This is a genomic window from Micromonospora sp. NPDC047467 (assembly GCF_040643095.1).
Lineage (GTDB): Bacteria > Actinomycetota > Actinomycetes > Mycobacteriales > Micromonosporaceae > Micromonospora.
Genome location: NZ_JBEYTO010000002.1, coordinates 100,575 through 328,754, shown reverse-complemented (window position 1 = coordinate 328,754; position 228,180 = coordinate 100,575). Strand labels below are relative to the sequence as shown.

Sequence of the window (228,180 nt, the reverse complement as noted above, 5' to 3'; positions counted from 1 at the left end):
CAGCAGCGGCAGCAGCGGCAGCAGCGGCAGCAGCGGCAGCAGCGGCAGCAGCGGCAGCAGCGGCAGCAGCGGCAGCAGCGGCAGCAGCGGCAGCAGCGGCAGCAGCACCAGCACCAGCACCAGCACCAGCACCAGCACCGATCATGACGGTCGGCGGTATCACGTCGGCCGGCGGCACGTCACCGACGAGCGGGGCGAGCCGTTGGTGCTGGACTGGCGGGCGCCGGTCTCCCGGTCGTTCTACCGGGCCAGTGCGCGCGATCCGCAGGGGGTGGCGGTCCGGCGGCGGTTCGGGTTCAGCAACGGGGTGCTGACCAGCTTCGAGGATGAGCGGCTCGATCGGGGCGAGGAGCTGGGCACGACCAGCCGGATCCTGACTGCCGAGATCGAACGGCCGCGCGTCGGGCCGATGCGGGACATCGTGGCCACCATCCAGCCTGAGCAGGACGAGTTGGTCCGGGCCGATCTGGCCGACTCGATCTGCGTGCAGGGGGCACCGGGCACGGGGAAGACGGCGGTTGGTCTGCACCGGGCCGCGTACCTGCTCTACCTGCACCGGGAGCGGTTGCGGCGGGCGGGTGTGCTGATCGTGGGGCCGAACCGGGCGTTCCTGTCGTACATCGCGGCGGTGCTGCCGGCGCTCGGTGAGGTCGAGGTCGAGCAGGCCACCGTCGAGGAGTTGATCTCGCGGGTGCCGGTCCGGGCGGTCGAGGCGCCGGCGGTCGCCACGCTCAAGCACGACGTGCGGATGGCCGACGTGCTGCGGCGCGCGGTGCAGGCTCAGATCGGTACGCCGACCGACTCGATCACGGTGTCGGACGGTTCGTTCCGGTGGCGGATCGGGCTGGACCCACTACATCGGATCGTCGAGGAGACCCGTCGGGAAGGGCTGCCGTACGGCACGGGCCGGGAGCGGGTCCGCGCGCGGGTGGTGAGTCTGCTGCAACGGCAGGCCGAGGCGCGGCGCGCGGAGTCACCCAGCGATGCGTGGCTACGCCGGATGGGCCGCTGTCGGCCGGTGGTCGACCTCCTGGACGCGGTCTGGCCGGCGCTCACCCCGGAAGGGCTGGTGTACGGCCTGCTCTCCGACCCGACTCGACTCGCCGCCGCAGCGGATGGTCTGCTCACCGACGCCGAGCAGGCGCTGCTGACCTGGGTGAAGCCGGCCCGTACCGCGAAGGCGACCCGCTGGACCACCGCCGACGCGGTGCTGATCGACGAGGCGGCCGGGTTGCTGGAGCGGGCCTCCGGGTTCGGGCACGTGGTGGTGGACGAGGCGCAGGATCTCTCCCCGATGCAGTGTCGGGCCATCGCCCGGCGCAGCGAGCATGGCTCGGTCACCCTCCTCGGTGACCTCGCTCAGGGCACCACGCCGTGGGCGGCGACGGACTGGCGGGAATCCCTGGCTCACCTGGGCAAGCCGGACGCCGTGGTGGTTCCGTTGACGGTCGGTTTTCGCGTGCCCGCCGCAGTGGTCGCGTTCGCGAACCTGCTGCTGCCGGCACTCGCCGTCAACGTGCCGCCGGCCGAGTCGCTGCGCCGAGACGGCGGCCTGGACGTGCGTACCGTGACCGACCTGACGTCGGCGACGGTGGACGACGTGCGGGCGGCGCTCGCCCACGACGGCTCGGTCGGTGTGATCGCCGCAGACGACGCGGTCGACGGGCTGCGCGCGGCGCTCGCCGCCGCCGGTGTCGCGACCGCGACCGCCGACGACGTGGTGGCCGCGGAGCGGGTCACCGTGGTGCCCGCGACGCTGGTCAAGGGCCTGGAGTACGACCATGTGGTGGTGGTCGAGCCGGCCGCGATCGTCGCGGCCGAGCCGCGCGGGCTGCACCGGCTGTACGTGGTGCTCACCCGTGCGGTGTCCCGGCTCTCGGTGCTGCACCGCGAACCGCTGCCCGCGCCGCTGCTGACCACGCCGCCGGAAGCCGCGCCGCCCGAGGCCGCACCGCCCGAGGCCGCACCGCCCGAGGCCGCACCGCCCGAGGCCACACCGCAACAGGCCACACCACCGCAGGCCGGGCCACTACAGCCGGCATCGCTGTAAACCTCGACCAAACCCGTTGCGTGCCGCTGCGGGCTGGCGCCGCCGCGGGTCGGGTCAGCGACCGGTCAGGGCTGAGGCGATGTCGCGCAGCGGTTTGCCGGGCTCGGCGATCGGCACCGTGAAGGCCAACCACGAGCCGTCGACGAACTCGATCCGGAGCCGCTTCGGGTTGAGCCGGTGCCAGCCCACCCGGGCGTCGGCCACCGCGGCGCGGGGCGTCGACCAGACGATCCGGGTTTCGGCCGCCGCCCGTTCGTCGTCGGCCCGGTTCGACCAGAGTTTCAACGGCCCGGACGCGCACACGAGCATCCGCCGGTCGGTGACGGCGAGGATGGTGTCCTCGATGGTGGTCGCCGGAGGCACCGGCCGCCGCGCGTACTGCAGCGTGGAGGCGGACGAGCCGGGCGCTCCCCGGCCGGCGATTCCGTAGGCCAGGCGATCGACGATCCGGTCTCCCGCCGGGAAGGAGAATATCGGCGAGAGCAGGTTGAGCAGCGCCCCGGAGACGCCACCGCCGCCGCGGGACGTGGCCGGCTGCTCCTCGATCGGCGGGTCGGGCGGCAGGGCGCCCTGGGCGATTCTCGCCTTCGCGACGGCGAGCAGCTGCTCACCCGGCTCGACGAGCTGGGTCAGCCGTTCCTGGTAGCTGATGTCGGCCATCGGATCAGTATCGATCCGGGCGGTCGCCGGTCGGTCGTCCGGCAGCGGGCGCGTCGCCGATCACCTCGCCCACCAGCTCGCGTACCCGGGCGGCGGCAGCCTCCTGCGCGCGGCCGGCGGCGGCGGTGAACTCCTCAGCCAGCGTGTACGAGTCGAAACGCATGGCCCGCGCGTCGAGGTCGGTCGACACGATCGTGCCGTCGGCGGCGGCGGTGACCCGGACCAACCCGGAGTCGCTCACACCCTCGGCGTTGCTCTGTTCGATCTCGGCCATCTTGCCGGCCAGCTCACGTTGCCAACCGTCCAGGTTGCGGGCCAGCGCCTCGATGCGGTCCAGACCCGGAAAGGTCATGTCGGTCCCTCTCAGGTCAGGATGGAGTCGAAGATATTTTGCACGCCCTTGGTGTACGGGCCGAGATCCTCGCGGTACGTGCCGTCCACCAGGTAGTTGCGGTCCTTGGTGCCGTCGGAGATGTCGTGCAGCCCGACGCCGGTGTCCAGCAGGGCGCCGCCGATGCCGGGGATGTTCACCGGGGACGCCTGGTTGATGAGGAACTTGCCCGGGAAGAGCACCTTGAATTTCTCGATCTGGAACGCCCGCGCCTCGGCCGTCCACCCGGACTTGTTCCACATCCGGTATGCCTTCTTCGCCTGGCGGATCTTCAGCACCGCCTCGCGGTACTTCATCAGCAGCTCGGCGACCTTCTGCATCTTGGCGGCCAGCTTCGTCAGGATCTCGGCGAACCGCGCGACGACCTTGACCATCCGGCCCACCACGGTAGCGAGCTTGGCCAGCACCCGGACGACCGTCGCCGCGAGCGAGATGCCGGCGCTGAGCGCCGCGGCCACCGCCGCGATGATGACCTCGGTGAGGAACCAGAGCAGGAACTCGAGGATCAACTCGACCAGCAGGTTGAACGCGTCGACCGCCGCGTTGGCCGCGTCGACCAGCACCTCCTTGGTGCCGTCCAGCCCACGGGCCAACTCCTCGATCGCCTCCTCCACCGACTCCATCGACGCGTGGAAGCTCTCGGCGGCGTCGCCCTTCCAGGAGCCCCGCAGGCGAGCCCGGTGCTGCACCTGCTCGCCAGCGATCTCGCGGACCGCCGCACCGGTGCTCAGGCAGAGCTGGGCGGCGCGCATCAGGTCGTCCGGCTCGCCGGCGACGAGTTCGAGCAGCTGCTCGAAGGGCCACAACACCGCGTTGGACAACGGCTTGAACGGGTCGGGCGTACCCGAGACGATCTGCTCGAAGTACGTCTTGTTGCGCTGCAACGCCTCGGTGCTCACGCCGGCACCTGCCCAGTCCGGCCGGCGTCGCCGGGCGAGGACGGGCTCGGCGACCAGGGGCCGGGAGCGAGTACGTCGGGAGCGGGCGGACGGCCGGGCACGAACAGGTCCGTGTTGGCCACGTCGGAGCCCGTGTAGGAGTCGGCGGTGTCGGTGAGTCCTTCGGCGATGTCCGCCATCACCTCGGCTCCGTCGGCCAGCCCTTGCAGGCACGCCTCGAACTGCTCGGCGTACGTCGCCGCGAGGCTGAACGACGCCGGCATCACACCGAAGGCGTGCCGTGGCACGTGGCCGTCGCCGAACGAACGGTGCAGCTCGCGAAAGCGGGCCGCCCGGTCGGTGGACGCTGCCGCGAACGCCTTCAGGGCCTCCGGCTCGACCTCCAGCTCACCGCTCGGGCTCGACACGGACCCTCCTCTGTGTCCTGTGCGACAGGTCAGTCACCACGGCTCCCCACCATAGGCACCCCGCGCCGCTGTCGGTACCCCGGCGCGGCGGCGGGACACCGGGCATTGACTTTGCGGCGTAAAGTAGTTTGCGTGGAACCCAACGATGACCTGCCACCCTCCGACGCGGCAGCCGCGCTCCGGCTGATCCGTGAGCAGCAGGCAGCCACCGCACGTCGGCTGGAGCCGGACGCCCGACTGGTCTACTGGCCGTGGGGTGTGGCCTGGCTGATCGGCTTCGGGCTGTTCTTCCTGCGCTTCGCACCCGACGGTCGGGTGTTGGTCCGGCTACCGGACTGGCTGCCCCTGACCATCCTGTTCGTCCTGCTCGCGGCTGCCGCGGCGGTCCAGGCGGTCGCTGGCGCGCGGGCGTACGGGCAGGTCAGTGGCGACTCCGCGCAACGCGGACGCTGGTACGGCTGCGCCTGGGCACTGGGGTCGGTGAGCGTGTACGCGGCGGTCGGCCGGATCTCCGAGCACCTGCCACACGACCAGGAGGCGCTGCTCTGGTCGGCAACCGCCGTTGGCCTGACCGGCGCGCTGCACATGGCCGGCGGAGCCATCTGGCTGGACCGGGACCTGTTCCGGCTCGGCGTCTGGATCAGCGTGAGCAACGTGCTCGGCACGATCGCCGGGCCGGGCTGGCACGCACTGGTCATCGCGGTGGCCGGCGGCGGCGGGATCCTGGCCGCCGGAACGATCGCCCGGCGGCGACAGCGACACCGGTCGTGACCGAACTCGACCCGGTCATCCACGCGCAGGCCCGGCTGCGGGTGGTCGCCGCGCTCTCGACGCTCAACGACGGCGACCGGATCGCCTTTCCCCGGTTGCAGGAACTGCTCGCGATGACCGCCGGCAACCTCTCCGTGCACCTGCGCAAGCTGGAGGACGCCGGCTACGTGGAGATCAGCAAGACCCACCGTGGACGCACCCCGGCCACCCTGATCCGGCTCAGCCGGCGCGGCCGGCTGGCGTTCGAGGAGTACACCGAAGCCATCCGCACCCTGCTCGACCCCACTGCCACCAAGGAGCAGTCATGACCCTCGCCCGCGCCGACCAGGCCAGCCGCCGGTACGGCGACGTCCTCGCCCTCGACCGCGTCGACCTGGAGGTCCGCGCCGGTGAACTGGTCGGCCTGCTCGGCCCCAACGGTGCCGGCAAGAGCACCCTGATGAACCTGCTGGTCGGCCTACGCCGTCCCAGCTCGGGCCGGGTCGAGTTGTTCGGCGGCGACCCCCGCGACCCGGCGTCCCGCCGACAGATCGGCGTCACCCCGCAGGAGACCGGCCTGCCGGGCACGCTCCGGGTCGGCGAGGTCGTCGACTTCGTCTCGGCGCACTATTCGGACCCGGTGCCCCGGGGCGAACTGCTCGACCGCTTCGGCCTGGGCGACCTCGCCCGGCGGCAGACCGGTGGGCTCTCCGGCGGGCAGCGGCGCCGGCTGGCGGTGGCGCTGGCGTTCGTCGGCCGGCCCCGGCTCGTGCTCCTCGACGAGCCCACGACCGGCCTGGACGTGGCCGCCCGGCACACGCTGTGGGACGCGATCCGCGCGTTCCACGACGACGGCGGGACCGTCCTGCTGAGCAGCCACTACCTGGAGGAGGTGGAGGCGCTCGCGCACCGGGTGGTGGTGATCGGGCAGGGCCGGGTGCTCGCCGACGACACGGTCGAGGCGGTGCGCGGCATCGTCGGCGTACGTCGGGTCAGCCTGGTCGCCGATGCGCTGCCCGAGCTGCCCGGTGTGGTCCGCACCGAACGGATCGACGGCCGGCTGCACCTGCTCACCACCGACGCCGACGAGTTGGTCCGGGCCCTGGTCACCGCCGGGGTCACCTTCGTCGACCTGGAGGTGCGGCCGACCTCGCTGGAAGAGGCGTTCCTCGCCATCACCAGCACCCACCAGCCCACCGCCGAGAGCCAGCCCACCGCCGCTGCCGGCGGCCTACCCAACGCCGTCTGAGGAGGCGCACCGTGCAGCTCGCCCTGGTTCACGCCCGCTACCAGCTTCTGGAGCTCATCCGGATCCCGGTGGCCGTCGTCGGCAGCGCCTTCTTCCCGGCCGCCGCCATGATCTTCTTCGTGGTGCCGTTCGCCGGTGACGATCCGGTCGGCGCCACCTTCGCCACCGCGTCGATGGTCACCTTCTCAGTCATGAGCGCCAACATCTTCCAGTACGGCGTCGGCGTCGCCGAGGATCGCGACCAGCCGTGGAGCCCGTACACCCGGACGCTGCCGGCCGGGCCGGCGCCCCGCTTCGCCGGCCGGGTGCTGGCGGGCCTGGCGCTGACGTTCCTGTCGCTGATCCCGGTCGTGTTGATCGGCGCGACCCTGACCGCGGCCCGGATCACCCCGGCGGCGTTCCTGCTGGCCATCGTCACCGTGGCCGTCATCTCGGTGCCATTCACGCTGATGGGGCTCACCATCGGCTACTCGCTGCCGAGCAAGGCGGCGATCGTGGTGGCGCAGGTCGTCTTCCTGCCGCTCGCGTTCGGCGGCGGGCTGCTCTCCGCGCCGGGGGACGCACCCGGTTTCATCGAGACGATCGCGCCGTTCCTGCCCACCAGGGGTGCGGCCGAGCTGATGTGGGCCGCGGTGGGCGACTACGACGTCGAGCCACTCTCGTTGATCATGCTCGGTGTCTGGGTGGTGCTGCTCGCCACGCTCGCCGCCTGGGCGTACCGACGGGACGAGGGTCGCCGGTTCAGCTGACGATTCGTCCGTTTCCGCCCCGGGCCGCAGCGGGACGGTGCCAGGATTCCCGCAGGGGGCCGCCGTGGCCGCCCCGGCCGAGAGGGGTCTTGACGTGAGCACCGTCCCGCCGGGTACGCCCTGCTGGGCCGACCTGGCCACCCCGGATCTGACCGACGCGCGGCGGTTCTACCCCGAGCTGTTCGGCTGGACCGGACGGGTGACACCGGAGCCCGAGGCGGGCGGCTACACCGTCTTCCTGCTCAACGGGCAGCCGGTCGCCGGAGTGGGACCGCCCGCGATTCCCGATCAGGTGCCGATCTGGTCGACGTACCTCGCCACCGACGACGCGGAACTCGTCGCCGGCCGGGTCGAGCGGGCCGGCGGACAGGTCGTGGTGCCGCCGTTCGAGGTCTTCGACCGGGGCCGGATGGCGGTCTTCGCCGACCCGGCGGGCGCCACGTTCAGCGTCTGGCAGCCGCTGGCGATGCCCGGCGCCGAGGTGTTCAACGTGCCCGGCGCCATGAGCTGGAACGAGCTGGTCACCCCCGATCCGGAGGGCGCGAAGGTCTTCTACGAGCTGGTGTTCGGCTGGCAGCCGGACGAACAGCCGGTCGGCGGAATGACGTACACCGGGTGGCGGCTCGGTGCGCGGATTGTCGCCGGGATGATGCCGCCGCTGGCCGACGACTTCCCGGCCGACCTGCCCGCGTACTGGACGGTGTACTTCGCGGTGACCGACGCGGACGCCGCCGCGGCCCGCGCCGCCGAGCTGGGCGGAACCATCCTCGTCCCACCCCGCGACATCCCGACGGGCCGGTTCGCCGCCCTACGCGACCCGCAGGGAGCCCTCTTCTCGGTGATCGACCTCGGCCCGGAAGAGGACTGACCGCCCCCGTCAGCGAGGGCGGACGGGGACCACCAGGGGGCCGTGGGTGCCGGGGACGACGCGGACGCTGGCCCGGTAGTGGGTGGCCAGGAGGTGTTCGGTCAGCACCTCGCGGGGGGTGCCGGTCGCCACCACCTGACCGTCGGCCAGCATCACCATCCGGTCGGCGTACTCGCCGGCCAGGGAGAGGTCGTGCATGGTGGCCAGCACGGTCAGGCCGTGCGCGCGGCGGAGCTGGTCGACCAGTTCCAGCACCTCCTGCTGGTGGCCGATGTCCAGCGCGCTGGTCGGCTCGTCGAGCAGCAGCAGCGTCGCGCCCTGGGCGAGCGCCCGGGCCAGGAAGACCCGCTGCCGTTCGCCGCCGGAGAGGGTCGCCAGCTCGCGGCGGTGGAAGCCGACGAGGTCCAGCCGGTCGAGCACCTCGTGCACGGCGGCCACGTCCGCGGCCGACTCCCGGCCCAGCGGCGGGATGTACGGGGTACGGCCGAGCAGCACGTAGTCCAGCACCGACATGCCGGGTGGCACCACCGGTGACTGTGCCACCGTGGCCACCACCCGGGCGCGGTTCCGGCGGCGCAGTTCGGCGCTCGGCGTACCGAACAGGGTGATCGCTCCCGGCGCGGGCAGCAGGCCGCCGACGGCGCGCAACAGGGTCGACTTGCCGGCGCCGTTCGGGCCGATCACGGTGACCCACTCGCCGGCGGCGACGGTCAGGTCGACGCCGGTGAGGATCGGGGTGCCGCCCAGGCTGACGTGCAACCCCCGCACCTCGACCGCCGTCGCACCGGCCTGGCGGGGAGCGGGCACGCTGACCGGCTCGGGGCTCATGTGAGCACCCGCCGGGCGGTGCGCAGCACCAGGACGAAGAACGGGCCGCCGAGCAGGGCGGTGACCACCCCGATGGGCACCTCGGCCGGGGCAGCGGCGGTGCGGGCCACCACGTCGGTCAGGGCCAGGAACGCCGCGCCGAACAGCATCGACAGCGGCAGGATCACCCGGTAGCTCGACCCGGCGAGCAGCCGGACGGTGTGCGGCACGATGATGCCGACGAAGCCGATCAGGCCGGTCGCGGAGACGGCGGCGGCGGTGCCCAACGACGCGGCGGCGATCAGCAGGTAGCGGGACCGCTGCGGGTGCAGGCCGAGGCTGCGCGCCTCGTCGTCGCCGAGCGCGAGGACGTCCAGCTCGCGGCGGTGCAGCAGCACCACCACGGTGGTCACCACGGCGTACGGCAGCACCAGCAGCACGTCGTGCCAGCCGGCGGTGGCCAGCCGGCCCAGCAGCCAGGAGTAGACGGACTGGATGGTGTCGGAGTGCCGTTGCAGCAGGTACGTCTGCCCGGCGGAGAGGAACGCGGAGACCGCGACCCCGGCCAGGATCAGCATCGCCGGGGACCGGCTCCGGCCGCCGGCCGCGCCGAGCAGGTAGGTCATCGTCACGGCGAGCAGCGACCCGACGAAAGCGGCCAACGGGATGGTCAGCGGCAGCCCGGAGATCGCGCCCTGCCGGCCGGCGCCGCCGAGGGCGATCACCGCGGTGACCGCGAGGCCCGCGCCGGCGGCCACCCCGAGCAGGTACGGGTCGGCGAGCGGGTTGCGGAACACGCCCTGGTAGCAGCCGCCGGCCAGGGCGAGCAGGCCACCGACGAGCAGGCCCAGCACGACCCGGGGCAGCCGCAACTCGGTGACGATGGCGATTTCCCGCTCGGTCAACCCGCTCTTCAGGTGCACCCCGGGGATCAGGTTGAGCAGCTCGGCGGCGACGCTGCCCGGCGGCAGACTGACCGGGCCGAGCGACACCCCGGCGACGAGCGCGACGAGCACCGCGAACACCCCGGCGGCCAACCAGCGCTTGCGCAGGCCGGCGGGCCGGGACGCGAGCTGCGTCCCGGCCTGCCGCGTGGTTGGTGCCGGGGTGGCCACCGGAAGCAGTCCGGTCACCGACGGACGTCGATCACGCGGGCACCTTGGCGACCGCGTCGATGACAACCCGGAGCAGGTCCACGATCCGTGGGCCCCACCGGGAGGCGATGTCGTCGTCCAGCGCCACGACCTGGTTGTTCTTCACCGCGGTGACCCCGGCCCAGCCGCTGCGGGCCTTGACCGAGTCGCCGCTCTGCTGGCAGCACTTGGCGTCGGCCAGGAAGACGAAGTCGGGGTCGGCCTTGACGATGAACTCCTGGGACAGCTGCGGGTAGCCGGCGCTCTTGCCGTCCGCGTCGGCCGGGTCGGCGATGTTGGTCAGACCGGCCAGGTCGTAGATCGAGCCGATGAAGGTCTTGCTGGTCGCGCTGTAGAGCTCCGGGCCCAGCTCATGGAAGTAGGTGAGCTTCTCGGCGCGCTGCGGCACGTCCTTGACCAGCTTGGCGATGTCGTCCTTCATCCGGGTGGTGACGTCGGTGGCCTGGTCGGCGTGCCCGGTAAGCGTGCCCAGATCGGTGATCTGCCGGTAGGAGTCGTCAAGCGTGGTCGCCGCCGGGGTCAGGTACACCGGGATCTTGAGCTTGCCGAGCTGGTCGACGATCTTGTTCCGGTCGTCGGAGATCACCACCAGGTCGGGGTTCTTGCTGGCGATGGCCTCGGCGTTGGGCTGGAAGCCGGACAGGTCGGTCTTGGGCGCGTCAGCCGGGTAGTTGGACTGGTCGTCGACCGCGGTCACCTGCGGGCCGGCACCGATGGCGAAGAGCATCTCGGTGGCGGTGGGCGCCAGCGACACGATCTTCTCGGGCCGCTTGTCGAGGGTGAGCGAGCCGACCGTCACCGGGAAGCTGGCGGTCGCCGAACCGACGCCGGGCGCCGGCTGGTCGGTGGTCTTCTCGGCGCAGGCGCCGAGGGCGAGCGCGGCGACCGCGAGGGTCGCGGCGAAGAGCCGGGGGGTACGTCTGAACATGGGGCCTCCTGTCGGTCGAGGAGTGTTGCTTCGCCGACAGGGCTTCCGTACGCCCGCCCACGAGGCGCCCTTCCTCGAGAGCGCGTGTCGCGACCGATCCGCAGGCGACCTGGCTTGTCCCCACCGTCAGGCGGGGCATCACAGTTGCGGGACAGCGCCGGTATCGCACCGGCTTCGCTGCGGAGTGGTCGCTAAGACGGTAGCGCACCGCGGGATCTGGAGGCTCGGAGCGGGTGGTGGGGCCCCGCAGGGGCGGAACGGGGCCCCACCCGATCAGGAGGCGGTGATGGTGACGTTGTCCACAGCCGCCTCCACGAGGCTCGCGCCGGAGGCATCCGCGGCCTCGACGAGGATCCGCACGGACTGGCCGGCGTACGGAGTGAGGTTGAGGTTCGCCACCGCCCAGCTCCCGTTGCGGTTGGTCGCCGCGCCGGCCTGGGTGAGCAGCGCGGTGGTGCCGCCGTTGTGCACCACGCTCACCCGCAGGTAGTCGGCTGACGACGAGTTCGAGCCGTGTGCCAGATACCAGGCCAGCGAGAGGGTCAGCGTGCCCGACGACGGCAGGGTCACCGCCGGGGACCGGGCACTTGTCACGCCACCGTCGACGTCGTAGTCACCGGCCGCCGAGCCGGCGAGCCGGCCGGTGACCAGGTCGTTGGCGCCGGCGTACGGGGTGAGCTGCTTGGCGCCGGAGGAGGTGGTCGCCTGGGCGGCACCCCGCTCCCACACTCCGCTGGTGGCGGCGTCGGTACCGGACGGGTTGATGGTCCACCCGGTGGCGGTCTCGAAGGTGTCGGACCAGACCGTGGTGCCGCCACCACCGCCGCCGCAGTACTGCGCCTGCTTGCCGATGGCCCGGTACGGGCAGTCGGCGTACTCGCTGAGCATCAGCACGGCCTCGCGGTTGCGGCTGGTCTGTGCGGGGATCACCTCGTCGGGCGGGTAGAAGCCGCCGCCGCTCGCCGAGCCCGGGTACATCTCGAAGGTGTACGCCCAGATGTTGTGGGTGGCCCACATCCAGTCGATGCTGTCCCCGTCGGTGATGTAGAGGTCGCTGGACTGCTGCGGGGTGTAGTTGTTGGTGGCCGCCATCTGCTGGCCGATGGTGGCGAAGGTGTTGTACTGGTCGGCGTTCATCCCGGCCGCGGTGTTCGCGGTGGTATAGCCGTACGGCCAGAGCACCAGCTGCGAGTACGTGTGGAAGTCGATGTTCGCCTTGATCTGCTGTGTCCCGCCGACCACGCGACTGTTGACGAAGTTGCGCAGCGCCTGCGTCTCCGGGGCGGAGAACGCCGACGGGCCGCGGTAGGTCTCCGACGAGGTCGAGCCGGACGAGCCGCCGCAGCAACCCCAGTTGTAGGACCAGTTGCGGTTCAGGTCGGTGCCGACGTTGGACGAACCGCTGTTGGGCTGGCGGTTCTTGCGCCAGGACCGGTACGACCCGGTGGCGATGTCGTACTCGCTGCCGTCCGGGTTGACGGTCGGCACGATCCAGATCTCCCGGCTGTTGACGATGTTGGTGATCCGGGAGTCGCTGCCGTAGCTGTCGGTGAAGAGGTTGAGCAGGTAGATCGCCATCTCGACGGTCAGGTGCTCACGGGCGTGCTGCTGGGCGTTGAACAGGATCTCCGGCTCGTTCTCGTCGGTGCCGACGTTGTCGGAGATCTTCACGGCCATCAGGTCGCGGCCCTCGTACGACGTACCAATGCTGATCTTGCGGGCGATGGCCGGATGGTCGGCCACGGCCTGGTTCACGACGGCGGTCAGTTCGGCATAGTCGTGGTAGTTGGAGTCGGCGGGCGGGAAGGCCAACGTGCCCACCCCACCGGCGCCGCGTTCGGCGTTCGGTGGCGGGGTCAGCGGTTCCAGGCGGAATCCGAGCCGGCCGATCGCGGCGGCCTCGCTCGCGGTCGCCGAGATGTGCAGGACCCCGTGCTCGGAGTAGTCGATGGCGGCCCCGGTGCGGACCACCGCGTTGCGGTCGGCGAGGGTCCGGGGCCCGAGCACCCGGTAGCCGGCGGCGGCCGACTCGGCGGTGCGATCCGGTGCCGGTTTCGCGGCGACGGGTCCGGCGGCCACGGTGACGATGCCCAGCCCGGCGACGACAGCGAGCGCCAGGGCACGGCGGAGAGGTGTGGGCGTGCGGAGGGCCATGTACTACCTCCTCGAAGGGCGGGACATCCCGCTCGGTGATGCACACTTCACCACCAGCCACATGGTCGAATCAATATCCGTCGTTGCCTTATGCATCCCAGATTCACCATCGCTGCGGCAATGATTTTCTTCCCAGCACCCTCTGGCGAAACTTCCTTCCGCGCGGAACACTGACCAGCGACGATGCACCTCTCGACACCGCGGAGCACCCATGGCCAGATCCCGCCTGCACGCGGCCGCCCTCGCGGGCGTCAGCGCGCTCACCCTGCTCGCCCCCGCAGCCCCCGCCACAGCGGGTCGACCACCCGCTCCCGCCCACGACGAGCGGATCACCTTCCAGGACTGGTCCGGGCCCGCCGACTGGCACCGGGGCAGCAGCGCCGGCACCCGCGTCGTGCCCGGGGCGCGAGCGGGCGTCACCCTGGCCCGCCCGGCCGGCACCATCGAGTACGCCGATCCGCACACCGGCGCCACCCGCACCTGGGAGTACGGCACCTGGACCTCGCCGGTGACCCGGATCGGCTTCGACGCCACCGAACTGATCGCCTCGTGGAACGCCGAGACCCCCGCCGGCACCTGGATCCAGGTGGAGATGCAGGGCAGCTACACCAGCGGCGACCAGACCCCCTGGTACGTCATGGGTCGCTGGGCCTCCGGCGACACCGACATCAAACGGGCCAGCGTCAACCGGCAGGGTGATCCCTGGTCGACGATCTGGACCGACACCTTCAGCATCGACGACGCCGACGCCGGGGTGCTGCTGCGGTCCTACCAACTGCGACTGACCCTCTACCGGGCACCCGGGCAGACGGCCTCGCCGGTGGTCCGGATGCTCGGAGCGATGAGTTCCAGCGTGCCGGACCGGTTCACCGTCCCGCCCAGCGCGGGGCACATCGCCTGGGGCGTCGAGTTGCCGGTGCCGCGCTACTCGCAGAACGTGCACAGTGGGCACTACCCGGAGTACGACGGCGGCGGCGAGGCGTGGTGCTCGCCCACCTCCGCGGAGATGGTCGTCGAGTACTGGGGGCGCAGGCCGTCGGCGGCCGACACCTCCTGGGTGGACCCGACCTACCCCGACCCGACGGTCAACCACGCCGCCCGGATGGTCTTCGACTACGCGTACGACGGCGCGGGCAACTGGCCGTTCAACACCGCGTACGCGGCCAGCTTCCCCGGACTGGAGGGCCGGGTCACCCGGCTGCACTCACTCGACGAGCTGGAGCGTTTCATCGCCGCTGGCATCCCGGTGGTGACCAGCCAGTCGTTCCTGGCCAGCGAGTTGGATGGCGCGAACTACGGCACGTCCGGGCACCTGTTCGTGGTGGTCGGCTTCACCGCCGAGGGCGACGTCATCGTCAACGACCCCGCCTCGTCCAGCAACGACGTGGTGCGCAACGTCTACAAGCGTGCCCAGTTCGAGCAGATCTGGTTGCGGACCAAGCGCACCAACGCGACCGGCGGAGTCTCCGGCGGCTCGGGCGGCATCGCGTACCTCATCAAGCCCACGTCAAAGCCCTGGCCCCGGGTCCCCGGCTCCACCAACTGGTGACCGCGCGGTCGATCATGAAGTTATTGCCCCATCGCTAGGCGTGTCGGAGCAATAACTTCATGGTCACCGCGAGGGTCGGTCGGTGGGGGGGTCGTCGGTGGGGGGCGGGGTGGGGTTGTCGTCGCCGGCTAGGGCGGAGCGCAGGCGCTCCTTCTCCGCACGGCGGCGCTCCGCCGCTTCGGCCATCTCCTCGGCCATGTCGTCGCGGAAGCCACGCAACAGGAAGAAGGAGAGCGCGGCCGAGAACGCCAGCGCCAGAATCAGCTTCAGGAAAATGTCCATGTCGACGAACCAGAGGCCCGCCAGCACGGCGACGAACAGCCCGAGCCGGCCCAGCGTGTACTTGACCGCCGCGCTCACCTGCACCACATCCGTTCCCTAGCTCGCCCGCCCTGCGGCGGAAAGATCGACTCGCCCGGCGGGCGGTCGGGGTCAGCCGGTCCGGCGGGCCAGCCAGCGGACACCCGGAAACCAGACCACCGCGTACGCCACGGTGAACGCCGCCGCCGCCAACGCCCCGGACAGCAGCGGCGGCAACCCGGAGGCCAGCCCCGCGATCAGCAGCCCCGAGACCACCCCGACGGCCGCCGCGACCAGAGCCGCCACCACCCGGGCCGCGCCGAACTCCCAGGCCCGGAAGTCGTCCCAGAACAACCAGGCCGGCAGGATCACGGCCAGCCAACCGTTGGTGTGACCGAAGTCGCCGGCACCGAACATGGCGAACGCCAACTCGAACAGCACGAGCGCCAACACGCCGATGATCAGACCGGCCAGGCACACGCCGAGCAGGTCGGCCAGGGTACGGACCCGCCCCTGGTCGTCTCGGCGGGGAAACCCGCCCTGCTTCTCGGACTCGCGCTGCTCGGTCATCGACTGCGAGGGTACGTGGTGGCTCAGGCCCAGACCTGCTGCGGTTCGGCGCGGCGTTCGGCCAGCGACGGCGCCTTGTCGTACTCCCGGACCACGTTGTAGCGGGTGTCCCGCTCGACCGGCTGGAAACCGGCGTCCCAGATCAGGTGCAGCAGGTCGTCGCGGTGCATGGTGTTCGGGGTGCCGTACGAGTCGGCGTCGTGCGTGATCTTGTATTCGACGACCGAGCCGTCCAGGTCGTCCACGCCGAAGTTCAGCGAGAGTTGAGCCACCGACAGCCCGTGCATCACCCAGAAGTTCTTCACGTGCGGCACGTTGTCGAAGAGCAGACGGGAGACGGCGAACGTCTTCAGCGACTCGGCCGGCGACGCCATCGTGGTGCGCGCCTGGATCCGGTTGCGGATCTTGCCGTCCGCCGAGTCCACGAAGTCGTGCTGGTAGCGCAGCGGGATGAAGACCGCGAAGCCACCGGTCTCGTCCTGCAACTCCCGCAGCCGCAGCACGTGGTCGACGCGGTGCCGGGGCTCCTCGATGTGGCCGTACAGCATGGTCGCCGGGGTCTTCATGCCCTTGCTGTGCGCCAGGGCGTGGATGCGCGACCAGTCCTCCCAGTGGCAGGCGTGGTCGACGATGTGCTGGCGGACCTCCCAGTCGAAGATCTCCGCGCCACCGCCGGTCAGCGACTCCAGGCCGGCGTCCATCAACTCGTCGAGGATCTCGTCGGCGCTCAGGCCGCTGATCTTCTCGAACCACTGCACCTCGGTCGCGGTGAAGCACTTGAGCTTGACGTTCGGCAGCGCCGCCTTCAGCTCGCGCAGCACCTTCGGGTAGTAGCGCCACGGCAGCGTCGGGTGCAGGCCGTTGACGATGTGCAGCTCGGTGAGCTGCTCATCCTCCATCTCCTTGGCCTTGCGGACCGCCTCGTCGATGCGCATCGTGTACGCGTCCTTCTCGCCCGGCTTGCGCTGGAACGAGCAGTACGCACAGGACGCCGAGCAGACGTTGGTCAGGTTGAGGTGCCGGTTGACGTTGAACATCACCCGCTCACCGTTCAGCTCGGTGCGCTTGTGGTGCGCCAACCGCCCCAGCCAGGTCAGGTCGTCGCTCTCGTAGAGCGCGACCCCGTCCTCCCGGGTCAGCCGTTCACCGGCGTACACCTTCGCTTCGAGCTCGCGCTTGAGTCCGGCGTCCATGGCACGTCCCTTCCACCTGCGGTCCCGGTCGAGCGTACGTCGGCGCTCCGATGGTCGCGGCGGCACGGTCGGCGGCAGCGATCCACCCAACAGGCCCAGCGACCCATTCAACAGACTCTCAGCCTCCCGTAACCCGGCCACGCATCGACATCACCGGGCGGGTGCGGTAAGACAGGGTGGGGCGGAACTCACACACTGGTCTGCCCCGACGGCCGCGCCTACCGAGCGTGGCGGCGAGCACTGGACGGGAGCGGAATGGTCGACAGCGAGCGCGGGCGACGGCAGCGACGACGGAGCCCGGTGATCTCGCCGGTGCTGCGGCCGAAGCTCTGGGCAGCCCTGCTCGGCGCGATCGCCGCCGCCGTGCTGGCCACCCCCGCGTACGCCGACCCCGCCGTGCCCACCACGGTGCCGGACACCGGCTCCCGGCCCGCGGCGGTCGGCCAGCTCCGGCTTCCCGGCGGCGCGCCCGGCACCGTCGGCACCGTCCCACCGGTGGTCAACGTCGGCGCGGGCCCGCTGGCCGCCCAGATCGCCGCCGCCGAGAGTCAGGTCGGCCTCCTCGGCGACGGGCTGTTACAGAGCCAGCAGAAACGCACCGCTGCGCAGGCCCAGCTCGAAGCGGCCGGCAAGGCGCTGGAGACCGCGCAGGATGCCGTGCTCCGTGCCCAGCAGGCGGCCGACGCGGCCGCCTCGGACGCCGTCAAGGCCGCCGCCGCGCTGCCCCCCGGCGACTTCGTCGACGACATCCAGGGGTTGAGCCGCCTCCACCGGATCAACCGTGGCGAAAAGGTCGAGGGCGCCACCACCGGCGTGACCGGGGAGCTGACGCGGGCACGGGCCGGCGAGCAGAAGGCCTACGAAGCACACGCCGCGGCCAAGGCCGCGGTCGACGCAGCCCAGGCAGAGTTCACCACCGGCGAGACGGCGCTGCGCGCGGCCGAGACCAGCCTGCTCACCCTCCGCAAGAACAACGCCACGCAACTGATCGAGCTCGAGCGTCTACAGGAAGCCACCGAGCAGCAGCTCGGCGCGGGCTACGTCACCGGTCAGAACATCAGCGGGATGGCCGCGCACCCACGCGCGCTGGCCGCCGTCCGGTACGCGCTCGCCCAGCTCGGCGACCCGTACAAGTGGTCGGAGGAGGGGCCGGACGCGTTCGACTGCTCCGGCCTGATGTGGGCGGCGTACCGGTCGCGCGGCGCCGACTACTTCAACCTGCCCCGGGTTGCCCGGGACCAGTACGCGGCCACCCGGGGTCGTACGGTGCCGCAGAGCGCGCTGCTCCCCGGCGACCTGCTCTTCTTCGCCTCCGGCAGCAGTTGGACGACGATCCACCACGTCGGCATGTACATCGGCAACGGCAAGATGGTGCAGGCGCCCACCACCGGTGACGTGGTCAAGATCTCGGTTGTCCGCTGGTCCCGGCTCTACGCCGCCACCCGGGTGATCGGCGCGGTGCCGGCCCCGGCCGTGCCGACCCCGCCGCCCGTGCGGCCGACGCCCACCCCGACCCCGACCCCGACCCCGACCACGAAGCCGACGCCGACCACCACGCCGACGCCGACCACGAAGCCGACGCCCACGCCGACCGGGTCGACCAGCCCGACGCCCACCGACACACCCAGCCCGACGCCGACCGGCAGCACCACGCCGAGCCCGACGACCAGCCCCGGCGGCCGGCCGACGACCCTGCCGACGCCGCCGACCACGGCACCGGCCAGCGCATCGGCCACCGCGTCGGCGCCCGCCACGCCCGAGACCAGCCGGGACGGGACCACCAGTAACAGCCCGGCGGGCAGCCCGAGCACCGACAGCTGACTCGCCACCGCCGGCTCTGGCTGTCCGCCTGGGACGATCTGTGGCACCGTGACAACCAGGCACATCCGGTCCGAACGTCACGGGCTCGGGTGCGAGCATGGCGCGGAGGGCGGAGATGGCCGAGCAGAGAGATCCGGCGGAGACTGTCGACCCCGTCGTCGATCGGGCCGACCCGCCGGAGCCAGGCGCGGCTGATCCGGCGACCAGCACCGATGCCGGCTCGGCCGTCGAGGGCACGCCCGACGGCGATGCGGGCAGCAGCGCGCCCGAGATGGATGGCGGGCGCCCGGGGGCCGACGATGCTCCCCCTGGCCCGGCGACCGCCGTCCCGGTGCGAGCACGGGCCAGTGTCGCGACCGTCTCGGCGCTGACCGGTGACCTCCCCGTCAGCGCCCCGGCCACCGCGACCACCTACCGGGCGACCGGCTCGGCCAGCCCCGCCAGCCTCCCGCTGCCCGGCCAGCGGGAGGGCTCGACCGCCCCGGCCCGGGCCAGCGCCACGGTGCCGGAGAGCAGCCGGTTCGCGGCCTCCACGGGGGGTACGCCGGAGCCCCACGCCAGCACGCCCGCCGTGTACCGGTCCGGGCCGGTGAATCCCGAGCCGCCTGAGCCGGCGCAGCCTCCGGAGCCAGCCCAGCCTCCCGCACCGCCGACCCCGGGGCCGACGCCTCCGGGACCGACGCCTCCGAGGCCCCAGCCGACCGGCCCGGGTGAGCCGGAGCCCGCGCCCAGCCCGGGGCCGTACCCGCCCGGCCCGGCACCGACGCCGGAGCCAGTCCCTCCGCCGCAGCCCGGCCCCGCGCCGCCGCCCGTCCCGGGTCCACCCGTGCCGCCGCCCTCGCCCCTGCCGCCCATCCCGGGCCCGCCGACGCCGCCCGTTCCCGGGCCGTCGACGCCCCCGCCCGGCCCGCCGTTGCCCGCGCCGCCACCGCCGCCCGGCCCCCGGCCGGCGCCACCGTTTCCGCCACCCCCGGGGATGACCAACACCCCGGGTGTACGGGCCACCGCGTCGGTCTCCGCGCCGCCGGCCGGCTGGCCGTCCGCGAACGGCACGACGCAACGGACCCCGGGCGCGGCACAGTCGACTCCGAGCGGGGTGCGGTGGACACCGCCTGCGACGCCGCCCGCCCCGCCTGCGACGCCGCCCGCCCCGCCCGTGGCGCAGTCGGCTCCGCCCGTGGCGCAGTCGGCGCCGGGCGCGACACCGCCGGCACCGAACGGTCCGTGGGCCGAGCCACCCGGTGCCGCCGCGCCCGTGGTGCCCGCGCCCGCGCTGCCCAGTTGGCCGCCATCCACCACCAGCGCTCCTCGGCCGAGCGGCACCGGCACTCCCTCGCCGTCCACCACTGGCGCCCCCTCGCCGTCCACCAGCCGCGCGCCCTCGCCGAGCGGCACCGGCAGCGCCCGAACGGCCGCGCCCTCGACCTACCCGGCGGGCGACCGCGCCGGGCGGGGTACGGCGGCCGCCACTCGCCCCACGGGGCGCGATGGCAGCGCCGAGCTGCCGGGCACCGTCTACGGCGGCGGTGAGGGGCCGGGCTTCACCACGGTCGCGCTGCCAGCCAACGGGGCGGTGGAGAATTCCGGCTCGCTGACCGGGCACATCCTGGCGCAGGGCTGGGCGGACACCCCGGCCGAGCGGTCCCGCAACACGCGGGTGGTGATCGTCCTGATCGCCGCTCTGGGGCTGCTGGTGGCGATCAGCGTGCTGGTCGTCCTGCTGGCCAACGACGCCATGGACAGCCTGGTGGGGAGCGTCCTCAACGGCTGAGTCGCAGAGCAGTAACGATGGTGAGTCCGCCCACTACGGTCGGCCAACCCGCTGGCGAGTCTGGCGAACCGCCGTACACTGGTCGGGATCACTGACCCGGCGCGTGTGGTGCGCGCCCCTGGGCGGTCTTGCGGGCGATCCGGCGGCACAGCCGCGGCAGGCCATCGCGAAGATGCGCCCCGCTCGAAAGGCATTTGTTGACCACCTCTGCTGACCCCAGCACCGTTACGTCCGTTTTCGATCCCAGTGCGGTGGCGAACGACGCCGCCCCGGAGACTCCCGACACCGCCCCGGCGACTCCCGACGCCGCCCCGACGGGGGCCGCGCCGGTAGCGACCGCCGCCGACCTGACCGAGCCTGCTCCGGGCGCGGACACGCCGGCCGAGTCCGCTTCGCCCGAGACCGTCGAGGCGGTCGACTTCGCCGGCCTCGGCCTGCCCGAGGCTTTGGTTAGCGCGCTGGCCCGGCAGGGCATAACCGCCCCGTTCGAGATCCAGCGGGCCACCGTTCCGGACGCGCTCGCCGGCCGGGACGTGCTGGGCCGTGGGCAGACCGGGTCGGGCAAGACGCTCGCGTTCGGTCTGCCGATGATCGCCCGGCTGGCCAATCGCAACCGGGCCCGGCCGATGCGCCCGCGCGCCCTGGTCCTGGTTCCCACCCGCGAGCTGGCCATGCAGGTCAACGACGCCCTGGTGCCGCTGGGCAAGGCCGTCGGCATCTTCCTCAAGACCGCCGTGGGCGGGGTTCCGTACGACCGTCAGATCGACGCGCTGCGACGCGGCGTGGAGATCATCGTGGCGACCCCGGGCCGGCTCGGCGACCTGATCGAGCGGGGCATCTGCCAGCTCGACGACGTCGAGGTGACGGTGCTCGACGAGGCCGACCAGATGGCCGACATGGGCTTCCTGCCCGAGGTGACCGAGCTGCTGGCGAAGACGCCCGCTGGCGGTCAGCGCCTGCTCTTCTCGGCCACCCTCGACGGCGACGTCGACACGCTGGTCAAGCGGTTCATGAGCGACCCGGTGACCCACTCCACCGCGCCGTCCACCGCCTCGGTGTCCACGATGGACCACCACATGCTGCTGATCCCACCGCACGAGAAGTTCCCGGTGGCCGCCTCGATCGCCGCCCGGGACGGGCGGACCATGGTCTTCGCCCGTACCCAACTCGGCGTGGACCGGCTGGTCGAGCAGCTCGCGGCGGTCGGCGTACGCGCCGGTGGGCTGCACGGCGGCAAGACCCAGCGGATGCGGACGAAGACCCTGGCGGAGTTCCGTGAGGGCCGGATGAACGTCCTGGTCGCCACGGACGTGGCGGCGCGGGGCATCCACGTCGACGGGGTCACCCTCGTCCTGCACGTCGACCCGCCGAAGGACCCGAAGGACTACCTGCACCGCGCCGGGCGCACCGCCCGGGCCGGCGAGTCGGGCGCGGTGGCCACGCTGGTGCTGCCCAAGCAGCGCCGTACGACCCTCGCGATGTTGGAGAAGGCCGGCGTGGCACCGGCCGAGACCCGGGTCCGGCTCGGCGACCCGGTGCTGGCCGAGTTGATCGGCGCCCGCGAGCCCAGCGGCGTCCCGGTCCGGGTGGAGGCGGAGCCTCGTGGCTACGGCGACCGCTCCGGCGGCTCGCGCCGCTTCGACGACCGGTCCGGCGGCCCGCGTCGCTTCGGCGACCGTCCGACGGGCGACCGTCGCTACGGTGACCGGCCGACCGGCGAGCGCCGCTTCGGCGACCGCCCGACCGGCGACCGGCAGTACGGCGACCGCCCGACTGGCGAGCGCGGCTACGGCGACCGCCCCACCGGCGAGCGTCGGTACGCCGACCGGGACAGCCGGGGTTACGGCGACCGCCCGCAGGGTGAGCGGCGCTACGGTGACCGGCAGCACGGCGACCGGCCCACCGGTGAGCGCCGCTTCGGCGACCGCCAGCAGTTCGGTGACCGGGCGGACCGGCCGCAGGGCGACCGCCGCTTTGGCGACCGCCCGACCGGCGACCGGCAGTACGGCGACCGCCCGACCGGCGAGCGCCGCTTCGGCGACCGCCCGACCGGCGACCGGCAGTACGGCGACCGCCCGACCGGCGACCGGCAGTACGGCGACCGCCCCACCGGCGAGCGTCGGTACGCCGACCGGGACAGCCGGGGCTATGGCGACCGGCCCAGCGCTGACCGGCCCACCGGCGAGCGGCGTTTTGGCGACCGCCCGCAGGGTGACCGGGGCGATCGGCCGGCCGGCGAGCGGCGTTTCGCGGACCGGGACACTCGGGGTGGCTACCGCTCCGAGGGCCGTCCTCGGGACGACCGGCCCCGTGACGACCGGCCGCGCGACGACCGGCGTGGTTTCGGCGGGCGGCCGCCGGCGCGTACCCACTGATCCATTGATCTGACGGACGCCGTCGCGGAGCTGACGCTTCGCGGCGGCGTTCGCGCATGCGCTGCTATTGGCGGTCCGGTCGCGTAACGTCCGGCTCATGGCGACCATGGCGAAGTCGATTTTCTGGTCCCGTACGGACACCGCCGGCAGTGAGCAGGCCCTGCTCGACGACAGCAACGGGTTGTCGGCCCGGGGCACGTTGCTCGCCGTCGACCCGGTGCCCTTCACCGCCCGCTACCAGGTGGCCACCGCGCCCGACTGGAGCGCGTCCCGGGTCGAGGTCGAGGCCGAGGGGTCGGGTTGGCTGCGCAGGGTGACGCTGGAGCGGGCGGCGGGCCGGTGGCGGGTGACCACCGCCGAGCAGGGTGACCTGGACGCGGCGCTGGTCGCGGCCGGGCATCCCCGGGCCGGTCTGCCGGGCACCGACGACCCCGGCCGGCTGGACGACGCGCTCGACGTCGACCTGAGCGGCTCGCCGCTGTTCAATGCCCTGCCGGTGCGGCGACTTGGGCTCGCCGGCACACCGGCTGACCTGCCACACCGGATCACCGTCGCCTGGGTGCTGCTGCCCGGCCTGGAGGTGGTGTCGGCCGAGCAGATCTACACCGGGCTCGGGCCGGGGCGGGTGCGGTTCGCCAGTGGCACCTTCACCGCCGACATCGATGTGGACGCGGACGGCTACGTGGTGCGCTACCCCGGTCTGGCCGAACGGATCGACCCGCGCTGAACGCTGACCGAGCCGCCGTTCAGGCCGGCCAGGCGCCGCTGGCCAGGAAGCGGTCGATGGTGGCCGCGTGCGGCGCCAGGTCGAGGCCCTGGGCGGCCAACCAGTCGTCGGAGTAGTACGTGTCGGCGTACCGGTCACCGGGGTCGCAGATCAGGGTGACGACCGAGCCGGTCCGCCCCTCGGCGATCATCTCGGCGATCAGGCCGAAGGCACCCCACAGGTTGGTGCCGGTGGAGCCGCCCACCCGGCGGCCGAGCACCGCCGTACCGGCGCGCATCGCGGCCATCGAGGCCGCGTCCGGCACCTGGACCATCCGGTCCACCACGGCTGGCACGAAGGACGCCTCCACGGTGGGCCGGCCGATTCCCTCGATGCGGGAGCCCCTGCCGGTCCGCACCGACCAGTCGCCGGCCAGCCATGCCGGGTAGAAGGCGGAGTTGTCCGGGTCCACCACGCAGAGCTTGGTGGAGAGCCGGCGGTACCGGGCGTACCGGCCGATGGTGGCGCTGGTGCCCCCGGTGCCGGCGCCCACCACGACCCAGGCCGGGATGGCGTGCCGCTCCAACTCCAACTGCGCGTAGATCGACTCGGCGATGTTGTTGTTGCCCCGCCAGTCGGTGGCCCGCTCGGCGTACGTGAACTGGTCCATGAAGTGGCCGCCGGAGTCCTCGGCCAGCCAGCGGGCCTCGACCACGACGCTCGCCGGGTCGTCCACCAGGTGGCACCGGCCGCCCTGGAACTCGATCTGCGCGATCTTCTCCGGCGACGTGGAGGCCGGCATCACGGCGACGAACGGCAGCCCGAGCATGCGGGCGAAGTACGCCTCGGAGACCGCCGTGGAGCCCGAGGACGCCTCGACGATCGTCGTGCTCGGCCCGATCCAGCCGTTGCAGAGCCCGTAGAGGAAGAGGGAGCGGGCCAGCCGGTGCTTCAGTGAGCCGGTCGGGTGCGACGACTCGTCCTTGAGGTACAGGTCGACACCCCAGGCGCGGGGCAGCGGGAACGGCAGCAGGTGGGTGTCGGCCGAACGGTTCGCGTCCGCCTCGACAGCGGCGATGGCCTCGCTCACCCAGCCGCGATTGGCCTCGTCACACCGGTCGAGATGAGTCACGCCGGAAACCTAGCAAGCAGGCCTGAGGTGGTCAGCTCCGGTCCGGCGGGGCGGTCCGGCGGAGCTGGCGGCGTTGCCCGGCCCGGCCGACGGCCTGGACGAGGGGGGTCAGCCCGACGGCCAGCCGGGGCAGGGTGTCCAGCAGTCGGACCTGGGCGCCCCGCCAGCGAGGCAGGCTGACCACCGGGCGGGGCCGGCGAGCCAGCCGGGCCGCCCGGGCGGCCACCCGCTGCGGGGTCAGCATCGACCCGGTGAACGAGGCCGCCGCCCCGGGGTCGTCCAGCCGGTCGTGCAGCATCGGTGTCCAGATGCCGTCCGGGCAGAGGCAGGAGACGTGCACCCGCCCGTACCCGGCGATCCGCAGGTCGCTCAGCGTGCCGAGGCTGAACGCCAGCAGCGCGTGTTTGCTGGCGGCGTACACCGTCTCGCCGGGCGCGGCGATCAACCCGGCCAGCGAGACGATGTTCAGGACGTGGCCGTGGCCCTGCCCGCGCATCACGGCCAGCGCGGCGAGGGTCCCGTTCATGGCCCCGTGGGTGTTGACGTCGAGCACCCGGCGGCGGGTCGGCCCGTCGTGCTCCCAGGACGGCCCGGTGACCAGGATGCCGGCGTTGTTGACCCAGAGGCCGAGGCCGCCCCGGCTCGCGGCGGTCGCCGCGATCCTGGCGCAGGCGTCCTCGTCACGGACGTCCAGCGCCGCCGACCAGCCGCCGAGCGGCGCGGCGGCAGCCGCCGCCGCGGCCGGGTCGAGGTCGGTGAGCAGCACCGTCCAGCCGTCGGCGTGCAGCGCGGCGGCGACGGCGCGGCCCAGGCCGCCGGCGGCCCCGGTCACCACGGCCGTGCCGTGTCCCGGCGAGGTCATCGACGCACGTTACCGCCGCGCGGCGCGGCGACACCAGGGGTACGCGGGTCAGGCGGGCGGCTGGCCCACCGGCTGGGGGCGGTTCTCCCACTTGGTGGAGAGGGCGATGGCCGTCCGGGTGGAGGCGACCCCGGGGGTCCGGTTCAGCCGCACGATCAACTGCTCCAGCTCGGCGATCGTGCCGACCCGCGCCTTCAGCAGGAACGACTCGACGCCGGCCATGAAGTAGCAGGATTCGATCTCGGGCAGCACCCGCAGCGACTCCAGCATGTCGTCGGAGTCCGCGCCGGAGTCCTCGACGATGCCGATCAGCGCCGTGACGCCCAGCCCGATCGACTCGGGTGCCACGTCCGCGCGGTAGCCGCGGACCACGCCGCTGCTCTCCAGCTTGCCGACGCGCTCGTGCACGGCCGGAGCGGAGAGGCCCACCTGCCGGGCCAGCTCCGCGTACGAGAGGCGGGCGTTTCCCCGCAGCAGGTCGACGAGGCTCAGGTCGATGGCGTCCACGGAGAGTGACCTTAACCGGTTGGGCGTAACGAGACGCCTTCGGCATCCGTTGGACAGAACAGTGAGTAACTGTTCACAAACTGACTGTCAAGGCAGGGGTTGCACCAGTACCATTACTAACTTCCCACTCAGTGCATTTTTCGCGTTTGGCGGACAGGCCAGGTCGCTGGTGCTGTAATTGCCATACGTCCCTCATGACGGCTCTGGGCTCGCACCAGCCGGGGGCAGTGTGTTCAGCCAGGGGCTTCGTCGACGCGAGGAGGGGGCTGTGGACACTGGAGATCGCCTGCTGACACCGGGTGAGGTCGCCGCGCTGTTTCGGGTGGACCCGAAGACTGTGACGCGATGGGCGGCGGCTGGCCGGATAGGAAGCATCCGGACTCCAGGCGGGCATCGCCGTTTTCGGGAATCCGAGGTGCGAGCCCTGCTTGAGGGGGAGGGCATGCTTGACGAGGTGGACGAGGTCGGAAAGCCACGCAACGTGGGGCCGGCCGCTTCCACCGGGCCGGGTCCGGCCAACGCCGGCATGTATTGAACTGGTGCGGACAATGTAACGCGGACCGGACACCAGTCCGGTCCGCGTCCCGCTTTGACGGCACCGGCAGGGCCGGATCAGCTGGACGGACCGCTCAGCTCCGGCCCGCGCCGAGTTGGCCGGACCAGCGCCGGAACAGGGTGTGTGGCACGCCGAGCGCGTCCAGCACCTTGCCGGCCACGAAGTCGACCAACTGCTGGGCGCTGGCCGCCGCGCCCGCGCCGTAGAAACCCGGGCTGGCTGGCAACACCACCGCACCGGCGTCGTGCAGCGCGATCAGGTGCTCCAGGTGGCTGCGGGTCACCGGCGTCTCCCGGGGCACCACCACCACCGGTCGGCGCTCCTTGAGGTTGACCTCGGCGGCACGCTGCAGCAGATCCTTGGAGAGCCCGATCGCGATGCCCGCGCAGGCCGCCGTGCTGGCCGGCACCACCGCCATTCCGCGTACCCGGTAGGAGCCGCTGCTCGGCCCGGCTGCCAGGTCGCCCGCCGGCCAGTGCCGCACGTCCGCGCCGGTCAGGTCCCGGCCGAGCCAGGCCGCGAGGTCCTCGGCCCAGTGCGCGTCGCGGAACGCCCGGCCGGTCTCGTCCAGCACGGTGAGCCGTGCCGCGCGGGACACGATCAGGTCCACCGACTCCCCCGCGTCGAGCAACCCGCCGACGACGGCTGCCGCGTACGGCGTTCCGGAGGCTCCGGAGACCCCGACCACCCATGGTTCGCGCATGCCCCCAGCCTGCCTGGTCCGGGTGTGCGCCGTGCCGTGGCCCCCGCCCTCGTCCGCCCGCCGTCGTCCCGGCCCACGACGGACATCATCGGCAGCCGATTTCTGACATGTTCGGATGGGAGGATCACCCCTGTGCAGCGACCGGAGGGGCGGTACGACCGATGACGGCGACGGCAGCCCGCACACTACGTGCCGAGTGTCCCCTTCCCTCCCGGTGCTCACCGCATGCCCAGCCGACCCAGGAGTGGCTGGCCGGCTGGGTGCGCCGCTTCGACCTGCCGCTGGACGACGTCGCCCTGCGCCGGTTGGACGCCGGTCGCATCGCCTGGTACGCCGGCCGGCTCTACCCCGACGCCAGCGCCGCCGACCTGCGTACGGTCGCCGCCCTCTGGACCTGGTTCTTCCTGCTCGACGACGCCTGCGACGGGCCACACCGCGCCAGCGGCGCGGACGTCGCGGCGCTGCGGGACGGGGTGCTCCGCGTGCTGCGCCACGGCCCCCGCGCCCGCCCGGCGGGTTTCCGGGGACCGCTGCGCCGGATGCTCGTGGAGGCGTGGCGAGCGCCGCGGGCCCGGATGCCCCCGCCCTGGCAGCAGCGTTTCGCCGACGCCGTCGCCCACCACCTGGCAGGCAACCGGACGGAGGCGGAGAACAAGACCCGGGGCCACGTTCCCGGTGTCACCGAGTACGTGGCGCTGCGCCGGGCCACCTCGGCGGCGTACGTCTCGTACACCATGATCGAATTTGTCACCGGTCACGCGCTGCCGGACGCCGTCTACCACCACCCGGCGCTGCGGGAGCTGGCGGCCACCGGCAACGACCTGCTTTCCTGGTTCAACGACCTGGTGTCGTTGGAGACGGATCGGGTCACCTCGGGCGGGCACAACCTGGTGCTGGCCATCGCGCGGGAGCAGCGCCTGCCGGACGATCGGGCCGTGGAGGTGGTGGTGGACCGCTGGCGCACGACGATGGGGCGGTTCATGGAGCTGCGGGCCACGGTCCCGTCCTTCGGCCCCGAGCTGGCCCCGGCGGTGGCGGCGCACGTGGAGGGGATCGCCAGCTCGGTGCGGGGGACGATCGACTGGTCACTGGAGAGCGACAGGTACTCGGCGTCCCGAAGCTGAACGAGGGCGCGCCGCCGGGTCACCGGGCGTGCCGGTGCCGGTCGGCGAGGGTGTTGAGCAGCGCGGCGGCGGTGCCAGCGTCGGCGACCGTGACGACGATCGAGCGCCCGCCGGTCCGCTCGACCAGCAGGCCCTCGCCCGCACGCAGGACGATGCCGACCCGGCCGCCGCGGCCCACCCGCCAGCCCCAGCCGCCGAACTCGCGCAGCGGGTGGACCTGGACGACGCTGGCGCGGAGCACCTCGTCGAGGGGGACCCGAGTGCGCGGCCAGCCGGCCGACGACCGGACCAGCAGGCCGGTCTCGTCGACCCGGACGGTGAAGGCGAACATTGCCAGGAAAACCGCGACCAGCAGCGCCGCGACGATCAGCAGCCCCCACATGCCGCTGACGACGGCGAGCGTGACCAGGACGGCTATCGATACCGCGCCGAGGGCGATCCCCGGTCCGGCGCCGGTGCGCCCGATCCAGACGGCCCGCTCGCCCGGCGCGAGGGGGACGCGGGACGCCTCGGGCGCCACGGGGGCGTCGGCCGGCTGGGGCGGGTCACCGGGCAGGAGTAGGCCGACGAGCACAGCCGGGACGAGGGAGGCGACGATCGCCAGCGCGAGCGCGCCGCCGACCCCGCCGGCCGCGCGGGCGTCGGCGAGGCCGAGCTGCCCGTGCAGGGTGCCGAGCAGCACGAGGGCCATGAAGAGCGCCAGCCAGATGGTGGTTGCGGCGCCGATGCGGCGGCTCACCGCGGACTGCCCCCACAGCGTCGTGACCGCGCCGAACCCCAGCACCAGCAGGGCACCAGTGCCGGAACCGGCCCAGACAATGGCATCGAGGGACATGAAGTCGTCGGGCCTGCCCTGGGCGTTCCAGTGTGTAGCCACCGGGTCGGGCAGGTCGCCACGCCAGGAGAGGGCCACAGCGGCGGCCACGGCAAGGATCACGAGGCCGACGATGGTGACCGTCAGGCCGACGAGGCGCGTCCGCCGACGCGTGTCACGGGCAGGCGCGGTGCCGGTGGTCATGATGAGAACGCCTCCTTGAGGAGTGTGGCGGTGGCTTCCGGGGAGAAACGCAGGGCACGCGCCTCGCGCACCACCTCGTCGATGGCGGCCAGCAGCTTCGCGTGGTCGGCGGCGGGCCGGGCGGTGACGATGGCGCCGCGACCGCGTCGCAGCTCGATCAGCCCGTCGTCGCGGAGCAGTTGATAGGCCCGGAGCACGGTGTGCACGTTGAGATCGAGCGAAGCGGCGAGCTCGCGGGCGGCGGGCAGCCGTTCACCGGGCTGGAGCACGCCCTGGGCCACGGCGAGGCGTACCTGCGTGACGAGCTGGGCGAAGAGCGTCTCATCCAGCGAGGGGTCGATGCGGAAGAGCATGCTTAAAGAATACTTGTTCTAGTGTTGTTAGAACAATGCGGGTAGCAGCACGCGAACGGCGGCGGCGCCGAGCGCACCGCCGCCGTCTGCCGCTACAGCTAGGCGCGCAGCCCCAGCCGCACCACCAGGTCGAGCAGGGCAAACACGAACAGCGCGATGCCGACGAACCCGTTGGCGGTGAAGAACGCCCGGTTGACCTTGCTCAGGTCGGTCGGGCTGACCACCAGGTGCTGGTAGGCGAACGCGACGGCGGTCAGCGCCAGGCCGACCCACCAGAGCCAACCGAACCCGACCAGGGTCCCGAACCAGACGAAGAGCCCGAAGGTCACCACGTGCGCCACGGTGGAGGCGTGCAGCGCGAAGCGCCGGCCGTACCGGGCGGGCACGCTGTGCACGCCGATCTCCTGGTCGATCTCAGAGTCCTGGCAGGCGTAGATCAGGTCGAAGCCGCCGATCCACAACCCGACCGCCGCGCCCAGCAGCCAGGCCGGCCAGGAGCCGTCCAGGGTGCCGGTGACCGCCAGCCACGCGCCGACCGGGCCGACCGCCTGGGCGATCGCGAGGATGGCGTGCGGCCAGTTGGTGAACCGCTTGCCGTACGGGTAGACCACCAGCGGCACCACGGCGAGCGGCGCCAGCACCAGGCAGAGCGGGTTGAGCAGCGCGGCTGCGGCGAGGAAGATCACCAGCGCGACGGCCGCGCCGGTCCAGGCCGTGCGGACGCTCACCGCGCCGGTGACCAGCTCCCGACCGGCGGTACGCGGGTTCCGCGCGTCGATGCTCCGGTCGAGGATCCGGTTGGCGGCCATCGCGAACGTCCGCGCCCCGACCATCGCCACGGTGATCAGCAGCAGGTCCCACCAGCGCACCCGCCCGCCGGAAACCTCCATGGCGGTAAGCGCCGACAGGAAGGCGAACGGCAGCGCGAAGACGGAGTGCTCGATCGCGACGAGGTCCAGGAAGGCCCGCACCCTCCCCCGCGATCTTGCACTTTCTGCCGGGGCAGAAGGGGATGAAGGAGGCGAATCGGAGACCGAAAGCGCAAGATCGCGGGAGTTGTCGGCGGCGGGCATCAGATGCCGTACTCCTTCCAGCGCTTGTTGACCAGGGCCGTGACTTCCGGACTCATGGTCATCTCCTCGGGCCAGCCGCGGGTGTAGCCCTCGGTGGGCAGCTTGCGGGTCGCGTCGACGCCCGCCTTGCCGCCCCAGAACTGCTGGTACGACGCGTGGTCGAGGTGGTCCACCGGGCCCTCGGTGAGCAGCAGGTCACGGGCGTAGTCGACGTTGCCGAAGGCGCGGAAGGCGACCTCGTTGTAGTCGTGCACGTCGCAGTCCTCGTCGACGATCACGATCAGCTTGGTCAGCGACATCATGTGCGCGCCCCAGATCGCGTTCATGACCTTCTGGGCGTGCTTCGGGTAGCGCTTACGGATGGACACGATCGCGCAGTTGTGGAAGACCCCGGCGGCCGGCAGGTTGTAGTCGACGATGTCCGGGATCAGGAAGCGCAGCAGCGGCGCGAAGATCCGCTCGGTGGCCTTGCCGAGGCCGTGGTCCTCCTGCGGCGGCTGGGACGTGACGATCGAGTGGTAGACGGGGTCGCGCTGCATGGTCATGCACTCGATGTGCATCACCGGGAACGGCTCGACCGGCGTGTAGAAGCCGGTGTGGTCGCCGAACGGCCCTTCCGGCAGCCGCTCGCCCGGCTCGATGTAGCCCTCCAGGACGATCTGCGCGTGCGCCGGCACCTGAAGCGGCACGGTCAGGCAGTCGACCATCTCGACCCGCTCGCCGCTCAGGAAACCAGCGAACAGGTACTCGTCGATGTCGGCCGGCAGCGGCGCGCTGGCCGAGTAGGCGACGGCGGGGTCGGCGCCGATGGCGATCGCCACCGGCAGTCGCTGCCCGAGCCGCTCGGCGACCGCGTGGTGCGCCGTCGAGTTCTTGTGGATCTGCCAGTGCATGCCGATGGTGTTGTGCGAGTGCTGCTGGAGGCGGTAGAGCCCGAGGTTGCGCTTGCCGGTCTCCGGGTGCTTGGTGTGGGTCAGCCCGAAGTTGTGGAAGATCCCGCCGTCGCCCGGCCACACCTGCAACCCCGGCAGCCGGTTCAGGTCGACGTCGTCGCCTCGGTAGACCACCTGCTGGCAGGGTGCCGTCTTGACCTTCTTCGGCGGCATGGACTTGAGCTGCATGACCTTGCCGAGCCCGCCCATCATGCCCGAGAAGCCCTGCGGCAGCTCCGGCTTGAGCATCTCGCCGATCCGCGTGCCGATCTCGTCGAGGTTGTCCACCCCGAGCGCCATCGCCATCCGCTTCTCGGTGCCGAACAGGTTGATCGCCACCGGCATCTCACCCCGGGTCGGACGCTCGAAGAGCAGCGCCGGCCCTCCAGCCCGCACCGTGCGGGTGACCACCTCGCTGATCTCCAGCGTGGGATCGACCGGGACGTCGACCCGGCGCAGCTCCCCCGCGCGCTCCAGCGCCGCGAGGAAGTCCTTCAGATCGGTGTACGGGAAGCCACGAGCCGCCATGGCCCCAGTCTCCCGCACGGGGTGCGCCGCCGACGAAGCCGGGTGGTGTGACGCCCGCGATGACCGGGGGCAGCGGCCGGTCGGCGGACCCTCAGCCTTGATCCACTCGACGTCCACGAAACCGGGGTGTCCTGCCGCCTGGGATACACCGACTTCACGGAAACCGAGTGGATCAAGAGCGACCTGGCCGCGCGGGCCGACGGCGAGTCAGGCCGCGGGCGTCCACGCGTGGGGCGACAGCGGCGGGTCGAGTGGCGCGCGGGTGAGCCGGTTGGCGAAGGTGGAGATGGTGTACGTCCCGACGCCGAGCACCACGTCCAGCGCGTGCCGGGGCTGGTAGCCGGCGGCCAGGAAGTCGTCCAGTTCGTCGTCGGGCACCGCGCCTCGGTGGTCGAGCACGGCCAACGTGAAGCGGCGCAGCGCTTCCAGCCGCCGCTCGGGCAGCGCGGTGCCGGCGCGTAGCGCGGTGATCAGCTCGGTGGTCGCGCCGAGCCGGGTGAGGGTGCCGGTGTGCAGGGCCACGCAGACGTGGCACTCGTTGGTGGTGGCAACGGCGAGGACGACCACCTCTCGCTCCAGCGGCGAGAGGTCGGTCTGTTCGAAGCCCTTGTTTGCGGTGAGGAAGCCGCTGAGCAGCTGGGGTGACTCGGCCATCAGGGCAACCGGCGCGGGCAGCCAGCCGAACTGACGGCGTACCCCCTCGATGGTCGGCCGGGCGGCGGTGGGCGCGGTGTCGGCGGTGTGTGCGGTGAAGACGGGCACGGTTACCTGCTCTCGCGGCGTCGGTCGGGACGGCGAGGACACGTCCCGTACGATAGTCAACGTGGTTTACCAGATAGTAAATGTGGTTGTCGAATATGACAACCGCTGACCCCACGCGGCCCGGCTTCGCGCTGCCCCTGTTGCTGCTGGCCGGGTTCCGTACGTTGATCGACGACCTGCACGCCGAGCTGGCCCGACAGGGGCACCCGGAGCTGCGACCGCTGCACGGTTTCGTGCTCCAGGCCGTGGGGATGGACGGCACCACCGCCACCGAGCTGGGCCAGCGGCTCGGCATCTCCAAGCAGGCCGCCGGCAAGACGGTCGACCGGCTCGTCGCCGTCGGCTACCTGGAACGGGTCGACGATCCCGCCGACGCCCGCCGCCGGCTCGTCCGGGTGACACCACGCGGCGCTGACGGGCTGCACCGCTCGGCGGAGATCTTCGACCGGCTGCGCGAGCAGTGGGTCGACGCCCTCGGCGCGCAACGGGTCGACGCCATCGAGGACGACCTGCGCACGATGGCCTCGACCAACTGGTTCCGCCTCGACGTGCCGGGCTGGTTCGGCGGCTGATCGCGCTGGCCGGTTCCGGGCCGCAGGACCCCCTCGGCGACCAGGAGTCGGTCCTGCGCGGTCAAGCCCGTGGGCACATCTCACTGACCGTGGCGAGACAGCAGACGCGGCAGGCAGGCTGGATCCATGTCGGATGCCTACGTCGTCGGCGACCCGGACGGCTTGTCGCCCCTGCTGGTCGAGTTGCGCGACACCATCGCCCGGGAGCTGCACGCCCAACTGGCACTGCGCGGTGAACGGATCGAACTGGCCGACCTGCCGGAGGTCTCTTACCAGGTCACCATCCAGGTCGAGCGGGCACTGCGCGCCTGGCGACCCGCCCAGCGCTCGGGTACGCGGGTCGCGTTCGACGACGGCCCGCAACCGTCGGGCTGATCGGGCCGTGCGTCGCCGGGGTCAGTCCAGGCCGCCGTACGAGTGCAGGCCGGTGAAGAAGATGTTCACGCCGAACAGGTTCATCAGCACGGTGAGGAAGCCGAGCACCGCCAGCCAGGTGGCCACGTTGCGCTTGACGCTGGGCGTGGCCCGCGCGTGCAGGTAGCCGGCGTAGACCACCCAGGAGATGAACGCCCAGGTCTCCTTCGGGTCCCAACCCCACGGCCGACCCCAGGCCGCCTCGGCCCAGATCGCGCCGGCGATCACCGCGAAGGTGAAGATCGGAAAGGAGAACGCGTGCAGCACGAACGTCAGCCGCTCCAGGCTGCCCGCGCCGGGCAGCCGCTTGGCCAGGGTGTACGGGAAACTCCGCTTACCCTGCTCGTACCCGTTGCGCATGATGAACCCGACCGCCGGCACCGCGCCGAACAGGAAGATGCCCGACGCGAAGACGATGGTCGACACGTGGATGACGAACCAGTACGAGTTCAGAGCCGGCACCAGGGGCACGATCGGCACGTACAGCACCAGCTCGGCGGTCGCCACCAGCAGCACCATCACCAGGGTGAGGAACAGCCCGAGCTTGCGCAGCGACGGCAGCTTCCAGAGCACCCCGAGCCAGGCCACGACCCCGATGAAGGTCACCGTGAGCACGAACTCGTACATGTTGCCCCAGGGCATCCGGTCGGCGGCGATGCCGCGCGTGACCAGAGCCGCGAGGTGCAGCACGGCGGCGACCGCGGTGGCGGCCACCGCGATCAGGCCGGCGATCCGGGCACGCCGCGCCGAACCGTGGACCTCGGTCGACGGCGGGACCGGCGCGGAGTCCGTCGGGGTGGACGAGCCGCCCGCGCCGACGCCCACGAGCTCACGAGCCGGAGCCGCCACGGCGACCCGGGTACGCGCGTTGCCCAGCGCGTACTCCACAGCGTGACTGATCATCGCGATCAGGTACACCAGGATCGCGAAGGTCACCAGATTGTCGGAGAGCGCGGACATCACTCGGTCCCTTCTCGCACACCGGCCCGGCCACTGGAGTCAGCGTCGGTGCCCGCCCGCTCGGCCGCCTTCCCGTCACCGCCCACAGCGGTGACGAGCTGGGCGAACTCGTCGGCGAACCCTGGATAGTCGGTGCGCGGCAACCCACCGGCCTCCATCAAGCTACTACCGCCCGTCGGAGATCCATTCGCGGGGTCGGCCGGCAGCATCCGGAACCACACCCGGCGGCGCCGCCCGAACAGCGAACCCATCAGCCCGACCAGCAGGAAACCGCAGCTGACCAGCAGGATCGTCGAGCCGGGATCGTGCCGGACGGAGAGCGTGACATACCGCTCGGTGCCCAGGAACTCGACGGTCGTGCCGTCGTCCAGCGTCCAGGTCTCGCCCTTGCGCAGCAGCTTGGTGCCGATCTCCTTGACCTTGCCGGTGCTCACCTGCCGCTGGTCGAGCTGGTAGACCGAGCTGGGGATGCCGGCGTCCAGACCGAGGTTGCCCCGGTACGCGACCAGGTTCAGCGCCGGGTTGCGCTCCGTCGGGTACTCCGAACGGGCGAACGGCGCCTGCTGCGGGGCCGTGGGCAGGTAGATGCCGGTGAACGCCACCTGCTGGTCGGGTGCGCGCTGCCCGGTGCCCGGATCGACGTTGGCGTCCGGGAAGGCCGCCAACCCCTCGCTGGTCAGGCCCATGTCACCGGTCGTCAGGAACGGGAGGTCACTGATCTGGCTGCGGCCGAACCGGTCGGTGTAGCGGATCACCGGGGCGTACCCGTGGCCGAGCAGGTAGACGTTCGCCCCGTTCAGCCGCAGCGGCGAGTTCACCGAGAAGTCCGCGCTGCGGGTCGGCTCGTTCGGGCCGTCGACGGTCACCGTGGCGTTGAAGAACTCCGGCTGACCGGACGGCAGGAACCGGGCCTGGAATTCGTCCAGCCGCAGGCAGAAGCCGGGCAGGTCGGCGCTGTCCACCTGGGGGCCGAGTTTCGCCTCGGCGTACTGCTGACGGGTGTTGCAGAAGGCGTTGTCCGCGCCAGCCACCAGCAGCCGGTTGCCGCTCCAGCCGTACCACGAGCCGAGCGCGACGCCGAGCAGCACCACGATCAGCGAGGTGTGGAACAGCAGGTTGCCGGTCTCCTTGAGGTAGCCCTTCTCGGCGGACACCTCGTCGCCGCGCACCTCCACCCGCCAGCGCCGCTTGCGCAGCACCTCGGCGACCGCCGCCGCGCCACCGGCCGGGGCGGGCAGAACGGTGTGCTGCGGCAGCCGCGCCAACCGCTTCGGCGCGGCCGGGGGCCGGGACCGCAGCGCCCGGACATGGTCGCGCAGCCGGGGCGTGATGCAGCCGATCAGCGAGGTGAACAGCAGCAGGTAGATCGCCGAGAACCAGACCGAGCCGAAGACCTCGAACGCGCCGATCCGGTCCAGCCTGGGGGCCCATTCCGGGTGGTCGATGAAGTACTGGTTGACCCGCTCCGGGCTGACCCCGCGCTGCGGCAGCACCGAGCCGGGGATGGCGGCGACCGCGAGCAGGAAGAGCAGGATCAGCGCGGTACGCATGCTGGTCAGCTGCCGCCACGAGTTGCGTAGCAGCGCCAGCAGCCGGTTGGGGCGGCGGCGGGGCGCCGGCGCCTCGGTCTGCGGCCTGTCGTCGACGGCGGTCATCAGATGCTCACCTCGCCCACCCCGACGGTGGTCTGCAGCCAGATCACGAAGTTCTGCCATCCGCCGGTGACCAGCGCCAGGCCGATCAGGATGAGCAGGGCGCCGCCGATCCGGGTCACCCAGCGGCTGTTGCGCCGAACGGCGCGGAAGACCCCGAGCAGGCGCTGGAAGCCGAGCCCGAAGACGACGAACGGTATCCCCAGTCCGAGGCAGTACGCCACGGCGAGCACCACGGCGCGGTCGCTCTGGCCGCTCGCGGTCGCCATGCCCATCACCGCGCCGAGCGTGGGGCCGGTGCAGGGCACCCAACTGAGCGCGAAGACCGCCCCGACGACAGGGGCGCCGAGCAGCCCGGCCGACGGCAGTCGGGAGATCCGGAACTCCCGTTGCAGTGCGGGGATCAGCCCGAGGTAGCCGAACCCGAGCACGATGATCAGCGCGCCGACGACGATTTCGAGCTGCCGCTCGTACTCGAAGAAGACCCGGCCGATGCCGGCGAACAGGATCGCGGTGGCGACGAAGACCACGGTGAAGCCGGCGATGAAGAGCATCGTCCCGGCGAGCACCCGGCCCTTGACCGCCACGGTCGCGGTCCGCTCGCGGACGGCGACACCACCACCGCCCTCGACGGGCGCGGGGTCGGCCTCGGGTCGGCGGCCTTCGAGGTCGGCGCCGGCGAGGCCGGTGACGTACGAGAGGTAGCCGGGGACCAGCGGAAGCACGCACGGGGAGAGGAAGCTGACCAGGCCTGCGAGCGCCGCCGCGCCGATGGCCAAGAGCAGCGGCCCGCTCAGGGCCAGCTCCCGGAAGGTCTCGCCCATCAGCCCGACGCCGGCTTCTCGCCGGCGACCCGCTCGACGATCGGTTGCAGGCCCTCCTGCTTGACGGCGGCCCGGATCACCACCGCGACCCGGCCCTCCCGGTCGAGCACCACCGTCGCCGGGACGGTGTTGGGCGGAATGTCCAGGTCGAGTGCCAGGCGGCTGGACGGGTCGAACAGGCTCTGATAGGTGACCCGGCCCTCCTCGAACGCCTTGGCCTTGTCCCGCTGATCTTGGACGTTGATGCCGAGGAACGTCACCCCGGAGCCCTTGGTCGCCTGGTAGACGGCCTCAAGGTCGTCGGCCTCGGCCCGGCACGGCGCGCACCAGGAGCCCCAGAAGTTGACCACCACGACCTGACCGCGAGCCTGGCTGACGTCGTACGTGCCGCCGGTGAGCAGCTCACCAGCGAGCTTCGGAGGCGCCGAGCGCTGGTCCGGGGCGCACTCGATGACCCCGTCGGCGGTGGTCGTGCAGGTCTTCTCCCGCCCCTGCGACGTGCAGCCGGCCAGCGCCACCGTCGCGACGGCGGCGAGCAGACCCGCGGTCCACCTCCGGGCGTTCATCAGGCCCCCTTGGCCGTCCGGGCTGTCGCGGAGAGAGCGATCAGGTGCGCGGCCGGCTCGCTGTAGCCGATGCCCTCCACCTTCGCGCCGTCGAAGTGGAACGAGGTCAGGCTCGCCAGCCCACACTGCCGCTTGCGCGGGTCGTGCCAGAGCCGCTTGCGCTCGACGTGGCGGCGCAGCGTCCAGATCGGGAGCTGGTGCGACACCAGCACCGCCTCGCGCCCCTCGGCCGCGACCCGGGCGGCGTGCACGGCGGCGAACATCCGCTCGGCGATCACCCGGTACGCCTCACCCCAGGACGGGGTCACCGGGTCACGCAGCACCCACCAGTTGCGCGGGTCGCGGAACGACCCGTCACCCGGGGACACCTTCTTGCCCTCGAACCAGTTGGCGCTCTCGATCAGCCGCTCGTCCACCCCGACCGGCAGCCCGAACTGGGCGGCGATCGGCTCGGCGGTCTGCTGTGCGCGCTCCAGCGGGCTGGCCACCACGTGCACGATCTCCCGCTCGGCCAGCCCTTCCGCAGCGGCCTTGGCCATCTGCACGCCCAGCTCGGAGAGGCGGAAACCGGGCAACCGGCCGTAGAGGATCTGGTCGGGGTTGTGCACCTCGCCGTGCCGAAGCACGTGGACCACCGTCTTGCTCAAGGTTTTTACCCCCCGTTACCAGCCGCTGCCGCCGCATTCGCCGCCGTCGGCAGGGCGGCGGCGATGTGCTCCAGAACGGCGTCGTCGATCGCCGCCGAGACGAACCACGACTCGAACGCGCTCGGCGGCAGATAGACGCCGGCGGCGAGCATCGCGTGGAAGAACGCCTTGAACGCCGGCACCTGCTGGGTGCGGGCGCTGTCGTAGTCGACGACATCGGCGTCGGTGAAGAAGATCGAGAACATGCTGCCCGCGTACGACAGGTGGTGCGGAACCCCGGCGGCGGCCAGCGCGTCGGACGCGAGCTTGCCCACGACGGCGGCCGTGTCGTCGAGTTTGCGGTAGAGCGCGTCGTCGGCCAGCCGCAGCGTGGCCAGGCCGGCGGCGCAGGCCAGCGGGTTACCGGAGAGCGTGCCGGCCTGGTAGACCGGGCCGGCCGGGGCCAGCCGCGCCATGATCTCCGCGCGCCCGCCGAACGCCGCGGCGGGCAGGCCACCACCCATGACCTTGCCGTACGTCCACAGGTCGGCGTCGGAGGCGTCGAGGCCGTGCCAGCCGGCGCGGGAGACCCGGAACCCGGTCATCACCTCGTCCACGACGAGCAGGGCGCCGTGCGCGTGCGCGATCCGGGCGAGCTGGGAGTTGAAGCCGTCGCGGGGCGCGACCACGCCCATGTTGCCTGCCGCGGCCTCGGTGATCACCGCGGCGATGTGTTCGCCCTCGGCGGCGAAGGCCTCCTCGACGGCCCGGATGTCGTTGTACGGCAGCACGATCGTCTCGCTGGCCGCCGCGCCGGTGACGCCGGGCGAGTCGGGCAGGCCGAGGGTCGCCACTCCGGACCCGGCGGCGGCGAGCAGCGCGTCGACGTGGCCGTGGTAGCAGCCGGCGAACTTGACGATCTTGGAGCGGCCGGTGAAGCCCCGGGCCAGCCGGATCGCCGACATGGTGGCCTCGGTGCCCGAGTTGACCAGGCGTACCTGCTCCACCGGGGTCCGGTCGACGATCTCGGCGGCCAACTCCACCTCGCCCGGTGTGGGGGTGCCGAAGCTGGTGCCCCGGGCGGCGGCAGCCTGCACGGCGTCCACCACCTCCGGGTGGGCGTGCCCGAGGATCAGCGGACCCCACGAGCAGACCAGGTCGACGTAGCGGCGGCCGTCGGCGTCGAACAGCCAGGGGCCCTCGCCACGGACCATGAAGCGCGGGGTGCCGCCGACCGCCTGGAAGGCGCGCACAGGGGAGTTCACCCCGCCCGGCACAATGGCGCGGGCGCGGTGGAACAGGGCCTCGGAGGCCGGCGCGTCGGCCGGGTAGCGGCCAGATCCGGCGGAAACGATGTCGGTCACGATGCGGCCATTGTGTCAGCGCCGGCCTGCCAATCCGCAGCCACCCCGGGCCGACGTTACCGGACTCACCCACCCCGGGCGCCTCCCAGCAGCACGAACGCAGGGCTGGCGGAGGGCGGCACGGAGGTGACGTGGGGGCCGGCGCGCGGCTCCCGACGGGCTGGGGCGGCTGGATCGCGCTAGGCTGACCGGGTGGATCGTGCCGAGCTTTCGATCACGCTTCACCGGACAGGCGACGAAGCAGTGCTGCGCCTCGCCGGTGAGATCGACATGCTCACGGCCTCCCAGCTCTCGACCGTGGTCAACGAGGTTCTCGCCGACCCGCCTCCCCGGATCGTGCTCGACCTTGAGGGCGTCACCTTCTGCGACTCGCAGGGCCTGGGCACCCTGGTGGTGCTCAGTCGCAAGGCCAGTCGCGCGCAGAGCCTGCTGATGCTCACCCACGTCGGCGACTTCCTGATCCGCGTCCTGGACATCACCGGCCTCCGCAGCGCCCTGATGATCCGCAACGACCAGCCCGCCGGCTGACCCCAGGCCACCTCCGCCCCGCCGAGGGCTGAACCGGCGAGGGCAGAGCGGGAGCCGTCAGGAGTTGCTGCCCCAGCGGGCCTGCTCCAGCATTTCCATCGCCCGCTCCCGGCCCTCCGGGTCGTCGGAGCGGAGCAGGGTCGTCGCCTCGTCGACCGCGTCGGTGAGCCGCCGCCACTGCGTGTCGCGTTCCCGGACCAGGTCCGACTGGGCGGCCAACTGCCGGGTCTTCACCCACAGCTCGACGAAGACCGACACCTTGGCCCGCAGCACCCACGGGTCGAAGGGCTTGGTCAGGTAGTCCACCGCCCCCACCTGATAGCCGCGCAGGGCGAGCTGGGCGTCCCGGTCCGCCGCCGTGAGGAAGATGATCGGCACATGCCGGGTCCGCTCGCGGCGCTTGATGTGGCTGGCCGTCTCGAAGCCGTCCATGTCCGGCATCTGCGCGTCCAAGAGGATCACCGCGAAGTCGTCCACCAACAACTGCTTGAGAGCCGCCTCGCCGCTCTCCACCGCCACCGACTGAACCGGCAGGCCCTGGAGGATCGCCTCCAGGGCCATCAGGTTCTCCCGCCGGTCGTCCACGAGCAGCGCCTTGGCGATCTGGGTCACGAGATCTCCTTGCTTCGGCTGCCGCTGATCCAGGACGACATCAATTCAATCAAATCGTCCAGATCGACCGGCTTGGTGATGTAGTCGCTTCCCCCGGCCGCGAGCGCCGACTCACGGTCACCCGGCATCGCCTTCGCGGTCAGGAAGACGACGGGAAGGTCGGCGAACCGGTGGTTACGGCGGATCTGCCGGGTCGTCTCGTATCCGTCCTGGTCCGGCATCATGGCGTCCATCAGCACGATGTCCACCTCCGGGTGCTCGGCCAGCAGGCGGACGCCGTCCGCCCCGTTGTCCGAGTACAGCACGGTCATGCCGTGCAGCTCCAACGCGCTGGTCAGGGCGAAGACATTGCGGACGTCGTCGTCCACGATCAGCACCGTGGCGCCGTCCAACTGACGGGTGACCGGTGCCTCCGGCCGCTCCGGCAGCAGCTCCAGCGGCGGCATCAGCAGCGACGACGGCAGGCCGGCGCGCTGCGGCGACGGCGACAGGGGCGCGACCACCGCGTCCGGTGCCAGCACCTGCGGCACGAACAGGGTGAACGTCGAACCCTGCCCGGGCGCCGACGACACGGTGATGGCGCCACCGATCAGCCGGGCCAGGTCGCGGCTGATCGACAGCCCCAGGCCGGTGCCGCCGTAGCGGCGGCTGGTCGTGCCGTCCGCCTGCTGGAACGCCTCGAAGATGATCGACAGCTTGTCGTCGGAGATGCCTATCCCGGTGTCGATCACGGTGAACGCGATCACCTGCTGGGCGTTGGTCAACGCCGGCACGTCGAAGACCGCGTTCTCCGCCGCTGGCGCGATCCGCAACGTCACCGCGCCGTTGTCGGTGAACTTCACCGCGTTGGAGAGCAGGTTGCGCAGGATCTGCTGCAACCGCTGCGCGTCGGTGACCAGCGCCGGCGGCAGATCCTTGCTCACCCGTACCTGGAAGTCCAGGTTCTTCTCCTCGGCCTGTGGCGCGAACGCCTGCTCGACGTAGCCGCGGATCTCGGCGAACCGGATCTCGGTCGGCTCGACGTCCATCCGACCCGCCTCGATCTTGGACAGGTCCAGGATGTCGTCGATCAACGAGAGCAGGTCCGAGCCGGCACTGTGGATGGTCCGCGCGAACTCGATCTGCTTCGGGTTGAGGTTCTGCTCCGAGTTCTCCGCCAGCAGTCGCGCCAGCAGCAGCAACGAGTTCAACGGCGTACGCAGCTCGTGGCTCATGTTGGCCAGGAACTCCGACTTGTACGCCGATGCCCGGGTGAGCTGCTGCGCCTTCTCCTCCAGGCCGAGCCGGGCCAGCTCGATCTCCCGGTTCTTCGTCTCGATGTTGCCCTTCTGCTCGGAGAGCAGGGTGGCCTTCTCCTCCAGCTCGGCGTTGGTGCGCTGCAACTCCGCGGACTGCTCCTGAAGCTCGTGCGCGAGCCGCTGCGACTGGGCCAGCAGCTCCTCCGTACGCCGGTTGGCCTGGATGGTGTTGACCGCGACACCGATGGTGAGAACCAGCCGCTCCAGGAACGACAGGTGCAGCTCGGAGAAGGCCGCCACACTGGCGAACTCGATCACCCCGAGCAGTTCCCCCTCGAAGAGCACGGGGAGCACCACCAGGTCGGACGGGGGCGTCTCGGCCAGGCCGGAGCGCAGGGTGAGCCGGCTGTTCGGGGAGGCGCTGACCCGGATCGTCCGGCGGGACAGCGCGGTCTGGCCGACCAGCCCCTCACCCGGGCCGAAGGTGACGTCGTGCCCGCGCGCCACGTACCCGTAGGACGAGGTCAGCCGCAGCCGCACGCTGCCGTCGGTCTCGTCGGCCAGGAAGAAGGCGCCGAGCTGGGCGTCGACCAGCGGCGTCACCTCCGTCATGATCATGCGGCAGACCTCGCCCAGGTCACGCTGGCCCTGCAACAGGCCACCGATCCGGGCCAGGTTGGAGTCCAGCCAGCCCTGCTCGGCGTTCTTCTTGGTCGTCTCCCGGAGGGTGACGATCATCTGGTTGATGTTGTCCTTCAGCTCGGCGACCTCGCCCTGCGCCTTCACCGCGATCCGCTGGGTCAGGTCACCCCGGGTCACCGACGTGGACACCTGGGCGATGGCCCGCAACTGGGTGGTAAGCGTCGAGGCGAGCTGGTTGACGTTCTCGGTGAGGTCCCGCCAGGTGCCGGAGACGCCCTTCACCTGCGCCTGACCGCCGAGCTTGCCCTCGATGCCGACCTCGCGGGCCACCCGGGTCACCTCGTCGGCGAACGACGAGAGCTGGTCCACCATCGTGTTGACCGTGGACTTCAGCTCCAGGATCTCGCCCTGCGCGTCCACCGTGATCTTCTGCGACAGGTCGCCCTTCGCCACGGCCGTGGTCACCGAGGCGATGTTGCGGACCTGACTGGTCAGGTTCGACGCCATCGAGTTCACGTTGTCGGTCAAGTCCCGCCACGTACCACTGACGCCCTTGACCTGGGCCTGACCACCCAGCTTGCCCTCAGTGCCCACCTCACGCGCGACCCGGGTCACCTCGTCGGCGAACGACGACAACTGGTCCACCATCGTGTTGACCGTGGACTTCAGCTCCAGGATCTCGCCCCGCGCGTCCACCGTGATCTTCTGGCTCAGGTCGCCCTTCGCCACCGCCGTCGAGACCTGGGCGATGTTGCGGACCTGGGCGGTCAGGTTGGACGCCATCGAGTTCACGTTGTCGGTCAGGTCCCGCCAGGTGCCGGCGACCCCGCGCACCTGCGCCTGACCGCCCAGCTTGCCCTCGGTGCCCACCTCACGCGCGACCCGGGTCACCTCGTCGGCGAACGACGACAGCTGATCCACCATCGTGTTGACCGTGGACTTCAACTCCAGGATCTCGCCCCGCGCGTCCACCGTGATCTTCTGCGACAGGTCGCCCTTCGCCACCGCCGTTGTCACCGAGGCGATGTTGCGGACCTGACTGGTCAGGTTCGACGCCATCGAGTTCACGTTGTCGGTCAAGTCCCGCCACGTACCACTGACGCCCTTGACCTGGGCCTGACCACCCAGCTTGCCCTCAGTGCCCACCTCACGGGCCACCCGGGTCACCTCGTCGGCGAACGACGAGAGCTGGTCCACCATCGTGTTGACGGTGTTCTTCAGCTCCAGGATCTCGCCCTGCGCGTCCACCGTGATCTTCTGCGACAGGTCACCCCGCGCCACCGCCGTCGACACCTGCGAGATGTTGCGCACCTGGCTGGTCAGGTTGCCGGCCAGCTGGTTGACGTTCTCGGTGAGGTCCCGCCAGGTGCCGGAGACCCCGCGCACCTGCGCCTGGCCGCCCAGCTTGCCCTCGATGCCGACCTCGCGGGCGACCCGGGTCACCTCGTCGGCGAACGACGACAGCTGATCCACCATCGTGTTGACGGTGTCCTTCAGCTCCAGGATCTCGCCCTGCGCCGCCACCGTGATCTTCTGCGACAGGTCACCCCGCGCCACCGCCGTCGACACCTGGGCGATGTTGCGGACCTGGGCCGTCAGGTTGGACGCCATCGAGTTGACGCTGTCGGTCAGGTCCTTCCAGGTGCCGGCCACGTTCGGCACCTCGGCCTGACCGCCGAGCTTGCCCTCGGTGCCCACCTCGCGCGCCACCCGGGTCACCTGCTCGGCGAAGAGCCGCAGCGTGTCGGTGAGGTAGTTCATGGTGTCGGCCAGCTCGGCGACCTCGCCCCGCGCGCTGACCGTGATCTTCTGCGACAGGTCGCCCTTGGCCACCGCGGTCGCCACCTGCGAGATCGACCGCACCTGGCCGGTCAGGTTCGACGCCATGGTGTTGACCGAGTCGGTGAGGTCCTTCCAGGTGCCGGCGACGCCCCGCACATCGGCCTGGCCGCCCAGCTTGCCCTCGGTGCCCACCTCACGGGCCACCCGGGTCACCTCGTTGGAGAACGACGAGAGCTGGTCGACCATCGTGTTGACCGTGCGGCCGATCCGCAGATATTCGCCGCGCAGCGGCCGCCCGTCGATCTCCAGGGCCATGTGCTGGGACAGATCGCCGTCCGCGACCGCCACGATGACCCGGGCGATCTCGGTCGTCGGCCGGCCCAGGTCGTCGATCAGCGAGTTGACGGTCCGCTGCGCCTCCGCCCAGGCGCCGTCCAACCCCTCGTCGTCGAGCCGTTCGGTGAGCCGGCCGTCCCGACCGACGATCCGACTGATCCGCCGCAGGTCCAGGTACTGCCGCTCCTGGACCGAGACCACCTCGTTGAAGGCGTCCGCCACCTCACCGGCAGTACCGGCGCGGCGGGGAAGCCGGACCTTCAGGTCGCCGCGACGGACCCGTCGCAGCGCCTCGGTCAACTCACCGAGGAGCGCCTCGTGGTCGGGCGCGGACGGATCCGCCACCGACTGCTTCGCCGTGGTCATCATTCCTCGCTCCACTCGGGGGCACCGGCCCTGCGGACACACCGGCACCCCATATTGTGCCCGCGTTCGCCGTGGTGCCAGGGTGCGCGACCCGCCGAGCGGCATCCGGCTGGCAATCCGTAGCCCTCAGACCGGCACGGCCAACCCCAGACCTCGCCCGGACGCCAGACCTGTCGCACCGACCTCGATCCGCCCATCCGTCGCATCGACCGACCGGGCCGCCTGGCCGACGATCGTTGATCGGCTTGGCACTCGGGTGGGGGACGGTAGAGGATACGAGAGTGTCAGCCGAGGCGGGGCCTGCGACGGCCGAGGCCCGGAACGGGGCGGTCCGGCGTGTCCGCCTGCCCGCTGACCGCCGTACACCCGCCGCCGCCCGTGCCGTCGTCCGCTCGGTGCTGACCGAGGCGCACCTGGACGAACTGGCCAACGAGGCGCTGCTGCTCACCACCGAGCTGACCACCAACGCCGTCGAGCACGCCCGTACCGAACTGGACATCGAGGTCATCGCGGACGAGGCCGGGCTGTCCGTGACCGTCTCCGACTTCGCGCCCGGCTCCGGCGACGACGAGCTGACCATCGGCAGCCGCAACGACGCAACGGAGATCAACGAGGTCTCGGAGCGAGGTCGAGGGCTGCTGCTGGTCGACCACTTCGCCAGCCGCTGGGGCACCACGTACCTGCCCACCGGCAAGGGCGTCTGGTTCCGGCTGGACCGGCCCGGGGCCAACGCGCCGGCCGAGGCCAGCTCCGGGGGTACGTCGACGACGGCCGATGCCGCCGACAACTCCGCGCCGAGCGCCGGTGCCATGAGCGAACTTATGCAGACCGCTCCCGACGTGCACGCCGACGATCCGCTGCCCGACTTCGCCGCCAGCCTGCTCAGCCGGGTCGCCGAGATGGTGGGCGCGGCCGGCGGCACGATCCGCCTGGACCGGGGCGACGGGCAGGGCCCACAACTGCTGGCCCGCTTCGGCCGACAGCCCCGCCCCGGCAGCGAACTGCTCCGGGTGCCGTTGACCGTGCAGCGCCCGTACGCCGGTGAGCTGGAGCTGGACACGGCGCCGTCGGCGTACGCCCGGCCGCTGGCGGTGCTCACCGCCGAGCGGTTGTCGCTGCACCTGGAGAACGACCGGCTGCGCCGGGCCGACGTCCGCCGGCAGGCGTGGTTGACGTTCCTGGCCGAGGTCAGCGAACTGCTGGCGCAGTCGTTGGACGTCGAGCTGACGATGGCGCTGATCCCGCAGCTCGTGGTGCCCCGGCTCGGCCAGTGGTGCGCGGTGCACACCACCGACGAGTGGGGTCGGCTCCGGCTGGCGGCGGCCAGTCACGCCGACGAGTCGGCGTTGCCGCAGTTGCACAAGGTGCTGGCGGAGACCGGCCCGGATTCCATCCAGGCCCGACTGCGCGGGGCGTCCCGCGGTGCGGCGCAGATCCCGCTCGGCGGGCCGATGGAGGGCTTCGCGGTCCCACTGATCGTGCGCGGTCAGCGGCTCGGCACCCTGGCAGTGGGCCGGCACCAACGACACCGGCACGACCCGGACCAGATGGCCGTGCTGGAGGACGTGGCCCGCCGCGCCGCGCTGGCCATCGAGAACGCCCGGATCCACGCCGAACGTCGGCGGGTCGCGCAGGCGCTCCAGCAATCCCTGCTGCCGCCCGTGCTGCCGGTGGTGGACGGGATCGGCTTCGCCGCCGAGTACGTCCCGACGGGCGACGACGCGGAGGTGGGCGGCGACTTCTACGACGTGGTGCCGCTGCCCGACGGGCGCTGGCTCGTGGTCATCGGGGACGTCTCGGGCAAGGGGGTGCAGGCAGCCGCCGTGACCGGCCTCGTCCGGGACGTGATCCGCGTGCTGGTCGGCGACGGCAAGCCACTGCCGGAGGCACTGGCCCGGCTCAACGAGACGCTTGTCGAGCGGGGCGGCGGCCGGTACTGCACGCTGGCCCTCGCGGCGGTCGGGGTGGGCGACGGCGGCCAACTGGACGTCTCGCTGCACCTGGCCGGGCACGACCGGCCGGTGCTGCTGGCCGGCGCGGGCGGCGCCCGGTTCGTCGGCACCGGAGGGACGGCGTTGGGCCTGCTCGACACGATCATCTCGCCGACGGCGGAGATCACGCTTGCCCCGGGCGACTCGCTGATCTTCTACACCGACGGGGTCACCGAGCGACGGCGTGGCCGGGAGCTGTTCGGCACCGACCGGCTGCGCGACGCCGCAGCGCCACTGGCCGGGTACTCGGCCGACGTGGTAGCCGCCCGACTGCGCGCCGCCGCGATCAACTTCTCGGTCGAGCCACCCCGGGACGACATCGCCCTGCTGGTGCTCCGCAACGACAAGGTCTGACCGGCGGACGTCGAGCCGCTGGCGCTCGCCGTGGCGGCGCTGGGTCACCCGCCGCCGGGGAGGCGGCCCGGGGCGAGGCGGTGCCCCGGGTCGAGGTGCTCCTTCGCGGCGTGCAGGCGGGCCAGGCCGGCCAGCTCGCCCCACAGGTCGACGGCCTGCCGGACCGCAGCGGGAGCGGAGACCACCACGCAGCGGCCCTGCCGGGCCAGCAGCACCCCACGGACGGCGGCCAGGATGGACGCCACCCGGTCGGGGGCCAGCGTGCCGGGCAGCGCCGCGTGCACCACGCCCAGCCCGGCGGAGCCGCGCACCGGCACGGGGGAACCGGCCGCGTCGCGCAGCGCGTAGACGGCGGCGTGCAGGTCGGTGATCGGCACCTCCAGGCGCAACGCCGTGTCGCCGGGCGCGAACGGGTAGCGGCGCCACCACGGCGGCGCGGAGTGGGTGACCGTCGCCTCCCCGTGCAGCAGGCCGACCAGTCGTTCGGCGCGCTCGGTGACGTCGGCCGGGCCGCCCTCCAGCAGCACCACCAGGCTGCCCGCCCGGGACGGGGCGCTGGACCGCCCGGACATCGACGGATGGCGCTCCCGGGCGGTCGCGGCCGGGTGGCCGGGCGGGTACGGAGTGCGCGGCCGGGGTGCCCCGGCGGGCAGGTCCAGCTCGATGGCCGCCGGCTCCAGTCGGGCGGCGAGGATCATCCGGACCAGGTCGTGCACCTCCAGCGGGGTCCACACCGGCCGGGACACCCAGAGCCGGCTGGCCGGCACCGGCTGCACCCGCAGGCTCGCCGAGACCAGCACGCCGAGCGCGCCCTGCGAGCCGCAGAGCAGCCGGGCCAGGTCGAGCCCGGGTGCGCCGCCACCGGCGCTGACCAGCTCACCGTCGGCACCCAGATAGCGGACCCCGATGAGCTGGTCGCAAGGGCTGCCGTGGCGGTGCCGGAGCGGGCCGGCCTCCCCGGCGGCGAGCACCCCGCCCAGAGTCGCGCCGGGTGACGGGGCGTCCATGGCGAGCCGCTGCCCGGTGCGTTCCAGAGTGGCCTGCACGGCCCGCAGTGGGGTGCCCGCGCCCACCTCGGCCACCGGCGCGCCCACCGGCTCGTGACCGATGCCCGCCAGCCGGCCGGTGTCGAGCAGGATGTCGACCTGCGTGGGGGTGGCACCCCAGTCGATCTTCGTGCCGGCGCCGCGCGGCACCACCGCGAAGTCGTGCGCGGCGGCCAACCGCAGCACCTCGGCCGCGGCGTGTGGGCCACCCGGCACGGCCACCCAGCGAGCCGGCTGCCCGGCCACCTCGTCGGCCGGCCCGGCGAGCCGGGCGAACGGCGGACCGCAGATCGCCGTCAACCGCCGGGTGATCTCGATAGCGCCGGACCGGCCGAGGGAACTCGCTGCTGCCGCCATGCCGGCTATCGTACATGTGTTCGAATGATGTGGTGATGGCGATCGAGATGCCGCTGGTCCGCCGCGCGGCGTCGGCCGGCCGGTAACGTGGCCGCCGTGACCACCGAGACTGCCCCGCCCGCGGCGAAGCGGGTGCCCGCCGAGCGCACCCACCACGGCGACACCGTCATCGACGAGTACGCCTGGCTCGCCGCCAAGGACGACCCGGAGACGATCGCCTACCTGACGGCTGAGAACGCGTACACCGAGGAGCGCACCGCGCACCTGGCCGCCCTCCGGGCGGAGCTGTTCGAGGAGACCCGCCAGCGCACCCAGGAATCTGACCTGTCCGTGCCGACCTGCAAGGGCGGGTACTGGTACTACACCCGGACGATCGAGGGCCAGCAGTACGAGGTGCACTGCCGGCGCGCGGTCCGCGACGGCGAGACCGAGCCGCCGGTCAGCGTCGACGGCGTACCCCTGGACGGCGAGGAGGTGCTGCTCGACGGCAACCAGCTCGCCGAGGGGCACGAATTCTTCTCCCTCGGCGCGTTCGACGTCAGCCCGGACGGCCGCTGGCTGGCGTACTCGACGGACTTCTCCGGCGACGAGCGGTTCACCCTGCGGGTAAAGGACCTGAGCACCGGCGAGCTGTTGCCGGACGAGGTGCCGGACACGTTCTACGGCACCGCCTGGTCGGCCGACGCGTCGGCGCTGTTCTACGTGACGGTGGACGACGCCTGGCGGCCCAACCGGGTCTGGCGGCACACCATCGGCGCCGCTGCCGCTGACGACGTCGTGGTCCACCAGGAGGACGACGAGCGGTTCTGGGTGGGCGTGGAGCTGACCCGGTCGGAGAAGTTCATCCTGATCGACATCCACAGCAAGATCACCAGCGAGGTGTTGGTGATCCCGGCCGGCAACCCGACCGGCGCGCCCGCCGTGATCGCGCCCCGCCGCCAAGGCGTCGAATACGCGGTGGAGCACCACGGCCACCGCTTCCTGATCCTGCACAACGACGGCGCGGAGGACTTCGCGCTGGCGTTCACCTCGGCCGACGTACCCGGCGACTGGGTGCCGCTGATCGAGCACACCCCGGGCACCCGGCTGGAGGCCGTCGACGCGTTCGCGAACCACCTGGTGGTGTCCCTGCGCACCGAGGGGCTCACCGGGCTTCGGGTGTTGCCGGTGGGCAGCGACGACGCATACGACATCGACTTCCCCGAGCCGCTCTACAGCGTCGGGCTGGACGCCAACCCGGAGTACCGCACCGGGCAGGTCCGGCTGCGCTACTCCTCGCTGGTCACCCCCGACTCGATCTACGACTACGACCTGGTGACCCGGCAGATGGTGCTGCGCAAGCAGAAGCCGGTGCTGCCCGGCCCGGACGGCCGGCCGTTTGACCCGGCCGAGTACGAGCAGCACCGCGACTGGGCGCTGGCCGACGACGGCACCCGGGTGCCGATCTCGCTGGTCTACCGGGTCGGTACGCCCCGCGACGGCTCGGCCCCCTGTGTGCTGTACGGCTACGGCTCGTACGAGGCCAGCATGGACCCGTGGTTCTCGGTGTCCCGGCTGTCCCTGCTGGACCGGGGCGTCATCTTCGCGGTGGCGCACACGCGGGGCGGCGGCGAGCTGGGCCGACGCTGGTACGACCAGGGCAAGCTGCTGGCCAAGAAGAACACCTTCACCGACTTCGTGGCGTGCGCCCGACACCTGGTCAAGGCCGGCTGGACGGCCAGTGACCGGCTGGTCGCCCGGGGCGCCTCGGCCGGCGGTCTGTTGATGGGCGCGGTCGCCAACCTCGCCCCGGACGCGTTCACCGGGATCGTCGCGCAGGTGCCGTTCGTGGACGCGCTCACCTCGATCCTCGACCCGTCACTGCCACTGACCGTCACCGAGTGGGAGGAGTGGGGCAACCCCCTCGACGACCCCGAGGTGTACGCGTACATGAAGTCCTACACGCCGTACGAGAACGTTGTCGCGGTGGACTATCCGGCGATCCTCGCGGTGACCAGCCTCAACGACACGCGGGTGCTCTACTCCGAGCCGGCGAAGTGGATCGCGCGGCTGCGGGCGACCGCCCCGGCCGGCGACTACCTGCTCAAGACCGAGATGGGCGCCGGGCACGGTGGCCCGAGTGGCCGCTACGACTCCTGGCGTGAGGAGGCCTTCGTCAGCGCCTGGATCCTGGACCGCATCGGCCGCGCCTGACTCGGCCACGCCAGGCGATGATCGCGCTCGATCGTGGAAGTGGGCCCCTCGACGGCCCGGGGAGCCCACCGCATCCAGGATCGAGCGCGATCACGCCGGCAGGTCGGGCCTAGACTGCCAGGGTGACCGGGGTTACGCAGGGCGACGACGGACCGGCCGAGGAGGTCCGCCGGCCGACCATCGCGGCCGTGGCCCGTGACCGCCGGGTGTGGCTGATCCTCGCGGTGGTAGCCGGCCTCCTGGTCTGCTGCTGCTCGGCCGTCGTCGGCACGCTTGTCGCGCTCTCCGCCAGCCTGCTCTCGACCTGACCGCCCGGGTCGCCTCGGCTCACGTCGTGCGCAGCTCGTCCACCGCGATGCTCACGCGCAGGAAGAGCAGGCCGACACCGACCGTCACCAGCACCGCCGCCAACGCGCCGGCACCGAGCCAGGCCAGGTGCTCCAGGGGTACGGCGACAGCGCGCTCGACACCGGCGGTGTGCACCACCCGGGTGTACTGCCCACGGGTGGCCGGATCGCTGCAGAGCGCCGCCGTGGCCTCGCAGACCTCCGCCGACGAGTCTCCGCTCGCCACCGTCGGAAAGGACCCTCGGCCGACCATCGCTCCCACGCTGAGCGCGAGCAGGATCGCCGGCACCGCCGGCGCGAGGGCCTGCCAGGCCACGGAGCGGCTCAGCGTGCCGCGGGGCACCCCGGTGGCGACCAGCGCGGCGTAGGCCCGTCGACGGGCGACGATGCCCTCGACCAGTGCGACGACCAGCCCGCCGGCCGCGATCAGCACCGCCACCGCCACCGCGGCGTCGACCAGATCCATGGTCGACAGGTAGAACGGGTCGGAGCCCTCGTCCACGCCGGCGCGCAGGTTCTGCTCCCGTTCGAGCGTGTCCCGGGCGACGAAGTAGGCGCGCAGCGCTGCCGCGCCGGCCCCGAAGATCACGGCGGACAGCAGCGCCGCGAGCGTACGGCTGCCCGCCCACGGGTCGGCCATCAGCCGTCCCGCCGCGAGCAGCGCCGGTGCGCGGCGGGCGTGCTGACGCAGCAACCGCCCGCAGGTGTACGAGATCCAGCCCGTGCCGATCACCACCCCGACCATCGCCACCAGGCCGCCCGCCGTGTACAGCAGCGGTACCAGCCAGCGCAGCAGCAGCTCGTTGCCGCTGAAGCGGTACGCCACGGGAGGGACCGCGGCGAAGGAGAGCACCCCCAGCCCGATCAGCAGTCCCGCCCACGGACGCGGACCACGCACCCGGGCGACCTTGCGGCTCACCCCGAGCGGGCTGGTGGTGACCGTACGCAGCATCACGGCCGTCGCCAGTGCCGCGATCACCGGCAGGCCCAGCACCACCGCGACCAGCGGGCCGGTCGACGGCAGCACATCGGTGGGCAGCGCCAACCGGCCCTGCGCGTCCGGCCGGTGCAGCACCTCCCGGCCGCCGAGATAGACACCCAACCCGGCGAGCGTGCCGAGCAGGCTCGCCAGGCCGGTCTCCAGCACTGCCAGGCGCGTCACCTGACCCGGGGTGGCGCCAGCCAGCCGGAGCGCGGCCAGCCGCCGGTCCCGGGCCGGTGCGCCGAGCCGGGCACACTGGCCGGCCAGCGCCAGCACCGGAATGGCCAGCATGAGCAGCGCGAACACCGTCCCACCGCGCAGCCCCGGCTCCCGCAGCAACGCGTTGCGGTACTGCTCGGACTGCACGTAGGCGTCACCGGCGGGTTTCGGGATGGCCAGCACGGTGAGCGCCGCCAGCCCGGCCAGGGTCGCCAGCAGAGCACTGAGAGCGGTGAGCACCACCCGGGTCGTGTCGGTGCGATTTCCCGCCAGCGCCAGCCGGACCAGCGTCGCAGGCCTCACCGCTGGCCGCCGACCACCGGCAGGTCGAGGCCCAGACCGGTGTGGTCCACCAGGCCGTCGCGCAGCACGATCTCCCGATCGGCGTACGCGGCGATCCGCGGCTCATGGGTGACCAGCACGACGGAGGTGCGTTGCTCGCGGGCGAGCCGGACCAACTGGGTGAGCACCTGCTCACCGGTGAGCGTGTCCAGCGCGCCGGTCGGCTCGTCGGCGAAGAGCACCTGAGGCTCGGTGACCAGCGCCCGTGCGGTTGCGCAGCGCTGCTGCTGACCGCCGGACATCTCACCTGGCCGGAGCTCAGCCAGATCGGCCACGCCGAACCGCTCCAGCCAGGTGAGTGCCGCCGTCCGCGCCTCTCGCCGCCCCGTGCCGGCGAGGAGCAGCGGAAGTCCGACGTTCTCGGCAGCGGTCAACTCGGCGACCAGCTGACCGAACTGGAACAACACCCCGAACTCGGTGCGGCGCAACCGGGACCGGTCCGCCTCCGACCAGGTGTCGATCCGTTGGCCGCGCCAGGTGACCTCGCCCGCGTCCGGCCGGAGGATCCCCGCCAGGCAGTGCAACAGGGTCGACTTGCCGCAACCACTCGGACCGGTGACCGCGACGATCTCGCCCTCGGCCACGTCGAGTGTCACGCCACGCAGGGCGGGCGATGGGCCGTACGAGCGAACCACGCCGCGAGCCTGGAGCTGCGTCACGGATGCACCTCCCGGTGCCAGTCGGCGACCCGGCCCAGGGTGGTGTGCAACCACCGCAGGTCCGCGTCGAGGTGGGCGATGGCGAAGTCGACGGCGATCACGTCGCTGAGCGTGGCGGCCGGGTCGGTCTTGACCGAGGTCAGCTCACGCAGCCGGGCGGTGTGCGCGGAGCGCTGGGCGATCAGGTACGACCGGGCCCGGTCGACGTCGGCGACCAGCAGCGCCACCATGACCTTGGTGAAGAGCGTGCTGGCCACGTACGGCATCGGGGTCTCCACGGTGGAGAGCCAGACATCCAGGGTGGACCGCCCCTCGCCGGTCAACGCGTACGCCGTGCGGTCCGGACCGGACGCCCGGTCCTGGCCGGCGGCGGCGACCAGGCCGTCGCGTTCGAGACGGCCAAGGGTCGCGTAGACCTGCCCGAAGGCCAGCGGCCGAGCCCGGGGCAGCCGCTCGTCGTGCGCCCGCTTGAGCTCGTATCCGTGCCGACTGCCCCCGGCGAGCAACCCGAGCAGAACGTGGGGCGTCGACACCCCAACCACTATTCACTCAGCGAATACCCCTGTCAACCACCCCCCACACCCACCCCCCACCCTGGCCCCCGGTGATCATGAAGTTATTGCCGCGACGCGCCGATGCGGCGGGCAATAACTTCATGATCACGCGAATGGTCGGTGGGTGGGGTGGAGGTTGGGCGCGTTGGCGGCGGTGGGCGTCGGGTCGGCGAGGACGCCCATCTTGCGGGCCGTCGACCACCGCCACCGGCTTCAGCGCCGTCGAGCGGGCGGCCGTTGTGTCACTTGCCGCGTACGCCCGGTCGGTCCAGTGGCGTCGACTCAGCGGCGGCGCAGGACGACCACTGCCACGTCGTCGTGGATCTTCGTCGGGGCGAGCTCCGCCAGCAGCCGACCACAGAACCGGTCCAGATCCTCGTCCACCGTGCCCACCACCGCGGCGAGCGCGGCCATTCCCTCGTCGATGGTGGCGTCCCGGCGCTCGATCAACCCGTCGGTGTAGAACACCAGCGTGGCCCCGGCGGGCAGCACGAACTCCAGGTCGGCCGGGCGGGGCGCGCGGACGCCGAGCAGCGGCGCCGAGTGCTGCACGAACTCGATCTTGCCGTCCATGGTGAGCACCGGCGGCAGATGGCCGGCGCTGGCCAGCCGGACCCGCCCGGTCGGCGGGTGCAGCAGCAGCACGCAGAGCGTGGCCAGCTCGTTCGGCAACAGGGTCCGCATCAACTCGTTGACCCGGTGCAGGATCTCGCCGGGCTGGTGCCCCTCGACCGCGTACGCCCGCACGGCGTGCCGCAGCTCGGCCATCACGGTGGCCGCGTGCAGCGAGTGGCCTGCCACATCGCCGATCGCCAGCAGGAGATGCCCGTCGAGCATCACCAGCTCGTAGAAGTCACCGCCCACCTCGGTCTGCGCGCTCGCCGGCTCGTAACGCACCGCGAGATCCAGCCCGGCCACCTCGGGCAGCCGGCGCGGGAGCAGGCTGCGTTGGAGAGTGACGGCGATGCGGTGCTCCTCGTCGAACGAGCGCTGCGCCTCCACCGCCGCCGCCACCGCCTGGGCGAGCTGCACGAGCACCGGGGTCCGGGCGGTCTGGGTGGCGGTCGGGACCACCACGTACAGCGGGGCGCGGTCCTCCCGCAGCCGGGCAGCGGCCACCGTCACCGAGTCGTCGGCCGGCCAGTCGAGCAGCGCCCAGTTCGTCGGAGCCTCCACCCGGACCGTGGCGCCGGTCCGGACCCCGGTGTCGTCGACGACCCACGGCACGACCGCCGCCTCAGCACCCGGGCCGGTGCAGATCCCGGCGAGGCAGTCGCCGTCGAACGTCTCGGCGATCACCGCCGCCGGGCTCTTGAAGATCTCCGCAGCGCCCGCCGCTGCGACTTCGAGCAGCCGCGTGAAGTCCGGCGCGGCGTGCACCGCCACGGTCGTGTCGGCGAGCCCGAGCAGCCGCTCGGCGAGCAGTTCGGCGCGCTGCCGGGCCCGGTAGTAGCGCAGCACCGCGCGGGTGGTGGCGATCAACTCTTCCGGCTCGATCGGCTCGGTGAGGTAGGCGTCCGCACCTCGGGTCAACCCCTGGGCGCGGTCGGCCACGTCCACGGCGTGCGCGGACACGTGGATCACCGGCATCGCGGGATGCGCAGCCTTGATCCGCTCGCACACCTCGTAGCCGCTCAGGTCGGGCAGCCGTACGTCGAGCACCACCAGGTCGATCCGGTCCGTGTCGACCCGGGCGAGCGCGTCCCCGCCGTTCTCCGCCTCCAGCACGGTGAACCCGGCCCGGGTCAGCCAGCTGACGAGCAGGTACCGCTTGGTACGGCTGTCATCGACCACCAGGACGGTCGCCGGCCCGCCGTCCACCGTCACACTCCGCCGGTGGGGAGCGAAACCGTGAAGGTGCTGCCCCGGCCCGGTTCGCTGGTCAGCTCGAGCGTCCCCCCGAGCAGGGTCGCCAACCGCCGGGCGTACGGCAGGCCGAGGCCGGTGCCGCCGACCCGGGTGGCGCCCGGCACCTGGTAGAACTCCTCGAAGATCCGATCGTGCAGCTCGGGGGCGATGCCCGGGCCGGTGTCGCTGACCTCGAAGATCCACCGGTCGTCACGCCGCTGGGCTCGCAGCCGCACCTCGCCGCGCTCGGTGAACTTCAGCCCGTTGTGCAGCAGGTTGCGCAGCACCTGGCCGAGCAGCACCTCGTCGGTACGCAGGACGGCTGGCGCGACCGGCTCCTCCACCACCAACTCGACCTCTGGCCTGGTGGCCAGGGCGCGCAGCGTACCGCGCAGTTGCCCGAAGACCGGGCGCAGATCGATGTCCGCCCAGTCGGGCTCGATCCGGCCGGACTCCGCCTTGGCCAGATCCAGCAGCTCGTTGACCAGCCCGAGCAGGTCGGCCGCCGAGGAACGGATCAGACCGACCTGACGGGCCTGCTCGGCGGTGAGCGGGTCGGAGGCGGAGTCGGAGAGCAGCCGCCCCAACCCGATGATCGCGGTGACCGGGGCGCGCAGCTCATGGCTCACGTTCGCCAGGAACCGGCTCTTCGACTCGCTCGCCGCGCGCAGCTGGGCCGACTTCTCGTCCAGCTCGGCGTAGAGGGCGACGACTCCCCGGTTGGTCTCCTCCAGCTCCTCGGTGAGCTGGTTGTAGAGCGCCAGCACGCCGCGGTTGGTCTCCGCCAGCTCGTCGTTCAGGACGGCCAGCTCGTCGCGCTGGCTGCGTACCTCGTCGAGAGCCGCGATGAGCTGCCCGTTCTGCACGGTCAGCTCGTCCAGCGCGCTACTCGGCGCGCTCAGACCGAGTTCGGCACGGAACTCGGCGAGGCGCTCCGGGGTCGGCGTCGGCGCGTTGGCCGGGACTCGTCGGGACATCCTCACGACCGTAACCCCCTCGACGGTCGCCGCGCTCAGTCTGTCGACCAGTCGGGACACCGCACCGGACTGCGGCTCGTATCTGCCGTCGGGCAGGGGGGTCACCGGGGCGAGGTCGGCGCGCAGGTGGAACCGGCCGTCGGCGCCGGCGTCGATGTCGAAGGACACGTCCGCGCCACCGCACGCGCGGAGCAGGTCCCGGGCGACCTCGCTGAGCGCGGTGGCGATCCGGACCTGGTCCTGGTGTTCCAGACCCACCACCGCGGCGACCTCCCGGCCCCGCTGACGGATCACGAAGATGTCCTGCTCGACCCGCAGCGTCATCTGCAACAGCGGCAGCCCGGCCGACGCCCCGCTCATGTCCAGGACCTCGCGACCAGAACGCAGGCGTCGTCACGGCGTATCCCGGCGTCGCGCAGCAGGGTCGCCGCCACCACGAGCGGGGACCGTTCGGCGATATCGGGGTAGTCGGTCATCCGCCAGCGGTCGACCACGCCGTCGCTGTGCATCACCAGCAGCGCGCCGGGACCGAACGGATAGTCGTAGCCCCGGACCGTGGGGCGTTGGTGCCCGGCGATACCGGGCAGCGACACCAGCCCACGACGCTGACCGTTGCCCTCGACGACCATTCCGGCGATGTTGCCCAGGCCGGCGTAGTGCAGCACGCCCTCCTCGGGCACCAACTCGGCCACCGCCAGCGCCGCGCCTCGGGTGTACGACATGGATCGGTGCAGGTGGCTGACCACCGCCGCGGGTGGACTGGCCGGCGCGTCACGGAACGCGGCGAGCGCCGCCTCGGTCGCGGCGGCGGCCAGGGGGCCGTGCCCGAGGCCGTCGCTGACCAGCACCTGGTGCCGCCCGTCGGCGACCCGGACGGCGTACCCGTCGCCACTGACCGTCTCGCCGGTCAGCGGCCGGGTGAGGGCGCCGGCCCAGGACGGTCGGGCCGGCGCCGCCGGCCAGACCTGCACGGCGAGGACGGTGCCCCGACCTGGCAGGGAGTACGCGTCGAACCAGCTGGCCTGCCGGACGATGGCGCCGAGGCCGATGCCGAGCGTGCCGGTGGTGGAGTGCCCGTCCTGGGACGAGACGGTCAGGTCGGCCATGCCGGGCCCGGAGTCGATGGCCACCAACTCCACGCCGGCCTCTCCGGCACGGCGCACCGGCCGGAGCAGCAGGGTGCCCTCGTCGGCGTGCTTGACGAGGTTGCTGGTCAGCTCGGCCGCGACGATGGCCAGGTCGGCGATGCGCGCCGGAGCCATCTCCAGCTGTGCGCCCAGGCGTTCGGCGGCACGGCGTACGGCGCTGGCCGTGCTGCTGGCCTCCACCCGGAACCAGAGGCCGCTGTCGGTGATCGGGTCCCCGTTCACCGGGACCACTTGGTGACCGTGATGCGCGTGCCGGTTTCCGGAGACGTCTCGATCTCGAAATCGTCAACCAGCCGTCGAGACCCGCTGAGCCCGAGGCCGAGGCCGCCGCCGGTGGTGTAGCCGTCGGTCAGGGCCAGGTCGAGATCGGCGATGCCGGGCCCGGAGTCGGCGAAGACGATCCGTACGCCCTTACGTCGGCCGTTGTCCACGATGGTCACCTCGACGGAGCCACCACCGCCGTACACCAGGGTGTTGCGGGCCAGCTCGCTCGCCGCGGTGACCACCTTGGTCTGGTCGACCAGGGACAGCTTGACCGCCACCGCCACGGCGCGGACCAACTGTCGGACGCGGACCACGTCCTCATCGCCCTGGATCGACTGCGCCTGCGGGTGGCCCACGTCGATGCCCGCGGTCACAGCCGGGCCGTCTCGGCGTCCGGGTCGTCGTCAAGCTGGTCGTCTAGCTCATCGCCGCGAGCCGCCGCGATCAGCTCCATGCCCCGCTCGACGTTCAGAGCGGTACGGATGCCGTTCAACGACAGCCCCAGCTCGACCAGGGTGATGGCGACGGCTGGGCGCATCCCGACCACCACCGTCTCCGCGTCGAGCACCTTGGAGATCGACGCGATGGTGGAGAGCATCCGCCCGACGAAGGAGTCGACGATGTCCAGCGCGGTGATGTCGATGATGACGCCGTGGCAGCCGGTGGCCACGATCCGCTCGGCGAGATCCTCCTGGAGCTGGACCGCCGTCTGGTCGGACATGTCGAGCTGGATGGAGACCAGCAGGATGTCGCCGATCTTGAGGATCGGCACGCGTTCCATCAGGCGTCCCGGCGTGACTGACGGCGGGCGGTCTCCACCCCGTTGAGCCGCAGCACGTGGCGCAGCGCGTCGGCGAGGCTCGCCTTGGTGGCGATGTCCCCGAACTCGATGCCGAGGGCGACGATGGTCTGCGCGATCTGCGGGCGGATGCCGGAGATGATGCAGTCGGCGCCCATCAGGCGGGCGGCCACCACGGTCTTCAGGATGTGCTGGGCGACCTGGGTGTCCACCGCCGGGACGCCGGTGATGTCGATGATCGCGTACGGGGAGCCCGTGTCGACCAGGGTCTGCAACAGGCGCTCCATCACCACCTGGGCGCGGGCGGAGTCCAGGGTGCCGACCAGCGGGACGGCGACCACGCCCTCCCAGAGCTTGACCACCGGCGTGGAGAGTTCGAGCAACTGCTCGGCCTGATCGGCGATCAGGCTCTCCCGGGTGCGGACGAAGCTCTCGAAGGTGAACAGGCCCATCTCGTCGACCAGCCCGGAGAAGGCGACGTAGTCGCGCAACTTGTCGTCGCCGCCGGCCTCCTCGATGAGCCGGGCCAGCACGTCCTTGAGCGCGAAGACGCTGATCGCGGTCTCGGTGGCGGAGAACCCCTGCCGGGCCCTGCCACGGGACAGCTCGGAGAGCGCGGCGCGCAGTTCGGCAGTGTTGTCGGCGGACAGGTCGATGGCGCCCTGCTCACCGGTGGTGACGATGGCGTGGTGCAGATCCTGCACCTGCCGGCGCAGCTCGGCCTGACTCAGCCGACCGCGCAGCGAACCGGCAATGATCTCGGTCCACCGCTGCGTGACCCGCTCGGCGTGCCCGCCGAGCAGCGCGGCGAGCCGACCACTTTCCTCGGCGTTCAACGCCATTGCGAAACCCCCTTGACCTGGACCGGCCGGACTCTATCACCGGGGGCCGTCAAGCTACTTGCTGCGTAGCAACAGAATGATGACGGCCACCGGATCCTGGCTCCCGATCTGCGTACGACCCCGGTCGTGGGATACCGTTCCCCCGATAACAGGAGGTTCTGGCGTATGTCCTTGACAGTGCACACGGAACAACGCGGCGACGTGGTCGTCGTGTCGGTCGCGGGCGAACTGGACATGGCAACCGCACCGCAGTTGCAGGACCAGATCACCGACCTGCTCGACAAGGGCCGTAGCCGGCTGGTGTTCGACCTGGCGGATGTCTCGTTCTGCGACTCGACCGGTCTGTCGGTCTTCGTTCGCGCCAAGAACAGCTGCGACGAGGCCGGTGGCGTGGTGCGGCTGGCCGCACCCCAGCGGGGTGTGCTGCGCATCCTCGAGGTGAGCGGGCTGGTCGAGGTGCTGCACACCTACCCGACGGTGGATGAGGCAGTCGCCGGCGAACCGACGCCCGCCTCCTCCTGACCGCTGCCGCTGCTCACTCGTCCTCGACGTAGCGGGGACGGGCGATCGCCATGCCCGCTGCCGTCTGCACGGCGAGGGCGCCCAGCAGGAACCCGATCGGGGCCGTCCAGCCGCCGGTGACCTCGTAGAGGATGCCGACCATCAGCGGGCCGAGGGCGGCGATCACGTACCCGGTGCTCTGCGCGAACGCGGAGAGCGCGACGGTGCCCTCGGCGGTGCGGGAGCGCAGGCCGATGGCGGTCAGGATCAGCGGGAACGCCCCCTGGCCGATCGCCAGCAGGGCCACCCAGAGCAGCGCGGCGCCGTGCGGGGCGACCGCCAGCCCGAGGTAGCCCAGCGTCGACGCGGCGGTCAGCCCGAGCACCAGCGGGCGCAGGGTGGCCAGCCGGCCGGCCACGGTGGGCATCAGCAGCGCGATCGGCACGCCGAGTGCGGTCACCCCGGCGAGCAGCAGCCCGGCCGACTCCGGCTGGTAGCCGGCGTCCCGGAACAGCTGGGCCAGCCAGCCCATGATCGCGTACCCGCTCAGTGACTGTGCCCCGAAGTAGATGGCCATCGCCCAGCCCAGCCGGGTCCGCGCCGGCCGGATCCGGGACGGCGCGGTGGGGGTCGCCGTCGGGGTCGCCCGCCGCGCGCTCGCTCGGGCTCGCAGCGCCAGCGGCACCCACGGGAGTACGGCCACCGCGGCGAGCGCGGCCCAGATGCCCAGCCCGGCCCGCCACGACCCGAAGGCGTGCGCGATCGGCACCGCGGTCGCCGCGGCCACCGTCGTGCCCACGGTCAGCGCCATCGTGTACGCCCCGGTGACCAGGCCGGTGCGGTGCGGGAAGTGCTGCTTGACCAGCATCGGCAGCAGGATGTTCGCCACCGCGATGCCGGACAGCGCCAGCGCGCTGGTGAGGACGAAGACCCAGGTCGAGTCGGTGAGGACCCGCAGCACCTGACCGGCGGCCAGGGCGAACATGGCGACGACCAGCACCCGGGCCGGCGCCACCCGGCGGACCAGCCACGGGGTGAGCGCGCCGAGGCCGGCGAACGCGATGGTCGGCAGGGTGGTGACCAGGCCGGCGGTGACCCCGGTCAGCCCCAGCCCGTCGCGGATCTCGTCGAGCAGGGCGCCGAGGCTGGTGACTGCGGCGCGCAGGTTGACCGCCACCAAGAGCATTCCGACCAGGACGAGCGCGCCCCCGGTCGCCGGGTGGATCCGGCGGCCCGCGCGGGTGTCGCCCGTCTTGGGGGGATCGACGGCGATGGGGGCGGGCAGCGCCGGAGCGGCGGTAGGTGGCGGGGTCATGACCTCTAACCTACAATCATGGGATGAATTCGGGACCGGTGATGTAACCAGTGCCACCCTCAGTCGATTCCCCCGCAGCGCCACCGGTGCCGCCTCGCGGGCACCGGGTCCGTCAGACCATCGAGCAGCTCCGGTCCCGGATCCTGGGCGGCGAGTGGCCGGTGGGCGGTCGCATCCCCACCGAGCCACAGTTGGTCGCCGCGCTGGGCGTCGGGCGCAACACGATCCGCGAGGCCGTCCGCGCCCTCCAGCACGCCGGGGTGCTGGAATGCCGGCAGGGCTCCGGCACGTACGTGGTGTCCACCGACGAACTGGCGCCGGTGGTGGCCCGCCAACTCGGCGACGACCGGATGACCGAGGTCATCGAGGTGCGGCGCGCCTTCGAGGTGGAGGCCGCCCGGCTCGCCGCGCTGCGGCGTACCCCAGCCGACCTGGCGGCGCTCGACGGCGCGCTCGCCGAGCGCGAGGCGGCCTGGCGCGGTGGCCGGGTCGACGCGTTCGTCGAGGCCGACGCGGCCCTGCACACCGTGGTGGTCGCCGCCGCGCACAACGCCATGCTCGCCGAGCTGTACGCCTCGGTCGGCACCGCCCTGCGCAGCACCGTCGCCCAGGCGATGGGGGACGCCCTCACCCCCGAGCGTTACGTCGACCACACCCGGCTGGTCGACGCGATCCGGGCCGGCGATCCGGGCCGGGCAGCGATCGAAGCCGGCGCTTTTCTGGAGCCCGCCGCAGGGGCATAGGTTGTCGGCGACAGAAAACCGGGACACCTCAGGAGTACGGATGCTCAAGGGCTTCAAAGACTTCATCATGCGCGGCAACGTCGTCGACCTGGCGGTCGGTGTCGTCATCGGCGCCGCGTTCACGACAGTGGTCACGTCGCTGACCAACGCGTTCCTCAAGCCGTTGATCGCGCTGTTCGTGCTGTTGATCACCGGCAAGGACAACGGCCTCGAGGGTGCCGCCTGGACGATCCGCGGCGTCGCGTTCGACTGGATCAGCTTCGTCAACGCGGTGATCACCTTCCTGCTCACCGCAGCGGCCCTCTACTTCCTGGTCGTCTACCCGATGAACCGGCTCGCCGAGCGGCGCAAGCGCGGCGAGGAGCCGCCGCCGGCCGCGCCGAGCGAGGAGGTCAAGCTGCTCACCGAGATTCGGGACGCGCTGGTCTCCGCCGGCCACACCACGCCGGGCCAGCAGCGCGGGGCACTGGACGACGTGCTGGGCCGCCGCACCGAGCCGCCGGCGCCGCGCTGACCGCGAACGGATGCACATCGGCCCCTGCGGGAATCCCGCAGGGGCCGCATCTTCTCGTACGTGTGTTCGATAGAGTCCCGCCATGGAGCAGCGAAAGCACTGGTGGAACGGGAAATGGGGGCGGCTGGCCCGGCGGGACGTCTTCCTGCGGGTGGACGCCGACCGGTGGCACGTCGAGCAGCGGGCCGGCGGCGCCGAGGGCATCTCCAAGTTCTACGAGTACGGCAGTGCGGACGAGGCCGAGGAGACTGTCCGGGCGCTGCTCGACGGCCCGGACACCTGGCGGGAGTTGTCCCCGCGTCCGCCCGGCGGCTGGACCCTCCCGAACAACTGAACGGCACCGCCACGGCTGCTCCAGGCTCCGGAGGCGGTACCGCGTTCGGCAGTGATGTCTCTGCGACATATTTATGTCGCAGAGACATCACGCTCTACGGACCGATCGGCCCCTCGTGCCCCCGCTGCCGGTCGGGCAGCCACTGCCGGTCAGACAGCCACTGCCGGTCAGACAGCCACTGCCGGTCGGACAGCCGCTGCGGGCTGCCGGGCCGGCCGGCCGGGCGGCGGGGGCGGCGACGGCGTTTAGCGGCGTATCACGCCGGGAACCGCGAAGAGATGGACCAGCAGGACGAGCAGCAGGCGACCATCTCGCGGATCACCACCGGAATGCCGGTGATCGACGTCGCCGGCACCGAGGTCGGCACCGTGGACCTCGTCCAGCGGGGTGACCCGAACGCGGTGACCGTGCAGTCGCCGACCACCGACCCCCACGGCACGCCCGCCGACCCGGGCGGCAGCCTGAACGAGTTGATCGAGGCGACCGCCGTGGAGGAGCCGGACGTTCCGGCCGACCTGGCGGCGCGACTGCTGCACAGCGGTTACCTGAAGGTCTCCACGGAGTCGACCCAGGTCGGCGCCGTGTACGTCCCGGCCGACCGGATCGCCACCGTCGCGGACGGCCGGGTACGCCTCACGGTCGGCGTGGCCGACCTCCCGCCCGAGGAGTAGGCCCCCCGCAGGCCCCCGCCGAGCCGGGCGGAGCCGAGCCGCGCCGAGCCGCGCCGAGCCGGGCCGGGCCGGGCCGGGCCGGTGATCGACTCCATGTCGGCGATGTGGGGGTGTCTCGGAGCTTGGATACCGCCATGTCGGCGACCTGGAGTGGATCAATGGTGTTGCGGTGCCCGGTCGACGGGGACAGCCCCACTTCGCCGATCTCGTGTGGGTCTCTCCGGGGCCGCAGTCGCGGCAGGCTCGGTGGGAGCGGCAGGCTCGGTGGGCTCGGCGGGGCGGCGGCGGTGGAAGAGCAGCAGCATCAGGCAGCCGGCGACCAGGCCCCAGAACGCGCCGCCCACGCCGATCAGCGTCACCTCGGAGGCGGTCACCACGAAGGTGACCACGGCGGCCTCCCGCGTCGCTGGCTCGGCCACCGCCGAGGCGACCGCCGAGGCGAGCGCGGTGCCGAGCGCGCCGAGCAGGGCCAGCCCGGCGACCGCCTCGATGAGGATCGGCGGGGCGACCGCGACCAGCGCGGTGGCCACGCCGGCGCCCAGCCCGAGCAGGGCCAACCCGATGCCGGCGGTGACCGAGGCGATCCACCGGCGCTCGGGGTCCGGATGCGCGTCGGGGGCGGCGGCGAGCGCGGCCGTGATCGCCGCGAGGTTCACGCCGTGCCCGCCGGCCGGTGCGGCCAGCAGGCTGGCCAGCCCGGTGGCCCGCAGCGCGGCGCCGAACGGCGGTCGGTAGCCGTAGCCGACCAGCACCGCCATGCCGGGTACGTTCTGCGCGGCCATGGTGACCAGGAACAGCGGGAGGGCGAGCCCGACCAGCGCGGACGCGTTCCAGGCCGGCGCGGTGAGGGTTACCGACGGGATGAGCGTGACCCCGGTCAGACCGGCCGGCGGTGCGGTCAGCGCGATCGCCGCCACCGCCACCAGCAGCGCGCCCGGCACCGCCCAGCGGCGGGCGAACCGGTGCAGCAGCAGCCAGCCGACCACCACCGGGCCGGCCACCGTGGGCAGCTCGACCAGCGCGCGGAACGGAGCGGTGCAGAGCGGCAGCAGCACACCGGCGAGCATCGCGCCGGCCACCGGCTTGGGGATGGCGGCAACCGCCCGGCCGAGGGGCGGAAACAACCCGGCCGCGACGATCAGCAGGCCGGCGACGAGGAACGCGCCCACCGCGACCGGCCACCCGCCCGGCGGCGGCCCCGTCGCCACCAGCAGCGCCGCGCCCGGGGTCGACCACGCCACGCTCATCGGTATCCGGTGCCGCCAGCCCAGCCAGGCGGCAGCGAGCCCGCACGCCACGCAGAGGGCCAGCAGGCCGGAGGCCGCCTGCGCGTCCGACGCGCCCACCGCGCGGAACCCGGCCAGCACGACGGTGAACGAGCTGGCGAAGCCGACCAGCGCAGCCACCCCGCCGGCCAGCAACGGTTGAGCCCGACCGGCCATCCCACCCCTCCTGTTCCGTTTACGGAACGACAGCGTGTAGCACGATAGCCGGATGCCGCACCCACCACCAGCCCGCCGTCCGGGCCTCGACGTGGATCCCGCCATCGTCGGCCGGCGGGTCCGTGCCCTGCGCGAGGAGCGGGGCATCTCGCTGTCCACACTGGCCCGCCTCGCCGGCATCGGAAAGGCCACCCTCTCCGGCCTGGAGCACGGCACCCGCAACCCGACCCTGGAGACGCTCTGGGCGGTCACCGCACAGCTCGGGGTGCCGCTGACCGCCGTGCTGGCCGAGCCGGCCGCCGCAGCCACCGTGCACGGCACCGCGGTCACCGCCACCCTGCTGGAGGTGTTCACCGACACCGACGCCACCTACGAGCTGTACCGGATGCGCGTCGCGCCCGGCCCGGGGCAGCTCTCCCCCGCGCACCAGCCGGGGGTCACCGAACACGTCACAGTCTTCGCCGGCGTGCTGCGCGCCGGCCCGGCCGAGGCGCCGCTGACCGTGCCGGCCGGCGGGCACCTCCGCTGGGTCTCCGACGTGCCACACAGCTACACGGCCGTCGGCGACGAGGAGGTCGCCGCGAGCCTGCTGCTGCGCTACCCGCGCCGCTGAGCCCAAGGCCGCCCGACGCGAGACCGGCCGAGGGTGGCTCAGCCGTCGACCGGGGTCGGCACCGGCAGCCGGCGTCGGACCGCCCAGAGCGCCACCTCGGTACGCGACACCGAGCCGGTCTTGCGCAGCAGGTTGGACACGTGCACGGTGACCGTGCGTACCGAGATGCCGAGCGCCTTCGCGACCTGCTTGTTGGACATGCCGGCGACCAGGCAGCCCAGCACCTCGACCTCCCGGGCGGTCAACTCCGGGTCGAGCGGCACGTCGAACGGCACGTCGGACGGCACGTCGACCGGCGCGAGCGGGGCGAGCGCCGACGCCGGATCGACCGGTGCTGCCGCCTGGCGCGGGCCGGGCAGCCGCCGGAGCAGCGCGTCCGGCCCCTCCCCCGCGTGCGCCGCCAGCAGCTCGGTCAGCGCGTAGGGGTTGCCGCCGGTGCACCGCCACACCGAGGCGACCAGCCGACGCGAAGGGTTGCTGTCCGCGTACACCTGGGTCAGGACCTCGGCGACCTCGGCCGGGCGCAGCGGGCCGAGGTGCTGGCGGACGGCGCCGCGGACGCCGCTGAGCCGGGCGAGCGCGCGGCGGGTGAGCTCCGGTGCCACCGCGTCGGCCGGCGGTCGGCTCGCCACCACCAGCAGAGCCGGCAGGTCGGCCACGGTGGCCAGCTCACCGACCAGATTGACGCTGGCCGGGTCGAGCGCGTGGAGGTCGTCCACGACCAGCACGGCCGGGCCGGCGCCGACCAGCAACTGGACGGTCCGCACGGCGAGGCGCAGCAGGGTGCCCGGCGCGTACCGCTCGCGGGGTGCGGTGGGCTGCTGGGCCAGCCAGGCCAGCGCGTCCGACGGCAGGCCGAGCCGGCTGGTGTCCCGACCGGTGAGCACCGCCGCCAACCAGTCGTACGGGGCCGGGCCGTGCACCCGGGCGGCGCCGGAGAGGATCAGCGCGGGACGTGGGGTGAAGGCGTCCACGGCGGCCGCGACCAGCAGACTCTTGCCCACCCCCGCCACGCCGGTGAGCACCGCGACGGTCGGCGCCGAGCGGCGCAGCGACGCCACGGCGGACCAGGCCCGGTCGAGCTCGGCGAGCTCGCCAACGCGCCCAACCATGGACACCGGCATCATTTCTCAACCCTACGCAGTAGTGCGTAGAGACGAAGGCGGGGTGTTCTTGGCAAGCTTGACCCCATGACGCTGATCCTCCGCTCGGTCATCCTCAACGACATCGGTCTGGTTCGCACCAACAACGAGGACTCCGCCCTCGCCGGTGACCGCCTGATCGCCGTCGCCGACGGCATGGGCGGGCTGCCCGCGGGTGAGGTGGCGAGCGAGATCGTGATCCGGATCCTGGACGAGCTGGCCCCGCCCACCGACCCCGACGGGGCCGCCGACGCCCTGCGTGCCGTGGTCAGCACCGCCAACCAGCGCATCCACGCCGCCATCACCGTCGACCCGGCTCGGGAGGGGATGGGCACCACGCTCACCGCGGCGCTGCTGGCCGGCGACACGCTGGTGCTGGCCCAGGTCGGCGACTCCCGCTGTTACCTGCTGCGCGACGGGGAGCTGACCCAGCTCACCCGGGACGACACCTTCGTCCAGGCGCTCGTCGACCAGGGCACGCTCTCCCCCGAGCAGGCTCGGCACCATCCGCAGCGGTCCCTGGTGACCCGGGCCGTGCAGGGTGCCGACACCCCACCAGCGGTCGGCGTGCTCACCGTCGTTCCCGGCGACCGGCTGCTGCTGTGCAGCGACGGGCTCTCCGACTACGTCGAGGACGAGGCGATCGCGGCGACGCTGGGCATGTACGTCGACCGCCAGCAGTGTGGCGAGCAGTTGGTGAAGCTCGCCCACCACGCCGGCGCCCCGGACAACGTCACGGTAGTGGTCTCCGACGTCACGACCCGCTGACCTGCGCCCAATCGGGTTGCGGCGGATGCCGGCACCGGTTGGGATGGGCGGATGACCATCCGACGGGTGACCGCCGACGAACGTCTCACCACCAGCTTCCCGCTGGCCGCGTACGCCTTCGAGTCGTCGCCGCTCGGTGCCGCCCGGGTCGAGGAGTTCCGCGACTACCTGCCCTACCACCAGGGCAACGCGACGCTGGTGGTCGAGGAGGACGGCGAGACGCTGGCCGCCGCCTCGGTCATCGGGATGCGGCAGAACCTGCGCGGGGCGGTGCTGCCGATGGCCGGCGTCGCCGGTGTGGCCACCCATCCGCTGGCCCGCCGGCGGGGGCACGTGCGAGGGCTGTTGCACCAACTCCTCGACGAGATGCGCGACGAGGGGCACGTGCTCAGCGCGCTCTACCCGTTCCGGCCCAGCTTCTACGCCCGGTTCGGCTACACCGGGCTGCCCAAGCCGCGTACGGTCACGTTCACCCCGGCGGATCTGGGGTCGCTGGTCCGCGCCGAACTGCCCGGCGAGGTGGGCTGGGAGCGGATCCGCGCCGGCTATCCCGCGTGGCGTGCGTTCACCGAGCGCTGCCTGGCGGAACGGCACGGCTTTTCGATCTTCCCGGACTACCGGGACGTCGGCCTGCGCGACCGGGACGAGTACTGGCTGCTCACGGCCCGGGTGGACGGCGAGGTCACCGGCGCGCTCACGTACCGGATCGACGGCCACGGCGGCACACTCGTCGGCAACGAGCTGCTGTTCACCGACCCGCTCGCGCGGGCGCTGCTGCTGCAGTTCCTCGCCCGGCACGTCGATCAGGTCGACCGGGTCACCGTCCAGGTCCCGCCCGACGAGTTGCCGGAGCTGTGGCTGACCGACCTGGACGTGCACGTCGAGGCGCGGGCGGGCCGGCCGGGCGCGTCCGCCCCGATGGCCCGGCTGCTGACCCTGGACGCGCTCAGCGGGCTGCCCGCCGGCCCGGGCCGGGTCCGGATCGAGCTGACCGGGGACCGGTGGCTGGCCGGCAGCCACCTGCTGGACGGTACGACCGGCGCGTTGGAGCTGACCGCCGACACCTCCGGGCAGGTGCCCACGGCCACCCTCACCGCCGCCGGGCTCTCCGCCTTGGCGTACGGGGTGCTGGACCCCGCCGAGCTGCCGTTGCGCGGGCTGGGCGACGTACCGGCGGACGCCGCCGCCGAGCTGCGCGGCATCTTCCCGCGTCGGGTGCCGTACCTCTTCGCCGACTTTTAGCAGCTGGTTAAGACGGCATGGCGGATTCGTCCGGACGCCGTCGCGGCTCCTAGCATCACGGGGTGCGCCTGACGTCGCTTGCCGCTCTGCTCGTCCTCGGTGTCGCCGCCGCGACCCTGCCCGCCTGCGCGTCCAACGACCCGGCACCGGGCGTCGCGCAGCCGTCGGCCTCGCAGCCCGACACGTCGGGCCTGGTGACCGGCGACCAGGACGTCGCGTCGGGCCGCGACGGTCTCGGCGGCCCGGGTGCCAGCGCGAGCCCGAAGCCGACCGCCCCTGCGGCCGGAAAGGCCCTCGCGGCGGGCAACCCGAACGGCAACGCCACCGTGCCAGCGGAGGCACGTGCGGTGGACACCTCGAAGCCGACCCGGACCATCGGCACCGGCACTCCGGCGAGCTGCACCTCCGCGGCGGTGGTGAAGGCCGTCGCGGCCGGCGGCGTCATCACCTTCGACTGTGGGCCCGCCCCGGTGACGATCAAGATGGCCGCCACCGCCAAGGTCCGCAACGCCAATGGGCCGAAGGTCGTGCTCGACGGCGGCGGCAGAGTCACGTTGAGCGGCCAGGGGCAGCGCCGCATCCTCTACATGAACACCTGCGACAGCGCCCAGGGCTGGACCACCTCGCACTGCCAGAACCAGGACCACCCGCAGCTCACCGTGCAGAACCTGACCTTCGCCGGCGGCAACTCCACCGGCGGCAACTCCACCGGCGACAAGGCCGAGGGCGGCGGTGGCGGGGCCATCTTCGTACGCGGCGGGCGGTTGAAGGTCGTCAACTCGCGGTTCGTCGACAACCGCTGCGACCGCACCGGCCCCGACCTGGGCGGCGCGGCCATCCGGGTGCTCAGCCAGTACGACAACAAGCCGGTGTACGTCGTGAGCAGCACCTTCGGCGGCGGTTCCTGCTCGAACGGAGGGGCGCTGAGCAGCATCGGGGTGTCATGGGTGGTGCTGAACAGCCTGCTCAGAGACAACAAGGCCATCGGCAACGGCGCCAACCCGGCCAAGTCCGGTACGCCCGGCGGCGGCAGCGGCGGCGCGATCTACTGCGACGGCAACGAGTTTACCGTGCGGATCGCCGGCACCATCATCGAGAACAACAAAGCCAACGAGGGCGGCGGCGCGGTCTTCTTCGTCAGCAACAACCGCACCGGCACGATGAAGATCGAAAACTCGACCCTGCGCCGCAACCCCAGCGGCAAGTTCGAGACTCGCGGCTACCCCGGCATCTTCTTCCTGGGCGCCCGAAACCCCACCCTGACGAACGCGAAACTGACCTGACCGACCTCTCGCCCGCCTGAGCCGGCCCGGGTGAGGGTCAGTAGGGGTTTCCGTGGCCGGCGGGGCGGGCGTGCAGGAGGCCGGCGGGGCGGCCGGGCAGGGTGTGCGCTCCGGACAGCGGCGGGCTGCCCGTGTGGTCACCTCCGGCCATCCCCAGGAGCAGTTCCTTGAGCGCCGTGAGCGCGTCGATCCTGGGCTGCCAGCCCAGCTCGGTCTCCGCGCGCTCGCTGGACATCAGCGGCGCGTTCAGGCCCAACTCCACCCAGCCCGCGTCGACCGGTTGCAGCCGCGCCCGCCAGGTCAGCGCCGCCGCCACCCGCAGCACCGGCGCGGCGACCGGCACCGTCCAGCCGTGGAAGTGCCGGGCCACCAGCTCCGGAGTCAGCACCGGGTCCGCGGCGACATTGAAGGCTCCGCGCGCATCACCCATAACCGCCCTGGTGTACGCGTCAGCCACATCATCGGCATGCACCGCCTGCATCCGCAGCCGGCGGTTGGTGGGCACCAGCGGGATCCGGCCGAAGCGCAGCAACCGCACCGGCGCCAACGGGCCGAGGAAGTAGCGGGTGATCTCCGTACCGGCGTCCCTCTGGAAGATCAACCCGGGTCGCAGCCGGACCACCCGCAGCGTCGGGTGCTCCCGCTCGACCCCGTCCAGCAGCGCCTCGACCTCCGCCTTGTGCTCGCTGTACGACGAGCCGGGCACCCCGGTGGCCGGCCAGCGCTCGCTGATCGGGTGATCCTTCGGGCCCGGGGCGTAGGTGCCGACCGACGAGGCGTACACCAGAGCTGGCACACCGGCCCGGATCACCGCCTCGAAAACCGCCCGACTGCCGTCGACGTTGGTCCGGCGCAACACCCGCTGGTCGTGACTGGGTTGGATCTGCCACGCCAGGTGCACCACCGCGTCCGCGCCAGCGAACACCTCGGTCAACTGCCCCACCGCGCCCGGCGCGCCGATGTCGCACGAGTGCCATTCCACCTGGTCGTACGGCGTACCAGCATCGGGGCCGGGCAGCCGCCGAACCACCCCGGCCAACTCCACGCCCCGCTCCCGGCGCAGTCGGCGCAGCACCGCCGTACCGACGTTGCCGCTCGCCCCCACCACCACGATCCGCATGTCCGACCCCGTACCCGTCCAGCAGCAGCTCAACCGCCCCCAGCGCGGCCTGCGGGGGCGCGCGGCCTGCGGGGGCGCGCGGCGCCTCGATCGACTCGGTTTCCTGGAACCCGGGGTGTCCCGGCCCCTCGGATACCCCGGTTTCCGGGAAGTCGAGTCGATCAAGGTCGAGGGGAGTTCCGGACCCAGCCGTGCTTCTCCTTGCCACGCCGGCCAGCCGTGGCCGCCAGGCAGCGCGGGCAGATCCAACCCACCGCGTCGGCCTCGGTGAGCACGTCGGTGCCCGAGTAGTCGAAGCGCACATGCGGGAAGCGACGCAGGCGGGTCCGGCTCAGAGCCAGGCCGCAGACCGTCTGGTTCTGGCCGGGCAACCAGGCGTGCACCTCCCCACCCGGCTGCCGTACGCCGTCCGGCCGATCTCCTCCCCGGACGCCGCCACCGCCGGAGCGCTGCCCGATCTCATGCGCGTCCCAGTTCCCCAGCCGCCCTCAGCCATGCACGGGCGACACCCAACTGCTTGATCCACTCCATATCCCCGACATGGGGGCCTCCCGCACACCGGACACCGCCACATCGCCGATCCGGTGACGATCTAGGGTGCGGGTGAGCGCTGGCCAGCCACAGGCATCGACGGTCGACCGGAAGCCGAGAGCCGTCGGCGGGAACCGTCCGGTAACCTGAGCGCGCGGGCCGCTAGCTCAATGGCAGAGCTGTGGACTTTTAATCCATAGGAATTTCTGCCAGCAACGGAATGACCATGTAGTGACCTGCGAGAATTCGCCTTCTTTAATCCACATCGGACTGTGGATGCTCGTCGGCTGCTCGCTCGTTATAAAGGAATTTGCCCTCGACAGGCGGTGCGGTGCGGGTTGGCCATGGGATGAGCATCGGTTTCCTAGGGCGGTGCTTTATCCGCAACCGCAGGCTGATGACCTGCGGCTTTTCTATTTCAGACTCTCGTGTGCTGGTCGCAGCGGGGTGCTGCTGTGGTCGCTTGAGAGATCAGCTAGGCGGCGTTCGCCATGGTCAGGCTGTGAGAAAAGGATGGCGGCGAACAGCGCCCCGTTGCGCATGCGCATGCCCCTGCGCAGGGGCATGCGCATGCGCAAGAACCCCGACTCAGAACCTGTTGATCCGTAGTATGACTTAGCTCGAACAGAAGGCGAGCCCAACTACTTTGCGAAAGCTCTAGCCTCTGACCGGCGGATACGTTTCCGCTGGTCGTTGGCGTACAGTTGCTCCAGCACGCTTGGGATCGCTCACGGAGAACCGGCGCTTTGCTGATTTAGTTCCGGTAGTGCTGGAATGGTCGCCGACATCCGATCACCACCGGATCGCCACGACAGCTTTGAACGGTTGAGTTCGGCGGTCATTTCGCGGCGAGCCGCTTGCGGTGTGTTTCGGCGGTTTCGGCGAAGTCGTGCTCGTCGGCGGCCCGGTAGCGGAGGTAGAACCATTCGGGCACGCGAGCAACGTCGAGACGGGTCCGGAAGATGCCGTCCTGAACGTCGCGGGCAATCGCGCAGAGCTGTTGCTGAAGATCGTCGGATAGAGGTCCTGGTTGGCCATCACGGAGCTCCACCTGAACGATCTTGGCTAGTCGTTCGCGTTCGTCTGCGACCCGTCGTTGGTTCGACCAGATCTCGGTGGCGAGTTGGATGGCGGCGAGCGACGGGATGTAGAAGCTCAGCAGTATCTCGGGGATGGTTGCTCGGGTGACCATGCCGATGATCAGACCGATGATGATCCAGCAGATGGCTACTGCCGCGATCCGTTCGCTGTACGTGCGGCGGAGGCGGGCATCCCAGGCGAGGTTTTGTTCCTGGGAGATGAGCACGTCGTATGGGTAGTGCACGCCGGTGGTGGAGTCGTACCAGCCGTCGGTGATGCGCCGGTCGCGCTTTCCCCCGACGACGAGTCGTCGGGCTAGGCGGGCAATGTCATGGTCGGCGACTGGATCGCCGGCGGCGGCGCGGCGCCAGGACAGGTGGAACAGTGCGGTGTCGAATTGCTCCTGGAGCAGGGTGCCCTGCTTGGCGGTCTTGGACATCATGTTCTTCAGCAGGAAGAAGGAGATGACGAACCAGCAGGCTCCGAGGATGGCTGGCAAGACGCGGCTTTGACCGGTCGCCGAGGTGATAAGGCCGAGCGCGGCGAGCAGGAGCGCCATTCCGTTCCGGATCGCTTCGATCTTCTGGCCGTACTGATGGCTAGCTGCGGCGGCGCGCTGCAGTCTGACCATGTCGTCATCGAGCTGGCGCTCGTGAATGGGCCGGCTGGGAATGCCGCGAGGCTCGGTCGGGGTGTTCGCGGTCGTCACGGCCGGGTCATCCGGTCGCCGAAGAGGTTCTGCCACTCGGCGTAGGCGGCGCGGTCCTGGCCCTCGTCCTCGAGGTCAACGGCGCGCTCCGCGGTTCGCTGCGCGTCGCGCAGTTGGTCCGCTGCGGCTCGTTTCTGGGCCGGGGTCATGACGGTGTTGACGTCGCCGCCGAGGCCAGCCGGGTCGAGCCAGGCCTCGTCGAGGCGGTCGGCGGCGGTGGCCAGGAACAGCACGATCTCGTCCTGGTAGCGGCCGACGGGTGCCTTCACTATGGTCTGCGCCATGACCTCGAGCAGAAAGGAGGGGGAGACCGGCTCGCCGAGGTGGCGGTTAATGCCTTTGATCATCTTGACGAGGGGGACGTACTTGCCGTCGCTGTCCTTGTTCTTGTCGATGCTAAGTTCGTGGTGGCGCTTCGGGTTGGTCGCGATCCAGGTGCCGGCGGCCGGTTCTGGGATGAAGTAGCCGCCGGCAGATCGTTTGAAGGCGGGCACGGCCTCGATGGACATGACGTCGTCGCCGTAGGGGATCACGATGGCCATGCCGTCGCGGTAGGCGTCGGGCCAGCGCTCACGCAGTACTTTGAGCAGTGCGGTGAGCACGTCGAGTGGTGACCGGTCACGGTAGCCGCCTTCTGGCCCGTCCGGGTCGATGACCAGGAAGATGTCAACGTCCTTGAGCTTCTTCGTCTTGGTGTCCCGCCGGTAGGAGCCGGTGAGGAAGTCGTCCACGAGTTCCCAGGTCTCGCGGACGAAGTCGCGGACCGCTTCGTGACGCGCGGCGGCCAGCTTCTGCTCGGTGGCGGTGATCTCCAGGTTGTGCTTGAGCTTAATGAACGCGTCGTCGATGTATGCCATGGCTGTTCTCCTGTTAGTGGTGGTACCGCAGGCTCGCCGACGCGTGCGGGGCGGTGCCGACCGTGCCGAAGGTAAGGCTCTGTAGACCGGCGGTGGAGGCCCGGGTCGTCGTGCTCCAGCCGGGCTGCGCGGTGTGGGTGCCGCTGAAGGTGCACACCAGGCGGAAGGTCGTTCCTGCCGGCACTCGGTCGAGCTTGGCCCGGAACCGGGCCAGCCGAGCGCGGGAGGCCGTGAATTCGGCGTCGCCGCCGCCTGTGGTGGTGTAGGCGACCGGGAACTCGATCACTGGTTTCGCCTGCCCGGTCGGCGGCTGGCATTCCAGTACTACAGCGGCCAGGGAGCCCTCAGCGATCCACGCCTTGATGGCGTTCTCGTTGGTCTTCCACCGCGCGTGCAGCGGCCCGGCGTTGATGCCGAGGTCGGCGAGGATGTCGCCGATCGAGCCGAGGATGACCTCGGTGAGGTGGGTCGCTGTGTGGACCCGGGTGTAGGAGTACGTAGAGGTCGTGGTCACCGTCCGGTCACCGCCCGACGCAGCGCCTCGATGTCGACCAACGGCGCGCCCGCCATGGTCGCTGAACTCTGCTGAGGTGCGGGTGGTTCCCCGGCCGACAAGCGCGGGTGACGGGCGACCGCATCGGTCACCACCTGGGCCAGCGGCTCGGCCGCCGGCAGGTAGATGGTGAACGTCGTCGCGGTGGCGGCGCCCGGGATGATGTTGAGGTTCTCGTCGGCGCGCAGCGCAGGTGTTCCCGAGACGGTGGTGATCTGACAGTGCACCGTTCCGGCGACCAGTACGAGCGGCCGCCGGTCCAGGTGGCCGCCGGCGATAAGCATCCGGCCGGCCGGGGCGGCAGCCTGCATGGCGGCCTCGGCCTCCTGCCGGGAGCACGTGGCGGACACCGCGATGGTGTCCGCCACCAGGTCGGTGATCACTTGCCAGGTGTCGCTGGCGCTGCGCACGGGGGCGGCGGCGATTGTCCTAGTTCGCAGCATCGCGGCCTCCCGTGGCGGCCGTCGTGGTCAGCGCGGCCTCGTCGGCCAGGGTGGCGGCAAGGGCCTCCAGGGTGAGCAGGCCGGGACTCAAAACGGTCGCGCGGTCGCGGGCAAGAGCCTGGAACACCGCCTTGCGGGCACGCCGGCCATCGAGACCGATCGCCTGCGCAGCCACCGCGGCCAGGTCGGGATGATCGGCAAGACGCCTCAGCGTGGGATAGGTGTCGCCGAGAGCGCCGAGCGTGGAACGCAGGATGGCGCGCAGCGCAGCGGCGTCGGGCAGCGGGACGAGGATCGCGGCGTCCGACCGGGACAGGAAGGCCTCGTCGAGGGCGTCGGTGAAGTTGCTGGTGGCGACCACGAACAGGTGCGGGTGCAGCTGGGCGTTGCGGTCCAGCGCGGTCAGCACGGCATCGGTAGCCCGGTGTACGTCGGCCGGGTTCGCAGCGAGCGAGGCCGCCGAACGGGCGACCGCCATCGACTCGACCTCGTCAAGGACCACCACGGTCGGCATGCCGTCCGCCGCGAGGGACGGAATGTAGTCGCCGAGCAGTTCGTCGACACGCTGCTGGGACTGACCGTGCTCAGCGCTCATCAACCCGTGCGGGTTGATCTCGATCAGGCGCACCGCCCGGCCGGGCACGTAGCTGGCCAACTGCTGAGGTAGTCCCCGAGCCAGGGTGGTCTTCCCCGTACCCGGCGGCCCGTACAACGTGCACATGCCATGCAGCGCGGTCGCCACGAACGGCGAGGACGGCCGGATCAACAGCGACAACAACGCCTGGTTGGCCAGGCGCTCTTTCACCTCCGGCGGTGCGACAATCTCGTCCCACGTTGCCAGCTCACGCGTGTCATGACGAACGAGTTCGTTCACCACGACGCACTCCTGCACCTTCACTCCCGCAACCCCTCTCGCTCACCTCAGATTTGAACATCATCTTCGCAATGATCGCAGCCTACACGACGCCAGGATCGCACAAGTCGCCGCATTTGTGGCCTTGAGACTCGCGCCCTGCTCTGATATAAGTCCGCTACCGCCCCGTAGGATTGATCGGGGAACCAGCAACGAGCGAGCGAGGCGGTGTACGCAACAGTGGCGAACAGCGAGGCATCGGAGGCCTCCGCATCGGAGGTGGCGGCGCTCTTCGACCGGCGCCGTCTACGGGTGGCCCGAGAACTCCGGGGACTCACGCAGGTTCAACTCGCCCGCGAGGTCGGCTCCGTCCGCGCCGCATCAATCAGCCAGTTCGAGCAGGGCCATTCAAAGCCGTCAAGCGCCACCTTGCAGCGACTCGCGGTGGCACTCAGAGTCCCCTTGAGATTCTTTGCTGCTCCTTTACGAACTGATCATCCGGGCGAGACGAGCGGGTTCTTTCGTAGTCTGCGCTCAGCGCCACCAAAAGAACGACAAAGGGCGCTCGCTAATGTAGAGATAGTGCGTGAAATCTCGCGACAGCTTGAGACCTTCGTTCGCCTCCCTAACGTAGACATCCCATCCGCCCGAGAGAACGTAACCGAGGAAACGCGGCACGAAGAGATTGAGAAGATCGCAGAAAGCGTGCGTAAACAGTGGAACCTGCCACCTGGGCCGGTAGACGACGTGGTGTTGGAGCTGGAACGGCACGGAATCGTCACTACCAGGTTCAACGTCGGCCACGCGCAGATTGACGCCTTCTCCGTTCCGTTCGCAGACCGGCCCATCGTCGTGCTGGGCGCCGACAAAAATCTCCGTGACCGCTCCAGATTCGATGCGGCACATGAGTTAGGCCATCTGGTGATGCACTCCGAACACCAGGCTGGAAGTAAGGCGATAGAGACACAGGCTCACCAGTTCGCTGCGGCTTTCCTCATGCCCGCCGGGCAAATCAGAGATCAACTGCCCGCCAGAGCAGACTGGCCTGAGCTGATGCGACTCAAGGCTTATTGGCAAGTCTCGATCGCCGCGCTGCTCATGAGGGCTCGTACTCTAGGAGTAATGACGGAGCCTGCCTATGTTCAGGCAATGAAGATCATGTCAACAAGGGGCTGGCGCCAGAATGAGCCGGGCGTCCTTGGTGAACCCGAGCGTCCCGTTCTCCTGCCTCGCGCGCTGGAGGTCGCTGCCAGCGTCGGAATTCCGCTCAGTCTCCTCGCCCAACGGGCCGGTCTTCCCGAGGCGGACGTGCGCTCGATTATCGGCGCCGAGACGGATGAAAGACCGACCGTAAAGCTATAACTGCGGCACCGGGATGTAGCCGGTGATTTCGCGTTCGAACACCACGTTGTCGAGGCACCCTCTATCCGGTATCACACCTCCGGCCGCTGGTTGAACGGCGCAGATTCCGCCAGGTGATCCATTAAGAAGGCGTCCAGCGCTCAAGCCGGTACAACCCAGTTCGAGTTGGTCATCACCGCTCTGGTCCACGGATCCGGCTACGAACGGGTAGCGGATTTCCACAGACGGCAGGCTGCTCGGTCGCTGCGGGCGTTCTGCACGGCCCGAAGGCCAGGGACGTTCGTGAACCACCAATCCTCGACATCGATAAGTCAGAAAGCGCCCGATGCCGCATGGGACCGAGGGAAACCGCCACCGACGATCATGCGCCGCAGGCGCGGGTCGCGCTCGGCTGCGGGTTTACTGGTTCGCTTGGTGGGCCCGCAGCGGCCGTACGGGCAGTTCGCGGGCGAGGGTGCCGAAGTAGGGCAGCTTGGCCCAGCTGTCGTGGTTGCCAATGACGTAGAGGCGTTGCCTGGCGCGGGAGACGGCGACGTTGAACAGGTTGGGTTGACTTGCGGCCCAGGCCCGGGCGCCGGGACGGGCAGGGTTGCCGCCGAGGACGAACAGCACCACGTCGGCTTCCTTTCCTTGGGCGGTGTGCACGGTGCCGCAGGTCATCTGCGGGTGGAGCGGTGCCCAGCGGCGTCGCAGCCGGCGGGCGGCGTCGCGGAACGGACTGATCGCCATGATCTGGTTCGGGTCGATGCCGGCGCGCAGCAGGTAGGTGAGGATCTGTTCGGCGGCGGCGCCTTCGTCGGGGATCCAGTGCCCCTCGGCGTCGGAGCTGGCGACGTCGATCCAGGTGCTTTCCGCAACGTCGAGCAGGTGCTGGCGGGGTGCGGTGCCATGGATCATGAGGCCGCCGTAGACGGCGGTGTTGACGATCTTGAACATCGGGTCGTCGCAGCGGCGGTGCACCCGCAGCGGCGCGCCGACCCACACCTCGACATCGTCGGGCCCCGGCAGAAGAGTGCCGAGCGGCGTGAGTCGATCGCTGAGTGTCTGCACAGAGCCGCGTCCGGGCAACCACGTCTCGGCGACGCGGTGATGTCGGCGCAGCGCCTGCTGAGTGGTGTGCAGGACGGTGACGACGGGCTCGAGCTGTAGTGGATCGCCGACCGCGACCAGGCACCGGGTGCGCCAGATCGCGCCGGCAGCGATCTGCGGGGCTGCTTGACCGGCTTCGTCCACGAGCAGCCAACCGAGCGCCTCGGAGCCGAGGGGGCGCAGCAGGCGGCCGACTGAGGCGAACGTGGTGGAGACGACCGGCACGGTCATGAACAGTGACTGCCAGGCTGCCCGTACGGCGGGTTCGGGTGCGTCCGGCGGCGCCTGGCCGGACAGCACGTCGATGGCGGCGGTCAGGTTAGCGCGCATGATCTTCGCTGTGCCTGCCAGGAACGCTTCGTGTAGGTCCAGTGCGGCGAGGAAGACGCGAGTCCGGGCGACGTTCCACTGCTCGTCCGACCACGGCGCGGCCAACTCGCGCCGACGCGGGTCGGCCAACCATGCCTCATCCGGCACCAGGTCGCCGTGTTCTTGGGAGATGTGATCGAGGACGCGGCGAGCGTCGGCAAGCTGCCCGGCGGCCTGCCGCAACGTGGTGGCCGCCGCGATCACCTCGTCAGCTGCCGCGGTGGCGGCATCGTGCGAACGATGTGCGGCGGCTGCGGTGGCGACGGCGGCCTGCTGGGCGGTGTGCACGGCAGTAGCGAGAGTGGTGTCTTCGTCGTGCCAGCGGCGGATCGCCTTGCCGAAGGTGAACAGGTTGTCCCAGAATCCCGGCTTGAGCTCGCGGTGCTCCCGCCGCCGCTGCACAGCACCCTCAACCGCCGGACGCGCGGCTGCGGCGGCAGCGGCGGCTGAGCGGTGAGCGTCCTCCGCCCGCCGCTGCATTGCGATCGCCTGTTTGTGATGGCCGGCAGCGGCGGCTTCAGCCTGTTGTAGCTCGGGCAGAAGCCGCAGCGCGATGTGGGCACGTTGACGTGAATCGCGCAGCTGCTGCTCGGCGCCGAGGGCGTTGGTGAACGCGTCAACGGCGTGCTGCCACGGCCGAGTGCCGCCCGCTTCGGCGTCTTTGAGCCACTCGTGCAAGCCGGGCCCCTCGTCGCCCGGCTTACTGTCTGGGTCCGCGGGGTCGCCGTACCAAAACCGGCCGACGAACTCGCGGCGGTTGCGCTTGTTGCCCAGCATCGCGGCGACCATGCCCCAGGCCGGCTCGCCAAGCACCCGCTCGGCGTGCTCACGCAGGTACGACGCCTGGTCCGCCCAAGATTCGTCGATGGCCGCGGCCTGGGGGATCTCGCGGGTGACGTTCGCGAGGGCGCCATTGTTAGCCGAGGCCACCACGATCTCGAAGCCGACAAGGTCCGGGCGCAACGCCCGAACCCGCCGCTGGTGCTTGTCGCTGCGCCAGCCGAGCGTCTGATCGGTGAATGCCGCGCTCGGCGTGCGAAGCGTCGCAAGGCGGCGGGCCCGCTCGACCACCAACGCGGCGACCAGGTCGCGCAGCATGGTGGTCTTACCGGTACCCGGTGGGCCGTTGACCGCGAACACGCCGGCTGTGTCGCCGAGCCGGTCGCAGATCGCGTTGATCGCCAGCTGCTGGCTGGTCGCCAGCGAATGCGCGGGATCGGCCGGCCAACGCCCGGCCGGTACCCGTGCCGGCGCCAACTCGTCGAGCAGCAGCGGTGTGTGCAAGGGGTCGCGCACGTCCCAGCGGGGCAAGCCGGCGACGGTCTCGTCACTGCTCAGGTAGCTGGCTAAGGCGGTTCCGCAGTCGCCTTCGGCGACGGCGGCGGCGACCCGCCGGAGGTCGTCGACGAAGAAGCTGTTGAGAAAGTCGGCCTGCGCGTCGAGCGCACGTCGGCGTGACACCAGCTCGCTGTGCACTCGCACCCCCGTCGGACGCAGCAGTTGCGTCACGCCGAGCTGTGCTGCGGTGAGCTCGACCAGCGCCTGCAACAGTTCGGGCGTGACCGGCCGGCTAACCGCCACCCCATCCTCGGCCAGCCTCGCCGCCTCGTGGTCGTCGTCAGCAGCCGCCACGGCCTCGCGCACCCGATCGCCGTGCAGGCGCGCAGACAGGTCAAACCCGTCGAGCCAGCCCGGCGCTGCTGGACCCGGATCCATGGCGCATCCGACCGCCCACGCTGCCGTCGACAGCACCAACGAGTCCAGCAACAGCCGGCCGTCGTCGGTGACCGCCACCGCGAACAGCGCCGACTCCCCACGCGGGGTGCGCTCGTCCACGTCAGCTGTCGAAGCGCCGAACACCTCCTGCGCGACCGAGTGAACCCGATCGAGGGAGAACACGCCGCCATAGACGGTGTGCCGCCACACCAGATCCGCGCCAATGCGGTGCCGCCGCAGCGGATGCCCGTCCTGCCAGGGCAGCGACTCACCCGGCCGGGGCGCGTACCGGCGCTCCCGCGGATCGGGCCGTTCGAGGGTCTGCGCGGCGAACAGCTCCACCGACCGCCAGAACCGCACAACGTCGCGCCGACGCGCCGCCTCCACACTGACCGGCGCTCGCCGAGGCGGGGCAGGGGCGACGGTGCCCGAGGGAGTTGCCAACCCGCCCGTCGCGGGGTGCGCGGACGCCGGCGTCGCCGCCCTCGTCACCTGCTCGTAGGTCCTCACGCCAAGATCGGCGAGGGTGAACGTCGTCGGGCACAGTGGGCACACCAGTGCCACGTACCGATACTGCCGGCCACGGCTCTCGTACGGCTTGCGCAGGCTGTGTAGCCGCCCGCCACATGTCGTGCAGGGTCGCGCCACCGGTTCCTCGTACGACCAACCCGGCTCCGCGAACCGCCCTGTCACTGCCGGTAGCCGCACCGCCCACTTGGCCAGTACCACCTGCTCGACCGTGCCTGTGTCGACCACCCGCGAACTCCCATCTTCCAGCACAGAGACGGCCCTCACTCTAGGCACGCCGACCCAACACCGAAGACGCTCACCGACAGCCTGTGGACAGCGCGCAGTTATCCACAGCACGCCGCAGCCCCAGCCTCTACGGGAGGCTTTGACGCGCCTCGCCGGGGGCACCGGATCACACTGATGCCGCGAGGATGGGCCGGTTCTGACTCGCGCTGAGAGTGCGTGGGCGTACAAGCTCTGGTATCCGGGGCGGGTGAGTCCCGCACGGTATGCCCGCCAAATCGACTTGCCCCGAACTGGACACGTCATTGATCGGCCGAGATTTTGACGCCAGGCTCCCGATGCGCCGGCTCAGCGCCAGGGTCGAGGCATCCAGCCTTCTCGAGCAAGCCCGATGGCGTCTAGGACTACTCTCTGCCGCCCAAGCAGGAAATCGACGGCATCGATCTGGAAGTCGACACCTTGAACAGGGAGGTCGGGCGAGACAAGCGCGTTGACGACGTCATCGAGGGAACGCGGCTCGCCGTGGCAGGCCATGTATCGGAAGGATGTCCCGTAGATTTCGTTGAATTGCAGTGGTCGCAGGCAGAGCTGCTGCGGAGTGGCCACAGCCCACGTCCAAGTGATCTCGGAGAAATCCGGCCAACCCTTGGGCATGTCTACCACGGCTACGCCCGACATCAGTTCCGCGCGGAGGCGGTTGAGTTGGGATGCCGCGGCACTCATCCAATCCTCGATCTTCGTGACCTCCGGGAGAGAGATGGCATCGATGGGCCACTTGATTTCGAAGCAAACGCCTCGTCTCTGCTGCGGATGCACCGCCACCACGTCAAGGTCTCCGGCAGCTGCACGATCTTGCCGGCGAGCGCGTAGTCGCTCGGCGACAAGAACGCCGGGAATCTGGCCAAGCCAGTCTTTCCACCTCACCGCCCGGTTTCCCTGTCGCTGCCCAATCGGCCCATAGCGGCCAGGATCGTAGGCTGCACCGCGCAGGATGATCGCATCGGTGGCCCTGGGAGTGATCAGTGGCGGGCACAGAATGATCGTGCCCTCAAGCTCCGCGAGAGGTGAGATCCGAGCGGAGCGGCCGGCAGTGAAGGTGAGACGCTCGATGGTGGTGTCAATGCACTTCGGTGGAACCGTCGGGAGTATCTCGGCGGTCATCTCCAGCAGCCGCGTTCGTGGGATTCGCGCCAGAGCTGCGTCGGTGCGCTTGAGCAACCGCGTCGCCGACTCGTGGAGTTCGGCGAATCCCATGACAACTGACAGCACGTCGACGGCATGGCCAACCGTCAGACCGTCGTCGAGCTGGAAGAGGTCGGGGAGGTTTCCCTCCGGGAGCGCATCGCGGTAGGCGCCAATGGCCGCTCTCGCGCGCCGCGTCGCCGCTTCAAGGACATCACGAGGGGGAAATCCTCGGGATGTCTGGGGCAGATTCTTGATCCACGCGTGTTCGACCGAGGTGATTTCCGGCAGTTCGGCAGGGATTGCGGCGTGCTCCAAGAAGCTGTCGGCCGCCTCGATAGCCGGATTCCAGCGGTGCCGAATCCGGAAGGAGTCACCCCGTCGTCGGACCTCGTAGCCGCCGGCTCGGACGGTGCCATAAAGGTTGTCGAGCCGGGTAGCTTCTAGGGCCGCGACGCAGATGCGCGCGGCATCGTCAGCCTCACAGCGCCCGTGACCCTTGGCGATCTGGTGGTCCCACGTGATGATCTGGGCGAGGACCGACTCCCAGGGCACATTGCTGTCGAGCCCTTGGGCAATCTCCATCGCACGCAGGCGCATCGCGTGCTGGAGCAGCGTCATCAATCGTTCGGGCCCGGACCGCCACCCAGGAAGATCGTGCACGCTCCGGCGGCGGCGGTCGATCAGGTCTAGGAGCTCATCGTCCGGCCTCACCTCGTGGCAGTCCGCGACGGGTGGTCTACCGAGGGTGTCTTAGCGGACCTCACGGCGTATCAACGACCAACGCGTACGGGTTTGTCTTGTCCACCGTCACCCAGCGCATCAACTTCCCACCGGCCGGCACGGTGCTAGAGGGGGTAACCAGGTGGAACCCGATCGTGATCTTCTCGTCTTCGATGGCTTGGCCCTCACGTCCGAAGAGATTGTCCTTCTCGACGGTCGGGTAGAGGATGATCGCGCCGGTCGCCCCGCCGCTGAGCGCGTCGGCCTCGGAGTCCGGGATCGTCGTCTCGACGCCGGCGATCCTCATGGCCGCGTTGCGGTGTCGATCCTCGCTAAACACTCGGAACGAGGCGCCGGACGAGGTGCGTTGGCGCTCGAAGACGCTGAACGGCCCGTGCCCGGCGACGACGCGTCGGGTGGTGGACCTGGTCTGTTGGGGCACGAGTACGGCCCACCGTGCGAGTTGGTCGGGACGCAGTTGGCGTAGCCACGCGAGTTCCGGTTGAAAGGTGTCGTCGGCCAGCCACTTGATGTTGCCGAGGACGGTCAGGAGTGCTGCGTGACTGACAACTGCCACTCCCGCCTCGAAGGTGGTCTTGGCTCCCGGGACTGCGAACTCGACAGTCCGTTGGCTTGCGGCAGCGAGCAGTGGCTTCCACTGTTCGAGGTTGTGCTTCATCTTTGTCGTGGACGTCGGGAAGGCCACCGGTTCCATGGGCTTGCCCGGTGAGCTCTTCATGACGAGCTTGGCATTCCACATCTTGTTGCGACCGGTGGGTCGCAGGTCCGGGCGGTGTTGGGCGATCAGGGGCGGGATCTGTCGAGGGGTCAGCTGCGGCGTACCGTCGGCCGGGTCCGCGTACTGGCGCAGTTCACGACGGAGGAAGTCCTCGTCGCGGCAGGCGGCCTCGAACATGTCGTGCAGGTCTGGGGTGGTGTAGAGGCGGACCAGGTCTCGGTAGCCGGGTCGGAAGCCGAACCAGCGACCCATCTGCATGAGGGTGTCGACCTGGGCGGTGGCACGCCGGTAGTAGGTGACGGTCAATCCTTCGACGGTGAAGCCGCGAGCCAGCTTGTTGCCGCCGACGAGGATGCGCCAGATCTCCCGCTGGTCGAAGTCGAGGCTCTCCTGCTGCCTCTCAAGGTCGGTGTCGCTGTTCACGACGATGACCGGGCTGCCGTTACGGTCGGCGGGGCTCATGAGTCTGAGCGCCTCGCCGATGTCGTCGCGCAGGTCGTCGAAATCGGCCGGTGCAAGCAGTGTGGGTGCCTGCGCACGAGATACGGGCAGGACGTCGGTGATGTACAGATCACGCAGCCGCGCCAAGCCGGAAGGCCGGTAGTAGCCGGCGGTGTTCCAGAGGTGGCCGATCACCTCGGCCGTCTGCCGGTGGGAGTCTTTGCCCATTGCCTCGTGCACGAGCATGGTGTGGTGCCGGTAGGACGTTCCGTGCCGTTGCCGGTACAACTTGAGGGCACCGGTGAGGACGAACATGTCCACGGCGCGACGCAGTTCGCCGTCGTCGGGTTCATCGGCGAGGTACCGAACGTGGGCCCGTTCCTTCGACGTTTCGAGGGGCCGCTGTTCGAGGGGTAGTTCGGCGTCGAAGTCGTGGAAATCCTCTGCGCCCATGTAGCCGGCGGGCCGCGGCAGGGAGATGAGGAAGTCGCGGGGGAAGATGTCCTCGACGTCGGAGGGGTCGATGAACACGTTGGCGTACGGAGTGGCGGTGTAGCCGACGTACTGGGCGCGGGGCATCATTCGCATCAGTTGCCCGATGAGCCGGTTGATCGCGGTGCGTTTCTTGCTGTCCTCCTTCCACTTCTTCGGGCTGACGGTGTTGACCGACGCCTGGTCAGACTCGTCGTCGATGATGAGGACGGGTACCTCGCCGAGACGCTCACTGATGCGACCCAGGTCCGCCACCAGTGCTTCGAGGACGGAGGCGTTCTTCTTGGCGACAACGAGACGGGCGTCGCTGGTGTGAAGATTCGCTGGGTCAAAAAACTTCCGGTTACGCTCGCGTCCCCTGAACTCGAGAGCGGAGAAACCCATCTTGAGTCGCTTGTAGTCGCCGGCGTGGTTGCTCAGGCGGTGGATGTCGGGGTATCCGGCGTCGGAGGGTCGCCCCCCGTGTCGGACGAAGCGGTCGCCCTTCCAGTCGGGGTCGTTCTGGTACTCGTGGACCTTCTGGTCGTGGGGGGATATTTCCCGTTCGATGTTCTCCCGACCGCACAGTTCGATGTCGAGACGCCGCTGGGTCTGTGCCCGCAGCATGTTCGTGGTGCCGGTGAGGACGATGACGAGTCGGTACCCGGCATCAACGGCCTTGGCCACGACGCCGGTGAAGTTGGCGGTCTTGCCGCTCTGGACGTATCCGACGACAAGGCCCTTGGCCTGGTACGCAACGGGTCGAGTCGGGTCGGACAGGCGCCGGACGACCTCCTCGGTGGCCCTGTCGAGGTCGGCGACAGCGTCGGCGTTGCGCCACTTGTCGAGCAGGTAACGGTGGTAGTGCGCCCAGTAGAAGGTGCGCTCGGTGCGGCGTTCCGGGGTGCGCCACTCCTCCCAGTCGTCGGCGATGACGATGACCCCGTCTGCGACGGCGTAGGGGAACAGGTCGGCGATCAGGTCCGCCGTCGACTCGTCGACGGCGAGCGCGGCGATCACCGCCGCGCGCCGTTCGGTGGTGTTGTGGCTGGTGCCTTCGGTCCAAGGGGCGCTGCTCTGTTCGTGGTCCCACCCGGCGAGGGTGTGCGCGATCTGCTGGCGTAGGGCATCCTCGGGGCCAGCGTCGCGTAGGTGGGTCAGAAACGCGGAGCCGTTGGCGATGTCGGGGGCATCGGCGCCCAGCATGGCGGCCAGGGCGTGCAGACGCTTGGGGCCCGTGCGTTGCATGGCGGCGAGCGCCGCACCGTATGCGGTGGTGACGATGTCGCTCATGGCAGTTCCTGTTGTCCCCTCGCGAGTGCGTCGGTCAGGATTTGCGGCGTCTCATCGCCGCTGAGCCCGGTCAGGTCCAGCCGGTAGCGGACGTCGGTCACGCGGGTGCCGTCGACATCGGCCTGCGCCAGAAGCCTCGGCGTTAGGCGGGGAAACGCTTCGGTGACCGCAAATGCCTGAGGAGGGGTTCGTAGTCGCCAACGACGCTGGCAGGTGGCCGTGTACCGGTCACGCCAGCCCGAGGCTTGCAACAGGCCGTCGAATCCGGTGTGCCGGGTCGTGGTGAGCAGGAGGGCGCGGACTTTGTTGATGAGTTCCGGAAGGGAGCAACCGCCGCTGCCCGCCGCGGTGATCTGCAGGGACACCAGCCAGAGCGGCCGGTCGCCGGTCGCGACCATCTGGGTCAGCGAGGAGATCCAGTGCGCTCGCCGCTCAGACGTCGTGGTCTTGACCTCAACGTCGTGCTCGTCCAGCCCGAAGTCGTGTTCCTCGGCCTGTCCGCCGCGCCATGCCGTCAGTGCGACGTCCGGTCCGAGGGCGTGCACGAGGCCTGCAAGGAACAGCAGTTCTCCGACGAGTCCGGTCTCCTTCTCCTGCGACAGGACATCCTCCGTCTGCAGGAGGTGGCCCAAGCGACGCAGGGTCTCCGCGAGTGCAGCGGTCAATGTCTGCTGGTCGAGCTGGACTCGATCGGCGACAGCGCACAGCAGCGGGTAGGCGTCAACGAACAGCCGCGGGTCGGTGACGGCAATCTCGATCATGCGTTGTCCGTCGTGGTGGACGGTGTGTGCGGTGAGGTGTTCGAGGCCGGCTGGTGGAACCTCGTGGGGCGTTGCCGGTCCGCGTAGCCCGATGCGGGAGGTGTGAGGGTCGACGAAGAGCACGATCCGCGGCGATCCCGGGATGGGATGGTCGATCGGGGCCTGGCTGCGGAGGTAGGCGTTGAAGCTGTCGGTGCTGAGGTGGCGGTCTGCTGCGCTGGTCACTGGCGGGCCTCGAAGGTCGACTTCTCCGCCTTCGCGGCTGCGGTCAGGATCTCCTGCCAGAGGTCGATGTTGTCCTTGTCGCGCGCACCAAAGTGTGAGCCCTCGAAGACGTTGCCGGCGAGAAGGAACAGCACGGCCTTCAGCACCGGTAGATCGTTGCTTCCGCCGCGGCGTCCGCCGAGCAGGGCCTGCCGGTATGACCGGTTGAGCCACAGCGTCCTGGTCTCGCGGTCGAACTCGAGGAACGCGTCGGTGGTAAACCGCCTCCACTGGATGTTGACGGGGTCCTCGTGCAACAGGGGCAACTCGTCGCGGATCTCGCGGGTGACCCTCGGGTGGAAACCCTTGCCGGGTGGTAGCACGGCACTGCGTCGCGCGGTCCTGCGGCGGTTGGCGGTGGCCCACGCCGCCTCGGCCGCTTGGAGGTAGTCGGTGATCGTGGTCCCGTCGTCGGCGTGGGCGGTGGCGACAGCCGGGGCGAAGCGGGGTCCGGCTGATACCCGAGACTTCTCGGGGTTCATGACGAACATCCCCGCGGTGTCGCCGTCGATGTCGATTCGGACGCGGGCGAGCTGAAGTCGGGTATCGGGCGCGTGAATACCCTCCCACCCTCCGGCGTGCAGGAGTCGACCCCGGCGGTAGAAGTAGAGGCCCTGGCGCGTCTCTGCCCCGCCGGGGAGTCGGTACTCGGGCGTGTTGGAGCGGCGCGACCAGATGTGGCAGTCAAGGACAACCTTCGCTCCATCGATCGATGCCTTGAGCTGTTTCGGCCAGCCAGGCAGGGTCTCGGGGTAGGCGAAGGGGTCGATCGGCGCGACCGGGTGACGTACGCCGGCGCCGAGGTCGGCGTCCTCCACGTCGATGACGATCCGCACGCCGCGGTCGACGAGGATGCGGTGGAAGGTCAGGCCGAGATGCCCCTGCAAATGTGAGATCGTGCGACTCAGAAACTCGTCAACCTGCTCCGGGTCGTCCGTCGAGGGAAAACCATTGACGCTGTCCCACCGTACGACCGTGCCCGACGGGCCGATTGGGAGCTGCCAGTCGCGGTCAATTTCGGCGGCGGCGAACGCCTCCGGCACAATGTCACAGTCAAAGGTCTGACGACCGGCGTCGAGCTGCCAGCGTCTTCCGACCGGTTCCGATCCGGAGGCACGCGAGAGCACGCTGAGACTGGCTGCCTGACTGAACGATGCCGCCTTCAACCCGAGGCCGAAGTGGCCGAGGTCCTCGCCCGTGTAGCGGCGTTGGCCGCCGATGGTCATCGCGTCGTCGATGCTCTCGGGTGCGATGCCGCGACCATTGTCGACGACGTAGAGGCCGACCAGGCGGGCGTTGCGTTGGACGAACCGGATGAGGATGTCGGTCGCGCCGGCGTCGATGGAGTTGTCCACCAGGTCGGCCAGGGCGGTCTCCAGCGAGTGGTTACGACCGAGGGCGTCCAAGGCTCGTGGATCGGGTGGTAGCTCCACCGATCCCTCGGTGGGAACCTCCTGGAACCAGACGGACATCTACCGCTCCCGATTCATTGACCGGCGGTGCCGGCGAAACCTTCAGAACCCGCTGACTGGACGAAACCCGTTACGTCGGCCGCGACGCATGGCCTCCAAAGCGGTGCCTACGTGCTTGCCGGCGGGGTCCCACCCCTGGTCGATGGCTTGGGCGATTTCTGCTGCGGACCTGCGGTGCTCGGCGTCGAGGTGCCCTGTGTCGGCGCCCCAGGCGGCGAGGTCAGCCCAGTCGGTCGCGGTGGTGCCCCTGATCAGGTCCATGTCGGGGCCGTAGGTGTCGACATCGACGAGTTCCGCCGCGAGCGGCGCCGGCGTGGTCCAGTCGAGATCCTGTACGGCGGTCCAGCACTCCGGCCTCTTGGTCCACTCACCGACGTTGGTGCGGCCCTCGGGCGGTGACGTGATGACCTTGTGCACGAGCAGGGAGAGGTCGATGGCGGCGTCCTGCAGGGCGGGCGTGAGGTCCTGCGTCCGCCAGATGCGGTCCAGGTCGACTCTTCCACCCGTCCCCTGGACCAGTTTCGCGACGGTGTAGGTGACGATGTTTGCCTTGTAGCCGCCGAAGTTCTGCCTTGCGACGAGCTTGTCGACCTTGCGGAAGAGAATCGCCTTGGCCACCAGGTGTCGGCAGTACTGCTTGTCCACGGCAGGGGGCTGCTCTTCGAGGCTCTGCGAGAACAAAGTGAAGTTCTTCTCCGCACCCAGGCTGACCAGATGTGGCTCCTTGGCCCAGGAATGTTCGAATTTGGCGAGGTCCGACTTGGTGAACTTCTGGGCGGGCGGGTTGGCTGCCTTGAACACCTTCTGCCGGGCAGGCGTGCCCTCGCGGGTCAGGGCATTGGCGTACTGGCCCCGGGCGCGCTCGTAGAACCAGTGGGTGTCGTGGGGGTGTGAGGCACTGGGTGGCGCCCACAGGGTCCGCATGATGCGCTCGACGTCCACGTGGAACGCGCTGTTCGCCTTCAGATCCGAGGCGGTGACGCGATTCTGGGTGTTCGAGTAGGCCGAGATCTGCGGAACGATGTCGTCGAGGCGGTCCGGCGATACGACCGTCAGCTTCATCTGCACGTACGCCACGTCGACGTCCACCTTGTTGCGGTGGGCGTGGTGGATGGTCGCGGTGGTTTGCCCGCCGTTGACGATCTGAAGATTGTGGATGCGACGGATGACCCGCTGCCCTGACGGGGCATCCTCGAAGTCCACCCTCGATGCGGTCGCCGCGATGCCGTTGTTGTAGGCGAGAAACCGCTCCGGGTTACCTCTGAGGGTGTCGAGGATTCCTCGGTTGACCGCCCCGCGCACTTGCAGGAACGAGCGGACGTTCAGCTCCAGGAGCCTGGCTCCGTGCGTCGAGTACAGGTCGGCGAGGCCGCGGGCCGGCACGATGGCGAGGAGGACCGAGTAGTCCTCGTCCGTACGCGGGGTGGCCAGGCAGGGCAGACCTGCGGGAAACTCCGCCACGATTGGCTCGGCTTTGTTCCCGGATGCCGACCAGTTCGCCAGCCGGCGCAGGTCCCACAACTCCCGGGTGACGTGCCGCCCCTCGAACAACATCGGCGGAACGCCATCGCGCGCGACGCTGCGTGCGTTGGTGACCAGCACCAGACGGACCGACTCGACCCTGCCGAACTTCTCCGCGACGGCTTCACACATTCCGGCTACCTCGGAGGACCGGTCCCGCCTTGCCATGCTGCCCCGCACGCAGCGAGACAGAAAGTTCTCCATACGCCGGAACGCCGCCTCGACGTCGGCACGCCCGATTTTGTGGTCGTCGTCGGCGCGGGGACTGTAGTAGGTGAGGAACAGGTCCAACGATCGGTCATCGGACGCGGCACCGTAACCGCTGACCTCGACACCGTGGTCTTTGAAGTGCACAGCCACGGCATCTTCGGTGTGCCCGTCGGCTGTCAGCTGGTCGAGCATCAGCTGGGTGAATGCCTCATGGAGGTCGCAGCCCTCGATTTCAGCCTGGGCCCTGACGTCCTCGATGAGGCCGTGCGCGTAGGCACCGACATCCGGTTCAGCCACGCGGGCCCCTGTGCCGCAGGACGCAGGCACAGCGCAGCGGGCCACACGTCCCGGGCGGACTCGTGAGGGGCATGCAGTTCTCCGGAGGATCGCTCGGCACGTGCGGTGACAGTACGCGCCGACTCGGTCGCTGATGGCACCAACTCTCCACGATAAGGACAGGACCGACAAGACCCGCTAAGCCGAGGCGCCGTCACCGCATCGGTCCTGTTCCGGATCGGCCGAACCAACCACCTCTGGAGCGATCGGAGGCCGAAGAATCTCGTGCGACCTCGTCAGGGTCGCCGAGCCCGTGGCGACAACGCGGAGCGGCCGGACGCGCGGCGTCGGACCGCAGAGGTAACCTGCGCAGTGCGTTCTGACCGATCGGAGGTGACACGGGTGACGGACGATGCCGTCGAACGACCTCGGGCAGGCTACGGCGTCAAGCTCGTACGTGGCCCGTTCGTGCGCCTGGCACCACACCGTCAGGCATGCAAGGACGACGACGAGTTCCTCCGCTTCGCGGCGGCGTGCCGTGATCGCGGCGAGCGGCTGGCCGCGGACCTGTTCTGCGGTGCCGGGGGCCTGAGCCTGGGTCTGACCGAGGCGGGGTTCAAGGTGGTCCTGTCGGCCGACCGCGACCTCGAGTCCGTCGAGACGCACCGACACCACAACCCGGGCCTCACCCTCGACTGCGACCTCGGCGAATCGGCCAATGTCAGACGGATCGCCGCCTTGGTCAAGGAAGCGGGGATCGAGCTACTCGCAGGTGGTCCGCCGTGTCAGCCCTTCTCCCGGGCGGGCCGCTCACTGATCCGTCACCAAGTCCGCCACGGCCTTCGCCCGGCGCACGACGAACGCCGGGACCTCTGGCGTTCGTTCTTGGAAGTGATCCAGTTGGCCAGGCCGGCCGCTGTGATCATGGAGAACGTCCCCGACATGGCACTCGACCGGGAGATGTTCATCCTCCGCACCATGGTCCACGAGTTGGAGTCCATCGGTTACGCGGTCGAGGAACGAGTTGTCGACACCCTGCGCTACGGCGTGCCGCAGTTCCGCCAGCGGCTGATCTTGGTCGCACTGCGAGACGGGGTCGCCTTCGACTGGCCGGAGGAGGTACCGGACCGGGTGTCGGTCTGGAACGCGATCAGCGACCTACCCGAGGTCGAGGGCGGCTGGAGGCCCGAGGGTGGGGCGGACGGTTGGACGGATTACACCGGTCCGACGTTTGCCTTTCAGAAGCACATGCGCAGGGGTGTCGCACCGTCGGACGCTGGCAAGGTCTTCGACCACATCACGCGACCCGTACGCGAGGATGACCTGCGCGCCTTCGACATGATGGACGCCGGCACCAGGTACTCGGACCTGCCGGAGGACGTCAAGCGCTATCGCGACGACATCTTCGACGACAAGTACAAGCGCCTGAGCGAGGACACCTACTCCCGCACCATCACCGCGCACATCGCCAAGGACGGCTACTGGTACATCCATCCCCGACAGGACCGCACGCTGACCGTGCGTGAGGCCGCTCGACTGCAGACCTTCCCCGACCGGTTTCGCTTCGCCGGCCCACCGTCGGCGGCGTTCCGCCAGATCGGCAACGCCGTACCCCCGGCGCTCGGCACCCAGCTCGGACGCGCCGTCATGACGGCGCTGGACGCCCTGAGGCCAGCCCCCTACCGCAGCCACGACATCGCCCAGGCCCTCGCCACCTGGTTCGACGGCCTAGTCGAGCCGACCCTTCCGTGGCTGCGTGCCCGGACGCGGTGGCAGGTAATCTCCGCCGAGATGCTCCTCGACCGGGCGGCACCCGAGCAGATCCGAATTCTCTGGTCACTGCTCGAACGATGGGAGCAGCCGCAGGACACCGTTGACGCCGGCGACGAACTTCTCGAGATCGGGCGGTGGGTCAACCGCGAGCACCGAGCCGAGCGGCTGCTCGAACTGGCGCGCACGCTCACGTCGCAACCGGACCTGCTCGACGACGATAAGATCCAAGGCCTCCGCGGGGTCGACGCCTCGGTAATCGACCTCGCCGTCCTCGCGATCCCGACCCGCGGCGAGGACGACGCGGAGGAGCCTGTGCTGATCACCAAGGGCACCCACCGCGTCGCCGCCCGCTTCACCGGCGAGCACGTCGAACGAAGCCACAGGATGACCGCTGGGCGTCTCGCCGTCGCCCGAATGATCGGTGATGACAAGAACGCACGGCGAGCGCACCTAGGCCTGATCGAGCTGGCTACCTCAGTCTGCCGTCCCACCGACCCCGCCTGTCCCCGCTGCCCGCTGATCGAAGCATGCAGCGAGGCTGCCAAACGGGGTAATCGGACCGCAGGGCAGCCGGTGGTCAGTCCCTGAAGCCGAGCGCGGCAGCGACGTCAGGGGCCTCGGCCCGCAACGTCTCACCGATGCGCTGCAGGGCCGCGTACTCGCCGGCACGCATTGCTGCGGCGCGCAGCGCCAAACCGACAACTGGCATGGGCGGCGCCGCCCCAGACGCCTCACCGCGAGACAAGGCGGCCAATTGCTCGGAGCCTGCCTTCGAGCCCTCGGCGGCACTGCGCGAGTTCTTGCGGTAGGCGTCGTCCGCACGCATACACAGCTCGTGAACGGGACGTTCGATCAGCTGACGCAGCTGCGGCGGCATGGCCACCCTGATCTTCGCCACGTTGATGTTGAACACCACGTCAAGGTCCGTGTCGAAGTCCAGTGCTACCCGCGCGAGCTTCGTGTGCTCGTCGATGCCCCGCATCCCGTTCCACCCGCCCCACTGGACCAACCGCTGGGCGCGGTAGATGTACAGGCCCTGCTGACGGTTCCAGTTCAGCGGGCCCGACAGCCGCTCGAACTCCGCCTGGGACGTGAACTGATCGCGAGACGGCAGGACGTACCGCTGTAGTGCCACCGTGCCGGCGGCCTCACCGACTGTAACCTCGAAGCGCAGCGGAGGAAGCACCTCGCGGGCGGGCTCGTCTGGAGCAAATGGGTTCCACGGCCGGACCTTCTCGCCGTTGATCGTGATTACGAGACCACCGCCAACCTCACCCTCGAGGAAACGGTGGAAAACCGTACCCAGGTGGTCTGCCGTCCTGCCTGCCAGCGCCTCCAGTCGGCGGCGCGCCCAGCCACCCTCAGGCTTACGTTCCGGCAGAACGCGGTCGAGACCGCGCCAGAGCACAGCGGTCCCTCCCGTGTCCGCCACCGTCTCGCGGGCTCGGGCGACCTGATCGCCGTCTGCCGGTTCGGCGATGACCCAGTCGTCCACCTCGGCGATCAGGTCAAGATCGATCATTCGCGAGACGGTGCGGGCCGTGGCCGCTCTCCTGCGGCTGACCACCGTCAGGGACCGGCACTGCGACAGAGAGGCAGTCTTCAATCCCAGCCCGTACCGACCGAGATCACCGCGACCGTAGTCGCGTCGGCTGCCGTAACGCATCGCTTCCAACAGACCGTTGGCACTCATACCCTCGCCGTCGTCGGCGATCATCACCCACGAGTCGGAACCATCGAACACGACGTCAATCTCGACCCGACTCGCGCCCGCAGCAACGCTGTTGTCCACGACGTCTGCCACAGCAGTCGGGAAGTCGTAACCGATGTCACGCAGCGAGTCGGTCAACCGCGCAGCAGACGGCGCCACGCTGTACAGGTTTCGCACGCTCACGACGCTTCCTCCGTTCGACAACGACGACGGGGACCAGGATGTCACACTCCTGCGCGACCCACCTCACGGGACGCACAGCGATGCGCCTGAAGCCCAACTTTTGACACGGAAGGCAGGGCGGTCGAGCGGTCGCCTGCGCGCGAACTGGGATGAGATTCCGGTGAACTTTGCCTGCCCTCGGCAGAGTTCACCGGAGCTTTCCGATGCATGGCGGCGCCTCCCCTCGACACGTGCGCCAGATTAGAACAGGGGTACGACCGGAGCGCTCGACTGGAGCCGGTCAGGCGGACCGCGGTGGATGTGACGATCAGCGAACCGACCGCATTCGTCCTGCCAGCCGCAGGTGGAACAGGTGTGCAGCGTCCGGAACGCAGGAGGCAGCCCAGTTACCCAGCGGCGAGGTTCTGACTTGCGGCCGTCCGGGCGACCGGACTCGCGGGGGTGGTGCCCGCGCATGACGAGCCGCGCACCTCGACAACAACCCGACGCGCCGGCTCTTCGACCCCTCGACGAACCTCGCACTCCCACACCCTGACCACTCGCCAACCGGCCTCGATCAACTCGTTGTCGACCCGCTGATCACGGGCCCGGTTCGTGGCGATCTTTGTCCTCCACCTCTCGGCGTTGGGACCACGGAATCTGGAGGGTCCGTGCTGCGGACATCCGTGCCAGAAGCACCCGTTTACGAACACCGCGACGCGCGGACCGGGGAACACGAGGTCCGGCCGGCAACGGTTGAACAGGGTCCGCCCAAGGCGAAATCGGAGACCCAGTGCGTGTACGGCGCGGCGCAACGCCATTTCGGGTGCGGTGTTCCGTGTACGCCGTCCTCGCAAATGAGATCCCTGGGCTGTGGCTACCCAGTCTCGAGAACCACCCCGAGACGGTGGGGAGCCGCCGCCATCGGCACTGGTCATCACAGTCGTCACCTCGGAATCTCGGTAAAGGGCCACCCCGGTTCCCCAGCCGGCTCTCACCCTGTTTACCAGTACCGACTGGGCCTCGACCGACGTCGACGGAAGGCCCGGATACAGCTCACTTCGAGGGGCATAACTGGCGACCCCCTGCGGACGAGGCCCTCGGGCCTGCAGGGGAGACGACGCGGATCTGAGCCCTGAATCGCCGCCTATCCCAACATTGACGCGGGTGCAGGTCGATGGCCAAGTGATTCTCGACGCCGTCGCGCTGGCGGTCAGGCTCTGGCCCGACGCTGAGACGACGACGATCGATCAGGCTAGGGGCCGATTGGGTCGGGTGTCGGCCTATGCGGCCGTCGGCACCGACATGGATGGCCGAGAAGATCGCTGCGGGCGCCTGTCCGCCGCCGGCTCTGCCGGCGAAGTGGTGAACCAGCCACGAAACGGCAGCGGCCGGGAGGCGGCTACGGTCGTTCGGCCGTGCGGTCGCGGGGTTGTGGACGAGGTGGCGGCTGGCCGTGCTGGCCGGGCGAGGTTCATGGCTCGGCGGGCGGTGCGGGCGGCAGCGCACATGCCGCGCTGGCCGGCGCACTGCAGGTTGCGGCAGTTGCCGTGGTTGTCGGGTTGGTGGGCGGCGGCGACGTCGAGGGCGAGCCGCCACAGGAGTGGGTCGGTCACGTCGTTAGGGATCACGGCGAGCAGGCTGAGGCGTTCACGAGGCATGGTGAAGTCCCTTTCGTCGACGGTCACGTCGTCCGGCACGGACTACCGGACGGACGGTGGACACGATCGACGCTCACCTTTGCCCAAAGATCAAGTCGTCCGGTCTCTTCGGCTTTCCGACTGGCGGCGCGAAGGTGCGCCTGGCAGCAGATCTCCGGTCGTCGGACGAGGCACAAGAACTGGCTGTTCTGAGGTAGTCCCTTGGACGCCGTCACGAGCGCGATGAGCCCCGACTCGCCGTCATTGGTGACCGAATGGAGCCCGGCTGCTTCCCAACCGCTGCGCAATCGCCGCCAAAACGGAGACACCCGCTGGGCGGCGCAGGCTGAGACGCCTGGGCATGTAGCGACCGCTGCCGACAGCTGGTGGGTCGGGGCTCGTCGGAGCGCGCGAACTTGGCGGACGGCATGGCGGGTTTGCTTGGGCGTGCCGACTTGGTTGGTTGAAGTCGTCGGCCGCCAGTCGCCGCGCCACGTTCGGGGTGCCCGCCCTCGGCCGACCCGGTTGGGGCCGGCCGAGGGAGGGCGGTCAGGTGGTCAGTGGTTCGGCGGGTAGTGGTATTCGCCGTCGGCGATGGCTTCGTCGCCGGGGCGGTCGGGGTCGTAGATGGGGTGCGGGGCGCGGGGCCTGATGTCGTAGATCAGGTTGTCGGGCGGCCACTGCTCGGGAGTGTGGGGGAGGTCGGTCAGGGCAAGGCGGTGGGTTTCGCCGATGGGCTGCCAAACCGGGTCGGCGGGGTGGCCCTGTTCGGGGTTGCTGGTGACGACGGTGAGGTGCCGCAGGTTGCGGCGGTCGAGGTACCAGCGCAGGTCCTGCTCCCGTTGCGGGTCCTCAGCTTGGAACAGCAGGGGCGCCAGGTTGGTTTGTTCGGCCAGCCGCCGGTAGTGGTGGACGCGGTTGGCGAGGGCGCTGGTGTGGATGTTTCCGGGGTCGGGTTCGTACCAGAACGCGTGTCGGTTGCTGGCGTGGATGTACTCGCCGTGCCAGGCGGCGCGCCGGGGTGTCGTGATGAGTCGGCAGGTGCGTGGTGACCACCAGGTTCGTAGGTCGGTGCCGGGCTGGGTACGGGCGCGGGTGGCCAGGTCGACGAAGAAGTCGCTGGCTTGGAGCAGACCGGGCAGGCGCGGGTCCTCGCGCAGCCGGTCACGGGCTCTGTAGACCTGCGTCGGCGTGACGCGTCGGTAGCCGCCGAGAGGGGTGAGCTGGGCACCGAGCGGGCCTACGCACCACAGGGTGTGCTCGGTGTCGCCAACGGCGGTGCTCAGGAGGCGGTCGATCCAGCCGCGGCGGGCGAGGATCTTCAGTCGCCGGTTGGTCGAGGCCGGGTCGGTGGCGAAGCCGAGTGTGGTGAGTTGGGCGGTGGTCAGGGTGCGGTGCTCGGCGAGCATCTCGACGGCCCACCGGTCGCGGAGGCAAAAGCGGTGGGTTTCGGCGAGGAGCAGCTCGAGCGGGACCGGTTGGGTGGATGGGACGATGAACTGTGAGTGGTAGGTGGTCAACACGACCAATACCTCCGGTGTCGTGCTGCCGATGGGCGGCAGCGGTGATGGTTGCCGCGCGACTGCGTCGGTGCGGTCGCGCGGGTGGGGTTCACGACCGCCGCGACGCTGCGCGACGGTGGATCAAGGGGTTGCGGTGGCGGATCGCCGGCCCTGCGCTCGGATGTCCGAGTGGATGCGACACCGACGGGGTCCGCAGGTGAGGTCGCCGGATACGGCTGTTGCCGCCGGTCTTTAGGAGAAGGACCGAAGCTCCTTGGCGTTTCGGATTCCTCCGGCAGGGAGAGTGGACGCCAGTCGGGGGGTTCAGCCTTGCGACGGCTCGGGCTTACAGCACTGACCGAGGGCGGCCGAGCGCGTCAGGCCCGTCGTCGGGCTCTCGCAGGTATGGCGGCGCGACGGCGAGGCTGGCCACGGCGTGGAGACCGTTGGTGGCCGTGCGGCCACCACAGCGGCCCTGCGCGGCCGACACCGGCCTTCGTGGCGTGGTCACGGTTCGCGACGACTAACAGGCACCTGCAGGGGCTGCTCGGTTAGACACTGGTGCGGATGGTGAGCCCGTTCGGCGGGATGGAGCCACAGCGGCACCGACCATCGGGGGCCTTCCCAGCGGGCCATACGGTGATAGGCGCGCCAAGTTCGCAGCCGAATTCGGTCAGGGGTTTGCTGCAGCACGTTCGTGCCCGCCTCGCGTAGCTCGTCCGCCTCCTTCGTGATCGCGGGGAGGCGGAGCCTGCGCCGCGCGACAGCGCTGAAGCCGGCCTCGATCGGTTGCAGGTACCCGTCCGCAGCGGTGCGGTCTATTCGGCCGAGCGGCCTGGCCCTCGCGGCGGGGTTGGGCTTACGGCGTGCAGGTGAGCGCGGATGGCGGTCAGCCGTTGGTCGAGTGTGGCGACCTGGTCGCGGCGCTCGTAGGGCAGTGGGGTGCCGCGGTGGCAGTACGGGCAGGCTTCGTCGTCGCGCCAGTGCTCGCCTCGGGGGTCGGGGCGGCGGTAGGTAATCGCGCAGGTGTCGCAGATGAGCAGGTGCTCGCGGTCGTGCTCGGCGGTGAGCTGGTGGATGGTGGTGTGGCGGCGGGCCCGCCACGCCAGGTGGGCGCGAACGGCGCTGACCTCGTCGTCGCGGGCAGTCCGGTAGCCCTCGATCGCGGCTGCCTGGACCTGAGCCCAGGATCGAGACGGTGATTGGCGCAGCCCGTCGAGCATCCAACTGTCGAGGAGTTGGCCTCCGTTGGCGAGGGTGGCGGCGGCGGCGCGTAGTCGGAGGTGGTCGCCGTGCCGGTCGGCGGCGGTGAGGAGTTGTTTGGCCTGCTCGGTCCAGACGTCGGTGTGCCGGTCGAGCAGCGCGGTCCCGGCCTGGCGGGTCAGTTGCGGGTCGTCGCGGTTGGCCCACCAGGCCAGCAGCGTGTCGACGAGTTCCGGGTTTTGGTCGTGCAGGTCGGGCAGGGTGGCCGGGTACCAGCGGGCGAGCAGGTGCGCGACGGCCGGGATGTTCAGGAGCCGTGCGACCTCGTCGGCGGCGTCGCGGATGGCGCCGAGTTGGTCGATGCGATCCCGCCGGTCAGCGCCAGAGGCGGCCTGGTCGTAGTGGTGCTGCGCCCGGACTTCGGCCGCGATACGGCCGGCGAGGAGCTGCGGCAGTGAGGCGCGTGCGGCGGCCCGGTCGGGCAGCAGCCATACCGGGCCGCCGATGGCGGCGGTGGGGTCGCGTACGAGCCCGCACGCGGCGACCACGAGGCTGTTCGCGTCGGCGATGTCCCGCCAGGCCTGCCCGCCGCCGGCCTGGTGGTCGCGGCGGGCGGCGACGAGTTGCTTGCTGGCGGCGGCGAGGAACGTGGCGGCGCGGGCGTCGGTGGTGGTGAGCAGCAGCAGCGGTGGGCAGTGTGGCCACCGGTCCTGCCAGGCCCGGTCGGCGGCGTAGGCGAGGTAGCGGGTGACTTTGTCGCGGAGCACGGCCTGGGTCATGGTGGCGAGGTCAACCTCGACGAACGCGGCGGCGGTGCCGGTGACCCCGTCGTGGTCGACGTCGACCAGCAGCGCGGCGTCTGGGGTCAGCCGGCGGGTGCGGGTGCCCCAACCGGGCGAGCGGGTTTCCCATGCCTGCCAGCCAGCCCGGTCTGACCACCACCTGCGCAGCGCGAGTCCGGCGGCCGGGCCGTGGTCGCGGACCGCGAGCCATATTTCGCCGATCGTCGCGGCATGCGCGACGTGCAGGCCGGATGGGCGTTGTCGGCCGGGCGCGGCGGCGGTTCCCGAGACGAGCCGCGCGCCGGGGATGCGCAGCCACCAGTGCCGTGGCGCGGACCCGGATTCCCGTCCGGGACGGACCGCGTCGATGAGGCCGGCGGTGCGTAGCCGGTCCAGGCGGTGTCGGACCGTGCGCACCGGCGCGCCGGTGGCCCGGGCCAACTGGTCGGTGGTCAGCACTCGGTGGGTGTCGAGCAGGACGAGCAGGTCGTGCGACGGACCACCGGAGGTCCGCAGACGCCGTATGAAATCCTGGTTCGACATGCCGACCTCCCTGATTCGGCTCCCATGGCCCACTCTCGGTGACACGGACAGTGTCAGTCGCCTGTCGATCAGAATCCGTCGCAGCGGCCTTGGCCTGCGGTGTGACGGTGGTGAACGTTGCCGTTCGGATCCGAAGCAAACGGCAACCCCCACAACCCTTCTTCCACGGCCGTGACGCCGGACAGTCGAGCGAAGGTCGGCACCGTTCGGCCGTTCGTAGCGAACCGATCGATACCAATCCAGCCATGGATCGCCACCAGGTGCGGTGGATCGCCCGGCGCCGGTCTTGCGGGCCCGACGGAGCCTGCGGCGGTCTGGGTCCGGTCTTGTACCGGCCGCTGGAACTTCCTCGCCCTCAAAACGGGGTTTGTCAGCTCTAGCGAACGCCCCCCTGGTCTGACAAAGTCTGACACCGCGCGCACACAGCCGTTAGCAACGGCTGACAGAGCAGCTCAGCCGGCATTTGCCCCGTTTGGCGGGGGGATGCCGCCGGCCGAGGTGTCTGCCCTTCCTGTCCCTGCTGGTGTCTCCCAACAAGATCGGGGATCAGCCGGCAAAGCTCTGACAGTCGTCGGTGCTGTCCGTCGAGAGGTGGATCCGGCGTGCGAGGGCGGGTAGGCCCGTGACCAGGACTGTCAGACCAGCGGGCTGCGCTGTCAGAGTCCTGTCAGACCAGGGGGGCGTTCGCTAGAGCTGACAAACCCTGTTTTGAGGGTGTCGGAGCAACACGCCCGCAACGGTGAACTCGATCAACGCTCATCTTCGCCTGAGCCTCGAGCGGTCCGCCGCACTCGTGCTCACGGATGGTCGGCGAGGTCTGCCCCCGGCCGGGCCATCAGACCGGCCAGGTATCAGCTGGCCAGCTGAGATGACAGATTCGTCGTACGGGCGGTCGGGGTCATAGATGAGGGGCGAGGCTCGCGGCCACACGTCAGCGAAGATCACGTTGTCGGACAGCCGCTGCTCGCAGACGCGCGGGCGGTCGCTCGGCCGGTCGGGGTCAGGCGGTCAGTTCCGCCGATCGGTTGCCAAATCGGCGCTCCCACACTCAAACCGTCGCTTGTGTGCTCTGCCGAACGCCTACCGAACTCACAACCGCTCACAGCGGCTCACGGGCCGACGCAGGTCAGGTGGCCAACCTCATCGGCACGGCAGGGGACGGACGACAGCGGATACGCACCAGATCTCGACGACCATGGCGGCAGCGCCTTGCTTCCCCCGATCGCACATGTCAGCGCCGTGTCCGAACCAGGCGCGCCGATCAGGGTCCGAGCTTGCGACACCGCCTGTTCCGACGCCCGACCGTTGTCGCGCGACACAATGTCATCGAAAGAAGTCGATGACATCGTCCGCGTGAGGATGGCCACGGCCACGTGACAGGACTGGCGGCAGGGCGCCGGTCACGTGTCCGGACACGGCCGTGACACCAACGCCAACTCAACGACGACCGGCGTTGCCATCGCGTAGGCAACATGATTCCTAGGTAGTCAGAACTTCTGCCACTACGGCCCGGCCGGCGTCCGAGACAACGCGCATGTCATCGACGTTCATCGTTGACAGAGTGTCCGGCAGGGTCGCTGAGCAGGGCCGGGACAGTTCGTGGACACGTGACACGGACCCGAGTGACACACGATTGGCCACGGGGACATCTGCGCGCCAGCGTTGGCCATCCCGGCGCGCCGCCACCACGCCACTCGGACAGGCCCGCAGGCAGCCCGCCGGCCATGACCGTCGCGCCGCTGCCGCACATGTCCTCCGACAACAGTGTCCATCTATGAACATGAGTGCCGGTTCGCCTGTCGCGATCGCGTCCATGTCATGTCCGCGCCACCGGCACGTGTCACGTTGGCACGGCGTCAGATGTCCGCAAGTCGTCACACCGCCTGCCGCGACATCGACAGGAGTCACTGACAGATCGGCCGGTGTGACACGTCGGCACGCGAATGCGGCACGAGCGGACCCAGAAGAGCGGTGGGCCCGCGACGGCGTGAGGTCCTCGACCCACGCCCAGCCCGCCACACCGCGCCAGCGGCTCGTGGCACCACACCGACCCCGACGACGAGCTCGGTCAGGAACTCCTCCGAGTCGACGACGTGGACAACGGTGACGGAATCTCCGGCAGCGGTCACGAACAGAGAGCAGGTCAGCTGCGAAAGGACGATGGTCGACGGGTGACTTTGTGAGTCGTTGTGAGCGGTTGTGAGTTCGGCAGGCGTTCGCCAGAGCACACAAGCAGGGGTTTAAGGGTGTCAGAGCCCGACCCGTCCGGCTCAGAGTCGGCTTCGACTGGAGCGAACTCCACGTCGCACCACCACGACCCCTGCCCGCCTCGTACCGGCTCGGTCCGTTCCCTGACCGGCCACCGGCGTCCGGACGCTACCTGACGCCACCAGCGCCGCAGGCCCGATCGTCGCCATCGGGTCGACGCCACGTCGGCCTGCCTCCTCACCCCACCGTCCCGAAACCATCCGGCGACGCCGTCGCCTTCTCCCACTGCAGAGGACCATCGCGATGAGCACCCCTGAACCTCACGTCGAGCACACACAGCCCGTCCGCACCGTCGAGGACCTCCCGCCTGGCACATGGACTACCGAGCGGATCCGCGCCCTGGGCATGGTCACCGACCTGAGCACTGCGGCCCGGATCTTCGGGCTGTCCCGTTCCGTCGCCTACGACTTGGCCAAGCGCGGCGAGTTCCCGGTCGCCGTGCTGCGCTTCGGCAGCCGCTATCGGGTGCCGGTCGCCGCCATCCTCCACGCCCTGCACCTGCCGACCGGCGACGACAGCCATCAGCCACCCGATCGCCGGGGGACGACTTGATCGCCGGCGGAAGGCACGCGTGGATCACCCCATACGCAATCCGCAGCCACCGGCTGCCGAACACCCCACCCGAGGGAGACAACTGATCATGGCGGAAGGATCCGTCTTCAAACGCTGCTCGTGCCGCGACGGCAACCGGCGCAAACTCGGCAACCACTGCCCGCAGCTGCGCCGGGCGAGCGGAGCGTGGAATCCCACCCACGGCCGGTGGGCCTACCAACTCGAACTGCCCACCCACCCCGGCCAGGCGCGCCGGCAACTACGCCGCAGCACCTTCGACACCCGCGACGCCGCCACCGGCGACCGCGACCACGCCAAAGCCCTACTCGCCCTCGCTGCTGACGACCCGGCAGTCGCCGCCGAGATCGCCGACATGCTCCTCGCCGTCACCGCCGGCGCGCCACTGCCGGACCGCGACACCATCGCCCGACGGGTCCGCGCCGGACTGCCCGCCACCGTCACGACCACCGTCGGCGAGTACTTGCTCTCGTGGCTGGCATCCCGCCGCAGCCTCAGCAGCGTCCAACCCAACACTTTGCTGGCCTACGAGTCGCACATCCGCGTCCACCTGGTCCCACACCTCGGCACCATCGCCCTGGTCAAACTACGGGTCGAGCACGTTGAAGCCATGTTCGCCGCCATCGCCGACCGCAGCACCGCCATCGAGATCGCCCGCCAGAGCGACGACCCCACCATCCGCGCCAGCGTCCGCGGCCTGCGCACCACCAAACCGGCCAGCATGCACCGCATCCGCGCCACCCTGCGCAAGGCACTTAACGACGCCATCCGCCGCGGCAACAACCGGCTCATCGACTTCAACCCCGCCGCCCACATCGAACTGCCCTCCGGGGTACGCCCCAAAGCCCGGGTATGGACCACCAAAGCCGTACAGCGGTGGCGCGACACCGGCGAGCGGCCCAGCCCGGTCATGGTCTGGACTCCGCAGCAGGCCGGCGCGTTTCTCGACCACGCCGAAGAGCACGACATCGCCCTCTACCCACTGTTCGCGCTCATCCTGCACCGCGGACTGCGCCGCGGCGAGGCCGTCGGACTTCCCGACACCGCCGTCGACCTCGACAACTCGATGATCAGCGTCACCCAACAGATAGCCACTCACGGCTACACGCCCGTAATCAAGAAGGTCAAGTCCGAGTCCGGCAACCGGATCATGGCGATGGCCAGCATCACCCGCGTCGTCCTGCGCGCCCACCACGCCCGCCGCGCCCAGTGGAAACTTGCCGCCGGCCACACCTGGCCCGACACCGGGCTGTTCTTCGTTCAACCTGACGGGCAGCCCTGGCACCCCTACGCCGTCACCGACCGCTTCGAGGTCCTGGTCCGCGACGCCGACCTACCCCCGATACGACTGCACGACCTGCGGCACTGCGCCGCCACCTACCTCAAAGCCGCCGGTGCCGACCTCAAAGACATCCAGGAACTCCTCGGCCACTCCTCGGCCGCCATGACCGACGTCTACACCTCGGTCATCGCCGAACTCGACGTCGAACGCGCCAAAGCCGAAGCCGCCGCCGAACTGCTCCCCCGCCGACGCAAGCGCGCCGCATAGACAGACAAGGCACCCGACAGGCGGGGACGGCAGCCCAAGCTGCCGCCTCCGCAGCCGAGCCCGACGCCGTCCGCTGCGACGCTGCCCGCCGTGTCCGCGAGTAGCGGACGGAGCTCAAGCCGTCCGCCACTCCAGCGGCCACGGCGCGTCAGGCCTTGCCCGATGGTCCGCTGCGGATAACCGCCGCCCCACGAAAAGGGGCCTTTCAGGCAGTACCCCGGAGGAGGCCGCACAGGCCGACCGGCTGCGGTGATCATGCGGTCGGCGATCAGGTGCGGTGATCGAAATCGAAGCCGGCCACCCACTTCTTGAGAGCATCACGGATATATGTGCGGACGTACGTCTGGAACCGGGTTCCCGGCATCGCGCCGAACTCGAACGGTAGATGGCCAGCCGTCTGGCTCAGGCACTTGTTGGCGGACGGGGAGAACGAGTTGGTCACGAACAGGCTCGCCATCGTCCGCGGGAAGTAGGCCCGCACACCGACATACTTCAGTGCCTCGTCTCGTGGAACGCCGAGCGGGTAGTACTTGCCCTCGATCGTCAGCACACAGCCGGACGCCTTTGGTAGTTGCGTCTTATCCCGGCATACGCGCGCCGCTTTCGTATCGACGAGCAAAATGTCCGATTCCGCGTCGAATTTCTTGGCCTGCACCTGCACCCTCACCCGGAGATGGACCTCGATCGGGCGAGCGTCTCCGAAGTACAGCACCGCGTGGGTGAACGGTCGTCGCCGAGCGTGAATGAAGCCGGGGGCGCCTCGGAAGACGAGCTCCGACACTTCCTTCTCGTAGCAGTCTTCGTAGGTGACCCGGGCACCGCACTCGGCCGCCGTAGCGATCACCTGGGCGAACAGGTAACCTTCGTAGATGCGATCCGCCTCATCGGATCGGGTGAACGGTGTCGTCACACCCTGCATCGCGTCAGCCAGCTCAGTGAGCAAGTCGCCGATGGGATCCGTCATCCCGGGACCACCGCCGCCCGGAGGGCGATCAGGGTGCCGACAACACGCTGCCGGCCCTGCGTATCGGCTTCCAGGTCGGGCTGCCAGAGGATGACCGCTTCTTCGTTGTCCTCGTCGAGTGCCGTGATGATCTGCTCAGGCACCGCGACTCGACCCTGGAAGCCGTCGGTGAGCACGCGCACCGTCTCCGTGCGGAGGCTCGGCAGATCGCGGTAGATCGCGAGCATTGCATCCAGCAAGAGCAGAACCCGCTCTGTATCCGTGTACGGCCGCCACCGAATTTCGGGCTCAATCCGGCTGCGTTCGTCCGGCCGTATGCCATACCCGAAAAGACGGCCGCCGCGCCGCTGACCGTGGCTGCTACTGCCTTCCGTCACCGACTCGGCGGCGCCCTCAGCAACGGCGGCATCCACCGCCTCCACCACCCAGGTCAATCCATGATCGGCACACAGTCGCCTGAGAGTCAGGTCTACCCGCGCCAACTCTGACGCCTCCATCGCTGGGGCCTTCCCACATCTCGGCATTGTCCAGGGCATCCAGCCCAGTCCAACCAAACACCATAGTGGTCAGTCTGGCCACCGGCTGCCCCCCGATTTGCGCGCAATCGGGTCAGCCAGAGGGGTCAAGATCGACGGCGGTTCTTGCCGGTGGCTGCGCATTGCCGCCGGATCGCAGCGCATGCCCGGCTCGGCACCTCCTCCTCGGGAGAGCCCTCCGCCCACAGAGCAAGGACTTCCTCAGCGAGGCCCTCATCTGTAAAAGATCAACGCCACGTGCGGCAAACCCCGCCACGATCCGCCATGCCATAGCCCACGCCGCTACATCGTCGAACGCCTGACTGAAGGTGGGAAGGAAGGCATCGACCGCGTCAACCACCGGATCGATCCGCTGCCGATCGACCCCGCGGTTCTCCAGCCATATTCATCGCCGCCGGCCGGCGTGGCTGGGCGAGCTCGAATGGGCAAGCGGCGGAGGTTGACGGGAGCCAGCATCACCCGCAGCATCAAGGTCGCATCACTGTGTAGTCGCGAGCGGGAGGGCCTCATGCTCATCAACATCGTGGCCGGCCTGATCACGGCCGCCTTGCTCGCGGCCGGCGGCTTGGTCCTGCGCCACCGCACGCACCTCGGACTGCTGCGGACCACTCTGACGTCCGGGCGGCTGCGCGTGTCGGTTGCGGCGCTGCTGCGCATCAAGGACGACGACGGTTATGTCCTAATCCACCATCCGTTCCGGCCGGGCGTGTACGGGCCACCGGGCGGCGTGGTCAAGTACACCGACGAGGCGCGCGGAGCCCTAGACGCAGTGGGGTTCGTCGAGCAGCGCCCGGCCGGCCGCGAGCTGACAATGAAACACGACTTGCGTGGATTTGTCCCAGCCCGGCATGGCATCGGATTCCTGCGCTGGTACGACCGCTGCGCCGGCCGCGAGTCCGGTCCCGAATGCCTGCGGCGGGAGCTGCGCGAGGAGCTGTCCGAGGCCGGGCACCCGGAACTCGCGCCGCTGGCCGGCAAGCTTCGATTCGAGCTGATCAGGTCGGTCGTCGACGGGCCGCGGCCCACGCCGGGCAAGCAGCACCGCACGATGCGGTCCTTCGAGGTGTACGACCCGATCCTCGACTCGCCCGAAGCCGTCGAGCTGCGGCGCCGCATGCTGGAGTTGGCGCACGACGCGGCGGAGACCGAGATCGTGCTCGCCCGGGTCGCCGATATCGAGGACGGTCGCCGCGAGCAGTTCCTGATCAGTCCGCAGTCGGCGTTCCTCCTGAGCACACGCCGAATCCATGAAGACCTGCCCGCTCTGCGCTGACCCTGCGGCCGACATCATGGAAGGAGGCGGCACCGGATGACGCCGACGGTCGATCCGCTCGCCGAGTTCCTGGGTGCGGAGGTGGCGTTGGCCTTGCGGCGCTGGGCTAGGGCCGGTGGGGGCATCGTGGAGCTGCCGGACCACAAGTGGAGCGCGTCGGGTTTCACCGGTGCCGTGGTGACCGCAATTCTCTTCAAGGATCGGCACCTCGATGGTAGGTGGCGCTCGCGTAAGCAGATCATCAAGGTGATTCCGGCAGGCAAGGAGTGGGAGACGGGCCTGCACGAGCTGGCCTGGAAGCAGAACACCGAGTTCGCCAAGCGTTATCTGGTTCGTCAGTTGGGCCGCCCCTGCGAGGTGGGCGACGGGCGCCACATCATGTTCCAGGACATCGCAGGCGACCTGCTGGACTATCGCCCGATCGACAAGCTGTCTCCCGAGATACAGGAGGCAGGCTGCGCGGCCGTAGCGCGGCTAGTCCTGACCGAGTGGAACGGCGACCGATGGCCGGACCGAGTGACGCTCGACCGGGACGCCGTCGACAACTATCTGCGTCACGAGCTACGAGAGCCAATCGAGCGGATTGAGCGCTGGGCGGACGAGCGCGGCCTGGTGCGGCCCGGGGACGAGCATGTCGGCGTTGACCGGCTGCCCAATCCCGTCGCGATGGTCCGATCCGGCCTATCCGTGCGGCATGTCGTGATCCAGTACATGTATGGCCTGAGCCACGGCGACCTGCACCGCGGGAACATCCTCGTCCCTGATGCCTTGCCGCTGGAGCCTAAGCGGATCAGGGTCGTCGACCTGGCAGCGTTCGACCCGGCCGCTTCGCTGACCCGCGATCTTGTTGCGCTATGCCTCTCGGCTGCCGCGGCCGAGCTCGGCGTCGCCCCTGAGGCGTCGGCGTCGGAGGATCTGGTCCATCTGCTCCTGGCTGGCACCGGCGAACCGTCTGGACAGGAGAAGACGGGCAAAATCCTCAGGGCCGTCCTACGGGCGGCCGAACAACCCGCGCCCTTCCGGGTCGAATGGCGGGCGCAGTATCTGCTTTCGTTGCTCGCAGGCGCCTTGGCGCACACCACCTACCGGAACCACAGCGATGCCGTGCAGCGCTGGTTCTTCCATGTCGCGACCAGGGCCGGGGCGGAGTTCCTACGGTTCGCGGAAGAAAGGGACATGATCCCGGCAGAGCCGGAGACGGACGAGAAGCCGGAGCAGGTGATCGTGTCCCTGGTGTCGGCTGCGGCTGATCGAACCGCCGCCTACGACCTGCAGCGCCGGCTGGTTGACGTCGTCAAAGGGGCGCCGAACTGGACGATTCACGTCCTGTGGCACCGGGATGAGGCCGGCGAGTCGCCCCGCAGTCTGCGCCGTCCGGACGCTGTGGTGGTCCTGCTCTCCGAGCGCAGCGCCATAGACCCCGGCTGCAAGCGCGAGATCAGGGCAGCCTTGACCGGCGCCATCGATCTGATCGGTTTCCGGACCGGTGGGATCGAGGTGCCGCACGAAGACCTGCGCGGGGCGCCGGTGCTCGACTGCGGAGACGAGGGTTTTGCCGATCTCGTTAGCCGGATCACCGAGATCTCTATGCAGGGACGAGTGGGCCGGATGCTCGAGGAGAAGCTGTCCCGGACCGAGGCGGAGGAGCAACGGGCGGACGGCGCGCAGCGGCGAAGGCTCGCGATTCACAACCGTGAGCAGCGGGTGCGGCTGGAGGACGAACTTCGCCGCCGGAGCGCCGCCGGCCGCCGTCGTGACGCGGCCGGGCCCGCAGACCTCACCGAGGAGAACGTCTCGGACGGCCGCGTCCGGCTGGTCAACCAGGCGCCCATCGTCCCGGCGGCCGAGTTCCACGATCGGGTGTCCGAGAAGCACCGGGTAGAGGAGGCCATAATGGACGCCTCAACCCGGGTGGTCGTGGTCCACGGGGCCGCGGGCGTGGGCAAGACCGCGTTCGCGGCGGAGCTCCGGCGCCGGCTCGCCGCGCGGGAGGCGGAGGCCGAGGCGGATGCCGTCGTCTACCTCTCGGCCGACGGATACCGTCCCATCAACGTGGCCGTCGTGCTCGCCGACCTGGCCCGGGCACTCCCGGAGAGTTCGGGCCGGGCACGGCTCGAGGAGCGTCTGAACGACCCGGTCGAGTGGCGCCAGAAGCTGACCGATGTGCTGGCAGCACTTCGGAACACCACGGTCGTGGTGATCCTCGATGCCGCGGAACACCTGCTCGATGACGGTGCCTTCCGAGACCGTGAGCTGGGCGCGTTGGTCATGGAGCTGGCCGGTCACCCTGGGCACCCGACGACGCTGGTCCTGACGGTCGCGGGCGGACCGCCGCAGCAGCTCCGCCGCGACCTACCAGCCAATGTTCGATTCGTCCCGATGAACCCGCTGCCGTTCGACGACGCCATCGCCCTGCTGATCGCGCTCGACCGCGGGGCGGCGCTGGCCCTGTACCGGATGGAGCCGGTGGACCGGCAGCGTGCGTACACGCTGAGTCAGGGAAATCCGCGCATCCTCGAGTTGCTGGTCGGCGTGCTGCGGCAGGAGCCGGACACAACGGTGCCCCGCCTTCTCGACGAACTGGAGCAGGTGCCTCTGCCGGATGTCGAGGCGACGCTCCTCGAGGCGACCTTCAGCAACCTCGACCGCACGCAGCAGCGGGTCGTGCAGGCCCTCGCGGTCTACGGGCGGCCGGTCCCACCGGAGGCGGTCGACTTTCTGCTGGCAGCCCTGGTGCCAGGGGTCGACAGCGCCCCTATCCTCCGAGGGCTGCACGAACGGCGCGTCGCCCACCACGACCACGGGCACTACTTCCTGCCGCCTGCGGAGAGCGACCGAGTCGTCCGCGGCTTGGAACGTGGCGATCTCGACGACCACCGCCGGGTACCTCTGCCCTTCACCCGCTTTGCGATGTGGCATCACGCCGCAAGGTACTTCGAGGAACGCCGAGTGGCTCCGGTCCGAAGCCTGCTCGATCTGCGGCCCGCATTCAGCGAGATCGACCTTCGCATCCGGGCCTGGGACTGCCGTCGCGCGTACGAGGTCATGAACACCATCGAGGACTACCACCTGCGCCGCTGGGGGCAGAGCAACGCACTGCTTGAATGGCGGCGTGCGGTCCGGGGCCGGATCGGGGACGACACCGAGGAAGCGAACAACCACCGCCGCATCGTCGCGGCGCTGCAACAGCAGGAACGCATCGAAGACGCAATTGTCGAACTTGCGGAGGCCCGCCGGAAATGCTCATGGTTCGGCGCGCCCAAGGCCCGGCTCATGCTCGACATCCAGCTGGCGACCGTGCGCTTCGAAGCCGGCGAGTTCAGCCACGCCGCGCGACTCTTTCGCCGGCAGGTTTGGCAATGCCGCATTCTCGACAGAAGACGCGAGCTGGTGATCGTCCGCGCCGACCTGGCACTCTGCCTGGCTCGGGCTGGCCACCACGCCCAAGCGCTGCGCGCCTTCAGCACGGCGCTCGCGAACGCTCGCGCGCTGCTGGACACCGTGGAGCGCGAACGGATCCTCCCGTTGCTTCTCATCGACTATGCCTGGACCCTCGGGCAGATCGGTGAGCCGCGATCGGCGTTGGCCCTGTTGCAGGAAGGTGCCGCCGTCGCGTCCGGAGCGGCTACCGAGGACGAGGTCGCCCTAGGGCTGTGCTTCAACGGCGAGGCTGCCGTTCACATCGACTCGGATGCGGCCGGCGAGGCCGTCGAGCCGGCCCGGCGTGCCGCCGAACTGGGAGTGCGTACCCGGGATCCGCGTCTGATCCGACAGGCCAACCTCAACCTGGGCCTGGCGTACCTGCGTCTCGGTGGCCGGGACGACGAGGCGCTCGCCGCCGCCGAGGTCAGCGCGAGGCTGGACAGCGGGGATCGTGCGGTTGGGGCGAACGGCCTGCTCGGGATTGCCGCGTTCCGCCAGCGGATGCGAGACCGGGCGCGGCTGGCATTCCTCACCTCGCGGGACGGGGCCAACCAGCGCATCGGCCGGGAACCCCGCGACTATCTCGCGTGGGAGGCCAAAGGACTGGCCTCCTTCGGCCTCGCTTTGATCGAGGAGTCACAGCGGCGCAGGCGCCTCGCCGAGGCTGGGGAAGCCTTCGAGCAGGCCCGGCAGATCACCTCGGCGCTGGGCGCCGTCAATCGCAGCGCTGTCCTGCTCGGCGCCTTCGGCGAGCGGGCCGATGACGATTTGGTCGCCGCAATGACAGCGGTGGCCCGGGGGTCCGCGTCCCCCTTCTCTTACTAGATCTTGACCACCGACCGTACCGACACGTTGCTTACGGTCCCGTCGGCCCAGCGGACCTGGAGTCGGCGCAGGCCGGCCCGGTTGACGTGCACGACCTCGCCCGTAGGCTCCTGACCTGGCCGGGGCTGTCGCCGCCGGACCCAGTCACCGCGCCGCCATCCCCTCCGATTCGACGGAGCGTCGCCCGGGCCAATGGATCGGTAATTTTCATTGACCACTGTCGTCACTCCTCGGTCGCATCCAAGGTGCAGAAAGGCCGCTGCGCGGAACTGATTTTCCGCCAGCGCGAATAGGATGTCCGGCACGGTCGAAAGGATGGCGACGCCTAGGTGCGCACACCTGAAGTTAGGGTGCCAGCACGCTGCGCGTCTATGACGTCTTTGATGGCGGTGAAGTGCCGTACATGGCGGTATCCTGTCGCGGCCATGCCGCGTCGGCACTGCCTTCCGGCCTCCGCTTGCGCACCGGCGAATAACGGTAGGAGCAGCTTGTCGAGTCGTCTTCGGATCGCCGTTTTCGATCCGCTTCCCATGTTCGGCCGGGGAATCGCCCAAGTAATGGGCGACACCGACCACGATGTCGAATTTCCCGGCGATCTATTTACCTGGAGCGGGTATGCAGGACCGCATCTCATTTCGCTGACCCTGCTCGGCCCGTCAGATTGGACACTGCTCGCGACGCTGCGGGACAGCCGGCCGCGAACCGCGGTGGTTGCTGTCATCGAGAACGGCGATGTGGACCGATGCGTGCGAGCGCTGACCTCCGGCGCCGTCGGCGTGATGGCGCGGGAGGCCGACGCCGGTACGGTGCGCAGCGTCCTGTCGGCAGCCGCCTCGGGCCACAGCCTCCTTCCGGCCGACGTGGTCCGGGCTCTGACGTCACCCCCCCGATCACCGCAAGCCGGACATGTCCCTACGGAGATCGAGATCTCGTGGATACGCCTGCTCGCCCAGGGCTTCACGGTCGCGCAGCTGGCCGCGCACGCGGGTTACTCCGAGAGAATGATGTTTCGCGTCCTGCGCGCCATCTATGGACGATGGGGGGTCGCCAACCGCACCGAGGCAATCGTCCACGCACGCGGAAACGGCTGGATCTGAAGCTGTCGGCGCTGGGGCGTGATCAGGCCGACTCGTAGGCCCACACCATCAGCTGGGCACGGTCGCGGCAGTGCAGCTTGGTCATCGCGCGGTTTTGCCGTGAGTCATGGCGGTGAGCGAGCTGCTCACATGCTCGCGGCGATCGCGTCGTTGCTCAGCCCTCGGGCCACCAGCTCGACGCTCTCCTACTCGCGGACGGTCAGAAGGTCCCGGTCGACCGCCAGGTCGGGCGGGGCGGACGCGGTGACGAACTCGCTGATCAACGTGTGGATGACCACCGGGGACAGCAGCGCCTCGCCACGGGCGACGACAATGACGGCGCGCAGCAGGTCAGCCGGGGCGACCTACTTGAGCAGGAAATCGCTGGGGTCGCCTGCAGCGCGGCGCTCGTGCTAAGCAACAAGCAGTTGGTTCGCGCATCGCTCCATCCGACCTGCACGGATTCACAGGTCAGCAGGTTGTGGGCCGCCTGGGACTCGAACCCAGAACCTAAGGATTAAAAGTCCTCAGCTCTGCCATTGAGCTAACGGCCCGCTGCGCTTCAGGCTACCCGACCACCTGGGGCCGGGTTGATGTCCGCCCCCGGTCCAGACGAGCGATGCTGATCTACGCCCGCCGTGACGCGTGAGCGGCGATACCCTCCCGCCGATCGCCGTCTGCCTCGGGGTTGCGGCGCATCGGGTGCAGGGTTGGACCGTCCGGCAGGACGATCGGGGGACGGGGTGCGTAGCCGTGCCGGCGGTAGAGGTCATTAGCGGTGGTGGTGCTGGTCCAGGACGGCAGGCCTACGTGGTCGAGGCGGCTGCGGTGGTGGGCGAGCATTGCGGTGCCGCAGCCGGCACGTGCGCTGCTGGGCCGCACCGCGAGAAACGCCAGCTCGTAGTGGGGCTCGGTGGGTCGCTCCGTTGCGAGCAGCCGATCGAGAGTGTCGAAGCGGTCAGTGTGCGGGCCTGCCGCGTCGGCCAGTCGCATCTGATAGTTCGCCGGCGGCGGGATGCTGCGGTATCGGTGGAAGCCGACGGTGGCGGCGGTGGCGTCGTCGGTGAGGTGGATGTCGCCGTAGAACATGGCGTGTTCGATCCAGATGCCGAGGACGTCAGTGAGGATCCGGCGGCGTGGGCCTGGGTCGGGGATCAGCCATGTTGCGAGAGGGCTGGGATGCAGTGCGTCGGCGATGAGCGCGGCGACGTGGTCTTTGTCCGCCCAGCGGGCGGCGCGGATGCGCATTGCAGTGTCCATGGCGAGATTTCCCTTCGAGATTGTCGGTCGAGCAGGTCAGGAGTTGCCGCTGCTGGTGGCACGGGCGTGGACGAGGAACAGGTGGTAGTCGTCGACCAGGGGGCCGGTCCGGTCGCTGCCAGGCGGCGGTGTGAGCGCGGCTCTTTCGTAGGCGAGCAGTTCGCCGGTGGCGGGGTTGAGGATCAGAAGAAAACGAATGGCGTCGGAGGCTGCGCTGACGCCGACGCCGGTTCGGCCCGCCCTGTCGGTCACCGAGCCGTGGTACGCGATGCCGGGGGTGTCGCGCAGGACGGCGAGGACCGCGGTGCGGGCTGCTTGGTTGGGAGTACGCCAGCCGAGCAGGCTGACGAGGCCGCGAATGACGGCGGTGGGTCCGAGGAATCGGGGCTGGGTGGCGTCGATGTGCGCGGTGAGTGCTGCCGGGTCGGCGGCAATCGGGCCTATGGGTCCGTCAAGCTCGCCGGGGTGGTAGGTGCTGTCGTCGGTGGGCTGCTGATCGGTGGGGTAGCGGCTGCGGATGACGCGTCCGGAGGCGTCGTCGGCCCGCCAGCGTTGCTCTTCGAACAGCACGATCCGCGTGGTGGTGCTGTTGCCCGCGATCGTGGTGTCCGTGGCCCATTGCAGCAGGTGGACGTAGGCGAACCGGCCCGGAATCGCATCGCAGCCGGACGGCCCAACCGTCACCGCCTCCAGAGCCTGCCGCGCAGGGGTCGACTCCGGCAGATGCGTCGGTAATGGGTCGAGTTTCTGCTGTGCGCGTGCCTTGAGCTGTGCCGCGGTCAGGGCGGCAGGTGACAGACACGGCGACACGGCCGACCGGGACGCGGCGGTGCTGGAGGGCGAGGGTGGGGATTGGGCTGGCCCGGCGGCGCCCGTCCAGTTCGGGATAGCTGTGGCGGTGGCGAGGAGGCCAAGCGCGCAGACGGCGGCAGTGACCTTCGCGGCTCGCCGACCCAGCGGGTGGGGCGTCTCGGTCGCGGGTCGCACGTGGGGCAGGTTGTTCACGGTCAGCTTTCTCGAGGTGAGGTGGGGGCTAGCGGTAGGTGGCCGTGGCGAGGTCCCCCACGGCGGCGTCTACGGCGGCGGTGATGTCGCGTACCGGCTCGTAGTGCTGCCCGGCGATGGCCTTCAAGCGAGCCGTCAGGGTGGTGATGTCGTCGTCGAGGTAGAGGTGGCTGGTAAGGCCGAGATCGGCGACGAGGCCGGCGAGAGCGGCGGTGTGGTTGTCGGGTTGTTCGCGGCCAGCCGCGAGGTAGCGCAGTCGGGAACGGGCCACGACGGCCCATTTGCTGTCGGTGGCGAGGTAGGTGTCGGCGCGCACGAGGCCGCCGAGGCGCCGTCGAGTGTGCTGTCGCAGGATCGCGCCGGCGACCAGGCCGGCACGGGTGCGGTCGTAGAGGTCGTCGGAGAATCCCCGCAACCACCCCCGCAGCGGTGGGTGAGTGTCGCGGATGGTGGCGGTCGCGGCGTCGGCGATCAGGTCCCCGGCCGGGCGGTCGATGTGCGGGTGGATCCGTTGGTGGCTGGCCGGGCGGGTGTCGTCGTTCGGGTCGACGGTCACCCGCCCGGCCAGGTACAGGTCGATCAGGACCGCGCCCGCGAGCCCGAGGGCGAGGGTCTGCCGGTGCACGTGGGGATGTCCGGTGTCGTCGTCGTGGCCGAGGAGGAACAGCTCATCGCGCAGCAGCAGGCGCGGGATCGACGCGGTCATCGGCGGGCTCCTACCGCAGCCCGGCGGTGAGCCGCCGCAGCCGCTCGTGTGCCCCGCCGTAGGCGGGTCCAGGGGCGGGGAGCAGGGTTTTGTCGATGGCGGCGAGGACGGTGTAGTTGGGGTCGCACACGTTGCCGATCGGCGCCCGCCCCGCCTGCGACACGAGCTGGTAGGCGTCCAGGGTTTCCAGGCCGGTCAGGGCGCTGACCCAGCCGACGAGGTCGTGCTGGGCGATGCGGTAGGCATCCTCAAGGGGCCTCGCGCACCCGATCGTCAGGATGTCCAGGTCGGTCTCCAACCGCGGCCACCGTGTGGACACGCCTTTGATGACGTCGATGGCGAGGGTGGTGGTCGTGGCGATCTCCACGCCGACGCCGCAGGCCTCGCCCTCGCCCTGGCGGGCGTGCCCGTCGCCGAGGGCCAGCATCGCCCCGTGGACGTTCACCCCGAGGTAGAGGGTGGTGCCGGCGCGCAGGTGCGGGGTGTCGAGGTTCCCGCCGTGGGTGTCGGGCACGAGTGTGGAGCGGGCTTCGAACGCGCCGGGGGCGACACCGATCGTGCCGATCATCGGGTCCAGCGGCAGGTCCACGCTGTGGTCGCTGCGGGTGGCCTCGAACCGTACGGTCCCGGCCTGCCGGTCGATGCCGTACACCCACACCCGCTCCTCCAATGGAGGCTGGAGGGTGGCGGTGTGGGAGGTGGACGTCAGTGCGCCGAAGTGCGGGAACGTCGACGACACACCCCAGTCCCGCGCGGGAACGATAGAGGCGAGGTGGACGGCGAGGGTATCGCCGGGCTCGGCGTCCTCGACGAAAAACGGCCCGGACACCGGATTGAGGTACGGCATGCGGCACACCTGCGACGGCAGGTCCGCCGGCCCCCGAACGAGACCACCAAAGCAGTCCTCCGTCACGACAGTGAACACGTCACCGCCGCGCACATGCGCCACCGGCATCCGACCGCCGAAGGTGTAGGCCAGCTCGTCTCGGGCGGGCCGGTAGGTGAACGGGATCATGCCGGTCACACCCGCTCCACGTGACGCGCCTGCGGCACCGCAGGCGCCAACCCCGACAGCGCAGGTCGGCGGCCGGACAGGTACAAGCCAGCCAGAACGACCATCCCGAGGGCGAGCCACGCCAAGCCAAGACGCTGTGCCGCGATGTTGGCGTTGACGACCACCCACACCAAGATGGCGAAGCCGACGGCGGGCATGACCAGGTGCGCCCACCAGTTCCCGCTGCGCTCCCGGATGAGGTGATGCACCACGACGGAGACGTGCAGGACCAGGAACGCGACCATCGCCCCGAAGTTGATCAGCGACGACAGCAGGGTGATCCCATCCGAGCGGGTCGCCATGTATAGGCCCAGTGCCAGGGACACCGCGCCGGTGAGCAGCGTGGCGTTGATTGGCACGTTGCGGCGGATCGACACCTTCGCCAGGAACGCCGGCAGCTGCCGGTCCCGGGCCATCGCGTACAGCAGCCGAGAGGTCGCGACTTGCGCGACCATCGAGTTCGGCAATCCCCACGCAATCGCCGTGGCCACGGCGCACACCGTCGCCAACCAACCCCCACCAGCCGCTGCGGCGGCGTCGTAGAAGGCAGTGCCGTTTGGATCGCCCTCCCCAAGAAGACTGCCGGGGTCGGGGACGAGCATCGCGGCCAGCCACGTCTGCGCGATGAACAGCACCCCGGCCAGGACCAAGACGGCCGCCATCGCGCGGCCGATCTGACGGGAACCACCCTTGGTCTCCTCGGCCAGCATGCTGATCCCGTCGAAGCCAAGAAAGGACAAGACCGCGAGCGACACCGCCCCCGCCACCAGAGACCAGGTGAACGTGTCGGAGTTGTAGAACGCCTCCCAACTGAACCGGCCCTTCCCGGTCGCGAGAGCCCAGCCCGCGACGGCCAAGAAGACCGCCAAGACGATCAACTCGCCGACCAGCATCACCCGGGTAACCACTGCGGTCATCCGGATCCCTACCGAGTTGACGACCGTGTTGACCGCGACGAACCCGAGCAGCCACAACCACACCGGCACCGACGGAACCGTGGCGTGCATCGCCACCGACGCCACCAGGTACAACAGCCCCGGCACGAGGACGTAGTCGAGGAGGATCACCCAGCCGGCGAGGAACCCGGCCGGCGGGCTGATGCCGCGCCCTGCGTAGTTGTAGACGCTGCCCGACATCGGGAACGCCTTCACCATCTGCGCGTACGAGAACGCCGTGAACACCAACGCCACCACACCGACCGCGTACGCCAGGGCCACCATCCCGCCCGAGCCGGCGTACACGCTGCCGAAGATCGCCATCGGCGCGATCGGCACCATGTACACCAGCCCGTAGGCGATCAAGTCGCGGAAGCGCAGCCTCCGGGCCAACTCCTGCCGGTAGCCATAGCGCGCCAATTCATCTTGCCCGTACATCAACACCTCCGCAGGATGCGAACGAGAGTTCTCCCGCATCGCGATATCGAATTGAAAGACTCGCCTCATGCCACGCGGTGCCGCCAAAAGATTGGCGGTTCGGTTACGTCCTCTCCCTTAGCCGCCGAGATGGGGCATGTAGCGGGGCACTCTTCGCTCGCACCGACGGGCTTGCACACGACTGATGCCGTGGAGGCTCGTCGGGGTGAGCCGACCTATCTGGATGACGCCAGACGATGGGCGAATACGTTTCGAGAGTCGCGCAGAGTTGTCCTCCAGCACAGCCCACCTTGGTGGGTCACCGTGAGAGCCCACGGTGCGTTCTCGGAGACCTCAGGCTTGCCGGCAACTTAGAAGCAGGGCGCAAGACGAACTCCTGCCATCCGCAACGGAGGGTTCGAAGCTGCCAGCTAATAGGGACAGGCTGGGAGGTAGCGGCCCAAGCCTTCTACTTAACCAATGACGGACGGATGCCCGTTGCAATGCGCAAACTGGCTAGACTTGATTCCACAGCGGCAAGAGCCGGTCAGAAGGGTGGCGTGCACGCCTCCAGCGACGGTCACCGGCGAGCGGTAGGAACGGAAGTATCCGCGGAACGGCTCGAATCATCGCCGAGCTCTTCGGTTAAAGGATCTGCCACTGACCGAGCTCTTGAGCGCCCTTCCGGAGGCCGGCGACGCGGCGGTGCACCTCGGCTGCCGCTTCGGTGCCCGGCCGGGACTTTCGAGCGTTGGTGGCGATCATCTGCAGCTCCCGGAGTTGACACAACTGCTCGAAGCCCTGCCACGAGCTGACATCCCAGCCGTAGGCCGCCGTGAAGTCGACGAAAGCCGCAGGGCCCGGTTGGGCAAACCGGCGACAGTGAACGGCAACGGTGGCCAGGTCCCACTCCCGGGGGCCGATGGCGGCGCCGTCCCAGTCCGCGAGCACCGGCGTGCCATCGAAGCGGCGCAGGGCGTTGCGAGTCTGGGGGTCGGACTGAATCAGGCTCATGCCGCGAGGGAAGTGCATCTCCGACCAGCGGGCCGCCAGTAACTCCAGGCGGTTCAGCAGTAGGTCGCGTTCCTCGACACTGATGATCGTCGAACGTTCCAGCGATCGGCGGATACTTTCGATCGGCTGGAGCTTGGGCAGGTTCACCGGCGGAGGAGGAAGGGCATGCAACTTGCTGAGCAGTTCACCGAGCTCAGCAGCGGTCACAGGTGAGTCGTGTGCCGGATTGAGCCGTTGCCAAATGGTCACGGCATGCTCGCCAACAAGCAAGGGCTGAGGCAGGCAGGGGCTCAAGCCAACAGTCGGGAAGCCGCGATCATCCAGCCACCGTACGACGGCCACCACGGTTCGGGTCCGTTCCAGGCCGATGTCCACGGGGGCGATCTTGACCACCACGTCACCAACCGCGTACACGGCGTTTGTGTGGTGTCGCAAGAGGCTGGCACCAGCGTCAGACATGTCCAGGCGACGACACACCTCGGCGAGCACCGGACGTGTTCGTGCTTCGACGAACATGTGGCTCCTACGGATCGAGCACGGGGGTTCCGCTAGCAAGCGTACGGCCGCGCTCGCGGCAAGCCCGCACGTAGTCAGTTAGCGCGGCAACCTCGCTGCCGCGGTGCCTTGCCGGGATGGCGGAGATCACGTCGGTAACCCTTGTAAGGACAATCTCGGCACGCTGCGCCTCGGGCAACGCCGCGACAGCGTCGAGTGCCGACACCGCTGCCTCTGCTGACCGGTGGTCTCGGACGAGGCACATCGACCGGTCCAGCGCGATGAGAGCGGGATCGATCGGCACAGAGGGCGAAGCCCCGTACAACCTCAGCGCCTCATCTTGGACTTGGATGGCTTGGCTGGTATCGCCGAGCCATGTACTCGCCCCAGAGAGATAGAACAACAGCCGCTTCCGCGGGAAGCGGAATGCCGTGTCACTGTCGTCATCGCCGACATGATCGAACAGCTTGCATGCCTCTGCGATCGCTGCTCGCGCCTCATCGGCCGCACCGAGACGGGCCAGCGCCCGCGCTCGTCCAGCCGCCGCGAGCGCACTGGAGGACGATGGCGCTGCGGATACGGCCAGTGCGGCCTCCGTCAGTGAGACCGTCTGCTGCGGGTCGCCGAAGTAGTAGGGCAACATGGCCGACTGGGCGCGGACCAGAACCCGTAACCGCGTCTCCGAGCTGTCGTCCGCCGCGTGGATGGCTGTCCGGTACCACATACGCGCTTCAACAACGTCCCCGAGTCGCATGAGCGCGTCGGCGCACATCGTGGCCAGCAGGGCTGCGATGCCGGAGAGCCGCGCCTGAACCGCGGCGGGTTGTCTGCGCCGGGAGAGGATTCGGATCTCGGTGCACTCGCCGACTAGCCGTGAAAGCATCACGGTAGGCGGCGCGGATGGATAGACCCGCATGTGTTCGCTGGCCGACTCCTCGATGAGATCCAGCTGCAGCGGCGCCACGCTCGACGACGCGAGGGCATCATCCAACTCGATGCGAAGTCGGGTGAGCGCACTGATAGGTGCTCTTGCCTCGTCGCCGGGTGACTCTCTGCGCCGGGGAGAGCTGGCTACCGTTCCGGTGCGTCGGTCGGCTAGTCGGCTTGCCCGCGCACTTGTCTCCCGGTCTTGACCCAGACCCATCACCGTGCGGGGGATCCGCAGTCCGACAGCGATCCGCTCGAGCACGTCGTACGCCGTCACCTGGCGCACGCCCTTGGCAATCTCGGCTGCACGGTTCGCGGATACGCCGACCAGACCCGCGATGACACCGTAGGAAATCCCACGAGCATGAAGAAACCGAAAAGTGGCAGCGATGTCCCGGCGTTCCAGGAACTCGCGGATCGGACGCCCCTCCCAGACTCCCGACACCCACCATGACGGATCGACCTGCCCGCGCACGAGCGCCTCCAGCCATACGACAACGAGCTTGGACAATATGATACGGATCGACGCCCTCGGCGAATAGTGGATCGTGGGGTTTCGTCAACAAGAACTCATCGCCCGCCAGTGTCCTCACGGGAGGCGGCCGTTTCAACCCCACCATGACCCCCCACCCTGGTGTCGACGCCAAGCCAAGAGCTTGGAAACCTAAGAAGCTCCAGTTGATAGGCAGCAAGGAGCGGCTTGACGAGAGGCGTGCGTTTTCTTGCTCAAGCGGCTTCCCGGGATACAGATTGAAGCTGCCCACGAAGCCCACCGCACTCTGCAAAGGGGATGGGGATGCTGCGAGATTTATCGCATCTTGAGGAGGTCGCGTCGGCGTGGAAAGTTAATGCCGAAGACGTCCTGCTGATCGCACTGAACAGCAGTGGGGCGAGGTCGTCGTTGACAAGACCGCGAATGCGGTTCAAACTGCGCCTCGACTCACGGCCAAGCGACCCGCTTTTTCTGATCCTATCCCTCGGTCGCGATAATTCTCCGTTTGAGTTGGACGAGCACGAGTTGCGACTTGGTGGCCAACGGGTCGGCCAGGTAGAGGGCATCGAGGATGACGACGCGGTGCTCGGCTACTGGCGCAATGGGAGGAAGATGCTGACCCTCAACTCCAATGCTCGGTCGCAATGTACCGGCTGCGTATTCTGTCCCAACACACTAGAGGATGCGTCGGACCCAAGGCTGCGGACACCTGACCTGAACGCCTACTTCGCCGCACTCACTACGGATTTTGGGATGCAGGATCTCTCGGCCGTCGACACCGTCACGGTCTGCACCGGCTGCTTTCTGTATGAGCACCTTGCGGTTGAGCACCTAGCTGACGTTCGCGCCGCGATGACGGATTACGGCTGCACCGGAACGCTGCACTTCCTTTCTAGTGTGCTGACCACCGACGGCGGCCTCGACCAAGCTGCGGAACTCGGACCGTTCCACCTGACGATGACTGCGGAATGCTTCACCAACCGACCATCCGTGTTGAAGGAATCCAAGGCCCGACTTGCTCCGGACGCAATGGTTGCAATACTCGCCGCAGCCATGAATCGAGGAATCACAACCGACTTCACCTACATCGTCGGGTTGGATACCCCGGCCGAGGCCGCCGAGGAACTGGCGAAGTTCATTCCGGCAACCAGCACCTTCCCGCGCTTCCAGACGTTCCAGGCGCACAACCCATTTATGGATGTATACCGAGCCCCCGGCTCGGACACTATTGAATGGCATCTGGACATGCGGCGTCGCGTCGAGCGGCTCTTCGTGGACACGCCAATGCGGCCACAGTGGTGGCAAAACTACCGCAGCCCATGGTGCTTCACCTTTGCCGGGGAAGAGCTTGCCGGGCCGAGGATCTGACGTGAATACCGTCGTGCGGGAAATTCGCGCTCACCAACTTGCAGGCCAGGACACACGCAGGCTCCGCGAGTTGGCGGAGCCGCTGTCATCGGTCATGGTTGAGCCCAAGGGTACCGGCTGGCCAGAGCACCAACGGCGCTATGCCTTGGAGTTGGTGGCCAATGGTGTTTCCGGTTGGTTCGGACCCGTCAGCGAAGTCGTGCTCACTCTCATCCGGGACAACCATGCCGCCGGACTAATTGGGCACGACGTCCTCGAACACAGAAATTTCCCGCGCAGGTCAATAGTCGGAAGGCATTGTTCCGGCGCCCACGCCCGGCAAGCCCAGTCGGTGCTGGAGCTTGCCTGCTGGGATCTCGCGTCACGGGCCACTGGCACTCCTGTCGGTGCACTTTTGGGTGGTGCCGCCCGGACGGCAGTGCCGGTCTACGCGTCGGCGCTCGGTCTGGACGTGCTCCATCCTGGGACGCCGGAAGCGGCCGAATGGATCGACGGTGCTGGTTTCTGGGGTCAGAAGTGGGCCTTGCCTGCGACCTTGATCGACCTTGGGCCGATGGCCGTCGATACCTGCCTGAGCCGCATCCGCGCCGCCGTGCCCGATGCAAGGATCATGGTGGACGGGCTCGGACAATGTCGCCTGGATCAGGCGTTGGCTGTACTCCCAGTACTGGTCGCCCTTCGGCTTACCTGGGCTGAGGAACTGGTCGAGGCGGGGAGCGCAGCATGGTTGTCGCTACGCAGCCGAGCTGCGGGCGGCGTCCCCATGGCAGCGGGAGAGCATGCCTATGACCCGGGCGAGCAAAGCCGCCTGCTGACGGATGGGCTCGTCGATATTTGGCAGCCCGATGTCGCTTGGTGCGGAGGGATAAGCAGGGCTCTCCACACCGCTCAGGTCGCGGCCGATCTCGGCGTGGCGACTTTCCCTCACGGAGGCAGTCTCGCGGCAGCGGTGGCGTTGGCAGGGGTCTGTACTGCACGAGCAGTGCCGGCGGTCGAGTACCACCTGACCATTGAGCCCTTGCGGCAGTGTGTCGTAGTAGACGCACTACGACCAATCAATGGAGAGTTGCTCGTCCGAAGCATCCCGGGTCTGGCCGAGTACGCAATGCCTGCCGGGGCACTCCCGATTTCCCTCGGAGCAGTGCAGTGACGGCCATCGGACCCTCGGTCCCTGACTCGCAGAGGACGCAGGTTATCGGGGACCTGCTCGTAGACGTGCGCGCGGTCTGCTTCGACCTAGGCGGAACGCTGGTTAAGATTCGATCGAACCCCACCACCGGTCTGATCGCCGCGAGGCTCGACATCAGCCTTGACGAGGCGCGCTGCCGAGTCGAGCGCAAGGCCAAACGCCAGCGACACAATCCTGCCGACTTAGCTCGCACGCTAGTGGACGACTTCGGACGCCCCGAACTGTTCAGCGTCATCGAGCAGCTGCTCACTACCGCACAGCGAAGTAGCCAGCGGCCCCCCTTATACCCAGATGTCGTCACGACCCTTCACGCCCTGCGGCGACGCGGATACCAGGTCTATGCCCTATCTAACGCCTTGGGGTCGTCAGCTCCGCCCGAGCCGCCGGTTTTCCACAGACTGTTCGACGCTGTCGTGACCTCCTACGACACGGGTTGGTGCAAACCCGAGCTGGAAGCTTTCAACAGTGTCAGATCCCGGACGAATCTGGAACCACACCAGTTTCTGCACGTCGGTGATTCACTCCGCGCGGACGTGAACGGCGCATTGGCCGCTGGCTGGCGTGCGGCTCTGCTGAGACGACCCGGTGCTCCTCGGAGTGCCTCCGAGCTTCCCCTCGGGGTGCCACAACTGCGCAGCCTCCCAATGCTGCTGCCCCTCCTGCCCGCTATCCCCTGACTCGCTGATAGGAGGCACAACCGGTGGACCAAATCGCTGCGGCCCACGAGGCGCTCCTCCCGTCAGTACCACTATTTGACCCCACGCAGCTGCCGCTGCGCGAGTGGTGCGCCGGCTCAAGGGAAGATCCGCTGACTGGCCTTATCGCATTCCCAGACTTCCATCACTATCTACCGCACCGCCTCGTGTCAACGCTGGCTCGCGGTGGCATCGTCGGCTTAGCAATTGGCGATGTGGACGGACTGAAGCAGCACGTCGAGGCCGCCAACACCAGCGACCCCGCGTCATTCGGGCATCTCGCTGGTAACCGTGTCATGGCGAGGCTTGGTCTTGAAGCCCGTACCTGGTTCCACCGCTTAAGCTGGAGCGAGGGTTGCGTGGCCACCTTCGGTGGCGACGAGGTCATCATCGCCGCAGCCATCGACGCACCACAGGACTTCGTTCTGGCGATTACTGAGCTTCGTGACCGGCTCGCCGCGACGCTGCCGGTACCCGTGTCGTTCGGCCTGATGATGGTTGGTGCCAGACACCTGCCGGCCGGACAGTCCGGAGAGACATGGCCACATCCGTTCACGGATACCCTTCTCGCCACCGTCGACCGCTGCTTGTTCGCGCACAAGGCGATGCGGCGAGCGAGATCCGCCGGCGGTGCCATCGTGGCCATCACTCAACCGCCCGAGCCAGATAACGCCCGCCGCCCGGCGGACCTGAGTACGCTGCCAGCGTTGCCCGCAGCCCAGGGCTCTCCCGCCTGTGCGGTCGCACGACTTACCGAGGTTTCCGGTCGTGCGGTGTTGCTCTTGCCGTACGCCGGTCCGCAGGGGCTGCGCGGAAGCCTCTACCGGGTTGCAATCAACGGCGGTAAGCCGACCACGCAGGTGGTCCTCTCTGTGCATGGTCAAGCAGCCCTCGCCGCAAGCCCCGACGACGACAGCAACGAAGTAGCCGTCACCCTTCAAGTGATCCACCCCTCGACTCCTGCCCAGGTACCGGATGATCTCGCCGCTGCGCTCACCGCCGCAGGCGGCACGTGGCATGCACTCCCCATGCATGAGCGGGGCCAGCTTCTGCACCTCATCCGTGAATCGGCCACTCCCGCGGTCCGGGCTCAACGGATCACCGCCGCCGTGGCCGCTGTCACCGTCCGCACTCGGACGTCGCCATGACCCGCCTAGCCGCACTGTCAAAGCTCTGGGGTGAGACGGCCGACAGGGCACAGGCTGCAGTGCCGGATAGTGCTGTCGAAGCACTGTGGCGGGCCCTGAACTATCTGTCAGCAGGCCAGCTGTACCTTGCTGCCAATGTACGACTGGACCATCCCCTGCAGCTCGCCCACGTCAAGCAACAGCCACGAGGCCATTGGGGCGTCTGCCCACCTGTCAACGCGATGCTCGCCCAGCTCGCACCCCTCGTGGCAAACCGGCTGCCCGGGACCGACCTGGTGGTCCTCCATGGAGCAGGGCATGCAGGCCCATCCGCGCTTGCTTACGCCTACCTCTCCGGCGCGCTCCGGATTGACGGATCAGCCAGGGCTTGGTCATGGCGGGCACTGACCAGACTTGTGACCGAGTTTCCTAACCCTGAAACGTTCGGCAGTGAAATCACTCCATTGATCCCGGGAGTCCGCTATACCGGTGGTCAGCTTGGGCCAGCGCTGGCCGTCGCCCAGGGCATGGCCCTCGACGCGCCCACCCGTCTCGTTGTTCCGCTGATAGGCGACGGCGAGTGTGAGACCGGTGCCACGGCAGCCGCGTGGCTCGCCCGGCGAGCCCTGGTAGGAACCGGCGAGCACGGCGCCGTCCTCCCAGTCGTCCTACTCAACGGGCTGCGGATGGGCGGTCCGTCTCTCCTCGCCGGAATGCACCCATCAGACCTAGAGGCATACCTCGTCGGTCTCGGCTATCAGCCGTTCATCAGCGACGGGTCAGACCCTGCCGCACTACGCCAGACAACCAGGGCAGCACTGCACTCTCTGCAACCGCTAGACGCCGATGGCACCCAGCCAATGATCGTTCTCACCATGCCTAAGGGCGCCACGGGTCCAACTTCCATCGGTGGACGCATGATCATGGGAACACCGCGGGTTCACAAGACTCCGCTCTCCGACCCGTACCGCGACTCGGAAGAATTCGCTGAACTGAAGAGCTGGCTCGGCAGCTACCGACCGCTCGAACTTTTCACGTCTGCGGGTGCACCAACCACTCTCGTCTGCCAGGCGTTGCCCACACATCCGGAACCCTCGGCCGCTGCGGCTAGCTCCCCATCAGTGCGACGGGCCACGCGAACCACCGACGTAAGTGCGGCTATCCGAGGCCGGGCGGCAGCGGGCGGTTTCCGACTGTTCAGTCCAGACGAATTGACATCGAATCGCTTGATCCTCGCCCAAGACGGCTTCATTCCGCCATGGGTCGTGGAAATTCTCAACGAGGAACTGTGTCACGCCTGGTCGCAGGGCTACACAGAATCCGGGCGAGACGCCCTGCTCGCCACCTACGAGGCGTTTGCGCCAATCAACATCAGTCTGTTGGCCCAGCAGCTCAAGCATCGTCGCCTACAACGCGCGTTGAGAACACCCATGCCGAGCATCAACTACCTCGTCACATCGCTCGGCTGGCGCAACACCTACACCCACCAGTATCCCGGTCTCACCGGCGCACTCCTAGATATGTCCGACCCCACTGTGCACATCTACTGCCCGGCAGACCGGGTAAGAGCCGGCACCACACTAGCCGGGATGCTCAGGAGTAAAAACCAAACCAACGTTCTTGTTGCCGACAAGCATTCGGGCATTGAACACCCCACCTCTACCATCAACGCCGAACTGGCGAACGGCCTCGCCGTATGGCCACACCTATCACACGCCGGTCGCCCTCACATAATCCTCGCCTCTGCCGGAGACATCGCGGCCGAACAGCTCAGCGTGGCCGTGAAGAGTCTCCGCCGTACCCACCAGCAACTTCGGGTCAGGTATCTGCACGTTCACGACCTCACCGTGCTCGGATCGCCCGTCGTACGGAGTGCTGGCCTCGACCGCGCCACCTTCACCGGACTGTTCAGCCCCGGCGTGCCTGTACTCATCGCCACCACCGGCCTGGCAAGCAGCATCCACGCGCTGCTGGGCGAGCGCACCGACAACAACAACGATCGATTCAACGTGGTCGGTTACCGGGACCCGGGACGGCCGACGTCCCCCGCGGCCCTGCTTCGCCACACTGGCATGGCCGCCGAAGACCTCACCCGACATGCTCTCGCCCTGGTCAAGGGAGGCCACCCATGACTTCTAACCGAGCCGGCGCTCCGCCTGATCCCGACGCCATCCAGGCTTTCCACCGGAGCGGCTATGCGATCATCCGTGACGCATTTACCGAGGCCGAAAGGCTGCAGCTACTCGGCGCAGCGAAAGACCTGCTTGCCTCTCCGGTCACCACAGGCCGTGACCGTGGCGCCGACGGCAAGGACGGCTTTCGGGGCATCGTCAACCTAGCCCCAGTCTTCCTTCCCCTGGTCACCAACTCGGTTGTACTGCCAACAGTCGTAGCACTCCTGAGCCCGAACATCCGGCTGCTGTCCAGCCACCTCATCGCACTACCATCCATGCCGGCCAGCGCCCCACGAAGCATCCGCACGCCAGAGCGGCCGGGTTGGCACCGCGACATGTACGGTGTCACCGGCGACCTCGGTGACAACAACACACCATTGATGGCGATCAAATGCGCCTATTTTCTGACCGACATCGACAGCGACACCGGCACCACAATGTTCCTGCCCGGCAGCCACCTCGCCACGCAGCCCGTCACCATCCCAGCTGGCCACATCGATCCGCCCGGCGCGACGACGCCACGGATCTCTCAACACGACGTTGTTCTCTTCGAGAACCGCACCTGGCACGCGGCCGGCCTCAACACCTCCGGTAAGCCACGCCTAGCCGTCATGATGCAGTACGGATATCGCTGGCTCGCGTCAGTCGATGACCCTCCCGCCGACCTCTTGGAGCGCACCGATCTCACGGCCATCGAACGGCAACTCCTCGGCGAGCCCGACCGTGCTGCGGACGGGTCACTCGCCAAAGGCAGCGGCGCTGCCGCAGTTCGCGCCTGGTGGCAAGACCTAAGCAACAGACCCGCTATTCGCTGAACGTCCACACAACCTGCGGCCGAAAAGGAGAACGTGACCAATGCCGAAGCAGCCCGACCAACTGTTCATCTCCACTGCGCCTTACTACGCCAAATATCGGCCCGGCTACGACCCCGCGATGTACGAGCATCTTCGCCTGCGCTTCAGCCTTGACGGCACTCAGCGCGTCTTGGACCTGGGGACCGGCACGGGCACGATCGCGCTGCCGCTCGCGGCGCTTGTCGGCGAGGTCATTGCCGTCGACCCGGAAGCCGGCATGCTGGAGGAGGGCCGTGCACTCGCCGAAGCGCAGCGCATTGACAACGTCACCTGGCTGCTCGGCGACTCCACAACCCTGCCCGCGATGAACATCGGCCCAGTCCTGCTCACCGTCATGGGCGCGTCATTTCACTGGACCGACCGGCACCAGACCCTGCGCGACCTCGAGAAGATCATCGAGCCCGCCGGCGCCGTCGTCCTCGCCTCCGGTGGCGCACCGGGCGACATCGAACCGGCCCCCTGGACCGATGTCATCACCGAGGTACGAACCCGCTACCTCGGTCCCGGCCGGCGTGCCGGTAGCGGTGCTTACCAGCACCCCACAGAACGCCACCAAGATGTCCTCGCCCGGTCAACGTTCCGGCATCTCGAGATCCACACCTGGGATCGCACCGTTACGCGGACCCTCGACGAGGTCATTGGGCTTCAGTTCTCCTACTCCTACAGCAGCCCAGCCCAACTAGGACCAGATAAGGCGGCATTCGAAGCCGACCTTCGAGACGCCCTCATCAAGTACAGCCCCACCGGCTTGTTCGATGAACTCGTCCGCACCGAGGTCATCATCGGCACCAGGACCCAGGGGTAGCCCGAGGCTACGGAGCGAGGGTCGACCGCTTGTTGCGCGAGAGCCTCGAAACGAGATCCACTTTCACCGCCAGCTATGTCGAGGTTCCACCGCCGATCCACGTCATGACTGGGGCCGAGTTCTTCGACTGCCGATGTCTGGTGGGCCTCCCGGATAGCCCGGTAGTTTCGGCTGCCGGACATCATCACCGCCTTCGATTGGGGAGCCGACCACGTGTCGCACATCGAAAAGATCACCGCTGAGCTCCGGGCTTTGGCGGCAGGCGTCGAGCGCGCGCATGGGTTGGCAGCCGCGGCCGACGGCCAGGCACAGGAGGTGGCCCTGCGAGCCGCAGGCGCTGGCTTCGCCGCGGTGGCGGTGGGCGTAACGCGAGTGCGGAGTGCGATCACCGATATTCAAGGCGGCCTGGGCAGCCTCGGCGGTTCGATCGGCGAGGCAACGAAGGCAACCGCGGCCGTTCCACACGGGGCAACCCCACAAGAAACGATCGCCGGACTGACACCCGTCCACGCGGCGGTAGACAGCACCCGAGACGCGACGGCAGCGACTATCGCTCAGGTTGGTGAGGCACAGCGGCTCGTCACCATGATCCTGCAGGGCGGGCAGCCCGGACCCCTGCTACAGGCGCTGGAAAGCATCAAGCAGGTCCTGGTACTCGTAGTCCAGCGCACCAGCACCACTCGGCAACTCATCGAAGCCGCGATCACCGAAGCACGGCAGATCGGGTCCTCGGGAAACTGATCAGGGCTGGCAGTCCCAGACCGGCCAGCCCGCCCCCTCTTGCCACCACCAATCCGAACCCGCCGCCTCCCGCCTCCGGCGGCGACGCCTCCGGTGACCGCAACCCCACGCCGTGGAGCCGGCACCCAACCGGCGTCCTCGGCGGATCGCCCACCGGGCCCCGAACCAAAATCCCGCCACGGGCGGATCACAGGGTGCAGCGTGCGTTGGAGTTGGAGAACGCGTGTGCCGACACGGTCGCTGGCAAGGGTTACCGCTTGCACCAGAACCCGACCAGGCAGGAGATCGCCGAGGCGCGGCGGAACACGGGCGACGGCGGGAAGCCGGACAAGGAACCGGATTACCTGATCGAAGGCCATGTCTTCGACTGCTACTCGCCAACTCCCGCGAAAGCCACGCGCGGCGTGTGGACGGAAGTGTCGGGGAAGGTGGCCAGCCAGCAGACCCAACGGATCATGCTCAACCTGCAGGACTGGCGTGGCGACCTCGGCGCCCTGCAGAAGCAGTTCGACGATTGGCCCATCCACCACCTCAAAGAACTCACGGCGCTGACCCGCAGCGGTGAGATCATTCAGATCGTCCGACGAGACTGAGAAGGCAGGCAGCACGTGGGTATCGAGTACCGACTGACGCTGGCGGGTGACATCCCGCTGGAACATGTGGCCGAGATCGCGGCTCCTGGGAACGTCGAGGAGTCAACTCTGCCCGGATACCCCCGACTACTCGGCGCTGACCTCGGTGAGGAGTCCGGCTACACCGTCAGCGTCTATGCGGGTAGGAACGGTTATTACGACGCCGAGGACGACGACGGCTCCCAATGGGAATGGGAACCAGACACGTACGTCAACATCGTCTTCCACATGCTCAAGGACGACACGTCCGGCAGGGCGGTCCCCGACATGGTCGCGGCCGTCGACCGGCTGCTCGCCAGCAGGCCGGAGGACGCGGCACTGACACTGAACGGTAACTGGCTGCTACTGACCCGAGTCGCAGGAGCCCTTCGAAGGCACCGACCGTCGTGGTGGAAAAACTATGGCCTCGACCATCGTCGGGCCTGAGTAGAAGCCCGTGAGTTGGGATGCCCGCCCCAGGGCGTAGTGGGATGCCACGCACCGATGAACGTGCCTGCCCCGCAGGACCGCATAGCTCGTCTCCGCGACACGCTTGAATCCATCCAGGCAGCGCTCCGGAGGAACCCAGCCGTGATTCGTCGATACTCCTCCGCCGGCGCCGTCGTCACGACCAACGACCTGGGCGCTCCTTCGATCCTGCTTCTCGATCAGGTCCGGGGTAACGGCGAACGACAGACCGTAGCCCCGAAGGGTCGCCTCGAGCCGAGCGAGGCGCCGTTGCAGGCAGCCGTGCGGGAAGTAGCCGAGGAGACCGGCCTGACCCGTACTCAGTACGGCGCGTACCTCGGACAGGAGAAGTACGTCTTCACCGACAATGACGGCTCGCCTGCGGCGAAGACCGTTGACTGGTTCCTCTTCACCACCGCGACCACCGCCGCAACGCCTGCCAGAGACGAGGGCTTCGTCGAAGCTCGTTGGCTTGACGCCTCCGCCGCCCGACGAGCGGCCACTCATGTTGAGTTTCAGCGGATCCTGGACCGCGCCCTCGCCATCATCGCTTGGCGTTCGGCAGGGCCACTCCCATTCAGTCGCAGCCTCAGCCAACTCGTTACTGAGGTGGCAACGGAGGCTCAGGCCGCCATCGTCGGGCATCCGGAAGCGGGCGTAGGACTATGCGGATCGGCCGCCCGCGGCGATTTCATCGACGGCTGGAGCGACGTCGACTTCGTCGCCTGGAATCTCCCCGCGACCTCGCGAACAGCAACCAAGATTAACGATATCGTGGCCGAAGCCTCCAAGCCTCACGGCATACGAGCCTCGCTGCATCTCGCCGGCGTACACGCTGGCACCGTCCGCAGCCTCGGTGCTCTGCACGACATGACGATGCGGGTGGTGCGGGACCGCGTCGGCCTCGACACCGCCGTGATCGCAGGCGCGGGCCCGACGCACACCACAACTCCAGCAGCAACCAAGCTTGTTGAGGACATCGGCGTGCTCCACGACATCGCCGTGAGTGGCCTCAGCGCCAGATACGACAGCAGTACCCAACGCGAGGACGCCGCCCGCCACGTTCTGTCCGTGCTCTCATGCGCAGCTCGGCTCCTAGTCATTCAGCGGCAGCCGAACGCACCCCTGCGGCTCCCCGAGGTGGCCGAAGCTCTCCGTCACTGGCCGGGCAAGCAGCTCACGAACCTGCTGTGCGACTACGACGCATTCCGCCAAACCGGGACGCGCACCCTCAACCAGGCGGAACAACTCGCCGCACGTGTACCGGCAGCACTCATCGAAGCCGCCGACGACCACCGCGAACCCGCACGGTCCGCGACGAACACGGGCATCTGCGGCGGACCGGCATGAGTCAGCGAAGGCACGCCAAGGTGTCGCCGCAGCCCCAATGGGCCGCACCGCTGACAGCCCTGGCCAAAGCCCGTACGGCCTGGCTCGCCGCCACCGTCGACGTGCTGCACCAGCGACGATTTGTGAACGCGGCGTGGCTCGTGGGATCTCTTGGTCAAGGCAACCCTGACCCGTACAGCGACGTCGACCTCGTCGTAGCGGTCGACGACGCCACACCGCCGAGCGTGTTGGTTGATCCCGGTCGCCGGCCTGCGGTTGCCGGGGTCGGTGCTCTTCACCATCGGTAAGCCCCGCAACGCACCCGCCGACGGCGGTTACCTGACCGCGTGCGTCGAACTAGCCACCCTGCCGGTGCTGGTCGACCTTTACCTATGGCCCAAAGCCACCGCCGCCTTACCCGCCAACGGTCGGCTCCTACTCCACCGCACGCCACCACCGCCGCGCACCGACCTGGCGTTCATGCAGCTACTGGACCGGCACCGCACCTCGGACACCACCGGCGCGGACCCGAACAACCCGACCAGCGTCCTACTGCTGGTGCAGTTGGCCGCCAAGTATCTCGCCCGCGGCGACCAACCAAGCCATGCCGCCATCACTCGGCACCTGGGCCTTCCATCCGGCGCCGACACCTTCACACTGCGGCAGATCCTCGGCGAGCGCATCGAGCCGACCGCCCACCGAACCCTGCGCCCCGCCATCACTGCGGCCCACCGCTTGCTCGACCTTGTCGACACCGTCATCGGCGACGCGCTGCCGAGGGAAGACGCCCCTGAGATGGGGCGTCGGGGCGGTTCGTGACGATCGAAGGACCCGACGGACAAATATGGGCGTAGGTTCGCCACCATGTCCGATCTGCCGCTCGCGTCCGCGTTCACGGTCTTTAGCGACCAAGACTCGGGATGCCTGTCCTACGGCGTCGAGAATGGCGGGCGCCGCTGGTTCGTCAAGAAGGCCACCACCGCGCCGGCCCGCCTCTCACTGATCCGGGCCACACAATTCCACGCCGCGGTCCAGCACCCAGCGATCGTCCGCCCCGAGCAGATCCTCAACAGCCCTGACGGGCCAGTGCTGATCTACCCCTGGCAGGACGGGTCAATACTCAACGACGCCACCACGTACGGCTCGGACCGAGCCGCACTTACCCGGTTCCAACAGCTGCCCCTCCCCGACGTCAAGGCGGCGATCACCAGGATCCTCGACGCGCACGAGGCCGTCGCAGCGGCTGGCCACGTCGCGGTCGACCTATACGACGGCTGCTTCCTTTACGACTTCGACGCTCGACAGATGTGGCTGATCGACCTGGACGAGTACCGGCCCGGCCCCGTCCTCGACGCCGACCGCCTGCCCGGATCCCGCCGCTACATGGCCCCGGAAGAGTTCGTCCGCGGTGCCGTCATCGACCAGCGGACCACCGTGTACACCCTCGGCCGCACCATCTGGCACCTGCTCGACTCCCCACACGGCTGGCGAGGCACCCCGGCCCAGGCTCGGCTTGCGACCCACGCCACCCGCGCGGCACCCGGAGATCGACACCCCGACGTGGCCCACCTGGTCACCGCGTGGCGAGCCACCCTCACGACGTCAGACACACCTGCTCGACTGTGACCCCCTGTCCGCCGACGCCGAAGCGTGTCCGTCGTGGAACTCGTAGGCGCCGGGGGTCCCGGCCGTGACTGGCAGGAACCCAGGGGGTGTTCGAGCGGTCAGGCCGCCTGGTGCGAGTTGATGCAGGCGTTTGTGACGGTCATGGTCCACACCTCGGGGTGGGTGATCCAAAAGTCATGCGGCACACCAGGCACGGTGGAGAACCGTCCGTGCGGGACGAGCTCAGCAAGCTGCGCCAGAGGCCAAGACGGGCGGATGTCGTCGCCGGCGGCGATGAAGTGCATCGGTACCCGGCAGGAGGCCAGCCCGCGCCACAGATCGGGCCGATGAATCCACTCGGTGAACGAATCGCCGAGAGCCGCATGGACCTCGGGCACCCAGTCAATGTCTACGACGGGCTCCACGGCCTTACCGGCCTCGTACGCCTCGGACCACGTGCGGTCACGCTGGGGACCCCTACCGGCGATACCGACCACCGCGGCCACCCCCTCAGGATGCTCGACCGCATACCGCACCGCCAGATCACAGCCCCACGAGTGACCTACCACGATCCAGGTGGCGACACCGACCTCAGCACGAATGTCTTCAAGATCCTTGATTGCTTCTTCCATGGTGTGCGGATCACCGCTCGACCGACCGACTCCGCGCGGCTCGGGGTACCAGGCGCGGTGACCCAGCGGCGAGATCTCGTCGCGCTCCAGATACTGCACACAACCGGGACCGCCAGTCAGGACGACAACATCAGGCCCGTGTCCAGTCACCCCCACGTGCAACGCGGCAGTTCCCACCTGAATCGTCCGAGACTCCACGTCCCCGAACGCTACCAACCGCAGTCATCTGCGCATGCCGCGATGCGCGCGGCGGCTTGGAGCCAGCTCGTTTCGCGTCACGGGCCCTCAATGGGAAGAATTGAGAATGTGGAGGGTGATCGCGGAACGGGCAGCGATGTCATCCCGGGTCCTCGCCCTGATCGCGTCATCTTCGAGTGTGACGGGGTGCTTGGCGAATCCGCGAAGTGCCGGACGATGACCGGCGCGAGACCGCCATGGCGGTAGGGGATGGCGGTCAGGCCGCCCAGCGGCGGACGGGGATCCGCCGGGGGGCTTCCCGATGGTGGATGCTCCCACGTGGGCCTCGTCGACGATGACCGGCCCGCACGCGCCTAACCGCTGTCCGGCGCCCTTCGAACGGGCTGATTGGCCCTGCTCACGAAGCTTCAGGGCGTCAGTGGTCCCGTCCGCGTGCGTGAGCACGAGATCCGGCGTGACGCGGACGGTCAGGTCGGGTGGTGGCGTGCCATCGGGCGGTGCCCGGAGTACGAGCACGGTGTCCGCCCGGGACTCGATGAACGACAGCCACCCGCGGGCGAGGTCGATGTATTGGCCGCCAACCTGCGCCCGGCAGTTCTGGATGGCGCTGTTCATCGCCGCCTCGTCCTGCCCGGTGCGGCGCCCGACCTGAACCGCGCGCCGCATCTGCCGGTACGGGTCCTTGGCCGGGGAGTCCGCGTCGTCGAAGCTACGGACCAGCGCGAAGCGCTGCGTCCCTCATGCCCGTGACTGTATCGCGAACCCCCGAGGGCGTTACGAAGGCGCGGACGCGGGTTCTGTTACAGATCTGACCTGGGGGAACGGGGTGCGCGCCCGGGTGTATCACGAGCGTTCGTTTCCGGACGGCATGGTGTGAGTACAAGGAAATAAGAGTTGCAACCACATACCTAAGAGCGTAATCTTCTGCTGGTCGACCACAGCCAGATGGCCGTGAACTCATTTGGAGATGCGATGATCGTAGTTCACGTCAACAAGACCTGGCCGTTGGTCCAGGAAGGCCGCATGACCCAGGACGACGCCGTGCTGGGGTTTTGGCCGATCGCGGACGAGAAGCTGAAGTTCTGCGATGTTCTCGCGGCCGTCTTCGAGAACAAAGTGGTGGCGACGTACGACATCACCGGGCACAGCAGGGGTGCCGACAAGAAGGTCACCTTCGCCGGGTCGCCCTCGACCACCTGGGCGCACCTGATCGACCAGCCCACCCCTGCCGCCCCGTGGGGGCGGCAGGGGGACGCCTGGCCGGTGAAGTACGTCGAGACCGCCGTAGTCGCCGGCGGCGACGTGCCGGTCGAGAAGACCGACTCGGGCAGCCGCGCTGTGCTCGACGACGTGGTGATGATCCTGGGCGAGGACCAGCACATCACGGTCGTGGTCCCCGCCGGCCGCTCGATCACGATCCAGACGGCCAAGGCTGCCTGAGCGGATTCGCTCTCACCCGAGAAGGGCTCTTCGAGGCCGGAGAGCCCTTCTCCGTATCGAGACACCTACGCGGACGGGTTGTACCCGACGTTGCTCAGGGCTTGCTCCAGCGCAGGGTAGCTGTAGTAGTCGCTGGTCCCTTCGATCGCTCGGACATTGGTCAGGAACTCGCCGAACACCGGGGCCCGCGTCGGGCCGAGGTGCGTGGTTCCTTGGAGCAGGTGGACCGCGAGAGTGGTCATCTCGGAGGCTCGACGGCACTGCTCGTTGCTGGACCAGGCGACCAGCACGGTGCGCAGCGTCTCGAGGGTCAGGAACGGGGCATGCTGGACGAGAACCCGGCCAGCCTGTTCGCCGAAGCGAAAGCTCGCCGCCTCCTGGACGAGCTGGATCACCGCAGGTAAGAAGTATGGGTCAGGTCGCGCTCCAGCCACGAACAGGCGCTGCGTCCACGAGAGCATCGCGAACTGGTTCTCCAACATCGGCAGCCGCTCGCGTGCGAACGGGCTGCGAACCAATGCGATAGCCGCAGTGATCTCGGCCGGGAGCGGTTCCCATTCCGAGAGAGTGACCGGCACGCGTATCAGGCCCTGCAAGCGGGTGACCAGGGCTTGGTCCACACTACTCCAGAAGAAGTCCTGGTCCCCGAGCCGTACGAGTGCCCGCAGCTGCGCGGCGCCGTCGAGCACCTGGAATCGTTCACTCTGGCCGGCGACCGCCGTACGGACCAGTTCCCGGTCGCGTTGCGCGAAGGCGAGCAACGCCACGGCCATCCGATCGGCGTGCTCGACGGCGGCCATCAGGCCAGCGGGATCGAGTTCGAGTAGCGCGTGCTTGGCGGCGAAGGTGACGATCGTGGAACGGGTCGCGGTGCGGACGCGGTCGAAAAAGGTGGCCTGAATGTGTGGAAGCGTCGACACGAACAACGGGTCGCAGATGTAGGTGGAGAACTCCTCGATTACCTTGCGGCCCTGGGTCGGAGGGTGGGTGAGTAGCGTGGTCAACGCGACGGCCAGGTGGCCGCGGGCGACTTCCGGGCGGGGCTCGTAGACGTCGCCGAGGGCACGCAGCGACGGGTGTACACACAGATTGCGGTCCTCGCGGATGCGCTCCAGTTCCCGCACGCCGATCGAGTCAATCAGCTCGAACTCACTGGCCTTATCGAGCAGCGTCGCCTCAAGCGCCTGCATGGCCCGCACGCCATCCTTGCTCAATCCCTTGCTCTGGGCCTCAGTCAAGGTCGTGCGGAACGGCACCGCTTGGTTATCGCCGTCGTCGGCCATCCGCACGAGCTTGGTGATGATATCGGCGGTGACCGCCGTCCAAGTCGAGGCGATACATGCACGGGTGGCGCCCGCGTTGTAGCAACGCCACGCCTCCTCGGCTAGCGGCCGGACGTCCGGGCTCCACACCTGCCTGATCAAGGTCTCCACATCGGTCACGCACACCATCTTTGTCTGCCGGCCCACCCGGGCCGGCAGACCCCATCTGAAATCCCACACGATCCAGACCCGCGACTCGACCGCCGCTCTGCCCACGCAACCCGACCTATACTCTCGCCATGACTGCTGCACATCGAAAGGCTCGTGCCGCGTAGACGGCCAGCGGCACTACGTGCCGCTCGACCCCCTCGGCGCCACACACGCGAGTCACGTGCCCATCTTCACGGGATCTCGGGCAAAGTGGTCGCCGACATTGTCCGGCTGGAGCGCCGAGACAACCGACTACGGCCCGGCGACATCGGCGAGGCGCTGCAACACTGGACCGCCATCGCACGCGGTCCGGCAGCCCGCCTTGTGGACGACTTCGGTGAATGCCCCTGCGGCTGCACGCTGGCCTATCGGGAAGTACTGGAGATCGCCCTGCAATCAATGCCTCGACGGGCAGCCCGCGAACTGCGCCGCCTCGTGGATGCGACCGACCAGCTCTTCCTGAGTCGAACCCTGCCTAACCTGTGGGCTCATCCTCATGCCCCCTGGTGGGAACAGCGCATGTGACTGCGGATCATCAGGCCGTGCAGAGGAGTTCAGGCATTCGTGCAGGCGACCTCGAACATCGTCGCCTGCTGGACCGGCTCGATGGGGCCGGACTCGGCTGAGGCGGCGCGCACGATCAGCAGTCATCCCTGCCCCGATGGCGTTCACGTTCCTGACCAGCGTCGGCGTTCTGAATACCGGTGGCCAAGGGACGTCTCGTAACTGGGTGAAGGCGTTGGCTGGGGCGGCGCCGTTGGTCAGTCGGTGAGAATGATGTTGTAAGGTTGGCGATGCCGGAAGCAGGTATCGCTAAGCAGAGATCTCGTAAATCACTGTGCGCCCGCGCCGGCCCGCCTTGCATAGCCGCATACGTCGTACACCCCCGTAGGGTCGTCCGGTGACCGCGTACGACATCGCCGCCCGACTGCCCGCCATCGACGAGCTACGGAAGCGTTGCAAGGCGCTGGCCGTTCTGGAACGCATCATCGACGGCGGCGCGCCCTATTACGCCTACACCGCTCGCTGGGGCCTAGACGAGGCGGCGTCGATGAGCAACGGCAGCGGCGACGAGTGGACCATCGTGTTCACGAGCCAGGGGGCCTTCATCCGGGTCTTCGATCATGAGTCGGCGATGTCGCCCTACCGCGACGCAGACCACGAGTTGTGGCCGGGCCTGCTCGACGGCCTCCCCGAGGCGTTGCACCCGCAGGTGACCGAACCTGCGTTCTGCGACGAAACGGGGCAGTTCTTCGCCACCGCCGTGCTGTGGCGGTTGACCGGGGACGACCTCTGGCGCGTCGGCGAGGGCGTCGTTTTCCCGCCGCTGCGGGGGCCGTACGACTTCGGGCCGGATGGCTCCTACCTGCTCGACATCCTGCTCGACGACATCGTCGACCGGTTCGTCGAATTCTGCGGCGACTACTACGAGATCCAGGTGGACCGGGCGGCGGTTGCGCACGTCATCGCGCACCGGCCACTCACCGACGCGGTGGTTCGCGCCCTGAACCCTCAACTCACCGTCGCCCTGGTGCGCGAGGACCTCGCCGAGATGGATTACCCGGTAACCACGCCGTAACGATGTCTGTTGTAAGTCTTCGACGCCCGATCGCGACACAATGGCGGTCAGGCGCTGCCATGCCCTGCTGTACGAGGTTGCGGAAGTCCCCTGTCCCACCCTCGCCGTCGTGGATCTGCACCCGGTAGTGTGCCGTGCCCTGTGCGCCGTCACCTGTGTGCTGTGCTGGACATGCGATGTATACCGGGGAATCGAACCCCTGCGCCTGCCTTCGGCGCGCCAGGAGTGAGCCGGATTACCCGCCGGCTCGCGGGTTCGTGCACGCCTCCACGTCGGCTACCTGCTCCGCAACCCTCAGTCCAGCAACTCGACCTCCCAGTTCGTCCGCTGGATCAGCGTGTCGACCTCGCGAAGCTGCCGGGCGAGGTCGTCGGCTTGTCGGCGCAGCTCGGCCACCGGCAGCGCCGGGATCATTTTTAACTCCGACCGCAGCTGCCGATATCCGCGCTGGCCTTCACCCGCGGCGGCGTCCGCCGCCGAGGTGACCACGCTGTGCCGCAGACGAAGCACGTCGCGACGCGCCAGCGCGTCAGTAAGCGTGGCGCCGCCGTCCACGATGGTTGCGGCGTTGGTGCGATTGATCTGCCGGATCAGCGATTCCAGCTCGCCGAGTGCCTCGCCCACCTCGCTCAGGAGAGCCGAGGCGTCTTCCGCAGGGGCCTCGCCCTCCTGGTAGCGGGCACTGGCCGTGATGCGGGCACGGAGTTGTTCGGCGCGTCGCGCCGCGTCCGCGCGCAGCGCCAGGGCCTCAGCAAGCTTCATGGGCACCAGTATGGCCAGCGAAGATCAACGCCGCGCCCCAATTTCTTCCGGGTCCTGTCGACCCCTTGGGATCGCCACTGGGGCAGACGATCGGCTCAAGGAGACGGGCGGAACCGCGTCGTACCACCGATGGGCCGCTCCCCGGGTGCTCGGACGTCCCCAACCCAGGACGGACCCATCACGCAACCCCCGGACATCACCACGAGGCGGGCCGCACACCGCCGCGTCGTACACCGCAACCAGGCCCTGGACCAGCGCGGACACAACGGGACCGCACTGCCGTTACTCGGACGGCAAGCCAAGGTCACGACGGCAAAACGACTTCATAGCGTTTTGTCATTCCCTGGCCACTTTTAATCCATAGGTTCAGGGTTCGAGTCCCTGGCGGCCCACCACAGCCCTCTCTGAGCTGCAGAATGATGTATCGGCTTCCCCTGAAAACCGACCTCCTGCCACGTCTGCCCCGGCAGCCGCTCCAACTGCGGGTACCAGCCTTTGCGGCCATCCTTCTCCCACCGCTGGGCGTACACGTCGTCGCGCCCCATAAACAGGGAGCGGAACAACGCCACCTGCTCGGTCGCAAGCCGCTCCCCAGCGCCGGCCGACCGACCGCCAACAGGCGGGCCCTGCACCGCCGCCTTACCGGCCGGCGGCAGCAGCCGGGCAACATCGGCTCGCAAGGCGGCCAACTCCGAGCGAAGCGCGGCCAGCTCCGTTGCGCAGCCGCAGGCGCAGCCAGTACCTGCGGGACTGGCCGATATCCCGTCGTCACCCCATCGAACAAGCCGCCGATGCATCAACCTCGGCAGGACGCGGACTCGATTGCCGGACCCCCCACGCATCGATCAGGCGGTAGGCTCTCGCGTCGGAGCGTACCGCTGCAGTGACGAAGAGGAGTGGCAGGCGGTCATGTCATTCGTGCCCCCACCTCCGAAGAGCCGGCACTGGACCTTCACCGCCGTCGCCACCGCGCTTGCCTCACCGGCACTCGCATGGGGCCTTGACCGGTCGTACCGGTCCGTGGACAGGTGTCTCCGGGCGCACGGGCAACGGATCAGCGATTCAGAGGCGGACATACCCGACGCATGCTCGGGGATCAGCCTGCGGAGAGGCCACCACGGCAATCAGTCCGTCCGCCGCAGTGGCCTCTCCGCCGGGTGTACCACGTCGGCGACGAGCAACGGCCCAAGCACCGGGACACCGATCGCAATCTGGCCATGGGCAGCGCGAGCCGTGCCCCCAGCAACGGTCAGAGCGCACTGGACCGGTCGGTGCAGATCAAGGAGACCAACGAGCGCCGCCGTATCGGCGTCGATCACCAGACGGGTGAGATTGTCGTTCTCGACCGGCACCGCCGAATCGAGCCGTCGAACCCTGGCGACGACGTCGTCGAGATCTACCACGGCCATGTCCGCGACTGGGAGGACCACAGCAAAGACGGCCCGAACGACGACATGCGCAACGCCCTCAAGCGTGGCGGACTGGTAGACAAGAAGGGCAGGCCGACCGCGCCGCCGAAGGACGAGACGTGAGCACACAGCGCAGCTACTACGAACCAGCTCCAGCGAGCCACGACGCGGCCACAGCCGCACTCGCAGCAGGCGACATCGACACCCTCACCGACTCGATGGTCGGGCTCGCGTTGCACGATGCGGACTGGCGCTGGTGCCAGGACTTCTACCTACGCGTGCTGGATCATCCGGAGGAGGACGTCCGGGCCACAGCAGCGATCTGCCTTGGCCACCTTGCCCGCATCCACCACCAACTCGACACCGACAAAGTCCTGCCCGCTCTGCGCGCCCGGCTGCGCGACCCGCAGGTCGGCGGCACGGTGGAGGACGCCATCGCCGACATCGAGCAGTTCCTCGCTCTTCCACCCGGTGCCACGCGGGGATAGACACCCAATCGAAGTTTCGCAGCCGCCCACCACACAACCGCTGAGCGGCGGCAACTCAGATAGGTCAGGGCTGACGTGGCGACGGAAGGGCTACAGGCAGTCGCGGCCTGCCTCACTACGGGACCAACTGGCATGCCGAGCGCTCGGCACCGCCCTCATGCCCCAGACATCAACTCAGGGTCACCCGTTCGCCATCGAACTCGGCAACAAACTCGGCCTTGCCGCCAAGGGCAGCGATGTACCGGGCAACCGTGCCGACCTCAGTCTTCGGCAGTTCGCCGCTCTCGATGGCGACGACGCGCGGCTGTGAAACGTTCATGCGGTCGGCAACCTGCTGCTGAGTCAGGCCGCGCTTCTCGCGCATCTCACGCAGCCGCGTCGCGCGTACCTCGCCAAGCATGCGCTCCTTGTGCTGCTCAACCTTGGCCTCGTCGAGGTTCATGCGGGAGCGGACATCCCGCCAGCTTCGCGCCATCAGTGCTGTCCCTTCAGCTCTCGCAGATGATCGGCGAACTTCCTGTCGGCTTCGAGAATGCTGGTTTCGTACCAGCCCTTCCAGTTGCCGCTCTTGTCACCCGCCACCAGCAGGATGGCTTCCCGCTGAGGATCGAAGGCGAACAGGATACGGATCTCGGTTCCCCCTGCCGAGCCTGGCCGCAACTCCTTCATGTTCTTGTAGTTCGAGCCCTTGACTCGATCAACCAACGGTCGACCGAGCGCCGGACCCTCGGCGGCGAGCAGATCAATGGCCGCAGCCACCTGGTCAGCGGAGTCGGGGTCAGACTTCGCCAGGTCAAGCAGCCAGTCCTCGACGTCCTCGGTAAGGCCGACCTCCCACTGGCTCACACACCCACTATAGCCCGGAAATAATGCCTGCGTTATCGGAAGTATAGAGCGCGGGCAGAGCGTAGAAGTCGACGCCAGGGACAGACCTCCCGTTGCCGCCGGTCATCGGTGCCGAGTTCAGCCTCGAGCGCATGGATGGGCGCGACCGGCTCGGACCTCCTTGCTGGGCGGTCGCCATAGCCCTCCACCGCCCGGGGGCAAGGAGAAGTGGCCGGCAAGCGGGCAGCACCCGGGACCGGGGGTGCTCCACGGGTGCTCGGACGCTCCGGTACCGGTCGGACTCAAATCGCGATGGCCGGATTCATGCGTCCGCCGGTCACTCATCGTGGCGTCGCTCCCCATAGACGTGGCGCGGACCAGACCAGACGCAGCCGGACAACACGGCCGGGATCCGGGCGGCGGAAAACGCCGATGCCCCGAAGGGGATTTGTCTCGTTCTGCGCACTTTTAATCCACAGGTTCCCGATTCGGGTCCCTGAAGGGCCCGCTGTGAACCCATGCCCCGGGAGGCGGGTGAGCGAGCATGAGTGACTGGTCACTTATCCGCTACTCGCTGTTGACCAGGCGAACGTGGGAAGATCAGCGAAACTTTCACGGCTGCTCGTTCGATCGCTCGGCACGGCCATGACGAAGCGGTGGGCCGGATGCGAGGTGGACGGAGATGACGGCCGGGCTGGTGGGGCGTACCGACGAGTTGGTCCTTCTCACGAGTTTCCTCGATGACGCCGCTGGGAACGGTGCTGCTCTGCTTCTTACCGGCGAGCCCGGTGTCGGCAAGACAGCGCTTCTGGACGCCACTGCCGAGCTCGCTGCCGCCCAGGGGATGCGGGTATTCCGAGGCAGCGGCGTCGAGTACGAGACGGAGATCAGCTTCTCCGGCCTGCACCAGCTCGTCGGTCCACTCACCGCAGAGCTCGCGTCTCTGCCGCCACCGATGCGTTCGGCGCTCGAGGTCGCGCTCGGTTTCGGCACCGGGCCTGCGCCGGCCGAGATGACCGTCCTGCACGCGGCTCTCTCGCTGTTCGGCGAGGCTGCCCGGGAGCAGCCTCTGTTGCTGGTCGTCGATGATCTGCATGTGCTGGACCGGGCGAGCCGGTCAGTGATCGGCTTCGTCGCCCGCAGGGCCGGTGGTCGTCGCATCGGGGTGCTGGCGGCCGTCCGCACCGGAACCACAGGGTCGTCGGGCATCGGTCTTCCGGAGCGGGAGATCCTGCCGCTCGGTGAGACGGACGCGCTCCGGCTGCTGTCCGACCAGTTCACCCGTCTCGCTCCCCGCGCCCTGCATGCGGTGGCACAGCAGGCGCAGGGTAATCCGTTGGCGTTGCTGGAGTTCGGCGCCTTCGCCGGCACCGATGATCCGTTGCCCGGCACCGGACCCGCCCGGGACGTCCGTGCCCTGTACGCCGCTCGTGTCGCGCGGCTCCCGTCGCGTACCCGTGAACTGCTTCTGCTTGCCGCCCTGGAAGGTTCCGGAGACATCTGGGTGCTGGAAGCTGCCAGCGGTCCCGAAGGACTCGACGGGTTCGACGCCGCAGAGCGGGACGACCTGATCATCGCCGCCGCGGACGCGCGCACGCTGCGTTTCCGGCATCCTCTGGTCAGGTCCGCTGTGGTGGAGGCTGCCACCCTCGACCAGCGGCGGTCGGCTCACCAGCGGCTGGCCGACGCGCTGGTCGATCAGCCCGAGCGCCGCGCGGATCACCTGTCGATGACGACTGCGGCGCCGGACGAGTCGATCGCCCAGATCGTCGAGGACAGCGCCCACAGCAGCATGCGTCGCGGCGATGTCCTGGGCGCCGTGGCCAGACTCCGGCGCGCTGCCGCGTTGAGCTCCGACCGTGTCGCCGGTAGCCGTCGCCTCGCGCACGCCGCCTACATCGGCGCGTCCGTGGCCGGGCACCTCGCGTTGTCTCATCAGATCATGGCTGAGCTGCGCGCCAAGACACCGACTGACCGTTCTCTACCTGCTGCTGCCGCTGCGGGGTGGCTGTGCCTGATGGACGGCGATGTCGTGACGGCTCACCGACTGCTGGTCGACGCGATCGAACGGAATACCGTCGATTCCTGCCCGAACCTCGACGAGCTCACACCGCCCCTGCTCACTCTCACGCTCGTCTGTCAGTACTCCGGGCGCGCGGACTACTGGGTGCCGTTACGCAAACTCGTGGCGACGCTGCCGGATGTTCCCGCCAGCTCGCCCATCTCCCTGGTCCGGATCCTGGAAGACCCGGGTTCCATACCGGATGCGCTGCTGCGGGATCTCGACGAGGGGCTGGCGCAACTCGACGAGGTGACCGATGCCGACGTGATCAACCGGATCGCGTTGGCCGCCTCCAATCTGGATCGCCTCGCCTGCTGGCGCAAGCCCCTCGCCCGGGTGGTCGCCGACGCGCGGGACACCGGAACTCTGGGCGGGGCCCTACCCGTAATGATCATGAGTGCGCTCGCCGACCTCTACGCCGGTCATTGGGACGATTCGCAGACCACCGCCGACGAGATCCGCGAGGTCGGCCACGAGACGGGGCATCACATTTTCGCCCATGTCGGCGACTACATCGCCGGCCTCATCGCTGCCCACCGCGGTGACTCGCACGCGTGCCAAGCGCACTGCACGGCGCTCTTGGACTGGGCGGCGAGCCGCGGTCTGGGTCGTCTGGAGCACTGGGCGCACCATGCGCTCGCTCGCGCGGCGCTCGGCTCGTCCGACTTCGAAAGCGCCTTCGTCCATGCCTCGGCGATCACTGTGCCGGGTGTGCTGTCACCGTTCAGCATCGAGGCGCTCTGGAGTGCCCTGGACCTGACCGAGGCAGCGCTCTACTCCGGTCGGGCCGAGGATGCGCTGCGGCATGCTGCCGCCATGCGGGACGCGCAGGTGAGCCGTATCTCACCGCGCTTCGCGCTCCTGACCGCCGCGATGACGGCGATGACGTCGGCTCCAGAGGACGCGCCTGCGCTGTTCGAGGAGGCGCTGGCCTTGGCGGGCATCGACCAGTGGCCGTTCGAGGTGGCCCGGGTGAACCTGGCCTACGGTGAGCGACTGCGCAGGCTGGGACACAGCCGCGAGGCACGGGTCCAGCTCTCCACCGCCCGCCAGAGCTTCGAGCGACTCGGAGCGGCGCCGTGGACGGCCCGAGCCACAGCCGAACTGCGGGCCACCGGGATGACCCGAGTGCCTCGTGGTCACACCGGAGTTGGCCTCACCCCGCAGGAGCTGGAGGTCGCCCGGCTGGCCGCGTCCGGGCTCTCCAACCCACAGATCGCCGCCCGTCTGGTGCTCTCGCCGCGCACCGTCTCCACCCACCTGTACCGGGTGTTCCCCAAGTTGGGCATCACCTCGCGCGCGGCCCTGCGCGACGCCTTGGCCGAATGCGCGGAGGGTCAGGAAGCCGGGGACCAACCTGACTGACCCGGTGTCGTACGTATGTGGGCGATGCGCAATGTCAGTCAGTCGACGGACGCTGCAGGCCAGGCGGTACCGCCAGGCTATCGGGGCAAGACCAACCCGATCAGATGTCCGAGGAGGACTGTCATGTCCGCAAACCCGCATAACGTCTCGCTGGAGCCGGCCGCCCAGGAGTTCGTCGAGGCCACTGTGAATCCGCCCTACCTCTACCAGCTCGACCCCGAGGTTGGTCGCAAGACCGTCGACGCGGTCCAGGACAGCCCCATCTTCAAGCCCGACGTCGAGGACAAGTGGATCACCGTCTCGGGTGGGCCGACCGGATCGGTGCGGACCCGCATCGTCAAGCCGAGGGGCACGACCGGCCCACTGCCGGTCGTGATCTACACGCACGGCGCCGGGTGGGTGTTCGGCAACGCCCACACTCATGACCTCCTCGTACGTGAACTCGCCGTCGGCACCGGCGCGGCCGTGATCTTCCCCGAGTACGACCTTTCGCCCGAGGCGAAGTACCCGGTGGCGAACGAGCAGTCGTACGCGGTGGCGGCCTGGGTCGCCGCGCACGGCGCCGACGAGGGCCTGGACAGCTCACGCATCGCGATCAGCGGCGACTCGGTCGGCGGGAACATGGCCATCGCCCTGACCCTGATGGCCAAGGAACGCGGCGACGTCGACTTCCGGGCGCAGGTGCTGTTCTACCCGGTCACCGACGCCGGGTTCGACACCGACTCGTACCACCGCTGGGCCGAGGGCTACTGGCTGACCCGTACCGGCATGAAGTGGTTCTGGGACCAGTACACCACCAGCGAGCAGGACCGGGCGCAGATCACCGCGTCGCCGCTGCGCGCCACCCCCGACCAGCTGCGCGGCCTGCCGCCGGCGCTGATCATCAACGCCCGCGAGGACGTGCTGCACGACGACGGCGCCGGGTACGCCGACAAGCTGCGCGCCGCGGGCGTACCCGTCACCCACGTGACGTACTCGGCGATCATCCACGACTTCGTGATGGTCAACGCGCTGCACGACACGAACGCCGCCAAGGCCGCGGTCGCGCAGGCGGTGTCCTTCCTCAAGGAGGCGCTGCAGGCGTGAGCAGCGAGGTCCCCACGCTGCGCAACGTGCCGGTCGCCCTCACGGCGACCGGCACCCGCCGCGAGTTCGACAGCATGGGCACGATCGAGGTGCCCGCCGATCGCTACTGGGGCGCGCAGACGCAGCGCTCGCTGGCGCACTTCTCGATCGGCGACGACCTCATGCCCAAGGAGGTGTACCACGCGTACGGCTATGTGAAGAAGGCCGCAGCCCTGGTCAACCAGGCTGCCGGCCGGCTGCCTGAGGGAAAGGCGCGTGCGATCGTGCAGGCGGCCGAGGAGGCCATCGCCGGCCAACTCGACGACCACTTCCCGCTCTACGTCTGGCAGACGGGCTCGGGCAGCCAGAGCAACATGAACGTCAACGAGGTCCTGTCCAACCGGGCCATCCAGCTGCTCGGCGGCAGGTTGGGCTCACAGGAGCCGGTCAGGCCCAACGACGACGTCGACATGGGACAGTCGAGCAGCGACTCGTTCCCGACCGCCATGCACATCGCGGCGATCACCGAGCTCGACGATCGACTGCTGCCGCAGGCCCGACGGCTGGCCGAGGTCATCGAGCGCAAGTCCGAGAAGTGGATGGGTGTCGTCAAGATCGGCCGTACGCACCTGGGGGACGCGGTTCCGCTGACCGTGGGCCAGGAATGGTCCGGCTGGGCCGCCCAGCTGCGGTCCTGTATCGCCGAGATCGAGCACAGCCGGCAGGGTCTGTACGAGTTGACGCTCGGCGGCACTGCGGTCGGCACCGGCCTGAACGCGCCGCAGGGTTTCAGCCGGGACGTGGCGGCGACGCTCGCCGAGCTGACCGGCAAGCCGTTCGTCACGGCGCCGAACAAGTTCGCCGCGCAGGGCTCGTTGGACGCGATGGTGCGCGCTCACGGTGCGCTGCGAGGCCTTGCCGTCGCGCTCATAAAGATCGCGAACGACATGCGCTGGCTCGCGTCGGGCCCGCGGGCCGGCCTTGCCGAGCTCCTGCTGCCGCGGAACGAGCCTGGCTCGTCGAGCATGCCAGGCAAGGTCAACCCCACGCAGTGCGAGGCGATCGTGATGATCGCGGTCCAGGTGCTCGGCGCCGACAGCGGCGTGGCCTTCGCCGGCTCGCAGGGCAACCTGGAGCTCAACGCGATGCGACCGCTCATCATCAACAACTTCCTGCACTCCGCCCGCATCCTCGGCGACGGCATGGAGAAGTTCCGCACCTTCAGCGTTGAAGGAACAGAACTCAACACCAAAAAGATCTCCGGGTACGTCGGGGAGAGCCTCATGCTGGTCACCGCGCTCAGCCCGCTCATCGGGCACCAGAACGCAGCGCGGATCGTCGAGTTGGCCCTGGCGAACGACCTGACGCTGCGTGAGGCTGCCCTGACCTCCGGCAAGGTCACCGCCGAGCAGTTCGAACAGATCGTGCAGCCGGAGAAGATGGTCGGCCACGGCGTGGACGGCGCCTGACAACGGCCACCCCGACGGCAGTTGGACGCCGCGCTGATCGATCGCACGCTCGAACGTGCGCGGCCAGATCGTCCACGCTGTCGGGGTGGCTGCGCGCTCGCAGTTATCCTCTTCAGGTGCTGGCCCGTGTGGAGATCGTTGACACGGGTCTAGCACTTCGAAGGGACTAGCGACATGCCCCGTGTGGTACCGGCAGTCATCCGCGCACTCGACGTCCTCGAACTGTTCCTGGACTGCCCCCAACTGTCGGCCCGTCAGGTGATGGAGCGGCTCGACCTGCCTCGCACCACCGTTCACGAGCTGCTCGTCACGCTGGAGGCTCGCTCGTATCTGATCTCTGTACCGGGCCAGCCGGTGCAGTATCGGCTCGGCATGCCGCTGTTCCAGCTCGGCGCGGCGTTCGCCGGCCGACTTGACCTGGTTCGCGAGGCGCAGTGCGTCGCGCGGGACGTGGCCGCCGCCTCCGACGAGGCTGTCCACGTGGCCGTGCTCGACGGGGCCGACGTCATCTACCTCGTGAAGTTCGACAGCACGCACCCCGTCCGGATGGTTTCCGCGGTCGGCCGGCGGTTGCCGGCCCACTGCACGGCGGTCGGCAAGATCCTGCTCTCGGGCCTCGATCAGGCCGAGTTGGACGCCGTCCTGACGAAGGGCGCCCTGCTCGGCATGACGCCGGACAGCATCACCGACCCGGACCTCCTGCGCGCGCATCTCGAACGTGTCCGGGTGGAGCGCGTCGCGGTCGACGTCGGCGAGTCCGACAGTGCCATGCGCTGCGTCGCCGCGCCGATCCGCGACCATTCCGGCGTGACCATCGCCGCGATGAGCCTGTCCGCGCCGATCATCCGCTGGACCCCGCAGGCGCAGGTGGAGTGGGTCGAGCTGGTTCGCGAGGGCGCGGCCGCGCTGTCCGCCCGGATGGGGTACCGGGCCCAGTCTCGATAGCCGGCTTGACGTCTTCAGCCGGAAATCACATCGAAACATTGACATTCCCGACGGGAGTGCTCTAGCGTCGCGTCCACCCAATACGGTATCTCGAACTCAGTTCGAAATCTCGAACGGTGGTAGTCCACTGTGGCCGGACCGAACTGGAACATCAGCGCCGCCTTCTCAGCCCGATCCCCAGCTGTTCATGCTCGTCGCGCCACCCGGAGATCGGCACGGGAAATTTCTCGCGAGGCTCGCCCGGACTCTTGGGGCGCTCCGACCGAACTCGCACGGTTCGCGTACCCACCGGCCGTGACCACGGCGAACGGCGTCGACAACCGAGACCCGGATGTCACGGCGCGATGCACCTGATGGGTCTACACGACCGAACTGATCAATGCGGGTCAACATGTCCATGGTCGCCCGCACAGAGACACACCTGGAGCAGGAGCATCGCGGTGTTCGCCAAGAACGCCATCGGCGTGCAGCGGTGCCGGCAGACGAAGGAGGCGAACGTCCATGCAGGACAACCCGCTGTGGTCCCGACGCGGCTTTCTGGGGATGGGGGTGGGGGTGCTCGGCGCAGCCGGTCTGGCCGCGTGCGGGGACACCTCCGAATCGCCCACCAGGGTGCAGCCGGAAGTTCCGCAGGAGCTCATCGACGCCGCCGCGGCGATGAAGGGCTCCGCGATGGGGATGCTGTCGCAGAAGTTGTACTCGACAGCGGCGAACGATGCCCTGGACAGCTCGATCAAGAAGTTCGCCGACACCACCGGGACGAAGATCGAGAACAGCCTGGTCCAGGCCGACGCCGGTGACGTGGTGGCCAAGATCGACGCCGAGGTCAAGGGTGGGGTGGCGCGTGACCTGGCATTCATGACCGACTCACGGTTCGTCGCGCAGTTCCATGCGCTGGGCGACCTGGAGGACGTGACGGACATCGTCCAGGCACTGACGGCCAAGTACGGCGAACCCTGCGCCGAGGCCAAGAACTTCTGCGTCTTCGACGGCAAGTGGTTCGCGATCCCGTACCACTTCATCGGGATCGGGTCGTTCCTGCGCAAGGACTGGATGCAGGACAAGGGCATCACACCCAAGGACATCTACAGCTGGGAGGAACTGCGGGATCTGTGCCTGGAGATCTCCGATCCGGGCAAGCGCCGGTTCGGCTGGGGCATGACGGTGAACCGGTCCGGTGACGGCAACGGCATGATCGAGGCACTGATCAACGCCTACGGCGGGTCGATCGCCTCCAACGACGGCCGGAAGGTCACGTTCGACTCGCCCGAGACGGTGCAGGCGGCGACCTTCCTCGGCGACATCTACACCAATCCCAAGTACAAGCCGATGCTGCCGCCGGGCGTGGCCAGCTGGACCGACACCAGCAACAACGAGAACTGGCTCGCCGGGGTCCTCGGCTACACCCGCAACCAGTTCAGTGTCTACGCGGACTCCAGGACCAAGAAGAACCCGGTGCACGCGAACACCCACGTGTTCTCCGACTGCATCGGGCCGGCGACCGACAACCCCCTGCTGCTCGGCCAGTCGCAGGGCTTCGTTGTCTTCAAGGGCGCCAAGAACCCGGCGCTCGCCAAGCTCCTGGCGCAGTACCTGGTCAGCGCGCCCGCGCTGCTCGGGGTGGCGAAGGAGGCACCCGGCCTGGTGATGCCCGCCTGGGAGAAGGTCTGGGATGCCGACCCGTTCTTCACCAGCGGCGACCCGGCGTTCCCCATGCTGCGCAAGATCACCCAACTGTCGCTGCCGCTGAACACGAAGAACGGCCTGGCCTTCCCGCAGAAGGCCAGCGCGGGCCAGCAGGCGGTGGGTTCGGCCTACGTCCTCACCGACATGATGCAGCAGGTCGTTCAGGGCACTGCGCCGGCACAGGCCGTGAAGGCCGCCCACGCGAAGATGGTGCAGATCTTCAACCAGCAGGGGCTGCCGCAGTGAGATCAGTCCGTCCTGCGCGGGTCCCGACGGCGGCGAGGAACTCCCCGCCGTCGGGGCCCGGCTCTCTCACGGCGACCCAGCGACGACTGGGTCGTGACTGGCGACTGGCGGCACTGTTCCTGACGCCCATGGCCGTGCTCGTCGGCGCTCTCGTCCTCGTGCCGATCGGCCGGTCGATACTCACCAGCACCACGGAACGGCACGGGCAGGACACCGTGTTCGTCGGCCTGGGCAACTACCTCTCCCTCGTCGGCGACGAGCAGTTCCACACGGGCGTGGTGAACTCGTTCGTCTTCACCGCGTACGCCGAGATTTTCAAGGTCGTGCTGGGGCTGGCGGCGGCCCTGCTGCTGCACCACCTGCGCCGCGGGCGGGCCGTGCTGGCCGGGCTGCTCCTGGTGCCGTGGGTGGTGCCGACGGTGGTGACGGCGTTCAGCTGGCGCGCGCTGCTCGACCCGATCTTCGGCAGTGTCAACACACTGCTCACCGTCACGGGGATCGGGCCACTGCTGGCCAGCGCGCACCTGGTCGACAGCTGGCCCGCAGGCTGGCTGTCCGACCCGTCGCTGGCCATGCCTTCGGTCATCCTCGTCAACGTCTGGAAGGGCGTGCCGTTCTTCACCGTGTGTTTCCTGGCAGGGTTGAAGGCCATCCCGGCGGACCTCTACGAGGCGGCGACCATCGACGGCGCCTCGCCGTGGCAACGGTTCGCCCACGTGACGCTGCCCGGACTGCGCCACGTGATCACCGTGACGGTGACCCTGTCGTCGATCTGGACGTTCAACAACTTCGACCTCGTCTGGTTGCTGACGCAGGGCGGCCCGGGCGACGTGACCGCGCCGTACGTGCTCGTCGCGTACTCGAAGGCGATTTTGCAGTTGCAGTACGGCGCCGGCGCGGCGGTCACGCTCGTCATGCTGCCGATCATCGGCGGACTGGTGTTCATCCTGGTCCGGTTGTTGCGCCAGGACACCGGCGTCAAACTGCCCCGGCGACGCCGGGCAGCGCGGTGGCTCGGGGCGCAGCGGTGGACCGGGCCGGCGCGGAGGGCGCTGCCGTGGGTCGTCACCGCAGCGGTCACCGGCCTGCTGCTCTGGGCATCGCCGAAGATCTTCTGGAAGGCGGCGGTGGTCCTCGGTGTGATTCTGCTGGTCGCGACGGCGGTCGGCCGGGTGGTTTCGGCCCTCCAGTCCCGGGGCGGCCGCCGAGCGTCGTCCGTGGTGTCGGGCCTCGGCTCCGGTGTGGTGCTGGCCGGGCTGCTCTTCTTCGCGCTGGGCCCGCTGTACTGGATCGCCGTCACGGCCTTCAAGTCCGAGGGTCAGGTCGTCATGCGGACAGACGACCTGTGGCCGACGCCGTGGACTTTGGAGCAGTTCGGTGCCCTGTTCGCCAACCAGCCGTTCGGCCGCTGGTACCTCAACACCATTCTGGTGTCCGCGGCGTCCACCGCGGTGGCACTGGTCTGCGCCGCCCTGGCGGGCTACGCGCTGGCCCGGCTGCGGTTCCGTGGGGCGCAGGGCTTTACCGTCACGGTGCTGCTCACCTACGTGATGCCGGGCGCGCTGCTGTTCATCCCGCTGTACCAGATGCTCATCGGCGCGCGGCTGACCGACTCGTTGTGGTCGCTGGTGGTGACGTACCCGACCTTCACGCTTCCGTTCGCCACCTGGCTGCTGGTGGGGTACTTCTCGTCGATCCCCATCGAGTTGGAGGAGGCCGCGCTGGTCGACGGCTGCACCCGCATCCAGGCGTTCGGCCGGGTCGTGCTGCCCCTCGCCAAGCCAGGGCTGCTGGCGGTCGCGCTCTTCACCCTGACCAATGCCTGGAACGAGTTCCTCTTCGCCTTCGTGTTCATCACGAAGGACGAGTACAAGACGCTCCCCGTGGGGATGCAGTCGATGATCGCCGGAGACGTCGTACCGCAGGGACAACTCGCCGCGGCCTCGCTGCTGGTCAGCATCCCCGTGGTCGTCATGTACGCCCTCGGGCAGCGCTTCCTGACCGAAGGGCTCACCGCGGGCGCGGTGAAGGGCTGAGCTTGGGCGTTGGCAAGCGCTCACAGCGTGGCAGAGCGACGCGGGATCAACCTCCAGCGCTCATTGGGATCGCGACCGGTAGCTGACGATGCCGGCGTGGTCCAGAACGGTCACCACGAGCAGCACCCCGGCGGCGACCGCGCTGACCGCCAGCAGCGGCAGCCGCAGAACGGCCGCCGCGCCGGCCAGCACCAACAGGCCGACCACCCTCGGCCAGGAGAGCCGCCGGTGGATCGCCAGTGAGAACAGGATCCGCCCGGCGAGGAAGAGCATCGGCCCACCGAGGATGACCACGACGACCGTCATGTCGCCGACCTCGGTGGGGCGGGCGATGGTCAGTTCGGACCCGACGGCCGTGACCACGATTCCGGCGACCATCACCAGGTGCAGGTATCCGGTGAGGACGCCGAGCCGGGACGGGCCGGCGTGCTCGATGGCCGGGCCCAGCCGCTGGCCGGCGGGCGTCGCGTAGAGCAGGCCGATCAGCACCGCCGTGACGAAGACCAGCAGGAAGGCGGCGGTCTGCCGGAGTTCGAGGCGGGTGCCGCCGTACGTCAGGCCGGCGACCAGGACGAGCTCACCGAGCGCGATGATCATGATCTGCTGGTACCGCTCGGCGAAGTGCTCGCCAGCGAGGTGCAGCTCCTGCCAGGTGGTCCACCCCATCCGCGGAGTGGGCCAGCCGAGTCGCGGCCCGGTGAGGTCGATCGCCAGGGCCAGCAGCCAGAGCGGCACCCGCCACTGCGGGAGGAACGCACCGGCCAGCCACGGCACGGCGGAGACGCTGAACCAGCAGAGAATCCGCAGCGCCCGGGTTTGGCGCGGGTGGCCGCGCAGAGCGACGACGGTGACCGTGCCCCGGATGAGGTGGACCGCGACGTACGCCCCGGCGAAGAGCACGCCGCGCCCGTCCAGCGCCTGCGGGATCGCCACCCCCGCCAGCAGGCTGCCCAGCGTGGCGGCGACCAGCACCGCCCGCACGACCGGAGACTCCGGGTCGTACCAGTCGGCGAACCAGGTGGTCGTCACCCAGATCCACCAGACGCCGGCCAGCAACATGGCGGTGCGGAGCACGCCGGCCAGGGTGAGGTCGTGCAGCAGGTGCTGGGCCAACTGGCTGAGGGCGAGGACGAACGCCAGATCGAAGAAGAGTTCCAGGAACGTGGCGCTGAGCGGCGTGTCACTTCTCCGCAGCAGCCGTTCGGGCCTGCTCACCATCAGCGCTCCTCCCGGTGGCACGCCCTGCGTCCGTTCGTACCATCCGAGGGCCGCCGCTGGCGGCGAAAATGGGTCAGCGGCGGACGCCGACCCCGGCGTAGCCGTGCGAGTTCACAGTCTCCGGATCGCCGTCCGGCCGCCACCGGGTGGTCTCGACCAGGCCGGGCTCCACCAGGTCGTACCCGGCGAAGAAGCGCAACGCCTCGGCGTGGGTGCGGGGCACCAGCGGGGCGCTGCTGTTGCGGTACACGGCCTGCCCGCGCTCGGCCAGCTCGGGCGGGATGCCGTCCAGCGTCAGGTGCGACAGCACCAGTTGGCTGCCGGGCACGGTGGCGTCACGCAGCCGGGCGATGGCACCCCACGGGTCGTCGTCGTTCGGCACGAAATGCAGCACCGCGAGGAGCAGCACGGCCACCGGGCGGTCCAGGTCGAGCGTGCCACGGACGTCCGGGTGGGCGAGCAGGTCGTCCGGCCGCCGCAGGTCGCCCCGCACGACCGCCGTGCCGGGCACGTCAACCAACAACCGCCGGGCGTACGAGACAGCCACCTCGTCGTAGTCGACGTAGACCACCCGGGCGTCGGGGGCCACAGCCCGCACCACCTCGTGCACGGTGCCCTGGGTTGGCAAGCCGGCACCGATGTCCAGGAACTGGCGGATGCCCTGCTCGGCGGCGTACCGGACGGCCCGGCGGAGGAAGTGCCGGTTGGTCTGGGCGGCGACCCCGGTCTCCGGGAAGATCTCCAGGACTCGGTCGGCGGCGGCCCGGTCGGCGGCGAAGTTGTGGCTGCCGCCCAGGAAGTAGTCGTACATCCGGGCGACGTTGGGTTGGGCGGTGACGTCGGTGGTGTCGGGTGCCGGCTGGTCGGTCACGAAGGGTCCCTTCGACGCGGTCCGATCTCGATGTCTAGCACCCGAGGCGACGACCCGCTGACCCCTCGTGTCGTTGATCCGGCTGCACCCCTGGTCACTGCCGACCACGGTGGGGGCACCGACGCACCGGGGAGGGACGCCGATGACCAGTCAGCGGGAGACCGTACGGGTCGACCACGACCTGTTCCGCGCCGTGTACGACTCGCCCGCCGCGCTGCCCGGCCGGCACCGGTGGATCACCGGCGAGTCGGACGTCCGGCGGTTGGAGAAGTTGCTCGGCATGCCGGCGCGCAGCATCGGCGCACCGCTCTGGGTCAGCGGCGACGAGCCGGACTGCCCGAAGTGCGGCCGGCGGATCACCTGGTACGACATCGTCTCGTCGGCGCTCTCCGGCCTGCACGACAAGGCCATGATCGCCACCGTCATCCTCGGCGAGCAGAAGTACGTCAACACCGAGGTCCCCGACGCCATCGCCGGCGTGCGGTGCTCCGACTGTCACACCGCCATCGACGGCCTGCGCAGCTTCAAGTGCCACAACTGGGCGTACGCCTTCGAGGCGCTGGAGGCCGTCCGCGAACGAATGGCCGGCGGCCCCACGCCGACCTGAGCGGGGCCGCGACCCGTCGGCCGACCTGGCCTGGCGGCGGCCGCCTGACCGGCCTGACCGGGAGGCGCGGCGGGTCAGTCGGCCGAGCGGCGGGTGGGGCGGCGGCCCGGTGGGGACGGTGGTTCGGGCCCGGGATCGGGCACCGGCGGCATCGGCCGGGTGACCGGCGTGGCACCGGTGACCCGCAGTTGCTCGCCGTGGTGCCACAGCTCGACGGTGGCGTCCGGGGCGGCGTCGGGCAGCTCGTAGCGAGCTTCGGTGTGTGTCAGCGTGACCCGTACCCGGTCGCCGCGCCAGCGCAGGCTGAACGCCAGCCGGTCGATCCGCCGGGGCAGCCGGGGGTCGAAGGAGAGCACACCGCGGTCGTCGCGCAGCCCGCCGAAGCCCTGCACCAGCGCCAGCCACGCCCCGGCCAGCGAGGCCAGGTGCAGCCCGTCGGCGGTCTTGTCGCCCAGATCCTCCAGGTCCTGGAGCACCGACTCGGCGAACAGGTCGTACGCCAGATCGAGGTGCCCGACCTCGGCGGCCAGCACCGCCTGCGGGGCGGCCGACAGGGACGAGTCGCGGACCGTGCGGGCCTCGTAGTAGGCCAGGTTGCGGGCCTTCTCCTCGGCGGTGAACTCGCCCGGGAAGAGCTGCATGGCCAGCACCAGGTCGGCCTGCTTGACCACCTGCTTGCGGTACAGCTCCAGGTAGGGGTAGTGCAGCAGCAGCGGGTAGTCGTCCTCGTCGGTGTTCGCGAAGTCCCACTCCGGCTGCTCGGTGAACCCGGCGGCCTGCTGGTGCACTCCCCGCTCACGGTCGTACGGGATGAAGACAGCGTCGGCGGCGGCCCGCCAGCCGGCGATCTCGGCCGGGTCCACGCCGAGCCGGTCGGCCAGGTCGGGGTGGCGTTCGGCAGCGTCCGCCGCGCCCCGCAGGTTGCGCCGCGCCATCAGGTTCGTGAAGACGTTGTCGTCGACCAGCGCGGAATACTCGTCCGGGCCGGTCACCCCGTGCAGGTGGAACGCGCCGGTTGCGGACCAGTGGCCGAAGCCGTGCCAGAGCCGGGCCGTCTCCACCAGCAGTTCCAGCCCCACCTCGGCGAGGAACCGCTGGTCGTCGGTGGCCGCCAGGTAGCGCAGCACCGCGTCGGCGATGTCCCCGTTGACGTGCAGCGCGGCGGTGCCGGCGGGCCAGTAGCCGGAGCACTCCCGACCGCCGATGGTCCGCCACGGGAATGTCGCGCCGGTCAGCCGCAGCTCGGCGGCCCGCTCCCGGGCCTCCGGCAGGTGGTTGTGCCGCCAGGCCAGCGCCGAGCGGGCCACCGCTGGCGCCAGGTAGGTGAGCACCGGCAGCACGTACGTCTCGGTGTCCCACAGCACGTGCCCGTCGTAGCCGTTGCCGGTCAACCCCTTGGCCGAGATGGTCCGGTCACCGTCCGGGCGGCCCGCCTGGATCAGGTGGAACATCGCGAACCGGAGCGCCTGCTGGAGTTCCGGGTCACCGTCGAGCAGCACGTCGGCGACCTGCCAGGCGGCGTCCAGGCTGGCCCGCTGGTCGGCGAGCAGGGCGTCGAAGCCGTCCGCGCGGGCCGCGTCCGCCTCGGCGGCGACCAGGTCGGCCAACTCGGCGGCCGGTGCGCCTTCGACCGGCCCGCACTCGTACGCGGCGAACTTCGTCAGCCGCAACCGCTCGCCCGGGTGCATCCGGCCGGCCACGGTGAGGCGTACCCGGTCGGGGGTGTCGTCACAGGTGGCGGTCACCGTGGCAGGCGCGTCCAGCAGGTGGCTGACCGCCACCGCGACACGCTGACCGCTGCGCTCGGTGCGGTGCACCAGCACCCCGTCGAGACCTGTCGCGCGATGCGTCTCGGCGGTCAGCGGGTCGGTCAGCACCGAGGCCGCGCGAGGGTCGTCCGAGCGCTCCGGCACCCGCTCGTTGGCCAGCAGGTCCGAGCACACCCGCAGGTCGACGGGGGCGTCCAGCGGTTCGACCTCGTACCGGACGGCGGCGACCGGGCGGCGGGGCAGCGACACCAGCCGGGTGCTGCGGATCAGCACCCTCCGCCCCGCCGGCGAGATCCACTCGGTCTCCCGGCGCAGCACGCCCGCGCGCAGGTCGAGCACCCACTCGTGGCTGTGCAGTGTCCCGGTGCGGATGTCCAACGGCTCGTCGTCGACCCAGAGCCGGATCAGCGCGGCGTTCGGCGCGCTGACGACGGTATCGCTGGCCTGCGGAAACGCGTACCCCTCCTCGGGGTAGCTCAGCTCGCGCCGCTCGTGGAGGCCGTTGACGTAACTGCCCGGCATCTCGCAGGGCGCACCCTCGTCGAGGGTGCCTCGCCAGCCGATCCACCCGTTGCCCAGCGCGAAGATCGACTCGGTTTCGCCGAGCCGGTCCAGGTCGGCCTGGGTACGCCGGATCCGCCAGGTTCCGTCGTCCACCGTCCCGTCGACGGGCGGCGGCTGGTCGGTCGCCGAACTGGTGTGCACGGAGCCTCCTGTCGATGCCGACGTCGATGCCCAGCCAAGCAGAGACGCCTGTGCGGTTGCTGGACGAAAGCCGTGTGGCTGGTCTGACCTTCGATCCCTGCGGCGCCTGCTGCCGCGTTCCTAGGGTTTCTCCAACATCAACGCGGTATGAACATCAGGTGAGGTGATTCATGGCCGACACCGGCAGCATGGACGTTCCAGAGATCAGCATCGAGTGGTACCACGACGTGGTCGACGTCGCCGCCCGCAGCCCGCAACCGCTGCAATGGTTCGTCGGGCACGCCACCGAGGGGGTGATCCTCCTGCTCGGCGCGCTGCTGCTGGTGGCCGCGCTGAGCCGCCTGGCCGGCGGCCCGCACGACCGGGCGCTCGCCCTGGTCGCGCCGCTGCCGACCTTCCTGGCGTACGCATGCAGCGAGGGGCTCAAGACCGTGGTGGACGAGGACCGCCCGTGCCGGACGATCGGCCGGGCGATCATCGCGGGCGCCTGCCCACCGCAGGGCGACTGGTCGTTCCCCAGCAACCATGCCACCGTGGCGGGAGCGCTGGCGGTCACCACACTGCTGCTCTCCCGACGGCTCGGCCTGCTCGCGCTGCCGCTGGCCGCGCTGGCCGCCTTCTCCCGGGTCTTCGTGGGCGTGCACTACCCGCACGACGTGGTCGCGGGTGTACTGCTCGGCGCCCTGGTCGCCGCCGTGGTGACCCCACTACTGGCCCGCCCGACCGCCGAGGTGCTCCGCCGTCGGGCCGACGCCCGTCGCCCGGTCCCCGACCTGGCCGGCCGACCCCGCCGCTGACACCCGCACGCTGGTGAGATCGTGCTCGATCCTGGCTGTCGTGGCCTCGGGGCGCGAGCGACACCACTGGATCCTGGATCGAGCGCGATCATGAGGCGGTGGACGGTCAGGTGGCCAGCAGGAGGGCGCCCGCCGTGCCGAGCAACAGGAACGGGCCGAACGGCAGGTGGGTGGACCACCGGGCCCGTCGGGCGACCAACAAACCCACGCTGACCAGTGCGGACAGCCCGAACGCGAGCAGCAGCCCGAGCACCAGGACAGGCCAGCCGTACCAGCCGAGCAGCGCACCCACACTGAGCGCCAGTTTGGCGTCGCCGAGCCCGAAGCCACGCCGGCCGAGCACCAGTGTGCTGCCGGCGAAGAGCAGCGCCAGCCCCGCGCCGGCGCTGACGGCCCTCAGCCAGGGCCCCGGATCGGCATCGACGAGCGCAGCCGCGCCGAGCAGCAGCCACGTCCCGGCCGCCGCCGGCAGCGTAAGTCGGTCGGGTAACCGGTGCGCGGCCAGGTCGACGAACACCGCCGGGATCGTCCACCCGAGCCACCAGGCCAGCGCCGGCAACGCCCCGCCGCCCGGACCGACCAGCACCAGCAGCGCCACCGCGGCGAGCGCGACCACCTCCACCGTGCCGGGCGGGGGGCCGACCCGGGCCGGGCAGCGACCGCAGCGGCCAGCCGGGCCGAGCGCCGGCCAGGGCCGGGCCAGCCCGACCGGCGCGCCGCAGGCGTCGCAGCCGGTCCGATCGGCGATGCCCGGCGGTACGGCGTAGCGCAGGGCGGCCAACCGCAGCAGCGGGCTGACCGTCAGGGCGGCCAGGACGGCCGAGAACCAGTCGGTCGGGCTCCGGTCGGGTGGGTCCTGCTGACCTGGTGCGGCCATCGGGGGGCCGGTCAGCGCCATGTCGATCCCACCGACGGGTCGACATCCCCCACGAAGGCGAACACGGATCGTGACTGAACGATCGCTCTGGTGTCGCGGATGGCGCGGAAAACGACCTTGACGCCCGGCCGACCGACAGAGCCGCCGGCCGGGTCGACGCCGGCCAGCAAGCCGGGCGGCACAGCTCGTCGATCGACCGCCGACCCCGCCCGGATGCCGGGATGAGGGCGCGATGTCCCACTCCCGAGGCCGCCGGAGGGGTGCTCGCGGTCCGATCCGGCCCGGCGAGATCCGACCATTGCCGGCCCTCCGGTCGGCCACCGCTCACAACGCAACGCGGCCACTCGTCACCACCACCCATCATTACGCAGAGTGTTCAGTTGAATTGCCTCTGTTGCATCGGCGAACGTGAGCTTATGCTCGCCCCTTGGGTGTGACGCAAGCCTCACCTCGACGACAAACATCACGGGGCCCTGCATTTGTAAAAGATCCATAACGGTGAATGCAGAAGCGCGCTGAACGGTTCCGGATGGGCTGATCCGGGTTGCGCTTCCGCAGCCCGGCAGCGGTGACCCCGAGCCGCACCGGGCGATCACGAGGAGGGCTCGACGGTGCGCGGACGGCAGCTCAGCAGAGCGGCAATCTGCCTGCTGGTGGTCGCGGCAGCGGTGCCGGTCGCCGCCTGCGGCAGCGGACGGGAAACCGTCGAACGACCCACGGCGGCACGAGGCGAGGACCGACGAGCGGTTTCGGACGCCGATCGGCGGACGGCCGAAAGGGCGGCGCTCGACGCGTACGCCGGTTATCTCGCGGCCTCGCGCACGGCGAGTCGGCGCAGCGATCCGCAGGCGCCGGAACTGTCCCGATTTCTCGCTGATCCGCTGCTGACCCGGGTCCAATTGTCCATTCTCGAGGCCAAGGAGCATGGCGCGATGCGTACCGGGACGTTGAAGTCCGACCCGACCGTGACCGCCGTCAGCCTGGACGCGAAGCCGGCCACCGTGGACATCCAGGACTGCCTGGACACGACCGGCTACCGCCTGGTCTACGCCAAGGACCAGCGGGTCGTCCCCGGTAGCGGTGGCGGTAGACACCTCGCCACCGCCACCGCCACCCGTTATCCCGACGGTCGATGGCTGATCAACTCCGGCGCGGCGCACCAGGACCAGCCGTGCTGACCTGGGGAGGAAGGGGCACCCCGGCCCGTACCGCCGGGTTCGGGGTGCCCCACCGGGCGCTCGCCGGGATCGGCCTGGCGCTGCTGCTGGTGGTCGGCGCGACCCTGCCGGCCGCCGCCGCCCGGCGCGCCGGGCCCGGCGTGGAGTGCCCGCCCGGCCAGCCGGACTGCAACGTCTGGGACGACGAACCCGGCACGCCGGGCGGCCCCGGTGGTGGCGGGGACAACGGCGGCGGAGACTCCGGCGGCGGCGGGGGCGGCGGCGTCTGCCAGTGGGGCGGTCGAACCATCCCCTGCTACCACGAGGTGCTCGGCTGGTTCGACAACGGCAGCGGTTGCTACTACAAGCTCGCCCAGCCGCAGGACGAGGCACCCGAGGGTCAGCAGTGGTACGTGCAGACCTGCAACGGCGGCGACCTCGGGGCCCAGGACGTGGTGCTGCGCAGCGCACCGCCGCCCGGCTTCGGCGCGCCGCCGGACCCGGAGGAACTGGCCCGACGGGCGCTCGCGTCGATCAAGCTGCTGCCCGCGCGACTCAAGGTGGCACCCCGCAAGGACATCGGCCCCGGCCTGGTCGGCCTGCCGGTGTGGATGTGGGCCACGCCGAGCGCCAGCTACTTCGGGCCGCTGCGGGCTTCCGCGTCCGACCGTGGGCTGACCGTCACCATCGAGGCGAAGGTTGACCGGATCGTCTGGGACATGGGCAACCGCGACAAGGTCACCTGCACCGTCCCCGGCACCCCGTACGACGCGAAGGGCAAGCGCGCCGGCCAACCCTCCCCGGACTGCGGCTACCGCGCGGGCTACCCGAAGGCCGGTACGTACCGGGTGGGTGCCACCACTTTCTGGACGGTGCGCTGGTGGACGGGCGGCGGCGTCGAGGGTGACCCGATCTCCCAGACCCGGACGAGCGGCACGGTGCCGGTCCAGATCAACGAACTTCAGGTGGTGACCAGGTGAAAAGGCAGCCGGTCGTGCGAGCCCCGCAGTCGCGAACGGAGAGTGTGCGGTGAGTCTGGCGACGCGCAATGGGACCGGCCAGGTGGACGCGCCGGTCAGCCCGCCCAAGGTGGTGCGGCAGCGCCGGGTTCGACCGGGGTTGCTGGGTCTTGCCGTACTCCTGATCGCCCTGGGTGGGTTGGGCGCCGCGTTCGCGGTCACCTCGGTCCGGGCGACGGGCAGCTACCTCGCGGTGGCGCGGCCGGTCGAGGTGGGGCGGGAGATCAGCGCGGCCGACCTGATCACCGTGCAGGTCGCCGGTGGGCAGGGGCTGAACCCGGTGTCCGCCGGCCGGCTGGACGAGGTGGTCGGCAAGCGCGCCGCCGTGGCGCTGGTTCCCGGCACGCTGCTCACCCTGGGGCAGGTCACCGACGCCCCGCTGCTCGGCCCGGGTCAGCAGCAGATCGCGCTCGGCCTGAAGACCGCGCAGGTGCCAGCGCGCGAGTTGCACCCCGGCGACAAGGTCCTGCTGGTCAGCACCCCGGACGACAACGCCGCCGGGGCGACCGCCGTGGGCACCCGGTTCGCGGCCACCGTGATCGACATGGTCAGCCCGACGGACAACGAGAGGGTCCTGTATCTGGCGCTTCCCGTCCGGGACGTACCCGCTGTGGTGGCGCTGACAGCCCAGGAGCGGATCGCCGTCGTGCTGACCGAGGCGGCCTGAGCATGGCGATCATCGCGCTGGTGTCCGCGAAGGGCTCGCCCGGCGTGACCACCTCGGCGTTGGCCTGCGCGCTGGCCTGGCACCGCCGGCTGGTCCTCGCCGAGTGCGATCCGGCTGGCGGATCGATCCTCGCCGGCTACCTCGGCGGCCAGTTGGACGGGCCGCGCGGAATCGGCGAGTTGGCCGTCGGTGAGCTGCGGGACGGCAACCTGGAGACGGCGTTCTGGTCGCAACTGGTCGACCTGGACGCGCCCCGCCGGGAACGGCTGCTGCTGCCCGGCCTGGTCGACCCGGCGCAGGCCGGCAGCGTCACCCCGCTCTGGCAGCGCTTCGCGGACTACTTCAACGCCCTGGACCGCGGCACCCCCGGCTACGACGTGCTTGTCGACTGTGGTCGGCTGCACGTCACCGGCCCACCGTGGCCGCTGTTGCGGGCCGCCTCGGCGGTGCTGCTGGTGACCCGTGCCCACCTGCCGGACCTGTCCGGTACGCGGGCCGTGGTCACCGCCCTGGAACGGGACTTCGCCGAGCACCGGGTTCCGCCGGGCACCCTGCGGCTGCTGCTGGTCGGCGACGGGCACGGGCGTACCGAGATCAGCCGCGCGTTGAAACTGCCGGTCATCGCACGGCTGCCGCACGATCCGCGTACCGCGCAGGTGCTGGCCCTGGGTGGCACGGTGCGGTCCGGACGGCCGCTGCTGCGTGCGGCGGCCGGGTTGGAGGTGCCGGTCGGCGCGTTGCTGGAGCGGCGGCGGGCTCGACTGGCCTGGCCGGTGCAGCAGGGGGTGCCGGATGCGGTTTGAGCCGGTCTCCACCGACCCCCGCGAGCAGCCGCCGGGCGTGACGTCCACCGCGCCGCCGCTGCCCGCGCCGAACGGCCGGCACCACCAGGCACTGCCGGCGGCGATGCCAGCGCCCGCGGTCAACCCGCCACCGGAGCCGTCACCCCGAGCCCGGGTGGATTTCCAGGTGGTCCGGGAGCTGCGCCGGGAACTGACCGAACGCCTCACGCTGTGGCAGCGCGGCCGGGAGTTCACCGTCGACGAGGAGGACACCGAGCGGGCGCGGTTGGCCGTCGCGGTGGTGGCCGAGTACGCCGACGCGGTCCGCCGGGCCGGCACACCGATGGCCGCCGGTGACGAGCGTCTGCTGCTCGACCAGGTGACCGCCGAACTGGTCGGGCTCGGCCGGCTACAGACCCTGCTGGTCGACGACACCATCGAAGAGGTGCACATCCTCGGCTGCGACCAGGTACGCATCACCCGGCACGGCGGTGGGGTGGACTGGGCCGAACCGATCGCCGACAGCGACGCCGAGTTGGTGGAGATCCTCCAGGCGGCGGCCCGCCGAGCGGGCGCGACCGAGCGGTCACTGTCGACCGTGAAGCCCACCCTCGACCTGCAACTGCCCGACGGCAGCCGGCTGGCCGCGGTGTTCCTGGTCAGCCACCGCCCGTACGCGGTGATCCGCAAGCACAACACGCTGGACGTGAGCCTGGACGACGTGGCCGGCGCCCGGGGCGACCTGGACGAGATGATCGACCCGCTGCTGCGGGACTTCCTCCGTGCGGCGATGCGCGCCGGGTTGAACATCATGGTCGCCGGGCTGGCCGGTGCCGGAAAGACCACGATCATCCGGGCGCTGATGAACGAGATCCCGCCCGACGAGCCGTACGTGCTGCTGGAGGAGAGCCGAGAGTTGTTGCCGGCCCGCCGCCGGGAGCGGCACCGGGCGGTGATGAGCTTCGAGGCACGGGAGGGGCACGGCGAGCGCGGCTTCGACGGCCGGCCGGCGGGCGAGGTGACGATCGCCGACCTGATCCCGCTCTCGCTGCGGATGGGCGTACTCCGGATCATCGTGGGCGAGGTGCGGTCCCGGGAGATCGTGCCGATGCTCCAGGCGATGACCACCAGCCGTGGCTCGATGTGCACCATCCACGCCCGTACGGCGTCCGGGGTGGGTGAACGGATCGTCGAGCTGGCGCTGGCGCACGGCCGCGAGATGACCGTCGACCAGGCCCGGCGGATGGCCGGTAACGCCCTCGACCTGATCGTCTACGTCACCGTCGAGGACGAGACCGCGATCGGCGGACGTAAGCACCGGTTCGTCTCGCATGTGGAGGAGGTGATCGGGGCCGGTGAGGCCGGGCGGATCACCACCACCAGCGTCTTCGGGCCCGGCCCGGACGGTCGCGCGGTCCCCCGGCATCTACCCGAGCGGGTCCGCGACCAGTTGCTGCGGGTGGGCTACGACGTCCGGCTGCTGACCCGGTGGATCGAGGCCGGCACCGGGGCGTGGCGTCGCCCCCGGCAGACCCGACTGGCTCGGCGGTGACCTGATGGGCAACAGCCTGGAGTTGATCGCGGTGGTCTCCGGGGCCGCCTGTGTGGCCGGACTGCTGCTGGCCGTGGTCGCGCTGGTGGGCACCCGCCGGCCCGCCGCCAGCCCTGGCCCTGGATCGGGGCCGGGTCTGAGCCGGCTGTGGCGCGGTTCCAGCACCAACCCCGCCGAGCAGCGTGCCCATCAGGCGCTGCTGCTCGCCGCGGTGGTCGCCGGCGCGCTGGCCTTCCTGCTGACCGGGCTGCCGGTGGTGGGTCTGCTGGTGGCGGTGGCGGTGCCGGGCACGCCGTGGCTGTTCGCGGTGGGAAAGGCCGAGCAGCGGGCGATCGCCCGGATCGAGGCGGTCGGCGAGTGGACGCGCCGCCTCAAGGACGTCTCCGGCATCGGGCAGGGCCTCCAACAGTCGATCATCGGCACGATCGGCAGCGTGCCACCCGGCATCGAGGACGAGGTACGGCTGCTCGCCGCCCGGTTGCAGGCCGGCTGGACGGCGCGTACCGCGTTGCTGGCGTTCGCCGACGAGATCGGCGATCCGGTCTGCGACCAGGTGGTGGCGGCGCTGATCCTGCACCTCAGCGACCGGGGTGAGCGGCTCGGTGACGTGCTCGGCTCGATCGCCGGCGCGGCGGCGGCGGAGGTCGCCACCCGCCGGGAGATCGAGGCCAAGCGCACCCAGCCCCGGTTCGCGGTCCGCTTCCTGACCGGCATGACCGTGGCAACGCTGGCGTACGGGTTGGTCAACACCGAGTACATCGAGCCGTACGGCACGCCGACGGGTCAGCTGGTGATGGCCAGCCTCGGCGCTGCCTTCATCGGCCTGCTGGCCTGGGTGCGTTCGATGAGCCAGCCGCAGCGCCCGGCCCGGTTCCTGCCGGCACCCGACCCGCAGGAGGTGGTCGCATGATCATGAACCTGCACCTCGCCGTCGCGGTGTGTGGCGGGGCCGCGGTCGGGTTGGGGCTGTTCCTGGTGATCCGGGAGCTGGTGCCGGCGACCCCGGCGCTCGGGCCGGCGCTGCGCCGGTTGCACCAGCCGCCCAGCCTGGACCGGGTCGCCGCGCCCGCGTCCCGACGACTGGACTGGTTGACCGGTCTGTCGCGCTGGCTGCGGCCGCCGCACCGGCAGCTCGCCCTGATCAATCAGACCCCCGAGCAGTACGCACTGTCGGTGCTGCTCTCCGCGCTGGTCGGGCTGGCCACGCCGACCCTGCTCAGCGTCGCCCTGTACGTACTCGGCATCTCGTTTCCCCTGGTCATGCCGGTGCTCGGCAGCCTCGGCCTGGCGCTGGTCGCCGGGTTGCTGGCGCACCGGTCGGTGCTGGCCAAGGCGAACGCCGCCCGGGACGAGTTCCGTCAGGCCGTCTGCACGTACCTGGACCTGGTGGCCCTGCAACTGTCGGCGGCGCACGGGCCGGTGCAGTCGCTGGAGCGGGCCGCCGCGGTCTGCGACGGCTGGGTGTTCGACCGGCTCCAGGAGTCGCTGCGGATCGCCCAGATGCAGATGCACGCGCCCTGGGACGAGCTGCGCGACCTCGCCGACAAGATCGGCATCCCGGAGCTGGGGGACGTCGGCGCGATCATGCGTTCCTCCGGCAGCGAGGGCGCGCAGGTGCACGAAACCCTGCGCAGCCGGGCCGACTCGCTGCGCGACCAGATCCGCACCGACAACCTCGCCCGCGCCGAGGGTGTGACCAGCAAGCTCGACATTCCGGGCGCACTGCTCGTCTTCGTGCTGCTCGGCTTCGTCGTCTATCCGTTCATCGCCCGTGTCTGACCCGACCCCCAGAAGGAGTACGCCATGTCCATCGTCAGCTACCTGCACGTCGTGGTGACGACGCGCCTTGCCGAGCTGCGCCGCGACGGCGAGCGCGGTGACAGCCCGGTGCCGACCGCAGTGATCATCTTTGGTCTGGTTTTCATCGCGACGGTCGTCACCGGCCTGGCCCTGGCGAGGGCCAACGACTGGATGAACGCCATCCCGACAAACAGGAACCCGCAGTAACCAGCATGCGCCGAGCCGCGTTCCCGCGCTGGCGCCGGACGGTCGACACCGTCCGGCGCCGGCTCGCGGCCGGCGACCGGGAGCGTGGTGCCAACCCGGTGGAGTTGGCCGTGATGATGCCGCTGATCCTGCTGCTGCTCTTCGCGTCGATCCAGGTCGCGGCCGTCTTCCTGGCCCGCTCCACGGCGTTGAACGCCGCGCAGAGCGGGGTCAACGCCGAGCGGCTGTACGACGCGTCCGACGGTGCCGGGGCTGCCAGCGCCACCCGGTTCCTCACCGCCAACGGCGGCTGGCTGGTGGGCTGGAACAGGACCGGTCCGAGTTGTGTGGCCACCGAGGTCGACGTGACCTGCACGGTGCGCGGCCGGTCCCTGTCGGTGGTGCCGGGCGTGGACTTCGCGGTGCAGCAGACCGCCCACGGGACAGTGGAGCGGGTGACCACGCCGTGAAGCGTTCCGCCGAGCGCGGCTCGGTCTCCATCGAGGTGGCGGTGCTCGCGCCCGCGTTCATCGCGCTGATGGTGCTGGCCGGCGTGGCCGGGCGCAGCGCGGTGGCCGCCGAGGCGATCGACACCGCCGCGCACGACGCGGCCCGTGCCGCCTCGATCTCCCGGAACGCCAGCACCGCCCGTGCCGAGGCCCGTGACGCGGTCCGCCAACAGTTGGACTGGCGAGGGCTGGCCTGCACCGGCACCCCGACGCTGACGTTCACCGGCTCGGTGGCGGGCAGGGCCACCAGCTTCGACGACGCCTTCCGCAGCCCCGTCGGGCAGGACGCCACGGTCACCGTCCGGGTCGCCTGCCGGGTGTCCTTCCGGGACCTGCGGCTCGCCGCGCTGCCCGGCATGCCGACCGACAACCGCATCGAGGCGACCTTCACCTCCCCCCTGGACCGCTACCGGAGCCGACGATGAACGCTCCGACAGCCGTACGCCCGCTGATGGACGACCACGGCCGGGTGAGCATCTTCCTGGCGGTGGCGATGGTCGGCGTACTGGCCATCATCGGGCTCTCCTTCGACGGCGCCGGGCAGTTGCGCACCCTGCAACGCGCCGACAACCTGGCCGCCGAGGCGGCCCGCGCGGGCGGGCAGGCCATCGACCGGGCAACCGCGATCGAGGGCGGGCCGAAGCGGATCGACGAGCCGCAGGCCCGCGTCGCGGTCGCCAACTACCTCTCCGCCGCCGGCACCAACGGCCACACCGTGAGCTTCCCGCGAATCGCCGGGGAGACCGTCGTCCAGGTACGCGTCACGATCACCTACCGCCGCTCGATGCTCGGCCTATTCGGCTTCGCCGACCGGGTCACCGTCACCGGCGAGGCGACCGCGCGGGCCATCACCGCAGGACCGTAGGAAGGAAGGCTGCCATGTCCGCATCGGATCGGTCCGTGGTACGGCGGACCGGACGCATCCTCACCGGCGTCGGCGCGCTGGTCGTACTCTGCGCTCTGGTGGTCGGCGCGCCGATCGCGCTGCTCGCCTTCGCCGGCAACCCCCTGCCCGACCACCTGCCCACCCTCACCGAGGTGGGCACCGCGCTGACCAGCCGGGACGATGGTCAACTCTTCCTGCGGGCGCTGGCGCTGGCCGGTTGGTTCGGCTGGGCCACGTTCACCTTCTCCGTCCTTGTCGAGCTGGGCGCGCAGACCCTGCGCCGGCCGGCGCCGAAGCTGCCCGGGATGAGCCGCCAGCAGAAGGCCGCCGCGGCGCTGGTCGGTTCGGTAGCGCTGATCCTCGCGGCCAGCCCGGCCGCCGCCAGCGCCGCAGCGGTCTACGCCGGTCCGGCGTACGCCGGCTCAGCCAGCTCATTTGCCTCGGCCGCCGCCCCGCCCGCGACGACCGGCAGCGGCACCCTCGCGGTCGCCGGCAGCAGCTCTCTCACAACCGCCGGCAGCGGCCCTGTCGCGGTCGCCGGAGGCGGCCAGGTCGGGGCGGCTGGCAACGGGCCGCTCGGGCTCACCGGGACCGGCGGGGCGGGTGCGGGCGCGGGTGACCAGGCGGAGCCGGTGTACCGGGTGGCGCGAGGCGACTACCTCGGCGAGGTGGCAGAGCGCTACCTCGACGATTTCGCCGACTACCGGCAACTGGCGGCGCTGAACCGGCTGGACGACCCGGACCGCATCCGCCCCGGCCAACTGCTCCGACTTCCCGCCGAGGCCGCCGACCAGGGCGCCCGGCCGCACGCCACCGGGAAACTCGTCGGCCGGCCCGCCGCGCCCAGGCCGCCGGCACCGCGACCGGCGCCCGAGCAGGCCGCACCGGAACGTGCGGAGACCGCACCGGAACGTGCGGAGACGGCACCCCGCAGCGGTACGGAGGCGAAGGGCCAGGCACCCACGATGACAGTCGGCGCGGCCCGGGCCGGTGCCACCGACCGGGTGAACCGACCGCTGGCCGTGTCCGCCGTGCTGGCCGTCGCGAGCATCGTCGGCGCTCAGATCGGCGCGGTACTCGGGCTGCGCCGCCGCCCGGCCACCGCCGGTGCGGTTCCCAGGCTGGCCGCGGCCACCCGCGCACCACGACGCGGCGCGGCCCGCAGCGGCGCAGCCAGCAGCAGCGCGGGCCGCGGCAGCGGTACGGCCCGCAGCGGCGGCGCCGCGCTGGCCGCCAGTCGCGCGAGAGCGGCCATCGGGGCCACCGCACCGCCGCCACAGGGCACGGTGCCCGCCCCGGCAGCGGGCTGGCCCGGCGGCGGTACGGCTCCTGCCGGCGGTGGCGGCACTGCCGGTGGCGGTGGCGGTGGCGGTGGTGGCGGCACTGCCGGTGGTGGCGATGGCGGCTTGGACTTCCTGCCGGACGTGCACTCACCTGGTCGACACCGACGCGGCTGAAACGGCGCTGCCCTCGCGCCGTGGGCGCGGTAGGACATGCGGCGACTGACCACCGACTCGACAGCTGGGGGCAGGCGGTCCGGAGAGCGTGATGTCACTGGGACATCAATATGTCTCAGCGACATCACGCTCAATAGGGATACCCACCCCGGCACGGCCAGCGGCACCCAACGCCGGGCACCCCGCCTTGCGGGCGGTCCGATATCCGGTCAGGGCAGGCGGGTCTGGAGTACGCCGTTCTGGATCCGCGTGGGAAGGATCTGCTGGTCGCTACCGGACGGTCCCTGCACGACCTCGCCGCCGTTGAGCCGGAACGCGCTGCCGTGCCACGGGCATACCACGCACGCGTGGCCGTCGATCTCCTGCACCTCGCCCTCACCGAGCGGCCCGCTCTGGTGCGGGCAACGCTCCAGCATCACGGTGACCTCATCACCGTGGCGGTAGAGGATCACCGAGATGTCGTCGTCCACCTCGCGGGTGATCAGCGTGCGCTGCGGCAGAGTCGCCATGTCGACCAGCGAGTGCCAGCCGTCGGTCATCCGGTGCAGCTCGGACACGCTCTGGTTGACCTGGGCGCCCTGCTTGTACGCCAGGTGGCCGCCGATGTAAGCCCCGAGGCTCACGGCGGAGAGCCCGAGGAAGCCGAGGGCCTTGCCCACGCCGTTCCGCCCGGAGAGCCGCGCCGCCAACGAGCCGGCGTAGAGGCCGACGCCGACGGTGTTCGCGGCGGCGTGCACCAGGCCGACGCGACGCTGGTCCCGGGAGAGCGCCGCCCAGTCGTTCAGCCCGGCGATCGCCGCGGGCAGCGCGCTGACAGTGCCCAGACCGACCAGCACGGTGGCCGGACGGCGTTGCCCCGGCATCAGGTCCAGCACGGCGGCGCTGATCCACGCGCCCACCGGCACCTGCACCATCGCCGGGTGCAGCGGATGCCCCAGCGGCACACCGTGCAGCAGGTCCCGCAGACGCCGCGGACGCAGCGTGCTGAGGACCACCCGTTGCAACCGGTCGCCCGTCCGGTCCAGCCCGGCTGCCTGCTCAACTCTCGTCAGAAGTGCTCGCACCCGTACCGACTTCCCGGCGATGGCGGTCGCAAACCGGTCGACAGTGACAATCCCCCACCCAGGCCTCGCCGATCTTGCAGTTGCTGCCCCGACAATCCGGGCACCCCGGACAGAACGACGACCAGAACTGCAAGATCGCCGCGAGGGTTGGGGGTGGGGCCGCGCGGGGCGGGGCGGGCATGCTGGGTTGATGGGTGTGCGGGTGGAGCGTTCGGGGCCGGTGACGACTGTGGTGCTGGACCGACCGGAGGCACGCAACGCGGTGGACGGGCCGACCGCGCGGGCCCTCGCGGACGCCTTTCGGGCCTTCGACGCCGACCCGGACGCGGCGGTGGCCGTGCTCTGGGGAGCGGGCGGCACGTTCTGCGCCGGTGCCGACCTCAAGGCGATCGGCACGCCGAGCGGCAACCGGGTCGAGCCCGAGGGTGACGGTCCGATGGGTCCGACCCGGATGGTGCTGGGCAAGCCGGTGATCGCGGCGATCTCCGGGTACGCGGTGGCCGGCGGGCTGGAACTGGCGCTCTGGTGTGACCTGCGGGTCGCCGAGTCCGACGCCACGCTCGGGGTGTTCTGCCGCCGCTGGGGAGTGCCGCTGATCGACGGTGGCACCGTCCGGCTGCCCCGGCTGATCGGTGAGAGTCGTGCCCTGGACCTGATCCTCACCGGCCGGGCGGTGCCGGCGGACGAGGCGTACACGATGGGGTTGGTCAACCGGCTGGTGCCGCCGGGCCAGGCGCGGGCGGCGGCCGAGGAGTTGGCGGCCGCGATTGCCCGGCACCCGCAGACGTGCCTGCGCAACGACCGTGCGGCGGTGCTGGCCGGCGCGGGTCGGCCAGAGGCGGAGGCTCTGGCGACGGAGTTGGCGTACGGGATGGAGTCGCTGGCCACCGACGCGGCGGCCGGCGCGGCCCGGTTCGCCGCCGGTGCCGGCCGGCACGGCGCCGCTCCGGACTGAGGACGGGCCGGGCGGTGCGGCCACCGCTTGTCGAGTGGCCACACCGCCCGGAGAACCGGCCGCCGCCAGGGCGACCGAGGTGGGTCAGTTGCGGTTGATGGTGAACGTCGAGGTGGGGTTCTGGATGTCCACCGCGTTGTTGCTCAGCCGCAGGTTGTTGAAGGTGACCGACCCGACGGCCGGACCCTGCCCGGCCTCCGGCATCGGGTTGGCCCAGATCGCGAAGCCGGACTTCGCGTCGTAGGCGTCACCGCTCTTGCGGGCTCCACTGATCGAGACGTTGGTGAAGATCGTGTCGGTGATCGGGAACTGCGGCTGCCCGCCGACGTAGTTGGTCTGGAACATGATGCCGCTGTAGGTCGGGTCGACGATGTCCACGTCGCTGACCCGGATGCCCTGGAACACTTTCGAGGCGGAGAAGACCCAGATCGCCGGGAAGGTCTGCCCGCCCCAGAAGTGCCCACCGGCCCGGACGATCGAGATGTTCTCGAACCGGGTCGGCGGGCTGGCGCCGAAGCCGTTCATCGGGTAGCCGAAGTCGAGCGAGCTGATGGTGATGCCGGAGTAGACAAGCGTGTCCGCGATGTAGATGTTGCGGAACGTGTTGCCGTAGCCGCCGTAGACGGCGACACCGGCGGCCCGCCAGGTCAGCGTCGACGTCAGGTTCTCGTAGACGTTGTCCCGCATGTCCGCGCCGCCCGCGTCGATGGCCGAGAACAGCGCGAAGCTGTCGTCGCCGGTGGCCCGTGCGTCGTTGTTGCTGACCAGGTTGTTGGTGCTCCCGTTGGTCATGTTGATGCCGTCGGCGAACATGTTCCGGATCCGGGAGTTCTTGATTGTCATGTAGTCGGTGTTGGCGCCCCAGTAGAGGCAGACCATGTGCTCGTTCCAGATGTTGTCGATCACGATGTTCGACACGTTGGCGAAGTCGAACACCTTGCCCGGGCCGTCGATCCGCGAGGTGTAGTTGCCGAAGTACGCGAAGTTCTTGAACGACGATCCGGCCGCCGAGTTCTCGGCCCGGAAGCCGATGTCGGTGTTGTCCTGGCCGGACGGGGCGTTGAACCGCGTGTACCAGGGGCCGGCGCCAGTCACCTGGACGGCCTTGCCGTACACCTGGAATTTCGACGAGGTGGAGTAGTTCCCGGCCGGCAGGTACACCCCGAGCAGGTTGCCGGTGGTGTCCATCCGCACCCGGTCCAGGGCGTTCTGCACGTCCTGGTGGGTGAAGCCGGTCGGCGTGGCGTAGCGCGCCGGGTCCGGGTTCGCGATCGGCGCCACCTGCTCGGTGTTGATGAAGTCGATGGCGTACGTGGTGGTGTTGGCCGGGTCCTTCTGGAGGCGGATCCTGCTGCCCGCCGGGACGGTCGAGTTGAGCATGATGTTGGCTTCGTCGTAGATGTGCCGTGGGGCGCCCGCGCTCGGCGAGTTACCGGGGCTGGCCTCGTTGCCGTACAGCCAGGCGTAGCGGGACGTCAGGTCGATGGCCTTGTGGAACGTGCCGTCGACGTAGACGTTCAGCGTCGAGTTGATCCCGCCGCCGCCCGGCGCGTCCGGGATGGAGAAGCGGGTGACAAGCGTGTTGGTGCTGGCCCGGGTGGTCCACTCGACGTAGCTGCCGGTCGAGTTGAGGGTCACCGCACGCCGGCCGGACGCCTCGCCGGCCACGTCGCCGACGGTCCGGTTCGGGCCGACGACAGCAGCGCCGCCGCCGACCACGCCGTCCTCGGCCTCGTACATGTCGTACGGCATGTTGGCGCCGCGCCCGACGAAGAGCGGCCGGTCGCTGGTGTTGTTGGCCTGCTTGACCGGCAGTTCGTTGCCGTCGGCGGCGAGCACCACCCGGACGGTGTACTTGCCGTTCGCGGCGGTCCAGGTGCCCAGGTTGACCGGGCCGACGGTGGCCCCGGCGTTGATCACTCCGGAGTACGAGCCGGTCAGGGTGCGGACGGCGGTGCCGGACTCGTTGAGCACGGTGAGGGTGATGCCGTGCGCCCCGGACGCGGATGCCACGCTGCCGGCGTTGCGCACCGACACCGAGAAGGTGACCGTGTTGCCGGCCGCCGGGTTGCCCGGTGACCAGGCGACCGCCGAGGCGACCAGGTCGGAGCTGGCGACCGGGCTGACCACCAGTGGGCTGGGGTTGGTGTAGCTGTTGTTGGTGTCGTCCTGCTCGACGACAGTGTTGCTCTCGTCGACCTTCGCGCTGAGCGGGTAGCTGCCCGCGTCACGGGTGCCGATGTTCGCGCTGACCGTCGTCGACGCGCCGGCCGCGAGACCGCCGACGGACGCGGTGCCGACCCGGGTCGCACCGAGGTAGAAGTTGACGTTTGTGGCGCCGGAGGCCGCCGAGCCGGCGTTGCGCACGGTGGCCGACAGGGTGACCGCACTCGTCTCGACGGGCGCGGACGGGCTGAACGACATGCCGGTGACGGTCAGGTCCGGGTTCGGTGCCGGGGTGCCGATGACCTGGATTTCGGCCACCTGCCCGGCCGGTGCGCCGGTGTTCGAGGCGATCGAGAGCCGTACGTCCGCCGCCGCGCCCGACACCGGGATGGTCACCGTGTTGCCGGTGGCCGGGTTGAACGTGTAGTTCGCCGCGCCGACCAGGGTGGTGAACGTCGACGAGCCCTGGTCCCGGCCGAGCACTGTGACGTTCTGGGTACGCGTACCCCAGGCCGAATCCGGGTTGAGCTTCAGCACGATCTGACTGAGGCTGGCGTTCGCGCCGAGTTGCACGGTCAGCGTGCTCGGGTTGCCGTTGCCCTCCCAGTAGGTCGCCACGTTGTTGTCGTTGGCGTTGGTGGCCACGTACGTGTGCACGTACCCGGAGGCGGTGATCGGCTTGCCGACCGCCAGGTTGGTGCCGGTCGGGTTGCCGGTGCCGGCCCGGGTCACGGTGTTGCTGTTCGCCGACTGGTTGCCGGCGGCGTCCCTGGCCCGCACGTGGTACGAGACGGTGGCGCTGTCCGGCTGGCTGTCGGTGTACGTCAGCGTCGAACCGTTGACGCTGCCGCGCAGTGCGCCGCCCGCGTAGATGTCGTACCCGGTCACTGCGACGTTGTCGGTGGACGCGGACCAGGTGAGCCGGATCTGACCGCTGGCCGGCTGGGTGTACGCCAGGTTGCCGGGGACGCTGGGCGCCTGGGTGTCGGGGCTGCCGGCGGCGCCGTACACCTCGACCTCGGAGAACTGCGCGGCCGGCCAACCGGTGTTGGCGGTGACCTGCACCCGCACGTAGCGGGTGCTCGCGGCGGTGAAGCTGACGGTCGCGGTGTTGCCGGTGGCCGGGTTGAACGTGTAGCCGGCGGACGCGTTCAGGGTGGTGAACGACGAGCCGTTGGTGGAGCCGAGCACCGACAACGTCTGGGTACGGGTCTGCCAGGCCGACGACGGGGGCAGTTTGAGCACCACCCGGTCGACGCTGACGGTGGCGCCGAGGTCGGCCTGGATCCACTGCGGGAACGCGTTGTTGGCGCTCTCCCAGTAGGTGTCCGCGTTGCCGTCGTTGGCGTTGCCCGCCACGTAGTTCTGGTTGTAGCTGCTGGCGGTCATGGTGGCGGAGAGCCCGGCGAGCAGGGCCGCGCGGGCGGCGGACGCGGACGCGTCGACGGCCGGTGCGGCGCTGGCCACGGGGGTGAGGGCCGGCGCGGTGGCGAGGAGCATTCCGGCGAGCGCACCGGCGAGCAGCCGCCGGTGGACGGGCCGCCGGGCCGAGCGGGGACCGGCCGCGCCGGTCGGTGGGGTACCTCGTCTGGTGCCGTTTCTGGACATGGGGTCGCTACACCTCTTTCGGGGGTGGGGTGAAGTGCGTTGCCCGATGACGGATGCTGGGTACGCCCGTTCCTCCTTCCTCTCTCGGTGCGCGAGGGCCGGTTGGGTGGTGCCGGCGGACTGGACGGGACCGCCGACGCCACCTCAGCCGGCCAGGTCAGCCCAAGGCGGCGCCGTCCGCCGCGTGCGGCCCGTCCGCCAGTTCGGGGGTACGCAGCCAGACGGCGGTGTCCGACGGCAGCAGACCGTCGTCGAGTGGGCCGCTGGCCAGCAGCAACTCCCCGTCGGCGGGCAGCGGCACCGCCGTGTCGGAGAGGTTGACCAGGCAGCGGAAGCCACCGCCGCGGCTGAAGGCGAGCACACCGTCCGGGGCGGGCAACCAGCTCAACCCGCCGTCGCCGAGCGCCGGATCGGCCCGTCGGACCCGGATCGCCGTCCGGTACAGCTCCAGCATCGAGGTCGCGTCGCCGGTCTGCGCACGGGCCGTCCGGTCCTTCCAGTCGGCCGGCTGCGGCAGCCAGGGAGCGGCCGCGCCCTCCGGGCTGAACTCGAACGGCGGCTCGTCACCGGCCCAGGGCAGCGGCACCCGGCAACCGTCCCGACCGGGGTCGACCCGGCCGGAGCGTTCCCACATTGGGTCCTGGCGCAGGGCGTACGGGATGTCTTCGACCTCCCAGAGACCCAGCTCCTCGCCCTGGTAGACGTAGGCCGCGCCGGGCAGTGACAGCGACAGCAGCGCGGCGGCCCGCGCCCGGCGGGTGCCCAACTCCAGGTCGGTGGGGATCCCCTCGCGCTTGGCGGCGAAGCTGAACGTGGTGTCCGCCCGGCCGTAGCGGGTGACGTGCCGGGTGACGTCGTGGTTGGAGAGCACCCAGGTGGCCGGCGCGCCGACCGGGGCGTGCGCGCTCAACGTCCCGTCGATGCTCTCGCGCAGGGCGGAGGCGTCCCAGGCGCAGCCGAGGAAGTCGAAGTTGAACGCCGCGTGCAACTCGTCGGGGCGCAGGTAGTTGGCGAACCGCTGCCGGTCCGGCAGCCACACCTCACCGATCAGCGCCCGCTCGCCGGGGTAGGAGTCGGCGACCCGCCGCCAGCCCCGGTAGACGTCGTGCACGCCGTCGAGATCGTGGAACGGGTGCGGCTGGTCCGGCCGGACCTCGGGCAGCGTCCCGTCCTTGACCAGCAGCCCGGCCGAGTCGATCCGGATGCCGTCCACGCCCCGGTCGAACCAGAACCGAAGGATGTCCTCGAACTCGGCCCGCACCCGGGGGTGGTCCCAGTTGAAGTCCGGCTGCTGCGGAGCGAACAGGTGCAGGTACCAGTCGCCGGGGGTCCCGTCCGGGTTGGTGGTGCGGGTCCAGGTCGGGCCGCCGAACTCGCCGACCCAGTCGGTGGGCCGCTCGTCGCCGTTCGGGCCCCGGCCGGGGCGGAACCAGAACAGGTCCCGCTCGGGCGCTCCCGGGCCGTCGGCCAGCGCGGCCTGGAACCACGGGTGCGCGTCGGAGCAGTGGTTGGGCACCACGTCGACGATCGTCCGGATGCCGAGCTCGTGCGCCTCCGTGATGAGCGCCTCCACCTCGGCGAGGGAGCCGAAGACCGGGTCGATGTCGCGGTAGTCGGACACGTCGTAGCCGGCATCAGCCATCGGCGACGGATACCAGGGACTGAACCAGATCGCGTCGATGCCAAGTGCGGACAGGTGGTTCAGCCGGGACCGGATGCCGGCGATGTCGCCGATGCCGTCGCCGTTGCCGTCGGCGAAGCTACGTGGATACACCTGGTAGATAACCGCTCCACGCCACCACGGACTGCTGTCTGCTGTGGACACGAGCACCTGCTTTCTGCGTCAGTACGTCGACAGGTCGCCGACCTGAATATGTGTCGGGCGAACCACCGTTGTTCGCCGCGGGACGTAGCGGTGATTGGCTACCCCTTGATGCTGCCCGTGGTCAGACCGGACATGATGTTCCGCTGGAAGATCAGGAAGACGATAACGGTCGGGATGGCGGCGATGACCGACGCGGCGATCACCACGTTCATGGGCGTACCGCCGGAGAAGGCGTAGATACCCACGCTGACCGTCCGGGTCTCCGGCGACGGCATGACCAGCTTGGGCCAGAGGAAGTCCTTCCACACCGCCGTCACCGCGAAGATCGAGACCACGCCGAGAATGGGACGCGACAGCGGCAGGATGATCGACCAGAGCGTGCGCAGCGACGTCGCCCCGTCCATCAGCGCGGCCGCCATCAACTCCTCGGGAATCGAGTCGAAGAACCGTTTCAACAGGAAGATGTTGAATGCGTTCGCGACCAGGGGCAGCCAGATGGCGAACGGTGAGTCGAGCAGGTTTATGTGGACGATCGGCAGGTCGATCACGGTCACGTACTGCGGGACGATGAGCACCATCGCCGGAATCATCAGCGTCCCCAGCATCAGGGCGAGAATGACGTTGCCGAACATCGGTCGAAGCTTCGACAGCGAGTACGCGGCGGCGGTGTCGAAGACCAGTTGGAACAGCACCGCGCCGGCCGCGTAGTAGAACGTGTTGAACAGCAGCTTGGCCAGGGCCAGGTTGTTCCACGCGTCGACGTAGTTCTGCGGCTGCGGGTCCTTCGGGAACAGCGACGGCGGGGTCTGCGCGATCTCCTGGCCGGACTTGAGCGCGCCGGTGACCATCCAGTAGAGCGGCCCGAGGAAGACGAGCGTGAAACCCGCGACGACGACCGCGAGCAGCGCCCAGTAGATGATCCTGCCGCGCCCCCGGGTGAGCTGGGCGTGTGAGATGAGGGTCCGGGTGCCGGAGTCCTGTGCCATGTCCTCGCCCCGTCCTAGTCCTGTTTCGCGCTCAGCCGCAGGTACACGGCGGAGAAGCCGGCCAGCACCACGAGCATGATCACGCCGAGCGCCGCAGCGCCGTTGAGGTCGTTCTGGAAGAACCCGTGCTGATAGATGAGGTACGCCACCGACGTCGCGGAATCCTCCGCGCCCGCGCCGTTGGCGAGGATCAGTGGCTCGATGAAGACCTGCATCGTGGCGACGATCTGGAGCATCGCCAGGAGCGCGAGGATCAGCCTGGTCTGCGGGATCGTCACGTGGCGGATCCGCTTCCAGATCCCGGCGCCGTCCAGCTCGGCAGCCTCGTACAGCTCGCCGGGAATGTTCTGCAACGACGCCAGGTAGATCAGCACCGCGCCACCCATGTTCATCCAGGTCGAGGCGAGCACCATCGCCGGCATCGTCATCCCGGGCGACTGCATCCACTGCGACGTGGGCAGGTGCAGCGCCTTCAGGATCGCGTTGAACAGCCCCGCCTCGCTGGGGTCGTACGCGTAGAACTTGAAGAGGAACAGCGCCGAGGCCGGCGGCAGCATCACCGGCAGGTAGACCAGGATGCGCAGGTACCCCTTGGCGTGGCGGAACTCGTTGAGCAGGACCGCCACGAAGAACGGCACCACGTACCCGAGGACGAGCGCGAGGACCGTGAAGTAGAGCGTGTTCTTCCAGGCGGTCCAGAAACTCGGGTCGTCGATGATGCGGATGTAGTTGTCCCAGCCGACCCAGGTCGTCTCACCGCGCCGGGTCCGCTGGAAGCTCATGACGATGCCGCGGATCATCGGGTACCAGGAGAAGACGACGAAGCAGAGCACGGCACCGATCAGGAACGCGTGGCCGGTGAGGTTGTCCCGTACCTTGCGGCCGAGGCTCGTGCGCTGCGGCCCCGCCGAGTACGGCGACGTCGGGCGGCCCGGTTTCCTGGGGGTCTCCGGGACGGTGGTGATCGCCAAGGCAACTCCAAGTCAGTGACGCGGACGGTGCGGCGCGGGGTGTGGGGGCCGGTGCCACGGCCCCCACACCTGCCGATCAGCTCTCGGCGGCCAGGAGCTGGTTGACCTTGTCCTCGGCCGTCTTGAGCAGTGCGTCGATGTTCGAGTTCGGGTTCGTCAGCACCCCGGACATCGCGGCGTCGAGCACCGCGTAGATCGCCTGTGCGTTGCGCGGCTCACCCTTGATCGGGACCGGGGTCGCCTCGAAGAGCACGAAGTTCGCCGTGTCGACGTTCGCGTTGGCCTTACGCAGTTCGAGTTCCTGCTTCTGCGTCTCACTGCCGTTGGCGAAGAGCAGCGGCTGCGGCAGACCCACCGGGTAGTTCTGCGGCTTGGCCCGGACGTAGTCGAACTGGCCCTTGCCCGGAGTCAGCTTCTGGTACGCAATCCACTTCAGACCGGCCTTGACCTGCTCGGGGGTGAGGTCCTTCTTGAAGAAGTAGCCCTCGCCACCACCGAGCGTCCCCTTCGCGGCACCGTCCTGGCCAGGCAGCGGGCTCATCGCCCAGTCCTGGAACTTGCCCTGGAACTGGCTGACGATCGCCTGGGTCGCGTCCGGCGCGCCGATGAACATGCCGACCTTGCCCGCGCCGGCGTTGGTCAGCAGGTCACCCCACTGCAGGAGCTGGCGGGCGCCCATGCTGTTGTCGCCGTACCGCATGTCCTTGAGGTTCTGCAGGACCTGCTTTCCCATGGCGTTGTTGAAGTCGGCCTTCTTGCCGTCCTCGGTCAGCACCTGGCCACCCTGGGAGTAGAGCAGCGAGGTGAAGTGCCAACCGCCGGTGTTGCCGGCGCTGTACTCCGAGTAGCCGGCGATGCCGTTGCCCAGCGCGGAGATCTTCTTGGCGGCGGCCCGGACGTCGGCCCACGTCTTGGGCGGGTTGTTCACGTCGAGCCCGGCCTGCTGGAACAGGACCTTGTTGTAGACCAGGCCCATCGAGTAGTTCTTCACCGGTACGGCGTAGAGCTTGCCGCCGTCGGTGAAGACGCCCTTGAGCGCCGGGTCGACGCTGTCCCAGGTGGGGATGGTGTCCTTGTTGGCGTACGCGGAGATGTCCATCGCCTGACCGGAGTCGAGCACCTGCTGGAGATCGGTCATGTACCCGTAGAACACGTCCGTCACGGTGCCGCCGGCGAGGCGGGCGGTGAAGTCCGGCGGGTTGTTGCACTGCTCGCCGACGCTCACGCTCTTGATGACGATGTCCGGGTTCTGCCGCTGGAACTCGGCGACATCGTCGTTCCAGTTCTTCAACAGCTCTTTCTGGGCACCGACCGGCTGGCAGTCGACCGTGATGGTGACCTTTCCGCCGGCGGTCGTGTCCTTGTCGTCGCTCTTCGTGGAGCACGCCGTGAGGCTGAGCCCCAGGCCGGCCACGAGCGCTAACGCGGCAGCCTTTCGGTATTGCGGTACGGACATCTGTCCATCCCTTCGGGAACGGGTGTCTCCGTGAACTTCGCTGATCTGCGGTGATGCGACCTGACGCCCAGTAACGGCGTCCGAGCCAGGTGTGAGTGAGGTCACTGTAGCGACGTCGACTCATCTCGGCAAGACGTCGACTTGCTTCTGAAAGGACACGACTTCTCAACGACAGATACAGACAGCAGCGCGCGGCACGCCGGCTCTGGGAGCTTTTGGAAGCGTTTGGACCATCGGTGTTCGGGCTGGCGCTGCCGGGGTTGCAGCGTCAACGAAAATGGCCGACGACCGCCGGAAGCGGTCGACGGCCGAGCGTCGTCCAATGGGGACCAGACCGGCATAACCGGAGGTCGGGCTAATGATCGACGGCGCGGCCCGGCGCGGAGTGGGTGCGAGGGCTCAGCGGCGAGGGGCGGGTGCGGTGGAGCCCCGAACAACCAGCTCCGGCTCGAACAACAGCTCGTCCTGCAGGACGCCGACACCCTCGATCTGGGTGACCAGTAGGTCCACCGCGGCCTGCCCCATCGTCTCGATGGGCTGCCGCACCGTGGTCAACGGCGGGTCGGTGCAGGTCATGAACGCCGAGTCGTCGAAGCCCACCACGGAGATGTCCGTCGGCACCGAACGACCCAGCCGCCGGGCGGCCCGGATGGTGCCCAGGGCCAGCACGTCGCTGGCGCAGATGATGCCTGTCACGCCCCGCTCGACCAGTTTGGTCGCGGCGACCCGCGCACCCTCCATCGAGAAGCTGGATCGCTCGACGCACTCCCGCTCGACGTCACCCCAGCCGGCGGCCTGGACCATCGCGTCCAGCTTGCGGCGCGACGGCACGTGCCCCTCCGGGCCGAGCACCATCCCGATCCGCTCGTGACCGAGCGACCGCAGATGCCCGTACGCCTGCTCGACCGCCACCGCGTCATCGGTGGAGACCCGGGGGAAACCCAACTCGTCGACACCGGCGTTGACCAGCACCACCGGAAGGCCCCGATCGGTCAGCCGGCGGTAGTGGTCGTGTCGGGCGTCGGCAAGCGCGTACGAGCCACCGGCGAAGATCACCCCTGAGACCTGGTGGTCGAGAAGCATCTCCACGTAGTCCATCTCGGACACACCGCCGATGGTGCGGGCGCAGAGGGCCGGCGTGTAACCGCGCTGGGCGAGAGATCCGGTGACCACCTCGGCGAGCGCCGGGAAAATCGGGTTCTGCAACTCGGGCAGTACAAGCCCGACCAGTCGGGCACGCTCGCCGCGGAGCTTGGTCGGTCGCTCGTAGCCCAGCACGTCCAGTGCGGTCAGCACCGCCGTCCGGGTCGCCTCGGACACCCCGTCCCGGCCGTTGAGCACCCGACTGACGGTGGCCTCGCTGACGCCCGCCTTCTTGGCAACTTCAGTCAACCGCTTGGTCACGGCCGCAATCGTACGTCACCAGAATGAAAGAAATGAACAGCAGAATCGCCAAATTTTGCTGGCTCGCTGCGGCATCTTGCCGCCCTGAGCACGATCGTCCGCGTGCCGTCGGCGCCGACTGGCGCTTCCTCGGGAGGCCGGGCCTGCAAGTGGGCCTGATGTCTCAGCGACATCAATATGTCGCTGAGACATCAGGCTCTTTCGGGCGGGCAGGCAGCGTCCCCTGGGAGACTGCTGGCCGGGTCAGGACAGGTTGCGGAGGGCGTCCTCGATGGCGCGGTGGAAGGTCGGGTACGCGTAGATCATGTGCCGGAGCTGACTCAGCGGCACCGCCGCGTGCACTGCCACGACCAGCGCGGAGAGCACCTCGCCACCGGCCGGGCCGACCGAGGTCGCGCCGACCAGCACACCCTCGTCGGCGTCCGCGATGAGCTTGATGAAGCCCTCGTCGCCGACCTGGTGGATCCAGCCCCGGGTGGAGCTGCCCAGCTTGGTGAAGCCGACCTGCACGTTGATGCCACGCTCGCGGGCCTGCCGCTCGGTCAGGCCGACCGCGCCGACCTCGGGGTCGGTGAAGGTCACCCGGGGCAGCGCACGGTAGTCGGCGCGCGGCACGCTGCCGGCCGACCCGCTCGACCCGCTGGCGGCCAGCGAATTGGAGGCGCCCATCGCGCCGCCGACCACACTGGCGGTCCCGCTGGCGTCCGGCCCGGCATTCGCCTGCCGAGCATGGGCCAGCACGTCGGCCACCACGATCCCCGCCTGATACATGGCGATGTGCGTGAACGCGCCCTCGCCGGTCAGGTCGCCGACCGCCCAGATGCCGTCGGTCACGTGCAGCCGGTCGTCCACCGGCAGGTAGCGCTTCGTGGAGTTCACACCGACCGTGTCCAACCCCAGCTCGTCCAGGTATGCCCGGCGGCCGGTCACCACCAGCAGTCGATCGGCGGTGAACTCCGCCCCGCCGACCCCGTGCAGCGTGAACCGGCTGCCGTCGTGCTCGACCCGCTCGGCGCGTACCCCGGTGTGGATGTCGACGCCATCGGCGCGCAGCGCCGCGGCGGCCACCTCGGACGCCTCCGGCTCCTCGACGGCCAGCACCCGGTCCAACGCCTCCACCACCGTGACCCGGACGCCGAAGCGGGCGAAGACCTGGGCCAACTCCAAGCCGATTGCGCCGCCGCCGAGCACCAGCATCGACTCGGGTAGCTGCTCGACCTCGATCGCCTGGTGGTTCGTCCAGTACGGGGTGTCGGCCAGCCCGTCGATCGGCGGCACCGAGGGTCGGGTGCCGGTGCCCAGCACGACGCCGTACCGAGCCTGGAACACCTGGTCACCGACCCGGACGCGGCCCGGCCCGTCGAGGCGGCCACTGCCCCGGACGAACCGGCCGCCCTTGCCGGTGAACCGCTCGACCGCGACCCGGTCGTCCCAGCTGTCGGTGGCCTCCTCGCGGATCCGCTTCGCCACCGGCGCCCAGTCCGGCTGGACCTGCGCCGTCCCGGCCAGCCCGTCGACCCGGCGCGCCTCGGCCAGCGCGTTGGCTGCCCTGATCATCATCTTGCTCGGGATGCAACCCCAGTACGGGCACTCGCCACCGACCAGATCCCGTTCGATGCCGACGACGCTGAGCCCGGCCTCAGCGAGCCGCCCGGCCACCTCCTCGCCGCCGACCCCGAGCCCGACCACGACCACATCCACCAGCTCCGGCTCTGCCACTCCGACAGCATCCCCCAGCGGCCCCACCCCGACCACCGGGGTGCGAAAAAGTCGGCGTGCTCATCGGGCCGCGCCGCCTACGGTGGCCTGATGCACGCACGCTTCGCTCCGGTCCGGGACTGCTTCCACGACCTGTTCACCAGCGGTCGGGAAACCGGCGCCAGTCTGGCCATCTGGTACGACGGTCAGCCGGTGGTCGACCTGGTCGGCGGGTCGCGGACCACCGACGTGCCCGGCGGTGAGCCGTGGCGGCCGGACACGCTGGTGAACGTCTACTCGGTGGGCAAGCCCGTCGCGGCACTCTGCCTGTTGATGCTTGTCGACCAGGGGCGGGTCGATCTCGACGCGCCGGTGGCGCGGCACTGGCCGGAGTTCCGTGCCCCGGCGACCGTGCGCCAGGTGTTGTCGCACACCGCCGGGCTGCCGGCCTTCCCGGTGCCCCGGCCGGCCGCCGCAATCAACGACTGGGCGCTGCTCGCCGGCGACCTGGCCGCCGCCGACCCCGAATGGCCGCCGGGCTCGATGGCCGGTGAGCACGCCTGGACGTACGGGCACCTGGTCGGCGAGCTGGTCCGCCGGGTGGACGGCCGGTCGGTGGGCCGGTTCCTGGCCGAGGAGATCGCCGGCCCGTGGCGGCTCGACCTCGCGTTCGGGCTGGCCGCGGCCGATCAGCGGCGCTGCGCGGACCTGCGCTACGGCGACCCCCAGTGGCCGACCCGGGCGCTCGGCGAACCGGGCTCGTTGCGGGCGCGGGCGATGGGCAACCCGGCTGGCGGGCTCGACCTCGCCGTGCTGAACAGCCCGCTCTGGCGGGGTGCCGAGATGCCGGCGGTCAACCTGCACGCCACCGCCGCCGGCCTGGCCCGGCTCTACGCTGGTCTGCTGGCCGGTGGTGTCCTGGACGACGTCCGCCTGGTCAGCCCCGAGCTGGTGGCGGAGGCGACCCGGGTCCAGTACGACGGGCCGGACCTGGTGCTCGACCGGGTCGCCCGGTGGACGCTCGGCATGCAGTGGGAGCCGGACGGCAGCTGGGGCATGGGTGGCATCGGCGGCAGCAGCGCGTGGGCCGACCCCGGACGGGGCTACACCTTCGCGTACGCCACCGCCCGGCTGGCCGAGCACGATCGGGTCGACGAGTTGGCCGAAGCGCTGCACTCCTGCCTCTGACCGGAGGGCTCTCAGCGCAGCCAGACCGGATCGGTGCCGGGCACGGCGAGCGGCGGTGGATAGTCGAGCGTCAGGCGGAGCGCCCCGGCCAGTCGCCACGGTTGGTGCACCGCCTTACCCCGCACCGCCGCCAACTCCGGCACCCAGCGGCGTACGTAGTCACCGCTCGGGTCGTACCGCTCGGCCTGCCGGACGGGGTTGAACCCCCGGTACGGCTTGGTGTCGTTGCCGGTGCCGGCGACCCACTGCCAATTGCCCGAGTTGTTCGCCACGTCACCGTCCAGCAGCCAGCGGAAGAACACCGCGACCCCGGCCCGCCAGTCCTGCCCGAGGTGCTTGGTCAGGTAGCCGGCGGTGATCAGTCGCGCCCGATTGTGCATCCAGCCCTGCGCCCGCATCTGCCGCATCCCGGCGTCCACGATCGGCATTCCGGTCCGACCCTCGGCCCAGGCCGTCAGCGCGTCGCCGTCGGAGCGCCACCGCTCGGCGGCTCCGCGTCGGTACGCCGCCGTCGAGATCTCCGGAAAGGCGGCGGTGACCTGGTAGTAGAAGTCCCGCCAGCAGAGCTGCCGGACGAACGGCCCGGACCGGTCGCCAACGCGGTTGGCGACCGCCAGCGGAGACACGCAGCCAAAGCGCAGGTACGGGCTGAGTCGGGAGGTGTCGTCGCCGGCCATGTCGTCGTGCTGGTCGCCGTACCGGCCCAGGTCGGGCAGCCAGTCGGTGAGTCGTTGTCGGGCGGCCCGCTCGCCGCCGACCACCGGGTCCGGTGAGTCCCCGGCCGGCGGTGTCGGCAGTTCGCCCACGGGCACCCCGTCGGGCAGGGCGATCCGGAGCGGCGCGGCCAACTCCTCGCGCCACCGGTTGGCCGCCCAGGCCCGGTGGTACGGGCTGAACACCCGGTAGTGGTCGCCACCGCCACCGGGGCGCAGGGCCCCCGGCTCGACCACGGTCAGCCCGGGAAAGAGGCGCAGGTGCAGCCGGTGCCGTTCGCACTCGGCGCGCAGTCGCCGCTCCCGGTGACGCGCGTGACGGCTCACGTCGGCGGAGAGCGCGACGTCTGTGGCACCGACCTCGTCAGCCAGCCGGATCGTCTCGGCCACCGGGTCGCCGCGCCGCACCACCAGGTCACCGCCGCGCTCGCGCAGCGCGTCGCGCAGGTCGGCGAGGGCCTGGTGCAGGAACCGGGTGCGGTTGGCCGACAGCCCGGCCAACGCCGGGTCGAGCACGTACAGCGGCACCACCCGGTCGAACGCCGCGCAGGTGGTCGCCAGCGCCGGGTTGTCGTGCACCCGCAGGTCGCGGGTGAGGAGCACGATCGCGGCGCCAGCGGTCACCGGTCGGCCGGCTGGACCGTCGGCCCGGGAACCGTGACGGGGGTACCGGTCGAGGTGAGCAGGGCGCGGGCAGCCACCGCCATCCGTCGCCGCTGCGGCACCAGGGCCCGTCGGGCGAAGACGTCGTAGCCCTGCGCGGCCACCTCGTCGAGGATGCCGCCGTAGAGCGCGTACGCGGTGCGCATGCAGGCCTGTGAGGCCGGCGCGAGCATGGTGATGCCCGGCGCGGCGGCCGCGTAGTGCGCCTGGGCGCGGGTCACCTCGTACTCGATCAGCTCTCTGGTCCGGGACGTGCCGCGCCCCCGGGCGCGGGCCTCGAGCAGGTCGTCGCGAGTGACGCCGAACTTCGCCAGGTCCTCGTCCGGCAGGTACGTGCGGCCCCGGTCGAGGTCCTCGGCGACGTCCCGGATGAAGTTGGTGAGCTGGAAGGCGAAGCCGAGCTGCCGGGCGGGCTCACGGGCGGCCACCGGGTCGGAACTGCCCAGGATCGGCAGCATCATGGTGCCGATGACGGCCGCCGAGCCCTCCATGTAGTCGAGCAGGTGGTCGTACGTCGGGTACGCGGTGACGGTCAGGTCCATCGCCATGCTCTTGAGAAACGACGCAAAGTCGTCTCGGTCGAGGTCGAAGATGGCGATCGTGTGCAGCACGGCCGGCAGCAACGGGTCGTCGACCGGCGCGCCGTGCAGGCCGGCGACGAACTGCCTGGCCCAGTCGTCGAGCAGGGCGGCCCGCTCCGCCGGTGGAAGGTCCTCGGTGCGGTCGACGATCTCGTCGGCGTACCGGGTGAAGCCGTAGAGCGCGTGCACGTGTCGCCGTTTCCAGGCGGGCAACAGTCTGGTGGCGAGATAGTAGGTGCGGCCGTGACGTTTGTGCAGCTCACGGCATCGGTCATAGGCAGCGGTGAGATCCGTGTCCACCGGACCCTCCTCATTTATCGACGCACCAATCGACGCAACTCGTAGCCTAGGGTACGCTCGCCCTCATGGCCAACGACGCAGCGGCGGGCAACACGATCCGGCTGGCGCCAACCGGGCCGGCCGACAGGGACGATCCGGTCCGCGCCGTCCTGGCTGCGTACACCCATGACCTGAGCACCGCGGTGGATGGCACCCTCACCACTTTCCTCAGCGCCGAGGTCGAATCACTCGCCGACATCGACGCAGCGATGGGCGCATTCGCGTCCGCTGCGCGGGACGCCGTCCTGGCCGGCGGCAAACGTCTCCGATCCACCTTCGCGTACTGGGGCTGGCGTGGCGCGACAGGCGGCACCGAATCACTCGGACCGGTGCTGCCCGCGCTGGCCGCCCTCGAACTGCTGCACACCTTCGCTCTGGTGCACGACGACGTGATGGACGCCTCCTCCACCCGTCGCGGCCGGCCCACCGCGCACGTCGCGCTCGCCGCCCAGCACGTCGCCGCCGGTCATCGCGGCGATCCCGGCCGCTACGGCGAGGCGGCCGCGGTGCTCATCGGGGACCTCTGCATGGTCTGGGCCGACCGGCTGCTGGCACACGCCGCGGTGCCGCCGGCCCGGCTGCTGGAGGTCCGCCGCTGCTACGACCAGATGCGGGTGGAGACGATCGCCGGGCAGTACCTCGACGTGCTCGGCGAGAACGACGCGGCCAACTGGTCGGTCGACCGGGCGCTGCGGGTGGCCCGCTACAAGACCGCCAGCTACACCGTGCAACGACCGCTGCTCTTCGGCGCGGCCCTGGCCGGGGTGAGCGCCGATGCCCCGCTCGTCAGCGCGTACACCCGCTACGGCCTGGCCGTCGGCGAGGCGTTCCAACTCCGCGACGACCTGCTCGGTGTCTACGGCGACCCGGCCGCCACCGGCAAGCCGGCCGGCGACGACCTGCGCACCGGCAAGCCGACCACGCTGCTCATGCTGGCCCGGAAACTGGCCACGCCAGCCCAGCTCAGGGCGTTGGATCGCGCTGGCGGGGGGCCGGTCGACCGGTTCGCCGAACTGATCGCCGACACCGGCGCGGTCGCGCGGGTGGAACGGATGATCGCCGAGCGGGTCGGCGACGCGCTGGCCGCGCTCGACGCCACACCCGTGGACCGGACGGCGCGTACGGCGCTGACCGGGCTGGCCACCGCCGCCACGAACCGGCGGGCCTGATGAGCGACTCTCTCAAGGAGGTCACGTGCGCACGGTGACGGGACGAACGGATCGGGTGGTGGTCGTCGGTGCCGGCCTGGGCGGGCTGGCCTGCGCGCTGCACCTGGCCGGCAGCGGCCGGCAGGTGACCGTGCTGGAGCGGGAGCCGGTGCCCGGCGGGCGGGCCGGCCGGCTCTCGGTGGACGGCTACGACTTCGACACCGGCCCGACGGTGCTCACCATGCCCGACCTGATCGCCGAGGCGCTCGGTGCCGTCGGCGAGGAGCTGCGCGACTGGCTCGACCTGACGCCGCTCGACCCGGCCTACCGGGCGTACTACCCGGACGGCTCGACCCTCGACGTGCTCACCGACACCACGCGGATGGCGGCCGAGATCTCCCGGGTCTGCGGGCCACGGGAGGCCGACGGCTACCTGCGTTTCGTCGACTACGCGCGGGAGCTGTGGCGGCTGGAGCGGGCCGACTTCATCGAGCGCAACCTGGACGCGCCAACCGACCTGATCACCGGCAACCTGCTCAAGCTGCTCACCGGCGGGGCCTTCCGCCGCCTCCAGACGAAGATCAACCAGTTCTTCCGGGACCCGCGTACCCAGCGGATCTTCTCCTTCCAGGCGATGTACGCCGGGCTCGCCCCGCACGACGCGCTCGCCATCTACGCGGTCATCGCGTACCTCGACTCGGTCGCCGGGGTCTACTTCCCGCGCGGCGGCGTCCACGCGGTCTCCCGCGCGATGGCCGGCGCCGCCGAGAAGCACGGCGTGCAGATCCGGTACGACACCACGGTGACCCGGGTGGAGACCGCGAACGGCCGGGCAACCGGAGTGCTCACCGCCAACGGCGAACTGGTGCCGGCGGACGTGGTGGTGCTCAACCCGGACCTGCCGGTCGCCTACCGGGACCTGCTGCCCGCCGCCCCCAACCGCCGTCTCACCTACTCGCCGTCGTGCGTCGTCCTGCACGTCGGCTCACGGCAGGGATATGCGAAGATCGCCCACCACAACATCCACTTCGGCCGGGCATGGAAGGGCACCTTCGATGAGGTCATCCGCAGGGGCGAGTTGATGACCGACCCATCGCTGCTGGTGACCAACCCCAGTCGGACCGACCCGTCGGTTGCCCCACCGGACCGGCACACCTACTACGTGCTCGCCCCAGTGCCCAACCTCGACCGGGCGCCGTTCGAGTGGCGAGGTGACCTGACCCGACGCTACGGCGACCAACTGATCGGCACTCTGGAGGAGCGCGGCTACGTCGGCTTCGGCGACGGCGTCGAGGTGCTCCGGGCGATCACCCCGGCCGAGTGGGAAGAGCAGGGGATGGCCGCCGGCACCCCGTTCGCCGCCGCGCACACGCTCTTCCAGACCGGCCCGTTCCGCCCGTCGAACCTGCACCGCGACCTGTCGAACGTCGTCTTCGTCGGCTCCGGCACCCAGCCGGGGGTGGGCGTGCCGATGGTGCTGATCTCCGGCAAGCTGGCGGCCGGTCGGATCACCGGGGAGGGCCGATGAGCAGCCGCGAGGACCACCTCGTCGAACTGGTCGACGACGCCGGGCAGGCCCACGGTGAAACCACCGTCGCGGCCGCCCACCAACCGCCCGGGCAACTGCACCGGGCCTTCTCGGTGCTGCTGGTCGACCCGGACGGTCAGGTGCTGCTCCAGCGGCGGGCCGCGATCAAGACCCGGTTCCCGCTGCGCTGGGCCAACTCGTGCTGCGGCCACCCCCTACCGGGCGAGTCGCTCGCGGAGGCCGCCAACCGGCGGCTGCGCGAAGAGTTGGGCACCGGCCCGGTCGAGCTGACCGAGGTCGGCGTCTACGTCTACTACGCCGAGGACCCGACCACCGGTCGGGTCGAGTTCGAGTACGACCACGTGCTGCGCGGCGAGTTCCTGCCCGCCGCCCCGCTGCAACCGGACCCGGACGAGGTGGCCGAGCTGCGCTGGGCGGACCCCGCCGCCCTCGAGGCCGAGTTGGACCGCGACCCCCGGTCGTACGCACCGTGGCTGGGCGGGGTGGTGAACCGGCTGCTGCGCCCCTCTGGCTCGACGTCGGGCGCCCCCGGCCCGGCCGTGACCCCGCCCGGATCGTCGGCGGATGACGCGGCGGAGCGGTCGGGTGGCCGATGAGGCGCTGAGCGCTGGCGCCGTCGCGCGGCGGCTGGGGGTGGCGGTCACCACGCTGCGCACCTGGCACCAGCGCTACGGGCTCGGCCCCAGCGAGCATGTCCCGGGCCACCACCGCCGGTACACGCCCGCCGACCTGGCCCGCCTCGAAATCATGCGACGGCTCACCGCCGAGGGCGTGAGCCCCGCTGAGGCGGCCCGCTGGGCCCGCCAGGCACCGAGCCAGGTGGCCTCCGACGCCGTCCGCAACGGGGGCCGGATCCGCCCCCTCACCCGCGACGGCGGCGGATCCATCCCGGTGGGTCGTGCCGGCCCGGCCGCCCGAGGGCTGGCCCGCGCCGCCATGCGACTCGACGCCGCCGCGATCAGCGAGACGGTCGCACACACCCTGGCCGCCACCGGTGTCGTCGCCACCTGGGAGACCCTGCTGCGCCCCGTGCTCGCCGGCGTCGGCGAACGGCACGCCGCCACCGGCGCGCTGATCGAGGTGGAACACCTGATTTCCCGCTGCGTCTCGGAGGCGTTCGCGGCAGCCAGCCGGGCCCACGCCCCCACCGGCCCCGCCCGGATCCTGCTCTCGTGCGCCAACGAGGAGCAGCACAGCCTGCCCCTGGAGGCGTTGGCCGCCGCGCTCGCCGAGGTCGGGGTCGGCTACCGGATGCTGGGTGCCCGGGTGCCGTTGGCCGCCCTCGTCGAGGCGGTCACCCGCACCGGGCCGGCCGCCGTGGTGCTCTGGTCGCACACCCGGGCAACCGCCGACCCGGCCCAGCTCGGTGCGCTGCTCACCGCGCCTCGCCGCCCGCTGCTGATCCTCGCCGCCGGCCCCGGCTGGCAGGCCGACACACTGCCCGCCGGGGTGGTGCGGCCGTTCGACCTGGCCGAGGCGCTCTCGCTCGCCGTCGCCGTACGCGACTCGCTGGACCAGGCGACGGGGGCCTGACCGGCTCTGTCGGCTTTGCGCGGCTTCCACTACCGTCGGTGGTCCGCCTGCCCCGACCCCCCGGGAGCGAACGATGCAAGCCCGCGCCGCCCTGGCGTCCGTCCTCGCCGTGGTGCTGGCCCTGTCCGGTTGCGCTGAGCCAAACCGCACCATCCACGCCACCGACGGGTCGCAGCCGACCGAGTCGACCACCCCGACACCCACCCCGTCCCCGCGCCCCACCCGCACCAAGCCGCCGAAGCCGCCGCTGCGACCACTACCGACCACACTCCCGGCCGGCCTGCGGCGCAGCACCGGCGTACGGCCGGTGGCGTTGACCTTCGACGACGGGCCCAGCCCGGCCTGGACCCCCAAGGTGCTCGACCAACTGCGGGCAGCCAAGGTGACCGCCACCTTCTGTGTCGTCGGCCACGAGGCCCAGCGCCACCCCGAGTTGATCCGACGGATCGTCCGGGAAGGGCATCAGCTCTGCAACCACAGCTGGCGGCACGACCTCGATCTGGCCCGCCGGCCGGCCGCCGAGATCCGGGCCGACCTGACCCGGACCAACAGGGCCATCCAGGCGGCGGCCCCGGGCACCCCGGTGACCTTCTACCGCCAGCCAGGCGGCCGGTGGACGGCGGAGGTGCTGGCGGTGGCGAAGGAACTCGGCATGCGCCCCCTGCACTGGACCGTTGACCCGCAGGACTGGAACAAGCCGACGGCCGCGACGATCACCAAGCGTGTCCACTCCGCCGCCCGCCCCGGGGCCATCGTGCTGCTGCACGACGGCGGCGGCGACCGGGCTGCGACGCTCGGCGCCTGCCCGCACCTGATCGCCGACCTGAAGCGCCGCTTCGGCATCACCCGACTCCGCTAGATCGGCCCTGACCTGCGGTTATGCGGCCTGTCACGGCTCCCGCGATACCGGTTTTGTCGACCGACCAGGCATCACGTATGCTTTCCAAGCCTCCGGCGGGGCCGGATGGGAGCAAGTCCGCTTGAAGTTGCGAGTATGCAATGATGGCGGGGCCGCCCTCATCGTCTAGCGGCCCAGGACGCCGCCCTTTCAAGGCGGTAGCACGGGTTCGAATCCCGTTGGGGGCACGACCGGCGCAAGCCGGAGCAACACAAGCTAGGTCCTGTGGAGCAGTTGGAGTGCTCGCCGCCCTGTCAAGGCGGAGGTCGCGGGTTCAAGTCCCGTCAGGACCGCAGCGCTGACGCCGCGCCTCGCGCGGCGTTCTGCGTATCGGAGCGTGTGACCCTGCCGCTGATTCGTCAGGTTGGCGGGTAGCATGAGCCGAGCGACACGGCCAGGTAGCTCAGTTGGTACGAGCGTCCGACTGAAAATCGGAAGGTCGGCGGTTCGACCCCGCCCCTGGCCACATAGCCTTTCGCCGGGCTACAGAGGTCCCCACCAGCGGAAACGCAGGTGGGGATCTTGCTGTTTGCGCCATGTTCAGCTTCAGCCGGGACCGGGCGCCTCAGCGACTGAGTTGTTGTGCGCGGGCGACCGTTCGACGGGCGTCACGCCAGGCGATCATGGCCGTGGGTATGCGGGGCGAGGAGGCGGCCTTCCCCTGGCGTCTGGCGAGTAGCTGGTTGATCAACCAGGCTGGGGCGTCGGCCTGCTCGATGGCTTGGGTCTTCGTAAGCAATTCGCCGTTGCTGAGCGAGTGGCGGCCGCGAGCCATGGAGGTGAGACCGAGGTCGGCGATGGTGGGGTTTAGCCATAGCCATGGACGTCGAGCGGCCCAGGCCCAGTAGCCGGTGAGTTCAGCGTGGGCCGCCGCTCGAATGTCGTCGTCCGACATCTGGGGGAAAACGTCGCGTGGTGAGCGTCCGAAGATCTCGTATCCATGTCGTACCAGCTCTGCTCTGGTGATTCTGGAGAGAATCCGGTGAACGAGCTGACCGTGGGTCCAGGTCGGGTGCTGCACGTCAATGTCGGAGACGGCCTCGACGTCGACGTAGACGCAACCCAGGTCGAATCCCGTGCCGGTCCCACTGTCAAGGCGATGATGGGCGGCGGCGAGCGTGGTTTGCCGACCGGTATCGACGGGCCCGTCGACAAGTGCCACCAGGTCGAGGTCGCTGACGCAAGGGATGTAGTCGCCGGTGGCCAGTGACCCTGCGACCATCAGGTCGGTGACCCACCCCAACGCCATCAGCTCGTTGCCGAGTTCTTCAACAACAGCGGGTGATGTCACCATGACAGCAGTGTACGAATCCTTCACACCAGTCGATGACCTCGAACTCAGTGGTCAGCTGGCCCAGGCCGTGCCAACTCGCACCGGACGGCCAGCTCTGCCCGATCGCGTCGGGCAGACCCTTGAGCCCGTCGCAGACCACCATGCACGCGTCCGCGACACCCCGGTTCTTCAACTCGGTGAGCACCCTGAGCCAGAACTTCGCGCCCTCACCAGCGGAAACGTAGGTGGGGGTCTTGCTTTGTGTCCTGGCCGAGCCTAGCGACGGAGCACCGCATACGTTCCCGCCGCCGTCACCAGTAGCAGCAGTGACACCGCGAACAGGGCGCGTCCAACCGGAAGTGACGTGTCGATGAGGAAGGGCACCTGTTGGATCACCAGGCCGGCACCGATCATGGCCTGGAAGCTGCCCAGCCGGACGGGCTGAGCGCGGTGTCTCGGCTTCAGGCGTGCGAGCCGAATCCAGGCTGCGGGAAACTGCCGCGATACGGCCACCTTGAGGCCCAGTGCGACCGCGGCGACGCCGACACCCACTGCCACCAGACGCAAGGCGGCCATGACGGGTTCGTCAGCCATGTTCATGCGTCCATCATCGATGGGGCGTCAAGGTCACAGTCGTGTGGCGAGCTTCAGATGGGCGTGCCGGCGACGCGTTCGCTAATCCCGACCATCCTGCGGCCGGTGCTGCGCCAGGCCGCCCTGGATCGCCTCCCACACGCTGCGCCCGGCCTGTCGCAGGGTCTCCCCCGCCTGCTCGGCGAACTGCGCCGCATTCTGGGCCGCAGCTTGAGCCCCGCCCGAAGCGCCGCCGTCCCGGGTGTCGCTATCGCCCTGACCACGGCCGCCCTGACCACCGCCGCCCTGACCACCGCCGCCCTGATCCCTACCGGCCTTTGCGCCTCCCCCCGGGGCCCCGGCCCCGGTCGACGGGGCTGGTGGTTTCGGGCGGGCCGGGCGTGTGAACTCGCCCGGCCCTCCTGATTGCCGGCGCAGTTCGTCGCGTACGTCGGAGTGCTGTGCCGAGGCGGTGATCTCGGCGGCCTCGGCGCTCACCTGCTCGGCGCCGCGGTTGACGTCGTCGATCACGGCGCCGGTCGGCCGGGAGAGAGATTCGATGATCTGCGGGTTGTTGTCGATCGTGTCCAGCGCCCGGCCCAGCAGCGTCACCAGTTGCTCCAGCCGCACGCGCAGCTGCGCCTCGGCCTGGACGCCGTCGACGTCCAGCTCGACGCCGTGCAGGTGCACCCGTACGCCAGCGTCGATTTGGAGCAGGTTGGCCAGCCGGGCCCGCAGCGACAGGTCGGCGTCCAGCCCGTCGACCGCCAGCCGCAGCGAGTCGACCGAGACCTTCGGAATGTCGAGCAGCACGTCGGGGTCGTCGACGTTCTGGTCCGGCTTCCGCTGCTCAACGCTCTCGCTCATGCTCCCGCTCCGCCCGTACACCGCCCGGTCGTCCGGGCCGTCCGGCGCGGTTACCCGCTTTCCGGCGGCGCATCCCATCCGTGACTGTTCGGCGACTCACTGTCTGGAACCGGGCACCGCGCGAAGCTGCACACCCGGGCATCAGCCGGTATGGTCCGGGCCTATGGGACAGGAGATGACTGGTCCGGCAGGCATCCGTCAGGACCTGGAGCGTTTCTCCTTGCGGTGCAGCCTCCTCGTCCCGGGGCCGGCGGAGCACGCGTTCGCGGTCTTCACCGACGAGCTGAGTGATTGGTGGGTCACCGAGTACACCTGGTCCGGCCCGGAGGCCCTCGCCGAGCTGGGCATGGAGCCGCGGGCCGGCGGCATGCTGTACGAGGTCGGCCCGTACGGCTTTCGCGCCGACTGGGGACGGGTGCTCACCTGGGACCCGCCGCGCCGACTGGTGTTCGCCTGGCAGATCGGTCCGGATCGGGTGCCGGTGCCGGATCCGGCGCGGGCGAGCGAGGTCGAGGTGCTGTTCCTGCCGGATGGGCCTGAGCGCACCCGGGTCGAGTTGGAGCACCGGCACTTCGACCGGCACGGCGAGGCCGCCGAGGGGTACCGCAAGGCACTCACGGCGGGTTGGCACGAGTTGCTCACCCGCTACCTCGCCACGGCGTCCCGCCGCCACCCCACCAGCCCCGCCTGACACCCCGCAGCCAAAGGCCGCCCCACAGCCCAACGGGCCAACGGGCCAACGGGCCAACGACGGTACGTCAGCGACCGCCGAGTTGTCGGTCGGCGGACGGGCCGGTGTTCAGGTCCCGGCCGCCCAGGTTCGCGCGGTGCCCGGCCTCCGCCCCGGGGCCGAAGCCGGTGCCGGCCAGCCGGCGTGGTGGCGCGGTACGCAGTCGCGGGTACTGCTCGGCGAGCCGCCGCTGCACCCGGTCGGAGCGGTCGGCCAGCACCAGTGCCACGGACGGTGTGCCCGGTTCACTGGCCGCCGCCGTCTCGGCCGCCCAGAGCCGGCCCCCGATCACCTGCGCGAAGCCGGCGAGCCAGGACCGGCGGAAGGCGGCCGGATGCTCGCCCTCCGGCACCTCCGTGCCCGCCAGCCCATGCGCCGCCTGTACGAGCAGCGAGGTGAAGAGCAGGTCGACCCGTTCCAGGTCGCTGGCGAAGCCGAACAGGTGCAGCGTGAACCCGTTGCCCTGCCGACGGCGGACGCAGCGGCAGCGCAGTGGCTCGGCGACGGCGGCGAGCAGGCCGACCTTGTCGCGGGCGTACGGGGCGACGATGTCCAGCACCCGGTCGCCGACCGGGTCGGTGGTGGGGTCGCGGGCGGCGAGCAGTGCCCGGTCCACGCCGTAGCGGGCGATCAACTCGGTCGCCTTGGCGGTGAACGCGGCTGACTCGGCGGGCGTGCAGGCCGGGTCCTCGGCCTGGGCCAGCAGTTTGCGCACCTTGCTCAGCATGGCCTCGGACATGCCTCAGAGCTATCACATCCAGCGGCCGTCGCGGGACAACGCCCAAATCCATTGATCAGTATCATCGTCACGTTCGGATCACCCGTCCGCACGGACGGTCAGTCAACCGTTTCCGGAGGCACGCATGTCATCCCCGACCGCCCGCCTGCTCGCCGTCGCCACGGCCACCGCACTGCTCGCAATCGGCGCACCCGCCCAAGCGGCCCAGGCCGCGCAGAAAACACCGTCCGGTCAGGCCGGCCCGGAGGTCTCGGGGCCGAACCTCTTCGCCCCGCTCGCCACCTGCTACGGCGGAGCGGTCCGGTCGTTCTTCCAGACCGGTGGCTACGGCGGCCAGGCTGGCACCTACCGCACCACGAGCCGGTGCCGGGACATCAACGTGCGCAACGCCAGCGCGTACGGCACGGATGCCTGCGTGATCTTCGTCGACAAGACGGGCAACTGCAACTACTGGACCTACCTGCCGGCCAACTCCGGCTGGATCACGGTGGCGACCAACGTGCGCGACGGGGTCAACTTCCGGGTCCGCTTCGAGAACCTCCGCTACGAGTACGAGCCCCTTGTCGCGTACCACGCGTTCTGAGCGGCCCGAGCGGGCGCGCCGCCGCCCGGGGGAGGCGTCAGCCGGCGCGGCTGCGCAGGGTGGCGATCGTCGAGCCGGCGAGTGTGAGCAGGCAGTCGGAGAGCTGTCCGTCGGCCGCGGCCGCACCGAACAGCGCCTCCCCGGTCGGCACGTCCCGGTTGGCGTACGCGCTCACGAAGCGGGCCACCCAGCGGGTGTCGTAATCCGCCTGGTCGATGCCGGGGAAGTCCAGCGCGCATCCGCTGGTCGACGGCGCGTCACCAACCATCGTCGCGGCGAGACACCAGGCCACCCCGTACGCACCGGGCAGGCCGGCGCGGTCGACAACCGCGTCGAAGGCCCCCGCCACCGCCTCGCCGTCGCCGGAGAGCGCCGAGTGGAGAACTGCGGCCGCGTCGTCGAACGTCTGCTGTGGTAGGTCCGTCACGCAGCGCACAGTAGGACGGGAGGTCAAGGCCCCGCATATTCCTCACTCTCCGTGTTCAACGCGGGCGACCTGCGCATTGAGCCACCTCCACGGTCCCGCTGCCGGGCCCGGCACGCTAATGTGCGCAGCGGACCTTCGCCGGAGGAAGGACGACCATGCTCGTATCACGCCGTTCGCGGGTGGCCACATTGGCCGCCTGCGCGACGATCCTGCTCGCCACAAGCGCTTGCGGGGATGACAAGGCCGAAGAGGGCAGCGCCCAACAGGTGCGCCTCTACGGCACGGATGGCAACATGCTCAACTCCTACCCAGCGGAGTTGAAGGAACGCGCGGATCTCGTCGACGGGATGAAGGGGACCACGCCGCTCACCCCGCTGCCCGATGACTTCAAGAGCCGGCTACGGTCCGTCAATCCGGCGCTGACGGACTACCTCTACGCCGCCGAGACGTACGACGCCGTGGTGATCGCTGTGCTCGCCGCCCAGCTCGCCGGGAGCACCGACCCGGCGGCCATCGCGAAGCAGATAGTCGGCGTGACCAACAACGGTCAGCGCTGCGAGGACCCGGCGAGTTGCCTCACGCTGGCCCGCGCCGGGCAGGACATCGAGTACCGCAGTGTGTCGCTGACCCGTGCGGGCTTCACCGACAAGGGCGAGCCGGCCACCGCGAGCTACGCCACGCTGACCTTCGACGGCCAGCAGATCAACGACGGCAAGACCGAGTTCGTTGGCGCGGGCGCCGAGTCGGCGGCGAGCACCAAGACTCCGCCGAAGGCGCGCAAGCCGCGCCCGGGTGGCGCTGACGACGCCAAGGAGCCTTTGATCATCGGCGGCCTGCTGCCGAAGACCGGCGACCTGGCGATCGCGTACCCACCGATGGCCGCCGGCGCCGCCCTGGCGATCAAGGAGATCAACGCCGCTGGTGGCGCGCTGGGCAAGCCGGTGACGTGGGTGGACGGCGACGACGGCACCAACCCGGCGGTGGCCAAGGCGACCGTGGCCAAGCACGCGGCGGACGGGGTCAGCGTCATCATCGGCGCCGGCGCCTCGGGTATCTCCCGCGAGGTGTTGCCGGACGTGGTGAAGGCCGGCAAGATCCTCTTCTCGCCGTCCAACACCGACGCGAGCCTGACCGACGTCGAGGACAACGGCCTCTACTTCCGCACCGCCCCGCCGGACAGCCTCCAGGGCCGGGCGCTGGCCGACGTGATCCTCCGCGACGGGTCGCAGAAGATCGTCATCGTCGCCCGCAAGGACTCCTACGGTGAGGGCCTCCAGGCCACCGTCCGTGACGAGCTGGAGAAGGCCGGCATCGCGGGCGACCGGCTCAAGCTGCTCACGTACGACCCGCCGGCCGACGCGAAGGCGGCACCGGTGGACTTCACCGGCGGCGCGAAAGAGATCAAGGAATTCGGTGCGGACGCCGTGCTGATCATCGGGTTCGGTGAGTCCGCCCAGGTGATCCGGGCGCTCGCCGATTCCGGGGTGCAGATCCGGCACTGAGCACCGACCGCGGACCGCGACGGCCGCACCGGCATCCCGCCGGTGCGGCCGTTTCCGTTTGCGGCGTCAGCGGGCCCGACGGCGCTCCAGGAACTCGGTCATCCGGCGGTGCTTCTCCTCGTCCTCGAACAGCACCGCCTGGCTGACCAGGTCGAGCTGCGGGTGCGCGGCAGCCGGCGCGTCCACCGCCAGCTTGGTCAGCCGCAACGCCAGCGGTGAGCCCTGGGCCATCTCGTCCAGCAGCCCGTGCGCCACCGTCAGCAGCTCACCGGGCTCGTCCACCACCCGGTTCACCAGGCCGATCCGCAGCGCCTCCGCGGCATCCACCCGCCGGCCCGTGAACAGCAACTCCTTGGCGCGGGCCTCGCCGATCAGGGCGGGCAGCCGGTGGGTCGCCCCAGCGCCGGCCAGGATGCCCAACCGCACCTCCGGCTGGCCGAAGACCGCCCGCGCCGTGCAGACCCGCAGATCGCAGGCGTACGCCAACTCCGCGCCACCGCCCAGCGCCGGGCCGTCAACGGCGGCCACACTCGGCATCGGCAGTGCCCTGATCCGGGCGAAGGCGGCCGAGTTGATCGCGGCCAGGGCGTCCGTACGCCCCCGTTCGCGGAGCTGACCGATGTCGGCGCCACCGGCGAAGATGCCCGCCGTGCCACCGGTCAACAACAGCAGCCGAGGTCGTGCCTCCAACTCGGCGCAGACCTGGTGCAGCTCGGCGATCAGGTCGGCGTCGATGGCGTTGCGCTTCTCCGGCCGGTCCAGCGTGACCACGAGCCGGTCCGCCTGCTCCTCGATCCGCAACCCGCTCACCGTGTGCGCCTTCCGCTCGCGACGACGTTCACTGCTTGACTCCGCCGGTCCAGTCGTAGAAGCCGTGCCCCGACTTCTTACCCAGCCGTCCGGCGGCCACCATCTCCTCCAGCAGCGGCGGAGGCGCGAAGCGGTCCCCGTACGCGGCCTGGAGGGTGCGGGCGATGTCCAGCCGCACGTCCAGGCCGACGAGGTCGGTGAGCTCCAGCGGCCCGATCGGGTGCCGGTAACCCAGCACCATCGCCTTGTCGATGTCGGCCGGGCTGGCCACGCCGTCGGCGACCATCCGGATCGCCTCCAGCCCCAGGGTGACCCCGAGCCGCGAGGTGGCGAAGCCGGGCATGTCGCGTACGACGACGGGGTCCTTGCCCAGCCGGCCGGCGAGCGCGACGGCCGCAGTGGTGGTCTCCTCGGCGGTGGCCGGGCCGACCACGATCTCCAGCAGCGCCATCGCCCAGACCGGGTTGAAGAAGTGCAGGCCGAGGAAGCGCTCGGGCGCGTCCAGCCCAGCGGCCAGCTCCCCGATGGCGATGCTGGAGGTGTTGCTGCCCAGCAGCGCCGGGGTCAGCGCGGCGGCGTCCCGCAGCACGGCCCGCTTCAGGTCGAGCCGCTCCGGCACCGCCTCCACGATCACCGCCGGGGCGGGCGCGACCTCAGCGAGGGTCGGGCGCAGCGTCACCCGCTGCCGGTTCGCGGCGGCCTCGTCGGCGGTCAGCTTTCCACGCTGCACCGCTCGCTCCCACAGATCCGCGAGCCGGTTAAGCGCGGTCGCTCCCCGGTCCGCGTCCACCTCGACCAACTCCACGGCGTGCCTGGACCCGGCCGCCACGTACGCGATGCCGAGCCCCATCGTGCCCGCACCGACGACCACGAAACGATCGTTCATCACGCCTCCCTGTCCGGCCCGGTGGCACGCGGGGTCCCCGCCACGCCGGTCCGGGTGCTCCGTCCGCTCCGCTCGCTCATGGTGCGACCCTATTCAGCACGACGACCCGGCCATGCGTGGGGGAGCGCGGGATCGGGTACGTACGGCCCGTCAACTCAAGGGAAGGACCAGTCGACATGAGCCAGGCACCGGAGAGCGTCACCGACCCGGGCAGCACCGACTCCGAGGTCGTGGAGACCCGGGGCGACGAACGAGTCGACCTGCTGCGCGCTGACACCAACAACGACGGCCGGACCGACGTGTGGGTGGTGGACACCGACGGCGACGGCAAGGCCGATCTCTTCCAGTTCGACACCGACGGTGACGGCAAGGTGGACATCACCATGGTCGACATCGACGAGGACGGCACCCCCGACGAGGTGGTCGACGGCGATGGCGGTCTGCCGCCCGAGCAGCTTCCCCCGACCGTCCAGGTCTGAGCCGTGCGGTGAAGGGCTCCTCGTCGACGAGGGGCCCTTCACCGTCATCCGGCGAGGCGCAGGGTGGCCAGGTAGTAGGGCGCGTCTCGGTCGTCCACATCGGTCAACTGCCAGGCGCTGTCGTGCACGAGTTCGGCGAACTCGTCCGGCGAGCAGACCAGGTAGTCGAACCACTCTGTGCCCAGCTCCCGATAGCGGAGCCGAAGCCGAAGCTGCCCCCCGAGCCGGCCCCGACGTCGGTTGCGCTCGTGGTAGCCGGTGTGCAGCGGGTCGCGGGTGCCGTACGGGTTGGTGCCGTGCGCGATGATCTGCGCCCCCGGTCGGGCCAGCGCGGCGAGCGCGGCCAGGAACCCGGGTGCCCGCTCCCGCCCCTCGAACAGCCCGAGATTGTTGCCGAGCAGCAGGAATGTGTCGTACCGCTGGCCGTCGGCCACGTGGGTGTCCACGGTGCCGTGCACCAGCCGCCGTACGCCCCGACGCCGACTCACCGCCAGCGCGCCCGCCGAGGTGTCCAACCCGGTGACCGGTACGCCGCGCTCCTGGAGCAGCAGCGCGATCCGGCCGGCGCCGGTGCCGACGTCCAGTGTCTCGCCTCGCGCCCGGTCCACGGCCCGGTGGTCGTACGGCTGCCAGTCGGCCGGCCCGTCCAGGTAGTGCGCGGCGGGCGCGCCGTTGATCAGCCCGTCGTCCCGCTCGATGATCTCGATGACCGGGCGGGGCAGTCGCCCGCCGACCATCGGCCGGGGTCCTACCCCGGTGGCCACGGCGAGCGTGTCCCGCAGCAGTTCGCCGACCACGTCTCCGATGAGAGGCTCGCCCGTCACGACGTTCACGCTATCCGGCCACTCAGTGGCCGTGTCGGCCGTATCCTTGCGGCGTGACCACGTTGGACAGGCTGTCGGCCGAGAAATACATCCTGCTCACGACCTTCCGCAAGGACGGTCGGGCGGTGCCGACCCCGGTCTGGGCGGTCCGCGACGGCGAGGCGTTGGCGGTCTGGACTCGGGCCGACTCCGGCAAGGTGAAGCGCATTCGCCGCAACGGCGAGGTGACTGTGGCACCGTGCGACGTGCGGGGCCGCCCGCACGGCGCGGAGGTGCCCGCTCACGCGACGATCTACGGTGGCGGCGATATCGGCCGGATCCGTGACCTGCTCAAGCACAAGTACCGGCTGCTCGGCCGGCTGAGCCTGCTCGGCAGTCGGCTGCGTCGGGGCGAGGGCGGCACGGTCGGCATCCGCGTCACGCTGGCCGAGGTGCGGCGCTGAGGCTGAGCCGACGGTGAGCGCCGGTTCGACGGCGACCGGCCGTGGGCATGGAAAGGGGCGGCGGATCGAGATCCGCCGCCCCTTTCCGGAAAAGCTGATGTTGCTCAGTCGCCCTGCCGCTGCTGCGGGATTTGACCCTGCAGCAGCGCCCTGACCTCCGACTCGCGGTATCGACGGTGGCCACCCAAAGTGCGGATGGCGCTGAGCTTGCCCGCCTTGGCCCACCGGGTCACCGTCTTCGGGTCGACACGGAACATCGACGCCACCTCGGCCGGTGTGAGTAGCGGCTCTGGTTCGTGCGTTCGCGATGCCATCGGTCACTCCTCCACATGTATAGACATCGGCCGGGGTCCCGCCGGCCGACGCGTCTCCCATGGTCCGGCTAGTCCCCGATGTCCGACATGGGCCGAACGGATGAAGGTCCCTAGACGGACGGATGAACCATGCCCGATTTTTACGACTTTTACACCTCAGAAACTACCTTATTCGGACTCATGATCACGGTTCGTGATGCGTCAACTACGAGCGCTACTCAGCTTAGGGGCACTCATTGGGCGATTTGCCCTTAGTTGCACCGCTCCAAAAGCTGCACCGCACGCCACCGGGCCACCAGCTTGTCGTACGCGGCGGACGCCTCGTCCGCCTCGCCCCGCGACAGCCCGGCGAGGCCGCTGGCGACCAACTCGGGCGAGTCGTCCGCGGCGAGCGTCTCGTCGGAGAGCAGGTCGACCAGGCCGCCGTAGTCCAGTTCCACCACCGAGCGCGGGTGGAACTCCTCCAACCAGCGGGCCGCCTCCTCCACCGCCTCGGTGATCGGCGCCTCGCCCACCGACTTGCGCAGCACCGACAGTGCCCGCGACGAGCGGCGGCGGGCCTTGGAGATCTCGGTGCGGTAGCGCAGCGCACGCCGACCCGACTCGGTGACCAGGTCCCGCTCCGCCGGGTCGAAGAGCACGAACCACCGCAGCGGTACGCCCCAGGTGGCGATCTGTTCGTGCACCCGCGGCACCCCGTGCTCCAGCACCCGGGCACCGCTGCGCCAGTCGTCCACCGCAGCCCTGGCCTGCCCGGCGAGCACCGGCGGCACGAAGGCGTCGGCGAGCACCGCGGGCACCCCGTCCCGGGCGCTGAGCGCCGCCTCGGCGACCCGGATCCGCAGGTTCCAGGGGCAGATCAGCAGGCTGTCGTCCGTCTCCAGGACGTACGCCTCCTCGGGCAGGTCCGGTAGCCGGGTCCAGCCCGCACCCAGCGCCTCGATCACCGCCGTCCGCTGCCGGCCCGGCCCCTCCATGGGGGCGACGGCGCGCCCTTCCGAGACGTAACGGCGCCAGTAGCTCTGCCGGTCCCGGTCGAAGGCGGTCAGCGGCTCGTACACGCGCAGGTAAGAAGCGAAGAGCGACGGCACCGCGCGATCCTCCCACGAACCGCACCCGTGCGCGGTCAGAGGCCGGACCCACGCGCGCCGCAACGTGAGACGACGGCGGCGCGTCGGGCAGCCGTGCGGCGGCCGATACTAGGCTCGACCCACACCGGCAGCATCCCCGCCGGGGTCCACCAGGTCCGCGCCCCACAAGGACGCACACCACTCCAGGAGCCAGTCATGGGCGTATTCGCGAGCACCGACGATCCGGGATCGACCGGCCACGAACAGGTCGTGTTCTGCCAGGACAAGCAGAGCGGCCTGAAGGCGATCATCGGGATCTACTCCACCGCGCTGGGGCCCGCGCTGGGCGGCACCCGCTTCTATCCGTACGCGAGCGAGGACGACGCGCTCGCCGACGTGCTCGACCTGTCCCGCGGCATGGCGTACAAGAACGCGCTCGCCGGGCTGGATCTGGGCGGCGGCAAGGCTGTCATCTGGGGCGACCCGGAGCAGGTCAAGAGCGAGGCGCTGCTGCGCGCGTACGGCCGCTTCGTGGAGTCGCTCGCCGGCCGCTACTACACGGCGTGCGATGTCGGCACCTACGTCGCCGACATGGACATCGTCGCCCGGGAGACCCGGTTCGTGACCGGTCGCAGCGTCGAGCACGGCGGCGCCGGCGACTCCTCGATCCTCACCGCCTGGGGCGTCTTCCAGGGCATGCGGGCCGCCGTCGAGCACGTCTGGGGCACCCCCAGCCTGCGCGGCCGGCGGGTCGGCGTGGCGGGCCTGGGCAAGGTCGGCAAGCACCTGATCGGGCACCTCCTGGAGGACGGCGCCGAGGTGGTCGCCGCCGACGTCAGCTCCAAGGCCCTGGCGTGGGCCCGCACCAACCACCCGCAGATCACCCTGGTCGACGACGCCAGCGCACTGGTCGCCGCGGACATCGACGTGTACGCACCGTGCGCGCTGGGCGGCGCGCTGAACGACGACACCGTGCCGGCACTGCGCGCCAAGGTGGTGACCGGGGCGGCGAACAACCAGCTCGCCCACCCGGGCATCGAGAAGCTGCTGGCCGACCGGGGCATCCTGTACACCCCCGACTACGTGGTGAACGCCGGCGGCGTGATCCAGGTGGCCGACGAGATCGACGGCTTCAACTTCGATCGGGCGAAGCTGCGGGCGACCCGGATCTACGACACCACCCGGCAGATCCTGCACCTGGCGGACGCCGACGGTGTGCCGCCGGCCGTTGCCGCCGACCGGCTGGCCGAGCGGCGGATGGCCGAGGTCGGCCGGCTGCGCACGATCCACCTGCGCTGAGCGTCCCCGGAGGCGGGTCGACTGGGATCCGCCTCCGGGCCTCGCATGCCGGCCCCGCTCGGTAGGCTGATGCCGAGTCAAGTTTGTCGCGTTTGTCCGGTGTCACGGGCGCTCTCTGTTTCACTCCTTACCGGGTACACTGGGTGACGGTCGGATCAACGCGACGCGCAGAGCCGGCTGGCGGTAACCCGAGGTGCCGAACGATGGCATCCCCATGTACCGTAAGAGCTACGAGAGATGCCTGACGTCATCGGGGCCCGCCTTCGGGCTGCCCCGCATTCTGTGCGAGGGGGTCGAGCCATGGGGCGCGGCCGTGCTAAGGCCAAGCAGACAAAGGTGGCCCGGGAGTTGAAGTACCACTCCCCGAACACCGACCTCACCGCCTTGCAGCGCGAACTGGCGGGTGCTGGTAAGTCTGAGCACCACTTCGTCGACGACTCTAAAGAGTTCGTCGACGACGATGATGAGAATCACGCTGACGACGACCCGGATCCCTGGGTTCGTCCGACCCGCTGACCTCTCGACGCAACTGAGCACGCGGTAAGCCCCGCGTGCTCACGCATGTGCCCGTCGGGAGCGGCACCGGTGCCGATGATCAGGGGCCTGCCCTGGCCGGAGACCACTCCGACCGGCCGACAGGCCCCTGATCGCGGCTGACATCAGCGCGGGCGGTTGTTCCAGTTGTAGAAGGTCGGGATGTTCTCGAAGTGGTTCCAGGCGCAGACCGCGCTGGCGCCGTCCCCGCCCGACACCTCCGCCCGCAGCCGCCGCGCGTCAGCGGCCTCCTGGAGCAGTGCGACGAGCCCCGGCGCGGCCTCCCGCACCCGTTCGGTGACTCCGGTCGGGGTGTCACTCGCCTCGTGCTCAGGCCGCCGGTGACTGGTGGTCTCGGGCATGCTCCAACACTCCCTCCAATAAGCGGATCTTGCTGTTGCGGCAGTGCTCGGTCTCCGTACCGTCAAAACGCCCCAGCTCGAAGTAACGGTTCGCCGCGTGACCGCCGCCACAGAAGCCGAAGTACGGGCAGGTCGCCCGACACGCCTCCACCCCCGCCAGGAACTCGCCCACCCACGGCGTCGACGCCGCACCGGTGAGGATCTGCGCCAGCGGGGTGGTCAGGACGTTTCCGCTGCTGAAATCGCCGTACCGCGGGTCGGTGAAGCCGGCCAGCTCCGGGGAGAGCACCGTCACCGTGCCGTCGTGCCCGATGGTCGGGATCGGATCCAGTCGGCGGGGCAGGACACCGTCGGCCGCGTCGTCGAGCACCGCCGCCGTGTACCGCAGCGACCACTCGACCTCGCGCAGGTGGATCCGAGGCTCCCGACGCCAGGCCGACACCAGCTCGGCCCAGAACGCGGTCACCGCCGCCGGGTCGTGGCGGTTGTCGCGGGTGTTGACCCCCTCGGTCTCCTCGATGTTGATGCCGAGCACGTCACAGCCCAACCCGAGGAAGTAGTCGTACAGCTCGGCTGCGAGCCCGGGCGCCGGCCGGGACACCACGGCCAGCGCCGAGAACGGCAGGCCATGCCGGCGCAACGCGGCCACACCCCGCAGGATCCGGTCGTACGCCGGCTGGCCACCCCGGTTGACCCGGTCGCCGTTGCGCTCCCGGGGCCCGTCCACGCTCACGCTGACCCGCATCTCGTGCCGGGCGAAGAAGGCGCACCACTCGTCGTCGATCAGCGTGGCGTTCGTCTGCACGTGGTGCTCGACCTCGGGCCCGAACGGCGCCATCAGGTCGGCCAGGTGCTCGCGGCCGGCCGCCAGCGGCTCACCGCCGTGCCACACCACCGAGAACCGCCCGGACGCCGCCCACGGGTTGACCGCCGCCGCCACCGCCTCGGCCACCGGCACCGACATCCGCTGGTCGGTGGCCCGGAACGGCAGATAGCAGTACGCGCAGTCCAGGTTGCAGAGGGTGGTGGGCTGCATCACGACGTACGACGGGACCGCGGCCAAGCCGCGCATACCGCTGAACGAGTGTTCCCGAGCAGCCATCGCCCTCCTCCGCCGAGCCTGAGCCCTTCAGGCTAGGCGGCATTGGCCGCTCGGGTGAACCCCCCATCAGGTGCCCGTACGATCACCAGAGCGTGATCATCCGCGGGTGTGCTGACCAACCATCTGCACGTTGCCGGTGCCCTCGATGATCTCGCCGGCCTGCCACGCCTCGACACCCCGGCCGGTCAGCGTGGCCAGCGCCCGGTCGGCGTCCTCCGCCGACACGATGGCGAACATGCCGACGCCCATGTTGAAGGTCGACTCCATGTCCTGGTCGTCGATCCGGCCCTTCGACTGGATCAGGTCGAAGACCGGCTGCGGCTTCCAGGTGGACCGGTTGACCACCGCGTCAACGTGCTCCGGCAGCACCCGGACCAGGTTGCCGGGGATGCCACCGCCGGTGATGTGGGACAGGGCCCGCACGTCCGCCTCGGCGATCAGCTTCAGGCAGTCCTTCGCGTAGATCTTGGTCGGGGTGAGCAACTCCTCACCGAGGGTCCGCTGCCGGCCGAAGTCGTCGATCACGATGTCCAGCCGCATCCGGGCCGCGCCGAGCAGCACGTGCCGGACCAGGGAGTAACCGTTGGAGTGCAGACCGGAGGAGCGCATGGCGATGACCGCGTCACCCACCTGGACCCGCTCGGGGCTGAGGATGTCGGCTTCCTCGACAACGCCCACGCCGGTCGCGGAGATGTCGTACTCGTCCGGACGCAGCACACCCGGGTGCTCGGCGGTCTCCCCGCCCAGCAGCGCGCAGCCCGCGTACCGGCAGCCGTCGGCGATGCCGGCGCCGATCTCGGCCACCTTGTCCGGCACGACCTCGCCGGTGGCGATGTAGTCGAGCAGGAACAGCGGCTCGGCACCACAGGCCACCAGGTCGTCGACGACCATCGCCACCAGGTCGATGCCGACCGTGTCGTGGATGTCCATCTGCTGGGCGATCACCAGCTTGGTGCCCACACCGTCGGTGGAGGACGCCAGGATCGGGTTCTTGTACTTCGTCGTGTCCAGCCGGAACAGGCCGGCGAAGCCGCCCAGGTCACCCAGCACCTCGGGGCGGCGGGTCTGCCGCACCTTCGACTTGAGCAGCTCGACCGCCCGGTCACCCGCGTCGATCGAGACGCCGGCGTCGGCGTACGAGACCGAGCGTTTGCGCGTCTGACGGCCAGCGCCAGCCGTCCAGGGCTGACGGTCGCCACCGGCGCCGGTCGGGCTGCTTCCTGCGCCGCTGCGCTCGGACACGTGCGTCACGGTTCTCCCCTTTGTGGTTCTCGGTGCCGCGCCGGCGGTGGCCGGGCCGCGCCGGTTGGTACTACGGGCGGTTGGCGGTCACGCCAGCCGGAGTGGCGACGAGCGAGCCATTGCTGTGCGGGGTTTCCGGCGCCTCGTTGGCGACCCGCCGGCCCACCCCTTCGAGCACGTGCTTGCCGATCAGGTTGCCGGGCGGCAGCTCGATCGGGTACTCCCCATCGAAACATGCCCGACACAGTCGAGTCTTCGGCTGCTCGGTCGCGGCGATCAGGCCGGGAAGTGATACGTAACCCAGCGTGTCGGCGCCGATGGAACGCCGAATGCCATCGTTGTCCAGCCCGTTGGCCAGCAGCTCCGCCCGGGTGGCGAAGTCGATGCCGTAGAAGCACGGCCAACTGACCGGCGGAGACGAGATCCGGACGTGCACCTCCAGCGCACCCGCCTCGCGCAGCATCCGCACGATGGCCCGCTGCGTGTTGCCGCGAACGATCGAGTCGTCCACCACCACCAGCCGCTTGCCACGGACGTTCTCCCGCAGCGGGTTGAGCTTGAGCCGGATGCCGAGCTGACGCAGGGTCTGCGACGGCTGGATGAAGGTGCGCCCCACGTACGGGTTCTTCATCAGGCCCGCGCCGTAGGTGATGCCGGACGCTTCGGCGTAGCCGATCGCGGCCGGCGTGCCCGACTCGGGCACCGGAATCACCAGGTCGGCGTCGACCGGGTGCTCCTTGGCCAACTGCCGACCGATCTGCACACGTGCCGCGTGGATGTTGCGCCCGGCGATCGTGGCGTCCGGGCGGGCGATGTAGACGTACTCGAAGAGGCAACCCTTCGGCTCCGGCGCCGCGAACCGGGTGGAGCGCAGCCCCTCCTCGTCGATCGCGATCAACTCGCCGGGCTCGACCTCGCGCACCACGCTGGCACCGACGATGTCCAGCGCGGCGGTCTCGCTGGCCACCACCCAGCCACGCTCCAGCCGGCCAAGCACCAGCGGGCGTACGCCGTGCGCGTCACGGGCCGCGTAGAGCGTCGACTCGTCCATGAAGACGAAGCTGAACGCCCCGCGCAGCTGCGGCAGCACCTCCAGTGCGGCCGCCTCGACCGACAGGTCAGGACGGCTGGCCAGCAGCATGGTCACCAGCGAGGTGTCGTTGGTCGAGCCGTCCGCCACCAGGCCGCGCTCGGCGACCTCCTTCTCCAGCTCGGCGGTGTTGACCAGGTTGCCGTTGTGGGCCAACGCGATGGTCGTGCCGGAGCTGGTCGACCGGATGGTCGGCTGGGCGTTTTCCCAGTTGGAGGCGCCGGTCGTGGAGTATCGGGCATGCCCGATCGCCAGGTGACCGCGCAGGCTCGCGAGGGTGGGCTCGTCGAAGACCTGGGCCACCAGGCCGAGATCCTTGTAGACCACCACGCCGGACCCATCGCTCACCGCGATGCCCGCAGCCTCCTGGCCACGGTGTTGCAGGGCATAGAGGCCGAAGTAGGTCAGATTGGCGACCTCTTCGCCGGGGGCCCAGACACCGAAGACGCCACAGGCGTCCTGGGGGCCAGGTCGTTGGGGATCAAGGTCGTGGCTCAGCCGGCCGTCGCCTCGGGGCACTACCGCTCCCTCATGCTGGTCTGGACCGGCCTAGCGGGGATCACGGGGCGGATCCACACTCCTCGGCCGGGACCACTGTCGTCGCCTGACAGTGTACGCGAATCAGTGTCAATACAGATAGTCACGGTTTCCCTGCGCAGCGTCATGCTCACCCGGGCATTCGGGCAGCTAGAGGGGCAGATACGCCGAGAGGTCCGCCCGGATGCCGCTCACCTGGACGCGACCGTCGGTGACCGCCTCGCCCCACCCGATCCGACCGCTGGCCAACTCCAACCAGGTCACCGGGGACATCTCGACCACGTTCGGCGGGTTTCCCCTGGTGTGTCGGGGACCGGGAACGCACTGGATCGCACCGTATGGTGGAACGCGCACCTCCACCGAACGGCCGGGGGCGCGCTCCGCGAGGACGGCCAACAACGACCGGACCGCTTCTCGGAGTACCGGCCGTTCGGCCGTACGCCCCTCGTCAAGCGCCGACAGAGCCGCTGCTACGGCGGTGGATTTACTGTGCGGAGAGGACACGACGGGACGATACGACCCTTAGCCGGAGCACCCGACGCTGGCCCTGGGTCGCGCCGATCCACTCAGACAAGGCATAGTGGCCGACGGCGTATTCGTACCGTGATGATCCCCGGCCCGGCGCCCCGCCGGCCAAGGGAAGTCAGCCCGGAAGGCGGTGGACGTGTCAACACACCGACGTGCCTGGAAGCAGCGGGCCGGTGTGGTCGTAGCGCTGGTTGCCGGCGCTCTGCTCGCCGTCCCCGCCACACCAGCCATGGCCGCGCCCGACGTTACGGATGTGTCGGCCTCGCCGAGCAGCGTCGAGGCCGGCAAGACCACAAAGATCAGCTATAGGCTCGCCTTTGCGGATGGCTCGCAGCCTGCTGACATCAGCTTCAGCTCAAGCAACCCCAAGCTGACCTGCGTTGACGGATGCTCCCGTGGTCGGGTGACGTCAAGCGGCACCTTTGAGGCCACGTTCAGGCTCGCGGACGATGCCACCAACGGGACTGCCCGTGTGACTGTCACCGCCACTGACTCAGGCCTGCCCAATAGGAGCCAGGACGCATCTACCACGGTCACGTTGATTGGCAAGGCCGCGCCGCCGACGCCGCCGCAGAACCAGACTGTGAAATCGGTCGCGGGCAAGGTCGTCGTGAAGGCGAACGGCGACGCGGTGCCGAACGCGATCGTGATCCTCCAGGACAGCGCCGGCCACCGCTACGACACGATCAGCGATGACAGCGGCAACTTCCGGTTCACCGGTAACACGCAGAACCCGATCACCCCTGGTCGGATCGACGTGGGCGCGTCGTCCAACAACATCAACGCGGTAAAGAGCTTCAACGCGAACGCGGGACAGTCCGTCACCGGGCAGCGCATCAGCTTGGAGATCAAAGTCGAGGTGACGCCGAGCGCCACCCCGTCTCCCACCGTCGAGCCCACGCCCGAGGACGAGGCGACCGAGGAGGGCGCCGAGGAGCAGCCGACCGGCGAAGCCACCCCGGGTGCCCCGGCGAACGCCGCGAACGAGGACGACGGTGGCGGCTTCGGCTCGTACCTGATCATCCTGCTCGGTGGTCTGCTCGTCGCGGCCGGTGTCGGCACGATCGTGCTGCTCTGGATGAGGCGCAAGGAGAACGGCGACGACGATGACGAGCCGGCGGCTGCCGGTGCGGCCGGCGCGGTGCCGGCGGCGCGGGGCGGCTTCCGCGGGGCGGAAGACCAGACCCGGGTGGTCAACCGGCCCGGCGGCGGCCCCGATCCGACGATGGTCGGCGGCGCTGCCCTGAGCGAGGCACCGACCATGATGCACCGCCCGGTCGTCGACGACGTGCCACCGGACCCGTACGGCGCGCCCGCGCAGCCGTACGGCGCGGCGGGCCAGCAGGGTTGGGGCGGCGCCGGCTACGGCGACGAGCCCGCGCCCGGTGGCTACGGTGCCGGTGGCTACGGCAACGCACCGGCCTCGGGCGGCGGCTACGGCACGGCGGCGACCCCCGACGGCGGCTACGGCGCGGCCGGTGACAGCTATGGCGCCGCGCCCGGTTCCGGTGCGGGTTACGGTGCCGCGCCCGGTTCCGGTGCGGGCTACGGCGCCGCGCCCGGTTCCGGTGCGGGCTACGGCGGCGCACCGGCCTCCGGTGGCGGCTACGGCAACGCACCGGCCTCGGGTGGCGGCTACGGCAGCCGCGACTACACCGCCCCGGCCGGGGCGGCCGGTTACCCACCGGCTCCCGCCGGTGGCGAGCGCTTCGACGAGCCGACCGGCCGGTACACCGGGGACAGCACCCAGTACCCGGCCCCGGCCGACCCGTACGCCACCGGCGTCTACCAGCCGGAGCAGGGCCAGGGCTACGGCCAGCCGGACGCTGCCCCGTACGGTGGGCGGACGGCCGAGCCGACCGGTGGCTACGGCCAGCAGACCAGCGCGTACGACCAGGGTGGCTACGGCCAGCCGGCCGGCGGGTACGACCAGGGCGGCTACGGCCAGGAGACCCCGCAGCAGCGCGGCGGCTACGACGACCGGGGCTACGACCAGGGTGGCTACGGCCAGCAGGGCGGCGGGTACGACCAGGGTGGCTACGGTCAGCCGGCCGGCGGCTACGGCCAGGAAGCCCCGCCGCAGCAGCGCGGCGGCTACGACGACCGGGGCGGTTACGACCAGCAGGGTGGCCGGGCCCGGCCGGACGGCCCACCGCCGACCGAGCGGGGCGGCCGACGCCTCGACTGGCTGGACGACTGACCCGACACGCACCGCCCCACCGCACAGCGAGAACGGCCGCCCGGAGTTCCGGGCGGCCGTTCTCGTTGCCGACAAGCAGGCCGCGCCGGGTGACGAGCACGCCAACGGCGCGAGATCCACTCGGTGTCCGTGAAGTCGGGGTGTCCCAGGTGCCCGGACACACCAACATCGCCGATGTCGTGTTGATCATCACCGCCGCCGGCAAGCGGGCCGCCGATCAGGCAGCGGGTCAGACAAGCGGCAGCGGGCCGCCCGTCAGGCGGCGGAGAAGACGCCCTGGCGGAGGACCGGGACGACTGTCGACGCGCCGACCTGGACGGCGACCGCCACGTCCTCCGCGAAGCCACTCTCGGTCAGTTCCCGGCCGGACACGCTTCCGCGCACCGCAGCGGGCACGTCGGGGGTGCTGGCCAGCGCGGCGAGCGTCATGGCCGCCTCCACGGAGAGCCCGCCCGGGACACCGGAGAGGGCGTCGAGCACGCTTGCCGCGCCCAACTGGTCCTCGACCGAAGGCCGCAGGGAACCGTCCGGCCAGCGCTCCCCCGAGGCGATCACGCCGATCGGGGCGTCCGTCGTGCCGTACCCCTGGCGGCGCAGCCATCGCCCGACGGCGGGTGCGTTACGTAGGCACGCCGCGACCACCGGCAGCCCGGTGGCGCTGGCGGCCGCGCTGATCGCGGAGCCGTTCGGCGACGGCAGCACCAGGTCCGGTACCACCGGGGCGGTGGTCAGCGCGGCCGGCGAGAGCGACCACGGATGGTCGGTCGTCACCTGCCGGCGGCCGACCGCGGCGATCGCGCCGACCCGCACCGCGTACTCGGCGGCCTGCTCACCCCACGGGAACGGGTGTACCCGCATGCCACGGGCGACGGCCACCTCGACGGCGGTGGTGAACGAGAGCACGTCCACCACCACCAGGGCCGCGCAGACCCGGCCGAGTTCGGCGGCGCCCGTCAACCCCCAGTCGAATCGGGCACCCGATCCGGGCTGACCGTAGACGGCCGCCGCCAATGCCTCAGCGCTCGTCAGGCGACGGGTCGGTGGCACCGGTGTCCGACTCGGACGACCCATCGGACGACTCCGACCCGATCGGCTCGACAACGCCGGTCTCCGGGGAGGGGCCCGACGAGGCGATGGGCTCAGAGACCACCTCGGCGGCGTCCACCGGTGCGACCTCCGCGTCCGATGCGACAGGCAGCGGTACGGCCTCGACCGCGCCCGCCACGCCAGCGGCCGGCGCGGACACCTCGACGGCGGTGGCACCGCCGAAGAGGCGCGGCAGCGTCTCGGTGTGCGCGGCGCGCAGCTCGTCCAGGCCGATCCGGAACTGGCCGTGCACCTCCAGCGCACCGCCGGACGGGTCGGTGACGCCGATCAGCTCGAACGGCACCCCCCGCTCGGCGCAGAGCGCCGCGAACGCCTTGTCGTGGCCGCGCGGCACCGACACCAGCGCCCGCGTGGCGGACTCGCTGAACAGGTAGACGAACGGCATCGAGCCGTCGGCGAACTGCTCCGGCACCGCGATCCGGGCGCCGACGCCGCGCCGCAGGCAGGACTCGACCAGGCTCTGGGCGAGGCCTCCGTCGGACAGGTCGTGCGCCGAGCTGAGGTGACCCACCCGGGCCGCCTCGGCCAGCAGCTCGGCGAGCGCCTTCTCCCGCAGGAGGTCGACCTGCGGCGGGATGCCGCCGAGGTGCTCGTGCGTCACCCAGGCCCACTCCGAACCGGACAGCTCGACGTTCGTCTCGCCCAGCAGGTAGAGCTGGTCGTGGTCGCCGCCGGGGCGCGGAACGAAGCCCATCGGCACCCGGTCGGCGACGTTGTCCAGGACACCCAGCACGCCGACCACCGGGGTCGGGTGGATGGCCGCCGCGCCGGTCTGGTTGTAGAAGCTGACGTTGCCGCCGGTGACCGGGATGCCCAGCTCCAGGCAGCCGTCCGCCAGGCCGCGCACGGCCTCGGCGAACTGCCACATCACGCCCGGGTCCTCCGGCGAGCCGAAGTTGAGGCAGTTGGTCACGGCGATCGGCGTCGCGCCGGTCACCGCCACGTTCCGGTACGCCTCGGCCAGGGCCAGCTTGGTGCCGTTGTACGGGTCGAGCCGGGCATACCGGCCGTTGCCGTCCACCGACAGCGCCACGCCGAGCCCGGTCCGCTCGTCGATCCGGATCACGCCGCCGTCCTCCGGCTGGGCGAGCACGGTGTTGCCCAGCACGTAACGGTCGTACTGCTCGGTGACCCAGGTCTTGTCGGCCAGGTTGGGCGACGCGATCATGCGCAGCACGGTCTCCCGCAGCGCCTCCGGCTCGGCCGGTCGGGGCAGCGTCTCGGCCCGGTCGGCCTGGAGCAGGATCAGGTCGGCCGGCTCCCGCATCGGACGGGCGTACACCGGGCCGTCGTCGACCAGCGAGCCCGGCGGCACGTCGACGACCAGGTGGTCCTGCCAGGTGATCAGCAGTCGGCCCGGGCTGCCGTCCGGCTCGGGCGCGGTGACCTCGCCGATCGCGGTGGCGAGCACGCCCCACTTGTCGGCGGTCTTGAGCACCGCCTCGAGCTTGTCCGGCTCGACGACCAGCAGCATCCGCTCCTGGGACTCGCTGGCGAGGATCTCGTGCGGGTCCATCGAGGGCTCCCGCAGCGGCACCCGCTCCAGCCAGACCCGCATGCCGGTGCCGGCCGCGGCGGCGGTCTCGGTGAGCGCGCAGGTCAGACCGGCGCCGCCGAGGTCCTGGATGCCGACGACCAACTGGCCGTCGTACAGCTCCAGGCACGCCTCGATCAGCAGCTTCTCGGTGAACGGGTCGCCGACCTGCACGGCGGGGCGGCGCGCCTCGCTGCCCTCGTCGAAGGTGGCGCTGGCCAGCACGGACACTCCACCGATGCCGTCCCGGCCGGTCTTGGCGCCCATCAGCACGACCACGTTGCCGGGCCCTGCGGCGGCCTTGTTCTGCAACCGGTCGACCGGCAGCACGCCCAGGCAGAGCGCGTTGAGCAGCGGGTTGCCCTGGTAGGACGGGTCGAAGACCAGCTCGCCACCGATGTTGGGCAGGCCGAGGCAGTTGCCATAGCCGCCGACGCCTGCGACCACGCCGGTCAGCACCCGGGCGGTGTCCGGGTGGTCAGCCGCACCGAAGCGCAGCGGGTCCATCACCGCGACCGGGCGGGCACCCATGGCGAGGATGTCGCGGACGATGCCGCCGACACCGGTCGCCGCACCCTGGTACGGCTCGACGAAGCTCGGGTGGTTGTGCGACTCGACCTTGAAAGTCACCGCCAGCTCAGCGGAGATCTGCACGACACCGGCGTTCTCGCCGATGCCCGCGAGCAGACGGTCGCTGTGCGGGGCCTTCTCACCGAACTGGCGCAGGTGCACCTTGCTCGACTTGTAGGAGCAGTGCTCGCTCCACATGATCGAGTACATCGCGAGCTCGGACTGGGTGGGCCGGCGGCCGAGGATCTGCCGGATCCGGTCGTACTCGTCGTCGCGGAGGCCCAGCTCGGTGTACGGCTGGAGCTCGCCCGGGGTGCCGTCGGCGCGCGGGACGGTGTCCACGCTGTCGGTCCAGTCGGCCGTGGCCGGCTGGGCGGGAGCGGAGTACGCCTCCGGTGTGTCCCGTACCGGGTCCGGATGGGTGGTCATGACCTCTCCTCGCTGCGCTGGTGCCCGCCGGAGCCGCTCCTCGCACTCATGCCGGCGCCCCGACCAAGTGCTTGAGGACCGACGTGAAGAAGCCGAGGCCGTCCAACGAAGGGCCGGTGAGCGCCTCCACCGCGTGCTCGGGGTGCGGCATGATGCCGACCACGTTGCCGGCGGAGTTGGTGATCGCGGCGATGTCGCGCAGCGACCCGTTGGGGTTGCCGCCGACGTAGCGGGCGACCACCCGGCCCTCGGCTTCGAGCTGGTCCAGCGTCTCGGTGTCGGCGACGTAGCAGCCCTCGCCGTTCTTCACCGGGATGAGCACCTCCTGGCCGGGCTGGAACGCGTTGGTCCAGGCGGTGCCGGCCGACTCGATCCGCAGGATCTGGTCCCGGTTGCGGAAGTGCAGGTGCTGGTTGCGGGTGAGCGCGCCCGGCAGCAGGTGCGCCTCGCAGAGGATCTGGAAGCCGTTGCAGATGCCGAGCACCGGCAGGCCCCCCTGGGCGGCGTCCACGATCGTCTCCATCACCGGCGCGAACCGGGCGATGGCGCCGCAGCGCAGATAGTCGCCGTAGGAGAAGCCGCCGGGGAGCACGACCGCGTCGACCCCGTGCAGACCCGGGTCACCGTGCCAGAGCCGGACCGGCTCGGCGCCGGCGATCCGGACGGCACGGGCCGCGTCCCCGTCGTCGAGTGAGCCGGGGAAGGTGACCACACCGACCCGGGCGGTCACGAGCGGGCGTCCGCGGGCTCGTCAGCCTCGACCAGGCGGACGGTGAAGTCCTCGATGACCGGGTTGGCGAGCAACTTGTCGGCGATCTCCCGGGCCCGGTCCAGGTCCGGTTCACCGGTGAAGTCGATCTCGATCCGCCTGCCGATCCGAACTGAGGCGACGTCGCTGACGCCGAGCCGGGGCAGCGCGTTTGCGACGGCCTGGCCCTGCGGATCGAGGATCTCGGGCTTGAGCATGACGTCGACGACGACGCGAGGCACTGGGCACTCCTGACTGTGTACGCAGTTGGGTGCCGACCCACAACGGGCGAGCGCAGCCAGCCTACCTGGCAGATATCGCCGCGGACGCACCGGCCGGGCGCAGTTCAGACAGTGATCAACATTACTGGCGGCCGAACCGGGCGACGATGCGGGACACACACTCCCACCAGGGCATATTCGGCGCTGCGGGTGGCCAAATCGTTACATTGAGCCGCCTCGATCAAATTCTTGAAAACGACCGCCGATGGGCCTACCGTACATCGACGTAGCTCGATTCTAGCGCTGGCGGGGACCTCCGTTGGCGTCCTCCCGCACCCGGCGACCCCGGGTCCGCCCCCGTCCAAGGAGTCCTCGATGCGCATCCGTCCCCTGCTCGCCATGCTCGGCGTCGCGCTCGCCGGCGCCCTCGGAAGCGCCTCCGGCGCGGTCGCCGCCCCGGCCGGCCCGCAACCCATCATCGGCGGCGGCACCGTCTCGTCCGCGCCCTGGGCCGCCGCGGTGCTCAGCAACGGCTCGTTCACCTGCTCCGGCAGCGTGATCGCACCGCAGTGGGTGCTCACCGCCCGGCACTGCATCAGCGGCACCATGTCGGTACGCGTCGGCAGCGTCAACCGCACCTCCGGCGGCGTCACCCGTACGGTAAGCGCCACCTACACCCGTTACGACCTGGCCCTGATGCGGCTCTCCAGCACCGTCAGCACCTCGACGGTGAGCCTGGCCAGCAGCAACCCGCCGATCGGCTCCACCAACTCGATCTACGGCTGGGGCATGACCTGCTACAGCGGCTGCTCCGCGTCCACGCAGCTGAAGACCGCCACCGTCCGGGTGACCAGCAACAGCGTCACCGACGCGTACGGCGGGCAGGCCATCCGCAGCACCCGGATCAACGGCAACGCCTGGCGGGGCGACTCGGGCGGCCCGCAGTTCTACAACAACCAGCAGGTCGGGGTGGCCTCCACGGCCGACGGCTCCAGCATCCAGAACTACGGCAGTGTCGCGTACAACCGGGCCTGGATCACCTCGACGGCCGGTGTCTGACGGTTAGCGCCCCGCGCGGCGCGGATGGTCGGGCTCGTGCCGGCCGTCCGCGCCGCGTCGTTTTGCAGCATCCGATCAGGTGAACAATGCACACGATCGGGTCGCGCCACTCCTGACAGCATCGGAAACGTGCTGGTCGTGACGACGGAGCAACTGCCCGGCTACGAGATCCGCCAGATTCTCGGTGAGGTGGTGTCATCGATGGCCAGGACGCGCAACCCGTACCGCGAGGGGGTCAAGAACCTGCGCGGTGGCGCGTACGACCCGATGGCGCCCGACAACCTCACCCGGTGGCGCACCGACTCGGTGGCCCGCCTCGGCGAGGAGGCCCTGCGGCTCGGCGCGAACGCGGTGATCGGCATGCGGTTCGACAGCCGGGACTGCGGTGAGATGTGGATGGAGATCTGCGCGTACGGCACGGCTGTCGTCGCCGTACCCAAGACGCCCGAGGTCATGCCGGCCGACCAGCCGGCGGTCGCCGCGGACACGGCACACGACGCGGGCTTCACGGGGTCGCCCGGCGGCATCGCCGAACCAGCAAGCGCCCCCAACCTCCGCACAGCCGCCGAAACCCCCACCGGCGACTAACCCACCCACCCCGGCCCGGCCCCGGCCCGGCCCGCCCGACCCCAGTGATCATGAAGTTATTGCCCTCCGCCTCGGCGTGTCGGGGCAATAACTTCATGATCACCCGAGGGGTGCGGGCGGGAGGGGAGGGGGGTTACAGGATGGGGGGTGGGGAGTAGGTCGCTGCCTTTGGGTGGGTTTCCACCACCTTGGTGATGCGGCGGGTCAGCGCTTGCACCTGGGCGGGGGCGGCGCCGACGAAGGCGGTGCGGTCGGCGACCAGGGTGTCGATGTCGGCGCGGGACAGGCCGAGTCGGCCGTCGGCGGCCAGCCTGTCGAACAGGTCGTTCTCCGGGGCGCCCTTCTCGCGCATGGCCAGCGCCACCGCGACCGCGTGCTCCTTGATCACCTCGTGCGCGACCTCCCGGCCGACGCCACGCCGGACCGCCGCCACCAGGATCTTGGTGGTGGCCAGGAACGGCAGGAACCGCTCCAACTCCCGGTTGATCACCGCCGGGTACGCGCCGAACTCGTCGAGCACGGTGAGGAAGGTCTGGAACAGCCCGTCGGCGGCGAAGAACGCGTCCGGCAGGGCCACCCGGCGGACCACCGAGCAGGACACGTCCCCCTCGTTCCACTGGTCACCGGCCAGCTCACCGACCATCGACAGGTAACCCCGGATGATCACCGCGAAGCCGTTCACCCGCTCCGACGAGCGCGTGTTCATCTTGTGCGGCATCGCGCTGGACCCGACCTGGCCCGGCTTGAAGCCCTCGGTGACCAGCTCCTGGCCGACCATCAGCCGGATCGTGGTCGCCAGCGACGACGGCGCGGCGGCGGTCTGCGCCAGCGCGGCCAGCACGTCGAAGTCCAACGAACGCGGGTAGACCTGCCCGACGCTGTCCAGCACGCGGGAGAAGCCCAGGTGCTCGGCGACCCGGCGCTCCAACTCGGCCACCTTGTCGGCGTCGCCGTCGAAGAGGTCGAGCTGGTCGGCGGCCGTGCCGACCGGCCCCTTGATCCCGCGCAGCGGGTAGCGGGCGATCAGCTCCTCCAGCCGCTCGTACGCGATCAGCAGTTCCTCCGCCGCCGACGCGAACCGCTTGCCCAGCGTGGTGGCCTGCGCCGCGACGTTGTGCGAACGGCCGGTCATGACCAGCTCGGAGTGCTCGTGGGCCAGCCGGGCCAGCCGGGCCAGGGTGGCGACCACCCGATCCCGGATCAGCTCCAGCGAGGCGCGCACCTGCAACTGCTCGACGTTCTCGGTGAGATCCCGGGAGGTCATCCCCTTGTGCACGTGCTCGAACCCGGCGAGCGCGCTGAACTCCTCGATCCGGGCCTTCACGTCGTGTCGGGTGACCCGCTCGCGTTCGGCGATCGAGGCGAGGTCGACCTGGTCGAGCACCCGCTCGTACGCCTCGACCACGCCGTCCGGCACCGGCACGCCGAGGTCGCGCTGAGCGCGGAGCACGGCGAGCCAGAGCCGCCGCTCCATCCGGACCTTCTCCTCCGGCGACCAGAGGGCGACCAACTCGGGCGAGGCGTACCGGTTGGCGAGCACGTTGGGGATCGTCGTCACGTACCTCATTGTCCGTCACCCGCCCGGACCGACCGGGACCGGGCCGGGCGGATGTGACGTCCTGTGCGGGCAGGTCAGGGACGATCGCCGCGACCGCGCTCAGCGCTCCAGGATCGCCGTCACGCCCTGACCACCGGCGGCGCAGATGGAGATCAGCCCGCGACCGCTCCCCTTCTCGGCCAGCATCTTGGCCAGGGTCGCCACGATCCGCCCGCCGGTCGCGGCGAACGGGTGCCCGGCGGCCAGCGACGAGCCGTTGACGTTGATCCGGTCCCGGTCGATCGCGCCCAGCGGCGCGTCCAGGCCGAGCCGGTCCTTGCAGAACTCCGGCGACTCCCAGGCGGCGAGGGTGGCCAGCACCTGCGAGGCGAACGCCTCGTGGATCTCGTAGTAGTCGAAGTCCTGCAACGTCAGCCCGGCACGGGCCAGCATCCGGGGCACCGCGTACGCGGGGGCCATCAGCAGCCCTTCGTCGCCGTGCACGAAGTCCACCGCCGCCGTCTCGGACCAGCTGAACCAGGCCAGCACGGGCAGGTTGTGCGCGGCGGCCCACTCCTCGCTGGCCAGCAGCACGGTGGACGCGCCGTCGGTGAGCGGCGACGAGTTGCCGGCGGTCATGGTGGCCTGCTCGGCGTCCGTGCCCCGGGTGCCGAAGACCGGCTTGAGCGAGCCGAGCTTCTCCACGGTCGTGTCCGGGCGGAGGTTCTGGTCGCGGGTGAGCCCCAGGTACGGCGTCATCAGGTCGTCGAAGAAGCCCCGGTCGTACGCGGCGGCCAGGCGCTGGTGCGAGCGCAGCGCCAGCTCGTCCTGGGACCGCCGGTCGATCTGCCACCGCAGGGCCGTCTGGGCGGCGTGGTCCCCCATGGACAGGCCGGTACGTGGTTCGGCGTTGCGCGGGATGTCCGGCTTGAACGGCTGGAGCGGGCGCAACTTCGCGGCGATCTTCATCCGCTCGCCGAGCGTCCGGGCGGAGTTGAGTTTGAGCAGCGTGCGCCGCATGTCCTCGTTGACGGCGAGGGGCGCGTCCGAGGTGGTGTCGACACCGCCGGCGATGCCCACGTCGAGCTGACCGAGGGCGATCTTGTTGGCGACCAGGATCGCGGCCTCCAGGCCGGTGCCGCACGCCTGCTGGATGTCGTACGCCGGGGTGTGCGGGTCGAGCCGCGAGCCGAGCACCACCTCACGGGTGAGGTTGAAGTCGCGGGAGTGCTTCAGCACCGCACCGGCGACCACCTCGCCGACCCGCTGCCCGGCCAGCCCGTACCGGGCGATCAGGCCGTCCAGCGCCGCGCCGAGCATGTCCGCGTTGGACGCGTCCGCATAGCGGGAGTTGGAACGGGCAAAGGGGATGCGGTTGCCGCCGATGACCGCGACCCGTCGGATGCTTTGCACGATCCGCCTCCTTGAGATGTGTTGCACCAACCCTACTCGCCAGTAGGCTACGCCCATGACCGACAGGTACGCGAGCTTCGTCCAATCGGCCGCCGGCCGCGCGCTGGTCAAGCGCCTCGGGCTGCCCGACCCGCCGCGACTGCGACGACACCAGCCCGGCGACCCGCTGCTGCCCGGGCCGGCGCTGCTCGGCGCGGCCACCGGCGGCCGACTCGCCGAGCCGGTCGCCAAGATCCTGACCGCCGCCGGGGTCGAGCTGGCCGACCACGCCACCACCACCCCCGGCGACACCCCCCAGCGGTACGGGGCGCTGCTCTTCGACGCCACCGGCATCACCGACTCGACCGACCTGCGCCAGCTCTACGACTTCTTCCACCCGCAGGCCCGGTCGGTGCTGCCCAGCGGCCGGGTGATCGTGTTCGGCACCCCACCGTCGGAGTGCCCGACCCCGCGCGAGGCGACCGCCCAGCGCGCTCTCGAAGGGCTCGTTCGCAGCATCGGCAAGGAGTTCGGCCGGGGCACCACCGCGCAACTCGTCTACGTGACCCGCGCCGACACCGGCACCCTCACGAGCCTCGAATCGACCCTCCGATTCCTCCTGTCCGGCCGCTCCGCGTACGTGTCGGGGCAGGTCATCCGGGTCGGTGCCGGCGCGGCGAGCGCCCCGGCCGACTGGGACCGCCCGCTGGACGGGCAGGTCGTGCTGGTCACCGGGGCCGCCCGGGGCATCGGCGCGGCGCTGGCCCGCGTCCTGGCCCGCGACGGCGCACAGGTGGTGGCGCTGGACATCCCGGCCGCCGGGGACGCCCTCGCCGCGGTGGCGAACGACATCGGCGGTACGGCCGTGCAGCTCGACCTGACCGCGCCGGACGCGCCGACCCGGCTCGCCGACCACCTGGCCGGCCGGCAGGGCCGCGTGGACGTGGTGGTGCACAACGCCGGCATCACCCGGGACAAGACGCTCGGCCGGATGGACGCCGACCGGTGGGACCAGGTGATCGACGTCAACCTCTCCAGCCAGGAGAGGATCAACGATGTCCTGCTGGAGCGGGGGTTGATCCCGGCCGGTGGGCGGATCGTGGCGGTCTCCTCGATCGCCGGGATCGCCGGCAACCGGGGGCAGACCAACTACGCCACCAGCAAGGCCGGCGTGATCGGGCTTGTCGACTCCCTCGCCCCGGCCCTGCGTGAACGGGAGATCAGCGTCAACGCGGTGGCCCCCGGCTTCATCGAGACTCGCCTGACGGCGCGTATCCCGCTGGTGGTCCGCGAGGCGGGTCGACGGATGAACAGCCTGGCGCAGGGCGGGCTGCCGGTGGACGTGGCCGAGACGATCGGCTGGTTGGCCTGGCCGGCCTCCGGTGCGGTCAGCGGAAACGTCGTACGCGTCTGCGGCCAGAGCCTGCTGGGGGCGTGATGGCGAGGAGAGGACAGCCCACCGAGGACCCGGACGACCTGTCGGTCCACGAGCTGATCGACGGCCCCACCGAGATCCTGACACGGGAAACCCTGGACGCGATCCGCCGGCCAGCGCCCTCCGGTCACGACCTGAGCGCCGAGCAGACACACGACCTGACCGCCGCAGCGGCCGAGGCGACCCGCGACCTCTCCAACACCGGTCCGGCCACCCGCGGCCGGGAGCGCGTCGAGCTGCCCCGGATGCCGGCGGCCGGTGCCCTGTACCGGCGGGCGTTGCTCGGTGCGCTGCCGGGCCTCGGCGGTGGGCGGCGCGGGCCCGGCCTGCCGGCGGTCGAGCTGACCGTGGGCGGGGTGACCGTCGACCGGGCGCATCTGGCCGACTACGACCGGGTCTGCGGGTTCCGGCTCACCGATCGGCTGCCCGCGACGTTTCCGCACGTCATGGGCTTCCCGCTGAGCCTGAGGCTGATGACCGCGCCGGACTTTCCGCTGCCGCTGACCGGCCTGGTGCACGTCGGCAACCGAATCACCGTGCACCGCCCGATCACCTCCGACGAAACCCTCGACTTCACGACGTACGCCCAGGACCTGCGCCCGCACGACCGGGGGCGGCAGGTGGACGTGGTGCTGGTCGGCTCGGTGGCCGGGGAGGAGGTCTGGCGCGGCGTGTCGACGTACCTGGCTCGGGAGAGCACGCCCGGCGGGGGCGAGCGGCGCGACCGGGGCGAGCGCCCCGAGGCGCCGGCTGGTACGGCCCGTTGGCGGGTGGAACCCCGCGTCGGTACGGCGTACGCGCGGGTTTCCGGGGACCACAATCCGATCCACACGTCCCTGCTCGGGGCGCGGCTGTTCGGCTTCCGCCGGCCGATCGCGCACGGCATGTGGAGCAAGGCGCGCTGCCTCGCGGCGTTGGAGAACCGGCTGCCGGACGCCTACACCGTCGAGGTCGCCTTCAAGCTGCCTGTACCACTGCCGAGCACGGTGAGCTTCGCCCTCCTGCCGGACGGCGGGTTCGCCCTGCACGACTCGCGCGGCCGACCGCACCTGGCGGGGCTCGTGCGCTGACACGCCCCTGCCGAACCGGACATCGGGCTTGGCAGGGGCGTTCTCATGCGCTAAGTTCTTCTCAGATCGAGATGTTCTCAGATTGAGAGAGACATGGTTGACGAGCAGGACTTCCTGGCCGCATACGACCCCGGGGCCTACCCGTCGGTCGCCGTGACCGTCGACGTGGTGGCACTGACCATCCGCGACGACGCACTGCACCTGCTGCTGATCCGGCGGGGCCAGCCACCCTTCGAGGGGCACTGGGCGCTGCCCGGCGGTTTCGTCCAGCCCGACGAGGACCTGACCGCCGGTGCCCGACGGGAGTTGGCCGAGGAGACCGGGCTCGGCGGCGAAGGGCTGCGCCGCGTACACCTGGAGCAGTTGGGCAGCTATGGCGCCCCCGACCGCGACCCGCGGATGCGTGTCGTCTCGGTCGCGCACCTCGCGTTCGCCCCCGACCTGCCGGACCCGGCCGCCGGCACCGACGCCGACGAGGCGATCTGGCTGCCGGTGACCGCGCTGACCAGCCGGCAGCTCGCCTTCGACCACGGCCGGATCATCGACGACGCGTTGGAGCGGGCCCGGTCCAAGCTCGAATACACCCCACTCGCCACGCGCTTCCTCGCCGCCGAGTTCACCATCAGCGAGCTGCGCGCCGTCTACGAGACGGTCTGGGGCCACCCGCTGCACGCCGGCAACTTCCACCGCAAGGTGCTCTCCGTGCCGGGCTTCGTGGAGAGCACCGGTGCCAGCACCGAGCGCGGCGGCGCCCGCGGCGGCCCGCGCGCCCGGCTCTACCGGGCCGGCGACGCCCGACTGCTGCACCCGGCGCTGCTGCGCCCCGCCCGCGAGGAGACGGTGCGATGAGGGCCGCCGAGGCGATCCGCCTGGTCGTGGCGGCCCGCACCGACGCCGACCTGTTCGGCGCGGACCAGCCGGCCCGTCGCTACCGCGAGCTGGTCGCGGCCCTGCACCCTGACCGTCTGCCGGCAGACCCGGGGGTACGCGCCGAGGCCCTCGACGCGTTCATCCACGTCACCACGCGGTGGCAGGCCCGGCACGTCACCATCCTCGGCGACTACCGCCTCGGCGCGCCGGTCCACTCCGGTGACCTGGCCGACCTCTACGACGTCGGCGACGACCGGCTGCTCAAACTCCCCCGGCAACCCACCGACAACGACCTGATGGCCCGCGAGGCACACGCCCTGCGCACCATCGCCGAGCGCGGCGACCCGCGCTACCTGCCGTACGTGCCCCGGCTGGTCGACGACTTCCCGCACCGGGACGCCACGACCGGCGCCGAACGGCGGGTCAACGTGCTCGCCACCGCGCCCGGCCTGCACGACCTCGACGAGGTGCGGCGCGCGTACCCGGACGGGTTGGACGCCCGGGACGTGGCCTGGATGTGGCGGCGGCTGCTGGTGGTGCTCGGCCTGGCCCACCGCGCCGGGATCGTGCACGGAGCGGTGCTGCCGCAGCACGTGCTCATCGAACCGGACGCCCACGGCCTGGTGCTTGTCGACTGGTGCTTCTCCACCCCGGTCGGCAGCACGATCCCGGCCCTGGTGCCCAGCTACGAGGAGTGGTACCCGCAGGAGGTCACCGCGAAGCGGCCCTGCGGGCCGGGCACCGACATCTGGATGGCGACCCGCTGCATGACCTCGCTGCTGAACCGCCACGCGCCCCGCGAACTGCTCAACTTCGCCCAGGGCTGCCGGCAGCGCCTCCTCAAGAACCGACCCGACGACGCCTGGCGCCTGCTGCGCGAATTCGACCAGCTGCTGGGCCGGCTCTACGGGCCTCGCACCTTCCGACCCTTCACCCTCACCCCCTAAGGAGCTGTCATGGGCAGTGGAATCTGGTCCACCGACGTGTACGACGCCGCCGACCGCTACCGCCGGTCCACCGGCAAGAGCGCCTTCTCCTACAGCGACAGCGGGGCGCGCACCGTGCACTCCGCACTCGACCCCCGCGACGCGGCCCGCGAGAGCCGCGACTCCGCCGAGCACCCGCAGTCGACGCCCGTCGCCGTGCTCTTCGACGTGACCGGCTCGATGCTCAAGGTGCCGCGTGTCCTG

General features: G+C 70.1%; 203 protein-coding genes, 4 tRNA genes, 5 pseudogenes and 1 riboswitch (1 of these 213 cut by a window edge). Of the genes and pseudogenes, 100 read left to right on the top strand and 112 right to left on the bottom strand.

The features are described 5' to 3' along the window. Nucleotides 1-1,903: pseudogene (locus tag ABZ780_RS05755) on the top strand (AAA family ATPase); the annotation flags it as partial. A 201-nt stretch (nt 1,904-2,104) separates the two neighbouring features. Here the strand turns inward: ABZ780_RS05755 and ABZ780_RS05750 are convergent. From ABZ780_RS05750 to ABZ780_RS05735, 4 genes are read right to left on the bottom strand one after another with little or no spacing between them, the layout of a single operon-like run. Next, on the bottom strand, nt 2,105-2,710 hold the full coding sequence (locus ABZ780_RS05750) for a hypothetical protein (RefSeq protein ID WP_357003918.1): 606 nt from the start codon (nt 2,708-2,710) through the stop codon (nt 2,105-2,107). A gap of 4 nt (nt 2,711-2,714) precedes the next feature. Further along, nucleotides 2,715-3,062, bottom strand: a complete 348-nt coding sequence (locus tag ABZ780_RS05745; protein ID WP_357003914.1) for a YbaB/EbfC family nucleoid-associated protein — start codon at nt 3,060-3,062, stop codon at nt 2,715-2,717. An 11-nt stretch (nt 3,063-3,073) separates the two neighbouring features. Beyond that, nucleotides 3,074-4,000, bottom strand: a complete 927-nt coding sequence (locus ABZ780_RS05740; RefSeq protein ID WP_357003911.1) for a WXG100 family type VII secretion target — start codon at nt 3,998-4,000, stop codon at nt 3,074-3,076. Continuing rightward, complete coding sequence (locus ABZ780_RS05735) at nt 3,997-4,407, bottom strand: type VII secretion target (protein WP_357003909.1); 411 nt, start codon at nt 4,405-4,407, stop codon at nt 3,997-3,999. The genes ABZ780_RS05740 and ABZ780_RS05735 overlap by 4 nt, the downstream gene beginning before the upstream one ends. A 132-nt stretch (nt 4,408-4,539) precedes the next feature. Between ABZ780_RS05735 and ABZ780_RS05730 the strand changes: the two genes are divergently transcribed. The 5 genes from ABZ780_RS05730 to ABZ780_RS05710 all read left to right on the top strand — a co-directional run bounded on the left by ABZ780_RS05730 (nt 4,540) and on the right by ABZ780_RS05710 (nt 8,023). Then, nucleotides 4,540-5,178 carry a transporter gene (locus ABZ780_RS05730; RefSeq protein ID WP_357484549.1) on the top strand — a complete coding sequence of 213 codons (639 nt, stop codon included), beginning with the start codon at nt 4,540-4,542 and terminating at the stop codon, nt 5,176-5,178. Continuing rightward, nucleotides 5,175-5,486 carry a transcriptional regulator gene (locus tag ABZ780_RS05725; RefSeq protein ID WP_357003904.1) on the top strand — a complete coding sequence of 104 codons (312 nt, stop codon included), beginning with the start codon at nt 5,175-5,177 and terminating at the stop codon, nt 5,484-5,486. The genes ABZ780_RS05730 and ABZ780_RS05725 overlap by 4 nt, the downstream gene beginning before the upstream one ends. Then, a complete protein-coding gene (locus ABZ780_RS05720; RefSeq protein WP_357484547.1) occupies nt 5,483-6,406 on the top strand; it encodes an ABC transporter ATP-binding protein in 924 nt (307 codons plus the stop codon). Before ABZ780_RS05725 ends, ABZ780_RS05720 begins: the two co-directional genes overlap by 4 nt. A gap of 11 nt (nt 6,407-6,417) precedes the next feature. Further along, on the top strand, nt 6,418-7,155 hold the full coding sequence (locus ABZ780_RS05715) for an ABC transporter permease (RefSeq protein ID WP_357484544.1): 738 nt from the start codon (nt 6,418-6,420) through the stop codon (nt 7,153-7,155). Between the two features lie 94 nt (nt 7,156-7,249). Then, nucleotides 7,250-8,023, top strand: coding sequence for a VOC family protein (locus ABZ780_RS05710; protein ID WP_357003897.1), 774 nt, complete (start codon nt 7,250-7,252; stop codon nt 8,021-8,023). Nucleotides 8,024-8,032: 9 nt separating this feature from the next. Here the strand turns inward: ABZ780_RS05710 and ABZ780_RS05705 are convergent, their stop codons facing one another. The 4 genes from ABZ780_RS05705 to ABZ780_RS05690 all read right to left on the bottom strand — a co-directional run bounded on the left by ABZ780_RS05705 (nt 8,033) and on the right by ABZ780_RS05690 (nt 13,066). Then, nucleotides 8,033-8,851: an ABC transporter ATP-binding protein gene (locus ABZ780_RS05705; RefSeq protein WP_357484541.1), complete on the bottom strand. Its 819-nt coding sequence runs from the start codon at nt 8,849-8,851 to the stop codon at nt 8,033-8,035. Next, the gene (locus ABZ780_RS05700) at nt 8,848-9,954 is read right to left on the bottom strand and encodes an iron ABC transporter permease (protein ID WP_357485309.1); all 1,107 of its coding nucleotides are present in this window, start codon (nt 9,952-9,954) and stop codon (nt 8,848-8,850) included. Before ABZ780_RS05700 ends, ABZ780_RS05705 begins: the two co-directional genes overlap by 4 nt. Nucleotides 9,955-9,976: 22 nt before the next feature. After that, nucleotides 9,977-10,912, bottom strand: a complete 936-nt coding sequence (locus ABZ780_RS05695) for an ABC transporter substrate-binding protein (RefSeq protein WP_357003892.1) — start codon at nt 10,910-10,912, stop codon at nt 9,977-9,979. Between the two features lie 81 nt (nt 10,913-10,993). After that, nucleotides 10,994-11,142, bottom strand: a riboswitch (cobalamin riboswitch). A 43-nt stretch (nt 11,143-11,185) separates the two neighbouring features. Beyond that, a complete protein-coding gene (locus tag ABZ780_RS05690) occupies nt 11,186-13,066 on the bottom strand; it encodes a M14 family zinc carboxypeptidase (RefSeq protein WP_357484538.1) in 1,881 nt (626 codons plus the stop codon). Nucleotides 13,067-13,277: 211 nt separating this feature from the next. Here ABZ780_RS05690 and ABZ780_RS05685 point away from each other — a divergent pair, with 211 nt between their 5' ends. Next, a complete protein-coding gene (locus ABZ780_RS05685) occupies nt 13,278-14,615 on the top strand; it encodes a C39 family peptidase (RefSeq protein WP_357484535.1) in 1,338 nt (445 codons plus the stop codon). Between the two features lie 63 nt (nt 14,616-14,678). Here ABZ780_RS05685 and ABZ780_RS05680 read toward each other — a convergent pair whose 3' ends face one another. From ABZ780_RS05680 to mqnE, 3 genes are all read right to left on the bottom strand, one after another. After that, a complete protein-coding gene (locus ABZ780_RS05680; RefSeq protein WP_357485308.1) occupies nt 14,679-14,975 on the bottom strand; it encodes a DUF4229 domain-containing protein in 297 nt (98 codons plus the stop codon). 72 nt (nt 14,976-15,047) lie between these two features. Continuing rightward, nucleotides 15,048-15,485 carry a hypothetical protein gene (locus ABZ780_RS05675; RefSeq protein WP_357003883.1) on the bottom strand — a complete coding sequence of 146 codons (438 nt, stop codon included), beginning with the start codon at nt 15,483-15,485 and terminating at the stop codon, nt 15,048-15,050. Between the two features lie 23 nt (nt 15,486-15,508). Beyond that, nucleotides 15,509-16,678, bottom strand: a complete 1,170-nt coding sequence (gene mqnE / locus ABZ780_RS05670; RefSeq protein WP_357003880.1) for an aminofutalosine synthase MqnE — start codon at nt 16,676-16,678, stop codon at nt 15,509-15,511. Nucleotides 16,679-16,933: 255 nt separating this feature from the next. On the opposite strand from mqnE, the gene ABZ780_RS05665 reads away from it, so the two are divergent. After that, on the top strand, nt 16,934-18,499 hold the full coding sequence (locus tag ABZ780_RS05665; RefSeq protein WP_357484532.1) for a C40 family peptidase: 1,566 nt from the start codon (nt 16,934-16,936) through the stop codon (nt 18,497-18,499). Between the two features lie 411 nt (nt 18,500-18,910). Here ABZ780_RS05665 and ABZ780_RS05660 read toward each other — a convergent pair whose 3' ends face one another. Then, nucleotides 18,911-19,552 carry a hypothetical protein gene (locus ABZ780_RS05660; protein ID WP_357484529.1) on the bottom strand — a complete coding sequence of 214 codons (642 nt, stop codon included), beginning with the start codon at nt 19,550-19,552 and terminating at the stop codon, nt 18,911-18,913. A gap of 124 nt (nt 19,553-19,676) precedes the next feature. On the opposite strand from ABZ780_RS05660, the gene ABZ780_RS05655 reads away from it, so the two are divergent. The 3 genes from ABZ780_RS05655 (at nt 19,677) to ABZ780_RS05645 (ending at nt 23,372) form a co-directional block, all read left to right on the top strand. Continuing rightward, nucleotides 19,677-20,270: a hypothetical protein gene (locus ABZ780_RS05655; protein ID WP_357484526.1), complete on the top strand. Its 594-nt coding sequence runs from the start codon at nt 19,677-19,679 to the stop codon at nt 20,268-20,270. Between the two features lie 347 nt (nt 20,271-20,617). After that, nucleotides 20,618-22,645: a DEAD/DEAH box helicase gene (locus ABZ780_RS05650; protein WP_357485306.1), complete on the top strand. Its 2,028-nt coding sequence runs from the start codon at nt 20,618-20,620 to the stop codon at nt 22,643-22,645. Between the two features lie 106 nt (nt 22,646-22,751). Next, a complete protein-coding gene (locus tag ABZ780_RS05645; protein WP_357004822.1) occupies nt 22,752-23,372 on the top strand; it encodes a putative glycolipid-binding domain-containing protein in 621 nt (206 codons plus the stop codon). 19 nt (nt 23,373-23,391) lie between these two features. Here ABZ780_RS05645 and ABZ780_RS05640 read toward each other — a convergent pair whose 3' ends face one another. From ABZ780_RS05640 to ABZ780_RS05630, 3 genes are read right to left on the bottom strand one after another with little or no spacing between them, the layout of a single operon-like run. Further along, nucleotides 23,392-24,483, bottom strand: coding sequence for a PLP-dependent cysteine synthase family protein (locus ABZ780_RS05640; RefSeq protein ID WP_357003867.1), 1,092 nt, complete (start codon nt 24,481-24,483; stop codon nt 23,392-23,394). A gap of 31 nt (nt 24,484-24,514) precedes the next feature. Next, nucleotides 24,515-25,345, bottom strand: a complete 831-nt coding sequence (locus ABZ780_RS05635) for an SDR family oxidoreductase (RefSeq protein WP_357003865.1) — start codon at nt 25,343-25,345, stop codon at nt 24,515-24,517. A 48-nt stretch (nt 25,346-25,393) separates the two neighbouring features. Beyond that, nucleotides 25,394-25,852, bottom strand: a complete 459-nt coding sequence (locus ABZ780_RS05630) for an Lrp/AsnC family transcriptional regulator (protein WP_357003862.1) — start codon at nt 25,850-25,852, stop codon at nt 25,394-25,396. Between the two features lie 268 nt (nt 25,853-26,120). Here ABZ780_RS05630 and ABZ780_RS05625 point away from each other — a divergent pair, with 268 nt between their 5' ends. Beyond that, nucleotides 26,121-26,387 carry a BldC family transcriptional regulator gene (locus ABZ780_RS05625; protein ID WP_007454516.1) on the top strand — a complete coding sequence of 89 codons (267 nt, stop codon included), beginning with the start codon at nt 26,121-26,123 and terminating at the stop codon, nt 26,385-26,387. 94 nt (nt 26,388-26,481) lie between these two features. Here the strand turns inward: ABZ780_RS05625 and ABZ780_RS05620 are convergent, their stop codons facing one another. After that, nucleotides 26,482-27,111 carry a UbiX family flavin prenyltransferase gene (locus ABZ780_RS05620; protein WP_357003859.1) on the bottom strand — a complete coding sequence of 210 codons (630 nt, stop codon included), beginning with the start codon at nt 27,109-27,111 and terminating at the stop codon, nt 26,482-26,484. A 161-nt stretch (nt 27,112-27,272) separates the two neighbouring features. Between ABZ780_RS05620 and ABZ780_RS05615 the strand changes: the two genes are divergently transcribed. Next, entirely contained in the window at nt 27,273-28,235 is a 963-nt protein-coding gene (locus tag ABZ780_RS05615; RefSeq protein WP_357484523.1) for a terpene synthase, read from the top strand. A 19-nt stretch (nt 28,236-28,254) separates the two neighbouring features. Here ABZ780_RS05615 and ABZ780_RS05610 read toward each other — a convergent pair whose 3' ends face one another. The 5 genes from ABZ780_RS05610 to ABZ780_RS05590 form a co-directional block, all read right to left on the bottom strand. Beyond that, nucleotides 28,255-29,253, bottom strand: coding sequence for a DUF1648 domain-containing protein (locus ABZ780_RS05610; RefSeq protein WP_357484520.1), 999 nt, complete (start codon nt 29,251-29,253; stop codon nt 28,255-28,257). Further along, a complete protein-coding gene (locus ABZ780_RS05605) occupies nt 29,250-29,606 on the bottom strand; it encodes a GntR family transcriptional regulator (protein WP_124854291.1) in 357 nt (118 codons plus the stop codon). The genes ABZ780_RS05610 and ABZ780_RS05605 overlap by 4 nt, the downstream gene beginning before the upstream one ends. A 98-nt stretch (nt 29,607-29,704) precedes the next feature. Further along, the gene (gene mqnP, locus ABZ780_RS05600; RefSeq protein WP_357484518.1) at nt 29,705-30,679 is read right to left on the bottom strand and encodes a menaquinone biosynthesis prenyltransferase MqnP; all 975 of its coding nucleotides are present in this window, start codon (nt 30,677-30,679) and stop codon (nt 29,705-29,707) included. Then, a complete protein-coding gene (locus ABZ780_RS05595; RefSeq protein ID WP_357003849.1) occupies nt 30,679-32,139 on the bottom strand; it encodes a menaquinone biosynthesis decarboxylase in 1,461 nt (486 codons plus the stop codon). Before ABZ780_RS05595 ends, mqnP begins: the two co-directional genes overlap by 1 nt. 207 nt (nt 32,140-32,346) lie before the next feature. Beyond that, complete coding sequence (locus ABZ780_RS05590; protein ID WP_357484515.1) at nt 32,347-32,901, bottom strand: carboxymuconolactone decarboxylase family protein; 555 nt, start codon at nt 32,899-32,901, stop codon at nt 32,347-32,349. 95 nt (nt 32,902-32,996) lie between these two features. Between ABZ780_RS05590 and ABZ780_RS05585 the strand changes: the two genes are divergently transcribed. Together ABZ780_RS05585 and ABZ780_RS05580 are read left to right on the top strand one after the other, a co-directional pair. Continuing rightward, nucleotides 32,997-33,473, top strand: coding sequence for a MarR family winged helix-turn-helix transcriptional regulator (locus ABZ780_RS05585; RefSeq protein ID WP_357484512.1), 477 nt, complete (start codon nt 32,997-32,999; stop codon nt 33,471-33,473). 126 nt (nt 33,474-33,599) lie between these two features. Beyond that, a complete protein-coding gene (locus ABZ780_RS05580; RefSeq protein ID WP_357003840.1) occupies nt 33,600-33,848 on the top strand; it encodes a hypothetical protein in 249 nt (82 codons plus the stop codon). Between the two features lie 21 nt (nt 33,849-33,869). On the opposite strand, the gene ccsB is transcribed toward ABZ780_RS05580, so the two are convergent. Genes ccsB through hemL form a run of 6 tightly spaced genes read right to left on the bottom strand, consistent with a single transcriptional unit; the run spans nt 33,870 to nt 39,879 of the window. Then, entirely contained in the window at nt 33,870-34,847 is a 978-nt protein-coding gene (ccsB, locus tag ABZ780_RS05575; RefSeq protein ID WP_357484509.1) for a c-type cytochrome biogenesis protein CcsB, read from the bottom strand. Next, entirely contained in the window at nt 34,847-36,502 is a 1,656-nt protein-coding gene (locus ABZ780_RS05570; protein ID WP_357484506.1) for a cytochrome c biogenesis protein ResB, read from the bottom strand. The genes ccsB and ABZ780_RS05570 overlap by 1 nt, the downstream gene beginning before the upstream one ends. Beyond that, entirely contained in the window at nt 36,502-37,323 is an 822-nt protein-coding gene (locus ABZ780_RS05565; protein ID WP_357484503.1) for a cytochrome c biogenesis protein CcdA, read from the bottom strand. The genes ABZ780_RS05570 and ABZ780_RS05565 overlap by 1 nt, the downstream gene beginning before the upstream one ends. Continuing rightward, entirely contained in the window at nt 37,323-37,889 is a 567-nt protein-coding gene (locus tag ABZ780_RS05560) for a TlpA disulfide reductase family protein (RefSeq protein ID WP_357484501.1), read from the bottom strand. The genes ABZ780_RS05565 and ABZ780_RS05560 overlap by 1 nt, the downstream gene beginning before the upstream one ends. After that, a complete protein-coding gene (locus ABZ780_RS05555; RefSeq protein WP_357003825.1) occupies nt 37,889-38,536 on the bottom strand; it encodes a histidine phosphatase family protein in 648 nt (215 codons plus the stop codon). Before ABZ780_RS05555 ends, ABZ780_RS05560 begins: the two co-directional genes overlap by 1 nt. Before the next feature lie 5 nt (nt 38,537-38,541). Further along, on the bottom strand, nt 38,542-39,879 hold the full coding sequence (gene hemL / locus ABZ780_RS05550; protein ID WP_357484499.1) for a glutamate-1-semialdehyde 2,1-aminomutase: 1,338 nt from the start codon (nt 39,877-39,879) through the stop codon (nt 38,542-38,544). Nucleotides 39,880-40,071: 192 nt separating this feature from the next. Between hemL and ABZ780_RS05545 the strand changes: the two genes are divergently transcribed. Next, nucleotides 40,072-40,407 carry an STAS domain-containing protein gene (locus ABZ780_RS05545; RefSeq protein ID WP_357003819.1) on the top strand — a complete coding sequence of 112 codons (336 nt, stop codon included), beginning with the start codon at nt 40,072-40,074 and terminating at the stop codon, nt 40,405-40,407. A gap of 57 nt (nt 40,408-40,464) precedes the next feature. Here the strand turns inward: ABZ780_RS05545 and ABZ780_RS05540 are convergent, their stop codons facing one another. After that, nucleotides 40,465-41,019: a response regulator gene (locus ABZ780_RS05540; RefSeq protein ID WP_357003816.1), complete on the bottom strand. Its 555-nt coding sequence runs from the start codon at nt 41,017-41,019 to the stop codon at nt 40,465-40,467. Next, nucleotides 41,016-45,383, bottom strand: a complete 4,368-nt coding sequence (locus ABZ780_RS05535) for a HAMP domain-containing protein (protein WP_357484495.1) — start codon at nt 45,381-45,383, stop codon at nt 41,016-41,018. The genes ABZ780_RS05540 and ABZ780_RS05535 overlap by 4 nt, the downstream gene beginning before the upstream one ends. A gap of 281 nt (nt 45,384-45,664) precedes the next feature. Here ABZ780_RS05535 and ABZ780_RS05530 point away from each other — a divergent pair, with 281 nt between their 5' ends. Then, nucleotides 45,665-47,728: a SpoIIE family protein phosphatase gene (locus ABZ780_RS05530; protein ID WP_357484492.1), complete on the top strand. Its 2,064-nt coding sequence runs from the start codon at nt 45,665-45,667 to the stop codon at nt 47,726-47,728. A gap of 44 nt (nt 47,729-47,772) precedes the next feature. Here the strand turns inward: ABZ780_RS05530 and ABZ780_RS05525 are convergent, their stop codons facing one another. Further along, nucleotides 47,773-49,131, bottom strand: a complete 1,359-nt coding sequence (locus ABZ780_RS05525; protein ID WP_357484489.1) for an FAD-binding oxidoreductase — start codon at nt 49,129-49,131, stop codon at nt 47,773-47,775. 96 nt (nt 49,132-49,227) lie between these two features. On the opposite strand from ABZ780_RS05525, the gene ABZ780_RS05520 reads away from it, so the two are divergent. Next, on the top strand, nt 49,228-51,324 hold the full coding sequence (locus ABZ780_RS05520) for a S9 family peptidase (protein WP_357484486.1): 2,097 nt from the start codon (nt 49,228-49,230) through the stop codon (nt 51,322-51,324). Nucleotides 51,325-51,446: 122 nt separating this feature from the next. Beyond that, on the top strand, nt 51,447-51,632 hold the full coding sequence (locus tag ABZ780_RS05515) for a hypothetical protein (protein ID WP_357484483.1): 186 nt from the start codon (nt 51,447-51,449) through the stop codon (nt 51,630-51,632). 19 nt (nt 51,633-51,651) lie between these two features. Here the strand turns inward: ABZ780_RS05515 and ABZ780_RS05510 are convergent, their stop codons facing one another. From ABZ780_RS05510 to ABZ780_RS05470, 9 genes are all read right to left on the bottom strand, one after another. Then, a complete protein-coding gene (locus tag ABZ780_RS05510; protein ID WP_357484480.1) occupies nt 51,652-53,175 on the bottom strand; it encodes an FtsX-like permease family protein in 1,524 nt (507 codons plus the stop codon). Beyond that, the gene (locus ABZ780_RS05505; RefSeq protein WP_357003796.1) at nt 53,172-53,873 is read right to left on the bottom strand and encodes an ABC transporter ATP-binding protein; all 702 of its coding nucleotides are present in this window, start codon (nt 53,871-53,873) and stop codon (nt 53,172-53,174) included. Before ABZ780_RS05505 ends, ABZ780_RS05510 begins: the two co-directional genes overlap by 4 nt. After that, nucleotides 53,870-54,406, bottom strand: coding sequence for a PadR family transcriptional regulator (locus tag ABZ780_RS05500; protein WP_357484477.1), 537 nt, complete (start codon nt 54,404-54,406; stop codon nt 53,870-53,872). Before ABZ780_RS05500 ends, ABZ780_RS05505 begins: the two co-directional genes overlap by 4 nt. A 303-nt stretch (nt 54,407-54,709) precedes the next feature. Then, the gene (locus tag ABZ780_RS05495) at nt 54,710-56,248 is read right to left on the bottom strand and encodes a SpoIIE family protein phosphatase (protein ID WP_357484473.1); all 1,539 of its coding nucleotides are present in this window, start codon (nt 56,246-56,248) and stop codon (nt 54,710-54,712) included. 2 nt (nt 56,249-56,250) lie between these two features. Next, complete coding sequence (locus ABZ780_RS05490; protein ID WP_357003786.1) at nt 56,251-57,612, bottom strand: ATP-binding protein; 1,362 nt, start codon at nt 57,610-57,612, stop codon at nt 56,251-56,253. Continuing rightward, entirely contained in the window at nt 57,609-58,622 is a 1,014-nt protein-coding gene (locus ABZ780_RS05485; protein ID WP_357484470.1) for a SpoIIE family protein phosphatase, read from the bottom strand. The genes ABZ780_RS05490 and ABZ780_RS05485 overlap by 4 nt, the downstream gene beginning before the upstream one ends. Continuing rightward, nucleotides 58,619-59,038, bottom strand: coding sequence for an anti-sigma regulatory factor (locus ABZ780_RS05480; protein ID WP_357003780.1), 420 nt, complete (start codon nt 59,036-59,038; stop codon nt 58,619-58,621). Before ABZ780_RS05480 ends, ABZ780_RS05485 begins: the two co-directional genes overlap by 4 nt. Then, on the bottom strand, nt 59,035-59,445 hold the full coding sequence (locus tag ABZ780_RS05475; protein WP_357484467.1) for an STAS domain-containing protein: 411 nt from the start codon (nt 59,443-59,445) through the stop codon (nt 59,035-59,037). The genes ABZ780_RS05480 and ABZ780_RS05475 overlap by 4 nt, the downstream gene beginning before the upstream one ends. Then, nucleotides 59,445-60,305, bottom strand: coding sequence for an STAS domain-containing protein (locus ABZ780_RS05470; protein WP_357484464.1), 861 nt, complete (start codon nt 60,303-60,305; stop codon nt 59,445-59,447). Before ABZ780_RS05470 ends, ABZ780_RS05475 begins: the two co-directional genes overlap by 1 nt. Before the next feature lie 165 nt (nt 60,306-60,470). On the opposite strand from ABZ780_RS05470, the gene ABZ780_RS05465 reads away from it, so the two are divergent. Then, on the top strand, nt 60,471-60,827 hold the full coding sequence (locus tag ABZ780_RS05465) for an STAS domain-containing protein (RefSeq protein WP_088951054.1): 357 nt from the start codon (nt 60,471-60,473) through the stop codon (nt 60,825-60,827). 13 nt (nt 60,828-60,840) lie between these two features. On the opposite strand, the gene ABZ780_RS05460 is transcribed toward ABZ780_RS05465, so the two are convergent. Further along, nucleotides 60,841-62,121: an MFS transporter gene (locus ABZ780_RS05460; protein ID WP_357484461.1), complete on the bottom strand. Its 1,281-nt coding sequence runs from the start codon at nt 62,119-62,121 to the stop codon at nt 60,841-60,843. Nucleotides 62,122-62,171: 50 nt separating this feature from the next. On the opposite strand from ABZ780_RS05460, the gene ABZ780_RS05455 reads away from it, so the two are divergent. The 4 genes from ABZ780_RS05455 to ABZ780_RS05440 all read left to right on the top strand — a co-directional run bounded on the left by ABZ780_RS05455 (nt 62,172) and on the right by ABZ780_RS05440 (nt 64,383). Further along, nucleotides 62,172-62,864: a FadR/GntR family transcriptional regulator gene (locus ABZ780_RS05455; protein WP_357003767.1), complete on the top strand. Its 693-nt coding sequence runs from the start codon at nt 62,172-62,174 to the stop codon at nt 62,862-62,864. Nucleotides 62,865-62,904: 40 nt separating this feature from the next. Next, nucleotides 62,905-63,378 (top strand): large conductance mechanosensitive channel protein MscL, encoded by a 474-nt coding sequence (gene mscL, locus ABZ780_RS05450; RefSeq protein ID WP_357003765.1) that lies wholly within the window; start codon nt 62,905-62,907, stop codon nt 63,376-63,378. A gap of 82 nt (nt 63,379-63,460) precedes the next feature. Beyond that, a complete protein-coding gene (locus tag ABZ780_RS05445) occupies nt 63,461-63,712 on the top strand; it encodes a hypothetical protein (RefSeq protein ID WP_357003762.1) in 252 nt (83 codons plus the stop codon). A 278-nt stretch (nt 63,713-63,990) separates the two neighbouring features. Beyond that, nucleotides 63,991-64,383, top strand: a complete 393-nt coding sequence (locus ABZ780_RS05440) for a hypothetical protein (protein ID WP_357003759.1) — start codon at nt 63,991-63,993, stop codon at nt 64,381-64,383. Between the two features lie 155 nt (nt 64,384-64,538). Here the strand turns inward: ABZ780_RS05440 and ABZ780_RS05435 are convergent, their stop codons facing one another. Beyond that, nucleotides 64,539-65,825, bottom strand: a complete 1,287-nt coding sequence (locus tag ABZ780_RS05435) for a benzoate/H(+) symporter BenE family transporter (RefSeq protein WP_357484458.1) — start codon at nt 65,823-65,825, stop codon at nt 64,539-64,541. A gap of 52 nt (nt 65,826-65,877) precedes the next feature. On the opposite strand from ABZ780_RS05435, the gene ABZ780_RS05430 reads away from it, so the two are divergent. Beyond that, on the top strand, nt 65,878-66,438 hold the full coding sequence (locus tag ABZ780_RS05430; protein WP_357003753.1) for an XRE family transcriptional regulator: 561 nt from the start codon (nt 65,878-65,880) through the stop codon (nt 66,436-66,438). Nucleotides 66,439-66,476: 38 nt separating this feature from the next. Here ABZ780_RS05430 and ABZ780_RS05425 read toward each other — a convergent pair whose 3' ends face one another. Beyond that, the gene (locus ABZ780_RS05425) at nt 66,477-67,550 is read right to left on the bottom strand and encodes a LuxR C-terminal-related transcriptional regulator (RefSeq protein ID WP_357003750.1); all 1,074 of its coding nucleotides are present in this window, start codon (nt 67,548-67,550) and stop codon (nt 66,477-66,479) included. A gap of 78 nt (nt 67,551-67,628) precedes the next feature. Here ABZ780_RS05425 and ABZ780_RS05420 point away from each other — a divergent pair, with 78 nt between their 5' ends. From ABZ780_RS05420 to ABZ780_RS05410, 3 genes are all read left to right on the top strand, one after another. Continuing rightward, complete coding sequence (locus ABZ780_RS05420) at nt 67,629-68,348, top strand: protein phosphatase 2C domain-containing protein (RefSeq protein WP_357484454.1); 720 nt, start codon at nt 67,629-67,631, stop codon at nt 68,346-68,348. A 51-nt stretch (nt 68,349-68,399) separates the two neighbouring features. Continuing rightward, nucleotides 68,400-69,590: a GNAT family N-acetyltransferase gene (locus tag ABZ780_RS05415; RefSeq protein ID WP_357003744.1), complete on the top strand. Its 1,191-nt coding sequence runs from the start codon at nt 68,400-68,402 to the stop codon at nt 69,588-69,590. 62 nt (nt 69,591-69,652) lie between these two features. Further along, on the top strand, nt 69,653-70,873 hold the full coding sequence (locus ABZ780_RS05410) for a hypothetical protein (protein ID WP_357484452.1): 1,221 nt from the start codon (nt 69,653-69,655) through the stop codon (nt 70,871-70,873). Between the two features lie 37 nt (nt 70,874-70,910). Here the strand turns inward: ABZ780_RS05410 and ABZ780_RS05405 are convergent, their stop codons facing one another. From ABZ780_RS05405 to ABZ780_RS05375, 7 genes are all read right to left on the bottom strand, one after another. Then, nucleotides 70,911-71,993, bottom strand: coding sequence for an NAD-dependent epimerase/dehydratase family protein (locus ABZ780_RS05405; RefSeq protein WP_357003737.1), 1,083 nt, complete (start codon nt 71,991-71,993; stop codon nt 70,911-70,913). Nucleotides 71,994-72,154: 161 nt separating this feature from the next. After that, a complete protein-coding gene (locus ABZ780_RS05400) occupies nt 72,155-72,376 on the bottom strand; it encodes a hypothetical protein (protein WP_357484449.1) in 222 nt (73 codons plus the stop codon). A 986-nt stretch (nt 72,377-73,362) separates the two neighbouring features. Then, a complete protein-coding gene (locus ABZ780_RS05395; RefSeq protein ID WP_357484446.1) occupies nt 73,363-74,313 on the bottom strand; it encodes an S-4TM family putative pore-forming effector in 951 nt (316 codons plus the stop codon). Further along, entirely contained in the window at nt 74,310-75,170 is an 861-nt protein-coding gene (locus ABZ780_RS05390) for a CBASS oligonucleotide cyclase (RefSeq protein WP_357484443.1), read from the bottom strand. The genes ABZ780_RS05395 and ABZ780_RS05390 overlap by 4 nt, the downstream gene beginning before the upstream one ends. 13 nt (nt 75,171-75,183) lie before the next feature. Continuing rightward, nucleotides 75,184-75,684, bottom strand: a complete 501-nt coding sequence (locus ABZ780_RS05385; protein ID WP_357484440.1) for a hypothetical protein — start codon at nt 75,682-75,684, stop codon at nt 75,184-75,186. Continuing rightward, nucleotides 75,681-76,166 carry a hypothetical protein gene (locus ABZ780_RS05380; protein WP_357484436.1) on the bottom strand — a complete coding sequence of 162 codons (486 nt, stop codon included), beginning with the start codon at nt 76,164-76,166 and terminating at the stop codon, nt 75,681-75,683. Before ABZ780_RS05380 ends, ABZ780_RS05385 begins: the two co-directional genes overlap by 4 nt. Further along, entirely contained in the window at nt 76,153-77,043 is an 891-nt protein-coding gene (locus ABZ780_RS05375; RefSeq protein WP_357484433.1) for an AAA family ATPase, read from the bottom strand. The genes ABZ780_RS05380 and ABZ780_RS05375 overlap by 14 nt, the downstream gene beginning before the upstream one ends. 204 nt (nt 77,044-77,247) lie before the next feature. On the opposite strand from ABZ780_RS05375, the pseudogene ABZ780_RS05370 reads away from it, so the two are divergent. Beyond that, nucleotides 77,248-77,481 (top strand): annotated as a pseudogene (locus tag ABZ780_RS05370) (helix-turn-helix transcriptional regulator); the annotation flags it as partial. 120 nt (nt 77,482-77,601) lie between these two features. Beyond that, nucleotides 77,602-78,381, top strand: coding sequence for an ImmA/IrrE family metallo-endopeptidase (locus ABZ780_RS05365; protein WP_357485305.1), 780 nt, complete (start codon nt 77,602-77,604; stop codon nt 78,379-78,381). Nucleotides 78,382-78,780: 399 nt separating this feature from the next. On the opposite strand, the gene ABZ780_RS05360 is transcribed toward ABZ780_RS05365, so the two are convergent. The 6 genes from ABZ780_RS05360 to ABZ780_RS05335 all read right to left on the bottom strand — a co-directional run bounded on the left by ABZ780_RS05360 (nt 78,781) and on the right by ABZ780_RS05335 (nt 91,682). Next, on the bottom strand, nt 78,781-82,422 hold the full coding sequence (locus ABZ780_RS05360) for an AAA domain-containing protein (RefSeq protein WP_357484429.1): 3,642 nt from the start codon (nt 82,420-82,422) through the stop codon (nt 78,781-78,783). Nucleotides 82,423-82,656: 234 nt separating this feature from the next. Continuing rightward, nucleotides 82,657-84,111, bottom strand: coding sequence for a hypothetical protein (locus tag ABZ780_RS05355; protein WP_357484426.1), 1,455 nt, complete (start codon nt 84,109-84,111; stop codon nt 82,657-82,659). Nucleotides 84,112-84,253: 142 nt separating this feature from the next. Continuing rightward, nucleotides 84,254-87,157 (bottom strand): Z1 domain-containing protein, encoded by a 2,904-nt coding sequence (locus tag ABZ780_RS05350; RefSeq protein WP_357484423.1) that lies wholly within the window; start codon nt 87,155-87,157, stop codon nt 84,254-84,256. After that, the gene (locus tag ABZ780_RS05345) at nt 87,154-88,143 is read right to left on the bottom strand and encodes a PD-(D/E)XK motif protein (RefSeq protein ID WP_357484420.1); all 990 of its coding nucleotides are present in this window, start codon (nt 88,141-88,143) and stop codon (nt 87,154-87,156) included. The genes ABZ780_RS05350 and ABZ780_RS05345 overlap by 4 nt, the downstream gene beginning before the upstream one ends. Further along, on the bottom strand, nt 88,140-89,654 hold the full coding sequence (locus tag ABZ780_RS05340) for an ATP-binding protein (protein WP_357484417.1): 1,515 nt from the start codon (nt 89,652-89,654) through the stop codon (nt 88,140-88,142). Before ABZ780_RS05340 ends, ABZ780_RS05345 begins: the two co-directional genes overlap by 4 nt. A gap of 42 nt (nt 89,655-89,696) precedes the next feature. Next, entirely contained in the window at nt 89,697-91,682 is a 1,986-nt protein-coding gene (locus tag ABZ780_RS05335; RefSeq protein WP_357484414.1) for an AIPR family protein, read from the bottom strand. A gap of 381 nt (nt 91,683-92,063) precedes the next feature. Between ABZ780_RS05335 and dcm the strand changes: the two genes are divergently transcribed. After that, complete coding sequence (dcm, locus tag ABZ780_RS05330; RefSeq protein ID WP_357484411.1) at nt 92,064-94,022, top strand: DNA (cytosine-5-)-methyltransferase; 1,959 nt, start codon at nt 92,064-92,066, stop codon at nt 94,020-94,022. On the opposite strand, the gene ABZ780_RS05325 is transcribed toward dcm, so the two are convergent. From ABZ780_RS05325 to ABZ780_RS05305, 5 genes and pseudogenes are all read right to left on the bottom strand, one after another. Then, entirely contained in the window at nt 94,012-95,328 is a 1,317-nt protein-coding gene (locus ABZ780_RS05325; protein WP_357484409.1) for an ATP-binding protein, read from the bottom strand. The genes dcm and ABZ780_RS05325 overlap by 11 nt on opposite strands. 386 nt (nt 95,329-95,714) lie before the next feature. After that, a complete protein-coding gene (locus tag ABZ780_RS05320) occupies nt 95,715-96,245 on the bottom strand; it encodes a very short patch repair endonuclease (protein ID WP_357484406.1) in 531 nt (176 codons plus the stop codon). Nucleotides 96,246-96,782: 537 nt separating this feature from the next. Beyond that, nucleotides 96,783-96,968, bottom strand: a pseudogene (locus tag ABZ780_RS05315) (hypothetical protein); the annotation flags it as partial. Between the two features lie 536 nt (nt 96,969-97,504). Next, the gene (locus ABZ780_RS05310; RefSeq protein WP_357484403.1) at nt 97,505-98,470 is read right to left on the bottom strand and encodes a replication-relaxation family protein; all 966 of its coding nucleotides are present in this window, start codon (nt 98,468-98,470) and stop codon (nt 97,505-97,507) included. Between the two features lie 797 nt (nt 98,471-99,267). After that, nucleotides 99,268-100,977: a replication-relaxation family protein gene (locus ABZ780_RS05305; protein WP_357484401.1), complete on the bottom strand. Its 1,710-nt coding sequence runs from the start codon at nt 100,975-100,977 to the stop codon at nt 99,268-99,270. Nucleotides 100,978-103,488: 2,511 nt separating this feature from the next. On the opposite strand from ABZ780_RS05305, the gene ABZ780_RS05300 reads away from it, so the two are divergent. Both ABZ780_RS05300 and ABZ780_RS05295 read left to right on the top strand, forming a co-directional pair. Further along, a complete protein-coding gene (locus ABZ780_RS05300) occupies nt 103,489-103,797 on the top strand; it encodes a helix-turn-helix domain-containing protein (RefSeq protein ID WP_357484398.1) in 309 nt (102 codons plus the stop codon). A gap of 88 nt (nt 103,798-103,885) precedes the next feature. Then, nucleotides 103,886-105,364 (top strand): site-specific integrase, encoded by a 1,479-nt coding sequence (locus ABZ780_RS05295; protein ID WP_357484396.1) that lies wholly within the window; start codon nt 103,886-103,888, stop codon nt 105,362-105,364. Nucleotides 105,365-105,632: 268 nt separating this feature from the next. Here the strand turns inward: ABZ780_RS05295 and ABZ780_RS05290 are convergent, their stop codons facing one another. Further along, nucleotides 105,633-106,328 carry a hypothetical protein gene (locus tag ABZ780_RS05290; protein ID WP_357484393.1) on the bottom strand — a complete coding sequence of 232 codons (696 nt, stop codon included), beginning with the start codon at nt 106,326-106,328 and terminating at the stop codon, nt 105,633-105,635. Continuing rightward, nucleotides 106,325-106,825, bottom strand: a complete 501-nt coding sequence (locus ABZ780_RS05285) for a hypothetical protein (RefSeq protein WP_238685390.1) — start codon at nt 106,823-106,825, stop codon at nt 106,325-106,327. The genes ABZ780_RS05290 and ABZ780_RS05285 overlap by 4 nt, the downstream gene beginning before the upstream one ends. Before the next feature lie 547 nt (nt 106,826-107,372). On the opposite strand from ABZ780_RS05285, the gene ABZ780_RS05280 reads away from it, so the two are divergent. The 3 genes from ABZ780_RS05280 to ABZ780_RS05270 all read left to right on the top strand — a co-directional run bounded on the left by ABZ780_RS05280 (nt 107,373) and on the right by ABZ780_RS05270 (nt 113,482). Then, nucleotides 107,373-108,137: a hypothetical protein gene (locus ABZ780_RS05280; RefSeq protein ID WP_357484390.1), complete on the top strand. Its 765-nt coding sequence runs from the start codon at nt 107,373-107,375 to the stop codon at nt 108,135-108,137. Nucleotides 108,138-108,173: 36 nt separating this feature from the next. Further along, nucleotides 108,174-112,385, top strand: coding sequence for an AAA family ATPase (locus tag ABZ780_RS05275; protein ID WP_357484387.1), 4,212 nt, complete (start codon nt 108,174-108,176; stop codon nt 112,383-112,385). A gap of 488 nt (nt 112,386-112,873) precedes the next feature. Next, complete coding sequence (locus tag ABZ780_RS05270) at nt 112,874-113,482, top strand: DNA-binding response regulator (RefSeq protein ID WP_357484385.1); 609 nt, start codon at nt 112,874-112,876, stop codon at nt 113,480-113,482. Nucleotides 113,483-113,943: 461 nt separating this feature from the next. Here ABZ780_RS05270 and ABZ780_RS05265 read toward each other — a convergent pair. From ABZ780_RS05265 to ABZ780_RS05230, 8 genes are all read right to left on the bottom strand, one after another. Then, nucleotides 113,944-114,015: transfer RNA gene (locus ABZ780_RS05265), tRNA-Lys, on the bottom strand. A 73-nt stretch (nt 114,016-114,088) separates the two neighbouring features. After that, nucleotides 114,089-114,721 carry an N-acetyltransferase gene (locus ABZ780_RS05260; protein WP_357484382.1) on the bottom strand — a complete coding sequence of 211 codons (633 nt, stop codon included), beginning with the start codon at nt 114,719-114,721 and terminating at the stop codon, nt 114,089-114,091. 36 nt (nt 114,722-114,757) lie between these two features. Further along, the gene (locus ABZ780_RS05255) at nt 114,758-115,726 is read right to left on the bottom strand and encodes a hypothetical protein (protein ID WP_357484380.1); all 969 of its coding nucleotides are present in this window, start codon (nt 115,724-115,726) and stop codon (nt 114,758-114,760) included. Nucleotides 115,727-115,754: 28 nt separating this feature from the next. Further along, entirely contained in the window at nt 115,755-116,432 is a 678-nt protein-coding gene (locus ABZ780_RS05250; protein WP_357484377.1) for a GPP34 family phosphoprotein, read from the bottom strand. A gap of 10 nt (nt 116,433-116,442) precedes the next feature. Continuing rightward, nucleotides 116,443-117,447, bottom strand: a complete 1,005-nt coding sequence (locus ABZ780_RS05245) for an acetamidase/formamidase family protein (protein WP_357485304.1) — start codon at nt 117,445-117,447, stop codon at nt 116,443-116,445. 5 nt (nt 117,448-117,452) lie between these two features. Continuing rightward, nucleotides 117,453-118,859, bottom strand: coding sequence for an APC family permease (locus ABZ780_RS05240; protein WP_357484374.1), 1,407 nt, complete (start codon nt 118,857-118,859; stop codon nt 117,453-117,455). A gap of 624 nt (nt 118,860-119,483) precedes the next feature. Continuing rightward, entirely contained in the window at nt 119,484-120,368 is an 885-nt protein-coding gene (locus tag ABZ780_RS05235) for a phosphotransferase (RefSeq protein ID WP_357484371.1), read from the bottom strand. Nucleotides 120,369-120,375: 7 nt separating this feature from the next. Further along, nucleotides 120,376-121,785 carry a hypothetical protein gene (locus ABZ780_RS05230; protein ID WP_357484368.1) on the bottom strand — a complete coding sequence of 470 codons (1,410 nt, stop codon included), beginning with the start codon at nt 121,783-121,785 and terminating at the stop codon, nt 120,376-120,378. A 279-nt stretch (nt 121,786-122,064) separates the two neighbouring features. On the opposite strand from ABZ780_RS05230, the gene ABZ780_RS05225 reads away from it, so the two are divergent. The 14 genes from ABZ780_RS05225 to ABZ780_RS05160 all read left to right on the top strand — a co-directional run bounded on the left by ABZ780_RS05225 (nt 122,065) and on the right by ABZ780_RS05160 (nt 134,754). Next, nucleotides 122,065-123,135, top strand: coding sequence for a hypothetical protein (locus ABZ780_RS05225; RefSeq protein ID WP_272614709.1), 1,071 nt, complete (start codon nt 122,065-122,067; stop codon nt 123,133-123,135). A 1-nt stretch (nt 123,136) separates the two neighbouring features. Further along, on the top strand, nt 123,137-124,285 hold the full coding sequence (locus ABZ780_RS05220; RefSeq protein ID WP_357484364.1) for an enolase C-terminal domain-like protein: 1,149 nt from the start codon (nt 123,137-123,139) through the stop codon (nt 124,283-124,285). Next, nucleotides 124,282-125,001, top strand: a complete 720-nt coding sequence (locus ABZ780_RS05215; RefSeq protein WP_357484361.1) for an HAD family hydrolase — start codon at nt 124,282-124,284, stop codon at nt 124,999-125,001. The genes ABZ780_RS05220 and ABZ780_RS05215 overlap by 4 nt, the downstream gene beginning before the upstream one ends. 23 nt (nt 125,002-125,024) lie before the next feature. Next, nucleotides 125,025-126,167, top strand: coding sequence for a hypothetical protein (locus tag ABZ780_RS05210; RefSeq protein WP_272614707.1), 1,143 nt, complete (start codon nt 125,025-125,027; stop codon nt 126,165-126,167). Further along, nucleotides 126,164-128,278: a hypothetical protein gene (locus ABZ780_RS05205; RefSeq protein ID WP_357484358.1), complete on the top strand. Its 2,115-nt coding sequence runs from the start codon at nt 126,164-126,166 to the stop codon at nt 128,276-128,278. The genes ABZ780_RS05210 and ABZ780_RS05205 overlap by 4 nt, the downstream gene beginning before the upstream one ends. Beyond that, complete coding sequence (locus tag ABZ780_RS05200; protein ID WP_357484355.1) at nt 128,275-129,135, top strand: phytanoyl-CoA dioxygenase family protein; 861 nt, start codon at nt 128,275-128,277, stop codon at nt 129,133-129,135. Before ABZ780_RS05205 ends, ABZ780_RS05200 begins: the two co-directional genes overlap by 4 nt. Nucleotides 129,136-129,175: 40 nt before the next feature. Continuing rightward, on the top strand, nt 129,176-129,979 hold the full coding sequence (locus ABZ780_RS05195) for a class I SAM-dependent methyltransferase (protein ID WP_357484352.1): 804 nt from the start codon (nt 129,176-129,178) through the stop codon (nt 129,977-129,979). Nucleotides 129,980-130,192: 213 nt separating this feature from the next. Then, nucleotides 130,193-130,720: a DUF6244 family protein gene (locus ABZ780_RS05190; RefSeq protein ID WP_357484348.1), complete on the top strand. Its 528-nt coding sequence runs from the start codon at nt 130,193-130,195 to the stop codon at nt 130,718-130,720. Nucleotides 130,721-130,914: 194 nt separating this feature from the next. Continuing rightward, on the top strand, nt 130,915-131,313 hold the full coding sequence (locus tag ABZ780_RS05185) for a hypothetical protein (protein WP_357484345.1): 399 nt from the start codon (nt 130,915-130,917) through the stop codon (nt 131,311-131,313). 15 nt (nt 131,314-131,328) lie between these two features. Further along, the gene (locus tag ABZ780_RS05180) at nt 131,329-131,778 is read left to right on the top strand and encodes a SitI3 family protein (protein ID WP_357484342.1); all 450 of its coding nucleotides are present in this window, start codon (nt 131,329-131,331) and stop codon (nt 131,776-131,778) included. A gap of 144 nt (nt 131,779-131,922) precedes the next feature. Further along, nucleotides 131,923-133,149: an NUDIX domain-containing protein gene (locus ABZ780_RS05175; RefSeq protein WP_357484339.1), complete on the top strand. Its 1,227-nt coding sequence runs from the start codon at nt 131,923-131,925 to the stop codon at nt 133,147-133,149. Next, nucleotides 133,146-133,436: a nucleotidyltransferase domain-containing protein gene (locus ABZ780_RS05170; RefSeq protein WP_357484336.1), complete on the top strand. Its 291-nt coding sequence runs from the start codon at nt 133,146-133,148 to the stop codon at nt 133,434-133,436. Before ABZ780_RS05175 ends, ABZ780_RS05170 begins: the two co-directional genes overlap by 4 nt. Beyond that, nucleotides 133,381-133,947 carry a hypothetical protein gene (locus ABZ780_RS05165; protein ID WP_357485341.1) on the top strand — a complete coding sequence of 189 codons (567 nt, stop codon included), beginning with the start codon at nt 133,381-133,383 and terminating at the stop codon, nt 133,945-133,947. The genes ABZ780_RS05170 and ABZ780_RS05165 overlap by 56 nt, the downstream gene beginning before the upstream one ends. 45 nt (nt 133,948-133,992) lie before the next feature. Further along, nucleotides 133,993-134,754 (top strand): serine/threonine protein kinase, encoded by a 762-nt coding sequence (locus ABZ780_RS05160; RefSeq protein ID WP_357484333.1) that lies wholly within the window; start codon nt 133,993-133,995, stop codon nt 134,752-134,754. Between the two features lie 98 nt (nt 134,755-134,852). Here the strand turns inward: ABZ780_RS05160 and ABZ780_RS05155 are convergent, their stop codons facing one another. Both ABZ780_RS05155 and ABZ780_RS05150 read right to left on the bottom strand, forming a co-directional pair. Continuing rightward, on the bottom strand, nt 134,853-135,515 hold the full coding sequence (locus ABZ780_RS05155; RefSeq protein ID WP_357485302.1) for an alpha/beta hydrolase: 663 nt from the start codon (nt 135,513-135,515) through the stop codon (nt 134,853-134,855). 135 nt (nt 135,516-135,650) lie between these two features. Then, complete coding sequence (locus ABZ780_RS05150) at nt 135,651-136,229, bottom strand: hypothetical protein (protein ID WP_357484330.1); 579 nt, start codon at nt 136,227-136,229, stop codon at nt 135,651-135,653. A gap of 357 nt (nt 136,230-136,586) precedes the next feature. Here ABZ780_RS05150 and ABZ780_RS05145 point away from each other — a divergent pair, with 357 nt between their 5' ends. Continuing rightward, the gene (locus ABZ780_RS05145) at nt 136,587-137,003 is read left to right on the top strand and encodes a hypothetical protein (protein ID WP_354943643.1); all 417 of its coding nucleotides are present in this window, start codon (nt 136,587-136,589) and stop codon (nt 137,001-137,003) included. A 65-nt stretch (nt 137,004-137,068) separates the two neighbouring features. Here the strand turns inward: ABZ780_RS05145 and ABZ780_RS05140 are convergent, their stop codons facing one another. After that, complete coding sequence (locus tag ABZ780_RS05140; protein ID WP_357484327.1) at nt 137,069-138,445, bottom strand: hypothetical protein; 1,377 nt, start codon at nt 138,443-138,445, stop codon at nt 137,069-137,071. Nucleotides 138,446-138,685: 240 nt separating this feature from the next. Between ABZ780_RS05140 and ABZ780_RS05135 the strand changes: the two genes are divergently transcribed. Together ABZ780_RS05135 and ABZ780_RS05130 are read left to right on the top strand one after the other, a co-directional pair. Next, nucleotides 138,686-139,000 (top strand): hypothetical protein, encoded by a 315-nt coding sequence (locus ABZ780_RS05135; protein ID WP_357484324.1) that lies wholly within the window; start codon nt 138,686-138,688, stop codon nt 138,998-139,000. Between the two features lie 376 nt (nt 139,001-139,376). After that, entirely contained in the window at nt 139,377-140,054 is a 678-nt protein-coding gene (locus ABZ780_RS05130; protein ID WP_357484321.1) for a hypothetical protein, read from the top strand. A 294-nt stretch (nt 140,055-140,348) separates the two neighbouring features. Here ABZ780_RS05130 and ABZ780_RS05125 read toward each other — a convergent pair whose 3' ends face one another. Next, nucleotides 140,349-140,816, bottom strand: a complete 468-nt coding sequence (locus ABZ780_RS05125) for a DIP1984 family protein (RefSeq protein ID WP_357484318.1) — start codon at nt 140,814-140,816, stop codon at nt 140,349-140,351. 1,157 nt (nt 140,817-141,973) lie between these two features. Between ABZ780_RS05125 and ABZ780_RS05120 the strand changes: the two genes are divergently transcribed. Continuing rightward, nucleotides 141,974-142,348: a hypothetical protein gene (locus tag ABZ780_RS05120; protein WP_357484315.1), complete on the top strand. Its 375-nt coding sequence runs from the start codon at nt 141,974-141,976 to the stop codon at nt 142,346-142,348. Then, on the top strand, nt 142,345-142,713 hold the full coding sequence (locus ABZ780_RS05115) for a hypothetical protein (protein ID WP_357484312.1): 369 nt from the start codon (nt 142,345-142,347) through the stop codon (nt 142,711-142,713). Before ABZ780_RS05120 ends, ABZ780_RS05115 begins: the two co-directional genes overlap by 4 nt. Nucleotides 142,714-142,882: 169 nt before the next feature. Here the strand turns inward: ABZ780_RS05115 and ABZ780_RS05110 are convergent, their stop codons facing one another. Both ABZ780_RS05110 and ABZ780_RS05105 read right to left on the bottom strand, forming a co-directional pair. Next, a complete protein-coding gene (locus tag ABZ780_RS05110) occupies nt 142,883-143,155 on the bottom strand; it encodes a helix-turn-helix domain-containing protein (protein ID WP_278125246.1) in 273 nt (90 codons plus the stop codon). Nucleotides 143,156-143,187: 32 nt separating this feature from the next. After that, nucleotides 143,188-143,559, bottom strand: coding sequence for a type II toxin-antitoxin system RelE/ParE family toxin (locus ABZ780_RS05105; RefSeq protein WP_357484309.1), 372 nt, complete (start codon nt 143,557-143,559; stop codon nt 143,188-143,190). 661 nt (nt 143,560-144,220) lie between these two features. Here ABZ780_RS05105 and ABZ780_RS05100 point away from each other — a divergent pair. The 6 genes from ABZ780_RS05100 (at nt 144,221) to ABZ780_RS05075 (ending at nt 154,412) form a co-directional block, all read left to right on the top strand. Beyond that, complete coding sequence (locus ABZ780_RS05100) at nt 144,221-146,965, top strand: AAA family ATPase (protein ID WP_357484306.1); 2,745 nt, start codon at nt 144,221-144,223, stop codon at nt 146,963-146,965. Between the two features lie 123 nt (nt 146,966-147,088). Beyond that, nucleotides 147,089-148,051 (top strand): alpha/beta hydrolase, encoded by a 963-nt coding sequence (locus ABZ780_RS05095; protein WP_357484304.1) that lies wholly within the window; start codon nt 147,089-147,091, stop codon nt 148,049-148,051. Further along, on the top strand, nt 148,048-149,499 hold the full coding sequence (fumC, locus tag ABZ780_RS05090) for a class II fumarate hydratase (RefSeq protein WP_357484302.1): 1,452 nt from the start codon (nt 148,048-148,050) through the stop codon (nt 149,497-149,499). Before ABZ780_RS05095 ends, fumC begins: the two co-directional genes overlap by 4 nt. Nucleotides 149,500-149,673: 174 nt before the next feature. Beyond that, nucleotides 149,674-150,444: an IclR family transcriptional regulator gene (locus ABZ780_RS05085; RefSeq protein ID WP_357484299.1), complete on the top strand. Its 771-nt coding sequence runs from the start codon at nt 149,674-149,676 to the stop codon at nt 150,442-150,444. Nucleotides 150,445-150,945: 501 nt separating this feature from the next. Then, nucleotides 150,946-152,376 carry an extracellular solute-binding protein gene (locus ABZ780_RS05080; RefSeq protein ID WP_357484297.1) on the top strand — a complete coding sequence of 477 codons (1,431 nt, stop codon included), beginning with the start codon at nt 150,946-150,948 and terminating at the stop codon, nt 152,374-152,376. A 128-nt stretch (nt 152,377-152,504) separates the two neighbouring features. Continuing rightward, a complete protein-coding gene (locus ABZ780_RS05075; RefSeq protein WP_357484294.1) occupies nt 152,505-154,412 on the top strand; it encodes an ABC transporter permease subunit in 1,908 nt (635 codons plus the stop codon). A gap of 60 nt (nt 154,413-154,472) precedes the next feature. Here ABZ780_RS05075 and ABZ780_RS05070 read toward each other — a convergent pair whose 3' ends face one another. Both ABZ780_RS05070 and ABZ780_RS05065 read right to left on the bottom strand, forming a co-directional pair. After that, the gene (locus ABZ780_RS05070) at nt 154,473-155,630 is read right to left on the bottom strand and encodes a low temperature requirement protein A (RefSeq protein ID WP_357484292.1); all 1,158 of its coding nucleotides are present in this window, start codon (nt 155,628-155,630) and stop codon (nt 154,473-154,475) included. A 73-nt stretch (nt 155,631-155,703) separates the two neighbouring features. Beyond that, nucleotides 155,704-156,501: an SAM-dependent methyltransferase gene (locus ABZ780_RS05065; protein WP_357003700.1), complete on the bottom strand. Its 798-nt coding sequence runs from the start codon at nt 156,499-156,501 to the stop codon at nt 155,704-155,706. A 142-nt stretch (nt 156,502-156,643) separates the two neighbouring features. On the opposite strand from ABZ780_RS05065, the gene ABZ780_RS05060 reads away from it, so the two are divergent. Continuing rightward, nucleotides 156,644-157,108: a hypothetical protein gene (locus tag ABZ780_RS05060; RefSeq protein ID WP_357484290.1), complete on the top strand. Its 465-nt coding sequence runs from the start codon at nt 156,644-156,646 to the stop codon at nt 157,106-157,108. Between the two features lie 74 nt (nt 157,109-157,182). Here the strand turns inward: ABZ780_RS05060 and ABZ780_RS05055 are convergent, their stop codons facing one another. Beyond that, nucleotides 157,183-159,582, bottom strand: a complete 2,400-nt coding sequence (locus tag ABZ780_RS05055; protein ID WP_357484288.1) for a glycosyl hydrolase family 65 protein — start codon at nt 159,580-159,582, stop codon at nt 157,183-157,185. 170 nt (nt 159,583-159,752) lie between these two features. Between ABZ780_RS05055 and ABZ780_RS05050 the strand changes: the two genes are divergently transcribed. Next, nucleotides 159,753-160,379 (top strand): phosphatase PAP2 family protein, encoded by a 627-nt coding sequence (locus ABZ780_RS05050; RefSeq protein ID WP_357484285.1) that lies wholly within the window; start codon nt 159,753-159,755, stop codon nt 160,377-160,379. Between the two features lie 106 nt (nt 160,380-160,485). Here the strand turns inward: ABZ780_RS05050 and ABZ780_RS05045 are convergent, their stop codons facing one another. Beyond that, on the bottom strand, nt 160,486-161,256 hold the full coding sequence (locus tag ABZ780_RS05045) for an A24 family peptidase (RefSeq protein ID WP_357485301.1): 771 nt from the start codon (nt 161,254-161,256) through the stop codon (nt 160,486-160,488). A 647-nt stretch (nt 161,257-161,903) separates the two neighbouring features. Between ABZ780_RS05045 and ABZ780_RS05040 the strand changes: the two genes are divergently transcribed. The 12 genes and pseudogenes from ABZ780_RS05040 to ABZ780_RS04985 form a co-directional block, all read left to right on the top strand. Continuing rightward, entirely contained in the window at nt 161,904-162,434 is a 531-nt protein-coding gene (locus ABZ780_RS05040; RefSeq protein ID WP_357004816.1) for a hypothetical protein, read from the top strand. After that, nucleotides 162,389-163,393: a hypothetical protein gene (locus ABZ780_RS05035; protein WP_357003688.1), complete on the top strand. Its 1,005-nt coding sequence runs from the start codon at nt 162,389-162,391 to the stop codon at nt 163,391-163,393. Before ABZ780_RS05040 ends, ABZ780_RS05035 begins: the two co-directional genes overlap by 46 nt. A gap of 49 nt (nt 163,394-163,442) precedes the next feature. Further along, entirely contained in the window at nt 163,443-164,099 is a 657-nt protein-coding gene (locus ABZ780_RS05030) for an SAF domain-containing protein (RefSeq protein WP_357003685.1), read from the top strand. A 2-nt stretch (nt 164,100-164,101) separates the two neighbouring features. Continuing rightward, nucleotides 164,102-164,902 carry a ParA family protein gene (locus ABZ780_RS05025; protein ID WP_357003681.1) on the top strand — a complete coding sequence of 267 codons (801 nt, stop codon included), beginning with the start codon at nt 164,102-164,104 and terminating at the stop codon, nt 164,900-164,902. Next, nucleotides 164,892-166,433: a CpaF/VirB11 family protein gene (locus ABZ780_RS05020; protein ID WP_357003678.1), complete on the top strand. Its 1,542-nt coding sequence runs from the start codon at nt 164,892-164,894 to the stop codon at nt 166,431-166,433. The genes ABZ780_RS05025 and ABZ780_RS05020 overlap by 11 nt, the downstream gene beginning before the upstream one ends. A 4-nt stretch (nt 166,434-166,437) precedes the next feature. Continuing rightward, nucleotides 166,438-167,343, top strand: coding sequence for a type II secretion system F family protein (locus ABZ780_RS05015; protein WP_357003676.1), 906 nt, complete (start codon nt 166,438-166,440; stop codon nt 167,341-167,343). Next, on the top strand, nt 167,340-168,212 hold the full coding sequence (locus ABZ780_RS05010; protein WP_357003673.1) for a type II secretion system F family protein: 873 nt from the start codon (nt 167,340-167,342) through the stop codon (nt 168,210-168,212). The genes ABZ780_RS05015 and ABZ780_RS05010 overlap by 4 nt, the downstream gene beginning before the upstream one ends. A 24-nt stretch (nt 168,213-168,236) precedes the next feature. After that, nucleotides 168,237-168,440, top strand: a complete 204-nt coding sequence (locus ABZ780_RS05005) for a hypothetical protein (protein WP_357003670.1) — start codon at nt 168,237-168,239, stop codon at nt 168,438-168,440. A 5-nt stretch (nt 168,441-168,445) separates the two neighbouring features. Then, nucleotides 168,446-168,889 carry a TadE family protein gene (locus tag ABZ780_RS05000; RefSeq protein WP_357003668.1) on the top strand — a complete coding sequence of 148 codons (444 nt, stop codon included), beginning with the start codon at nt 168,446-168,448 and terminating at the stop codon, nt 168,887-168,889. Then, nucleotides 168,886-169,353, top strand: a complete 468-nt coding sequence (locus ABZ780_RS04995) for a TadE/TadG family type IV pilus assembly protein (RefSeq protein ID WP_357484282.1) — start codon at nt 168,886-168,888, stop codon at nt 169,351-169,353. Before ABZ780_RS05000 ends, ABZ780_RS04995 begins: the two co-directional genes overlap by 4 nt. Beyond that, the gene (locus tag ABZ780_RS04990) at nt 169,350-169,793 is read left to right on the top strand and encodes a pilus assembly protein TadG-related protein (RefSeq protein WP_357484280.1); all 444 of its coding nucleotides are present in this window, start codon (nt 169,350-169,352) and stop codon (nt 169,791-169,793) included. The genes ABZ780_RS04995 and ABZ780_RS04990 overlap by 4 nt, the downstream gene beginning before the upstream one ends. 14 nt (nt 169,794-169,807) lie before the next feature. After that, nucleotides 169,808-170,917 (top strand): annotated as a pseudogene (locus ABZ780_RS04985) (LysM domain-containing protein); the annotation flags it as partial. A gap of 563 nt (nt 170,918-171,480) precedes the next feature. On the opposite strand, the gene ABZ780_RS04980 reads toward ABZ780_RS04985, so the two are convergent. Continuing rightward, the gene (locus ABZ780_RS04980) at nt 171,481-172,335 is read right to left on the bottom strand and encodes a DUF2231 domain-containing protein (RefSeq protein ID WP_357003659.1); all 855 of its coding nucleotides are present in this window, start codon (nt 172,333-172,335) and stop codon (nt 171,481-171,483) included. A 190-nt stretch (nt 172,336-172,525) separates the two neighbouring features. On the opposite strand from ABZ780_RS04980, the gene ABZ780_RS04975 reads away from it, so the two are divergent. Beyond that, complete coding sequence (locus tag ABZ780_RS04975) at nt 172,526-173,290, top strand: crotonase/enoyl-CoA hydratase family protein (protein ID WP_357484277.1); 765 nt, start codon at nt 172,526-172,528, stop codon at nt 173,288-173,290. An 84-nt stretch (nt 173,291-173,374) separates the two neighbouring features. Here ABZ780_RS04975 and ABZ780_RS04970 read toward each other — a convergent pair whose 3' ends face one another. From ABZ780_RS04970 to ABZ780_RS04940, 7 genes are all read right to left on the bottom strand, one after another. Continuing rightward, nucleotides 173,375-177,064 carry a discoidin domain-containing protein gene (locus tag ABZ780_RS04970; protein ID WP_357484275.1) on the bottom strand — a complete coding sequence of 1,230 codons (3,690 nt, stop codon included), beginning with the start codon at nt 177,062-177,064 and terminating at the stop codon, nt 173,375-173,377. Between the two features lie 157 nt (nt 177,065-177,221). After that, a complete protein-coding gene (locus ABZ780_RS04965) occupies nt 177,222-178,838 on the bottom strand; it encodes a glycoside hydrolase family 13 protein (protein WP_357484272.1) in 1,617 nt (538 codons plus the stop codon). A gap of 149 nt (nt 178,839-178,987) precedes the next feature. After that, on the bottom strand, nt 178,988-179,875 hold the full coding sequence (locus ABZ780_RS04960) for a carbohydrate ABC transporter permease (RefSeq protein WP_357484269.1): 888 nt from the start codon (nt 179,873-179,875) through the stop codon (nt 178,988-178,990). 14 nt (nt 179,876-179,889) lie between these two features. Beyond that, nucleotides 179,890-180,846 carry a sugar ABC transporter permease gene (locus tag ABZ780_RS04955; protein WP_357484267.1) on the bottom strand — a complete coding sequence of 319 codons (957 nt, stop codon included), beginning with the start codon at nt 180,844-180,846 and terminating at the stop codon, nt 179,890-179,892. 76 nt (nt 180,847-180,922) lie between these two features. Continuing rightward, complete coding sequence (locus ABZ780_RS04950; RefSeq protein WP_357003641.1) at nt 180,923-182,302, bottom strand: extracellular solute-binding protein; 1,380 nt, start codon at nt 182,300-182,302, stop codon at nt 180,923-180,925. Nucleotides 182,303-182,701: 399 nt separating this feature from the next. Beyond that, nucleotides 182,702-183,706, bottom strand: coding sequence for a LacI family DNA-binding transcriptional regulator (locus tag ABZ780_RS04945; protein ID WP_357484264.1), 1,005 nt, complete (start codon nt 183,704-183,706; stop codon nt 182,702-182,704). Nucleotides 183,707-183,949: 243 nt separating this feature from the next. Continuing rightward, nucleotides 183,950-185,425, bottom strand: coding sequence for an FAD-dependent oxidoreductase (locus ABZ780_RS04940; RefSeq protein WP_357484261.1), 1,476 nt, complete (start codon nt 185,423-185,425; stop codon nt 183,950-183,952). 90 nt (nt 185,426-185,515) lie between these two features. Here ABZ780_RS04940 and ABZ780_RS04935 point away from each other — a divergent pair, with 90 nt between their 5' ends. Then, the gene (locus tag ABZ780_RS04935; RefSeq protein ID WP_357484258.1) at nt 185,516-186,592 is read left to right on the top strand and encodes a serine hydrolase domain-containing protein; all 1,077 of its coding nucleotides are present in this window, start codon (nt 185,516-185,518) and stop codon (nt 186,590-186,592) included. A gap of 11 nt (nt 186,593-186,603) precedes the next feature. Here ABZ780_RS04935 and ABZ780_RS04930 read toward each other — a convergent pair whose 3' ends face one another. Both ABZ780_RS04930 and ABZ780_RS04925 read right to left on the bottom strand, forming a co-directional pair. Continuing rightward, on the bottom strand, nt 186,604-187,929 hold the full coding sequence (locus tag ABZ780_RS04930) for a deoxyribodipyrimidine photo-lyase (RefSeq protein ID WP_357484255.1): 1,326 nt from the start codon (nt 187,927-187,929) through the stop codon (nt 186,604-186,606). Further along, nucleotides 187,926-188,849, bottom strand: coding sequence for a phytoene/squalene synthase family protein (locus ABZ780_RS04925; protein WP_357484252.1), 924 nt, complete (start codon nt 188,847-188,849; stop codon nt 187,926-187,928). The genes ABZ780_RS04930 and ABZ780_RS04925 overlap by 4 nt, the downstream gene beginning before the upstream one ends. Nucleotides 188,850-188,914: 65 nt before the next feature. On the opposite strand from ABZ780_RS04925, the gene ABZ780_RS04920 reads away from it, so the two are divergent. The 8 genes from ABZ780_RS04920 to ABZ780_RS04885 all read left to right on the top strand — a co-directional run bounded on the left by ABZ780_RS04920 (nt 188,915) and on the right by ABZ780_RS04885 (nt 194,482). Continuing rightward, the gene (locus ABZ780_RS04920) at nt 188,915-190,057 is read left to right on the top strand and encodes a polyprenyl synthetase family protein (protein ID WP_357003623.1); all 1,143 of its coding nucleotides are present in this window, start codon (nt 188,915-188,917) and stop codon (nt 190,055-190,057) included. A gap of 25 nt (nt 190,058-190,082) precedes the next feature. Then, the gene (crtI, locus tag ABZ780_RS04915) at nt 190,083-191,564 is read left to right on the top strand and encodes a phytoene desaturase family protein (RefSeq protein ID WP_357484249.1); all 1,482 of its coding nucleotides are present in this window, start codon (nt 190,083-190,085) and stop codon (nt 191,562-191,564) included. Continuing rightward, the gene (gene idi, locus ABZ780_RS04910) at nt 191,561-192,181 is read left to right on the top strand and encodes an isopentenyl-diphosphate Delta-isomerase (RefSeq protein ID WP_357484247.1); all 621 of its coding nucleotides are present in this window, start codon (nt 191,561-191,563) and stop codon (nt 192,179-192,181) included. The genes crtI and idi overlap by 4 nt, the downstream gene beginning before the upstream one ends. Further along, nucleotides 192,171-193,118: a MerR family transcriptional regulator gene (locus ABZ780_RS04905; protein WP_357004813.1), complete on the top strand. Its 948-nt coding sequence runs from the start codon at nt 192,171-192,173 to the stop codon at nt 193,116-193,118. The genes idi and ABZ780_RS04905 overlap by 11 nt, the downstream gene beginning before the upstream one ends. Nucleotides 193,119-193,191: 73 nt before the next feature. Next, a complete protein-coding gene (locus ABZ780_RS04900) occupies nt 193,192-193,977 on the top strand; it encodes a polysaccharide deacetylase family protein (protein ID WP_357484245.1) in 786 nt (261 codons plus the stop codon). 154 nt (nt 193,978-194,131) lie between these two features. After that, nucleotides 194,132-194,204, top strand: a tRNA-Glu gene (locus ABZ780_RS04895). 31 nt (nt 194,205-194,235) lie between these two features. Beyond that, nucleotides 194,236-194,309: transfer RNA gene (locus ABZ780_RS04890), tRNA-Asp, on the top strand. 99 nt (nt 194,310-194,408) lie between these two features. After that, a tRNA-Phe gene (locus ABZ780_RS04885) sits at nt 194,409-194,482 on the top strand. A gap of 99 nt (nt 194,483-194,581) precedes the next feature. On the opposite strand, the gene ABZ780_RS04880 is transcribed toward ABZ780_RS04885, so the two are convergent. The 4 genes and pseudogenes from ABZ780_RS04880 to ABZ780_RS04865 all read right to left on the bottom strand — a co-directional run bounded on the left by ABZ780_RS04880 (nt 194,582) and on the right by ABZ780_RS04865 (nt 196,729). Next, a complete protein-coding gene (locus tag ABZ780_RS04880; RefSeq protein WP_357484242.1) occupies nt 194,582-195,310 on the bottom strand; it encodes a hypothetical protein in 729 nt (242 codons plus the stop codon). 85 nt (nt 195,311-195,395) lie between these two features. After that, nucleotides 195,396-195,518 (bottom strand): annotated as a pseudogene (locus ABZ780_RS04875) (transposase); the annotation flags it as partial. Nucleotides 195,519-195,565: 47 nt separating this feature from the next. Beyond that, nucleotides 195,566-195,889, bottom strand: coding sequence for a hypothetical protein (locus tag ABZ780_RS04870; protein ID WP_357003608.1), 324 nt, complete (start codon nt 195,887-195,889; stop codon nt 195,566-195,568). A gap of 75 nt (nt 195,890-195,964) precedes the next feature. Beyond that, complete coding sequence (locus ABZ780_RS04865) at nt 195,965-196,729, bottom strand: hypothetical protein (RefSeq protein ID WP_357484240.1); 765 nt, start codon at nt 196,727-196,729, stop codon at nt 195,965-195,967. 163 nt (nt 196,730-196,892) lie between these two features. Here ABZ780_RS04865 and ABZ780_RS04860 point away from each other — a divergent pair, with 163 nt between their 5' ends. Next, nucleotides 196,893-197,420 (top strand): SRPBCC family protein, encoded by a 528-nt coding sequence (locus ABZ780_RS04860; RefSeq protein WP_357484237.1) that lies wholly within the window; start codon nt 196,893-196,895, stop codon nt 197,418-197,420. A gap of 67 nt (nt 197,421-197,487) precedes the next feature. Here ABZ780_RS04860 and ABZ780_RS04855 read toward each other — a convergent pair whose 3' ends face one another. Next, the gene (locus ABZ780_RS04855; RefSeq protein ID WP_357484234.1) at nt 197,488-198,198 is read right to left on the bottom strand and encodes a DUF2786 domain-containing protein; all 711 of its coding nucleotides are present in this window, start codon (nt 198,196-198,198) and stop codon (nt 197,488-197,490) included. Between the two features lie 124 nt (nt 198,199-198,322). On the opposite strand from ABZ780_RS04855, the gene ABZ780_RS04850 reads away from it, so the two are divergent. After that, the gene (locus tag ABZ780_RS04850; RefSeq protein ID WP_357003600.1) at nt 198,323-198,781 is read left to right on the top strand and encodes a hypothetical protein; all 459 of its coding nucleotides are present in this window, start codon (nt 198,323-198,325) and stop codon (nt 198,779-198,781) included. Between the two features lie 37 nt (nt 198,782-198,818). Here the strand turns inward: ABZ780_RS04850 and ABZ780_RS04845 are convergent, their stop codons facing one another. Continuing rightward, nucleotides 198,819-199,208, bottom strand: coding sequence for a hypothetical protein (locus tag ABZ780_RS04845; protein ID WP_357003598.1), 390 nt, complete (start codon nt 199,206-199,208; stop codon nt 198,819-198,821). Between the two features lie 155 nt (nt 199,209-199,363). Between ABZ780_RS04845 and ABZ780_RS04840 the strand changes: the two genes are divergently transcribed. After that, a complete protein-coding gene (locus tag ABZ780_RS04840; protein WP_357003596.1) occupies nt 199,364-200,710 on the top strand; it encodes an ABC transporter substrate-binding protein in 1,347 nt (448 codons plus the stop codon). Between the two features lie 66 nt (nt 200,711-200,776). Here ABZ780_RS04840 and ABZ780_RS04835 read toward each other — a convergent pair whose 3' ends face one another. Further along, on the bottom strand, nt 200,777-201,520 hold the full coding sequence (locus ABZ780_RS04835; protein WP_357003593.1) for an enoyl-CoA hydratase/isomerase family protein: 744 nt from the start codon (nt 201,518-201,520) through the stop codon (nt 200,777-200,779). Nucleotides 201,521-201,548: 28 nt separating this feature from the next. Beyond that, entirely contained in the window at nt 201,549-202,406 is an 858-nt protein-coding gene (locus ABZ780_RS04830; RefSeq protein ID WP_357003591.1) for a 3-hydroxyacyl-CoA dehydrogenase family protein, read from the bottom strand. 176 nt (nt 202,407-202,582) lie between these two features. On the opposite strand from ABZ780_RS04830, the gene ABZ780_RS04825 reads away from it, so the two are divergent. Beyond that, complete coding sequence (locus tag ABZ780_RS04825) at nt 202,583-202,885, top strand: hypothetical protein (protein ID WP_355587818.1); 303 nt, start codon at nt 202,583-202,585, stop codon at nt 202,883-202,885. A gap of 44 nt (nt 202,886-202,929) precedes the next feature. Here the strand turns inward: ABZ780_RS04825 and ABZ780_RS04820 are convergent, their stop codons facing one another. Beyond that, complete coding sequence (locus tag ABZ780_RS04820; protein ID WP_357003589.1) at nt 202,930-203,709, bottom strand: class I SAM-dependent methyltransferase; 780 nt, start codon at nt 203,707-203,709, stop codon at nt 202,930-202,932. 53 nt (nt 203,710-203,762) lie between these two features. Between ABZ780_RS04820 and ABZ780_RS04815 the strand changes: the two genes are divergently transcribed. Beyond that, nucleotides 203,763-204,152, top strand: a complete 390-nt coding sequence (locus ABZ780_RS04815; protein WP_357003587.1) for a PPOX class F420-dependent oxidoreductase — start codon at nt 203,763-203,765, stop codon at nt 204,150-204,152. Between the two features lie 104 nt (nt 204,153-204,256). Here the strand turns inward: ABZ780_RS04815 and ABZ780_RS04810 are convergent, their stop codons facing one another. Both ABZ780_RS04810 and ABZ780_RS04805 read right to left on the bottom strand, forming a co-directional pair. Beyond that, the gene (locus ABZ780_RS04810) at nt 204,257-204,466 is read right to left on the bottom strand and encodes a BldC family transcriptional regulator (RefSeq protein ID WP_007073996.1); all 210 of its coding nucleotides are present in this window, start codon (nt 204,464-204,466) and stop codon (nt 204,257-204,259) included. Between the two features lie 251 nt (nt 204,467-204,717). Further along, the gene (locus ABZ780_RS04805) at nt 204,718-205,557 is read right to left on the bottom strand and encodes a hypothetical protein (protein WP_357003585.1); all 840 of its coding nucleotides are present in this window, start codon (nt 205,555-205,557) and stop codon (nt 204,718-204,720) included. A gap of 195 nt (nt 205,558-205,752) precedes the next feature. Here ABZ780_RS04805 and ABZ780_RS04800 point away from each other — a divergent pair, with 195 nt between their 5' ends. Then, nucleotides 205,753-206,835: a Glu/Leu/Phe/Val dehydrogenase gene (locus ABZ780_RS04800; RefSeq protein ID WP_357003583.1), complete on the top strand. Its 1,083-nt coding sequence runs from the start codon at nt 205,753-205,755 to the stop codon at nt 206,833-206,835. Between the two features lie 300 nt (nt 206,836-207,135). Continuing rightward, nucleotides 207,136-207,351 (top strand): DUF3073 domain-containing protein, encoded by a 216-nt coding sequence (locus ABZ780_RS04795; protein WP_357484232.1) that lies wholly within the window; start codon nt 207,136-207,138, stop codon nt 207,349-207,351. Between the two features lie 143 nt (nt 207,352-207,494). On the opposite strand, the gene amcA is transcribed toward ABZ780_RS04795, so the two are convergent. The 5 genes from amcA to ABZ780_RS04770 all read right to left on the bottom strand — a co-directional run bounded on the left by amcA (nt 207,495) and on the right by ABZ780_RS04770 (nt 212,206). Beyond that, nucleotides 207,495-207,731 carry a multiple cyclophane-containing RiPP AmcA gene (amcA, locus tag ABZ780_RS04790; RefSeq protein WP_357003581.1) on the bottom strand — a complete coding sequence of 79 codons (237 nt, stop codon included), beginning with the start codon at nt 207,729-207,731 and terminating at the stop codon, nt 207,495-207,497. Continuing rightward, nucleotides 207,700-208,803, bottom strand: a complete 1,104-nt coding sequence (amcB, locus tag ABZ780_RS04785) for a cyclophane-forming radical SAM peptide maturase AmcB (RefSeq protein ID WP_357004810.1) — start codon at nt 208,801-208,803, stop codon at nt 207,700-207,702. Before amcB ends, amcA begins: the two co-directional genes overlap by 32 nt. 126 nt (nt 208,804-208,929) lie before the next feature. Further along, nucleotides 208,930-210,084 (bottom strand): phosphoribosylformylglycinamidine cyclo-ligase, encoded by a 1,155-nt coding sequence (gene purM, locus ABZ780_RS04780; RefSeq protein WP_357003579.1) that lies wholly within the window; start codon nt 210,082-210,084, stop codon nt 208,930-208,932. A gap of 61 nt (nt 210,085-210,145) precedes the next feature. After that, complete coding sequence (gene purF, locus ABZ780_RS04775) at nt 210,146-211,684, bottom strand: amidophosphoribosyltransferase (RefSeq protein WP_357003577.1); 1,539 nt, start codon at nt 211,682-211,684, stop codon at nt 210,146-210,148. A 168-nt stretch (nt 211,685-211,852) separates the two neighbouring features. Continuing rightward, nucleotides 211,853-212,206, bottom strand: a complete 354-nt coding sequence (locus ABZ780_RS04770) for a sterol carrier family protein (protein WP_357003575.1) — start codon at nt 212,204-212,206, stop codon at nt 211,853-211,855. 607 nt (nt 212,207-212,813) lie between these two features. Here ABZ780_RS04770 and ABZ780_RS04765 point away from each other — a divergent pair. Then, nucleotides 212,814-214,430 carry a hypothetical protein gene (locus ABZ780_RS04765; RefSeq protein ID WP_357003573.1) on the top strand — a complete coding sequence of 539 codons (1,617 nt, stop codon included), beginning with the start codon at nt 212,814-212,816 and terminating at the stop codon, nt 214,428-214,430. 255 nt (nt 214,431-214,685) lie between these two features. Here ABZ780_RS04765 and ABZ780_RS04760 read toward each other — a convergent pair whose 3' ends face one another. Genes ABZ780_RS04760 through purS form a run of 4 tightly spaced genes read right to left on the bottom strand, consistent with a single transcriptional unit; the run spans nt 214,686 to nt 219,060 of the window. Then, the gene (locus tag ABZ780_RS04760; RefSeq protein ID WP_357004807.1) at nt 214,686-215,441 is read right to left on the bottom strand and encodes a 2-phosphosulfolactate phosphatase; all 756 of its coding nucleotides are present in this window, start codon (nt 215,439-215,441) and stop codon (nt 214,686-214,688) included. Nucleotides 215,442-215,445: 4 nt separating this feature from the next. Beyond that, nucleotides 215,446-218,070 (bottom strand): phosphoribosylformylglycinamidine synthase subunit PurL, encoded by a 2,625-nt coding sequence (gene purL, locus ABZ780_RS04755; protein WP_357003571.1) that lies wholly within the window; start codon nt 218,068-218,070, stop codon nt 215,446-215,448. A 46-nt stretch (nt 218,071-218,116) separates the two neighbouring features. Then, nucleotides 218,117-218,800: a phosphoribosylformylglycinamidine synthase subunit PurQ gene (purQ, locus tag ABZ780_RS04750; protein ID WP_357003569.1), complete on the bottom strand. Its 684-nt coding sequence runs from the start codon at nt 218,798-218,800 to the stop codon at nt 218,117-218,119. After that, nucleotides 218,797-219,060, bottom strand: a complete 264-nt coding sequence (gene purS, locus ABZ780_RS04745) for a phosphoribosylformylglycinamidine synthase subunit PurS (RefSeq protein WP_357003567.1) — start codon at nt 219,058-219,060, stop codon at nt 218,797-218,799. The genes purQ and purS overlap by 4 nt, the downstream gene beginning before the upstream one ends. A gap of 354 nt (nt 219,061-219,414) precedes the next feature. On the opposite strand from purS, the gene ABZ780_RS04740 reads away from it, so the two are divergent. Continuing rightward, nucleotides 219,415-220,098 carry a trypsin-like serine protease gene (locus tag ABZ780_RS04740; protein WP_357003565.1) on the top strand — a complete coding sequence of 228 codons (684 nt, stop codon included), beginning with the start codon at nt 219,415-219,417 and terminating at the stop codon, nt 220,096-220,098. Nucleotides 220,099-220,122: 24 nt separating this feature from the next. Next, nucleotides 220,123-220,686 (top strand): YbjQ family protein, encoded by a 564-nt coding sequence (locus tag ABZ780_RS04735; protein WP_357003563.1) that lies wholly within the window; start codon nt 220,123-220,125, stop codon nt 220,684-220,686. A 133-nt stretch (nt 220,687-220,819) separates the two neighbouring features. Here the strand turns inward: ABZ780_RS04735 and purB are convergent, their stop codons facing one another. Continuing rightward, nucleotides 220,820-222,244, bottom strand: a complete 1,425-nt coding sequence (gene purB / locus ABZ780_RS04730; RefSeq protein WP_357003561.1) for an adenylosuccinate lyase — start codon at nt 222,242-222,244, stop codon at nt 220,820-220,822. A 99-nt stretch (nt 222,245-222,343) separates the two neighbouring features. Beyond that, nucleotides 222,344-223,636, bottom strand: a complete 1,293-nt coding sequence (locus ABZ780_RS04725) for an acetyl-CoA C-acetyltransferase (protein WP_357003559.1) — start codon at nt 223,634-223,636, stop codon at nt 222,344-222,346. Nucleotides 223,637-223,691: 55 nt separating this feature from the next. On the opposite strand from ABZ780_RS04725, the gene ABZ780_RS04720 reads away from it, so the two are divergent. The 5 genes from ABZ780_RS04720 to ABZ780_RS04700 all read left to right on the top strand — a co-directional run. Beyond that, nucleotides 223,692-225,053, top strand: coding sequence for a 3-oxoacyl-ACP reductase (locus ABZ780_RS04720; RefSeq protein ID WP_357484227.1), 1,362 nt, complete (start codon nt 223,692-223,694; stop codon nt 225,051-225,053). Continuing rightward, on the top strand, nt 225,053-226,120 hold the full coding sequence (locus tag ABZ780_RS04715) for a MaoC/PaaZ C-terminal domain-containing protein (RefSeq protein ID WP_357484224.1): 1,068 nt from the start codon (nt 225,053-225,055) through the stop codon (nt 226,118-226,120). The genes ABZ780_RS04720 and ABZ780_RS04715 overlap by 1 nt, the downstream gene beginning before the upstream one ends. Nucleotides 226,121-226,213: 93 nt before the next feature. Continuing rightward, a complete protein-coding gene (locus ABZ780_RS04710) occupies nt 226,214-226,969 on the top strand; it encodes an NUDIX domain-containing protein (RefSeq protein ID WP_357003553.1) in 756 nt (251 codons plus the stop codon). Next, a complete protein-coding gene (locus ABZ780_RS04705; RefSeq protein ID WP_357484221.1) occupies nt 226,966-227,937 on the top strand; it encodes a serine/threonine protein kinase in 972 nt (323 codons plus the stop codon). Before ABZ780_RS04710 ends, ABZ780_RS04705 begins: the two co-directional genes overlap by 4 nt. Before the next feature lie 9 nt (nt 227,938-227,946). After that, nucleotides 227,947-228,180: the beginning of a hypothetical protein gene (locus ABZ780_RS04700; protein ID WP_357003549.1), read on the top strand. Its footprint extends 726 nt past the window's final position; 234 of the gene's 960 nt are visible here — the first part of the coding sequence; the start codon lies at nt 227,947-227,949; its stop codon lies beyond the right edge, outside the window.

Coding starts and splice junctions, on each gene's coding strand:
- ABZ780_RS05750 (WP_357003918.1), bottom strand. CDS start 2,710: ATGGCCGACATCAGCTACCAGGAACGGCTGACCCAGCTCGTCGAGCCG.
- ABZ780_RS05745 (WP_357003914.1), bottom strand. CDS start 3,062: ATGACCTTTCCGGGTCTGGACCGCATCGAGGCGCTGGCCCGCAACCTG.
- ABZ780_RS05720 (WP_357484547.1), top strand. CDS start 5,483: ATGACCCTCGCCCGCGCCGACCAGGCCAGCCGCCGGTACGGCGACGTC.
- ABZ780_RS05705 (WP_357484541.1), bottom strand. CDS start 8,851: ATGAGCCCCGAGCCGGTCAGCGTGCCCGCTCCCCGCCAGGCCGGTGCG.
- ABZ780_RS05695 (WP_357003892.1), bottom strand. CDS start 10,912: ATGTTCAGACGTACCCCCCGGCTCTTCGCCGCGACCCTCGCGGTCGCC.
- ABZ780_RS05690 (WP_357484538.1), bottom strand. CDS start 13,066: ATGGCCCTCCGCACGCCCACACCTCTCCGCCGTGCCCTGGCGCTCGCT.
- ABZ780_RS05685 (WP_357484535.1), top strand. CDS start 13,278: ATGGCCAGATCCCGCCTGCACGCGGCCGCCCTCGCGGGCGTCAGCGCG.
- ABZ780_RS05675 (WP_357003883.1), bottom strand. CDS start 15,485: ATGACCGAGCAGCGCGAGTCCGAGAAGCAGGGCGGGTTTCCCCGCCGA.
- mqnE (WP_357003880.1), bottom strand. CDS start 16,678: ATGGACGCCGGACTCAAGCGCGAGCTCGAAGCGAAGGTGTACGCCGGT.
- ABZ780_RS05665 (WP_357484532.1), top strand. CDS start 16,934: ATGGTCGACAGCGAGCGCGGGCGACGGCAGCGACGACGGAGCCCGGTG.
- ABZ780_RS05645 (WP_357004822.1), top strand. CDS start 22,752: ATGGCGAAGTCGATTTTCTGGTCCCGTACGGACACCGCCGGCAGTGAG.
- ABZ780_RS05635 (WP_357003865.1), bottom strand. CDS start 25,345: ATGACCTCGCCGGGACACGGCACGGCCGTGGTGACCGGGGCCGCCGGC.
- ABZ780_RS05620 (WP_357003859.1), bottom strand. CDS start 27,111: ATGCGCGAACCATGGGTGGTCGGGGTCTCCGGAGCCTCCGGAACGCCG.
- ABZ780_RS05615 (WP_357484523.1), top strand. CDS start 27,273: ATGACGGCGACGGCAGCCCGCACACTACGTGCCGAGTGTCCCCTTCCC.
- ABZ780_RS05610 (WP_357484520.1), bottom strand. CDS start 29,253: ATGACCACCGGCACCGCGCCTGCCCGTGACACGCGTCGGCGGACGCGC.
- ABZ780_RS05605 (WP_124854291.1), bottom strand. CDS start 29,606: ATGCTCTTCCGCATCGACCCCTCGCTGGATGAGACGCTCTTCGCCCAG.
- mqnP (WP_357484518.1), bottom strand. CDS start 30,679: ATGCCCGCCGCCGACAACTCCCGCGATCTTGCGCTTTCGGTCTCCGAT.
- ABZ780_RS05595 (WP_357003849.1), bottom strand. CDS start 32,139: ATGGCGGCTCGTGGCTTCCCGTACACCGATCTGAAGGACTTCCTCGCG.
- ABZ780_RS05585 (WP_357484512.1), top strand. CDS start 32,997: ATGACAACCGCTGACCCCACGCGGCCCGGCTTCGCGCTGCCCCTGTTG.
- ABZ780_RS05580 (WP_357003840.1), top strand. CDS start 33,600: ATGTCGGATGCCTACGTCGTCGGCGACCCGGACGGCTTGTCGCCCCTG.
- ccsB (WP_357484509.1), bottom strand. CDS start 34,847: ATGTCCGCGCTCTCCGACAATCTGGTGACCTTCGCGATCCTGGTGTAC.
- ABZ780_RS05570 (WP_357484506.1), bottom strand. CDS start 36,502: ATGACCGCCGTCGACGACAGGCCGCAGACCGAGGCGCCGGCGCCCCGC.
- ABZ780_RS05565 (WP_357484503.1), bottom strand. CDS start 37,323: ATGGGCGAGACCTTCCGGGAGCTGGCCCTGAGCGGGCCGCTGCTCTTG.
- ABZ780_RS05560 (WP_357484501.1), bottom strand. CDS start 37,889: ATGAACGCCCGGAGGTGGACCGCGGGTCTGCTCGCCGCCGTCGCGACG.
- ABZ780_RS05535 (WP_357484495.1), bottom strand. CDS start 45,383: ATGACCACGGCGAAGCAGTCGGTGGCGGATCCGTCCGCGCCCGACCAC.
- ABZ780_RS05525 (WP_357484489.1), bottom strand. CDS start 49,131: ATGGCGGCAGCAGCGAGTTCCCTCGGCCGGTCCGGCGCTATCGAGATC.
- ABZ780_RS05490 (WP_357003786.1), bottom strand. CDS start 57,612: ATGAGCGGGGCGTCGGCCGGGCTGCCGCTGTTGCAGATGACGCTGCGG.
- ABZ780_RS05475 (WP_357484467.1), bottom strand. CDS start 59,445: ATGGAACGCGTGCCGATCCTCAAGATCGGCGACATCCTGCTGGTCTCC.
- ABZ780_RS05470 (WP_357484464.1), bottom strand. CDS start 60,305: ATGGCGTTGAACGCCGAGGAAAGTGGTCGGCTCGCCGCGCTGCTCGGC.
- ABZ780_RS05465 (WP_088951054.1), top strand. CDS start 60,471: ATGTCCTTGACAGTGCACACGGAACAACGCGGCGACGTGGTCGTCGTG.
- ABZ780_RS05460 (WP_357484461.1), bottom strand. CDS start 62,121: ATGACCCCGCCACCTACCGCCGCTCCGGCGCTGCCCGCCCCCATCGCC.
- mscL (WP_357003765.1), top strand. CDS start 62,905: ATGCTCAAGGGCTTCAAAGACTTCATCATGCGCGGCAACGTCGTCGAC.
- ABZ780_RS05445 (WP_357003762.1), top strand. CDS start 63,461: ATGGAGCAGCGAAAGCACTGGTGGAACGGGAAATGGGGGCGGCTGGCC.
- ABZ780_RS05440 (WP_357003759.1), top strand. CDS start 63,991: ATGGACCAGCAGGACGAGCAGCAGGCGACCATCTCGCGGATCACCACC.
- ABZ780_RS05435 (WP_357484458.1), bottom strand. CDS start 65,825: ATGGCCGGTCGGGCTCAACCGTTGCTGGCCGGCGGGGTGGCTGCGCTG.
- ABZ780_RS05430 (WP_357003753.1), top strand. CDS start 65,878: ATGCCGCACCCACCACCAGCCCGCCGTCCGGGCCTCGACGTGGATCCC.
- ABZ780_RS05425 (WP_357003750.1), bottom strand. CDS start 67,550: ATGGTTGGGCGCGTTGGCGAGCTCGCCGAGCTCGACCGGGCCTGGTCC.
- ABZ780_RS05420 (WP_357484454.1), top strand. CDS start 67,629: ATGACGCTGATCCTCCGCTCGGTCATCCTCAACGACATCGGTCTGGTT.
- ABZ780_RS05415 (WP_357003744.1), top strand. CDS start 68,400: ATGACCATCCGACGGGTGACCGCCGACGAACGTCTCACCACCAGCTTC.
- ABZ780_RS05405 (WP_357003737.1), bottom strand. CDS start 71,993: ATGCGGATCGTGGTGGTGGGGGCGAGCGGCAACGTCGGTACGGCGGTG.
- ABZ780_RS05390 (WP_357484443.1), bottom strand. CDS start 75,170: ATGGCATACATCGACGACGCGTTCATTAAGCTCAAGCACAACCTGGAG.
- ABZ780_RS05380 (WP_357484436.1), bottom strand. CDS start 76,166: ATGCTGCGAACTAGGACAATCGCCGCCGCCCCCGTGCGCAGCGCCAGC.
- ABZ780_RS05355 (WP_357484426.1), bottom strand. CDS start 84,111: ATGACGCTGCTCCAGCACGCGATGCGCCTGCGTGCGATGGAGATTGCC.
- ABZ780_RS05350 (WP_357484423.1), bottom strand. CDS start 87,157: ATGAGCGACATCGTCACCACCGCATACGGTGCGGCGCTCGCCGCCATG.
- ABZ780_RS05340 (WP_357484417.1), bottom strand. CDS start 89,654: ATGTCCGTCTGGTTCCAGGAGGTTCCCACCGAGGGATCGGTGGAGCTA.
- ABZ780_RS05320 (WP_357484406.1), bottom strand. CDS start 96,245: ATGACCAGTGCCGATGGCGGCGGCTCCCCACCGTCTCGGGGTGGTTCT.
- ABZ780_RS05305 (WP_357484401.1), bottom strand. CDS start 100,977: ATGTCGAACCAGGATTTCATACGGCGTCTGCGGACCTCCGGTGGTCCG.
- ABZ780_RS05300 (WP_357484398.1), top strand. CDS start 103,489: ATGAGCACCCCTGAACCTCACGTCGAGCACACACAGCCCGTCCGCACC.
- ABZ780_RS05295 (WP_357484396.1), top strand. CDS start 103,886: ATGGCGGAAGGATCCGTCTTCAAACGCTGCTCGTGCCGCGACGGCAAC.
- ABZ780_RS05290 (WP_357484393.1), bottom strand. CDS start 106,328: ATGACGGATCCCATCGGCGACTTGCTCACTGAGCTGGCTGACGCGATG.
- ABZ780_RS05285 (WP_238685390.1), bottom strand. CDS start 106,825: ATGGAGGCGTCAGAGTTGGCGCGGGTAGACCTGACTCTCAGGCGACTG.
- ABZ780_RS05280 (WP_357484390.1), top strand. CDS start 107,373: ATGCTCATCAACATCGTGGCCGGCCTGATCACGGCCGCCTTGCTCGCG.
- ABZ780_RS05275 (WP_357484387.1), top strand. CDS start 108,174: ATGACGCCGACGGTCGATCCGCTCGCCGAGTTCCTGGGTGCGGAGGTG.
- ABZ780_RS05260 (WP_357484382.1), bottom strand. CDS start 114,721: ATGGACACTGCAATGCGCATCCGCGCCGCCCGCTGGGCGGACAAAGAC.
- ABZ780_RS05250 (WP_357484377.1), bottom strand. CDS start 116,432: ATGACCGCGTCGATCCCGCGCCTGCTGCTGCGCGATGAGCTGTTCCTC.
- ABZ780_RS05245 (WP_357485304.1), bottom strand. CDS start 117,447: ATGATCCCGTTCACCTACCGGCCCGCCCGAGACGAGCTGGCCTACACC.
- ABZ780_RS05240 (WP_357484374.1), bottom strand. CDS start 118,859: ATGTACGGGCAAGATGAATTGGCGCGCTATGGCTACCGGCAGGAGTTG.
- ABZ780_RS05235 (WP_357484371.1), bottom strand. CDS start 120,368: ATGTTCGTCGAAGCACGAACACGTCCGGTGCTCGCCGAGGTGTGTCGT.
- ABZ780_RS05225 (WP_272614709.1), top strand. CDS start 122,065: ATGGGGATGCTGCGAGATTTATCGCATCTTGAGGAGGTCGCGTCGGCG.
- ABZ780_RS05205 (WP_357484358.1), top strand. CDS start 126,164: ATGACCCGCCTAGCCGCACTGTCAAAGCTCTGGGGTGAGACGGCCGAC.
- ABZ780_RS05200 (WP_357484355.1), top strand. CDS start 128,275: ATGACTTCTAACCGAGCCGGCGCTCCGCCTGATCCCGACGCCATCCAG.
- ABZ780_RS05195 (WP_357484352.1), top strand. CDS start 129,176: ATGCCGAAGCAGCCCGACCAACTGTTCATCTCCACTGCGCCTTACTAC.
- ABZ780_RS05170 (WP_357484336.1), top strand. CDS start 133,146: ATGAGTCAGCGAAGGCACGCCAAGGTGTCGCCGCAGCCCCAATGGGCC.
- ABZ780_RS05160 (WP_357484333.1), top strand. CDS start 133,993: ATGTCCGATCTGCCGCTCGCGTCCGCGTTCACGGTCTTTAGCGACCAA.
- ABZ780_RS05150 (WP_357484330.1), bottom strand. CDS start 136,229: ATGCGGCGCGCGGTTCAGGTCGGGCGCCGCACCGGGCAGGACGAGGCG.
- ABZ780_RS05145 (WP_354943643.1), top strand. CDS start 136,587: ATGACCCAGGACGACGCCGTGCTGGGGTTTTGGCCGATCGCGGACGAG.
- ABZ780_RS05125 (WP_357484318.1), bottom strand. CDS start 140,816: ATGAAGCTTGCTGAGGCCCTGGCGCTGCGCGCGGACGCGGCGCGACGC.
- ABZ780_RS05110 (WP_278125246.1), bottom strand. CDS start 143,155: ATGAACCTCGACGAGGCCAAGGTTGAGCAGCACAAGGAGCGCATGCTT.
- ABZ780_RS05100 (WP_357484306.1), top strand. CDS start 144,221: ATGACGGCCGGGCTGGTGGGGCGTACCGACGAGTTGGTCCTTCTCACG.
- ABZ780_RS05095 (WP_357484304.1), top strand. CDS start 147,089: ATGTCCGCAAACCCGCATAACGTCTCGCTGGAGCCGGCCGCCCAGGAG.
- ABZ780_RS05085 (WP_357484299.1), top strand. CDS start 149,674: ATGCCCCGTGTGGTACCGGCAGTCATCCGCGCACTCGACGTCCTCGAA.
- ABZ780_RS05080 (WP_357484297.1), top strand. CDS start 150,946: ATGCAGGACAACCCGCTGTGGTCCCGACGCGGCTTTCTGGGGATGGGG.
- ABZ780_RS05075 (WP_357484294.1), top strand. CDS start 152,505: ATGGCCGTGCTCGTCGGCGCTCTCGTCCTCGTGCCGATCGGCCGGTCG.
- ABZ780_RS05070 (WP_357484292.1), bottom strand. CDS start 155,630: ATGGTGAGCAGGCCCGAACGGCTGCTGCGGAGAAGTGACACGCCGCTC.
- ABZ780_RS05060 (WP_357484290.1), top strand. CDS start 156,644: ATGACCAGTCAGCGGGAGACCGTACGGGTCGACCACGACCTGTTCCGC.
- ABZ780_RS05050 (WP_357484285.1), top strand. CDS start 159,753: ATGGCCGACACCGGCAGCATGGACGTTCCAGAGATCAGCATCGAGTGG.
- ABZ780_RS05045 (WP_357485301.1), bottom strand. CDS start 161,256: ATGGCCGCACCAGGTCAGCAGGACCCACCCGACCGGAGCCCGACCGAC.
- ABZ780_RS05035 (WP_357003688.1), top strand. CDS start 162,389: ATGGCTGATCAACTCCGGCGCGGCGCACCAGGACCAGCCGTGCTGACC.
- ABZ780_RS05025 (WP_357003681.1), top strand. CDS start 164,102: ATGGCGATCATCGCGCTGGTGTCCGCGAAGGGCTCGCCCGGCGTGACC.
- ABZ780_RS05020 (WP_357003678.1), top strand. CDS start 164,892: ATGCGGTTTGAGCCGGTCTCCACCGACCCCCGCGAGCAGCCGCCGGGC.
- ABZ780_RS05015 (WP_357003676.1), top strand. CDS start 166,438: ATGGGCAACAGCCTGGAGTTGATCGCGGTGGTCTCCGGGGCCGCCTGT.
- ABZ780_RS05010 (WP_357003673.1), top strand. CDS start 167,340: ATGATCATGAACCTGCACCTCGCCGTCGCGGTGTGTGGCGGGGCCGCG.
- ABZ780_RS05005 (WP_357003670.1), top strand. CDS start 168,237: ATGTCCATCGTCAGCTACCTGCACGTCGTGGTGACGACGCGCCTTGCC.
- ABZ780_RS05000 (WP_357003668.1), top strand. CDS start 168,446: ATGCGCCGAGCCGCGTTCCCGCGCTGGCGCCGGACGGTCGACACCGTC.
- ABZ780_RS04990 (WP_357484280.1), top strand. CDS start 169,350: ATGAACGCTCCGACAGCCGTACGCCCGCTGATGGACGACCACGGCCGG.
- ABZ780_RS04975 (WP_357484277.1), top strand. CDS start 172,526: ATGGGTGTGCGGGTGGAGCGTTCGGGGCCGGTGACGACTGTGGTGCTG.
- ABZ780_RS04970 (WP_357484275.1), bottom strand. CDS start 177,064: ATGTCCAGAAACGGCACCAGACGAGGTACCCCACCGACCGGCGCGGCC.
- ABZ780_RS04960 (WP_357484269.1), bottom strand. CDS start 179,875: ATGGCACAGGACTCCGGCACCCGGACCCTCATCTCACACGCCCAGCTC.
- ABZ780_RS04950 (WP_357003641.1), bottom strand. CDS start 182,302: ATGTCCGTACCGCAATACCGAAAGGCTGCCGCGTTAGCGCTCGTGGCC.
- ABZ780_RS04935 (WP_357484258.1), top strand. CDS start 185,516: ATGCACGCACGCTTCGCTCCGGTCCGGGACTGCTTCCACGACCTGTTC.
- ABZ780_RS04920 (WP_357003623.1), top strand. CDS start 188,915: ATGGCCAACGACGCAGCGGCGGGCAACACGATCCGGCTGGCGCCAACC.
- idi (WP_357484247.1), top strand. CDS start 191,561: ATGAGCAGCCGCGAGGACCACCTCGTCGAACTGGTCGACGACGCCGGG.
- ABZ780_RS04900 (WP_357484245.1), top strand. CDS start 193,192: ATGCAAGCCCGCGCCGCCCTGGCGTCCGTCCTCGCCGTGGTGCTGGCC.
- ABZ780_RS04880 (WP_357484242.1), bottom strand. CDS start 195,310: ATGGTGACATCACCCGCTGTTGTTGAAGAACTCGGCAACGAGCTGATG.
- ABZ780_RS04870 (WP_357003608.1), bottom strand. CDS start 195,889: ATGAACATGGCTGACGAACCCGTCATGGCCGCCTTGCGTCTGGTGGCA.
- ABZ780_RS04865 (WP_357484240.1), bottom strand. CDS start 196,729: ATGAGCGAGAGCGTTGAGCAGCGGAAGCCGGACCAGAACGTCGACGAC.
- ABZ780_RS04860 (WP_357484237.1), top strand. CDS start 196,893: ATGGGACAGGAGATGACTGGTCCGGCAGGCATCCGTCAGGACCTGGAG.
- ABZ780_RS04855 (WP_357484234.1), bottom strand. CDS start 198,198: ATGTCCGAGGCCATGCTGAGCAAGGTGCGCAAACTGCTGGCCCAGGCC.
- ABZ780_RS04850 (WP_357003600.1), top strand. CDS start 198,323: ATGTCATCCCCGACCGCCCGCCTGCTCGCCGTCGCCACGGCCACCGCA.
- ABZ780_RS04840 (WP_357003596.1), top strand. CDS start 199,364: ATGCTCGTATCACGCCGTTCGCGGGTGGCCACATTGGCCGCCTGCGCG.
- ABZ780_RS04830 (WP_357003591.1), bottom strand. CDS start 202,406: ATGAACGATCGTTTCGTGGTCGTCGGTGCGGGCACGATGGGGCTCGGC.
- ABZ780_RS04825 (WP_355587818.1), top strand. CDS start 202,583: ATGAGCCAGGCACCGGAGAGCGTCACCGACCCGGGCAGCACCGACTCC.
- ABZ780_RS04810 (WP_007073996.1), bottom strand. CDS start 204,466: ATGGCATCGCGAACGCACGAACCAGAGCCGCTACTCACACCGGCCGAG.
- ABZ780_RS04800 (WP_357003583.1), top strand. CDS start 205,753: ATGGGCGTATTCGCGAGCACCGACGATCCGGGATCGACCGGCCACGAA.
- ABZ780_RS04795 (WP_357484232.1), top strand. CDS start 207,136: ATGGGGCGCGGCCGTGCTAAGGCCAAGCAGACAAAGGTGGCCCGGGAG.
- amcA (WP_357003581.1), bottom strand. CDS start 207,731: ATGCCCGAGACCACCAGTCACCGGCGGCCTGAGCACGAGGCGAGTGAC.
- amcB (WP_357004810.1), bottom strand. CDS start 208,803: ATGCGCGGCTTGGCCGCGGTCCCGTCGTACGTCGTGATGCAGCCCACC.
- purL (WP_357003571.1), bottom strand. CDS start 218,070: ATGACCACCCATCCGGACCCGGTACGGGACACACCGGAGGCGTACTCC.
- ABZ780_RS04740 (WP_357003565.1), top strand. CDS start 219,415: ATGCGCATCCGTCCCCTGCTCGCCATGCTCGGCGTCGCGCTCGCCGGC.
- ABZ780_RS04735 (WP_357003563.1), top strand. CDS start 220,123: ATGGTCGGGCTCGTGCCGGCCGTCCGCGCCGCGTCGTTTTGCAGCATC.
- ABZ780_RS04720 (WP_357484227.1), top strand. CDS start 223,692: ATGACCGACAGGTACGCGAGCTTCGTCCAATCGGCCGCCGGCCGCGCG.
- ABZ780_RS04715 (WP_357484224.1), top strand. CDS start 225,053: ATGGCGAGGAGAGGACAGCCCACCGAGGACCCGGACGACCTGTCGGTC.
- ABZ780_RS04710 (WP_357003553.1), top strand. CDS start 226,214: ATGGTTGACGAGCAGGACTTCCTGGCCGCATACGACCCCGGGGCCTAC.
- ABZ780_RS04705 (WP_357484221.1), top strand. CDS start 226,966: ATGAGGGCCGCCGAGGCGATCCGCCTGGTCGTGGCGGCCCGCACCGAC.